This is a genomic window from Achromobacter sp. AONIH1 (assembly GCF_002902905.1).
Classification (GTDB): domain Bacteria; phylum Pseudomonadota; class Gammaproteobacteria; order Burkholderiales; family Burkholderiaceae_B; genus Achromobacter.
The window spans coordinates 2,201,556-2,424,596 of the sequence record NZ_CP026124.1 but is presented as its reverse complement, the minus strand read 5'-3'; the positions used below and the strand labels follow the sequence as shown (position 1 = coordinate 2,424,596).

The window sequence follows — 223,041 nt, the reverse complement described above, 5'->3', positions numbered from 1 at the left end:
TGTTTTAGCAGTCGCTAAGATCATCGCCCAACTCCCTAAGTGCGCGGTCGACGAATCCCGTCAGGCTCTCTGGCGTGTCCTTACGCATCTTTCGAAGTAGGAATGTTGTCAGCATTGGGCTTTGCATGGATATTGGGCGTGTGACGACGTCGGAGCATTTGCAAGCGTCCGATTGAGGGGTAGTCACAAACCCAACACCATATCCGGCAGCTACCAATGTCATGAGCATACTCAAGGATGTTGCTTGCTCTACAAAAGTGGGCTGAACGCTGGATCCACGCAGTAAGTTTTCGATGCTATGGAAATAGCCTTCACACACCTCCGGGTGGCACCCTACTAATGGGTATCGAAGTAGTTCCTCAAGTGGCACTCTTGCGTACGCAAGTAATGGATGTCGTCTAGGTATGGCCAGCACGAGCCTTTCTTGCCATAGAGGCACTGAAACGATGTCGTCCACGGCGCTGCTCATGCGAGAAAAACCAATATCAAAGGTGCCATCACGAAGTCCACGCAATTGCTCCGCTAGCGTCACCTCTGATATTCGCACCGAAATCTCAGGTTGCTCCTCTCTTAGATTTGCAAGAAATGCTGCAAGTCTCGGCTGGGTAAGTCCGTCGCAAATCGCAAGGTGATAAGAGTTAGCCTGCCCTGCCGCGGCAGCTTTTGCCTCTTCAATCGCATTTTCCAGCGCGAGGAAGACCCGCCTCGCTTCTCGCTGGAATGCCTCTCCAGCTGGCGTCAGATGCGTCCCTCGCCGGTTGCGTTCAAACAAGCGTGCACCAACGTGCTCCTCAAGCTCCTTGATGGTTCTGGACAGCGGGGACTGCTCGATGTGAAGCCTCGCTGCAGCCCTGCAAAAGTGCAGTTCTTCGGCCAATGCCATGAAGCAACGCAAATGTCGTAGTTCCATTCGTCTCCATTGAGCCCTTTTGGGCTTGATGAGCATGACCGTGCTTCCCGCTAGGCGGGGCTCGCCGTCTGCAGGGTCGCTCCGTGTCAGGCCTGTGTACTTGCGCTGCCCCCTTCGCAACCAAACATGTGTCAGGCGCCGCACAGTCAGGGGGCTCCACGAGTGGTGGAGCAACAAGCAGCACTCGGCACATGATTTATGCTTGTAACTATACAGGATGTAATGTACAGTCTCAACCTGCATGGACCGTAGATGCCTCGAAAAGGGTGCTGCGTCGGCTCAATCCGGAATGCAGATAAATGGAAATGGCAACCCTCTCAGCATCAAAACGATGGCTCCTACTGGTCACAGTTGCGACGGGCCTGCTGCTGGTCACGGTCGACTATTCGGTGCTGTACACCGCGCTGCCGATCCTCACGCGTGAGCTGCATGCATCGCCGACGGAGGGCTTGTGGATCATCAATGCCTATCCGTTGGTCATGGCAGGGTTGCTGTTGGGGGCCGGAACCCTTGGTGATCGGCTTGGCCATCGGCGGATGTTCCTTGTGGGGCTGGTCATTTTTGGCATCGCGTCGATAGCTGCCGCCTTCGCCCCAAGCTCTACCGTCTTGATCGGTGCCCGCGCTGTCTTGGCTGTAGGTGCGGCGGCAATGATGCCGGCCACGCTGGCGCTGATCCGTATCACCTTTGCCGACGAGCGAGAGCGCAACATTGCGATTTCCATCTGGGGCTGCATTGCCATCGTCGGTGCTGCACTAGGTCCGATCATTGGTGGGCTCCTTCTGGCGCGGTTTTGGTGGGGGTCGGTCTTCCTCATCAATGTCCCGGTGGTTGTACTGGCCATCATCGGAACGGTGATCTTTGCGCCGTCAGGCTCGATTGAGAGAGGCAAGCCTTGGGATCTGTTTTCCTCGGTTCTCGCGCTAGTCGCCCTGTCGGCGCTGACCCTAGGGATCAAGCATCTTGCGCAGGCGCATCCTGATTGGCTTTGGGGTGGCCTTGCTTGGCTGGTTGCAGTTGCCGCAGGGTTCGTTTTCGTTCGTCGGCAAGCTCAATTGCCTCATCCGCTGCTCGACTTCTCAATCTTCCGCAATCCAGCGTTCTCCGCGGGGGTCATCGCTGCGGCGATGACTATGTTCTCGGTGGGAGGTACCCAGTTGGCCACCACCCAGTATTTCCAGTTGGTCGCCGGCTTTACCCCTTTGCAGGCTGGCTTGCTTGTGTCTGTAGTCGTGCTCGGCACAATTCCGACAGCGCTGATGGGCGGAGCATTTCTGCACAAACTTGGCTTGCGAATGCTGATTTCCGGCGGCTTGGCCATTGCGGCCCTAGGGGCGGTCGCCACATCTGCAGGTCTTCACTATGGAATCGGTTGGCTTGTGGCCGGCATGGTTTTGAATGGTGCTGGGCTCGGTCTCGTGATGGCCGTGGCGTCCGCCGCTATCGTCGGCAACGCCCCTCCCGAGCGAGCTGGCATGGCCTCGTCAGTCGAAGAGGTTTCGTACGAGTTCGGCGGTCTCATCGCTGTGGCGCTGCTCGGTAGCCTATTGGGAATGCTGTACTCCACGGGCGTGGAGCTTCCGCCAGGTACGCCTGACATCGCTGCTTCGGGCGTCGCGCAGGCTTTTGAGCTCGCCACGCAAGGGGGGCACACGGATCAAACGATTATTGAAGCCGCTTCATCGGCATTTGCAAATGCCTACGTCGTGGTGCTCTGGGTTGTTGGGGCAATACTGGGTATTGGCGCAGTCGTCGCACGCCACATGCTGCGTACGTATGGGCCGGGCTCATCTGCGTCCTCAATTCATTAATGGAGTTTTCGGTATATGCGCTCAAGCAATCGTACAAAGATCCTCGACGCGGCAATTCGTGTCGTCAGTCGAGAAGGAATCACTGCTCTCACCTATGAGTCAATCTCCGTCGAAGCCGGTCTGACCCACGGTGGAATGTTGTATCACTTCCCTTCGCGTGAAGCATTGCTGTTGGGGCTTCACGAATATGTTTCCCAGCAATGGGAAAGCGCTCTGGAGGCCGCGGCCGGAAAAACTGCAGAGGAGGCGACGGCGCAGGAGCGTTTCGCTGCATATGTGAAGGTGGCCACCCAAATGAGTGCCACTCGCGTAGAGCTGCAGTTCATGCTTGAAGGCTCCACCAGTCCTGAGCTGGCGGCCCCTTGGACGGGCGTCATTTCTCGGTGGGCACCAGGCTTTGTCGGCGAGACACCGGATCATGATGCGATGCACTGGATTGTTCGCTTAGCCGCCGACGGTCTTTGGGCATATGAGTCAATCACGAACCAAACCATCCCTGCGGAGTTGCGTGAACGTATCAGCACGCAGCTGTTGAGCATGCTCCCTGGAGCGTCCGTCGCCGACAAAGACGAGAAGGGCTCCGTATGACTTACAAGCCTGGCGATCAAGGCGCTAGTACGCCACGCCTATGCGCCTCTCGGAGGTCTCCAGGCGCAACGCCTCTCGGCAGTGTTGCCGCTGGGGTTTTGATCAGTTTGCTTGCCGGCTGCACCTCGATGGCCCCGCCGGATGCGACTCCGCCGTTGCCTGTTCCCAATGCGTGGCTGGACGTCAGCACGCGAACAGGTAGCGAAGGCCGACAAGCAACTGAGCTTGCTTGGGAGCAGTATTTTGCCGACCCACTTCTGCGCCAACTTATTGCAACAGCGCTGGAAAACAACAAGGATCTGCGCTCCGCGGTGCTACGTGTCGAAGAAGCTCGTGCAGCTTTCCGCATCCAGCGCTCCGAGAGTTTCCCAGGGGTAGGTGTTGGAGGGAAAGCAGCACGGTCAAGAGTCCCGGCAGACCTCAACCCACCAGGTGTGCCTCAGGTGGGCGGGGAGTACCGAGCTGAGGTGGGCCTCAGCAGTTGGGAGCTTGATCTCTGGGGGCGAATCCGTAGCCTTAATCGGTCAGCGCTGGAAAGCTGGTTGGCCACGGATGCTGCGCATCAAGCTGTACGGATCGCCTTGATCACGCAAGTCGCAGATGGCTATCTAGGGCTGCGAGAACTGGACGATCGCGTCGCGATCGCCCAGCAAACAGTCGCCAGTCGCCAAGAGTCCTATCGCATTTTCGAACGCCGATATCAGGTTGGATCGACCTCCAAACTCGCTCTTACCCAAGTTCAGACGCTTCTGAACCAGGCCAAATCTCTGCAGGTGCAGCTCGCCAAGCAGCGGGCGAATCAATACCACGCCCTGGCGCAACTGCTTGGCAGCGGTACCGACCTCCAGTGGTCGGCAAAACAAATGCCTGAGCCTGCGGACTTCGTTGAGTTGACGCCCGGGCTTCCGTCGGAGTTGCTGGTGAGCCGCCCGGATGTTCTTTCAGCCGAACATCGCTTGCGTGCGGCGAATGCCAACATCGGTGCAGCGCGTGCCGCCTTCTTTCCTCGTATTGCCTTGACCGGCACCTGGGGCACTGCAAGCTCGCAGCTCAACGACCTGTTCGAGTCAGGTAGTCGAGCGTGGACATTCGTACCCACAGTTTCCCTGCCCATCTTCGACGGTGGACAAAGGCGGGCCAGTCTCGAGTTGTCCGAAGTCCGGCGTGACATGGCGATCACCAGCTATGAGCAGACTGTTCAGACAGCGTTCCGAGAAGTGGCTGATGCGCTATCCGATCAACTATGGCTCGCCGAGGAGCTGAGTGTTGCGCGCACCTCTTTGGATGTTCAGCAGGAACGTGCGCGCCTTGCACAACTGCTCTACGACAACGGCTCTGCAGCCTATCTGGAAGTGTTGGACGCACAGCGCGACCTACTTGACTCCCAGCAGTCACTCATCCAGGTACGTCGCTCGTTCCTATCCAGTCAGGTGGCGTTGTACGCCGCGCTTGGTGGTGGAGCAGATCTTGAATCTCGCTCCATGCCCGTACATCCCGCACGGGCAGAGACACCTTCCTCCATTCGGTGAATAACGCACATGAATATGTCTATTTCCATGAAAAACAAAGTTTTACCTGCCGTGCTGATAGCAGGCGCGCTTCTAGCTGGCTGGTGGTACTGGTCATCGCAGTCTGGCGATGCATATGGCGAAGGATTCGTCAGCGGCAACGGAAGAATCGAAGCGATTCAAACGGATATTTCCACAAAGCTCGGGGGACGCATCGAGCAGGTGTTGGTGCGCGAGGGGCACGTGGTCAAAGCGGGTGAACCGCTGGCACGGATGCAAGTGGACATCCTGCAGGCGCAGCGCGCAGAAGCCGACGCGGGGCGCCAGAGAGCTGAGCACGCTGTCAGCTCGGCAGAAGCCCAAGTGGCATTGAACAAGAGCAACTTGGTCGCTGCGCAAGCTGTGGTTGCACAGCGAGAAGCTGAACTGGACGCGGCACGTCGCCGCGTCGCTCGGTCAGAGATCTTGTCGAAAGAAGGCGCCTCGTCAGTTCAGGAGTTGGATGACAACAGAGCGGCTGTACGTGGTGCTCAAGCAGCTGTGGCGGCTAGCGTCGCGCAGGTATCGGCCGCGCAGGCCGCGGTCAAAGCGAGTGAGGCGGATGTGGTGGGCGCTCGATCCGCCGTTGTTGCAGCACTCGCCACGGTCACCCGCATTGATGCCGACATCAACGACAGCGAGCTGCGCGCTCCCCGAGACGGTCGCGTGCAGTTTCGCGTTGCCGAACCGGGTGAAGTACTAAGCCCTGGCGGGACGGTGCTGAACATCAGACCTGTCCGATGTTTACATGACCTTCTTTCTTCCAGAGAAAGCGGCCGGGCGTATCGAACTTGGCAGCGAAGTTCGTATTGTCCTGGATTCAGCACCTGACAATCCGATCAAGGCAACTGTCTCCTTTGTTGCCAGCAATGCTCAATTCACGCCCAAATCCGTAGAAACCGCCAGCGAACGCCAGAAACTGATGTTTCGGGTGCGCGCTCAGGTTTCTGAAGATTTCTTGCGTCGCCATGCCAAGGAGGTCAAGGCAGGCGTGCCAGGCGTTGCTTGGGTAAAACTCGATGCCGAGTCTTCTTGGCCCACTCCACTTGCCATTCGCGCGCAGGAGTGACCAATGAACGTTGGGGTGTCTAACAAGGCCGTTGCGCGGGTGGGTGGACTGAGCCTGCGCTATGGCTCCACGGTCGCGCTTTCCGCTCTGGATCTTGAAGTACCGTCCGGATGCATGGTCGGCTTGATCGGCCCCGACGGCGTCGGCAAATCCAGCTTGCTGTCTCTACTGGCCGGCGCACGTGCAATCCAGGACGGACAGATCGAGGTACTGGGCGGTGACATGCGCAGCAAGACGCACCGCGATCTCGTATGCCCTCGTATCGCTTACATGCCTCAGGGATTGGGCAAAAACCTCTATCCGACCTTGTCGGTGGAAGAGAACCTTCAGTTCTTTGCCAGGCTGTTTGGCCACTCAGAAGCTGAAAGGCGCAGGCGCATTGACGACCTGACGCAGAGCACAGGCTTGAATTCATTCTTGGACCGCCCTGCCGGCAAGCTTTCAGGCGGAATGAAGCAAAAGCTGGGACTGTGCTGCGCACTGATTCACGATCCCGACTTCCTGCTATTGGATGAGCCAACTACGGGCGTGGATCCGTTGGCGCGCGCACAGTTCTGGGATTTGATTGATCGGATTCGCAGTGAGCGCCCTTCCATGAGCGTCATTGTGGCCACCGCTTACATGGACGAGGCCCAGCGCTTCGACTGGCTGGTTGCAATGGACGACGGTGGTGTGCTGGCCACTGGTACGCCCAAGGAGATCTTGGAGCGCACAGGCAGTGCAAGCCTCGAAGAGGCATTCATCAGGTTGCTTCCAGAAGAGAAGAAACGTGGTCACAAACCGGTAGAGATCCCACCGCTTCAAACCGATGTGGACGACATCGCGATCGAAGCCAAGGATCTGACGATGCGATTCGGCGACTTCACCGCCGTAGACCACGTGTCCTTCCGTATTCGGCGTGGCGAGATATTTGGCTTCCTTGGCTCCAACGGCTGCGGAAAGTCCACGACGATGAAGATGCTGACCGGGTTGCTGGTGGCCACCGAAGGAAATGCTTGGCTGTTCGGACATGAAGTAGATCCCAAGGATATCGATACGCGACGGCGCGTCGGGTACATGTCGCAAGCGTTCTCTCTGTACAGCGAGTTGACTGTTCACCAGAACTTGGTGCTGCACGCGCAGCTATTCCACGTTCCTGCTGGCGAAATCGCCGGACGCGTCGATGAGATGGTGGAACGGTTTGGCCTCGCGCCTATTCTCGACAGCCTTCCAGACAGTGTTCCCCTCGGCATGCGCCAACGTCTGTCGCTGGCCGTGGCAATGGTGCACAAGCCGGAATTGCTGATTCTGGACGAGCCCACCTCTGGGGTGGATCCGGTCGCGCGCGACGGTTTCTGGCACCTGCTGGTTGAACTTTCGCGTCGCGATCACGTAACGATTTTTATCTCTACCCACTTCATGAACGAGGCAGCGCGCTGCGATCGCATGTCGATGATGCACGCCGGAAAAGTGCTCGACAGTGACGCACCAGCCCGGTTGGTGGAAAAGCGCGGCGCCAAGACGCTGGAAGAGGCGTTTATTGGATATCTGGTCGATGCCGACGGTAGTGCTCCAGCCAAAGAATCCGAGGTGGATGGCGGGGCTGAGAAGAGTTCCGAAAGCAAGCCTCACTTGGACCCAGTGAGCCCCAAATCCTTCAGCTTGCAGCGCCTCCTGAGCTACGCCTGGCGTGAGGTGCTGGAGTTGCGAAGGGATCCCATACGTGCGACGACGGCGCTGGTGGGCTCTTTGCTGCTCATGGTCATGATGGGCTTTGGCGTCAACATGGACGTCAACCATATGCGTTTCGCAGTTCTGGATGGCGACCAAAGCGCCGTCAGCCGGAGTTTCATACAGAGCTTGTCAGGCTCTCGCTATTTCTTGGAGCAGCCGCCAATCAGCTCTCAAGACGAATTGGATCGACGGATGCGGCGCGGCGAGCTGACAGTCGCCATTGAGATTCCTCCCAGTTTTGGCCGAGACCTGACCCGTGGTCGCAAGGTAGAAATCGCTGCCTGGATTGACGGTGCGATGCCATCCCGCGCAGAGACCGTAAAGGGCTATGTGAACGGCGTGTATGCCCATTGGATTGCCGAGCAGTCCGGTCTGCGCCCGAACTCTGCGGCTCCTGGACAGGCTTCTATACAGGCGCGTTATCGCTACAACCCAGATGTTGAGAGCATCAAGGCCATGGTGCCTGCGATCGTGGCTCTTCTGCTGCTGATGCTGCCGGCCATGCTGACTGCCCTGGCCGTGGTGCGTGAGAAAGAGTTGGGCTCCATCATCAATCTCTACGTCACACCGGTCACCCGCACGGAGTTTCTCATCGGTAAGCAGCTTCCGTATGTCGGCCTGGGCATGGTGAATTTTCTATGCATGTGTCTGTTGTCGGTCACCCTCTTTCAAGTTCCGATCAAGGGCAGTTTCATCACGCTCACGCTATCGGCCCTTCTGTTTTGCATCGTTTCAACGGGCATGGGTTTGTTGGCATCCGCCATCACGCGTAGTCAAATCGCGGCGCTCTTCATTGCCGTGATAGGCACGCTTATTCCGGCGATGCAGTACACCGGCCTCATCAACCCAGTGAGTTCTCTAGAAGGAAGCTCTCGAACTTTTGGGGAGATGTATCCAGCAACGCACATGGTCTTGATCAGTCGCGGTGTTTTTAGCAAAGCGCTCGGAATGAATGATTTGTACCTGACGGTGATCGCGATGGGCATTTCCATTCCGCTGATCATTGGGACCGCAATTTTCTTTCTGAAGAAGCAGGAGAGATGAGATGCGCAGCCTCATGAATATCCTCCGGCTTGGGCGTAAGGAGTTTTGGAGTTTGATACGGGACCCCATCATGCTCCTGCTGACAGCGTACATATTTACGCTCGACATCTATAGCGCAGCAACGCTTGTACCGGAGCCACTCCATAACGCATCCATTGCGATTGTCGATGAAGATCAATCGTTGCTTTCCGAGCGGATCATCTCGGCGTTTTATGCACCGCAATTCACGCAGCCAGAGCGGATTTCAGTGGCGGAAATGGATGGTGGCATGGATCGCGGAAAGTTCACCTTCGTCCTGAACATTCCACCCAGTTTTCAGCGCGATGTCCTCGCTGGAAGAGTTCCGGAGATCCAGCTCAATATCGATGCCACACAGATGAGTCAAGCCTTCATTGGGCATCAGCACGTTGAGCAGATTGTTTACGGGGAAATTGAAGAGTTCGTAAAACGCTTCCGCAATACGTCCGAGCAGCCGGTCGACTTGGTGGTGCGAGCACGCTTCAACACGATGCTGGAGGCGTCGTGGTTCGGCAGCGTCGCCGAACTGATCAACATGATAGCGATGCTCGCCATCATTCTGACAGGTGCCGCCCTGATTCGTGAGCGCGAACATGGAACGATCGAGCACCTGTTGGTGATGCCTGTCACGCCTGGCGAGATCATGATTTCGAAGATCTGGTCCATGGGGTCGGTGGTCTTGGTCTGCACGGGCCTGTCGCTCATCCTCGTGATCCATGGAGCGCTGCAAGTCCCTGTCCAAGGGTCATTGCTTCTGTTCTTTACCGGTGCAGCCTTGTGCATATTTGCCATGACTGCCTTGGGCATCTACATGGCAACCCTTGCGCGAAGCATGCCCCAGTTTGGATTGCTTTTGATGCTCACGCTTTTTCCGCTACAGATGCTGTCTGGCGGCATGACGCCTCGTGAGTCAATGCCTGAGCTCTTGCAGAACCTCATGCTACTTGCGCCGACAACTCACTTCTTTGAATTAGGCCAATCCATCCTCTTCCGCGGTGCTGGATTGGAGGTTGTCTGGAAGAACTTTCTGGCGTTGCTGGTGATAGGGGCAGCTCTTTTCGTCATGTCACTTCAGCGCTTTCGGAAGACGATCAGCCAAATGGGCTGATAGCCGCCCACACGGGCATAAACGTGGGAAAACCACAGAGGAAAAGACCATGAGCATCGAAGCACTTCCCTTGAATCTGTACAAGGCCAACACCGAACTTCAACTGCGGCTGACCCGGCTGCTGCAGGAGAGTGGCCATCGCTGGCTTGAAGCCACCCAGCAGGCAAGTAGCGAGAACATCTCTGAAACGACGGCGGAGATCGAAGGCCTGTTGCGATCGGCCAATTGGCAATCGTTGACTACTTTGCCAGCCGAGAGTTTCTGGAGGCTCTTCCAGTCGCGCATCACCGATACGCAGACGATCAACCAGATCGCAGTCAAGAATCAAGCCGCCTTCACCGCTGGTGTGCAGCAAGCGTTGGAAAGCTGGCAAAAGTCGGTGACGGAGGTGGTGGGAGCCACCACTTCTGCCCAGCCTTTCCCGGACATTTTCAAGCAATGGGGGGCCATTTGGCAGCCCGCCGCTGAAAACACCAAAGCCAAGGCTGAGAAGGCGGGTTGAGCCATGAGCGCGGAAAAACGTACCGCCCTTGTAACGGGGGGCATGGGGGGGCTTGGAGAGGAAATTGCGCGTTCATTGCATGACGCCGGGCACACCGTGTTAGTGACTTACTCGCCGCAGAACAGCCACGTTCAGGCGTGGCTCACACAGCAGTTGGCGCACGGTTATGCGTTCACTGCCTATGAGGCGGACATCAGCAACGATGTGGTATGCCAAGGCATGGCTGACAAGATCCACGCTGATGGCCATCAGGTCGACATCCTCATCAACAACGCCGGCATCACTCGCGACGGGACGTTTCGCAAGATGACCAAGGAGAGCTGGGACGCGGTTCTGCGAACCAACCTCGACTCGGTCTTCAATGTCACTCGTCCATTGCTCGACAGGATGTTGGACCGTGGCTGGGGCCGTATCGTCAACGTGTCCTCGATCAACGGTAACAAGGGGCAGTTCGGTCAAACGAACTACTCGGCTGCCAAGGCAGGCATACATGGATTCACCAAGGCCTTGGCCCAAGAGGTGGCGCGCAAGGGAGTAACCGTCAACACGGTCTCGCCTGGCTACTTGGAGACCAAGATGGTCACGGCGGTGGCTGAGGATGTTCTGAAGCAGATCGTCGCGGCAATTCCCATTGGGCGCCTGGGCAAGCCCAAGGAAATCGCCGCGTTGATCGCATTCATCGTGAGTGATGCCGCTGCTTTCATGACCGGCAGCAACGTATCGATGAACGGTGGACAGCACATGTATTGACTGATGGCTGCACTGCCAGGAAGGCGCAAGCGCAACCTGGCAGTGCTTTTACCAATTTGAACAAGGCTCGGAACATGACGGATATCGCAATCCTTGCAGCTACACGTACTGCCATTGGCAGTTTCCAAGGCAGTCTCTCTGGCATTCCTGCTCCACAACTTGGAGCTCTTTTGATTCAGGCCATCCTGCAACGCACCGGTGTGGCTGTCCAAGAGATCGACGAAGTCATTCTCGGGCAGGTGATTACCGCCGGCAGCGGCCAGAACCCGGCGCGCCAAGCTGCGCTTGCTGCCGGACTGCCGCATCAGGTATCAGCACTGACCATCAATAAGGTATGCGGTTCGGGCCTTAAGGCGGTTCAGTTGGCGGCGCAAGCCATCCAAGCGGGCGATGCCCAGTTGGTTCTGGCGGGCGGCCAGGAAAACATGAGCCTCGCACCCTATGTCTTGCCTAAAGCGCGAACAGGGCTGCGGCTTGGGCATGCGCCGTTGCAGGACAGCCTGATTCAAGACGGCCTGTGGGATGCATTCAACAACTACCACATGGGCATCACTGCGGAGAATCTCGCGGAGCAATTCAGCTTAACGCGCGCTCAACAGGATAGCTTCGCCGCCGCCTCACAAGACAAAGCTGCCGCCGCCATCGCTGCAGGCCGTTTCAAGGACGAGATCACGCCGGTGAGCCTCCCGCAGCACAAAGGCGATCCCATTGAGTTCGACACCGATGAGCAACCACGCGCAGGTACGACGGCGGAGGCTCTTGCCAAGCTGAAACCCGCTTTCATGAAGGACGGCACCGTTACCGCTGGCAATGCCTCGACGATCAACGACGGCGCAGCAATGCTGCTGCTGGCCAGCGCCGACAAAGCACAGTCTCTGGGGCTGCCGGTGCTGGCTTGGATCAAGGCATGGGGAACCGCAGGTGTCGATCCCGCCATCATGGGGATCGGACCTGTCCCGGCAACTCGGCGTGCGTTGGAAAAGGCCGGCTGGACTCTTGATGAACTGGACTTGATCGAAGCCAACGAGGCATTTGCCGCTCAAGCGCTTGCTGTGTCCCATGACCTGGAACTTGATGCGTCGAAAGTCAATGTCAATGGCGGAGCGATCGCATTGGGACACCCGATCGGAGCATCAGGCGCTCGCATCCTCGTAAGTCTGGTGCATGAGCTGATCCGTCGAGACGCCCACAAAGGATTGGCAACGCTGTGCATTGGCGGAGGCCAAGGTATCGCTTTGGCAATCGAACGGCACTGAACGCGCACTTTCCACCAACGGACCGGACCTAGGAAATTCTCATGAGCAATGAAACATTCAACACTCAGCAGTGGACCTCGCTCATGAGCAGTCCCTGGGCCCTGACGCAGGCCGCGGCAACGTATACGGTCGATGCATGGCAAAGGGCGATCCTGTACAGCGATGTTCGGCGACAACGGGGTGATCAGTACCGAGCGCATCTGCTCGAAGAAACTCCCAACGTTCTGGACTTTCCTAGCGAGTTCGTAATGTCCGGCCTGGATCTTCCGCGGCCGGTCAATTACGTGATGGTGCGCATCCTGCCAACCATCGACCAACCGACTGACGAGGGCAAGCGCCCTTTCGTAGTATTCGACCCGCGCGCGGGGCATGGCCCAGGCATCGGAGGTTTTAAACCCGACAGCGAAATTGGCGCGGCACTGAAGGCTGGTCATCCGTGCTACTTCGTCGGTTTCCTTCCAGATCCAGTACCGGGTCAAACCATCGAGGATGTCACTCGCGCTGATGCTGAGTTCGTGCGTAGGGCGAGCGAGTTGCATCCCGAGAGCGTAGGGAAGCCTGCTGTGATTGGCAATTGCCAGGCCGGCTGGCAGGTTCTCATGGCGGCCGCACTATGGCCGGACCTTTTCGGCCCCATCATCGTGGCAGGTACGCCACTTTCATACTGGGCGGGCAACAATCCGATGCGATATGCGGGTGGCTTGCTAGGTGGAAGCTGGCTGACGGCTCTGACAAGCGATCTGGGAGCTGGTCGGTTCGATGGTGCTTGGCTGGTGCGCAATTTCGAGAGCCTTAACCCCGCCAATACATGGTGGAGTAAGCAGTACAACCTGTACGCCAATGTAGATACCGAAGCATCGCGCTATCTGAGTTTTGAGAAATACTGGGGCGGGTACGTTTTTCTCAACGATGTGGAGATGCAATACATCGTGGACAACTTGTTCATTGGCAACAAGCTGTCTTCGGCAGAAATTATCACCTCAGACGGCATGCGCATTGATCTGCGCAACATCCGCTCACCCATTGTGGTTTTCTGCTCGTACGGGGACAACATAACCCCACCACCACAGGCGCTGGGTTGGATCACAGATCTTTATAGAGATGACTCCGACATACTGAGCCATGATCAGACCATTGTGTTCGCAACGCATGAGAGCATTGGTCATCTCGGCATCTTCGTCTCAGGCAGCGTGGGAAGAAAGGAACACCGCGAATTTACTGCAGGTATCGACATCATCGACCTGCTTCCTGCTGGGGTTTACCGTGCAGACGTGGTGGACACGGAGAAGTCAGATGTCGCTGCCGATGGCAACTTCACAATGCTCATCCGGCCCAGCAGCGTGGATGAGGTTCGGTCTGTCGTTAAACCAGATCCGCAAAGTGACCGCCGATTCGCTGCCGCAGAGCAGATATCCAATATCAATCTTGGTCTTTACCGGAATTTCCTTCAGCCCTGGGTAAAGGCATGTGCATCGAGTTATTCGGCACAGTGGATGCAAGCACTCCACCCACTGCGACTGTCCTACGGCTGGTGGTCTAGCGCCCATCCATTGGCTGGAACCATCCAGAAAACTGCGCAGCAGATTGAAGAACAGCGCCACCCAGTAGATGACGCCAACCCGTTCCTGGTCGCCGAACGGGAGATGTCGGGATCTATTGAATATATGCTGGATCGTTATAGAGACCATCGAGACCAGCTTCAGGCGTTGATCTTCGAAAGTATCTATGGTTCGTCATGGGTTCAAGCGCTTGCTGCACAGGGAAATTTAGATGACGAGAGCATTCGCCCACATCCTGGTGACTCGCCAGAACACCGTGATTTCACGGAGCATGAGCTAGCCCAAGCTCAGGTTCGTATGTCGCAAGGAGGTTTGCTGGAAGCCGGCTTGCGCGCTCTGTTCTACGTGTTGCGCAATCGCACCGAAGGCAACGCGACACGCTATCGCCATGCTGCACAGCTGAGCGACGAGCGACTTCAGAATGAACGCTACGACATGGCCGAATGGCGCCGCCTTGTGCGTGGCCAGGCGCTGCTGCTGGCATATGACATGGATGCGGCCATCGCCGCAATCCCAACACTGCTCGTAAGCGCCAACGCGAATGAAATCCATGCATTGGCTTCATCTGTTGAGCAGATGATTCATCTCGCTGAAACCGAACTCTCCGACGACGAACGAACATCGCTTGCACGCATGCTTGCGGTGTTTAACGTTGCGGCGGAACAACGCAACTCAAGTGTTACACCGTCTGAGAGTCCGATACCCAAGGCAATCGACGCCCCAGTGCTTGATGCATTGCGGAAGCCAAAGCAAAAGGCCGCTTCTCAACGAGTAATTACGCAACCTAAAGCGCCAAGATCGCCTGCTCAGCAAGAACCTAAGGCTCAGGTCAAACAACCATCCGCCAAGCGAGTGCCGGTAAATCGTAGAGGACGGTCGTGATGCAAGATGTCTCCGTATTGCGCAATCAGATTTTCGATGAGTTGGCTGTTGGTGATGTGGCCAGCATCGAACGCACCCTGACCGCTCAGGACGCTCAGCTCTTCGCGCTGCAGTCCGGTGGCTTCGAGCCGCCCAACGCTGATCCGAAGTCTGATATGTCTCTCCAGTTTCAAGGTGTTGTTGCTCATAGCATGTGGGCAGCATCACTGATCTCCGGAATCCTGGGCACTCGCCTTCCTGGCCTTGGTTCGACCTATCGACGTCAGAACTTACAGTTTCTGCAGCCCATCAGGATTGGAGACTCGCTACGAGTAACTGTAGAGATTCTTCGCCTTGATCCGACTGACCTAGGTGTCGTTCTTGACTGCCAATGCGTTAATCAGGATGGAGTCGTTGTGATCGAAGGCGAAGCCGAAATCACCGCTACGCGCGAACACATTGTGGTTGACCGCACAGCGCTGCCGGAAGTGCGTCTATTGACGAGCGCAAAGGCAGGCTCGAAGGCGCTTATCGACTATGCAAGGCCACTCGGTCCGATCCGGATAGCCGTTGTACATCCCTGCGATGCCTTGAGCTTATCTGCAGCATTGGACGCGCATAAGGCTGGTTTGATCGAGCCGGTTTTGGTGGCACCTGCGGCACGACTACATGCCATCGCCGCTGAAGCAGCGCTCGATCTGACGAGCCTGTCCATTGTTGACGTCCCCCATAGTCATGCCGCAGCGGCACAGGCAGTCAAGATGGCAGCACAGGGCGAAGTACAAGCCTTGATGAAGGGGAGCCTGCATACCGACGAGCTCATGGCTGCGGTGCTGACTTCATCAGCGGGGCTTCGTACTAAGCGCCGCGTGAGCCATTGCTTCTTGATGCAGACGCCATTCTACCCACGCCCGTTCATCATCACTGATGCAGCAATCAACATTGCGCCTAGTCTGCTGGATAAAGCCGACATCATCCGAAACGCGATTGATCTGGCGCATGTCATTGGTGTTGAGCGGCCTCGCGTCGCAATACTTGCTGCAGTGGAAACCATTAATCCATCAATGCCTGCCACGCTCGAAGCCGCCGCGCTGTGCAAGATGGCAGACCGAGGCCAAATCAGTGGCGCAGTGCTGGACGGCCCATTGGCTCTCGACAACGCCGTGTCGCCAGCTGCAGCACAAATCAAAGGGATTCGATCCGAAGTCGCTGGACAGGCAGACGTGTTGGTTGTCCCCGATTTGGAGAGCGGCAACATGCTCGCGAAACAAATCGAGTACATGGGGGATGCGGCCAGCGCCGGCATCGTTATTGGCGCGAAGGTGCCGATCGTGCTGACCAGCCGCGCGGACTCTCGCGAGGCAAGAATCTCCTCATGTGCCATCGCCGTGATGCTGGCCGCCTATTACGGCAACTCACCGCCGTGAGTGCGCCACTATCCAGCACAGCAAAGTCATGACACTGATGGTTCCATGCATCAGCAATAAGCTCTTCTTGTTCACCCATATTCTAGAGGCTTGATTTTTTATGAGTCAGATCGCAGACGCTCTAATTCTCGTCCTTAACTGCGGGTCATCGAGCATCAAATTCGCTGTATTCGATGCGTCGCTTCCGGTTATCCCTCGCAAACCACTTTGGAACGGGAAGGTTCAAGGTATAGGAGAGGAGCGTCCGGACTTTGGTGAGACAGGGACGGCACCGTATCGCATCAATCTCAGCACTGAGCACCCGTTTCGCGATGCGTTGGAACATATCCTTGAGCAGGTCTTTCATCGACTGAACGGACGAGGCTTATGCGGCATAGCGCATAGAGTGGTCCATGGTGGAAGCAAGTACTTTGCGCCGGTACGCATTGACGCTGATGTGTTGGCTGATTTGAAAAGTTTCATTCCATTAGCTCCCCTACATCAGCCAGTCACAGTTGAAGCCATAGAACATCTATTGCGTGAGCGCCCTGAGATTCCGCAAATAGCGTGCTTCGATACGGGGTTCCACCATTCCATACCAAAGCTCGAACAGGTGCTACCGCTCCCATATGAAGCTTGGCAGCGCGGTGTTCGCCGGTATGGTTTCCATGGTTTGTCGTACGAGTTCATGTCGACGACTTTGGCCGAGCAATATCCTCAGACAGCCCGGGGGCGCACGATTGTCGCGCACCTCGGAAATGGTGCAAGCCTATGCGCCATGCTAAATCTGGAGAGCATTGCGACCACCATGGGATTCTCCGCGCTTGACGGACTGATGATGGGGACGCGTACAGGTGCTGTCGATCCTGGTGCCGTTCTTTACTTGATGAGTAACGACAAGCTCTCGCTTGACCAAGTCAATGATGTCCTGTTTCGCAGGTCCGGCTTGCTAGGTCTTTCCGGCGTATCGGCAGAGCCACGAGTAATTCTTAAGCATGAGTCTGATCCCGGCGAGGCCGGTGAACGCGCACGCCTGGCGCTAGATCTCTATGTGCGACGGATTGTTCGCGAGATAGGCGCTTTAGTTGCCGTTCTGGGCGGGCTTGATCTATTGATCTTTACTGCTGGAGTTGGTGAGCACAACGACTTTATTCGTGATCGCGTCTGCCGTGACCTTGAGTACCTTGGGGTGAAGATTGATGAACAAGCAAACGCCCTCAATTCGCGAGTGATCTCATGCGCAGATAGCCGAGTCGTCGTAGGCGTCGAACCGACCAATGAAGAATGGGTGGCCGCACGCCATGTTCGCTGCCTGCTGCGTTTGCCATTTTATCGTCCTAACTCTTGGAAAAAAGCTATGTACTCGCGAATACTGGTTCCCCTAGATAGCAGTGAAACTTCTCATCACGCGATGGAGCATGCCGCCGATCTAGCCAAAACGAATGGTGCCATGGTCGTTCTTTTGCACGTGATCGAGGAACTGAGACTCAGCAGCGGCTTTGAGCCGCCAAAGGTCTACATCGACGAAGTATTTCCGGGGTTCTTGTCCAGAGGTCAGGCAATGCTTGACCAAGCTGCGACCCGCTTGCGGCAAGATGGGATCGCTGTCGAGACAACGTTGATTGTCAGTAAGGGCGAGCGCGTTTCTGATTTGATAGTGAAGCAGGTCGAGACCACACGTTGTGATGTCGTGGTCATTGGCACTCATGGCCGTAGAGGGCTGGACCGTGTCCTCATCGGCAGTGATGCAGAACAAGTCGCGCGCCTTGCACCTGTTCCAGTTCTGCTGGTTCGGCAGTCCCATCCGGCGATGGTAAATCCGCCAGCGCTGCAAGAACAATAAAAAATTCCACTGAGGTTTCAGAGAGTTTTCTGCCTAAACCCATCGGAATTCAGTGGGCCGGTGTGGCGATTTGTTAGTTACAAAATCATGATATCAAACGCGTCGCTAATTTAACCTCGGCGCGCTCTAGGTATTTATTTGTCAGCAGAACCGCAAGCGCGCGGAGATAATTTATGGCTCAAAACGACAAAGATGCGCATTCAAAAAAAGATGACGGTGAGTTCCATGCAGCATGGGCGAAAGCTTGGTCGAATTTTTCACCTGAATCAGGATTGCTTGCCTGGATGGACTGGTCTCTACATCTCGCATCAAGTCCGGCCAAGTTGAATGATTTGATTAAGTTGGGGGATGACCAGACCAGGCATCTGTCAGATTTAATCATGCAGTCTTGCATTCATGTGGCTCAAGGCGATCCGTTGCCTCAACTTCCCATCTCCAAAAACCAGCGCTTAACTGATCCCGCTTGGAATGAGTTTCCCTACAGCCTTTTTCGCGAAGCGTTTCAGCTACAGTCGAGCTGGTGGGCAGAGGCAACTCAGGGAATATGGGGAGTTGATCCGAAGTCACAACGTATTGTCGAATTTACAACGAAGCAATGGTTGGACGCCCTCTCGCCATTCAATGTTGGTTTTCTCAACCCAGTTGTCCAGGAGAGAACGCGCGCTGAAAATGGTGCAAACCTTTTGCGTGGACTCTCCAACTTAATGGACGACTTTAATCGCAGCGTTTCTGGAGGTCTCCCGCCTGGAGCTGAGAACTTTCAAGTCGGCCGAGACGTGGCCGTTTCGCCGGGGAAAGTAGTTCTTAGAAATCGTCTGATTGAATTAATACAGTACGAGCCTACTACCGAAAAGGTCAACTCAGAGCCGCTTCTGATAGTTCCAGCATGGATCATGAAGTACTACATCTTGGATCTGTCGCCACGTAACTCACTTATTAGATACCTGGTCGGTCAGGGATTCACGGTTTTCTGCATCTCTTGGCGAAATCCTTCATCGGAAGATAGAGAACTGAGCATGGAGGATTACCAAGTGCTAGGTATCCAAGCTGCTCTTTCGGCGATCAACGCCATAGTTCCGAAGCGCCAGGTTCATGCTGCAGGGTACTGTCTGGGGGGAACGCTTCTGTCTATCGCAGCTGCGGCCATGTCACGGGATGGGGACACACGCCTGGCTTCACTCACGCTTTTAGCGGCTCAGACCGACTTCAGTGAGCCTGGTGAGTTGGGGCTATTCATAAGCGAGGGCCAGTTGGCGCTTCTCGAAGCTCACATGGCTGTCGCAGGCTATCTCGATGCCCGTCAAATGAGTGGCGCATTTCAAATGCTGCGCTCCTACGAGCTTGTATGGTCGCGCATAGTCAATGAATACATGCTGGGAGATCGTCGGCCGATGAACGATTTGATGGCATGGAATGCCGACACCACCAACATGCCAGCACGTATGCATTCTGAGTATCTCCGGCGTTTGTATCTCAACAATGATCTGAGCGGAGGACGGTATTTGGTGGATGGGCGCCCTGTTTCGCTAGGAGACATCAACCTACCGACATTTTGTGTGGGTACGACATCTGACCACGTTGCTCCGTGGCAGTCCGTTTATAAGTTGCACCTGTTTTCCCAGGCAGAGATCACTTTTGTGCTCACCAACGGGGGGCACAATGCCGGTATTGTCAGTGAGCCGGGGCGTCCACGTCGCGAGTACCTGATACATAGACGCCTCGCACGTACTCCCTACCAAGCTCCAGACGAATGGCGTCAGATTGCGCAAAGCCGCACGGGCTCGTGGTGGCCCGCTTGGGTGGATTGGCTTAACAGTCAGGGAGGGACTCCCGTCAAGCCACCAAGGATTGGGACCGTAGGCAAAGGCTATCGTCCTTGCGGGGACGCTCCTGGAAATTATGTCAAGGAGCGTGCTTCCGAAGTGGAGCACCCAAAGGGCTATGGAGCCAATGACGTCAGTGCTTTCTCAGAGCCTCCACACAGTTAGGTCTTCGGTCATTCGTCGCACTTCAAGTATCTGCGCTTTTTCAAGATCAAACTGCGGCTGGCCGATTTCCTGGTATCAGGGTGTTTTTTTTGATGCTTTCTGTACTTTAGAAAACTGTCAAGAAAACGATCCTATACGACTATTCCGTTGATATTTTCGAAGGGGCTGCAGAGCATGAGTTCATTAAAGGGGCAGCGCGCTCTCGTGGTAGGCATTGCCAATCAAGATTCTATTGCGTGGGGCTGTGCCAAGGCGCTGCATCGTTGCGGAGCTAAGTTGGCAGTTACCTGGCTAAATGCAAAGGCGGAGGTGTACGTTCGGCCTCTTGCTGAGCAATTGGACGCGGAGATCATGCTGCCGTTGGATGTCACCAATCCCGATCAACTGGAAGAGGTTTTTTCTGAAATTGATACACGATGGGGGAAGCTTGACACTTTGGTGCATTCAATTGCCTTTGCACCAAAAGATGATTTAAATGGTCGATTAATCGACTGTTCTGCGATCGGTTTCTCGAAAGCAATGGACGTGTCCGTCCATTCTTTTCTACGCATGCTTCACATGGCAGAGTCACGGATGACCAACGGTGGAACTTGTCTCACAGTTTCTTTTCTTGGTGCGAATCGGGTAGTTGAAACCTACAACATGATGGGGCCTGTAAAGGCTGCGCTTGAATGCGCCATGCGTTACGCAGCTGCGGAACTTGGTGAAAAAGGTATCCGTGTGCACGCCCTTTCGCCAGGACCTATAGCAACAAGGGCCGCATCCGGCATAGATGATTTTCATGAGCTGATGGAGAGTGTTATCAGGCAAGCACCAACGCATCGCTTGGCCACAATTGAGGATGTGGGGGAGATGGCCGCGTTTCTGGCTTCACCCGCGGCAGGGAACCTCACAGGTGGAGTGCACTATATTGACGGCGGCTATTCCATCGTTACTTGAACCTTGGACAGAAGAATGGACATTCCTCGAATATTCAGCATTATGGAGAGTGCGCACCGCATTCATATTCCATTCACCCCCGACAAGTTCGCCACGTTGGGTTCGGCATTGAGTCTTGAAGCAGGGACGCAAGTGCTTGATCTAGGTAGCGGATCCGGTGAGATGTTGTGCACCTGGGCTCGTGATTATGGCATCGTGGGTACTGGCATTGATATGAGCCCGTTGTTCACTGAAAAAGCAAAGCTGCGCGCTCAAGACCTGGGCGTAGCTCAACAGGTTAAGTTCATCCATGGCGATGCAGCTGGCTATGTTTCCGAGGACAAGGTTGACGTGGCTGCTTGCATAGGAGCTACCTGGATAGGCGGAGGAGTCGCCGGCACTATCGAGCTTCTAGCGCGAAGCCTTAGGAGTGGAGGAGTCGTCCTGATAGGTGAGCCCTATTGGCGGCAGTTGCCGCCGACGGAGGACGTGGCCAAGGGATGTCTCGCCTACTCGATCTCCCACTTTCTTGTGCTTCCAAGGCTTATCGCCTCGTTCGGCGAGATTGGCTATGACGTTGTTGAAATGGTTCTGGCCAATCAAGATGGTTGGGATCGTTACGAGGCCGCCAAATGGCTCACCATGCGCCGATGGCTTGAAGCGAATCCTGAGGATGAGCTGACTGAGATGGTCCGCTCCAAACTGACCTCTGAGCCGGAGCGTCATGTCACATACTCCCGTGAGTATCTGGGCTGGGGGGTATTTGCATTGATGTCACGGCGTCCGTTCGATGCGGCTTGAGTGACCGCTTAGGTTCTCTGGCACAGCGACGGATTCGGCCTCGACCTCTACAGGGCAGCGCGCTGTGCTGGGACAGAAGGCTGTATTCGCGAATGCTGTGAATCCAACCGTTCGCAGCGACCAAAGTACATCTGTCACACCACTTGGAGGTACGGATTATTCGGGGGGCATTCGTTAAATATTTGCTTGGGGTCATCCAGTAGATAACCATGCAGTTTCCGTGACCGCCGTGGGCCAACTACCTCACATGTCCAAATATTCAATCCGCTTTGCTGCTTGCGGTGGATTTGAAGTTTCTCGAATTGTTTTTGAATCCATTGCCAATTCTGCTGTTCTTCTGCTTTTGCCATTGATGAAATCGCTGGATGCTCTTGTGCATAACGCTGAAATACACCTGGACTAACGAGATATGCGGTCTCAGCGACGGTATGCACAAGGGCCTTCGCGTCATTTATAAGAATTCTGTGCGACTGAAGGCCTTGCTTTAGCCAGAAAATAAAGTGCTTTGCTGAAGGCAGAGTGGCGGGGCTAGGAGGCTGTTGGAATGATCTCTCTTCAGATGACACTGACGGCTTATCGCATGAGGGAGACTGTTTTGGACGTGGTGACGAATTTTCTGCAGCCCCTTCTTCTTGGGAAGAGAAAATTGACAACAGATCATCCACCGCTTGTGTGTCGGGAAAGTTCTGCCCATCAATTGATTCAGTCTCCCCATCATCGGTTGCGGTCCAGTATGCGGTAGCGTTGGAATGGGCCGGTAGTGCTGTCATTGTGGACGGCAAAGGAATCGCTGCGTCGATGTCCTCCTGGTCATCGAGAGTAGTCACAGTTCCTGAAAATGATGCGGGGCGTTCGTTGGGTTGCCAAAACAATGCGGGCGAAATCTGCAGCAAAGTAAAGCTATGCGACCATCCAGCATTGTTATTGACTACTGCACGCCAGATTGCCCGATCATCTTTTGTAGGAACCAATAAGCCATGCTCTTGAAGTACGTTGAAGATGGCAGTGTTATTGGATGGAATGCCATCCATGCCTTGAGATAGCAGATGTGCGCGGAGCTTGTCGGAAACGGTCTTGCTTACGAGCCACAAGGCATTTTGAGTTATCCAGCCGTCAGAAGCCTCCGGCTGGTTCAGTTTTAGCTCGTGCTTGACTAGGTAACGCAATCCATCCAACAGCTTGCGCTGAAGGGCATGTTTCGGTGCTGTTATTGCTCGTGCAGGGTCGCCGCCCAGTTCTTGTGCCACTGAAGCGCGGTCTGCTTGTACGACTAGCTCACCTAAAACACCAGCATACTCATACTGTCCGGCCAGAACGTACAGCAACGCCGACCACAGCGCCGGATACCCACTGAGCCAATCGAGAATTTCTCGATTGAGAAGTTGGTTGTATAGCAGTCCTGTCGCAGCGCTATGTAAGCGGTACTCACGATTCTCGCGGTACCGAAATCGGTACGGTAACTGCAAAGGCCCATGCCAGGGATGCCACGTGGCGCCATCTGACTGCTCGACGCTCAGATCCACTGCAAGCTTACCTATGTCGTGCAATAGGGATGCATAGGCTGTCGCCGCAGTCCAGGCTTCGGCTTGCTCGGCTTGGTCTTCTGGTGTTGAACCGGTGGGCAGTAGATACGACTGTCGAAGTTTTAGGGCATATGCAACGATCTCAAGACCATGATCGAGCATGCCTCCCTGATAGGCATGATGATGACTTTCAGATGCAGGAAACTGCTGGACTAGTTCGGCGTAGCGTTCCAACGGTACTTGATAGAGCGAGGCGAATTTTCCCCGCGGCAATGAAGTACGTTGCCAGATGTGCTCGAGCAGCTTTTGGCGGCGTGGCGTGGCGAGCAGCACCGCTGCTCCCTTTGGATTCGTGAATCCGTTGACCGTTTCGGCCGTAACTGCCACTTCGGTGCGGGGTACTACTGGTGGCTTTCTCTGAAACAGTTTAAACATCGCGGACCTCAAGGGAGTGAGCTACAACGGGCCTTTTCCTTTTTCGGGTAGGCCCGTTCCCCTTGGCATCCATTCCATTCACCCTTTCGAACCCGTTTGTTAACAGGATCCTTCAGGGTGTGGAGGCAAGGCAAGGCTCTATACGCAATGCCTTTCCCCCTTTTTTCGGCATCTAAGGCGCCCGCTTTGCGGGACGAATACTTGCCGTAAGGCAATAATGTGAGGCCTGGGACCGCTACTTCCGAACAGTCTCAAATGCAGCATCAAGCATGTCGGCTTGAAGTAGTAAATCGCGTGGCCTGCTATCCATGAATTTCACCAAATTTGATAGTTTCCAGCGCAGCGCGGGGAGTTGCTCCGCATGCTGACACTGCAGCAGAGACCAGTCAGGTTGCGCACGCGCCAGCCCACGGAGAAAACTCTCGTGCTTGCTACTCAGGCGTTTAGGCAATTCATGTCTCAACCGAGCGCGAGTGCTTATTAGTTGCTCAAGCGGACAATCAAGTTCTGTCATACCGACGAACGCACGTTCAAACTCATTGGCGATGTCTTTGTCGTTGCCGAACAGCACTTCATGGATCGGACGGTTGTGGCCCGCAAGGTAGACAACGAAGCACTCGACCATCTCGTCGGTGATACCTCCCGTCTCGAACAAGCGCCAGACGTCAAATAGATCTCGCGGGTGCTGACGATCGAGAGCTGCGACCAGCTTGCCTGCGTAGAGTTCGGCCGTGTCCAACGTTGGCACGCTGAACTGCACCCCGAACAGGTCACTGGTTTTGCTGCTCAAGGGGCGTTGGGTAACAGGTAGGACGTTGCCTCGGAACACCACGTTGACCTCCACTTTCACCTGGCTGGTCTCGTCCTCGGCAATCAGCTTGGTGTCACCCAGCTCCTTGCTGCGAATCAAACGGGCTTGGATGCCCAGTGGCTCGACGCGTTGGGCGATCGCGGCTAGCTCTTCATTGATGGCCATGAGCGCCTCATCCCGAGGAACATGCCAGGGAAGATAGACGACATCGATGTCGACCGACAGGCGTGGCATATCCTGAACGAACAGATTGATGGCCGTTCCACCCTTCATCGCGAAGATGTCGTTGGCGAACACGTCGGGGGTGATGTTCAGTAGCAGGCGGACGGTGTCCGCGTATTGCTTATCCATGAGGCTTGAGGCTCAGTAGGGTGCCGTCGTCCATGCGGCTCATCCAACGTTTGCTGCTGCCGGTGCGCAGCGGGTATTGCTGTACCAGTGCATCTACATCAACCACGCCGGTCTCGCGAGCCCAGGTCAGGAACAGGCGTACGGTTTTGACACTGGTGCAACAGGACAGGAGCTGGCCCAGTAATTCCTTACGGGGCGAGCGCAAACCGTCGAAAAGGTTGCGAACCTCTTCCAGACTCTGTCGGGTTCCCGCTTCGTACAGCATCTCGAGTACGGCGCGTTCGGGCACCGCCACTTGCAGTTCCTTCGGCTGGCCCGGAGGCGTGTGCAGAGTCTTGTCGGCCACGCCTGTGTCAGGCCAGTCAAACAGCCGCGCGTTGACATACCTGGCAGGAAAGCGTGCACTGAACCAAGCCGGCAGGCTGAAGCGCGCCTCTCCCCACAGCACTAAGATTTCGCGTGTGCTCAGGTTGTGCCGCACCCCTTGCATGGCCAAAGCACTTTTGCCGCCTACGTGCAAGCCTGCGACGCGCTGTTGGAGGAAACGCAGCGCGCCGGTGACGTCAAAGTTGTCGTTGGGAAACGCGTATGTCCCGTGGCCAAGGCGCACCAGCCATCCGCTTTCTACGTAGCGGGCGGCAAGCTGGGGCGAAACGCCGAAGGTTTCGAGCTGCTGCAGATCGAACGGTGCCCCCCTGGGAAGGTCCGCTTGCAGATGCTTGATTACCTGATGTCTAGAAAATCCATTCATGAGCTAAATATACGTAAAAATCCAATCAGACTCTAGATCAAGACGCAGAAATGCTGCAAAAGTAGCCTCTTGGTTGAATTTGACGTATAAATCTAATCATTGGTGACATCTTGATGATCCCTATCGCCTTGGGCGCCTGAACCGCGCGGTGCCAAAATCGCATTGATGCTCTGCGCGCAACGGCGTGCAGGGCAACCTGGAGCAAACATATAGCGCACCACAGGTGACCGCCATGAACGCAAAGACACATCGCAGCTTCCCCGAACGCTTAGGCCACTGGCTCGGCCGCGCCTGGCGTGCGGGCGCGCGCATCGAACGGCAACTATCGTCTTGGCTGTTGGGCAAAGGAGTGCCCAAAGGTCTCGCTTTGGCGTTGCTGTGGGCGGTGAAGTTAGTTGCCGCGGGTGTCATGCTGTATGTCGCGACTGGGCTTGCTGTCATCCTGCTCTTCGCCATCGCCGCAGCATGGGTAGCGCGTAATTCGGAGGCTGCGTCGAGGCCCGAGGCGGAGTGGCGAAACGGCCCTGCCGGTTTCGGTCTTTACACATATGACGGGTTTCGAATCGATCCTCACGTTTCGGATGACGACTAAACGTCAGGCAAGGGTTACTTCTTGGTGACTGCGCCCATGGCCGCTCCGGCACCCTTGCCGCCCGCAGCTTTGGCATCTCCTGTTCCGCCGGCAAGCCCCTGAAGAACGTTTCCGGTGCGAATGCCAGCCCAGCCCAAGGCCATTACCCAAAAAGTGGGTAGCACGATGAACATCGACGCCATGACGAAATTCAACAGCATGTCGCCGAAGGCGTTGTTCAAGCCCATCACCGGATCGAAGTTCGAGTGCGGTCGGTTCCAGCCCCACCCCCATCCGTAAAGCGCGTCTAGGATGGTGCTGTCGATCCATCGGGCGAGCTGGAACCAGAAGTCCACGAAAAACAGAGAGAACTGCACCACGCTGACCGTCACCACCGTTTTCAGATCGTAGGTGCCGACCACGAGCACCAGCGGGATGCAGATGACCAGGGCCATCTTCAGCAGTGATAGCACCATCGGCAGCGCCTGCCGTACCACGTCCATAGCGGGGAAGAATCCCAGCGAGCCCACCGCCAGACCCACGTCGCCGGCCGCGCGGGTGACGATGTTCGGCAGCGTCTTGTCGATCTGACCGCCGTAGTCAGAGTAGACCGCTCCTTGGTTGAGCTTCTGCTGGCGCGGCGAGGCGATCGCACGGATCACCGAGTCATCGACCTGGGCGCGGCTCAGGAAACCGGCCCAGCCGGCCAGCCGATTCATGAGGGTTGGGTCAACTTCGGCAAGCAACCGCGCACGCAGGCCATTGCCGCCATCGCTCCACCACTGGCGGCAGGTCGGGTAGCCGGAACCGCTGGGCACCTGTGTCAGGCCCGCATCGCGGTTGCTGTCATAGGCCCAACCATCGCGAGGTGTGCTGGCACGGTAGGTGCCGTAGTAGCCGCCGGTGTTGACGAAGTAGTTGGAGCCGATCCAGGTGACATCGTGCATCTGGGACTCGTCCAGGCTCGGGCGATTCATGAAGAGCTTGGCCCGTGCTGGCCCGTAGCAGTCGTGGGTAAAGTCCGCCACCTCTTGGGCCAGCACTGGATCGTCAATGCGCGTGGCGTCAATCTCCATCCTCATCTGCCGAAGATCCGTGCCACACGGGATGGCGGCCACCGAGGCGCCAGTGACCGCGCGCGAAAGCGTATGGACGAAGGCCCACCAGACGGGCACCTTCGCACTCTGGTTGTTGAGTGTGCTAAAGGACTGGCCCCAGCCCGTCTCCAAAGGCTGGGGTACGCTGACCTGGCATTGCTGGGAGCGCGCTTCATCCAGCTGAATCATGTTGAGGTCCACGTCGATGAACGGAATGCCGGCAAACATCACCACGACGATCGCCACCCAGACGCGGTTCTCGATTCGCATGGATGACAGCACACCCTTGTTGCCCTCGTCTGCGCCCTCGGACCGAGCCTTCAGCCACTCCTGAATGATGATGGCCACAAAGGGAATGGCGAACACGCCGCTTGAGACCAGGACGGACCAAATCCCGTTGTGCACGATCCAGCCCACCAAGGTCAGGTAGTACTCGAGGTAGTCGGTGGTGAAAAGAGTCATGATCCGGATCCCTCGCTACGCCTGCAGCAGCAGGCTGGCTTCCAGAACAACGATGGCGATCACGCCTGCGACCTCCGCGCGCACCAGGCGGCGACGCGCGTCGGGAGAAGCCTCCCGTGCAAGCAGGCGCCTACGCATCCACAACCAGCCATAGAAAGTAGCGGCGTAGAGGCAAAGCCGCCACGCCAGGAAGTAGCCGGCCGACGCCGAAATCCAGAGTTCCCAGCCCGCCACGCTGCCGATCAGGTAAATGCCGGCCACATTGGCGGCCACCGTGAGGCCCAGCAGGAAGACGGCCCATGCCACTGCCTTCGCGTTGCGCCGGTTGAACAGCCACCTCATGCGCAGCCAATGAGCACTCATGGCGTGCCACTCGGTGCCGACCGCAGCAGACGGTTGAGCCGGTCGGGCGTGGGGTCACCCTCGAAGACCCCGCGCGAACCAGAGGCCCGGGTGCCATGGCGCTGGATGATGGCCATCGGCGAGTTGTTAGCCAGCTCGCGGCGCAGTTCGAGTTCGGTCTTGAGGTTTTGGATTTCCCGGTCCAACGTGTCGTTCTCGTGATTCACGGCGACCACCGCAAGTTCATTGGCCGCGACGTTGGGCTCCTTCTTGCCCGTCAGAAGAGTGCGCTGCAGCAGCAACGCCTTTTCCAGCACGGATGCCAGCGCCACCTCGGATGCGAGACGGCGTGAAAGGATGTCCTGGTCCGGTTCGTCGCGAAGAGCCTCGACCACCCCACGGGTGATCGGTAGCGACGTGCTGCCGGCCGCGCGCAGGTTTTCCACGGTGGTGTTGCGGGTGCGATTGATGAGCTCCTGCAGCACCACCAGCTTGGTCTCGTACTCTTCCTGGATCAGCGGCGTTAGTCCGACGCCCGGTACGGTCTGGGTCTTGGTGCAGCTCTCGCAGGTGCGCTGCTCCTTCTCACCCAGGACACGTGTCGCCCAGTCTGCCGCAGCTTGAGGCGTCGACCAGGTCGCGCAGGCCAGGCTGTTGCAGGTGGCCGCCGCGATCGAAGAGCTATCGGCCACTCCTCGGCCGTTGACGAGGTTGTAGCCTGCTCGCGTCACGTCGCCCACGACCTTGATGGACGGTTGGCCCGAGCCGCCAGCGTTATTGCCTCCCACCCACGGCACACCATCGTTGCCGCGGCTGCTCTCCGCCTGCTCGATGGCCGATACCGCGTCGGTGCTGGCCACCGCTTGACGCAGCGCCATGCCTTCGGCGATCTGGTTCCAGCCGAGCTGTCCACCAGCCGCGTCCGCCATCCGCTCTGCCATCGCGCGGCAAGTCAGCTTGGAGCGGTCGAAGTCCAGCCGGGCCTGTAGGACGCCATTGGTCAAGAGGTTGTAGAGGCCCGGGTCGGCACGCTGGATGATCAGTGCCGGCAGCGAGGCAACCGCGCTGGTCGCGCTCTGGATCACGTTGCTCATGATGTTCTGGAACCCGTTAGTGAGCCCGTTGAGCTGGTTCTGGATCGTTGTGCTGATGCTCATGTCACCGCAGATCAGGTTGCTGTTCCAACCCGCGCCTACGCCGATCGAGCGCATGCCGGCGGCACCGCTCATCGAGACGGCGTTGCCGCCCCCGATCGAGTACATGACCTCATCGCCGATCACGCTGCCGCTGTTCTGAAATCCGGCTTGTGCCCAAGCCAACCCGGTTGCCAGTACCAGGGCACTGGCGAGCAGCGAGGACGACCAGCGTGCTGACAGACGACGAGGCGGGGAGGCGTTGTCTTGACGGTTCATGGTGATGGCCTTAGTTGAAGTCGACGCTGCCAAGGAACACCTGGCCCCGACGCTGGCAGCAGCTGTAGGGGCGCCACAGCGCCCAGGCGTAATCGCCTTGCTGGGCTTGGGTAAGCGGACCGCTATTCGGGAACACCGCGCAAGACGAAGACAGGCGCGGCGTCAGTTCCTGCCACTTACCGGTCGAGGCGTCGCTTTCCACCAGTGCCCCGGCCGGCCAGTAGCCATCGCGGCTGTTGGCGAGGAGGGGTTGGTAGACGTGCAGTTGGCCGCGGCGGGTGACGACATCACCGGCGCGCTGTGCAACGACGGCGCCGGACTTATGGTCGTCGGTCTGGTGCAGGAAGCCGCCCCGGGGGTAGACCGCTCCCCAGAGGTTTAGGCTGGTGCGAGCTCCGATCTCGCGCATGCCGGGAATCAGCGCTTCGGGGTACACGGCTTCCGGCACGTTGTAACGCCACGCGATGGTGTCCAGCGTGCTGAGCAGGTAGGGCATGAATGCCGTGCCTGCGCCCTCGCACGCGTAGCCCGACAAGCTCGCGAACTGGCTGAATACCTGGCCGCCAGGATGGCCGATGACATCGGCGTTCTTGAACTTGGCCAGGTTGTTCTCGTTGTCGTGGTTGGTCGTGCCATCTCCGCCGGCCCGCGCAGTCGGGTTGGGCGTGCTCATCGCACGCATCTCGGTCCAGGGGTTCTCGCCCGTGTTGGAGTAGCTGGACACCACCGCGTCGGGAATGTAGTGCCGCACCTTGATCGAGGTGCGTACAGTGCATCCTGTCCAGGTGCAGTAGAGCCAGTAGCAGATGCCGACCACCCGGTACTCCAGGCAGTCGGGCGAGAGCGTCGAGGACACGATGGTCGCGGTGTTGAGCGCGAAGCTCGAAGTGGCGCCACAGAGCAGCGCAGCAGCGGCAGAGATCCGCAGTCGGCGGGGAATGCGGGTCTTCATGGCTTGTCCTTGCGGTGTTGTGCGACGCGTGCCAAGGCCTTGTCGAGGTCGGACTCGCCGTAGACCACGTAACGCTGGTCCACGACGACGGCCGGGAGTGTGGTAATTCCAAGGCTCCAGGCGTCGGCCACGCCTTGGTAGGCGTCACGCATGCGCTTCTGCAGGGGCTGGCCGCCCTGCTTTAGGCGCTGTTGGACCAGCACGGCGGCGCGCTGCGGATCGCTCGGCAACTGCGCGGCCAACTCAGCCTCGAAGTGCTGCGGCATGTCCAGCTCGATGAGGCGGTGGACGGTGGCCTTACCGGTCACGCGATGGCTCGAATCGGTGACAACCCAGACCTCCTGGGCGCTCGCCGCGCCTGAGACCAGTAGCGCAAGACCGAGCAGGAGAATGAGATTTCGCATGGTGTTCGGCTCTGGCAGTTGGAAACCCCAGTAGTCCAACGCAAGGTGCCGCCAAGTGCAATGAACAATGCGTACCGCGACGCACCCACATTTCCCGCGCTGCCGCGGCTGGAACGCCCGTTCCCTGGTCAGAGCTGAGGTAAGGTGATGGAAACGAATATTGGAGAGAAGAACCGATGCCCTATCTGATTCAGCCGTGGGAGGCTATCGCCCCAAACTACCGAGGAACCGCCATATTGGGGAATGGCGCCAGCATTTCAGTCAGCCCTAGCTTTTCCTACGGCTCGTTGCTGGAACATGCGCGAGCGAACGAACTGATTGCCCCGGACGTCGAGCGGCTGTTCGCGTTCTTCGGGACGACAGACTTTGAGTTGATCCTGCGCATCGTGTGGCAGGCCTCGAACGTCAATCAATCACTGCAGATCCCGGACCAACGAACGCATGAGGCATACCTGAGGGTTCGGGACTGCCTCATCCAAAGCGTCCAGGCGATCCATCCCGAGTTCGACCAAGTCAGCGGGCATTTGCCAGCAATCTATCGATTCCTCAAGCACTTCGATACGGTTGCTTCGCTGAACTACGACCTCATCGTCTATTGGGCCCTGATGCATGGCTATGACCACGATGAAGAGCACGCCATCAAGGACTGCTTCGGTGCGGGCGGAGTGTTCCAGGATGATTGGCGCAGGCTGAGAACGCCGATCCGGCGCCAGCGCTCGACCACGCTGGTGTTCTATCCGCATGGCAGCCTGGTTCTGTGCCGCAATCGTGTCGAGCAGGAGCACAAGATTCGCAACGCCGATGCCGGACTGCTAGAAGCCATCCTGACGCGCTGGCGCAGCGAAGAGGTTGTGCCGCTGTTCGTGAGCGAGGGAACTTGGCAGCAAAAGGTGAGTTCGATCCAGAACAGCTATTACCTTTCTACGGTATATCGAGAGGTGCTGGGCTCCGAGCGCGAGACGCTCGTCATCTATGGATGGGGGCTGGGAGAGCAGGACATCCACCTGCTGCAGCGGATGCGAGGTACGGGCATCCGCCGCGTGGCGGTCTCCGTATACGGCGCAGACCAGATCTACTGCAATCGGGTGCTGCCGATCATCCAGGGGGCTTTGGGTTTGGTGCCTGTGGAGTTCTTCGACAGTCAAAGCGCCGGGTGCTGGAATAACCAGGGCGCCTAGTATCAGGTGATGCTGCCCAGTTCGGCGCAAGCAGCCGGGATTCATGTCGAATCCCAGCAGAAAGCTCCGCCTGGCGAAGAAGTAGCGGCGTCCGGCGTGACGCTGGCCCGCCTGGGTAATCAGCTCGAGAAGATGGTCAGAAACCACCAAGTCTGATCGGGCGGAGGGATGGAGGATCGCTCATGCGGGCCGCTCTATGGAACGTGGCGTCGGACTGCGAACGTCCAGACTACTTTGCGTCGGCGCTTGGGGTCTCAGCGGGCATCTGGGTTGCCTGCGCCTCATCGAGTTGCTCGGAAGCCAGATAGTCAAGAGCGGACAATAGTGCGTCACCCACGATTGGCCCTGGGAGCGCCATCGAGCGATTCGTGCTGCGGTCGATCAGGCGAATCGACGGGGTGGCCTTGAGACCATCGTTGCGCGCCTGGTCAGCCTGTTGGCGCACCGTCAGCTCGGAACGCTCGCTGCTCAAGCAGGCTTGCACCGATGCATCGTCGGGAAAGGCCGTACCAGGCGGCAATCCTTGGCCGCCACCACGCGTATTCTGATACACCCAGGCGACTGCCTCCCAGAAGCGAGCGTGCCCGAATGTCTCTCCCACGCACTCCACCCAACGTGCTTCCTCGCTGGCTGCCGGCTCATGTGTCGCGAGCGGAAGGTGATGCCACTGCAGGCTGACGTCGCGATGTTCATCGATCCAGGTTCGTAGCACGGGAGTGTAGGACTGACAGAACGGGCATTCCAGATCGGCGTAGACGACGATAGTGAAGCGCGCCGAGGCGGGGCCGTAGCGCCAAGGCGGATCGGCCATCTGCTCGGCACCGGTCTGCTGAACGGCCACAGGACCTGCAGGCCGAGGCGATGCGAGGAATCCCCATAACGACGCAGAAAGCACCGCGCAGCCTGCAGCAAGCCACCAGGTGCGCTGGGATTTCTTGACAACGGAATGCGATGTGCTGGTCATGATGGCCTCTCAGGCGAACACGTCGTTGTATGGCAGCGGGTCGATACCGCGCGCGCGGTCGATCTTCTCGGCAACCTTGAAGGCCGCTTCGAGTTCACCGATGCCGTACTGCTGCATCAGCTGGAAGCGTTCGGCCTTCTCTTCGGGCTCCGTCTGGGCCAATGCCAAATAGAGGCTGGGCGGTACTGCGCGGAACAGCACCTCCATCGACTTGGACAGAATCACGCCCTCGCTGAACTTTCCTGCCTCCTTGCGGGCCGAGAGCATCAGCGCCTTCTGTGCGGGATTCAGTTCGCGAAAGCGCGCGATCTTCTCGACCTCGTCCGGCGGCATCGACAGGCAGATCCACCACTCGATCATGTTGAGCATCGGTTCGGCGGACTTGGGCAGGTCGTCCACGTTCTGCGTGGCGAGCCAGAACCAAGCGCCCAGCTTGCGCCACATCTTGGTGATCTTGACCACGTAGGGCGACAGCAATGGGTTCTTCGTGATGATGTGGCCCTCGTCAGTTACATTGACAATGGGCCGCCCCAGGAACTGGTCGCGCTCGGCGATGTTATTGACCGTGCTGATGAGGGAGATGTAGGCGATGGACAACTGGGCGTTGTAGCCCTCGCGGGCATAGGTGGCCAGGTCCACCACCGTGACGTCCGCCTCTGGCCATGGGGTTCCCGGTCTGTCGAACATCTCGCCGTCTGTGCCCTGGCAGAACATGTCCATGGCGTCGGCCATTTCGAGCAGCCGGGAACGCCGGGTTTCGGGCAACGTGGTGTCGCGGCCGCGTTCGCGCAGGGCGTCGCGAACGTCTCGGGTGAGTACGGTGCGGTTGGCCGCGACACAGCGCTGCGCGGCCTCGAGAATGCACTGGCGGATCAGCGAGCGGTCAGCGCGGGTCATGCGCGCTTCTTCCTTGTCCTCGCCGCCGGTGATCATCAGCCGTGCGGTGATCTCCAGTTCGCCGAGCACATCGCGTTGCTCGTCTGCCTCACTCGTATCAGTGGGTGCGGGCTGTTCTTCGTCAAGGGCGTCGGCGTCCAGGGTCTGTACGTCGCTGGGGGTCTCGATCAGGCGCCGGGCGTCCGCGAACGGTGCCAGGCTGACGCCGGAGCCCGGAGAGAGCTTGACCCGGTTTACCGTAAGACCCAGGCGCTTGGCGAAGTCGCCGAACAGGCCAAATGAGTTGCCTGCTTCGACGATGAACATGCGCGGACGGTAGATCGCTGCGACCTGGTTCAGGATGTTGTTCAGAGTTGCCGACTTTCCTGAGCCGGTCGGACCGAACAGGAACAGGTGGGCGTTCATCTGCCTGTCCAGGCGGTTGAAAGGGTCGAAGGTGATCACCCCGCCGCCACGGTTGAAGAACGTGATGCCGGGATGGCCCGTGCCCTGGCTGCGGCCCCAGACAGGCGACAGGTTGGCCGCGTGCTGGGCGAACATCAGTTGGGTGTACCACTGCCGGCGATCCGCGCCGGGGTTGTAGAGGCAGGGCAACCAGCGCAGGTAGCTGTTGAGCGGTGCCACCTCGTCTTCCTCGCGCACCGGCTGCAGGCCGGCGTTAAGCATGACATTGGCGAGCTGCAGGCCTCGCCGGTCCAACTCGGCTTCATCACGACCGCGCAGGTAGAACGCCAGCGTGCCGCGGTAGAGCTTGTGGGAACTCCCGATCAGCGAGCGGGCCTCGTGGACATCCTTGAGGGTCTGTTCCGATGCCAACGTTTCGCCCACGGCCTTCTTGGCGAGGTGGTTGAGGTGAGCTTCAAGAACGTCCTGCGGCGTGGCGACCAGCGTTAGGCACAGCGTGGTGTCTTCCGGCATCTGGTCGAACAGGGTATTGATCGCATCGCCCTTACGTGTCTCCCCTGTAAGGTGGCCTGTGACCGGTGGCGTGCGCAGCCGGTCAGTGACCATGACCCGGTGCGGCATGCCATCGAAGAACCACAGTCCCTGGTCCACGTCCGAGCGCGGCTGGCCGAAGAACAGGCGCTGGCTGAAGTCCGTGCCGCTGGCAAGCTCGATTTCGTCGGCCTCGGTGGTCTCGGGATAGGCCGCCAGTTGGTAGAAGCGCTCACGGTCTTGCGCATCGGGACCCAGTGTTGTGGGGTGGGGATTGAACCAACGCAGCAGCCAGGCATGGATCGCAGGCGCATCCAACCGGCGTGCCTGGATGCCAGCATTGTTGAGTCCACCGGCCAAGCGATCGCACACGGTGTTGAGGGCCTGTTCTGGCGTCTGACCACGTCGACTGCTCTGGCCCTGCGCGCGGCGGTACACCACCAGGCGCACGCGGCGGCTTTGGCCGCGCCAGCGCAGACGGGTCACCACGGTGTCCTCGAAAAGGCCTCCTGGGTTGGCGACGGCGCGCAGGTGGTGGGTGAAAAACTTCAGGTAGAACTCGCTGAAGCGTGAGCCCTGTGCGCGAGGCTGGACGTAGCGGCGCAGCATCTCCAGGTAGTGGTCGAAGCTTGCTTCGTCCTGGGCGTAGAGCTGGACAACCCAGGGGTTCTCGTCCAACTCGTCGAAGCTGTCTTGCAGTGCGTTCTCCAGTGCGTCACGCGCCTGAGCCAGCCAGGCCGCCTCACGGCCCTCGGTGCCCAGGGGCGTGAGCTCGAAGAACGCGGCAACCGATTGGCCGTCTTCGAGCAACATGCACTGGGACTCTGGCAGGTATTCCACCCACGGGAGCTGCGAGACGAACGACGGCGCTACGTCGTAGAGGGCTTGCTCATCGGCGGTCGTGGCGGCGCGCAGGCCTCGCACGGCCTCTCCCGGCATCCGCACGCCTGCGTCGCGCAGCGCCTGCACATGGCGCTGCCAGCCATCGGGCTGTGCATGCTCGGAGGATGAGGCGTCGTGCTGCGTCCGGCGGCGCCAAGGTAGCATCCAGGCCATCAGTAGTCCTCCACGCGCTCGCCCGGCATGGCGTACTGGATGCGTTGGTACAGCGGGAACACAGTGGTGTAGCCCGGCACAGGTACAGGATCCGTACCTGCTAGATGCGGGAAGACGTACATCACCAAGTCGGGGTTGGGCAGTCGATGGAATTGGCGGTAGATCTCGTTCACCGCTGTGCGGGTATAGCGGGCCTGTTCGGCGTGGGCCGCGGCGATGTCTACCTCGAGCAACGGCCGGCGCAGTGTCTGACGCGCATCGAGCAACTGGCGCTGGGCAACCTGACCGGAGCCACCGTCGCCAGCCTCCTGTTGCCAGATGTCCTGCATGGTCCGCCCACCATGGGTGAGTAGGTCTTCCTTGTTGGTGGCGCAGCCGGCGAGGGTGCCCACGGCGAGCGCGAGTACAAGGGCTTTAGTCCAGTTCGAGCGCATGGGCTTCTCCTGCACGGTGGTCGACCTTGCGGCCTTCGGGGTCGTAATCGATGGTAAGCGGCTTCTCCAGGTGGACGGCGACTTTGGCGCCTGGCTGCACATACACTGCAGCGAAGGCTTGGCCATAGAGCTTGTTTACCCAACTCGACATCTCTTGGACACCGCCGGCCAGGATCCGGCCGACCGCTTCCTGGCCAGTGATGCCAACGGTACCGATCGAACCATCGGCGCCGACGTAGGACGACCGACCGCTGTCGGATTCGATCAGCGAGGCAGCGCCAGCACCGGCGGCCGTGATCAGGGCCTGGGTGCCCAAATACTGTTGCGCATTGCTGCGACGTTCACCGCTGACGCAGGGAATTCCATGCGGGTCGCTGATCCAGCCCAAACCATCCTGCTGATTGTTGTTTTGCTGGTTTCCGTCGCGGTCTTCAGGGATGGTGCGGATCGTGCCGTCATTGAAGACAAAGGTGATGCTGCGCACCTGGCCGCGAACGCAAGAGAGTGTCCAATCGCCGGCTGCAGTGCCGCTGAACACAGCCCCGGCCACGTCCGGGATGTCGATGCCGTTGGCGGTCAGGTTGTCGTGACCGACCAGGACCTTGAACGGGTAAGGATCGTTCACGGTTCCATCGATGGGTACGCGGCCGATCAGGGCCGTCATTGCGACCGAGCCCATAAGCGTCGAGTTGGTCGGGACGGTGTAGACCGCGTTGGCTTTGGTGACTCCCGCGGCCTTGGCACCGGCATTGGCGACCGTGTCGGCGGTAGCTTCCAAGGTGCGTTGAGCCGGACCAAAGCTGGTGGGGAAGCTGAGTGCGCTGCTGCCGCTGCGATCCCGCCCATCCGTTTGCTTGGCATCGTCGGGTTCCACCCAATGCAGACCGCTGGACGTCCTCGCCATACCTTCTGCGTCGCCATCACCCAAACCCAATCCGACCGGTAGGTCGGCATGGCCATTGCCGCGGCTGCCAATGTTCTCCAAGCGGCGCTGCAAGTCTTGCAGTAGGCCTTCGGTCTGCTGGCGTTCGCTGGTGATCTGCTCCTGGTCGCGGCGCAAATTGGCTCGTTCGGACTCCAGGGCAGTGCCGATGCGCTGGTCGATCGCCGATTCCCGCTGACGCAGGCGTTGGTTCTCTTCGCGCTGCGTCTTGTTGTCCGTGGTGGCGGTCTGCAGCTCAGTACGCAGTTGTTTCACCTGGACGACTAGGGTAGCCACCGTGTCGCGTGGTGTGTCGCCGTCGATTCCAAGTGCCTTCATTTCTTCAGGCGAGAGCTGGGCGCTGGCGTCGACACTGGCGGGGGCTTTGCCGCCGCTACTGGAAAGCAGCCGCACACCAAAGAACAGCACGATCAGCGCAACCGGAATCATCAACCACTTGAGCAGACCGTTACTGCGCATGGTCGTCTCCATGCGCCGATGTGGTTGGCTCGGGCAGATTGACCGCTGGATCGAAACGTTGGATGGCTGGCAGCAGGGACTGCGACAGGCCATGGCGTCGTGTCACTAGGTAGACCACCGTGGTGTCTTCCGGCCGGCCTTGTGGCCCCAGTGCCGGGTGCTGAAAGGTCGCTGTCAGGATGTTGCCTTGCAGCGTGCGCGGATCCAGATCGACCCAGGCGCTGCTGACGTTGGTAACGCGGACCGCCGTGACCCAGTGGTCCTCTATGCGCCAGGCAGCAAGCGCGGTGGCTTTGACCGGCAAGGTGGGCAACAGCGTGTCGAGCGCCAGATTGCGCTTCAGGTTGACCGGCATGATGCCCGGCGCGGCTTCAACCGTGCGCAACGGCGCGTAGAGATTCTGGGCTGCATAGCGCGTGAGCACGACGGAAATCGGGGTCTCGCGCTTGGTCTGCGCGGGTTGAGCGTTGTCTGGGATGGCGGCGTCACTGTCGGCCGTTGGCTCGCCGTAACGCGTCGCTGCGTTGGTGCCGTCCACAATGCGCACCGGCTCCAGCGGCGATGCACCTTCGCGTGCGGGCTCGGCAGCAATGTCCAGCAGGATCAGCGAGCCGGTGTCGGCGTCCTGCAGCTGTAGCCGTGTCGGCTCGATGGACTCCCTAGCGCGCAGATACACCGCACCCCCAGCGCTCTGGATGCGCAGGCGCTCACCGACACTGGCCGGTACGCCGACGCGCACATTGCGATCAATGAAAACGATCCGCTCCTGGCCCACGACAAGGGGAACGGCCAGCGGCAGGCGTTCCCAGCGAAGAATCTCCACCGCCTGCACCATGGGCGTGACCGCGATGACCACGGCGGCACTCAGCCAAAGGACGACCTGCTTATTCATGGCGTTTCTCCTTGGACGCCCAGTCCGCTGCGGGCGGGAGGCTGAGGTGGTGCCTCGGGTGCGGCAATGCGCTGCGGCGCGCCGTCGTAGCAGTCGAGCGCAAGCCCGAACGGATTTCGAGCGGGATCCACATCCGCCCGAACCACCTTGATTGGATAGCGAACGAGCGCGCGCTTGATTTGCTCGGAGCTGTAGTACTCGTCAGCGCTGATGTCCAGGGTCACTACCCAGTCGCGGTCCGAGACGACCCGTACGCGTGCATTGGGGTTGTCGCCGTAGCCGCGTCCGGGAATTTCATAGATCCCGCGCACGCGTTGACGCAGTTCGCCTGCGTTGCGGCGATAGTCGTAGTCGGCTTGCAGAAAGGCTCGGCACGCGGGTGTGAAGTACGGCGAGAGCGCGTGCAGATTGCGCGCATAGTCGTCCTCGCCGTTGGTCGGCCAGCGGTTGAGCTGCTGGAACACGTAGAAGGTGAAGGCGTACACCGATTCAGGCGGCACCTCCCACCACTTGCGCGTGCTGCCTGAGCGCAGATCCGGCGGGACATGGACGGTGAGATCGCGCGGCGCACTCCACCAGCCCCCCCCCATGACCAGCGCAAGCAGCAACAGCGATGCGGCGCCCAGACGCAAGGTCTTGATGTGGGCCTGCAGGTGCGCGACCTCGTTCTTGAACCGGCTCATCGCGATGCCCTCCGTGCCGACCAGAAGCCGGAGCGCGTGATCAGCGCACGCCCGCCAATCCTGTCCGAGACGATGGGGTGATGCGTCGTCAGCCACCATTGCAGATGGCGGTATAGCCAGGTGTCGGGCCGCCCGCGCTTTTGGCGACGCAGGATACCGCCACCAATGAACACTCCAAAAGCCACGCCGGCGACGACAAAGGTCGGTGCCAGCGCGATGGTCGAGAACATCCACGACAGCGGCGCACCGATCACCAGCCCGGCAGCGCCGGACAGCCCGCAGCAGATCCACAGCTCGTCTGCGGTCAGGCCGCGCACCACCACCGGATGGCGGTTGAGCCGGTGCGGCAGGAAGGACACCGTGCCGTCCGCCCTCACATGCTGATCCTCGGACATAGCCAAGCCTCCTTACAGGATGCCGGTAGCTTCGGTGAGCAGCCAGATGCCGATCACGAGAAGTACCGCGCCGATGGCTACCGTGAGGCCAAATTGGCCCCAGGTCTTGCGGCCGGTGTGGATCTCGGCGTATGTGCCGTAGGCGTGATAGCAGACGCCGATGAACATGGAGGCGACCACGAGCAGCGCCACCAGCAGCACGATGTCGTAGCCGTAGTTTCGAATGGTCTGCATGATGCCATTGCCGGTGCCACGCGAGGGGTTCTCCAGTGTGGGCAGGCCCTGGGCAAACGACACTACAGGCAGCGTCAGCACGCCGAGGACGAGCGTCGAGCGCCGGAAGAATTGGGTGGGGGAACTGTTGGTCTTCATGATTGGCCCTTTCGAAGTCATGAGATAAGGAAAAACGTCAGCACGATGTACATGGCAAGAAAGCGCACGACGACGCCGAGGAATTGGCGCTGGTTGATTCGGCTTTCGGCCCAGCCCACATAGGCTGTACGGATCGCCCAGACCCCCCATAGCAGCAGCACCGCAAATACGGCCCCAATGAGCACGGTGGCCATCACTGCGGGCGTGAAACCGCTGTTGGCTTGAAATGCTGAGAGCTGAGCACCATTCATGGCTTGGGCTCGCTATCGATTGGATAACCGGAGGCTTCTTGTTCGGTGCGGTACTGGCCGGCCAACTCGGCGGGGTCTCGGGGTTGGGCACGAGGTGGCGTTAGGTAGTCTCGGAGACCGCTTCGCACGCGGGCTAGATCATTGCGTAGCCGGGTGTAGTCAAAGTGGTAGCGCTCGCCCGGCGTAAGCCTGGCGTTGGCAGCGCTGTGAGCTACGAGGTGTTCCAGAGTTTCAAGCTGGCGGGCAGCGGCGGCTAACTCCTGGCGCTGCGCCGGCGTGTCAGCGTTGGCGGCCAGGGGTAGTCCTGTCATCAGGAGGGTACTCAGCAGTAAGTAGGCGCCGCTGCGTGCAACGCCGGGACGGATTGGCAGCACCATCGCGCTATGTCCTAGTCAGATCAGCAATGGCGTGATCGTGGCGAGGCGCGCGTCCCTTGGCTGCAAACAATGCGAAATGCGGACTATCGGATTTGAGGTGCTAGGACGACACGATGGATAGATTGACCGGATCGTTTCCAGTTTCGCCGTCCGGACCGGGTGATAATCAACGGTGGGACTGAACTGAATGGGGTAAGTATGAGTTTTGTAGCGAAATCGCTCGCCCTCGATGGGCTGCTAGAAGAGTTTGATCTATTGATCGATAATTTTAGAAAATTAAGATTGAAGATTGGAAAAGGCGCAACGATTGAAACCACAAAATTGTGGGGCTATCGGAAAAAGCTGGACGACCTTGAGAAAATGGAAGAGATGGAGGTTGCAGCGCTCATTGGAATAGTCAACAAATATCGTTCGATCAATGCTCTATTCGATGTCGATAGTAAAATCATCGTCCCGCAACAGAAGTTGCTTGACTTGCTCGATGGGGGGCACACCCTTGCTGATGAGGATGAGAGATATAACGACGCATTCTTCGAGCTTGCCATGGCAATCAGATTCGCAGCAAGTATGGGTGACGGAGTGGAAATCGACCTCTCAACCGAATGCGATGTGGTCTTGTGTCGACAAAAAATAGCGATTGAGTGCAAGTACCTACACAGCGAAAAAAAATTCAGAAATGAGTTCTCCGATGCCATAAAACAGCTGGACAAACGCATACGCAACGGGCAGGCGGAAGTGGGGTATGTTGCATACGACCTGACTAATTTGGTTGACAAGGTCCGCATTTTTGAAATGGCGCGCTCTGTTTTTGATTCTTTCGTCGCTAACTACGAACGTCTAGAGCAGAGTCGAGGTGTATTTTCTCAAAGCATCAAGGAACAAGGTGTACTTCGTTCTATTCTCGTCAATCGAAACTTTCAAGCAATAATTAGCAACTTGACGTCCCACCATTTGGAGTCAGTTTTTTATAGCAACTTCAAAAAATCCGAGATGGAGAAGCTTGATTCTGAAAAGGTTGCCGTCATTTTTCAGTTGAGCCACTGCCTTATATTTGAATATGAAAATGAGGTTATTCCGGTGCCTGCCAGGGCTATGAATTACTACATCAACGATGGCCTTCCTGAGATACGCCAAGTAGAAATAAAGAAATTCATTCACTCCTTGGCTGTTGGGATCTAGAGTCGAGAGTCTGTCACAGGTACTTCTTGAAACTGCCCGCGGTGAGATTCATGGCTAGCCCAAGAAGAGCCGCACTCGGTAGCAGAATGATCAGCGGGTGAACCGAAACTGGTAAAGCCAGATAGATCACCCAAGGCAAGATTGCCAGTGGCATTAGCGAGGCTTTAGCGCGGTGGTAGAGAAAACCCGACTCCCGCCCTGCACCGAATTTGCGTACGTCGCGGCGAACCAATCCATCCACGAAGCCTACGAATGCCGCCGTTACGAACAAAGGCAGGGTCAGCACCAGCACAAGTAGACGAACTAGGTACGTGAGCGTCGTAAAGGCAGCGGCAATCAAGTAGCTTTCCGCCCACACGTAGGCCTGGCTGATGAAGTAGCGGAAGTCTCGTGTGGGGTGCTGACTGGGCGCGCGGGCGCGATCGGCCGTTTGCTCCATGCGCGCCAGCAGACCAGTGCGCACGAACATCAAGCGGTGGCCTGTATCCACGAGCTCATGCGCTGTGCGCGTGGGCTCCGTGACGATGGCGCTGCGAGTGAAGTGCCCAGACAGGTGGGTCAGCTCGTACTGCAACATAGCCTGAGAGTGACGCCAGCCCTGATCCTTCCAGAAGAAGTGCATCCCCACGCATTCGATCACGATCGAGATAAACAGCGAGCCAATCAAGACGCCGAACAGCCTGAACGGCGTGCTGATCAGGCCGACAAGCAGTCCTTCACGGCGAGTCTCTTGGCGCTTCGCGGTGCTGGCCGCATCACTCATGGCGACTGCTCGCTCCCTGCAGCTTCGGGCGGAATCGTGTCATCGGTCAGATCCTGCGGCAGACCTTCCTCCTGCAGGCCTGGTGATCCAGTGTTCTCCCACCACTGGGCTGCCTCGCTATAGCTCTGGCGCATATAGCCGGCTAACTGCTGTAGATCCTTGGGCATGACCTCATCAGGGTCGGGTGCCGGCAGCGGCATGCGGATCTTCCACAAGTTGCCACCTTGCAAGAGAGCAAAGCACTGCCCCTTGGGAAGTCCAACCACCTGCGATGGCTCGATCATCGGCACGCTGGACATACTGATGCGATCTTGGGTGTTCGATGTGAAGTCGGTGGCACCGCGGATGTCTGAACTGTCGGTGGCACCGCTGACGATGGTTGTGGAGTAAACCTCCACCTTCGGCAACTGGCGGGTCAGCAGTTCAGCAGTGGCCGTCTCCCGCACGCGCAGCATGAACAGGTTGTTGAAGTTGCCCACAACCTGGCCAGCCTTGGCACGATTGCCAATGCGCGCCTCGATGTCGCTCAGTGTCTGTGTGTATGCGGTGACCTGAATACCGGCACCACCGCCCTTGTTGACCATGGGGATGAATTCGTCGCCCATCAACTCGTTGAATTCGTCTGCATGGACATTGATAGGGACCTTCGCTCCCGGATCTGCGTCTGGCAAGCCATCATCGACGCCAAATTTGTAGATGTGACCTGCCACCGAGACCATGTCGGAGAACATCGAGTTTCCCACTGCGGCAGCAACCTCCGCATCCGACAAGGCATCCAGACCGACATAAACGACTGCGCGCTTGCGGATGATCTGCATCCAGTCGAAGATCGGACGCGGATCTTCGAGATCGGAATAGTTCGGCGCCAGCAATTGAGCGATCTTGCCGCTGGTCAGCTTTTCCAGCAGCGGCAACAATGACGCAACAATTTTGTCGAAATAGGTCTTGTCATAGCGCACCGCGCTGCGCAGTCCGTCCAGAACCGGATCGTAGTTGCGCACCTGACTCAGATACTGCTCTAAGGCCACTACACGCTTCTCACGGCCAATCATGTTGCGTGGAATATTCTTGTCGTTCAGGCGACCCTCAAGTTGGACGATAATCTCCCAAGCCTTGGGCTCGTGCTTGGCGAAGTAGTGCTGTGCGTACTCGATGAACAAGGCATCAATATTGATGACGTGTCGCTGGATCAGTAGGTAGTCGGGGCGCTGGCCCAACTCGATGAGTGCTCTGGCAATGATGTTTACGAAACGCCATGCGAATTCTCGGAAGGCGGCGCTGTTGCCTTCGCCCGAGAGTTGCCCTGCGATTCGAGTAGCAACTTCGGAGATGCGCCCGAAACGTCCCACTGCGTTGTAGCGCGAGCTGATCTCGGGCCAGCCTAGGTGGAAGAGGTAAAACTCACCTTCGCGCCCAGCCCGCTTAGCTTCCACGTACATGCGTTTGAGTAGATCGGCATCGCCTTTTGGGTCGAAGACGATAACCACCTCATGTTCACCGGCAGCGCTCTTTCGCCGTATGTCCTGGGTGATGAATAGCTCGGCCAACCGCGTCTTGCCGACGCGGGTGGTTCCCAGCACCAGCGAGTGACCAACACGCTCGCCAAGCGGCAAGCTGACGTCGACCTCATCTGGCTCAATGCCGTGTAGGCGCGGTAACCCGCCAACCGGTGGCAATGGGCGAAAAGGATTGAGCGGGATGTCCCAGGCAGTGAGCCTGACCAAACGCGAGAGCGGGAACGGCGCAAACTCCAGGCGCTCTTCCAAACGGCGGACCATCATGTAGGCTGGCGTGGGTTCGACATGGCGTCGGAACTCCGGACGATAGGTTTGCATCAGCCGGTGCGTGTGCTTCTGCTCCCAGAGAAAGCCTCTGCCTATAAACAACCGCTGCTGGCTGACTGGTACGTTGCGGCTGATCATCACGTAGCGGGGAAGGCGTCGGATGTTGCGGCGGTATCGGAGGATCGCGTGGGCCTGTCTCAGGCGGAGCGCGCCGAAGGTCAGAAATGCCAGCGCACTGCCAATCCCCATTGCCGGACTTAGCGCGAGCGACCACGGGGCCACCAAAGACAGAAATGCGGCGCCGGCGCAAGCCGCCACGGTGTAAAGCTCCACCGCTGGGCGCAGCAGGACTTCGACAGGCTGGGTCTGGCCCATGGCGTCATTGCTCGATGCCTGTGCTGGTGATCAGCACAGGGTAGTTCCGAACGCCAAGCCGGTCAGCCAGATCGTCGGCAGCTACCGGTGCGAGCTGGATACCGGGCGCGAGAGCCCGCAGACGGGCTAGCCCTTGCATCGAATCTACATTGACCACGAGACCCACGGCGTTGCGCTCACGCAGGGAGACTGCATGGCGGCGCAACCAGGCATGTGAAGCTTCATCATCTCCGATCAAGAAGAACGGCTGCAGCCCTGGTGCCTCGATGACACGGCGAATGACCGTGCCTGGAGTCAACTTGGTACTGCGCACCGGCAGCATGTTCGCTTCACCGTCAGCCTTTGATGGTGGCACGGGCATTGCCATGAGAGGCTTTGGCGTACCCGGCGTACCCGGCGTACGCGGCAGCAGGTTGAGTGCCTCGTAGTAAGGCAGCGCCGACGTGCCACCAAGGTCTTGGACAACGACCAAAGGCTTGGCCGCATGTAATGGGGTAGCCACTACGGTCAGCAGAACGACCAGCCCGTGTGCGGCCGAGAGGTGGGAGAGCTTCATGGTGGGGTCTCCTTGCGGACATCAGATGTTGCGCGTGACGAGGCTTGCACGCGCTCCAGATGCTGGGCGACGCTGCGCCGGTAGCGGGCGGCAGGCGCACCACCGGCCGGTCTGTGGTAACGACCAATTGCCAGTAGCCAGTCCTCGCCCGGTGTGTGCTGCTCACGCAAGATCTGCGCGGCGATCGCCAAATTGACGTAAGGATCGAGCAAATCGCAAGGGTGGCCATAGCGGTGCTTCTGATAACCAAGATTGATCTGGCCCAGGCCTGCGTCCACGCGTGTTGGCGGAGCTTGGCGCAAGGCCAGTTGCAGGCCTGCGCATGCTTCGACACGGGTGGCGAACCGCTGAGACTCGCCCGCGACGTTCAGGGACCAGGGCCAGGGTACAACGCGTCCATTGCGGCGCATGCCGCTTTCCTGTAGCGCGACGGCGTACAGCACAGCGGAGGGAATTTCAGCCTGCCTGGCGGCCAATTGGTAGGCCGGCGGCGGAATCTCTTGGGCCAAGGCGGTCTCGCTGATCACCCCACTGACCAGCCAGAGCATCAGGGCTTGCCGGGCCAGACCTAGGGCTGCCGTTGCCATTGGCCATTTACCTGCCGCACGACAGCGGGCAGCTCACCTGGCAGCCCAAGGGCCAACCAGCGACCCGCATCGTGATTGAGGGTGATCGTGCGGGCACGAACGCGGGATGGGTCGATCTTGGTCCGGCGTGCCCAGTCGCGAATGCGGGCATCGTCGGCGCGGCTACCTACAACGTATACGTCGAATGCCGAGCCTGACGCTTGCAGCCGCTCGATGGCCTGGTCACAAGGGGCGCAGTTGTCGCGCACGAAAACGGCGGTGCGTCCGCTTCCCTGAACTGAGGCGTTAGTTTGACGCGGGCCAGCGTCTGGCAGGTTGACGCGCTGGGCATTGGGCTGCAACCGTTGCCAAGCTTCGTCATAAGCGCGCTGGTAGGCCAGTAGTTTTTCTACGCGGCGTGCTTCAGCTTGGACCTGAAGCTCGGCATAGCGCCGTCTCTCCTCGTCGGAACGTGCTTCTGTTCCAAGGGCGGAAAGGGGATCCAGATTGGGCGAGTAAATGCCAAGCGGACCGGCCATCAGCTCCCGGTAGCGCGTCCACTCTTCCCGGAGCAGCCCCCAGTCTCGGGCCAACTTGTTGTCCTGACTGTGCTCGATCTGGCTCTGGGTAATATGCGACGGTGTGGCCGGTGTTTGCTGTGCCCAGGATGGTCCGTTAAGGGCTGCCAGAAGCATTGCGGTGAGCAGGAGTGGCTGCTTCATGGGATGGTCCCTCAGGGAATGGCCACGCGACGGGTCTGCTCCCCGGCACGAAACACGGCAGTGTTTCGGTCGATATCTTGCAGACGCCAATGGCCGATGCTTTCGCCAGGCAGTAGCACCTGGATTTGAGAAGCGGAGAGATCGCCACTTACCGGTGCGATCGATACCGTGTGCTGGCCTGCACGCAGTTCTGAGCCAATCAACCGAAATGGCATGGGAGCCTCCGCTGGCTTTACTACCGCCTGCTGCACGGGATGGGGCTTGCTCGCTACGGTGCTGCTGCGTACTGTTGCTTGGCGCGATTTGATTTGTTCCAGATCCGCCCGCAGTACAACCAGATCCTCTTGGCTGGCAAGCGTGACCAATGCCTGGTCCAGAGAATCAGCGCGGGATTTCAATGACTGGTGCACCTCCTGTAGTGCCGTAGCGGTCGCCGGCGCAGGTCGCTCTTGCAGAGCACGATTGGCCTGCACAATCTCACCCACGCGTGACTCCAGTGCTTGCAGACGCTGCACGGAGCTATCGAGCTGAGACTGTCCAGCAAGCTCACTGGTTATCTGGAGCGCGACCAATACCAACGCCGTCAGGCCCACAAGCCACGCCCACAGCAAGATGTGGGCGAGAGATGGGGCGCGCGATGACTTCGCCGCGGGAAGGGGGTGTGATGTGGTCATGGCTGGGAACCCTCTTCAACCTGGATAGGCGGGATTGCCCCGGTGGCCGGTAGTTCTTCGATGGGTAGAGCCCCCTGGGCTCTTGGCTGGACGAAACACACCTGCCGTGAGCGGTCATCCACTTCCAGATCCCAGGCCGGCCCGATAAGGGTGAGCAGCGCGTCACGCAGCGTCATGGGGCCCAACTGCAGATGGGCGGCGGGCATTGGGAGCGAATACAGCTGGATGACCGCGTGTGCCGTCTCGCACATCTGGTAGCCGCTGCGTTTGAGGACGTGGCGCAGACCATCGCCTACGCTGGCTCTGGCCTCTTCCGGCATCCGCACGTCAATCACCTGCTGAAGCAGGTCACGCTGCGCTGTGGGTGGCGCCAGTTCGACGAGGGTGTAGCGGCCGTAGCGCACCACCGGAACGAACTCCGGCTCCAGTTGCACGTGGGCAGAGATCGCCGCTTCGTTCGGAAGCGACTCGATGACAGCAGGTGCTGACGCGGTGGCGCAGCCGCCAAGCAGTGTGGCGATGCTCAACAAGCCACACGCGACCGCGCGGGGGACGAGACTGATTGTTTGCATGGATCGGCTTCCTGTTGCAGTAAGCCGATACCTTCGCCGGGCACCTCGACCCAGTCAGCAAAGAATGCGCAATGGCGCGCGTCCAGTTTTTCCGGGATGCCGGTCGGCTACCTCAGGCAGCCGACCCGGAGGTGGGCTTGCTGGAGCTCGTTACGCTGGGATCTGCGTACGACTCCTTCTTGACCCGTTCCCATTCGTCCTTGAGGATCTTCTGAGACTTGGCGATCAGCTGTTGCTTGATCGTTCCGAAGACCTTCTGAATGTCTGCAGGCGGAAGCGAACTCGCGGTACGTTGGAACAGGATGGTGGATGTTTCCAGCTTCTTCATGAGGTTTTTTAGTTCCTGGTGATCCACTTCTGTCATATTCAATCGCAACTCGATACGCAACTGCAGTTCCAAGGCTTCCAGGCGCATTTCGGCGATAGGCTGCTTGAACGCGTTGAGCGCTTGGTCGGAGATCTCTTCGGTCCGGGGTTCGCTCACGATGGCATCCCACCGATAAGAGATCTCCTGCCATAGCGACAGATATCTGGCGATGTCTTTTCGCAACTCGTCAATCCAGATCTGCCGCTTTGCAGAGACGTTGGCGTTTGCGATTCGACGCGATGCGAGTTCCTGCATGGACAGTTGTTCGCTCAGTGCTTGCTTCTGCTGAAGCTCTAGCTGAGCGGCCAACCTTAGCTGTGTCTTACGCTGCGAGCGAGCTACCAGCATTTGCGTGAACGAGGCGACAAGAGCGGCAAAAACGGACACAACGACGGCAGCGCCCGCGATCCAAACCTTGTTGATGAACTCGGTGTTTTGCATCGCATCGTGCACGATTCTCTGGATCGCGGCGACATCATCTGGACTCATCTTCTTTTCCTACGATATGAACGTTTTTCTAATCCGAGACAGCGCTTGGCCTAAGCAGCAGTCCAGCGGCTCCCAGCGCGTTGTCAGTGATGCCGTACTCAACTTGTTCGTGATCATCACCTTGGTAATCACAGCAGATTGCCTTCTGCGAGTAACCTAATCGACTCATTTTACCTATCGCCGACAGGGTTAAGTGATTAGGAGATTCGTGCACGAAAAAATGCCGGCACCCGAGGGTGCCGGCATGCAAAGACCATCAAGCACCAACAAGCTGTCTGGCCAAGGCGACCTCTATCGAGTCGCCGTCTTGGTTGAGCACGTCGAGCCCGGATTCCGGGACATCGCCCGATGTGCTTTGAGACACCAGGATCTTCTTGGCCATTAACGCCAAACACGTCATCTGCGACGTGGCCGCATACCCCAGGTAGATCACCCGCACGTGCAGCTTCTGGCCAATGCGCCACGAACGGCGTGCGGCCTGCTGCAACGTGTAGATGTTCCAGCCCGACTGCATGAACACAATCGTGGGGAATTCCAGCAGATCCAGCCCCGTCTTGACGAGCTCAGGGTTGGTGATGAGGACATCGATCCCGCGGTCGAGCTGCTCGGCAATCCAGTCTTCACGGCGGCTCGCATCCACGCTCGCGCGAAGCACGGCCACCTTGAAGCCTTCTTGCTCCAGCAGTCCCTTCAAGCGCGACGTGGTGTCGCGCGTGCCGGTGTAGACCGAATAGACCAGGGTCTTGCGACCCGCTGCCTTCTCCTCGCGGCAGATGTCGATCAGCTCACGCTCTTTCGGCATGAGCTCCAGCTCGTTGAACTGAGCCGGTGTGAACGCCAGAACCTGGCGCGTGCGTGGGTGACGCACGGTTTCTGCGCGGAAGCAGCAGTCGGACCAGGCCAACAGCACGTTGAGCACCACACCCAACAAGGTGGTATCCCGCTTGCGCAGGGCCTCCTTGAGTTCCGCGGTCAGGCGCGTGGCCAGGTCGCGGTAGGCGTGGGCCTGTTCGGCATCCATCGCGATTTCCCGGAACTCCTCGTCATACGGCGGCAGCATGCCCCCGATGTCGCGCAGCTTCAGGAAGATCGTGTAAGGCAGGACGCAGCGCAGGACACCTTTCGGGCCAAAGCCCGGTGCCTTTACCGTTCGGACTGTGATCTTCGAGCCCTTGGCGGTCTTGTGGGCCGGCCCGTCGCTCTCGGAGTAAATGTCCTTCAGGACGCCGTGGTCCCGCATGAACGCCATGGCGGCCGCGTTCATGCTGCCGCTGCTGCTGGGACGATAGCCGTCCTCGATCATGCGCTTGGGCAAAGCCCGGAACAGCAGATGAAATAGGTCGTCTGCATAGCCCCCCATGAGGGTGCCTGTGAGCAGCACGGTCTTGCGGACCTTGGCTGCAATGACGCCCATCGCCTGGCCCTGCGCGGAGCCCCCCGTCTTGTACTCATGTGCCTCGTCGGCGATGAGCAGGTCGAAGGTGCCCTGCGGGAGATAGCGTTTGACGTATTCGGAGGCCTGGTAGCCCCCTTCGCCGAAGCCAAACTCCATGCTGGACATCGCGCGTTCCATGCGCTGTGCCTGACGATCGGAAAAGACCAGTTCACCCCGGTCGTCCATCAGGTTGATGAAGTTGTGGAGGTTGTCGCCGAGCATCGAGGCCAGGAAGCCATCTCCGAACGTCTTCATCAGCTTCTGCGCAGTGGCTTCGCCGATCGTCGGGATACGCTTCAAGGCCCGCAGCACGGCCGAGGACTGATCACTGCCGGACAGGGTTCGCGGGCGAACCAGTGTCCACATAGCGGTGTCGCAGACGCCGCACCTGCGGCGGACTTCCTCCGCCTCCAGCTCCAGAGCATTGATCGGTTCGCCGTCCAGGTTGTTGACGACCGTCCCGCAGTGCGGGCAGGCCCCCATGACGCCGTACCGGGTGTGCTTGCGCGTGAATGAAGGCCTCCAATGGAAGCCCATGCGCATGCGCACCCTGCCGATGATGAAAAACTCCTGGCCAACTGCCGGCACACCCAACTGCTCGCGCAATTTGATGAGCTTGAGCAGCGTGTCAGGGCCGTTGAGCACCCAGACCTTCGCGCCTGCGACAGTTTCAAGAATCTCGCGTCGCCACTTGTAGACAAGGTGTGGCGGACTGAGGACGAGTGTGCGGCGATAGCCTTCGGCGTGGAGAACGGCCGCCAGCGCGATGCCGACGGTGGTTTTGCCCGTGCCCATTTCGCCATTGACGATCGCCGCCCGCTCGCTATGGTTGGCGAGCAGCTCGGCGGCGGCATGGACGACTTCGGCCTGGGCAGGGAACAGCTTGCGCTTGAGACCGGCCAGCACGAGCTGACGGGGGGCGCGCGGCGTACCGCTGTAGACGGGTGGATTGGCCCGGTTGAGCGAGTCCAGCAATTCGTCGCCGAACTCGGCGACGAAGTCTTGCAGGCTCAGGGAGAGCTCGCTGGATGCGGGATCGAAAAGGTCGCCAGTCGTGGGCGAGGTGGCTGCGGCGGGCGCCGCTTCGAGTTGCATGGTCATGGTGATGCTCCAAATGAAAAGGGGCACGCACCGTCCCTGAGGGCCGATGAATGCCCCAGGGGGATGAAAACGAAGTTGCGACCTATGGCCGCCGTGGTTGGTTCAGTACTCGCTGGGCAGCAGCAGCGTGGTGACGCTGCGATCCCACTCGGTGATGACCCAGATCTTCAGTTCGGCGGTGACCTGGTAGGAAGAGAACAGGCGATCTTCACCCGATTGCAGCGCGGCGTCGTTCTGTTGCCGGTCGCTGTCATCGAGATCGCCCCAGTCACCGCTGAGATGGCGGCGCAGGTACGGGGTGGGATTGAGCCGACCCTGGCGGATCAGCGCATCCACGCCTGAGGTCACGACCATCTGGCCGGGGTTGAAACGCCGCGTGGGACTGGCGCTGAGGAAAACTGCTTCGGTTGCCATGGGGCCTCCTGGATAGGGAAAGCGGGGCCATGGCGCCCCATCGGGGCGACATGGCCCCAGTGGGTTGATGAATGGTGCGGGTCTACCGAGTCAGTTCTCGGAAGCCAGCACGATGTGGGTGGCACTGCGATCCGCTTCGGTGAAGATGCGGATGCGCTGGCCGTTGGTTGCAACATAGAACGATTCGAGCTTGACCTCGGATTGGATTCCCGCGATGTTCGCTTCCCATTGGTCAGCGGGGACATCACCCCAATCGCCGCGTGCGTGACGCCGCAGGAACTGGAACGGTTCTTCGGTGCCGGCACGAATCAGGCGGTCAACGCCTTCGCTGATGATCAGCGCCCCGATGGGGAACTGCAGTTGGTGGATGTAGGTGTCAATCCTGATCGACGCCATCGATAGTCCTCCTTGCTGATTTCATTGGGCCACAGCCGCGCGAGCGATGTGAAGCGCGCCCGCCTTCGAGCGCGCTACAGCCTTGTGCTCAGTGGATGGTGATGACTTGTCCCAGTGAGGCCGAGTCGGGAGACAGGTCCCATGCGCGGATGACCGGCACGAACTTGTCCGTGAGGATGCGTGTCTCTGCGATGGAGCCATCGTCGCGCTCGCGGTGCTCGACGGCGGTGGCCTTGCGCTTGTAGGTATCGCCCTTGACGGCCAGGATGCGGCCGCTTTTGGACTGCACGACACCCGAGATGGCGCCAGCCGCAAGGGCCAGTGCCAGGTGCCAGTGGGACAGAGCACGTGCCGGGGCACGCAGGGATTGCTGGGCAGCACCAAGGTGTGTCTCGAATGCGGGCCAGAGGCCCTGCAGCCGGTTCACTTCCTCGGCGAACTGCGCCGGCTCCATGCTGATCCGGTAGAAATGCTCCGGCTCGACCGAGGTCGTGGGAACCACATACGGCAGCGATGTCCACTCGGACGGAAGTTCATCCGCCTCGACTTCGCCTTGCCCGATCTGTAGCAATCGGGCCCGGACTGCCTTGGTGTCGTCACCGACCAGCTCGCGCTGGCGGATCCGACGTCCGAATACGACCACCTGCTTGAACTGCGTATCCACCGCACGGTGGATGCTCAGATCGGTGAAGTGTCGCGTCAGCCACCCGACCAGTTCTGCGTCGAGCACATAGGACGGCACGATGAAAACCAGGATGCCTTCGTACTGCAGCAGCTGCAGCGTCTTCTGGTAGAACAGCTTCTCCAGCCTGGCGCGGCCCTTGCCTTCGTAGCCGATGTTGCCATTGGCATCCTTGGACAGGTCGCCGTAAGGCGGGTTGAGCCACAGCAGGCTGAACGACTGGCGCGAGACCAGCGTGTCCATGAGGTCGCCGTGGATGCAGTGATCGACCAGCAGCCGTGCGTGATTGGCACGTTCCTGGTCGTACTCCACGGCGTACGCGCAAACCTGCTCATGCCCGAGGGCATGCGCGGCTTCCGCGATGGCCACGCCTTCGCCGGCGCAGGGATCAAGGATGCACATTGGCCCATCGCTGGGCGCCAGTGCGCGGAGCGCTCGTTCGAGCGTGGATTCATCGGTCGGGTAATACCCGTTTTTGGCGAAATTGCGGGCAAGCCGCGGGAACATCAGTGCCATGGCAGTCTCCTGATTGGCGGGGGATAAAGGTCGGATGCGCGCGCAGAGCGCACATCCGTGACGGGCGGATCAGGCCACCGCTTCCACTGGCAGCTCGGCGTGAGCCGGTACCGGGTAGGCGGTCAGGACGCCGCGGCGGATCAGTTCGCCCAAGGCATCGGTGAGGACCGGGACATCGAGCCCGATCCGGAAGCTTTGTAGCGGACCAAGGGCCACCGGCAGGGTTTGGAGCATGTCGCGCTCACGCAGCAGTGCCAGTACCGGCGCTTGCCAGTGGTCCAGCAGCGGCAGTGGACATGTGTCCTTGACCAGGTGCCACAGGCGCAAGGTGGGATCGACCGAGGCGCGCGGCAGCAGCGCGAGCGCGCTGGCCGTGGCTTTGTCCGGACGGGTGCAGCGCCGGTCGAACAGCCATAGATTGACCATCGAGCCGAACAGCGTGCGGCGATAGGAACGGGTTAGGCGCTTTTCCAGGCGATCGACCGATCCGACGAACACGGGGATGGAGCCCCCTTGATCGGTGATGAGGTGGAATTGCTCCAGTCCATCTTCGTCGCGGCCCAGCGTCAGCCGGGCCAGGAACTGCTGGATCGCGGTATCCCGCGCCCAGATTGAGAGAAAGATCAGATCGCCCTGATCGCTGCAAACGCATGCATCGGCCATGAGGTCGCTGCATTCATCGATGCGGTACAGGGGGTTGGGTGATGAAGGTTCAGGCATGGTGGTGTCCTCGATGAAATGAGGGGCAGCACCGCCCGCAGGGGCAGTGATGCCCCGGAAGGGATGAAGGAATGCGGACTACTCCGGCTCGAAGTCCCTGGCGTGCGGGTTGAAACGCAATGCACGTCCTGGGGTACGAATCGGCGTGAAGTCCTGGTGGTACACGTTGATGAGATAGCAGTCGCGGTAGCCGATGGCTTCCCGCGCCTGTGCCTCGGTCAGGCCGGCCTGGATGAAGTCCTCAACGAGTTCCTCATCCGAGGAAACCTCGTTGTTGGAGAGCTGGTCTTCGACCTGGCGCAGAAGCTCGGGCGAGAGGGATTGCAGCGAAGTGTCCATCGCGTCCTCCTTCAGGCCGTGGCCAGTTGCGAAGAAGCCACCGGCCGGCGCCGCTGCGCGTGATAGGCCCTAACCTTCTCGCGCCAATCGGGCGAGATTTCTTTGGCCATCGCGAGATAGCGCAGCGGGCAGGTGTAGTAGTACGGCGACATGGACTCGTCCATGCCCTTGTACCCCCACTGACCGCCACTGTGCTGGAGCAGGTCGCAGCAGATGTAGCACATGGACTCGCCGGGCGCGAGATCCTGGTGAACGCCTTCGGCCTTGGCCGTGATCTCGACAACGGACCACAGCACATTGCCACGCAGCGTGTGCGCGATGACACGGACGCTGGCGCGTTCGCGGTCTTCGGGTTGGATCAGGTCCAGGATCAGTTCCGACCGGGTGCGGGATGAGAAAAGCCAGCCCATGATGAAGTACTCCTGCAAGAAAATGCCGGAGTCCTCCCTGGCGGGACGGAGCCCCGGCGGGTGGATGAAGATGCCGCGGATGCGGCGAGGCAGATCAGGCGGCCTGTTGTTCGGGCCGGTTCCACTGCTGTGACTTGAAGTCGAGGGCGTAGCCCAGTTCGCCCAGCCGGGCGATCTGGGCACGCAGGGTGCGGCGGTCGATGGTCGAATCCAGTTTCACGGATTCGCTCAGCGGCCACAGCAGGCCGAACAATGCGGCATCGTCACTGTCGGGGCCGCCGGAGGCAGCCACGGTCGCAGATGGCGCATCCACACCAAAGGGCGTGGTATCGATCAGCGGATCGGCCGAGGCCTGTACAGGATCGGCAGCAGGCTTGACCGCCGGCGTAGCCGATGGCTGAGCCACGTCCTCGTCCAGCGGATCGACCTCTTGCGTGGCGAAGCTGCGAGCCTCGTCCTTGCTCAGCCGGTCCAGGCCCGAGAGGGTCATGCCGTCCAGGTTGGCGCGGATCTCGAAACGCATTCCACCGGCCGTGGGATAGGCCTTGGGATAGATGAAGCGGATGTGGAACTCCCCGTCGTACTTGCCTTCGGGGTACTGCTCCAGCTCTGCATCCTTGACCGCGAACTCACCGATGGCGGTGACCAGCCGGCCGACATTGAACCGGCCATTGCGGCCGTTGATGGTGCGCAGCGTGAGCTGCCCGGGGACGATGAGGGGGGCGCTGGACTTCGGGGCTGATTTGGCCGCCATGGTGTGCTCCTTCGATGATTGGGGGATCGTGAGATCCAAGGGAAAAAGGAAACGGACCGCGCCCGCGAGGGGCGTGGTCCGTGCGGCGCTTAGGCCTTCAGTTGGCGCATGCCATCGGCCAGCATCCACAACGCCCGGTTCAGGCGCAGGTTCTGGTCGATGCCTTGCACTTCGCGGGTGCGCTGCCGACGCCCATTGGACGTACGTGCCGACAGGCCACCCTTGACCATGTTTTCCTGGATGCGGTTGAACACCGACCACAGGTCCGGTCGTCGATCGTCGAAGCGACGGGGCGCAAGCAGTTGAGTCTCCGTGACAGGCGCAGGCCTGGTCGGATCGTCATACTTGAGCGCCAGTGCGGAGCGCGCGAGGATTTCTTCTTCCCCTGTTTCAAGGGTGATGACGCGCATGGCGTCTCGCGACGCCTGCACCTGCTCGAAGCCCTGGAGGACCTCGTATGCGCCTTCGATCACCTCACCGGCCACGTCTCCCTTGTGGGGGACGCGGATGTCGGCAGTGGTTTCACCGCAGACCAGGCCGTTGTGGCAAACGAAGCGGAACATGCCAGCCAACATCTGATAGCTGCTGGTACCGTCATGGCTGTTCAAGAGAATGATCTCGTTGGCTTCCGAGCCGTTGATCTGGCTCGCATGGCGCATGCGGATCATGTGCTTGGTGAACTCGCGCCGGTCCTCGTTGCGGACACGGGTCTGGCACACCATGAAGGGCTCGAAGCCCTCCTGACGCAGCTTGGTCAGCACGGTCGCGGTCGGTATGTAGGCATACCGCTCGGATCGGCTTTCGTGGGGAGCGTCAGCGAAGATGGAAGGGGCAACAGCGCGTATCTGGTCATCCGACAACGGACGATCCGCGCGCAGCACTGGGGAACGATGGGCAAAGCGGGTTGCGAGAGACATGGCAATTCTCCTGGGACAAAACGTGCATCTGCCCGGGCCGGAGGGCCAGGCTTGACGCTAGAGATAAAAGAGCGCGAACGCGTGCACCTCCCCGAAGGGAGGGCACGGATCAGGTGGGAGAAACGGTCAGGCCCCGGAGTGGAGCCTGGCGTGGGTCAGAACGAAGCCGCCATTGCCGGTTCGTGCTCGACCGCTTCAGCTTCGGGCTCGCGCGGGGCGGGCTCGGTGGGCTGGGCGGCGTCGCCGCTTTCGGCAGTGCCCTTGGCCTCGGTCGCTTGCGCGTCCGGGGTTGCAGGTGCTTCGGCATTGACTGCAGCAGCCGGATAGACCTGCTGGCCATCGACCTTGATCAGACCGATGTGGACCAGCGTGGACTCCAGGCTCACGCCCGGCTCGCCGGCTCGTTCGCCCTTGGTGCGCACGTACGGGTCAGCCCGCATGTCGTTCAGTCGGAAGGCGATCAGGACCTTGCGTTCAGCCTCGATGGCCTGAACGCAGCGACGGACCAGATGCTGGGCGTCGGTGGTAGCGACGATGGTGTCGAAGTAGCGATACTCCGGTTCACCGACCGGGCCGGTCAGCGCTCCGATGGAGCACGACAGGAACGGATCGCGATCCTTGGGAGTGACCTCCTTCGGACGGCTCAGGTAGCCGATGCCGCGGGTGATGAGCTCGTGCTGCTCGATCGTTGCCAGTTCGGCGCGATCGATCACCTCGGCTTTCAGCAGGCGCCCCTTGAGGCTCGCTGCCACTTCACCCTGACGTTCACCGCTGGGGCGGATGAACGCATCGCCCCACAGGTCGCCGAGCCGGAAACGGACCAGCGGACGCTGCTTGGGATCATCGATGCCGACGTAGGACTGAACCAGCTTCTTGGCCTCGGTGCCGGACACCTTGACGTCGAAGTAGCGGATGGACGGCTCCTTGGCGGAACCAACTAGGGCGGCGATCGTGCAAGCCAGGAACGGCTGTGCGCGGCGGCCTCCCTTGACGGGAACCTCACGGGCACGCTGCAGGTAGCCGATGCCGGAGGTGTGGAGGTCGAAATAGGATTTCTCGTTGGACGTGGTGGTCATGGTGAATCTCCATAGGAAAAGAGCGGAGACACACCAACCCCACGATGCGGGGAGAGGTGCGTAACCCCGCGATGGGTTGAGAACGGCAATTGCATCCACCACCGGAGAACCGATGGCCGTTCGAGTAAGGATGCGGTGCGAACTGGTGTGGTCGCGCAGCGGGAGCTGCGCCGCAACCTCGAAGACCGATGGTTGCCTGGCATGTCGCTGACTACGTCAGCAAGCATGGACGCAGCGTCACACCATGGGCGACGGACCGCCACGGCAAATAGGAAATACCCCGCGACCGCTTTGCGCAGGCCCAAAAGAAAGAGCCTTCGACTGGCGAAGGCTCTTTGGGATGCAGGGTCAGTGGTCTTGTGCGGTGGGCGGCACGGCCTGCAGCGACAGGTGCGTGAGCGAGGCAGACAGCACCAGGTCATCGGTGCTGTTCAGGATGCGTGTGAGTACGCCTTCGTTCGGGTCGAAGAACTCGCCGAAGTCGTCGCCACCCAACTCGATGCGCGCCAGTTCCCACCAGTCATCGAACGGATCGACATCCGGATCGCAGCCAACTGCATAGGCAATCAGCTTCTGGCGTTTATCGGGCCTACGCTCGCCATGCTCGGCGAGCCAGTACACGCCCTGATCCTTGACCAGGATGACGCGGCATTGGTTGGCTATGGCCTCGGCCAGGACAGGTCGAAGCGCACTGCCTTTGAAGAGCAGAGTCATGAGATATTCCTTGACGGGATTGGATGAGGTGCGAGCACGAGCCAATCCCTGGGCGGTTGGCTCGGTCGCGGTCCAGCAGTTAATGGGAGGTGGCCTTGCGGCCGGAGATAGGCTGGACCTGAATGCGACGCCAGGAGCCGTCGTCGATCAGGTGTGCCAAGGTGTCGCCGAGCATGTCGAAGTACACCTCGTCGCGCCGCTCGACACATTTGCCATCGCGGTGCAGCTCGATGGCATAGACGTCGTCGCCGCGCAGATACAGCACGCTTACGCGACCATCAAACTTGCCGGTGACCACGTTGAAGCTGATCGTCGGCGGAGTGCGGATGATGTCCTTCGGTGACGGATCGACCAGTGTGAATTCGCTGGCGTGGGCATCGACCAGCATGTGGCTGATGGTGCGGTGCTGATCCGGTGCGGGCATGGACTCCAATTGCTCGATGAGCTGCTGCAGTTCAAGGCACACCGGCTTTGCAACCGGCAAGTGCGCCGGCGCCGAGCCGAGAATCAGTCGGGTGACCTTATACGGCGTGCCGTCCGAGGTATGTTCCACGACGTCTTCCGGAGTGTCGGCGCGCAAGCCATCGAAACGTCGGCGTGCGTAAGGTTGGACAGTGACCTTGGCCCCTTCGACAGGGATGTCAGTGACCAGTTCGCGGTCCAGCACGGCGAACTGTGTGCGGCCGATCTTGACGACTATGGCTTCGTCGGTGGTCGCAACGACCTTGCCGTCGAAGGGCTGGGGGTCGATGCGAAAGCCCAGGGCGGATTCCTTGGGCTGACCGTCAAAGATGTTGAACTGAAAGCTACGCGCGTTGCCTGGCAGGTGGCCGGCGACCAACAAGGGAAGCTGCTGGCGAATGGCTTGGTGATCCATGGTGGAGTCTCCTGAAACGAAAACGGGACTCACCAGCCCTAAGGGACAGTTTGTCCCTTAGGGTGGATTTGTAGAACAAAGAACGTTCAAAGGATTGATACTGCCAGAACGCCGATGGCGCACCGCGGTCTTGATGGCCTTGACCGCCTGGGATGTTGCCGGCTACGCCGACTAACATATACGCAGCGTGAACCCAGACACCTCCAACGTCACTCGAAAAGCGAACCTCACGTCTTCGCATTGTTGGCAGCCCTTCGAGGTGTATGGGGAGAATGGTCTCTAGTGGTGGAGCCCCGGCCTAGGCATGCATAACGGATCATCAGAGGGCTCGCCGGTATTTCCTGCGGGTTGTGCCTGACATATCATAAATATGATGACCATCTGGGGAATGTGCCAGTAATCACGGGGTTTCAAAAGGCTGTCGAAAGAGGATGATGAATGCTGCGCCTTGCTTCTTTGTTGGTTTTCTCTAATGTGGCTGTTGCCTCTATTCTAATTTTTGGGGTCTCGCTAAGTCTAAAAAACAGCCGCAATGCGGATATATACGAGGCGCAACAGGCTGCGGCGAATCTTGCGAACAGTTTGAGTATTGAGATTGGCGCGCAAATGCACTTGATCGAGAACTCTTTGTCGACAATTGCATTTAGGGTGAGTGATGCAAACTCAGAGGATGAGCGAAATAAGATTGTGACGAAAGAGCTGGCGGAGCAAGGGATGCTGCTGTCACAAGTATCTAATCTCAGATTTGCCGACGCTTCGGGAGCAGTAGGAATCAAGATAAACGGAAAGACAACGGATGTCTCTGAATTCTCACACTTTATATCAGCTGCGCATGCGGAAAGGATGGTTTTTTCTGAGCCAGTTGTGTGTGATGACTCGAATGAATGGTGCATTGTTTTGGCTCGAGGGCTCCGGACCAAAAATGGGGATTTCTACGGCCTCATTTATGCTGAGGTCGAGTCGGATGCACTGATGACGAGATTCTCCCGACTGGATATGGGGGCTGCTGGTGCGATCGCTTTGCGAACAAGCGCTCTAAATCTAGTTGCTAGATTTTCTAGGTCTGATCCGTGGTCAAAAAAAGGACTTGGTGAAAAAATCGTTTCAGACGAGCTTTTGGATCAATTGGCCAAGGGAGACGAAAGGGGCTGGTATATCACGCCAACGGCGCTTGATCATATCGAGCGAATCACCGCGTACTCTCGAATTGAGGGCTATCCGCTTATCGCTCTTACGGGTTTGGCTACGGATGAGTTTCTTAAAAACTGGAGGGCTGAGGTTTTTCGTCAGGCTCTTCTTGTACTTATGGTTCTAGGGATCACCGCAGCATACTCCTACTATCTTTTCCGTACGCAGAGAGCAGAAAGAAAAGCCCGGCTTGAGGCTGTTAGTGTTGTCCAACAACAGAGCCTGATGCTTGAGAATAATCTCGTTGGAATGATGAAAGTGCGCGAGAGGAAAATAGCCTGGGCGAATATGGCGACATCGCGAATATTCGGGTATGAAAGCGGGCAGCTGGATGGGCGGCCATCACGGCATCTGTACTTGAGCGATGAAGATCATCAGCGTATTGGAATGGCTGGATATGCGGCGCTCCGTAATGATGGTCGATATTCAGTACAGCTGCAAATGCAACGAAAGAGTGGTGAGGTTATTTGGATTGATCTAAGCGGCGCAGCAGTGTCTGAAAAAGAAAGTTTGTGGATGATGGTGGATATTGACTCAATAAAGCGTAGCGAAAAGAATGCCCAGGATTTGGCATTAAGCGACTCGCTTACCGGAATTGCAAATCGGAGATTGTTCGACCTACGCCTTGAGGGCGCTTTGTCTAATGCGCGTCGCAACAACCATCTTATTGCAGTTTGCTACATGGATCTTGATGGGTTCAAGAAAATCAATGATGCCTACGGCCATGATGCCGGTGATACGGTACTGTGCCAGACGGCCAAGCGGTTAGCGGAGGCCGTCCGCGGTAACGATGTAGTCGCACGGCTTGGAGGGGACGAGTTTGCTGTCCTGCTGAACTCTGTCGAAGGCACTGCCGGAGCAACGCTAGTAATGCAGCGCTGCCTTGAGCAGATTCGCGAGAGCATTGAGATTGCGCCTGGTAAGTATGTGCAAATCGACGCAAGTATCGGAATCGTTGTCGGATCCGGGGACTCTGCTCCGCAAGACTTGCTGCGAAGAGCAGACGAAATGATGTATGCAGTAAAAAAAGGAGGCAAAGGCCGGATCCAGGCGGTTGCGATCAAGTCTGTTTCCAAAAACACGGAAGAGGTTAAGTGACTACTTGCAACGGAGGCCCCGGCGATAAGATGACGTGTGCGCAATGGGAAGTACAGCGCTTGCTGGGGCGATGTCTGCTGCGGATTCAGCAGTACGAACGTCTGATGAAAGCCATCGTGGCGCATCACGATCTCTCAGGCCCGGCCACAGCGTTGGAGGCTATCCGCGCGGCCCGAGTGGAGGATGCCGCGACGAAGACGCTAGGCACCATGGTTGGTCAGTTGTTCGGCTCTTACGTCGTGACCGATTCGGGTCTAGAGGAGGAACTGGCTGATCCTGTCGTTGGTAAGGTCGCGACGGTGCGCATGCGCCTTCAACTGAGTATGGGCGCCGAAGATTATCAACGCACACAGGCGGAGCTGCGTGACTTGGTGGCGCTGCGCAATGGCCTGGTACATCACTTCATTGATCACCACGACCTGTGGTCAGTGCAGGGCTGTCGTAGTGCGCAGGAAGCGCTTGTCGGTGCCTACAGCCGCATCGATCAGCATTTTGAGCAACTGCGCGGGTGGGCCGAGCACATGGATCAAGCACGTCGCTTGGCGGCCGAATTCGTACAGTCCAGCGCTTTTCATGAGTTGGTGGTCAATGGCATCGCGCCAGATGGCTCCATTGATTGGGCGGCGTCAGGGATCGTTCGAGGCTTGCGCGAAGCAATTGGTGAGCTTGCGGAAGACGGTTGGACACCCGCTGCGAAGGCAGGTCGCTGGATACTGGCCAAGTATCCGGACCAAGTGCCATCCAAGTATGGCTGCAGCAGTTGGCGGCAGGTGGTGCATGAGTCACGCCTGTTCGAGCTTCGCTACCGGGAGGTCGATGGCCAGCGCGCGGGGTACTACAGGGAGCGCGGCGCCTGACGGTGACCCCGACGGGTGACCGATTCAAACCCGGCCAAAAGAAAAGCCCCTCGTTGGAGGGGCTCGGAATGGGCTGATGGTTGACGCGTTTGCAAGGACCTACGCTTCTTCCTCAATCACCGGCAGGCCCTCCAGAATGGAGGCGTCCGCATCGAGGACCAGCATGCGCACGTCAGCCTGGCCAGCCAGGTGCAACACGTCGATCAGTTCCTCTGGTACACCCTTGGCACGGTGTTCCGCACGAAGGTCGGTAGCTGTGGTGCCTTCTACCTGCTGCAGATTTATATCCGTCCAGGGAGTGGCGATCAGCTTGATGCCTATGGCCGGGCTGTATGGGATACGAAATGCCACGAAGAGAAACGCTGTCGGTGTCGCGATGTCGGCGAGCTCGCAGAGGAATCGGCCTGCTTCGTCGGTGATGTGGGCAGTGCTGATCTCCCAGCACCGGCTGTAGAAGCCGGTCTCGAATGTCAGCGTGCGCACGACTTCCTGCGCAAACTCCCGGGTCTGGCTGTCTCCAAGATGAATCAGCGCGCCTTCGACGTCCTTGCCGTAGATGCTATAGAAAACCGCCAGAATGGTTCCACTGCCACTACAACTGACATCCAAGTCTCCGGGTATCACTTGATGCTCCGTGACCAGGGCGTACCCTTCATTGAATATGCAGGCGTGCAAGGCCATCTGGTCATCAGGCAGGTGATGCTGCGTGGGATGCAGTGGAACAAAGGTTTGCGGATGGCGATCGTCATAGCTGATCACCGCCACGCGTCGAATCTCGAAGCCGTAGTAGCCGCGAGCAAAGGGATTGATCTGCTGGATCATGGTGACATTCTCCTATGAGGGTTGAAGTGGAGCCAACCCCTACCAGGGCTTGGCCCCGAGGGGGAGGAAATTCACCGCACTCAGGCGATGAGTGAGGTGGATGTTCAGTGCGGAATAACTTCGGCTTCAGTGCAGCAGTGAGGACAGCCGCTTTTGCGTTTGAACGCGTACCGATTCGTCCTGAATGCCTGCAAGCAAGCGTTGAACTTCGCGCGTGAAGTGGCTGGCGACCGCTTCCAGGTCTTGTCTGAGTAGTGCCTGGCGAACCGAATCGCCAAGCTGCAGCGCCTGTCCGGAAGTGCAGTACGCCACGAACTCTCGGCTGAAAAACTGCGCGTCGCCTCCGAAGTTGAAGAGGCGCGGCTTGCTGCAGTGCCAGCAGCCCTCGAAACGGATTTCCTGAAGTCCGTGGCCATCATCGAATCGGGTCGCGATCAGAAACAGTGCATCAAGGTCCGCGGCATCCTCGAATAGATGGTGCTCGATGAGATGCGCCAGTGCTTCGTCCTGGTCGGCGCCGAAATGCAGGGACAGGCTCGCCAGCAGCGGTTCGACTGTCTGGGAATCGTCGGGTAACGGGAGGCCAAGCGAGGTAGCCAGCTCCGAAAGCCCTGCGCAGAGGTCTACCCAGCTCGGGTTGTTGTCCTCGGCAACGAGGGCGATGTAGGCCTGCCCGTCGCCGGGGTGCGACGCGTCAAGCTTGAAGCCGCCGAACAAGGCGGTTATCACAGGGGTGACCCGATCGAGAACGAGAACGCCGGTGGCGTCGTAGTAGTTGTTTGCCATGACTGGCTCCTTGAGGTTGGAGCGGAGCCAGCCCTCGCGGACATGGCATCCGCGAGGAAGGGCCTGATGCGTGCTGCATCGGGCCAAGGTGGAAGGCGAGTCAGTCGCCGAAGTCAGTGGTGTCGCCCAGTGCCTTCTGCACCTCGATGAGGCCGCAGTTGGCAAGGACGTACAGCTGGTTGTAGTCGTCGCCCGTCGGTGCCTGTTCGGCGTCGTTCAGGCGGGTGTCCAGATCGACGATTTCCTGGCGTACCGAGCGGGCCAAGGCCAGAGGCTCGGGCGCTTCGTCGGTGATCGACTCGCCCAGCGCCGTGAGCACGATGCGGGGAGACAGCGCATCCGAAAGAGACTCGAAGACGGTCGGCGTATCGCCGCGGCAGATGGCCTCGGCTGTACTCTGACCGATGGAAAACCGCGTGATTTCGTCATCGTCGGCACCTTCGGTGTCGTAGTCCACGACAACAAATGGTGGCATCGGAAGATGGCGGGGCCAGTCTTGAACGACGATGGCCTGGACCAGGCCACCTTCGAGGACGACCGCAAAGGAGGGAGTTCGGGACATGGTGTGGCTCCTGTGAGAAGAAGGAGGGACACCGCCCCGAAGGAACTGATGTCCCTCATGGGTGTGAAAAAATGCGGAGGTTGCCCTGGTGGGGCTTACCAGCCGCTGTAGTTCAGCACCAGGTCGGCGATGACCTGACGACGTTCCAGATCCAGGCCGCCGAGATCGGCAAGCCCTTCAAATCCACAACGGCGCAGCATCGCAGCACCCTCACGGGCGTTGTAGAAGCTGACCATCGCGGACAGGAACATGCGTTGACCGCTGCTCAGAACGCCGAGGGCATCGTTGAGCGTCAGCATGTTGGGACGGAGATCCCACTTGCTGGTGGCGTGCTGCAGGCCTTCGTGGGTACCGTTGCCGAACCACTCGGGTCCTGCGATTTCGGCACCGCGCTTCCAAGCTTGAAAGAATGCGTCCGGAGCACATGCGAAATGCTGCTCTTCCCGCATGATCTGTTCAACGACTTCCGGAGGCAGAAGCTGGTTCATGGTGTATCTCCTTGCTGAGGGATCAGGGGTTGGGCAACTGGGTCCAGCCGCCTCTTTCGAGGGCTCGCTGGGCACTGGCTGCGCTTCGGAAGTACTCGTTCGATTCGCGAGACACGGGGCCTTCGCTGTCGCGGGTGCCGATGTAGTGGCCCGCTGCGCTTTGCATGACTTCAAGCGACAGGTATTTGCCGACGTAGACCAAGGCCAGATGGCCGAAAGAGGCGCGGTGAGACATGGACGACTCCTAGGTGACAGCGAGACGGCCGTGCCCCTGTCGGGATGGCAGTTCCCGCGAGGGTTGAAGAAAGATGCATCGACGCCTGAATGGCGTTCATCCGCGGACCGATGCGATGGCGGACTGGTGGATCTCAGGGAGGGGATTCCCTGCGCAGCCGGAGGATCCTTGCTGCTGGCATGGTGCTGACAACGTCAGCGACACATGCGGGCAGCTTTGCCCATGCAGCGGTTGGCGTCAGGGAGAAATGGGAACCCAGGCTGGACCGGATTAATGCCATGCCGATGCTCGATGTGCCTCTTTTCGCAACAAAAAGCCCCCGGAAATCCCGGGGGCGCAGTGGTTGGTGGACAGCAGTGTCAGGCGGTGACTGCTGCCAGCTTTCCTTCAGCATCGAAGGTCAGATGAACAACCGCACCTGCTAACCTTGGTTGCGTTGCATACCGCAAGGTGAAGGGCAGCAGGGCCTGCACAACCCCGGCCGGAGACTGCGAACAGCCTACGGCGATGAAGGTGTCGATGGTCCGGCCGTCTTCGTCCTCGCGATCCTCGTCATAGCGATCATCGAAGATGTAGTCGGAGACCAGCGCCGTCGCACCGCCTGCATCGGCGGTGAGGAACAACGTGACGCCTTTGCGAATGGCGCCGACCGCAACTTCCGGCTCGCCTTCGATGCTGACGTTCAGGCAGTCGGCCAAGGTCAACTCGACCTCGTAGTCGGCCAGACACAGGCTGGCGTCATGATGCAGGATGGCGCCTGGGCGGACCTGTACTTCCTCCGGCGTGATGGGCCTTACAAGCCCCAGTAACCAGTGCCCGCCGTCGATCCCGCTCTCATCGAGCAAGAACGCTTTGCGAGCCTCCAGGTACACCTCAGCCGTAGGCGCATCATTGCCATCCGATTCGATCAGCCAAGCACCAGTTTCTTCCAGTACCTCCCGAGCCACGATGCCCTCGGCCACGTGCCGGTCCCAGTAACGGCGGAATCCGGACGGGTCAAGGGCCCAGGATCGGAACCAGGCTTGTGGAACGAAAGGAACGTCGTTGAGCAAATCGGCGTTAGATGAGTCCATGCAGATGCGCGCGTAGTTCACGATGAAGTCGCTGGCCGAGAGGCGCTCCTTGGTCTCGATCAATGCCTGGCGAAAGGCGCTGTCGATCGCGACTTGGATGCGCTTGTGGTCTTCCGCTTCGTTCAGCAGATGCTGGCGATCGGGAAGCCTGGCGAGCGTTGCAGTTGGCAGCTGTACAACGTGGTGCCTGCAGATCGACGGTGATCGACCAATCGGAAGGCCTTGAAGGAAGCACCGCCACTGCGTGCGTGAAGCGGAGAGGTCGAGCAGGATCTTGCCCATGGGTGTCTCGCGCCATTGCAGCGCAAGGTCCGCCAGGGGGCGAAGCACTGCGTCGCCATTGAGCCAGACTGGAACTGGAAAGGCTTCGCACAGGGCGCGCAGAAGACGGTCAGCCCAAACAGGAAGGGTCTCTCCCGGCTGCGTCGGCTGGATGCCATCCAAGCGGATTTCCGTGCCTTCAAAAAGATCGCAGGAAACCAATTCAATCGGCTCGCCGCGGATGATAGCCGCCGTCGCGGCACTGAATGCCTTGCCACCGGAGCGGACGGCCAGGCGTTCGGCGAAGTACAACGTGGACAACACACCCATGCCGAAAGCGTTCTCGCGCGTCTGGGTCTGTTCGTCCCAGCTGGACTCGGCAATGTGGATGAGGGTCTGCAGGTTGGCTATGCCGCTGCCGTTGTCACGGATGGTGAGGCTGCTGTCATCTACGGTGAAGTGGATGGCGCTGGCTTGAGCACGCCTGGCGTTCTGCAGCAGTTCCCCGAGCATCGAGCTCTGGTTGAAAGCATGGCGAAGGTTGGCGATAAGACGGTTCTGGTTCGTCTGAAGACGGATGGTGTTCATGAAAAACTCCTTGGAGGGTTCTGCGTCATTGGACGTTTGGGTGGGTTGGTCGCCAGAAGGCGAACGAAAGCGCCGCGCACACAGGGAGGTGGTCGGCTTGAGCTTGAAATGGGCAGGAGCGCCCGAGGGATTGCGATGCATCTCCGCCCTGGCGGGCGGGCATCCGCGGCACGACGCGATGCGGATGGGGATGGTCGACACGCCGGGGGCGTGGCGCAGCCTGGGGCGACCGTGGCTGCTGGCGGTTGCTGATGAATCAGCGACCCAGTGCCAAGGATCTTGGTCGGGGTTGGTCCTGTCGTCAGGAAATGGGAACCGAGACGTTCCGCGATGGTGCGTGATTATTCGGGGTGCGCTACACGCCCTGGTACGGCGTGAGGAGGTGCCGGAGGCCGTCTGGCCTCCGACTCAAGACAAGGTCACCACCCATGGGCTGCACAGGGTTCGGTCGTCGGTAGAACCGTCCGCTGTTTCAGCATTCACATCCGACCCATATCGTGGCTGGGGTCGGTATTGCCTGGCACACATCCGCGCACAAAGGGCGCCCGTTGATTCGCCGGCGGGCTCCGGCGCTGAATACCATCGACCTTGAGGGGTCTCCTGGTGGCTCGCGTAGCGCCATGCTTGCGAGGCACCAGGAGACCCCTCTCTGCGGACGGAAGAAATGCCGATCAGGAGAATGCGCAGGCGCGCGATTCGGGTAAAAGTGGCCTTCTCGCCTCGTGGACCAAAGGCGGTCCGCAGAGGCGCGCACACCGTTGCAGAAGGAGTCGCGCGCTGGTTGTCCCGCTGGGAGGCGGGACGGACTGCCATGTCGCCGGCTGCGGGCCGACATGGTGGTGGGATTCAGGGCACTTCAGGGTGCCTTCGGCTTGCTGCGCTTGCGCGTGCTGCCACGTGCGCCTTTGCCGGTCTCGACAGGCAGCGTGCCCTTGCAATCCGGATACCGGCTGCAGGACCAGAACGGCCCGCTCTTGCCGGTGCGTTGGCGCGTGGGGGCGCCGCAGTCGGGACACGCGGGCCCCTGCGGGATCTTGATTGCCAAGCTGGTGCCGCGATACTGCTGGATCAACTGTGCGATCCAGGACGACTGCTTTTCTATGAACGCATCGAGGCTGAGTTGCCCCGACTCGATCATGTCCAGCGCCTGTTCCCAGATTGCTGTGGTTCCTGGATCCGCAATAGCGGCGGGCACGGTATCGATCAGGGTAAACGCCGCATCCGATGCGCGGATGGCGCGGCCTTTCTTCAGCAGATATCCGCGCCCGAGCAGCCCTCCGATGATGTTGGCGCGGGTGGCTTCGGTGCCAATGCCCACGGTGTCCTTGAGCTTCTGCTTCAGCCTTGGATCGGAGACCAACTTGGCCACGCCCTTCATCGCCTTGACCAACTCGCCTTGCGTATAGGGTTTGGGCGGCAATGTTTTCATGGCCTTGAGTTCGGCCTGTGCGATCCGGCACTGCATGCCGTTTGATAGTGTCGGCAGGATCTGTGCGCGCTGGGAAGGCTCGTCGTCCGGGGCGTCCGGGCCACAGTTGATCAATGCCAGACGCCAACCCAGCACCACGACCTGCTTGCCCGTGGCCTGCATCGATTCACCGGCCGACGACAAGAGTGCGACGGTGCGGTCATATTCATGGTGAGGCATGAACTGGGCGAGGTAGTGGGCGCGAATCAGGCCATACACTGCTTGCTCCTTCTCCGACATGGCCGACAGCTTGGCTGGCTCCATGGTGGGAATGATGCCGTGGTGGGCAGTGACCTTGCCGTCGTTCCAGGCGCGGGAGACCTGGACAGGATCGAGCTTGGCCACCATCGCGCCGAGAGTCGGGTCGGTCGCGACCAGCGCGCTCAGGACAGCGGGTACTTCGGCCAGCATGGATTCGGGCAGGTAGCCTGAATCCGAACGAGGGTAGGTGGTAGCCTTGTGGGTCTCGTAGAGCGCTTGCGCGATATCCAGCGTTTCCTGCACATCAAGCCCGAACTGGCGAGAGCAGACCTCCTGCAGCGTGCCTAGGTCGAACGGAAGCGGCGGAGCCTCCCGGACGCGCTCGGTTTCCACAGAACTGACCTGAGCCGAGCCGGCCGAGCGGATGCGCTCCAGTGCTTTGCGGGCAACCGCCTCTTGAAGGCAGCGGCCGTTCTGATCACAGTCTACGGGCGGTGCCTGCCAATTGGCCGTGAAGGCGGCCGATGCAGCGTTGAGAGCTACCTCGACAACCCAATAGGGTATGGAGACGAAGCGCGCGATCTCACGATCGCGATCCACGACCAGTTTCAACGTGGGCGTCTGCACGCGCCCCACGGAAAGCACACCCTCGTAACCGGCTTGCCGACCCAGGACGGTGAACAGTCGGCTGAGATTCATGCCGATCAGCCAGTCCGCACGAGATCGTGCCAGTGCTGAGAAGTACATCGGCAATGTGTCTGCCGATGTTTTGAGGGAGGTAAGCGCCTTCCGGATAGATGCATCATTGAGCGCCGACAGCCACAGTCGCTGGATGGGCCCGCGGTAGCCGCAGAGCTCGATAATTTCGCGGGCGATCAATTCGCCTTCGCGATCCGCGTCGGTCGCAATGACCAACTCGGTGGCCTGTGCAAGCAGTTGCTTGACTGCCTTGAACTGCGTCCCCGTCTTGGGTTTGACTTCGACGCGCCAACGCTCGGGAATGATGGGCAACTGCTCGATAGACCAGCGCTTGTACTGTTCGCCGTAAGACTCGGGTGGCGCGGCTTCCACAAGATGGCCAATGCACCAGGTGACGGTGACGCCGGGGCCGCTCAGACAGCCGTTGCCACGCTGTGTGGCGCCCAGGATGCGCCCGATGTCCTTACCCTGAGATGGCTTCTCGCAGAGAAATAGCCGCATGCTGCCTCACCCGCACGATGTTGTTCATGGGCGCAAGCATGTCGGGAGCTTGAGGGTCAGGCAGCAAACAACGTGGATTCCGAGCGATCGCGTTGTGTCTGAGGCTCGATGGGTGAATTCGCGCTCTAACTGCACGGCGACGAAGTCGCCGTGGCGCGGGTCAACTGCTGCGGCGGGCGATCCGATTCTGCAGCAAGAACCAGCACATGTTGAGGGCAAAGGAGCGTCCCAGGCGGGCCATCTGGTTTTCGGGAATGCCGACCGGCCGGTGAGCGCCAGGGCTGAGGAAACCAAAGACGCCGGCCAAGCCTTTTTCCTCTTCGAGCGTGATCTCTCCGCTGTTGCGCAAGAAGCCAATGACCTCACCCCATTTGGCGGGATTGTAGGAGGCGGTTATCTGCTGCTGCTGAACGACTTCTGCTGCGACATCCACCGCGAGCGCTTCGAGGGCGACGCGTGCATTGGTCAGCGCTGCGTTGTAGTCGGGCGGCGCGGCCCGGAATGCTTCGGCCGAGTCGTTGATCTTGTCGATGATCGCGTCCCGTTGTGGCGTGCCGAATCCACGCAATGCGGTGATCAGATCGTCTTCGACAGGTGCCGCGTCGGCGATGGACGGGTCCGCCTGCAGCAGCTTCTTGTCTTGCGCAATGTAGCCGTCGATCAGCAGGCATTGGGTCAGGTCATGCATGCGCTCCTCGAAAAGTGTTTTCGGGGATACTTTGGCGCGAAGATTACCAGGGGTTGCAACAATCTCCTGGAGTACCTTTAGCAAGGTTCGATCGTCCTGGTCACGGACGATACTCATGATGCCAGGCAGCAACTGGGCTGGATGCAGCGCGAGATGCTCAACGCCGTACTTGCTGAACAGTGCGATGGAGACGGAGGTTTCTTGGATCGAGAGAAACTGGGCAAGCGAGTAGCGGGTTCTATGGCTGATCATGGATGGCATCTCTTGAATGAACTTCCATCAGTATGCCAATGAAGCCGAGTCCTACCTAACGGCGTGATCGCCACGAGGGATTGATCCAACGCTAGTGTTATAAGGCCGAAAGCTCTGCGGCGTTCACAGGAGCTTCTGCTGGACCACCAAAAAATCCTCAGTGGACGTTGGTGGATTGATCCCCAGGGGATGGCATTGCCCCTAGGGATCCGACGCGCGGGAGCAGGACTCACGGAACTGCTCCGGGGTGATCACGGGGCGTCGTTGTCCTGCTCGTTGGCAGGCCTGGCGCTGAGCTGTACCGACTCGATACGGAACGGAAGAATGCCTACGCGCCGGGCCTCGATCTTGAACGTGGTGCGCTCGTTCTCATCGGCATCCTCCCATTCGTCCTTGACCGTACGTCCCTCGACCATGACACGCATGCCCTTCTGATACAGGTCCTTCCAGTGGCCGGCGTCGCGGTGCCAGATTTCCACCGGCGCCCAGAATCCACCGCGGTCCTCAAAGGAGCCGTCCTTCTTCGGCACTGGGTTGTCGAAATAGACGTTCAGCCGCAGCAGGCGGTTGGGTTCATCGTTGCCGTTGGCGAATTCGCGGAAGTCGGGGGCGGAACCGATGTTGCCTTCGCCGTAGAAATGGGTACTCATGTCGAAATCTCCTTGGTGGGTGAAGTGCCCGCCTGGCCCACGGCCAATGCGAGAGGGGCGCGATTGGCGGTCAGGGAGGCAGCATATGTCCTGACCGTGCGGTGGTACTTGTGCCCTGTACCCGGCGCAGGTACGCGAGTTCGGCCTGGGCCATCTTGCTGGCGCACTCCTGTGCCTGGCGGCCCAGCGTGTGCAAGAGGCTGATCTGCATGTTCAGCACGATGCGCTGCTGTTCCAGGGCATACAAGTCGTCGAGCAGGCTGACTGGGGTGGTGGCGCTGGCGATGAGCTCCTGCCACAGCGTTACGCCCATGGCCGATCGGTCCGGCCTGCGCCAGCGCAGAAAGGTCGTCCCAGCGCCAGTTTTCTGCTGGGCCAGTTCCGCGGGCAGCAGGTGGAACGGGTGCCCTGCTGCTTGCCGCAGCACGCGACGTTGCGCCAGGGCGATAAGTTGGTCCCTTTGCGCGTGGCAATGGCCGGCCCAGTCCTCAAGAGCCCCCTTACCTTTAAAAGGTCTTAAAAGGCCTTTTAGATAGGCTGCCTGTTCCAGCTTGATAAATTCCGCCTGTTCCAGTGGACGGAAGTGGGCGTATTGCCCCAGGTCTGGGTCCGTCATGCTGGCTCGTCCTCTGCATCTGCGCCGGACACGGGCGGCACTGGCGCTGCGCGGGTGGTCTCGACTGCGGCGGGCTCCGTGGACTCGGAAGTCTCGCGCTGCTGCAGGCCACGGCGCGAAATCGGTGGCGCGAAGCGCGAACGGCGGGTGCCTTCCAGCACGTCCTGCGGCAGCTCCCCTAGCTTTTCCAGTGCCGCGCGGGCTGCAGCATTCTTCGCGGCAAAGTCATCGCGCGTCGTGCCTGAGTACCGGAACTGCTGCGCCAGCGAGAAGAGGCTGCGCAAGGCATGGGCGCCGTCATTCAGCCAGCGCTCGAGCGTGCTGCGATCAATCAGCGCAGTGTGATGGGCCAAGATCAATTTGCGGGCGATGTCGTCGTAGTCGGCCAGCAGATAGACCGCGGCGAAGCCCAATTGGGCATTGACGAACAGTGGAAGCTTGACGGGCTGCACATTGAGGTTCTCGCCGAGTGTCAGTGCTGTCGGCACACCAGCCAGGGCCTGATCAACCTGCTCGCGCAATGTCTGCAGGGTCGACTTCGTCTGGTCGAGCTTCTCTTCGATGCGCAGCATCCACCAGTCGGAGTACGGGTCATCCTGCTCGGCGCCGCGTTTCATCTTGTTCATGACCGAGACGTAGCCGTTGAGGCCAACGATGGCCGCTCGGCCTTCACCTGCGGCACGCCCATGCCAGATGCGAGAGGCGTGATGGGTGTGCAGCGTCAATGACATTGCGCTGCGAAGTGACCCGAGATTCAACTGCAAGGGTTCATTAGTTGCCATGGTGTGGACTCGCTGTTGAGGAAACAAGGCGACAGCTTCGCGCTGACGAAGAAGGCCGTCTGTCAACAAACGGAATCTCGTGCTTGCCGGCTTTGCGATGCGCACCCTCGCACCCCGAGCTATCCCCAGGGGATAACTCCAAGGACATCCAACAACGTGCCCCAGCTCGTTATCTAGGCTGTTGGGGGCTCAGTGCAAAAAAGCTCGCAAGCCTCAACCCTTGCTACTGCAACGGCAAGAAGGAGTAGGAGCAACGTTTGGACAGTCGTGATCGCAATCTGATAGCATACCGTCCAGACGGTACTAATTCTAATTGTGGGAGTGCGATTTTGGCCGACAAAAAAAATGCAGAACCTAGTGATGCTGCTGCTCCGTATTCAGCTCGAGCTAAACAAACACGTGAGCGCATCCTTCAGGCCGCGCGTGATGTGGTCGTCCAAGAGGGAGCGAATCGCCTGACGATCGACGCGGTTGTTGCGCGGGCAGGTCTAAGCAAAGGGGCATTCCTCTATCACTTCAAAACAAAGCGGGACTTGCTCCTTACTCTGATCGACGACCAGGTGCATGCTTTTGACTCCTCGCAAGAAGAGCGCGAGCGGAAATTTGCCGGTGACCCGGACCCTTGGCTATCCAGTCAGGTTGCGTCAATGCCCAACAATGAAATGGAAAAATTGGGTGCAGCGCTGTTAGCGGCTGTGGCAGAAGACCCGACATTGCTTGAGCCCATTCGCGCTTGGTATACGCGGCAATATGCGAGAGCGCGCATTTCCGCGCGGAGTGCTGAAGTGGCTGCAATTGTCCTGCTTGCTCTGGATGGCGCCTTCTTCGCGGAGATGATGGGTTTTCCAACACTTGAGCTTAATGAGCGCCAACGTCTACTGCGAACTCTTCAAGAGCTGGCTTCAGGTGAGCTCGAACTGACACCGTCCAAGCAGTGCTGACAGTAGAGGCTAAGCAATGAGTCAACTTTGCAGATTGATCCGTGCGGGATCAACGCTATGCGTCGTCGGCCTGATCTCCGGCTGCGCAACTAACGGCATGACGCGCTCCCCGTTTCTCGGCGACCACGAGATGCTCGTTCCAACGCAGTTTGAAAATGTCTTGCTATACAGGGCGCCTGGATTCAACTGGGGGTGTTGCACGGAAGTAGTCGTAGAGGACGCCCTGGTCGCAACAAACTTGGGTGTCATAAAGGGGCTAGATGCGGAGCAGCAGCGAGAGATCCTTCTCTATACCACTGCAGAACTGCGATCACATATCGCGACACCCCGTGTTACGAGTGCGTCAGATCGAGTCCGAGTCCGAGTGGCGATCACTGAACTGCAGACGCCTAACCGAGCAGTCAATGCGCTCACAACACTACTCGTTGGGCCTGTGACAACGGGTGGTGCGAGCCTGGAGTTTTCGGCAGAGGACGAGAGAACAGGTCGCCGTGTATTGGCCGCCAGTTGCTTTCAGCATGGCAACCCAATTGCTGATTTTGCTTCTTCCTACTCGTTGTTGGGACATGCGAAGAATTCAATTCGTGCATGTATCGAACAGGTCAATAGCGTGTGGCGCGAGAAGAACCCTTGAACATGGGCAATAAGCTAAATTTCTTCCGCAGTTTCGAAAAACCTTGTTTCTGCACGCTCTACGTGAGAATCCTGATTCTTGCTGCCCTGGCGACGCTGAGTGGCTGCTCTAGCTTTCGTCCCTGGGTCAATGTGGCACAGAAAACTGAGGTGCAGCAGGAGGATGACTACAGAACAGGGCCTGTGCTGGTTGCGGTCACTCTGTCGGGAGGCGGAGCTCGCGCGGCTGCATTTGGTTTGGGTGTGCTCAAGGAATTGAAGCGCACTGAGTTTACGCTCGACGGGCGACCAACGACGCTCCTCGATGAGGTCGCACTCGTCAGCGGCGTCTCGGGCGGAAGTATTCTCGCAGCGCACTACGCTGCCTTTGGTGATCAGACGTTAGAGCGATTTGAACCAGAATTTCTGCTTAAGCCCTTCGAGTCGACGCTGCTGAAACAAGTCTTCTATCCGAATCACCTGTTCGACCTCACCTCTCCTTGGTTCGGCCGTACGCACATATTGGCGCAGCGGCTCGACGAACTATACGAAGGCATGACATTTGGGGATGTTCGCAAAAATTCGAAAGCGCCAAGCCTAATGATCACGGCGACAGACCTCACTACAGGCGCGCCTTTCGACTTCACCCCAGAGCAGTTTGCATTGATCTGTTCGGATCTGAATAGTGTGCCATTGTCTTTTGCAGTGGCGTCGTCGTCAGCCGTTCCGATCATCCTGTCCCCTATGACGCTACACAATTTTTCCGACCGATGCGGCAAAGCACTTTTTCCACCGGATCGCAGCGCATCCGGTAGCCCGGATTTTCGTATTCAGATGCTGCAGCAAAGCTCCGAGGGCTACCTAGATGCGAATGCGCGTCCATACATCCATTTGGTAGATGGCGGTGTCAGTGACAACCTAGGCATACGACTGATGATCGATAGGTTGATGGCTAATGGCTCCGTCTATAATTCTTTTCCAGGAGTGCTTCGACATTCGATTCGTCGCATTGTCCTGGTTGCGGTCAACTCAGCCCGCGATCTGGCAACAAGAGTTGACCTCAGTGACGAAGTACCTTCGACCGGAGAAGTCCTAGAGACACTTCTCTATGGTGCTGGCGCGCGCGAGACACAGATGACGCTAGCCCTGTTGGAAAACGACATTAAGCGAATGGCAGCAGAGCTTGATGAGGCCCGAAGCCGGGAAGACAGTCCATTCTCGGCCGACGTCGAGATCCATCTGATCAATGTCAGCCTGCGTGATCTCGAGGAGCCAGACATACGCACTTCGCTGCTTCGTGTACCAACAGCTTTTACGATCGAAGCGTTTGACGTACGTGCTCTTCAAGATGCGGGCTCTGCCGCTCTACGTTCGTCAAACGCATTCCAGAGGCTGAAGCAATCGTTGGACCATTTGGACAAGCACTGAGGCATGCACGTTGAGATGTCGGCATCTCTGAGCTATCCCCTGGGGATAGCTTAAAAGCACTTTGCTGCACGCCCTTAATTCTTCTTGAGCAGGTCACGCAATCGTTCGATATGCTTACGGACCAGTTCTGGTGGCACGACATTTCGTGGCTCTGCCGGCTGAGGTAACGCCGGAGACGGGGCTGGCTTGACCTGACCAGCCCACGCATTGAACTCGCCTCGAATAGCGCGCTGAACAATGCCAAACAGATAGCCGGCCGGATTACGGATTGAGGTGCCTTTACAGCGTGCTTCCCATTCGTCAAGGACGGCTTGGCGCATGGGCTCTTCGACCTGTTGAAGCGCAACCATTACACCTGCTTGTTGTTCGGGCTTGAGGTCGGAGAAGCGTTTGGGCAATTGCAGGCTGTTCAGCGCATGCGCCCGCGCGGTAGTACGTACTTCATTAATACTTTCCTTACGTACTGTACGGTCCTCCTTCGGATTCCGAAGGGAGGCGTTTTGCGCGGGTTTCGCTCCTGCTTCGGATTCCGTAGCCGGTGCATCGACATTCCGAAGAAAGCGATCCGACCCTTCTTCGGAATCGGGGCTGGTGGCGTCCTGTGAATAACTTTCGGAAAGCCAGCCGCCCTTGGCCATGCGTTGTGCAAGCAGCTGCAGGCGCGTCGGCAGCGCTCGATCGCTGAGCATCGGGTCTTCGGCAATATCCTTGAGCGTCTGGACACCAACGGCCTGAACCGCCTTGGCTGAATGGCCCAGCGCCTGGCTGACCAAGCCCAGGTAGTCAGGATCCAGTTGCATGGCCTCGAATGGCGTCAAGGGTTCGTCGTGTAACACGTAGAGGTTCCCCTGGATGCGACCTGTCTTGGCATCGCGTCGCCGACGGACGAGGCTAAGCCAGCGTGTCAGGCGTAGCAAGGTCAGAGCCCGTGCGACGGTTTCATGCGAGGCTTGCGGGCCGCAAGGCATGGACGCCAGCCATGGACGCAGTTTCTCGTAGGTAGGGAATGCGGTAAGTCCATCGTCGTTTAGCAGCAAACGAAACACTTGCCAGGCGTTTCGTTCCAATGGTGTGAGCCGTCGATCAAGAAACAGCGAACGGGGTACGCTTTCGTGGCGGTTGCCGCTGTACAGAAGCCCGTCTGTGGAGGTGGGCGCGGGCGCGGCCTGCTGTTGGGCCGCAAGAGTTTTCAATGCGCCATCGAACAGGTCCGACAGCGGAACAGGGCCACGGCGTTGAGACCCATCTTCCACTGACATGAGCTAAACCAGTCCCTGGTCGATCCAGGACTTGATGGCGGCCCAGATCACCGACAGGGGTAACGCCATACCTTCGGCAAGATCCATGGCGACTGACAGAAGCGAAACCTCACTGTCGCGGTCGACAGTCTGCCGCGCAGTTAGCTCCTTCCAGCGCCGCCACAGCTCTGTGTCTTGTGTCTCGTCCAGTACAGGATGCCGGCCTTTGCGCTTCGGCAGGTTGAGTATCTCGCGGCGCAAGGCGACTTCCTGATGGGTCAGTCCGTAGAAGCGGCTGACCATCTCGGTGCTCGCGCCCAGACGCAGCATACGGTCAATGGTCGCGATTTCCTTCTCTACGTCCAGCGCCTGAGTGAGCAGGCGACGTAGCACCTCGCGATTGATGGAGACGGAGCACCAAGACACGGATGCATTGGCCAAAACGCTGATGAGGGCCGGATGCTTGAGTGCGTCCAAGTCGTCATCGCCAAACCCCATCGCCTTGCAACGACGCAACTGCCCATTGCGCAGGTCATGGAGGGCCTGAGCTATGACGGCTTGGTTGAGCGGATGGGGGGTCGACATGGCTAGCCTCCTTTGCTCATGAGCCGTGATCGTCGCCACCGGACTCAAGATCCAGCAGGCGGCGAGCCAGGCGCAGCACTCGGAACAGCTTGACCAGCGCGGTGTCACTCAACCGCTTGGCCGGGTCTCCCTCGCCGTGCAGAAGCTGCGGCAGGGACAGAGGGAGACGATCCAACTCCGCAGCAGATCCTTGCCCGCAAAGGGATGCCAAAAGCATCCAGGCCCCCGAGGCGGTTTCAGTTTCACCGGCTTTTTCCGGCAGGCATCGGAATCCAATGCCGTAGTCGCATGGTGCGATACAGTCGGCAAGCGAAGCCTCGTTCGCAATTTCGCGCGCAAACTGAGCAATGTGGACGCGAAGGTGCTCGGGGGCGTCGAGGCCGGGATCGATATACCAGACATCTGAAATCGGATAGAGCCCACCCGCCTGGACGGGAATCGCCTGCAATACGTTTTGCTCGAAGTCTGGAGGAAGCGCATCGCCCAACTGCCCCGCGACGAGGCGCTGGATCGATTGCAAACGTTCAGTCGTCGGTGCGCGGGAGACAATGTGATCTTGTAAAAATGCTCCTGCAGCATTGTTTCCGGTCGAAGTCTCGTCATCGGCTGATTTCTGATCGGAGGCGGCCGTGGCAGGTGGTGTCGTATTTGCGGGCGACCGAACTGCAGGACGAGGAACTGTATCGGGAGCCCTTATCGGGATTTCAATCGGATGGTCAGTTGAGCCGGAGAGCGAAGTTTGTCTTGTCCCACTTGCTTCACTAGGCACTCCTGTCTCATGCTGTGGGGAAGAGGACGGCTCGCTGATCAAAGCACGATGGCGGCTTTCGTTCTCATTGAGATCCAGGCTCAGCGTGTCATAGTCGACGCCTAGAAGCTCCGCCATTTGACCGATGAGCTCGTCATGCACGCGTTGGGCGGAAAACTCGTCCGGCTGAACGTCAAACTGTGCCAGCGCGTCTTGAAAGAAATCCTCAAATCCCAAGGTTGGTTTTCGATCGGCGGCGTAGCGATCCCAGATGCGCTCACTGGCCTTGCGCATTACCGCGATGCGCTCCACCTGATGGCGGCCCAAGCCGCCGTAAAGAACGTTCGGGATGGCTGGAAGGAGATAGTGAACCGCATCTCGCATGCGGCTGATGTGCGATTGCTGTACGGGGTAACCGTCGGCTGAAAGCCGCCTTGCTAGCTCCGACTGGCTCAACGTGCTGCCAGCCTCCTGTTCGTAGAACTCGCGCGCCTTCTCGATGCCGAGGGCTCGTTCGATGAACGTCAGACCGCCGCGCAGCTCGTTCTCCGCCAAGTGCCCGGTGAGGGCGACTATTTCACCACGCTTCGGCCAAGGGCGGAATTGGCAGGAGATGCGATAGAAGCGCTCTTGCTTGGTTTCGGACCACAACTCGCGCAGAATCGCCAGCCGAGTGTTGCCGCCGTTGCGGATGACATAGTGCTCTTCGCCAGGTCTACGGGTAATCGCAGGTGGTGCATCGAGGCCGCGTTCGCGGATGGATGCCTTGATGTCCTCGTAGGCCGGGTTGCGTTTGACGCGAGGGTCATGGTCGTACGAGCGCAGTTGGTCTAACGTCACGACCATGGGCGTGTCGGCGATTGGGTCGCTCAGCGCAGTGGCGATCGGGCCGTTGCGTGGAAAGCCCGCAGCGAGCAATTTGTCAGCCATGTCCTGCTGGGTCATGTCAGCCATGGCTGGCTCCCGAAACTGCGGCCCGTGCGTGGTCTACTGCCTCTCGTTCGGCGCGGCGGATTTGAGCTCGCGCATTCAATCCCGCGCGATGGTCGCTTGCGGTCGAGCTGGTGTAGATCGACGAGCAGCCGCTCTTGGTGAATTTCAAGTGGCCACCGGCTGTGCGTTTGACATGCCAGCCTTCAGCCAGTGCAAACTCGATCAACGTTTTCAGCCTCTTGTGACCGCGGGCCAACTCATGCGCGTTAGCCATTACCGGCCCCCTTGCTCTCAGGAGTCTTGCCGGTGACCAATGCGAAGTGCTCTTGCCAAGTTGGTAGCAACTCGCTGGCTAGCGCTCGCATGGTGTCCAGTGCAGCGGGTGCGACGCGGCCCAAAGGTTGCCGATACTCGATTCGATGCACCGGCAGGCCCCGCGTTGACGCACGCGGATAGGCCTCGATAGCCGGGACATTGGTATCCAGAACACGTACACCAGCGTGTCCCAGGAATACATCGCGCAAGGCCTGCTGGATCAGCCTGGCATTCGATGACACGGGGTGAACGCGGTTGATCAGCAGATGCAGCGTAGGCGGCTCTATGCCTAGATGACGATACGGCGCAATATCCTCTATCAGTTGCAGAGTACCCCGACGCAACTCTCGCGCCGCCAGGATCTCGGGTGTGACGGGCGACAGCGCCATGTTTGAGGCGAGAATCGCCATCTCCAGCATGACGCTTCGGGCCCCCTGGGTGTCGATAAGCACAAGGTCATACCGAGTGGCAAGCGTTGGTAGCAGATGACGTAGGCGTAATCGGCCATCTGGCGCATGCAGCAACAAGGTGCTGAGTTCGCCGCGATCATCGTTGGACAGCACCAAGTCCAGTCCGTCAATTACGGTGCGGGAGATCAACCGCTCTGGACGGCGCTCGTTGAAGGCGAGTAGCTCATAGATACCTCCGACCGCTCGGTGCGCTAGTTCGAAGTAAGATGATAGGGTCGGCTGTACATCAAGATCGATCAGCAGCACGCGCAACCCTGCGTCTGCGACCAATCCACCGAGATTGGCTGCGGTGGTTGTCTTGCCGACTCCGCCTTTGGTTGAAATGATGGAGACAACCTGCATGGCTCTCTCCTCAGGCGTTGTGTGTATGCGGAGACGGGTGCACACGGTTCTTCAGACGATCGCTGATCCAGATATCCACTTCGACCGAGTCCCAGCCGACAGCCCGTACGCCAAGGCGCAAGGCTTGCGGAAACTGGCCCTTCTTCATCAGGGCATAGATGTGCGCGCGCTTGAAGCCCGACTTGGCTTCGACCTCATCGAGCCGCAAGATGCGGCGTTCGCTTGGCTGCAGTACCGGTGTCTGCGACATGTTGGTCACTCCTTAACGCTCAGTGGCGTTTGTTGGCGTGACCTCTATTCAATAGACATGGCGGCTGAAGTACATTGCAAATGCAATTTCCGGAATTGCAGATACAAGCTTGCCTAACTGCCAGGAACGCGGTTTCGGTGAGGGGGCCGCGTTCTACTAGCTGGAATCGCGAAGCTTTCTGCGCGCCAGAGCGAACTTGCCATTCAGCGTACGCTCGGTGATACCCATAGCCCCGCTGTGATGAGCAATCAGGGCTGAGACGACTGCCTCTTGCGTCCTGAAGCTCGAGTAGGCCATTCCTGCTGGCGATTGACCCAGCATCAGATCGAGCATGCCTCCAACTATGTTGAGGTATGTAGACTCAGCTCGTTCGGTGATTGGACATTGGCTGCAAGCAGGAATGTGAGATGCTTGTTTCAGTAGCCCATCATGGCTTTCTTGTAGCGCCTGCAACTTACGATGGCAGTGTTCTAACTCGGCCTTCAGCGCTTGACGCTCGATCAGCATCGCCTGTCCTGTTTCTAGTGTGATAACGGGGTGAACGATTCGCTCAGCACGGCTGAACAGAAAGCCCGGACGGTGCTCCGGGTAGTGCATCTGCATCCACCGTTTGAGGTCGACGTGTCTGATTGTCAAATCGCAGGTGTCAAGCAGCGACTCGTCATTGAGTGTGATGCCCTCTCGGCCGTACGGAAGATCGCCGTTGACGATCGCGTCATAGATGCGATCGTTGCACAGCATTAGCTCTTCCCAGCGCGGGCATTCGAGCCTCGTGGGCAGACATTGCAGCGACGAAATCGCGGACAAAATAGCTTGCTTGTATCTCAGAAGACCTGCCCATCGGATGGCTGCTTCGATGGGACGATAGAACACCTTAGACCTTGGCGGATCCTTATGCATGCATCAAGCTCCTTTTGGGAGTGCTACATCACTTACTCCTCTGCTACCGACAACGCGTCGGTCCGATGATGTTGCTGAGTTAATTTTTCCAGGGTCCTGCTCTCGATGCCTGAGTGCAGGGCTGCGTTGCATTCGACGAATGGGCAAGCCAGTGATTAATGAAAAGACGATGCCCTGGAGTCGGCGAACGGTGTGTTTTCACAACTGGCACGCGTCCGCACATGTAAGCGTTATGGAAGGCGTCTGCTTCAGCAAGACCCGTTTGGCATCTCCTGTTCGCTGTCAGGTCTAAGCAGGCCGTATCTCAGCTGCAATCTGGTGGCTCAGTGGCCTGAGGCGCTCGGGTGAGACCACGGAAGAATGCTGATAGACCGAAATCGACACAGCAACCTTTTACAATGAAGGGGTGGCCGTCAACGCGACTGATCGCCTGTGCGCGAAACGCCACTGGAGCTTTCCCCGCTTCGTGCGAGGCGGTTCACTGCTTTGCGTGTAGGCGAGCAGACGCAGGCTTCAACGACCACGGAGACGTGTGTCGAAATCCAGGTTTTCCGTGCTCAGTGCTTTCACTCGCGGATCGATTTCGCAGCCACCAACCTTTCAGATGCCTGTTTTTGGCAAGGCAGCGTGCGAGGATAGTTCTTCGACCGGCTTCGATATAGCATGCATATTGCAATCTCAGGAGGGGGCGATTGATTTCGCCTTGGATATCTCGCACACATGGAGGAGGCAGATGACAATAATTCAAGAAATCCACGCATGGTCCAAAGGACTTGCAGCTTGGCAACAAGATGCCATCGCTCGGCTTTACGAAGATCGAGTGCTTGGAGATGATGACCTGGTCGAACTCTTTGCCCTGGCTAAGGCCGAGGCGGGCATCCCGGATCCTGCCGGACGGCAACCCCGAGCACTGCAGGACGCGGAGGTGGCACTGCCGGCAGATCCAGCACGCGTCGTGCAACTCCTTCTCATCAAGGATCTTGCTCATGTGAACGCGTTGGCCCACGGTGGTCGCTTACCGATCGCCCAAGATGGGTTGACCGTGATCTACGGTGAAAATGGGGCGGGTAAGTCGGGGTATTCGAGAGTCTTCAAGCATGCCTGTCGTGCGCGGGATCGACGCGAGCCCATCCTTCCCAACGCGAATCTGGACCCGCAGGCTGCTGGAAAGGCCCAGGCGGCATTCGAGGTCTTAATTGATGGGGAGGCAGCGGATCTTCCTTGGCACTATGGGCAACCTGCACCCGAACCGCTGTCGGATATTTCAATTTTCGATACGCATTGTGCTCGTGCCTATATCGACAACCATGGCGACTTTGCCTATGCGCCCTATGGTCTGGATATCCTCGAAGGATTAGTCGGTGCCTGCAACAAGCTCAAGGTGCGCGCCACGCAAGAGAAGGCGGCCAATGCACCGAGCGATGCCGCTTACGTTGCCCTGACCAAAGAGAAAACTGCGGTAGCTGCACTGCTTCTCGGCATCCCAGCGAAAACCAGAGGGGAGCAGGTCGAGGTGCTGTGTGTGCTTACAGCTGCAGAAAAGGACAGACTTGTTCTGCTCACCAGGACTCTAGCCGAAGCCGATCCCAAGCAAAAAGCCCAAACCTTACGCCAGAAAGCGACGCGCTTCACTGGTCTGAAGGATCGTCTCGTGACGGCAGCCTCTGTTGTCAGTGATGAGAAGATCACTCAGCTTCGGTCGCTTATTCAGAAGTCAAAGGATGCCAAGGCGGCTGCTGAGGTGGCCGCGACTGAGTTCCGACAGACCCCTGGCCAATTGGCAGGGACAGGTGGCGAAGAATGGAAGATCCTCTTCGAGGCTGCCCGAGCGTTTGCAGAGGTTTCACATGCGGAACATGAATTTCCTGCGCTCTCGGAGGCTTCCCTATGTCCGCTTTGTCAGAACGTGCTGGGTCCAGTTGGGGCTCAGCGGCTTGTCCGATTTGACACTTTCATCAAACACGCAGCAGAGAAGTCAGCGAAAGACGCCCGGGATCATGCGACAACGGCGTACCGGACGTTGCAGCAGGCATCTGTCGACCTGATGTTCACCGATGCACTGGTCGAAGAGCTGAATGAAGTCGATCCGCAACTTGCCACCGCCATCAATGTGATGCAAGAGACCTTGGGCGCACGCAAGGCGTCCGCGCTGAAGGCCGCTGCCTCGGAGGTTTTGTGGGAGGAGGTGAGCGCCCTTGCAGATGACCCTCAGGGGCAAATTCTTGGAGTGATTGATGGCTTGCAGCAGCAGGCCAAAGCTCTCGACGCTACCGCGGATGAGAAGGTTCGCGCTGGCATGGTAGCGGAGAAGTTGGAACTCGATGCCCGCGTACGCTTGGGCGAGGTTAAGGGGGCAGTTCTGGAGGCACTCGACAAGCACGAGATTTGTCGGAAGCTGCAGATTTGCATCGATGGCCTAGATGCCAGGGGCATATCGAGGAAGTCAACCGAGCTCTCTCGCACCACCGCCAGCCAAGATCTTGCGGACGCACTCAATGAAGAATTGAGGCGGCTGAAGGTTCATCATTTGCAGGTGGTCATGAAGCCCGAGTCACCTGGAGGGAAAACTCAGTTCAAGTTGGTCCTGCAGTTGCCTGGGGGCGGTAGCCCGGCGGCAATCTTGAGCGAAGGGGAGCAGCGGGCCATTGCTATCGCTTCATTTCTTGCTGAGATTAAGCTCGGCAAGGGCCGTGGCGGCATCGTGTTCGATGACCCGGTGTCTTCGCTGGACCATCGACGTCGCTGGGAAGTGGCGGAGCGTCTGGCGGAGGAGTGCTTGACTCGGCAGGTGATCGTGTTTACGCACGACATTTATTTCCTGTGCATTCTGGAGCAGAAGACGGAGGAGCTTGGTGCAGCCCTGACCAAAAACTATATTCGCAGGACGGCTCAGGGCTTTGGCGTTCATTCCCAGGATCTTCCTTTTGACGTTCTTGGCACCAAGGATCGACTGGGGCGGCTCAAACAAATGTCTGTCGAGGTACGAAGGGCTCAGAAGGACGGCAACGACGACGAACATCGTCGGTTGACTTCCTTGTGCTACGGGAGGCTTCGGCTTGCTTGGGAGCGATGCATTGAGGAGGTTCTTCTCAACGGAGCAGTGCAGCGATTTGGCGAAGGCGTCTCGACCCAGAAGCTGAAGTCCGTTGTGGTGACCGATGACGACTATCGGGAAGTCGACGCTGGAATGACGAAGAGCTCCAAGTTCGAGCATGATGCCGCGATGGCTACAGGAAGACTTCCTATCCCGGATCCGGATGAACTGGATCAGGACATCGCGAAACTTTCAGCTTGGCGGGACGCCGTCAACAAGCGCTTGGGTGAAACGGCCAAGTCGAGAGGCTGACGGTCATAGGCTTGAGCCGTCATCAGCCACCTCGGTGATCGGGTGTCGCAGCAGTTTTCGTGTGCGTCGTGCGTCTCCTCGGTGGCAGTCTCTGGATGTTGATGGAAGTTTTTGGACTGACTTCGTTGACGATGTGTGAAAACAAGGCTAGAATCGTGGCTTCACTGATTCATGCAGTGGAATAAAAGCGTTGGAAATCAAAGACTTGGTGCTCTAGTGCTTGTCTCGTCTCCCGCTCCAAATTTTGATCCGCAGGTTTTCATGCCTGCGGATATCGAGAAAGGGCCGAAAGGCCCTTTTTTCATTTCCGCCCCCCTTCCCCACGACACTGGTCGCCGTTCAGAGCCAAGCCTAGAATACAAAAAACAAAGGCTGGAATTTCCTGGGGGGAACATGCCATGACCGTAATCAGCCTGTCGACTGATGTCATGCCGCCATCCGAACGCGCTGAATCCTGGCGAGACTTCATCTCCAGAACGATTCACAACGTCTCCGTCGAAAGGATATCGGCCAAGGACTTTTCCGCCAGGATCAGCGCCAGGCAACACGATGGCATCCGCTGCGCATCGTTCTGGACCAAGGCGCACGATGTCTGCGGCAAGCGTGAGACGCTGGGCAATGCCGGCGCATCCGGCTATCTCGTCAGCTGGCAGATGGAAGGCACGGCGGAGATCACCCACGACGAACAACGCCGGATCCTGGTTCGTCCGGGAGATGTCACCATCATAGACAGCCGCCGCCCGATGAAAGTCTGCTTTCCTGGAAGCGTGCGCAGAATCGTCGCCAACCTGCCTGCGGCCGCGGTCGAAAAGTCGCTGCCCGTCTTGCAGCACATCCACAGCATGCCCCTTGCGCCCGCTGAACCATTCGCCGCCATCCTGCGGTCCTATCTGGTCGAATTGTCCACGGGAAACCATGCGCTGAAACTCGGCGACGGCGATCTGCTCGTGGAGAACATCTGCAATCTGCTGCGGGTGATCGCGCATCGCCAGGATGTCTACATGACGCCTCGCGAGCTTCAGCGCGCGGCGATTGCGCGGTTTGTTTCCCGCCACGCGAGTAACCCCGATCTCTCACTGGACGACGCCGCCGCTCACCTGAAGATGTCCAGCCGCTTGATCCAGAAGGTGCTGCATGAGCAGGGCACCAGTTTCTCGAACATGCTGCTGCAGGAAAGGCTGGAACTGGCTCGGACACAACTTCTCGCCTGCCACGACCGGATATCCGGCATCGCCTACGCATGTGGCTTCAATGACATATCCCACTTCAATCACGCCTTCAGGAAACGATTCGGCATGACGCCGTCCGACGTCCGTTCGGCCGAACCCGCCGGTCGGCGCGACGCCTAGCATTTCCCCTGCCCTCCAGCGCCTTTCAGGCGCGACTGCCCCTGAACACCTGTTCATGGAGCGCATGACCCAGGGGATGGGAAAAATCAAGGAATGCATCCAGGATGTTGTAGTGATTCTTCCCCTGGACCTGCAGATAGCTCACGTCATAGCTTTTGCCCTGGAGCGCCTGGGCGTAGTCCCTGGATTGCCGGATGTACTCGCCCGTTTCGTGTTCCGCCACGGCGATCACATAGGGCACCCGCCGTCTTGGCGTGCGGAACATGCTCGAATTCCTCAAGGACTGGGCCTGATCCAGCCGCAGATATTGATTGAGGAAAGAAAGCCGCCGCGCCTCCTGGTCATAGATTCCGCTTAGCGAGATGGCCGCCTTGATGACGTCATCCGGCGCGCCATGATCATCCCAGCAGGCTTCCAGCGCGCGCGCGACGATATGCGCGCCGGCGGAGTGGCCGGAGATCGTGATCGCATTGGGATCGCCTCCCATGATGCGGGCGTGCCGATACACCCAGGCAATGCTGCGGCGGGTCTGCGCCACGATGTCGTCCAGGCCGACCGCGGGACACAGGCCGTAATTCGGGATGACAACGACCGCGCCCCGCTCGACCAGCGGCCCGGCCACGAAGCTGAAGTTGTACTTGTCCTGCGAGCGATAGCCCCCGCCATGGAAGAAGATATGCACGGGCGCCCCGCAAGACCTGGACTGGAAAAAGATATCCAGCGTCTCGCCTTCCTCGCCGCCATATGGGACATCCGGCGAAAACAGCAGGCTGGCCCTGGCCGCCGCGCTTCTGGCGTTGTAGTCGTCGAAGTACGGCCTGGTGTCGCCCACATGAGCCGCGGCGTTGTACTCGCGATCGAGTTCCGCCTGATCCAGATTCCGATAGACATGTTGCGGCATTCCGTGCCCCTTGAAGTTCATCGAGCGCCTACTGCGGCTCGATACCCGAAGACTTGATGAGTTCCCCCCAACGGCGGGTGTCCGACGCGATGTCGGCCGCGAACGCCGCCGGCGCATTGGCCGCCGCGGAGATTCCCAACTTCTCGAACTGTGCCCGGACCTGTGGATCGTCAAGCGCCTGAGCAACCGCCGCCGCCAATTTCTCGCGAACGGCGAGCGGCGTTCCGGATGGCGCGCCCAGGCCCCACCAGTTCGATACGTTCAGGCCGGGCACGCCCGACTCCGCCGCCGACGGCGCATCGGGATAGCCCGGCAGGCGCGAGGGCCAGGCAGTCGTCAATACATGAATCCCCTTGGCCCCGCTGGCCACCTGCTCCAGCCCGGCCGATACGCTGGCGAAATAGACCTGCACCTCGTTGGCAAGCAAGGCGCGCACCGACTCCGCATTGCCCTTGTATGGCACGTGCTCCATCCGCACGCCGGCCAGGCGCGCGAACAACAGCCCCGCCAGGTGGGGCGCCGTGCCCACTCCCGAAGAGGCATAGAAGAACGTGCCCGGCCGTTCCCTGGCCAGCGCGATGAAGGCCTGCACATCCTTGACCTGCACGGCGCCGCTTGCATACATGACATACGGCGTTTCAATGACCTTGGACACCGGCGCCAGCGGCTTGATCGGCCTTTCGATCAAGGATCGATACACGAACTGGTTGATCGCGTAGTTGTTGACCGCGGCCATCAGCAGCGTATGGCCGTCAGGCGCGGCGTTGGCGACGAAATTCGTGCCGATGTTCCCGCCCGCGCCCGGACGATTCTCAATGATGATCTTTCCCTTCAGCGCCTGCTCCATTCCTGGCGCGATCAGCCTCACGACCATGTCTCCGGTGCTGCCCGCCGCGTAGGGCACGATGATGTGAATGGGCTGGGACGGGTACGCGCTGTCGGCCGCCAGGGCGGCGGTGGACAGCATCGCGGCGATGCAGAAGATGATTCGACCGATGATGAACCTGAGCATGGCGTCCCCCTTGGAATATGGCGCACGGTGAGCGGGCCAGGAAACCTTACCGTAGCCAGGAAACGGCGCTTGGTCTGTCGCGCATCTTGAATGGTCGCAAGCGCCCGGCACTACCCATGGGGCGGCGCGGTCGCCCCGGCATGGCCCGGAAAGACAAGCCCGGTGCGCAGACATCGCGCTGGCACAAGCTATCTGCGCTTCGCGCCAAGACTTGTTTCACGGCCGGCCTTCAGAATCATTCCATCGGAGACCATACCGTCGCGGACATGAAGACCAGCCTGACAGATGAGCAGCTCGCCGATCCCGCGATCGCGGAAGCGGACAGAATCCTGAATACGTGCCAGCACTTCGGCTTTTGCACGGCGGGATGCCCCACTTACGTTCTGCTGCACGACGAGAACGATGGCCCGCGCGGCCGCATCGATCTGATCAAGGAAATGCTGGAAAGCCAGCGCGCACCGACGCCGCGGACCGTTGCGCACATAGACCGGTGTCTTTCCTGCATGTCGTGCATGACCACCTGCGCGGTGAAAGTCGACTACATGCATCTGGTCGATACGGCGCGCGCGCACATAGAGGACAACTACCGGCGTCCGCCTGGACAGCGCATCGCCCGAGCCTTGCTCGGCCGCGTTTTGCCGCGCCCCGCCCTGTTCCGGATGGCGCTAGGTCTGGGCCGCCTGGTCAGGCCCTTCTCGGCGGCGCTGCCGCCCTTCCTGCGCAGCGCATTGCGCCTGATTCCCGAACGACGCCAGGCAGGCCTGCGCCAATACCGCTACCCCGCCTGCGGCGAACGGAAGTGGCGCGTCGCCTTGCTGGCGGGTTGCGTGCAGCCCGTGCTCTCGCCGCACATCAACGACGCGACGATACGCCTGCTGACGCGCCTGGGTTGCGAAGTGGTCGTACCGGCCTCGGCGGCCTGCTGCGGCTCGTTGAATCTGCACATGGGCAACCGCAAGCAGGCCCGAGAATTCGCCAAGGCCAACGTGCGGGCCTGGATCGCGGAAATCGACGGCGAGGGCCTGGACGCCATCCTGGTCAATGCATCGGGCTGCGGCACAACCGTCAAGGACTACGTCCATCTGTTGCAGGACAGCGACCACGCCGTCGCGGCCGCGCGCGTATCCGCGCTGGCGCTCGACATCACCGAATGGCTGATGCGCATGAATCCGCCCGACCCGCCCGCTCCCCGGCGGCACCACGTTGCCTACCATGACGCGTGTTCCCTGCGCAACGCGCAGAAGGTCACTGACCCGCCGCGCGCGCTGCTGCGCAAGGCAGGCTACCTCGTGCAGGACATACCGGAAGCGCACTTCTGCTGTGGTTCCGCGGGAACCTACAACCTGCTGCAGCCCGACCTTGCCCGGCAGCTGGGACAAAGGAAAGCAATGAACATCGCGGGCCTGGCGCCACAGATCATTGCCGCGGGCAATATCGGATGCATCACGCAAATCGGCCAGTACAGCGACGCGCCCATCGTACACACCGTCGAGCTGCTCGATTGGGCCTACGGCGGCCAGCGGCCGTCGGCGCTGGAGGACATCACGCTCGAAGAACTGCCCGCGCCGACCACAGCCGAGGACAGCGCTCCCGGGACGCAAGCCTCAGCCGTCGTCAGGCTGCACAAGAAGACCAAGCCCGACGGCGACGACGTCGGGATCTGGTGATCCACGCCTATCCACAGGAGACATCATGAACGAGGGAATGCAGGGCTTCCTGCGGGAAGTCGCCGCCGGCATCGGCGAACAGTGGGTGGACACGCGGCGGGAAACGCTCGCCCGCTACGGCGAACATACCCTGCCGGCGCCGGTCCGGGAACCATCGGCCGTGCTGTTTCCAGCGTCAACGGAACACGTGCGCGCCATCGTCCTTGCGGCCAATCGGTGGCGCATCGAGCTCTACCCCATCAGCACGGGCAACAACATCGGGCTGGGCTCCCGGGCGCCGACCAGCGCCGGCCAGGTTGTGGTGGATCTGGGATACCGCATGAACCGCATCCTCCAGGTCAACGAGGAAACGTGCTACGCCGAACTCGAGCCGGGCGTCAGCTTTCAGATGCTCCATGACGAACTCGCGCGGCGCGGCAACAAGCTGATGGTCTCCGCGACCTCCGGCCCGCCGCATGGCGGCATCATCGGCAACGCGCTGGACCGAGGAGCCGGCTACGGCCCCTACTTCGACCACTTCGGCATGCTCTGCGGCATGGAGATCGTCCTGGGCAATGGCGACGTCATCCGCACCGGCGACGGCGGTCTGGATACCGAGGATCCGATCAACTGGCACGTCTCGCGGTTCTCATCGGGGCCGGCGCTGGACGGGCTGTTCGCGCAGTCCAATTTCGGGATCGTGACGCGCGTGGGCATCTGGCTCATGCCCCGGCCGCCCGTCTCGCGCTCCTTTCACTTCGTCTTTCCGGACGACGAGGACATAGAACAGATCATCGATCTCTGCCGCCCCCTGAAGCTCTCCAATTTCGTGCCGAGCCTGTTCCGCGTGGCGAATGATCTGTACGCGCTGGCGCCGGAGGAACGCAATCCCGAGTACATGGCCGGATCGAAGGATGGCATCTCGGACGCAGGCCGCGCCGCGCTGCAGCGCAAGCATGGGCTGGGCGCCTGGCAGGTGTCCGGCATGTTCTATGGCCCGTCCGACGCCGCGCTTGAGCCGCAGATCCAGCGCGTGCGGGCGCATTTCGAGCGCAGCGGCAAGGCCCGCTACATCAGCCATGAAGAGGCGCTGGGCATGGCGCCGCTGCGCGTGGCGATCGATTCCATGGACGGCCGCCCCAGCGCCAACGAATTGGGCATGCTGCAGTGGCGGCCCGGCAGCGGCAACTCATGGTTCCTGCCCGGCACGCCCATGGTGGGCAAACAGGCGCTGGCGCTCGATCGTCTCGGGCGCGCCATTTTCGCCAAGCACGGGATGGATTACATCGTCATGCACGTCGCGTCCGCGCGATTCGCGCGGGGCCTGCATGTCCTGGTCTGGAACAAGGACGACAAGAACGAAAACGCGCGGGCCGATGCCTGCTATCGGGAGCTGGCCGAAACATTCGCCAGGCACGGCGTCGGCGTTGGCCGCGCCCCGGCGGACTACCACGACCTGCACATGCGGCAGATGATCCCGGAACTGCGCGACGCCTGCGCCGCCATCAAGAAGGCGCTTGACCCCAATGGCGTCATCAGCCCCGGAAAGTACGGGATTCTCACGGAGAAATGATGATGGCGCATGACGACAACTGGCTGGGTCCGAAAACGGGCTCGCACATGGTGGTCGCCGGCGGCTGCGGCGGCATCGGACGCGAACTCGTCGCCCAGGCGCTGGCCCATGGCGTGAACGTCACCGTGCTGGACCTGCCCAAGGCCATCCGCCCCGACTGCCGCGTTGCCGGCGCCCGCTACGTCGGCTTTGACGCGCTTGAAGAGCAATCCATCATCGAGGCGGTCGGACAGATCCGGAGCGCCTGGCGGAACGTCGATGCATTCGTGTTCCTCTGCGGCTATCCGATACTGCCGCGCCGTCCCTTGGCCGAGGTCGCGCTGTCGGCATGGAATGACCTGATGTCGGTGAACCTGACATCCGCGCATATCCTGGTACGCGAGCTGCTGCCGCTGTTGCGTGCCAGCGAAACGCCCTCGATAACGACCGTGGCATCGAGCCTGGGCTACCAGGTCATGCCGGGCATGGGCGCCTACGCCGCGTCCAAGGGCGCCCTGGTCAGCCTGACCAAGGCATTCGCCATGGAACTGGCTCCTCATGTGCGCGCCAATGTGGTGGCGCCTGGGGCCGTCGAGACGGCCTTTCTGGGGGGCGGCACCGGACGCGAGGACATCGTGAGCGACCGAGGCTGGTTCGACCAGCTGAGCGACAAGTATGTATCCTCCATCCCGCTGGGCCGCGTTGCCAGCCCCGCCGACATCGTCGGGCCCATCCTGTTTCTTTCCGGACCGGGTGCCGGCTACATCACGGGGCAGGTCCTGCATCTGAACGGCGGCAGGTTGACCCCTTGAAGGTTGAAGATGGATATGCGGCAGCTCGAGCATCAGTATTTGACGGGACAACTGCGCACGGCGTTCCTGCGGCAAAGCCGGGAAATGGCGGAATGCTGGGCCGGGAATGGCGATCCCGCCGTCTGCCAGGCGCTTGACGGAGACGATCACTTCAGCGCGCTCAAGATGGCGACCGACGATCCTGGCCCGATCGTGGAACAGGCGCTCGCGTTCATCTCGCGACCCGGCTAGCGGCGCGGGCCACCCGGACACGGGCGTGCCTACTGCGCAACCGCCACGGCCAGCCCTTGTCCGCTACTGCCGCAGCAACTCTCCGATCTCGCGCGCCGCGCGGCGCAACACAGGCAGCACCTCGCGCACCCTTGCGTCGGTCATGCGGCCGTGCGTGGTCGCCACGGTCACGGCCGCCAGCAGCAGGCCGCTGTCGCTGTGCACCGGCAGGCCGACCGCACTGATGCCCGGAACCGCGCGATTGGCGATCAACGCGTAGCCGACCTTGGCGGCCTGCGCGCAATGCGTCCGCACGTCGCGCGCGTCCAGGTCGCCGTAGGCGCCCAGGCGCGGCGCGATGGCATCGATGATCCCTTCCTGCTCCGCCGGCGTCAGATTGGCCAGCAGCGCCAGGCCGCCGGCGCTCACACCCAAGGGCTGGCGGCTGCCCATCGGCAAGGCCGGCGTCTGGATCGGATAGCCGCCCTGGACGCGATTGATGCATACCGCATCGTTACCGCTGCGCACGAACAGGAAGCTGGTATCGCCAGTCTCAACGGCCAGACGAGTCAGGGCGGACATGCTCAGATCGCGTAGGTTGAACCGATGCGCGGCGGCCAGGCCCAACTCGAAGACCAGCGCGCCGAGCCGATAGCGGCGCGTCGCCGTGTCCTGCACCGCCATGCCTTGCGCGACCAGCGCCCTGAGCAGCCGATGCATGGTCGGCCGCGCCAGGCCGGCGGCGCTGGCGAGATCAACCAGTCTCATGCCGGCGTCGGCCTCGCGCGCCAACAACTTCAACACCTGAATGGCCCGGGTGATGCCCTGGGCGCCGTTCACGGTTTCTATGGCTAGGCTCATCGTCAGTCCAATTGATGGAATTTAATTTATTTCACTTGGTGGGCCTGCATTCAGCAACCTAGCATGTCTTCGCGATGTATCCGGGTCAAACCATTCCAACATCTTTTCCACTATTTGGAATAGTTGGCCCACCGCAATGATTCCTTGCTGGAGCGAAGCCGATGCAGCCGTCCCCTCCCCCCTGGTCCGCGCGCGACCGCGTGCCCTACGAACCGATCACCCACCGCGCGCCCTTCACGCTGCCGGGCAATGCCCGCGTCGCCGTATGGACCATCGTCAACGTGGAAAACTGGCAGCCCGGGCTGGCGATGCCCCGTGCGGTGCTGCCGCCGCCCATGGGTCAGCCGCTGCTGCCCGACATCCCCAACTGGTGCTGGCACGAATACGGCATGCGCGTCGGCTTCTGGCGTTTCCTGGATGTGTTGAACGCGCGCCGGCTCAAGGCCACGCTCGCAGTGAACGGCACGGCTTGCCAGCTATACGCCCCGGCCTGCCAGGCCGCGCTCGACGCCGGCTGGGAATTCATGGGCCACGGGCATGTGCAGCAGCCCATGCATCGCGTGGCCGACCAGGCCACGGCGATCCGCGACACCATCGCCGCCATCAAGGCCTTCACCGGCCGCGCGCCGCGCGGCTGGGAAAGCCCCGGCCTGACGGAAACCGACGACACCATCGACCTGCTGGCCGAGGCGGGCATCGAGTATGTGGCCGACTGGGTGCTGGACGACCAGCCCGTGCCCATCAGGACGCGCTCGGGCGATATCGTGTCGGTGCCCTATACCGTGGAGCTCAACGACGTGGTGATATCGGCCGTGCAATTGCACGGTTCCGATGAACTGCTGCGGCGCGGCCGCGACCAGTTCGACCAGCTGTACCGCGAGGGGGCCGACATTCCCCGCGTGATGGCCATCTCCATCCACCCCTATCTCACCGGCGCGCCGCACCGGATCCGCTACCTGGCGGAACTCTACGACCACATCCTGTCGCATCCCGACGTGCTGATGTGCACGGGCGAAGAGATCCTCGACATCTACCGCGCGCAATCGCAAGGAAACCGGCCATGAACGGCGTGCCCGGCCTGACCCCGCCCCGCATCCTGCTGCTCGGCACCGGCGGCACCATCGCGATGGCCTCGGACGCCGGTGGCGCCATCAAGCCCGCCCTGCAGGCCGACGAGCTGGTCCGCGCCGTCCCGGCGCTGGAGCGGATCGCCGCGCTGGAAACCGTCGCCTACTCGAACAAGCCTGGCGCCACGCTGACGCTGCGCGATCTCGCCAGCCTGTCCGACGTGATCGCGGACGGCTTCGACCGTGGCTGCCAGGGCGCCGTCGTGGTGCAGGGCACGGACACCATCGAGGAAACCGCTTTCGCCCTGGAACTGCTGGCGCGGAGCACGCTGCCCGTGGTCGTGACGGGCGCCATGCGCGGCGCCCAGGCGCCGGGCGCGGACGGTCCGTCCAACCTGCTCGCGGCCGTGACCGTGGCCGCCTCGCCGGACGCCGCCGGACTCGGCACGCTGGTGGTCCTGGGCGACGAGGCCCATGCCGCGCGGCACGTGCAGAAGACCCACACCACCCTGCCGTCGGCCTTCCGCTCGCCCGGCGCGGGACCGCTGGGAACGATCCAGGAAGGCCAGTTCCGCCTGTTCGGCTGGCAGGCGCCGCTGCCGGCCCTGCGCGTCGCGGCCGCGCGACTGGACGAAACCCCGGTCGCCTTGCTGCGCATCGGGCTGGACGACGACGGGCGCATGCTGCGCGCGCTGCCGCAACTGGGCTATCAGGGCGCGGTCATCGAAGCCATGGGCGCGGGCCACGTGCCGGCGTGGCTGGCGCCGGACATCGGCGAACTGGCGGCGCGAATGCCGGTCGTGCTGAGCACGCGCGTGGCGGCAGGTCCGGTGCTGCGCATCACTTACGGCTTCCCCGGATCCGAGAGCGACCTGCTGTCGCGCGGCGCCATCCACGGCGGCAGCCTGGGCGGACTCAAGGCCCGGCTGCTGTTGCGCCTGCTGCTGGCGGCGGGCTATCAGGGCGCCTCGCTGCGCGCCGAGTTTGCCTGCCGCAGCCTGGCCGACGCCTGAGCGCGGCCACGTCATCCCCATCAACGCCCACACAGGAGTTCCCCAAATGCAAAAGCGCCATGCCGCACTCGGGATGTTCGCCGTGCTGTTGTTCTCGTATGTCATCAACGCCATAGACCGGCAACTGTTCTCGGTGCTGGCGGCCGATGTCCGCAATGCGCTGGATCTGAGCCTGCCGCAGGTGGGGCTGGCGTCCACGGTCTTCACGCTGGGCATGGGCGTGGCGGGCATTCCGACCGGCTACCTGCTGGGCAAGATGTCGCGCAAGTCGGTCACGCTGGTCGGCCTGGTGATCTTCTCGGCCGCGACCTACCTGACCGCCTACTCGCGCGGCCTGCCCGACCTGCTGCTCTACCGTTTCGTCTCGGGCCTGGGCGAGGCCATGCAGCTGACCGCCCTGCTGGCCATCGGCACGAGCTACTTCTTCCAGCACCGCGCGGTCGCCGCCAGCTCGTTGAACTTCACCTTCGGCATCGGCGCCATCATCGGCCCCAACCTGGGCGCCGCCATCCTCGGCGCCACGCACTGGAAAATGCCCTTCATCGTGTTCGGCCTGTCCGGCATCGTCGCCTTCGTACTGATCGTGCCGCTGGTCAAGCCCTGGTTCAGCGAAGCGCGTCCGCAACCCGATCCGGCCGCGAACCGCGCCGGCGCGCCGGCCGATCCCGCGCTGGACAGCCTGTGGGCCCCGACGCCGCTCATGCTGGCCGTCGCCACCGCCTTCGCCGGCCTGTCCATCTACGGTTATCTGGGCCTGTACCCGACCTATCTGCGCGACGCGCTGGGCTTCACGCCCAAGCAGGCGGCGGGCGCGGTCAGCTTCTACGGCCTGGGGGCCCTGCTGTCGCTGCTGGGCGGCTGGCTGGGCGACCGCTACGACTACCGCAAGCTGCTGTTCTTCTCGCTGCTGATCTCGGCCGTGGCCGGCGGCCTGCTGTTCACCGAACTTGGCCGTTCCCTGGCGCTGCACGCGACGCTGTCCTTTGTCTTTGGCGCGGCCATCAGCGGCATGGTCTACGCCAATCTGTCGGCGGGCATCATCAAATCGGTCAGCAGCGCCAAGGCCGCGCAGGCGTCCGGCCTGTTCGTGGCCAGCCTCTACATCCCCGCCGCTTTCGCGGGCTACCTGCTCGGCCACCTGAAAGGCGGAATGGGCTGGACCCTGGCCGGCATCCTGCAGGTGTCGGGCTGCGCGCTGCTGGCGGCGCTGCTGGCCATCATGGCGGGCGCGCGGCGCGCGGATTGAGCGCCCTTGAAGCGACCGCCAGCCTCATGCGCCGGCGCAAGCTGCCTGCCCTGAAAAAGGCAGGGCCCGGCGCAATGCCGGGCCCCGCTCCACAGACTCCGGACTCCCCTGCCCGTCCCATGGGACTGGCCGACGGGAAGCCGGATCCGCTACCGCCTTACTTCACGGCGGTCCAGGCTTCCGACCAGTTCAGGCCCGTGCCCGGCGCGTAGTACTGCGCCGACTGGCCGCACCAGTTGGTGTAGGGCCACGGCTTGCACTCGAAGTCCTGGCCAGCGTTGCTGACGCGTTCGCCGGCCTTGTAGGCCGTGCCTTCCTTGTAGGCCGGGTACTTGCCGCCGCCGGTGCCGCCGCCGCCCTGGTCCTGCTTCTTGACCGTGACGGTGTGCTCGGCCGAGGACGAGCCCTTTTCATTGGTCACGGTCAGACCGAACGTGTAAGCCTTGTCCTGCGACAGCTTGGGCGCGACGAAGCTCAGGTCGGCCTGGTTCACCGGGGCGGTGATACCGGCCGGCAGCTTCCACAGATACGTCAGCTTGCCGCCGCCGTTGTTCGAGTTCTTGCCCGACAGCAGCACGGTGGCGCCGCCCTCGGCGGTGGCCGGGCCGGTCAGCTTGGCCGTCGGCGGCACGATGCCGGTGGGGGGATCGACGGGCTCCGGACCGCGCTGGTCGACGGCGAAGCTGTAGACCTTGTTCAGGCCGTAGACTTCGTTGCCGTTGGCAACCGGCTGCGGCACGACCTTGCCGTCGGCGCCGAGCTTGCCCAGGCGGACGATGCCGGACGCATTGTTGGTCTTCTGGGACAGCACATACTGCCACTGCTCGGGCTTTTCCTGGCCCTTGGACACGATGATCGAGTGGCTTTCCAGATCGCCGCCGCGCACCTTGTCGAACACGCGCAGGGTCATGGTCGAGCCGGTCTCGACCTGGCCGCCCTCCAGCGTGCCGCTGGCCTTCCACTGCATGTCGACGGGCATCACGTCCACGTTCGAGCACGAGTAGAAGCCTTCCTTGGCATCCCCCGGATCACGCTGCCAGACCGTGTAGATGACGCGCTTGCCGGTGTACTGGGCCGGGATCTTCACGTCCAGCTTGGTAATCTTGTCGTCGCCGGGACGGTCCAGCCAGCCCGAATCGCCGATCAGTTCCAGATCGGACCAGCGCAGGCCCGCCTTGGGATCGTAGCTGTCCTTGCTGATGTAGGTGCGGAAGTACTTGGTGATGTGCGGAGCGGTCTGCTGGTACTTGAACGTCAGCTTGCCGTCCGCGCCCGGCGTCAGGACCGTGGTGGGCCAATCATAATTGCCGTCGATTTCCTTCCAGTCTTCCTTGCCGCCAGCGCACAGCAGGCCGTCGGGAATGTAGTCCTGATGATTGTCCAGCACGCCGCCCACCGCATTGGACATCCAGCTGGACGACTGCGAGGCGATCTTGCCGCAGCCGCTGTGCTTGGGATTGCTCCAGGGGGTATCGAACTTGTTGCACGCGTATTCGCGGCTGGGCGGGTCGATCAGGGAACCGTGGGCGTTGGCGGAGGTCGGAGCCATGGCCATCAGCACGGCCTGGGTCAGGGCCGCGACGGGCAGCGCCATCTTGACCGCGTTGCGCAGGGAAGCACGCATCTCTGTTGAGTCCTTTGAATGTGAGAATGAAGGTGAGCGCCAACGCGAATCCGGATGAAGCCGCGAATCGCGAAAGCGGGCGCATTATGTGGACCGCCCTTCATTCGAAAAACCATTCTCAAGAGAGCCTGAATATCGGAGCGCCAGCTGGCCTGAACCTGCGCTGCGCGCACCTCGTCCCGCGCCTCGCCCGCCGCTCCAGCCGCGCCGAGGCCGGCATTGCCCCTTCGATAAAAAAAGGCGCCGTCAAGGCACCTTACTCCAACCGGACCGCCGCGCCTTGCGCGGCTTCGCCGGGTTCTGGAGGATCTTCGTTTTCAAGCGCGCCGCCGCGCGGCAACAGCGGCATGGTCAGGATGAACGTGCTGCCCTGGCTCGGCCGCGATTTCACCATCACTTCCGCGCCATGCCCCTTGGCCACGGCGGCCACGATGGCCAGGCCCATGCCCACGCCGTCCTGGCAGTGCCTGCGCGCTCCGGCGGCCCGATAGAACGCCTGGCACAGCCGGGGCAAGGCCTCGGCCGCGATGCCCACGCCCTGGTCCGCCACGTACAGACGCGCGGCATTGCCCATCCGCTGCGCGCCCAGCGTGACCCGCGTGCCGGAAGCCGAATACTTGACGGCGTTCTCCAGCAGATTGACGACGGCGCGCAACAGCATGCAATAGTCGCCGGCGACCCACAGCGTTTCATCGCCGTCCCGCACGTCGATCGACACGCCCTTCTTGTCGGCCAGGGGCAGCACCTGGTCCGCCGCGCTGTGCGCCAGGTCTTGCAGCGACACCGGCAGGAAACGCGACCGGTCCAGCCGTTCCGCGCGCGACCTCTGCATGAAGTGCTGCGCGACCGACAAGCCGTATTGCACCTGGTCCCGCACCGAACGCAGAAAGTCATGATGCACCACCTCGGCCTTGTCCGCGCCCTGCTTGTCGACCAGCGCCAGAACGGCCGACAGGGGACTGCGCAGGTCGTGCACCATCTGCGCGACGGCGTCGCGGTCGGGCGCGGCGGGCGCGAGCTTCGGCGGTTCGGATGGCGTCGCGGCCGCCTGGGGCACAGCCTCGCGCGACACCAACGCCTGGATCCGTGAAGCGCCGACGCGCCAGTGGACCACGCAGCCCAGCATGAACAACACCGCCATCGCCGGCGACCCCGCCGGCGTCACGCGCCGCGCGATGATCAGCGTCAGCACCACGGCGGTCCAGAAGACCGCCAGGCGCAGCGCGGCTCGTCCACGCTGATGGAACAGGCCCAGGGCCACGATGAACAAGGCAACGCAGGCGATGACCAGCACATCCGCCGCGCTGAAAGGCCGGGGCGGCGAACCCACGCGGCCCCCGGGCAGAACCAGCGCCAGGGCGACGATGCTCAGGTGACAGCACAGCCAGGCGTTACGGCAAGGCGCAAGCGCCGTGTCGTTGGCTCGCGAACCCGGAAAATTCGACAGTTCCATATCCCACCATCCCAGAAAAATCAGGCCACGCGCTCCAGGCGGTATCCGTAGTTGTAGACCGTGGAGACCACATAGCCGTTGCGCGCGCGCAGGCCCAGCGCCGAGCGCAGGTTGCTGATGTACGTGGCCAGGCTGGCGTCGTACTTCCGGTCCACGGTGCCCCAGATGTGCTGGCACAGCGCGTCCTTGGTCAGGATCCGGCCTGGGTTGCGGAACAGCAATGCCGCCAGCTCGAACTCGCGCGCGGGCAGGCTGACGGGCCGCCCTTGCACGGTCAGCCTGCGCGATTGCAGGTCGAACGCATAGGGGCCGACCTGCAGCTCCTGCCCCGGCGCATCGGCATGGCGGGAACGCCTGGCCTGCGCGGCCACGCGCGCCAGCAGCTCGCGCTCGCGCAGCGGCTTGTGCAGGTAATCGTCCGCGCCCGCGTTCAGCGCGGTGACGACGTCGTCCTCGTCGTCGCGCTGCGTCAGCATCAGGATGGGCATGGAGCGGTTCAGATTGGACCGCGCCCAGGACAGCACGGACAGGCCGGACGCGCCGGGCACTTCCCAGTCCAGCAAGGCCGCGTCCACGACCTGGCTGCGCAACAGCGCGATGAAGCTGTCGCCGTCGCCGCGCGCCACCACCTGATGGCCGCGATCGTGCAGCAGCTTGGTGACCCAATCCCGCTGGGCCGGACAGTCCTCGAGAACGGCGACGATCATGCTGCGCCTCCCCGGGTCGTCGCAGGTACTTTGAACATGCGCATGCCTCCGGTCAGTTATGTGTCAGGGACGCATCATTCCATAACAAATTTGCCCACCCAATCAGAAAATTCTCAAAGAAAAGGTGTGGTAGGTTTTGCTAACCAAATTCATTTTCCGTGGCAGAAACCGGCCTCTCAACGCCGCTCGTCGTACAGGAAGATCCAGTCCGCGTAGCGGCTCTTGCCCGCGAAATCCCCCAAGCTGGCGGGGAATCCGTCCTGCTTGAGCGGCTTGCCCGGCGCCTGGCTGTAGACGCCGATGACGCCTCCGTCGGGCCCCTTCACCACGCCCCAATCGGCGCTGCCCGTGAGCGGATCCCGGTACAGGCGGCGCAGATGCCGCAACATGAACGGCACGCGGCTGTCCTTGAGCAAGGCGTCGAGGGATCTTGGAAACGCCGGCGACGGGCCGGCCCGGTAGTAGGATGCGATGGCTCGCTGGAACTGCTGGCCGATGAACAGCAGCTCGGCCTCGCGCGCGCGCTGCTGCTGCATGCTCCAGGGTCGCGCCGTGGCGGCCAGGCCCGCGGCGATGGCGGCCGCCAGCATCAGCACGCCCAGGTACGCCAGGCCGGACTGCGCGCGCGCCGGCGCGCTACCACGCCTCATAGCTGCTTCCGTCCAGGCCCTTGCCCGGCGCGCCGCTCTTCACGTCCGCCACGCCGCCTTCTTCGGCGGCCTGCGTCTTCCAGGAATCGCGCTTGCCCGTCAGCGGGTCCAGCGGCAACTCGCGCAGGTACTTGCCGGACACCAGCTTTTCCAGCCCTTCCGGATTGACGCCATGATCGGCGCGGTAGTCGTCGATGGCCAGCCGGATCGCGCGCAGATTGTGTCGCAGCACCGTCTCTCGCGCGCGGTCGTTGCTCTTGAAGAAAGAAGGCGCCACCAGCGCCGTCAGCACGCCGACGATGGCCATCACGGCCAGCAGCTCGATCAGCGTGAAACCGGCGCAGGCGCGCCTACCATTCGTTGTACGGGATGCCATTGGTTCCTTTTCTTTCGCTGCGGGAGCGCAGGTCGAACACGTCGCGGCCGGACGAGAATGACTCGGCCGAACTGTCGTAGCTGCGGGTCTCCCAGGTGTCGGCCGCGTCCGTGCCCTCGCAGGACTCGCACATCGGATCCGCCGGCAGGCGCCGCAGGAAGTACAGCTTGCCCCCGTTCGGATCGGTCTTGTCCGTCACGCCCCGCGTCAGGCTGTCCAGATCCGGCGGATAGCCGCTGCGATCCAGGGACTTGTCGATCTTCCCCTCCAGGCTGGCCGCGTGATAGGCGTCGATCGCATCGCGCACGATGCGCAGGCTGTGCCGCAGGTCCTCTTCCTGATTGCGGCGGCGGACCAGATCGGCGTAGGGCAGCGCCACGCTCAGCAACAGCGCCAGCAGCGTGAGCGCGGCCAGCATTTCGATCAGGGTGAAGCCTTGTTGCCTGCGCATGGACATCCTCAATACGGCCGCGCCAGCGGCGCGTCCAGCCCGGGCCGGGCCGGCGCGGTCGTCAAGGGCAGCACGGTCACGCTGGCTTCGGTGCCGGACGGGAAATAGCTGTTGGACGCCGCCGGCAGCTCTAGCGAACGCTCCACGTGCGGCGTCAGCAGCAGCACGATCTCGGTCGACTCCTCGCTGTCCTTGGTGCTGCCGAACAGACTGCCCAGCCATTCCAGCGTGCTCAGCCCCGGCAGGCCGCTGGTGTTGCCGGATTGCTTCTGATTGACCAGCCCGGCCAGCACCTGCGTTTCGCCGTCCCTCGCGGTCATGACGGTCTCGGCGTTGCGGGTGCTCATGGGATAGACCACGCCGCCGCCGGCCGTCTTCACCTCGCCCTTCAGGTTGCTGACTTCCATGCTGACCTTGACGGACACGTCGTTACCCAGCGTGACCTGCGGCTCGACCTGCAGGCTCAGGCCGACGTCCTGATAATTCACCGACTCGGTCACCACGCCATTGGCGTTGGTGGTGGTCACCACCGGCACCTTCTCGCCAATCTTGATGCTGGCCTTTTCCATGTTGCGCACGCGGATCTTGGGATTGGCAAGCACGCGGGTCTTGCCGCGCTTCTGCAACAGGTTCAGGGCCATGGACAGCTCGTTGCGGCTGGAAACGCCCAGCATTTCGCTGTTCAGGCCGAGGATGTCGCCCACGGTCACCTTGCCGCTCTCGCCTTGCGGCAGGATAGACAGGCGCAGGTCGCTGGGATAATCCACGCCGACTTCCAGCTCGTCATTGGTGTTCACCTCCAGCACGCGCACGTCCATGGTCACTTCCGATTGCGCCAGGTCCAGGGCGGCGACGATGCGCTCGGCCACCGCGATGACCTCGGGTGTATCGCGCACGATCAGCGCGTTGGCGCGTTCGTCCAGGTGCACGTTCTTGATCGTGCCCACCTGCCGCAGCGCGGGCACCACCTTGGCGGCCTGGGCATTGCTCAGGTAGAACACGCGCACCATCAGCTCGCGGTATTCCTTGGACTTTTCCGCGCTGGCCGGATAGATCAGCAGGCTGCGCTCGCTCAGCACCTTCTTCTCGAGCTTGCTGGTGCGCAACAGCAGATTGATGGCGTCCTCGGCGGTCGTCTGGTCGGCGATGATGGTGGCCGGCGCCGACGAGGCCACCTCCGGATCCAGCACGAAGTCCACGCCGGCGATCTTCGAAATGGCCTCCAGGATCTGCACCACCGGCTGCGACTTGAAATTCAGCGAGACGGGCTTGCGCAGCGCGTCGGCCAACTTGGGCCGTGCCGAGGCGCGCTGCGCCTGGGCGCGCATCAGGGTGGCGCGCAGCGCCCTGGCCGGTTCGTAGTCCGGCTGTTCCTGCAGGATGCGGTTGACGATGTCCAACGCCTCGGCCGGATGGTCGGCCTGCCGCTTGCCGGCCTCGGCCAGGTCCCGCTTGAGCAGCAGGCGACGCTCCAGCTGCGCTTGCAGCTGGCGGGCGCGCATATTGCCGGGCTGGACGGCCAGCAAGGCGGACAGTTCAGCCTGCGCGCCGGCTTCGTCGCCAGCAGCCATCTTGCCGCGCACGCGCTGCAGCAGGTCCAGCGCGGCCTGCGCGCCATCGCGCGCCAGGTTCTTGCCGTTCTCGATATCGTCGGGCGCCTGCTCCTGGCGGGCCAGCGCCTGCGCGTAGCGTCCGGCGGCGTCGGACGACGGCGCATCGCCAGCGCCCTGCCTGAACATTCCCGGCGCCGAGCAGCCGCCCAGGACGAGACCGAGTAGCGCCGCCGTGGCGGCATATCTGGAAATCATGATGATCCTGTTCATTGAGGAAATTCGGTAGAGGACGGCAGGTCCACGCTCACCTCCTGGCCGTCCGGCGCCAACAGCACCGCGCGTCCGGGTTCCAGGGACTTCAGGCGGTACCCGTCCCTGGGTGCGCCGCCGGGCCGCAGCGCGGACGGCGCGGCGCAGCGCTGGCACAGCAGATACAGGCGGTCCTCGGAGCGCAACACCACGATCCGCTGCCCCGCTTCGCGCCACTCGCCCACGCGGGCAAACAGCGGCGCGGCGACGGCATCCGCCGCCGGGGCGGACCTGGACCGCTGCGCGGCGGCGGACGCCGCGTCCGCATCCGCGTCCTGTCCTTGTCCGTCCTGCGCTTCCCGCGTCGCGCGCGACAGCGAGTCCCAGCTTTGCGACGGAAAGATATCGACGTTGCCCGCCCGCGCGACGCCCGCGACGCCACAGGCCGCCAGCAATGCGGCCATCATGCCCACGCGCGCCCGGCTCATCGCGGCGCTCCCAGCATGCTCAGCTTCATCTTCACCTCGATCAGCCGGTTCTCCGGGCGCTGGCGATCCAGCGCCAGCGTCTCCATGCGCAGCAGCGGCTGCGCGGCCAGCAGCTCCAGCGCCGCGGTCAGGTCCTTGTAGGAGCCCACCGCCGACACATCCATCGACGTGCGCCGCAGGCTGCCGCGCACGGCGTCCTCGCCGCGATAGCGGATGTCGATCAGCAGCAGCCCGGCCCCGCCCAGCTGCTCCATCACGGCGAGCTTGCGCTGGTCCAGCGCCAGGCGCAGCTGCGCGCGCACCTGCTCCATGGCAGCGGCCGGCGCCGACGCGGATGTGTGGCAGGCCTGCAATTGCGCGATCAGCTCGATGCGCTGGCGGCGCAGCTCGCCCTGCTCGGGCCACAGCACGAAGGCGCCGTGGACGGCCAGCACGATGGCGCTTGCCAGCGCGAGCAGGCCGCCCCGGCCCAGCGCCGCGCGCCAGCGCTGCAGATGCCAGCGGCAGCACGCCAGCAATGGAACATTGCCCAACGCCTCGCGGCGCTTGACCAACACAGCACGCAGGTTCATCGGACCTCCACCAGGATCGACACGACGGTGGCCTGGTTCGGATCGCCCGGCCGCAGGCCGTGACGCTCGACCACGGCGTAAAAGCCCGGCTGCGCCGCGTTCAGGCGCTGGACGAAGGCGAAAGCCTCTTTCAGGCTGGCGACCAGCATTTCCACGCGAGCGGACTTGCCGCCCGACTCCAGCTTCAGTCCCAGCATGGCCACGCGCGGCGACCAGGCCTTCTCGACCGCGCGCAGGATGGCCGGCCGCAGCCGGTCCTCGGCTCGCTGGCGCGACAGCAGGGCCTCGATCTCACGCTCCTCGGGCGATTGCGCCAGCCTGCGGCGCTGCTCGCGTTCCTGCTGGAGGCGGCGCTGCGCCAGGCTGTCCTCCATGGACGCGACCTCGCGGCGCAGGGCCAGGACGCTCCATTCGCGCCAGGCCGTCAGGCCAACCACGACCAGCAGCAGCAGGCCGGCGACCAGGCAGGCGCCATTGAGCCCGGCGCGCCGCGCGAAGTCCGCCATCCCTCTCGTCCGGGCCTTCATGCCGCCGCCGCCAGCATGGGATGCGGCGCGCCCAGCCAGCGCGAGGCGTCCGGCAAGGGCAGCGCATCCGGCGCGCACAAGGACGACCAGCGATAGCCGTTCCCGCCCGCGCGGCCGCACAGCAGTTCGGCCGCGGATAACAAGGTCTCCAACGACTGCCCCGGATCGCGGCGCAGCGTGATCAGATCTTCCCAGCCCTTTGCGGACCGCCACAGGCAGCTCAGCGCACCGGTCTCGGCCAGCACCAGGCCGCCGCTGTCGCGCAGCGCGGCGCGATGCCGCGCCAGGCAGGAAGACAGCAGATCGTGGCAGGACCACAACCGCCAGCCGCCAGCCGAGGCCGTGCGCTCCAGCGCGTCGAGCAGGCCGTCGTCGATGCCGAAAGCCAGCCGCGCGCGGCCATGGCGACCCGCGTCCAGCCGCAGGCGCAGCGGTCCGGCGACCCCGCGCTCGCGCATCAGCGCCCGCGCATAGGCCTCCCATTGACGATCGCCGCCGCCCAGCGTGGCTTGCCAGGGCAGCACCTGCGCATGCGCCCACGGATAGCCGATCCACACGCGCAGCCGGTTGCGCCACGCGCCGCGCCGGCGCCGCAGGCCGGCCAGCAATTCGCCGGCCGCGCCTGCCGGATCGCCGCCATGCGGCTGGCTGCGGCCATGCTCCAGCGGCGCCAGCACCGTCACCTTCTCGGCGTCGATCAGCATGGCGCGTTCATTCCATAGCGACGGCACGGCACACCTCCTGATAAGTCGTCAGCCCGCGCGCGACCGCCTCGCCGGCGGCATCGCGCATCGATTGATAGTCGGCGCAGGCGGCCAGGGCCGCTTGCCTGCGTTCCGGGGACCGTTCCAGCAGCGCCGATTTCATGCGGCTGTCCAGGCGCAATACCTCGGCCAGCGCGATGCGCCCCAGGAAGCCGGTGCCGCGACATGCCTCGCATGCCGCAGCCGGCGCGACCGGCCCGCCGCCGCAATGGGGACACAGGCGCCGCACCAGCCGCTGCGACACCACGCCATTGAGCGATTCCAGGAACGTGGCCGCCTCCACATCCATATAGAGAAAGCGGTCGATCACGCTGAACGCGTCATTGGCATGCACCGAAGACAGCACGCGGTGCCCGGTCAGCGCCGACTGCACCGCGATGGCGGCGGTTTCCGCATCGCGGATCTCGCCCACCAGGATCGTGTCCGGGTCGTGACGCAGGATGGAGCGCAGCCCCCGCGCGAAGGTCAGTCCCTTCTTTTCGTTGACGGGAATCTGCAGCACGCCGGCCATTTCGTACTCCACCGGATCCTCGATGGTGATGATCTTCTCGTCGCCGGTGTTCAGCTCGGACAGCGCGCCATACAGCGTCGTCGACTTGCCGCTGCCCGTCGGACCCGTGATCAGCGTCAGGCCATAGGGCAGCTGCGCCAGCGCGCGGATGCGCGCGGCGGTCTGCGCCGGAAAGCCCAGGCCATCCAGGCTGAGGCGCTCGTCCTTCTGCGAGCGGTCCAGCAGGCGCAGCACCGCGTTCTCGCCATGGTTGCCCGGCATGATGGACACGCGGAAATCCACCTCTCGGCCCTGCAGCTCGACCTTGAAGCGCCCGTCCTGTGGCACGCGCTTCTCGGCGATATCCAGGCTGGACAGCACCTTCAGGCGCGACATCACCTGATTCGCGGTCAGCTGGCCAGGCACCTTGCGGATGGTGAGCATCGCGCCGTCGATGCGGTAGCGGATCAGCAGCCCTTCCTCGTCCGACTCCAGGTGGATATCGCTGGCGCGGCTCTGCAGGCCGTCATAGAGCGTCATGTTCACCAGCCGGATCACCGGGCTTTCGTCCTTGGCGAGCGAGGCGATGGAAATGGACTCCACCGCCTTGGCCAGCGTGTCCTCGGCAACGTCCACGGCAACGCCGTCGAGCACGCGTTCGCTGGCCTCGGCCTGCTTGAGCCAGGCGTCGACCGCGCCCGGCAGGGCCAGCGCGAACCACACCGGCCGGCCCTCGAAGCGCGTCTGCAACCACAGCCGCACGCGCCGGTCCAGCGGCGCGCTCATGACCGCCAGCAGCTCGCCGTCCCGCTCCACCATCGCGACGCGGCAGTGCAGGGCGTCGGCCAGCGGCAGCACGTCGTGCCTGGCGACGGCCCTGGCCCAGTCGGCCGGCTCCATATGCTGCATGCCCAGCGCCATGGCGACCATGGGCAGCAGCTGTGGCGCGCGCGCGAGTTCCTGCTCAAGCAGGCCGGGCCGCGCGATCCACGCCTGCGTCTGCGTCGTCCCGGATTCGGGCATCGATTCCGTCATGTTCATCTCCTGGCCGGACGGCGCGGGCGCCTGTCCGCGCGCCTATCCCATGCTGCTGGCCAATTCGAAGATCGGCATGTACAGCAGCACCACGATGGTCCCCACCATTGCGCCGACCACCAGCATCAGCAATGGCTCGAAGACCTTTCCGAAAACCTCGACCGCATGGTCCAGGGTGCTATCGTGAAACAGCGCGATCCGTTCGCACATGCCGCCCAGGTCGCCGCTGTGCTCGCCCACCCGCAGCAGGCGGCGGGCCACCGGCGTGGTCAGTCCGTGCGCGGCCAGCGTCTCGCTCACCGCCTTGCCGGCGCGCAGCTCGGCCAGAGCCTGTTCCAGCCTCGCGGCCAGCCGTTGCGGCAACAGGCGCCGCGACAACTCCAGCGCCTGCAGCACCGGCGTGCCGCCTTCGACCAGCAGCCCCACCGTCCGATAGAAGCGCGCCAGCACGAACAGAAAGGCCACGTCGCGCAGCTTGGGCAGCCGCCAGATCAACGCGGCCAGCGCCGCGCGGATGCGCGCCGTGCGCAACGCCAGCACGGCAGCTGCGATCACGCCGGCGATGCCCGCGCCCAGCGCCATGCCGTGTTCCCGCACCAGCCGCGCCCACCACAGCAGGGCCTGCGCCGTGGCCGGCAGGGCCTGCAGGCTTTCGAACACCACGGCGAAGCGCGGGATCACGAAGAACAGCATGAACATCAGGACGCCGAAGCCGACCGCGACCACGGCGGCCGGATACAGCAACGCGCCCACGACCCTCTTGCGGATGTTCTCGATCCGCAGCTCGTAGTGCTGATAACGCCGCAGCGCCTGTGGCAGCTGCCCGCTGCCCTCGGCCGACGCCACGGTGGCCACCAGCAACTCCGGGAATACGTCCGGCTGCGCCTGCATGGCCTTCGACAGGGGTTGCCCCTGGTACAGCTCCTTGAGCAGGGCCGCGAGCACGGCCTGCACCTGGCGGCTGCCGGCGCCGGCCTTGTCGCTCAGAGCCTCAAGGGCTTCGATCAGGGCCAGCCCCGCCTCCAGCAGCGCCGACAGCTCCTGCAGCAGCAGGCCCAGCGAGATGCGGCGGCGCTTGCCGGCGGCGCCCGCGATGCGCGCGGGCCTGACGCGCTGCACGTCCAGGACCACGCCCTCATCCGGGCCGATCTGCGCGACGGCGGCGTCCTTGCTGCCGGCGCGGCATACGCGCTCGCAGACCTGGTCCCGCCGCAACAGCCGGACCCTGTATTCGCCGCCCATGTCAGCCGCCAACCCGGCGGCGCCGTTCGCGCTCGCCCGCCAATTCCAGGTACAGCGGCCATACCCGCTCGACATAGCGCGTCCTGGCGGCCTCTCGGTTCGCCGCGCTGCCGGCGTTGTACGCGCCGACGGCGCGCCAGGTGCGGCCATGCCGCCTGATAAAACCGGACAGGATGGACGCGCCCACGTCGATCGACAGGCAGGGCTCGTCCAGCAGGCGCTGGCGCGTGATGCCCTGGCGCGCGAGGTCGGGCAGGTGCATGCTGTTGATCTGCATCAGGCCGATGTCATGGCTGCCGTCGCGATTGCGGTTGATGGCCCGGGCATCGAGCGACGACTCCGCGCTGGCGATGGCATAGAGCAGCAAGGGATCGATGCCGTGGCGCTGGCCGGCGGCGCGCCAGCAATCGGGCGCCGCGCTCGCGGCGGAAGCCGACAACAGGCAGGCGACCGCCAGCGCGGCGCGCGCCCTAGAGGCCATAAACCAGTTCCCCATTGCCGCCCGCCCGGCCTTCCTCGCCCAGCGAAACGATCTCTGCCTCGCCGCCGCGCCCCGGCACGTTCAGCTGATAGGGCCGCCCCCACGCATCGGCGGGCACGTCCTTCGCCAGGTAGGGGCCGTACCAATTCGATATGCCCTGCGGCGCCTTGACCAGCGCCTGCAATCCCTGGTCGGACGAGGGATAGCTGCCCACGTCCAGCCGGTACTGCACCAGCGCATCGCCCAGCGTCTTCATCTGCGCCTGGGTGGCGCGCACCTTGGCGCGGTCGACCTGGGAAAAGAGCTTGGGCCCGACGTAGCCCGCCAGCAAGGCGATGATCAGCAACACGACCAGCAGTTCCAGCAAGGTGAAGCCCTGCTGCGCGGCGCGGCCACGCCGCAGATTGAAAGTCTTCATGATTGCGCTTGGTATCCAAAGAGCGCCGCGCTCGCGGCGGATCCCTCGCGCGGCACGGCGCGCGGGCGGCGGATCGGCGTGCCGCCTTCGGGGAAAGGCCGGCATCTTGGCACCGCGCATGCGCGGCCTCAACGTTTCCAAAACGAATCTAAATTGCGCGGTCCGTCGACGCGACGCAATCGCGCGCACTTCTATTTAGAAAACCCTGAGAAGCGTGGCGTCCGCTACGCCGCGCCGCTTCAATGGCGCTTTTTTTTCGGCGCCGACAGGCGCGCAACCCAGGAACGACGAAGCATGAACCCGCCTATTCATGCCGCCCACGGCGGCTATTCCCGAGCCCAGATCGCCTTGCATTGGCTGAGCGTGGCCCTGATGTGTTCGCTGGTGCTGGCCGGCGAACTGCGCCATCTGCTGGTAGAGCACGCCGACCTGCGGATGCGGCCGATCATGATCGTGCACATCGGCAGCGGCATGGCGCTGCTGGTCGTGATGCTGATGCGCAGCGCGCTGCGCGCGAGCCGCGCCAAACCCATCGGCGCGACCACCCTGCAGCAGTGGTGCGCCCACATCGTCCACCTGGCCATGTATGTCTTCGTGCTGGGCGAATGCCTGGCCGGCTGGGTCATCGTCAACGCCAAGGGCCTGGTCATTCCGATGCCCGGCATGGGCTGGGACTTCCCCCGGCTGGTGGACGCCGATCCGCAGCTGGTCCGCTACATGGTCCAGGCCCACGAATGGCTCGGCTTCCTGCTCTACGCCCTGCTGGCCGCGCACATCGGCGCCGCGCTGTGGCATCACTGGGTCGTCAAGGACGGCACGCTGGGCCACATGGGCGGTCCGGGCTGGCGCCTGGCGCGGCGCGGACAGCGCCTGCAGAACGCGTCCTGAGCGACACCCCGGACGCTGGCGCATCGCGGTTTTGCGCAAATCCGGAATTCGGGTAGAATTCGCTCCCGCCTTGGTTCCGGTTGATTGACCCGAAAGCCAGGCGCAGGCAACGGCGCTGTCGGCATGACGGCGACGCCAGCCAAAAACGCGGGAGTAGCTCAGTTGGTAGAGCGCAACCTTGCCAAGGTTGAGGTCGCGAGTTCGAGACTCGTCTCCCGCTCCAGATAGTGATCTACAGACTTCTACTGACGTCTGTAAGTCGTTGAAAAGAGGGGCTTCGGCCCCTTTTTTCATTCCAGCGAGCGCCACGGAAATCCACCCACAGCTACCGTTTTTGAGTGACCAATTGAGGCACAAGAATACGGTTGGGACGGCTACCGGATAGTTGCTGGGGCTGAGCGGGAACCATGACGAGCATTAGGCCTAAGTCATAACTTAGGAGCCTCGAAATGGCACTCTCTGATCTGACCGTCCGGCAGGCAAGGACCACCGGCAAACGCTACACCCTCTCCGACAACGACTGCCTGGGCCTGATGGTCTCTGCCGCAGGCGGCAAGTCGTGGATCTTCCGCTACTACTGGCTGGGCAAGCAAAAGCGCATGTCCCTGGGCGGCTATCCCGCCCTCAGCCTGCGTGAGGCCCGCACCGAGCGGGACAAGGCCCAAGCCCTGCTCGCCAGGGGGATCGATCCCCAAATCGAACGCGACCAGCGCCGGCACGCGGCCAAGCTGGCGGGCGAATACACCTTCAAGAACGTCTTCGATGCCTGGGTCGAGCATCGCCGCAAGGAACTCAAGGAAGGCCGCCAGAGCACGCTGTCGCAGATCCTGCGCATTTTCAACAAGGACGTGCTGCCTACTCTGGGGAAGATGTCGATCTACGACATTCGTCGCCCCCAACTCGTGGGCGTCGTGGCGGCAATCGAGAAGCGCAAGGCGTTCACCACCGCCGAGAAAGTCCGCACCTGGTTCAACCAGATGTTCCGCTATGCCCTGGTCATCGCCGAGGGGCTGGAAGTCAACCCGGCCGCGGACCTGGACGTGGTGGCTGAGCCCAAGCCCCCGGTGGCTCACAACCCCTACTTGCACCTGCCCGAGCTGCCCGAGTTCCTTCAGAAGCTCCGGCTCTACAACCCCCGCGGCTGGCAGACCCAGCTTGGCGTCCGGCTGCTGTTCCTGACGGGGGTGCGCACGGGCGAGCTACGGCTGGCCGAGCCTGAGCAATTCGACCTCGACCGCGGTTTGTGGATCATTCCGCCGCAGGTCGTCAAGCAGCTCCAGGACGAAATGCGCAAGGCCGGGAAGCGCCCGCAGGACGTGCCGCCCTACATCGTGCCCCTGTCCCTGCAGGCCATCGAGATCGTGCGCTATCTCCTGGGCGTGATGCGGCCGGCGCAGAAGTACCTGCTGTCGCACCGCAGCGAACTCAAGAAGCGCATCAGCGAGAACACCCTCAACAAGGCCGTGCAGCTCATGGGGTATGAGGGGCGCCTGACCGGCCACGGCATCCGCGGCACCATTTCGACGGCACTCAACGAAATCGGCTATCCGAAGATTTGGGTGGACGCGCAGCTTTCGCACTCCGACCCGAACAAGGTCAGCTCGGCCTACAACCATGCCAAGTACGTAGAGCCGCGACGCCGCATGATGCAGGACTGGGCAGACCGTCTCGACCTGCTCGAACAGGGCGAAGTGGAAGCCGCGAGCGCGCACCTGACCATCCGTATCGACGGGGTACCGGCGATGGCGGAAGTAGAGGAAGCGGTGGGCGCGGTCCCTCCGGTGGCCGAGCCCGCAGTCGCTGGTTTGCCGCCCGTGGTGGCCACGCCCATCGTCGTGACCCCTAACAGCGGTGGAATCACGTTCCAGAGGCTGTCGCAGGTGCCGCCGCCTCCGGTGCATGCCCCGGAGCCGGAAGTGTCCGCCATCCAGCGCGAGCGCGAGGAAATGCTGGCCATCTACGAGTCGCCGAACAATCTGCCGGTCCCGCTATTCGGCAAGCTGGCCGGGAAGTCCAAGGACCAGATCAACCGCGAGCTGAAGGCGGGCAAGCTGCTGTCGATCAGCCTGGGCAACCGGGGGCAGCGGGTTCCCGACTGGCAACTGGTGCCGCTCAAGCACAAGCTGGCCCAAGTGCTCATGAACCAGTGCCCGCACGCCGATTCGTGGGACCTGTACCGCATGCTGACCCAGCCTCACCCCGACCTAGGTGATCGTGCGGCCATTGACGCGGTGACGCCGACCAACGTGCCCGCGATCATCCGGGTCATCATGGGCGACTACCAGCACGACGCGGCTGTGCCAGAGGCTCTCATGCCGCGGTCCGTCACCGAGGATGTGCGGCAGAGCGTTCGCCAGCTTGTAGATCGCGTAGCGGTGCTTGCGGAGGTCTAATCCTCGCGTTGCAACCTATGGCTGGGGTGATAATCACTTCGCCATAGTGGTATCACTGCGCTCAGCCTAGCTTGGCAACTTGCAGCGCCCTACGTTCAAACCGATCGGTGGCCTCAGCTTGTACGTAGGGCCGTTGCAAATACGTCACGACCTCGTAAGGGCCGTCGGCGAGTGGCCGCATGCTGAGACCCCACTCATGAGCACGCACGATGCGCGAGTGCGCGGCTATCCCGATCCCGTAACCAGCCGCGACCCATAGCGCCATCATCTCAAAGGAAGTCACCCGCTGGACGTTTTGCTGGTCAAGAGGCATGAGAGCCGTCAACTCCTCATCCAAGAGGGGGCAAACCTCCTCCTGCCAACGATAGACCGGATAGTCTTGGAGATCGGAGAGAGTGAGCTTCCCTCGTTCGAGCAAGCGGAATCGCGGCGGCAAGGCAGCGGCCATGATCTCCGTCCACAACGGCTGAGTTTGGAGGGCTGGGTCGCCGGACACCTGAAGTGACACCCCGACGTCGTAGCGGCCTTCACGAAGGCCTGCCTGCAGTTCTTCACCCGTGACCTCAAAAAACGAGACAGAGACGTCCGGCTCTTCCGCGCGATGCAACGCGAGAAGCGCTGAAAGCTGCGAGGAAGAAACACCCGGCGTTACCGCAAGCCTGAGACAGAAGGGGTGACTGGTGGCGTTGTGCATGGAAGCCCCACAGAAGCGACAAAGCAGGTCAAGGGCAAGCCAACATGATAGTAAAGAGAGAACTTTAACGTCTAGAACTTTAACGTGGTTAATTTCAGTGGATTGTTCGACGCTTCTGCTAATGCAGAAGACGACTATTCAGCCAGGGCGCCCCTCTGGAACATCCACGTATGAATCCAAACCAGCGTTGGCCTTCGGACAGGCCGTGCGAGCTGCTCGCGTCGCTCAGGGGGTTGCCCAAGACGAGTTCGCGGCTCGGGCAGGCGTAGCACGTTCTCACATGGGCAAGATCGAGCGTGGGCAACATGTGCCCACGCTTCCGCTCATCCTCAAAATCGCCGCAGCGCTCAAGATAAGTGCAGCGGAACTGATGGCAGCGACTGAACGCAATCTTCGTGCCGAGATCGATTCATGAGCCATCGCTGGGTCAAACCATACATACTCACCCCTCAGCCTGTGAGCGCAAGCGCATGACAAACCGATCCAAGGGAGGCGACAGGATCGTACTTTGAGGCCGAAGCAGATAGGTCGTGATGACGGCTTCCTCCAAAGCCAAAGGGCGGCCGACGACATCAGGACGTTGATTAACTGCCATTCTGGCTGCTGTGGTGAAGCCGACGCCGTAGCCAGCCCCAACCAAGGTAAGCATCATGTGCAGTGAAGCTACGTGCGCAACAACATTCGGCTCCCGTTCCATCGGTCGAAGAACACGGGCCAGCTCGCGGCAATAGCCTTCGCATACCTGAGGGTCGCAAAAGACCAGAGGATGGGTCGCAAGTTCCTGTAACGGCACTTCCTTGTGGGCAAGTAGCGGATGGCGAATGGGGACCGCCACGACCAAGGGATCTTGCCAGACCGGTTCGGCAACGACGTCGTCGCCCACGTCGCCTGTGTGTGCGAAGCCGATCAGAAAGTCGCCTGATCGCAGCCCTCGCAATTGTTCGGCAAGCGGAACCTCCGAAAGCCGTATCTCGATCTCCGGCTCTTCCTCCCGGCAACGGGCCAGAAACGCCGATAGACGAGGATCGATTGCGCCATCGGAGATCGCAACCCGCAGGCAACCACGCAGACCTGCTGCGATGGCACTCACATTTTCTCGCGCGTGCTCCAAGACCGTAAATAGCCTACGAATGTCCCGCAAGAAAACGGTGCCGGCTGGAGTTAGGACTGTTCCTCGCCGATTCCGATCAAAGAGAATCACGCCCAGTTCCTCCTCCAACTCCTTGATGGCTCGCGACAACGGTGGTTGCTCTATATGCAGGCGCTCAGCGGCCCGGCTGAAGTGCAGTTCCTCAGCCAAGGCGACAAAGCAGCGTAAGTGCCTGAGTTCCATCGGTGCTCCCGGCATTGCTCTTGTCGCGTCCCTTGGCACCGTTTCGGCAGCTACTCGGCTGCGGCATCCGTTCCCTGGTGTGGAGCTTCTTTGCGTTCTGCAGCAGGTGATACCGGGACGCGACGACTATGTGTCTTCGTACAAAAGGGCTGCAGAGCCATGGACTTGCCTCAACGCACCCTGTTCTGGTGCGCGCCGTTTATGCGATTGCGGTGCCCCGAGCGGCATTGCGGGCACCATGTTGTTCGTGCCGCAATGCCGTGGTCACCTGTCAATCACTTGCGGGAGCTAATTGCCAGACACCAGCGGCCCGCTCCCAGGCCTTGATCTCCGGCACGTCCTCCTGTTGGCCGGCGGCTCTTGTCGAAAGCAGCTCGACGAATTCTTCGAGATGGTTGTCGGCCGAATGCGTTGAGCCACCGCTGACCATCCCCTCGACGTACTGATCCCTCGAACTACTGAAGGTCAACCCATATTGCGGTGCCATCTGTGAGACCTCTTCCGGCGTGAGTCCGATTTGCGCTTGGAAGAAGTTTTCGATGCCGGCGGGTGCCCATACAGCGTACATGCGAGCTTGTGTTAGGCCTTGGTTCCCGAACGTGTGCACGTGATAGCGCGGCAGATAAATCAGTGTGCCAGGCCCGGCGACCTCGGTGTGGAGCACATCCTTGGGCGAGTTGACGCCCGGGACGTCGTCAATATCGGGATGGTGCTTTTCCCCCATCGCAACAAGAACGGCGCCTTCTGCGATGTACAGCCATTCGTTCTCGTAATGGTGGATGTGGGGAAATGGACCGGGCCCTGCCTCGAATGTGATCTCGGCCAAGGTGTACCTCTGTCCGGTAGTTGCTCCTACCTTGTGGAAGGTAAAGATCTCGCCGCCTGGTCCCTCCAGCACCAGCGGGTTTCTGTCCGGCTTGATGTGGAAAATCTTCAACAGGTCGTAAGGACTGTCCCGATGCTTGTGCTTGGCGCTGCCAGAACGATTGAATGCATAGTTCTTCATCATTAACTCCTTCCTCTTTCCTTGCATGCGATGTCTGCGGCGAAACTCGCTGGAACAACGTGAGCCAGGCCGTTATTCGCCTCCTACCTGTCCAGTTACTTTCTTGGCGATCCACCTCCCTATCGGTCTTAACCAAAGATGCTGATGAAATTCCAATCCATATCGCCGATCAATGTCGAAGCGATGCCGTCGGTGAGAACCTGGTCTTTCCAAACGAGCGTGACCAAGGCGATCTTGTTTTTCAAACGGCTCATGTTTATCCCCCGTGGGGAAAGCGCCACGCTTGAACTCGCGCGGCCAGCCACCAGATGCCGAGGCCGGCCAACGCGGTCGCCGCGCCCACGGGGCCGATGACGCTCCAGCTCGCGCCTGCCGCCACCGCCATCCCGCCTAGCCACGGGCCGAGCGCATTGGCGAAATTGAACGCCGAATGGTTGCATGCCGCGGCCAAGGTCTGCGCTTCGCCGGCCACGTCCATCAGATGCAACTGCAGTGCCGGCGACATCGCCATCATCGTGCCGACCAGCGCCGCCGCCGGCAGCACCAGCCATGGCGAATGCGCAGCCCAACCGAACGCCAGCAGCACCAGCAGCGACCAACCGAGGATGATCGCGATGGCGCGCAAACCGAACTTGTCGAACAGCCAGCCGCCGGCCTGCGCGCCGATAAAGGCGCCGACACCGAACGCGACCATGCCGAACGGAATCCAGCGTTCGGACAACCCGGCCACCTCGGTCATCGCAGGCGCCAGGTAGCTGAAGACGCAGAACATACCGGCGAAGCCGATTGCACCGATTGCCAGCGCCAGCCACACCGGCGCACGGTTGAACGCCTTCAGTTCCGCCAGCGGCCGCGCCGGGTTCTCGCTGCGGTCGTCCGGCAACAGCCAGGCGATCAACGCCATGGTCAGCACCAGCACCAGCGCGACGAACCAGAATGCCAGCCGCCAGCTCAGGGCCTGGCCGAGCCAGGTCGCGAGCGGGTTGCCGAGCAGCAAGGCCACGGTCAGCCCAGAGAACACCTGCCCGACCACCTTGCCGCGATTCTGCGCCGGGGTGATCGTCGCTGCCACCAGCGCCGCCACGCCGAAGAATGCGCCATGCGGCAGGCCGACGACGAAACGCGCCACGACCATGCTGTGGTAACCCGGCGCCAATGCGGTAGCGACGCTGCCGGCCACGTACAGCGCCAGCAACGCCAGCAACATCGGCTTGCGCCGCAACCGCGCGCAGGTGATCGCCAGCAGCGGCGCACCGACCACCACGCCCAACGCATAGGCGCTGATGATGTGGCCGACTTGCTGCTCGCTGATCGCCAGCCCGGCGGTCAGGCTCGGTAGCAGCCCGATCGGTGCGAACTCGCTGGTGCCGATCGCGAAAAAGCCTAACGCCAGCGCGAGTAGCACCAGGGTGTAATGGCCGCGACTGAGCGCGGGCGTGGCGACAGCGGGCGAAGCAGTCATCGCTCATCCTCGGATTTCGGGGGAAAGGCCTTAGCGGGTTTATGAAACATCCGGGTTAGCTCAGCCAAAGATGTTGATGAAGTTCCCATCCATATCTCGGATCAATGTCGAGGCGATGCCGTCGGTGATAACCTGCTCTTTCCAAACGAGCGTGACACCCTTGCGTTCCAGTTCCTGGGTGACTTGCGCCAGGTCGTCGGTTCGCAGAACGATGGCCTTGAAGCCAACGCTTTCCAGATGGTGCGGAGGCTCGACCAGTGAAGACGGGCGCGGCGCTTTCCCTGTGCTGATCAACTCGATCAACATGCCCTTGCCCTCCAGGAAGGCGAAGTGGGCTCCTACGATAGCGAACTCGCCGGAGCGAACCTCACGGAAACCTAGCACGTCGCGATACCACGCGATGGCCTGATCGAGGTTGGACACGGAAATGGCGATGTTCTCGAAGCGCAGCTTGTCGATGGCCGATGTGGTCGTGTTGCTCATGGGATCACCTGCGTCCAGCCGCCATCAGCGACAAACTCACCACCAGTGAAATAGGACGACTCTGCAGATGCCAGGAACAGCGCCGCGTTGGCAATTTCCTCGGGCGTACCGAACCGTCCCAGCGGGATGTGCGTGGCCATCTGAGCCGCGCGCTCTTCCAACTGCTGCGCGCTCATCCCGAGCTTGTCGTACAGCGGCGTCGTGACGGGGCCGGGACTGATCGCGTTGACCCGTATGCCGCGCTTGGCCAGCTCGCCGGCCAGCACGCGCACCAGCGAGCGCGCCGCAGCCTTCGAGGAGGCGTAGGCCAGCGTGCCGGGCATGCCCAGGCGAGCATTGATGGACGTGTTCACGACGATGCTGGAACCCTTGCCCAGCAGGGGGAGCAGTTGCTGCACGGTGAACACCACGCCCTTGACGTTGATTGCGTGGATTTCATCGAACAGGTCCTCGGTCAGTTCTTCCAGTGGAGCGAACTTGGCGATCCCGGCGTTGATGAACAGCACATCCAGGTGGTCGACGTGCTGCTTCACCTGTGCCGCGAGTTGCGGCAGCTCGGCGATCTTGGAGGCATCGGAGCGGATGGCAACCACATCGTCACCGAGGTCCTTCTGTGCGGCAGCGAGGCGCTGAGTGTCCTGGCCTGTGATGAGGACGCGCGCGCCCTCATTCCGAAACAGGTGGGCGGAAGCCAGGCCGATGCCTGTGGTTCCGCCGGTGATCAAGGCAATCTTGTCTTTCAAACGGCTCATGTTTATCTACCTTTGGGGGAGTGAGGTGACGACGCACGCTACCGTCGTCACGAGGGTGTGTCGGGTGGCGTTTCAGGCAGCTTTGCCCTTGGCAAGTTGCAGGGTCACTTCAGCCACACGCTGACCGAGGTGCCGGGCAGTTGCCAGGTCGGCCTCGGGAGGTGCCACATCGGACCCTTGGTCGGCGTTGGACTGGGCACCGGCGCCGAGCCAGATCCCGAGACGGTTCAGATCCTGCTCGGAGCCCGTGCTTGAATTGTTGGCCGGCGGCAGGCCAAGGCTGACCCAGTGCATGCCTTGCTGCGCCGCGAAGAGCGCAATCTGGACCAGCGTGGCGAGCTTGTCGCCCGAGCGTGAGGCCGAATTGCTGAAGCCTGCGGCCACCTTGTCCTTCCACTTGAAGCCTGCCGCGAACACCTTCTGTGACGTTGCATCCAGGAAGGCTTTGAACTGCGCCGAAGGGCCGCCCATGTAAGTCGGGGCTCCGAAGATGATGGCGTCGGCGCGTTCGAGTTCTTCCCACGGTGCTTTTGCGCCATCGACGTGCACCAACAGCACATCGACGCCCGCCACTGCACCAGCGCCCGCCGCCACCGCTTCGGCCTGTTTGGCGGTGTGCCCATAACCGCTGTGATAGACGACGGCCACTTGAATCCTGATATCGCTCATTGACGTACTCCTGGGGTGTTAAAGAATTAATGTAGCATACATAGATACACTAAGGCGCACAATGTTCCGCACGAGGATCAGGATCGCGTCATCGGAATGGTCTGTTGCGCGCTGTGTGTCGTGCGCCGTTGATGACGCGCTGCCTGGCTGGCCTGTGTGCGGACTTCGAAGAGCGATGAACGGGCTCGCCGATGAAGCAAGACGATGTGGTCGCTATCAGGCCGGAGCGCGATACTTGGCTCGGCTGATTCGAGACTCAGGCCATCAAGGTCTGGGGCGGAAGGGGGGCCAACGGCAAGCCGTGCAACACAGGAGATTGGCGTTCGGCTCGCAGACCTCCCGCCTGCCTGACAGCAGGTGTGGCGACGGTCGCCGCCTTTGGATGGTCGGCTTCAGATCGGCCCGGTAGCGCCGTCAAGGCCCGGGGGAACGAAGGCAAAGCCGGCATGTGCCTCGACCTTCTTCACGATGTCCGCCAAGGTCGTTTTCGACAGGATCTTCTCCATCGCCTTGGTGAACTCATCGAACTGCTCCTCCAGGACCGGGATGATGTAGCGGCCGACGTAGCATGAGGGATCAGGCTTGGATCGGTGCAGCGCGAAGTACTGCGGCTCTTCCACGGCCTTGTAGATGTCCAGCAAGGTGATCTTGCTGGCCGGCTTGGCCAACAGGGCGCCCCCGCCTTGCCCCATCTGACCGCGCGTCAAGCCGGCATCGGACAGTGCGCCGAGAATGCGGCGCACTGTGGTGGGGTTGGTATTGACGCTGCGGGCCAAGTCCTCGGAACGAACGACCTGCCCCTGGTGCAGGGCGATGCCGGAGAGGATGTGAATGGCGACAGCAAAACGTGTGGACGTCGGCAATGGGTTTCCGGTAACCAGATATCGTGGTAGCCCGAAATTGTAGCCGGAGTGCATACACATGTAAATCCGAGCCGGCCTAGATCGCTGGCAGGGTTCGGCGCTGAAGCTTGAGCAACCAACGCCGGAGCGTCCGTGCGGCGCCCAGTTCATTCAATGCCTCTTGGCGCGGTTCTGTTATCCAATCGTCACGCCGATCTTGCCGAAATGCTTGCCGTCTTTTTGAAACGAAAACGCATCGCGCAGTTCGGTCAGATCAAATGAGCGGTCTATGACCGGCTGAATGGCACCGGCATCGATCGCACGGACCAGGTCGATCTGATGGCGGCGACTGCCGACGATCAGGCCCTGCAGGCGAATCTGCTTTGCCATCAATGCAGCAGTCGGAACGGGGCCGGCGGCCCCTGTGAGCACGCCGATCAGGGCAATGTGGCCCCCGACTTTCGCCGCCCCAATGGATTGGGCGAGCGTGCCTGCGCCGCCGACCTCGACGACGTGATCAACCCCACGTCCGTTGGTGATCTCCAGCACGGTTTTCGACCACTCGGGGGTGTGACGGTAATTGATCGTGTGGTCGGCGCCCAGTTCCCTGGCTTTGGCGAGCTTTTCATCGGATGAGGAAGTGAGGATCACCGTGGCGCCCATCGATTTCGCCAATTGCAAGGCGAAGATGGATACGCCGCCTGTGCCAAGCAGAAGCACGGTGTCGCCTGCCTTGAGATGGCCATCGACAACCAGCGCACGCCATGCCGTGACGCCCGCAGTGGTCAGCGTCGCCGCCTGCGCATGGCTATAGCCGCGCGGAGCATGTGTGAACGCGCTAGCGGGGGCCACCACGTATTCCCTCGCATAGCCATCGATGCCATCACCTGGTGTCGTTGAGAAATCTGCCACCAGAGGCACTCCGTCCAGCCACCCGGGGAAGAATGTCGAAACCACAGAGTCGCCCGGTGCGAACTCGGTGACACCAGGTCCTACCGCTTCGACGACACCGGCGCCATCCGACAAGGGGATACGTCCATCGGCCGTCCGCATATGGCCAAGAACCACGGCGAGGTCATGGAAGTTCAGTGAACTGGCTTTGACCTTCACCCGCACTTCGCCCAGTCTGGGAGCGCCAGGGTCTGGCAGGTCTACCGCTTCAAGGTGTTCGAGGCCCGCGGGCTGGTTCAGTCGGATTGCTTTCATGACGATTACCTCTCATTGGATGTGTTGGAAAAAAACTGGGCGGATGACCACGTTGGCGACCTCGTTGTGAAGCGCTGCGCCAGCCGTGCAGCGTTGGCGGAATTCGCGTCTACGGCTTCTCCTGCTCTGGCCTTGCCGGTTCGCCGAACGCCTTGACGAAAGCCCTTAGCGCGGGTGATTGGTTTTCAGGATGCCAGGCCATTGCCAGTTCCAGCGTCGGGCCGGTTTCGGCAAGCTCCACCGCGACTACGCCCTGCGGGAGCATCGCGATATACGATTCAGGCAGCAGGCACACCGCACCGGCCGAGCGGATGAGTGACATTGCCATCAGGACATTCTCGGCCTCGTAAGCCCACTTAAGAGAGAGCCCCAGGCTTCGAAGCAGTGCCTGCACCGCATCGACAAGCACGGGGGCGAATTCGTAGGGAATGCCAATGAAAGGCTCGTGACGCAGTTGTCCGAGCTTCACGGTGCGCCGGCTGGCGAACTTGTGCCCTTTGGGTAGAGCCACAACGAGCTTCTCCTGTCGAACGGTGCGCAAGTGCAGTCCCTTACTCTGCGCTGATGGGCGGATGAAGGCCAGATCGACTTTGCGCTCAATGACTTCATCGATCAGTTCGGGTGAGGACCGGCTTTGCAATGTCAGTTCGATCTTGGGAGACGTGATGTGGAGCGTGTTGATGACGCTCACCAGCTTGCCAAGTTCAACGCCTTGCAGCACTCCCACGGTCAGGTGAAATTGCTGGGCCCCTGCGGCTCGTCGGGCTGTGTCGATGGCCCGCTCAGCCTGAGCGAGCACCAGGCGAGCCTCATTCAGGAAGACTGTGCCTGCCTCGGTGAGTTTGACGCTTCGGGTGGATCGCTCGAAAAGAGCAACCTGAAGGAAATCTTCAAGGTCGCGAATCTGCCGGCTCAGGGAGGGTTGCGCGGTGTGAAGACGCTCCGCCGCACGGGTGAAGGTTCCGGCCTCGACGATCGCTATGAAATAGCGCAGGTGACGCAGCTCCAAGGTCTTCGGCCTCCACTTTATTAAGACTTGAAAAGCATGGATTAAGAGAAAGCAAGTCTTTCTCATCTCACTTTCAGAAGACTAACATGCGAATGATTTCTGTGTCGCAACCTGCTGATTTAAAGGCGTACAAGGCGAAAGATCATGACTGAGAATTTTGAATCCACCAAACCCGAGCAACTCAAGAACTTCGTGGGTAAGCACTTCATTTATACCTACGACAATGGTTGGCAGTACGAGATGTACATCAAGAATGATCGCACGATCGACTACCGCATCCACAGCGGCATGGTGGGTGGGCGTTGGGTGCGCGATCAGTTGGTACACCTGGTGCGGTTGTCCGACGACATCTGCAAGGTCTCCTGGGACGAACCGACGGGGACGACGGTGAGCGTTGCCGTCAATTTTTCCGAGCGCTTTGTCCACGGCGTGATCTTCTTCCCGCAGTGGATCGCGCGCGAACCCGAGAAGACCGTCTGCTTCCAGAACGACCACCTGGACCAAATCAAGCAATACCGCGACAACGGGCCGACCTACCCGAAACTGGTCATCGACGAGTTCGCCACCTTGACCTTCGTCGAGGATGCCGGTGTGGATGACGAGACGGTGGTGGCCTGCGGCCCGGCCGAGCTTCCTGAAGGGTACGCCTCGCGGCGCAACTGACCACGGCCTGCCATCACGCTGCCTGTTACTCCAACCGTCATAGCAGGGACCTACGGATATGACAAATAAGAATCTTCTGGACTACTCCGGCAAGATCGTGCTGATTACCGGCGCGTCCACAGGGATCGGGCGAGCCACCGCGCTGGCGTTCGCCGAGCAAGGTGCAACGCTGGTGCTGGGCGACGTTGATCAGCGTGCAGCCGAGACAGCGCAGCTTGTCGCTGACGCAGGTGGCAGCGCCACGTTCATCGAAACCGACGTGTCCAAGGCGGCATCTGTCGAGGCGCTCGTCGCTGCCACCGTGGCCAAGCATGGGCGACTCGATGTCGCTTTCAACAATGCGGGGCTCCTGCCGCCGACCAAGCCCCTGGCCGAGCAGAGCGAGCAGGACTTCGACCGCATCCTCGGCGTCGATCTGAAAGGCGTATTCCTATGCCTCAAGTACGAGATCCCGGCCATGCTCGCCGGTGGCGGCGGCGCTATCGTCAATACCGCCTCGGTGGCCGGTGTCGTAGCCGATCCGGGAATGGCGCCGTATGTAGCGGCCAAGCACGGTGTCATCGGACTGACCCGGGCGGCGGCGCTGGACTATGCCGCCCAGGGAATAAGAGTGAATGCCCTGGCCCCTGGTTTGGTTGCGACGCCAATGACCAAGCGCTGGCTCGATGATCCGCAGTTCAAGCGCAACCTGATGGCCAACAGCCCGATCGGTCGCCCTGCAGAGCCTGAAGAACTCGCAGGCATGGTGCTCTTCCTGTGCTCGCCAGCAGCGAGCTTCGCCACGGGCCAGGTGTACCTGGTTGACGGTGGTCAGACGGCCCATTGACCGCGAGACGTGCAATTCGGGCCGGTGGCCCGCGATGACGGGCAGGACTATCTGCCCGCTCTTTTCGCTTCGAACCACCTGTTTTCAATTCTCTGCTGATCTATGAAGGACGTGATCCATGTCCAGGAAAAACTGGCTACGCAGTCTCGCATTTTGCGTTCTGATTCTCCCCTTGGCCGCAGGTGCCCAGTCGTTGAGCCTGCCCACAGCCGCCACGGTGCAGGCGCCCGAGAATGCGCCACTTCACGTGAGGGTGTTCAACGGCGGCGATGCCAATATGGGCTTCGGCGTCAACTCTGCCATCGTCTATGGCAAGCATGACGCGGTCCTGATCGATTCGCAGTTCACGCTCTCGAATGCCCATCGACTGGTGGCAGAGATTCTCGAAACCGGCCGTGACCTGAAATTCATCTACATCAGCCACATGCACCCCGATCATTTCATGGGTCTGTCGGCGGTCCATGAGGCTTTCCCCAAGGCCCAGGTGGTGGCCTTGCCTGAGGTTGCGGCGATGGTCAACAAGGCCTATCCGTTCAAGATCGGCTATTGGACCCAGCAGATCCTGCACCAGAACGGCAGCGCGACAGCGGTGAATGTTCAGGGCCTGACCGAGCCGTTTATTGAACTCGAAGGTCAACGGCTCGAAGTGCTTGGGCCGACCCGCGGTGATTCCGATCTGGCGACGGGCGTCTGGATACCTTCGATCAAGACCCTGGTCGCGGCCGACATCGTGTTTTCCCATGCGCATGTCTGGATCGCGGATGCGAAGACACCGCCCATGCGCAAGGCGTGGCTTGATGAACTGGACAAGCTGCAGGCCCTGGGCCCTGAGGTCGTTGTTCCCGGCCACGCGATCTCGGCCGCCGATGTTTCCCCTGACGCAATCGCCTTCACCCGCGAATACATCAAGGCATTCCAGGACGCCATGTACAAGGCTCACGACAGCCAGGAAATCATCGATGCGATGAACCGCCAGTACCCGGGCCTCGCCACACAGATTTGCCTCGAATACAGCGCCCGCATCATGAAGGACCACTACAAGTGGCCCGGAGAATGGCCGCCGGAACTGCGGCAGATCCAGGCTTACTGACGGTTGAGCCTGACAACGGGCTCCCCCAAAAACAGAAATTGGAGTGACACCATGAAACAAGACTCGTCCTACCGCCTGACCGACAGCTCGCATTGGAGCGGGAAAATATTCAACGGCGATTGGGTGCCCGCACGCGGCGGCGTCCTGAAGGTGGCGGAGCCGGCCAGCGGCGAATTTCTCTACGAAGTGGGCCAGGCCAATACCGAAGACGCGGTTGCCGCCATTGAGCAAGCCAGCAAGGCGCAAAAAGCCTGGGCCTCGATGCCACCCCGAGATCGGGCGGCGGTCCTGCGTCGCGCCGGGCAGATTCTGGAGGAGGAGGCGGAGCAGGCCGCGCTGCTGGTTGCCCGTGAAACTGGAGGCATCGAGGCCAAGGGGCGTCATGAGATCAACGAGGCGATCGTCCTGTTTTATCAAGCCGCCGCCATGCCCCTGCAGGCGCAGGGCCAAGTGCTGCCAAGCAAGACCGGCCGACTCAGCTTCGCCCGCCGCCGCCCCTTGGGCGTGGTCGGCGTGATCTCTCCGTTCAACTTCCCCCTTGTTCTCGGGTTGCGTTCGGTGGCGCCCGCGTTGGCTGTTGGCAACGCCGTGGTGCTCAAGCCCGATCCGCGCACGCCTTTCGCCGGCGGCATCGTTGTCGCGGCGGCCCTGGAGCGAGCCGGCCTGCCCAAGGGCGTGCTGCATGTGCTACCCGGCTTTGCCGAACCCGGACAGACGCTGGTGGAGCACCCGGGGGTGCAGATGATCGCCTTCACCGGCTCTACGGCTGCCGGACGCAAGATCGGAGAAATCGCCGGCAAGCACCTCAAGAAGGTGTCGCTGGAGCTGGGAGGAAAGAATCCGCTCATCGTGCTCGACGACGCGGATCTCGACAAAGCCGCCTCGGCCGTCGCATTCGGCGCCTATTTCCACCAGGGTCAAATCTGCATGGCCACAGGGCGTGTGCTGGTGCAGCGCTCGATCGCCGAGTCGTTCACCCAGCGCCTGGTAGCAAAGGCTCGCGCGCTGAAGGCCGGCAATCCGGCGAAGGAGGCCGTGGCGCTGGGCCCCATCATCGACCAACGCCAGATCAAGAACGTCATCGACATTGTAGATGCCTCCGTGGCGGCAGGTGCCAAACTGGAAGCAGGCGGAACGTATGAAGGGTTGTTTTACGCCCCCACGGTCCTCTCCAATGTCCAACCGGGCATGCGCGCCTACGACGAAGAGGTGTTCGGTCCGGTCATCAACATCATCACCTTCGGCAGTGACGACGAGGCCGCCGAAATAGCCAATGCCACCGAGTACGGTCTGTCTGCAGGCGTGCTGTCCGGTTCGACAGGCCGTGCGATAGCACTGGCCCAGCAACTCGACGCCGGCATGGTGCACATCAATGACCAGACTGTTGGCGACGAGGTGGTCAATCCGTTCGGTGGCACCGGCGCATCTGGCAACGGCACGAGCGTGGGCGGACCTGCGGACTGGGAGGAGTACACCCACTGGCAGTGGCTGACGATCGACAACGACGTCCCGGCCTATCCGTTCTGATCGTGTCTCTGGGAGAAAACACATGAAAGCTGCAGTGGTCAAACGCGTCGGGGACAAGTTCGAGATCGAGACCGTACAAATTGCCAAGCCTGAAGGCCGGGAGGTGCTGGTCGAGGTCAAGGCTTCGGGCTTGTGCCACACCGACCTTCATTTCGCCAGTCATGAATTCGGTGTCCCCATGCCTGCAGTGTTCGGACATGAGGTCGCGGGCGTGGTGGTCGAGGTCGGACCGCAGGTGCGCGAATTTGCCGTGGGCGACCATGTCGTCGCCTGCCTCATCCAGTACTGTGGGCATTGCGAATCCTGCCTGGCCGGCCGTACGTATCAGTGCAAGCATCCTGAAGAGACCGTGCGCTCCGCTGATCAGTCATCGCGCCTGACGCTTGAAGGCCAGCCTTTGACATCGGTGTTCGGAACGGCTGGATTCGCCGAGAAGACCCTGGTCCACGAAAACCAACTGGCCAAAGTGCCCAACAGCATCCCGTTCCCGCAGGCCTGCGTGCTGGGTTGCGGGACGGTGACCGGGGCCGGCGCCGCCATCAATACCGCAGCGGTCAAGCCGGGGGACACGGTGGCGGTGATCGGTATTGGTGGGGTGGGTTTGAATGTGATTTCCGGAGCGAAACTTGCTGGCGCGACACGCATCATTGCGATCGACGTGCAACCCGGAAAATTCGATCTGGCCAAGAAGTTCGGCGCTACGGACGTGATCGATTCGTCGACTGTCGATCCTGTGGAGCAAGTGGTGGCGTTGACCAAAGGCGGCGTCGATCACGCCTTTGAAGTCGTGGGGCTCAAGCAGACCTCGGAACAGGCGCTGCGCATGACCCGCGTGGGTGGTGGCGCGTATCTGATCGGTGTGCACAAGCCTAACTCCCGGATCGAGATCTCGGTGATGGAAGAGTTCATCGCTTCGCAGCGACGTATCCAGGGTGTTTTGATGGGGTCTTCCAATATCAAGCACGACATCCCGATGTATGCCGAGCTGTATCTGCAAGGCAAGCTAAATCTGGATGACCTGATCTCGCAAGAGATCAATATTTCGGAAATCAACGAGGCGTACGAAGAACTCAAGCACGGCAAGATCGCGCGCAGCGTCATCACGTCGTTCTGATTTCTCCCGGCGTTCGGTCGTTCCATCCTGTTCAGGAGAATCTGCCGTGCAATCCGCGTTCGTCGTTGCAGCCCCATCGCCACGCCGCCATCGTGTCGCGTTCGCCCTCTTGCTTGGGCTCGCCGCCATGCCGGCGTGGGCGGCGAACGTGCCGCAAACCGTTCAATTGACTTCCGGCCTCAATACCGGAGGCACGAGCTTTCTGGATGGGTTCACCCGCACCACGCCCGGCTGGGCCCTTGTCCAATACCTGGACTACTCCGACCTGGATTCCATCAAGGATGCCAACGGCCATGACAGCCCGGCGTTTCGCAAGCCGCGCATCCAGACCACCTCGTTGCTGAATCAAATTGTCTATGTCACGCCCTACAAGCCGTTCGGTGGAGTGCTGGGCTTCAACACCATCGTCCCGGTCATAAACATGAACTCGTCGTTCGGTAACGGCAGTCCGGCGACGTTGAGCGACAACGGTCTGGGCCTGGGCGATGTCACCTTCGGTCCCTACGTCCAGATGCTCCCCGTGATGAGGAATGGCCGTCCGGTGTTTTCACAACGTTTCGAATTCGACGTTATCGTTCCGGTTGGCAAGTTCGATCGTGACCGTGACTTGAATCAGGGCGCCGGGTACTGGTCGACGATTGCAAACTGGGCGTTCACCGTACTGCCCACCCGAAACTGGGAAATCAGTGCGCGGCTCAACTACATCTATAACTTCCGGGCAGACAAGGCGGCCAACGTGCCAGAGTTGGAGGGCTTCAATTTCCGCAACGGCAAGGCCGGCGATGCCGCCTGGATCAATTTCGCCAGTTCGGTGGCGGTGGCACCGAACTTCCGCGTGGGCATCAATGGCTACTATCTGCAGCAATTGCATGACAACCGAACCAACGGGCAGCGTGTGGCGAACACGCGCCAGAAGAAGTTCTATCTGGGTCCTGGTGTTTCCTGGACGCTGGACCCGCGCAACTTCGTCAACGTGAACCTGTATCTGCCGGTGAAGGTGGAGAATGCCGCCGCGGGCAATGTTGTCAATCTGTTCTACGTCCACCAGTTTTGAGTGGTGGTCGGTTCCGCTTTCGCGCGCGCTGGTGCGCGCAACGTCCTGCATCATATGGCTGATAGGTGCTATATTGGAAATCGATTGATTCCGAATTGCGCGCCACTGCCACAGCATGCCAATATCCAGAAGACCTGAACCCACCACTGCTCGCAGCAGGGGCCGCCCACGTGAATTCAGCGTCGATCAGGCGCTGGATCGTGCCGTGCATGTGTTCAGCGAACGGGGTTACCACGGCGCCTCCATCAGCGACCTGACCCGAGCCATGCATCTTGCCCAGGGCAGCCTCTACAAGGCTTTCAAGGACAAGCAGTCGCTCTTCCTGGCCGCGTTCGAGCGCTACCGCAGCAGACGCACCGAGAAGATGCGTCTGGCCATGGGCGATGGCGGCACGGGCTTGGAACGCTTGCGCGGCTTGCTGACGTTCTATGTCGAGTCTTCCCAGGGCGCGGTGGGCCGGCGGGGCTGCCTGGTCGTGGGCAGCGCGGTGGAGCTGTCGGCGTTTGACAAGACCGTGGCCGGTCACATCGCAGCGGCATTGGCGCGCAATGAAGCCATGGTGGCTGACCTCGTCCGCCAGGGGCAGGAGGACGGATCGATCCCCGCTCGCATTGATCCTGTGGCGGCAGCGCGGATGCTGCTCTGCCTGACCCAAGGCATGCGGGTTGTTGGCAAGACCGGCCGTAGTCGTGAGGAGATGCAGGCCGTGGTTGATGTTGCGTTAGCGGCATTGAGTTGATTTTTTTTATCTATTTAGGAAATGATCGTTTCCATTAAATCAAGGAGTGTGGACATGCAGATCGCCTTTCTTGGCCTCGGTACGATGGGATTGCCGATGGCCTCCAATTTGCTCAAGGCCGGCTATACCGTGCGCGGTTGGAACCGCTCGTCGCAGCCTGCATCGAAGTTGGCCGCCCTCGGCGGACTCTCTGCAGCCACACCTGGCGAGGCCGCAGCCGATGCTGATGTGTTGATATCGATGCTGGCCGATGACGCCGCCACGCGCGAGACGGTGCTGGACGGAAAGGTCCTGGCTGCGCTGAGGCCGGGCGCGATACATGTCAACATGGCCACGGTGTCGGTCGAGTTGGCTGTCGAACTGGCGGATCTGCACCGGGCGCGTGGCGTGGGCTATGTCGCCGCACCTGTGCTCGGACGGGGGAACGTCGCAGAAGCTGGGCAGCTCAACATCCTGGCGGCGGGCGAGACGCCGGCGCTGGTCCGCGTGCAGCCGCTGTTCGACGTGCTTGGTCAGAAGACCTGGAATCTGGGCGATAAACCCGAACAGGCCAATGCAGCCAAGCTGGCCGCAAACTTCATGATTGCCACCGCCATCGGTGCCATGAGCGAAGCGGTCGCCCTTGTGCGCGGCCACGGCATCGACAAGGGGGAGTTCCTGAACCTGGTCACGTCCACGATGTTCTCCTCGCCCGTCTACAAGGGTTACGGGCAGGCCATAGCCGCTGACCGCTTCGAGCCGGCGGGTTTCAAGCTGGCGCTGGGTTTGAAGGACGTGAAGCTGGCGATGGCGGCGGCCGAACAGGTGAATGTGCCGCTGCATCTGGCCAGCGTGCTGCGCGACGCCCATATCGAGAGCTTGGCGCACGATGAAGGCCAACTGGACTGGGCTGCCCTGTCGCGCACCAGCGCTCGACGCGCCGGGCAATCATGAGCGGCGCCTCGGTTGGCGCGCCGGCGCGGCTACCGTTGGTGCTGGCCACCGCCTGTGGCCTGACTGCGGCCAATCTCTATTACGTCCAACCCCTGGCAGGCCCCATCAGCGCCTCCCTAGGCCTAAGCCCGCAGATAGCGGGGCTGACCGTGACCCTGACCCAGCTCGGCTACGGGCTGGGGCTGCTGTTCCTCGTGCCGCTGGGCGACCGCGTTGAGAATCGCAGCTTGGTCCTTGCGCTGCTGGGGCTGGCGGCCGTGGCACTCACGGCCGCCAGCCTGGCGCGGCATGCCACCTTGTTTCTGCTGGCGACGCTCGGCATCGGCCTGGGCACGGTTGCGGTGCAGGTGCTCGTGCCCTACGCCGCACATATGGCGCCAGCAGCGTCGAGGGGCCGAGTAGTCGGCAATGTGATGAGTGGACTGATGCTGGGCATCATGCTGGCCCGTCCTGTCGCAGGCTTCGTCACTCAGCTATCGACATGGCCGGTCGTGTTTCTGCTGTCGGCTGCTCTGATGGTCGGCTTGATTGCGGTGTTGGCCCGGGTGTTGCCGCCGCGCCAGCCGGAGAGCGAACTGGCTTATGGCGCCTTGCTGGCCTCGATGGGGCGGCTGGTGGTCGATACGCCCGTGCTACGCCGCCGTGCGCTCTACCATGCTGCGTTGTTCGCTGCCTTCAGCGCGTTCTGGACGACGGTCCCGCTATTGCTGGCGAGTCCCGCCTTCGGGCTGTCGCAGGGCGGCATTGGCCTGTTCGCGTTGGCGGGTGCTGCCGGTGCGGTTGCGACGCCCCTTGCCGGGCGCATCGCCGACCGGGGTCACGGCTATCTGGCCACCGCGCTGGCGATGGGGCTTGTGCTGCTGGCGTTCGCGCTGACCGACTTGGCGCAGAACGGCTCGCATGCGGCGCTCGGGCTACTCGTCGTGGCCGCCATCCTCCTGGATTTCGGCGTCGCGGCCAACCTGACCTTGGGACAGCGCGCGATTTATGCGCTGGGTGCGCAAGTGCGATCCCGGCTCAACGGACTGTACATGGCCACCTTCTTCTTGGGCGGCGCAGTCGGCTCGGCGTTGGGCGCCTCGGTCTATGTCCGCGGCGGATGGATGTGGACGTCCGTCCTCGGGATGGCTCTGCCGGCGATGGCCTTGATGTACTGGTTGACGGAACAGCGATGTGCTCAACAAGGCAATACCTTGGCCTGAATGCTTGTCCGGCTGTGGCTGGCGCTATTGCGGCGCGATCGCTTCGCGATGGCTCAATACCTCGCCGTAATGAGCTTCCACCCAATCCGCCAGCTCGCGCACCCGTGCTGCCGCTTCTTTGCCCAGGGGCGTCAGCGCGTATTCGACGTGGGGCGGCACGACCTCGTAGGCGTGGCGCTCGACCATGCCATCGCTTTCCAGGAGTTGAAGCGTTTGCGCAAGCATCCGTTCGCTCACGCCGCCGATCTTGCGGCGCAGTTGGCTGAAACGCTGTGTGCCAGCCAGCAGTGCGATCAGGACCAGAACTCCCCAGCGGCTGGTCAAGTGGTTCAGGATTTCGCGGGAAGGGCATAGCGGCGTCAGCACGTCGCCACGCCTTAGCTTTTCCGACAACGGCGTCGCCGGGGGTGTGTTCCTTGGCTTCGATCGTGAGGCGCCGACCATACACTTACCTTTTTGTTCGTACTTACGAAAAGTAATTTTAACTTTTATAGTTGCTCATGGCCATATTTTCTTCAACCCCCTCATTCACCAAGGAGTGACACCCATGAGCATTGCCATCACTGGAGCCGCCGGCCAACTGGGCCACCTCGTCATCGAACACCTCAAGCAGAAGGTTCCTGCAAACAACATCCTTGCCCTGGTGCGCAAGCCGGAGCAAACCGAAGTGCTGGGCGTCGCCGCCAAGGCGATCGACTACACCAAGCCGGAAACACTGGATGCCGCGCTTCCGGGCGTAGAGACCCTGCTGCTGATCTCCTCCAGCGAGGTCGGCCAGCGTGTCGCTCAGCATGCCAATGTCATCGCGGCGGCGAAGAAGGCCGGCGTCAAGCGCATCGTCTATACCAGCGTGCTGCACGCCGACACGTCCGTGCTGCCTCTTGCAGATGAACACCGCGCGACCGAGGCCGATCTCAAGGCTTCCGGGCTGGCTTACACCCTGCTGCGCAACGGCTGGTACACCGAGAACTACACCGGCTTCGTCGGTGCGGCGCTGGCCAATGGTGCGCTGTTTGGCAGTGCGGGTGAGGGCCGCATTTCGTCGGCCGCGCGCGAGGACCTTGCCGAAGCGGCGGTGGCGGTGCTGAGCAGCGACGGCCATGACAATGCCACCTACGAGCTGGCCGGCGATACGGCCTGGACGCTGCCGGATCTGGCTGCGGAGATCTCCAAGCAGACCGGCAAGGACATCCCCTATCGCAACCTCCCGGAAGCCGACTATGCCGCCGCACTCGAAGGTGCCGGCTTGCCGAAGGGGCTTGCCGCAGCGCTGGCCTCGTATGACGTCAGCGCCTCCCAGGGCGCACTCTATGGCACCGAGCGAACCCTGTCCGAATTGATCGGCCGGCCGACCACGCCGCTGGCCGTCAGCGTCGAACGGGCGCTGAAGGCGCTTTGACCTCGTCACCTACCAGCAAAGTGGCGCCTCCCGGGGCGCCCTCTTTCCCGATGCAGTGAAAAGGAGTTGACCGACATGCAAGCACAACCTTTCGATCCGGCCCGACTGGCGCCTGAGGTGCTTCGGGTGATGGAAGCGATGGCCGCAAACAATGCACCGGCGCTCGAATCGTTGCCAATTCCGCAGATGCGCGAGGCTTACAGGCAGATCAGCGCCAACCTCGGTGGCGAGCCCCTGCCGGTAGGCAGCGTGCGCGAGGCGCAGGCCGAAGGGCCGTTGGGGCCGATTCCGTTGCGGTTGTACCTGCCGGATCACGACGACGCCGCCCGCGCAGCGACGATCTACCTGCATGGCGGCGGCTGGTCGATCGGCGACATCGACACCCACGACAAGGTCTGCCGTCGGCTGGTTCATACCAGTGGCCATGCGGTCGTCTCGGTCGGCTACCGGCTGGCACCGGAACACCCCGCGCCGGCAGGGCCCGACGATGTGGTGGCCGCAGTGCGCTGGCTGTTCCGACATGCCGGCGAACTAGGCCTGGACCCGCAGCGATTGGCCGTCGCAGGCGACAGTGCCGGCGGCAGCCTCTCCGCCGTCGCGACCCAGCAGTTGCGCGGCGAGGTGCCGTTGCGTGCCCAGGTGCTGTTCTATCCCGCCACCGACCTGTCGCCGACCGCCGAGGGGTTCTCGTCTCGGTTCGAGAACGGCAACGTGCCGCCGCTGACGCTGGCCGCCATGCATGCCCTGTCTGATCCCTTCGTGCGCGACTTCGACACCACCGATCCGAGGCTGTCGCCGCTGAGGGCGTCGGATTTTCACGGGCTGCCCCCGGCCTTGATCTTTGCCGGCGAGTGCGACGTGCTGCGCGACGATGGACGGCACTACCGAGACGCATTGCAGAAGGCTGGGGTCGAGGTGGACTATGTCGAGGTGCCGGGCATGGTGCACGGTTTCATCGAGATGGCGGGCGTGCTGCCTGCCGCCGTGCAGGCATTCGAGCGGGCAGGCGAATTCCTGCGCAAGCGGCTTGGCTAAGGTGCAGGCGCGCTTTAGACAGGCGCCCGAGCAAACGCGGAGCGGACCTGCCTGGTCGAGGATGGGACGGTTTCGCGACGCCATATAGAGGCCAACGGCGGCGTTGGAGAGACGCCGCCGTCGGCAGACACTCCCGGAGCAAACAAGTGAAGAAAATCGGATTTCTGTCCTTCGGTCATTGGCAAAATGCGAGAGGATCGCAGACGCTGACCGCCCAGGATGCCTTGTTGCAGACTATCGACCTGGCTGTTGCAGCCGAGGAGATTGGCATCGATGGAGCCTATGTGCGCGTCCATCACTTTGCCCAACAACTGGCTTCGCCGTTTCCACTGCTTTCGGCCATTGCGGCTCGAACAAAGCGGATTGAATTCGGGACGGGTGTTATCGACATGCGTTACGAGAACCCGCTCTACCTGGCAGAGGAAGCGGCTGTAACCGACTTGATCTCGAACGGGCGTCTCCAACTCGGGATCAGTCGAGGATCGCCCGAACCTGCACTGAGAGGCTGGGAAGCGTTTGGCTATCCATCGAGTGCCGATCCACGCAGCGCCGAGATGGCCCGCAGCAAGACCGATGTGTTTCTCCATGCTGTCACCGGCGCCGATGTCGTCGATGCAAACCCGGAGATGACGGGCAACCCGGGACGGCTCTCCATTCAGCCTCAGTCGCCAACCCTTACGCAGCGTATCTGGTGGGGCGCGGGGACTCGCCAAACCGCGGTCTGGGCGGCACAGAAGGGCATGAACCTGATGAGTTCCACCTTGTTGACGGAAGAGACGGGGCTGTCCTTCAGCGAGCTGCAGGCCGAACAGATCAGGCTTTATCGCCAGGCGTTCGCGGAGGCCGGCTGGGGCCGACAACCGAGGGTGTCGGTATCGCGGTCGGTATTGCCCATCGTGGACGACGTCGATCGGCAGTATTTTGGAGCAGGTGCCGGGCGCAACAGTCAAGACCAGGTCGGCTACATCGATGGCTTTCTCAGCCGTTTCGGAAAAACCTATGTCGGTGCGCCTGACGCCATTGCACGTGAACTCGCGCAGGACGAAGCGGTTGCGATGGCCGACACCCTGTTGGTGACCGTACCCAATCAACTCGGTGTGCAGTACAACGCCAAACTGCTCAGAACCATCGCTGAGCACATTGCGCCGGCGATTGGCTGGCGGCGTGCTGGCGAGACGGCCTAAACTATCAGGCTGCAGGGCAAAGTATCCTCCCGTACCGTTTCGGCGGACGTTCCTACTGACCGGGAAGATGTCCGCTGCAGGACATCGCCTTGCCAATAGATGTCGCTCGGGCGAGAGCATGCTGGCATTGCCTCCCGGTGTTGCCGGGAGGTTCACCGCCGACCTGGACCGCAGCGAGAGAGGACGACCAAGAGAAGGCTTGCAGCGTTGGCGATCGCACCGGCGCCCGCAACCCAGGGGTATCCAGCCCCCGCATCGATCACGGCTCCGCCGACCAGCGCGCCGAACGCATTACCGAGGTTGAATGCGCCGATATTGACTGCCGATGATAGATTAGGCGCGTCGGCTGCTTGCGTCACGATGCGGGTCTGTAATGGAGGCAGCGTTGCGAACCAGATGACCCCCCAGATGAAAAGGGTGATACCTGCCGCGATCGGTGCGCGCATGGTGTAGGCAAACACTGCCAGGATGACCGTAGCGAAAAAGAGGATGACGGCAAGACTACGATCCACCTGCTCGTCGCGAATACGCCCCCCCAGCCATCCGCCAAGCGTAAAACCGAGCCCCAGCAAAACCAGGAGCGGGCCAATGGCCTTCGATTGAATTCCACCGGCATGTTCGAGGATCGGCGCGATATAGGTCATGACCGTGAACATCCCGCCGGAGCTGAGTACCGTGACCAGCAGGGCAAGCAGAACAGCCGGCCTGCGCAGAACCGTCAATTCATGGACGATCTTTGCTGCGCCGTCGCGCGGCTGCTTCGGTAAGGCAGCCCATAGCAGCACCATTGCCACCAGGCCGATAAAACTGGTAAGCCAGAACGTGGACCGCCACCCAGTGATTTGTCCGAACCAGGTCTGAAATGGCACGCCGACGACATTGGCAAGGGCGAGGCCACCAAACATCGTGGCAATGGCGGATGCTTGTTTCCCGGGTGGCACCAGTCGGCCTGCCACCACGGCACCAACACCGAGGAACGGGCCTTGGATCAGCGCGGTAATGACCCTGGCCGACAGCAGCATTTCGTAGGTCGAGGACAAGGCGGCAAAAATATTGCCAACCACGAAGATGCACATCATGCCGAGCAGGAATGCCTTTCGGGGCAGGCGCGATCCGCTGAGGGTGAGAACTGGGGCGCCGACAAAAACGCCAATCGCATAGGCGCTGATGAGGAAGCCTGCGACAGGAATCGAAATATGCAAATCACTTGCGATCTCGGACAGCAGCCCCATCGGGGCAAATTCAGTGGTTCCAATTCCAAAGGCGCAAAGGGCGAGCGCCAACAGTGCCAAGCGATGGCTCATTCGATCATTCCTGGGCGGAGGCGCACCAACCGCACGATTGTGGGAAGGAGCGCTATTCGTGGGAAACCGGCATGTTGGAAGATTCCCAGTCGTTCCGAAAGGTGTACGATGGAACAATATTTGTGGCGGATTGGAATAAATGGCGCTACGCAATCTTGATGATCTTGTCGTCTTTTTGAAGGTGATCGACTGCCAGAGCTTCTCGGCTTCTGCCCGTGCGCTGGATCTCGCGCCAGCGACGATCTCCAAGCAGATTGCTCGTCTGGAAAAGGCCTTGGGCGCGAGCCTCTTCGAGCGCAATACCCGTCGTCTGAAGATTACGGAAGAAGGCCGGGCCGTTGCCGAGCGAGCCCGACAGGCGCTCTCTTTGCTGGATGAGGCATGCGACATCGCGCGCCAGGGCTCAGACGATATCCGGGGCCTGTTGCGGATTACCGCGCCCGTCCCATTTGGCGGTCGGTATGTTGCCCCGGCTATCGCGGCATTTCGGGAGCGGTACCCGCATGTCAATTTCGAGCTTCAGCTCAGCGACCATGTCGTGGACCTTTACAGTGAGGACATCGACCTGGCCATTCGCTGGGGCCGGCTTACAGATTCGCGGTTAGTCGCTCGGCGATTGGCGACCAGCCGACGCATTCTGGTGGCTTCCGCCCAGTACCTGCGCCGCCACGGATCGCCCGAGCACCCCCAGGAGCTCGCTGGTCATCCGTGTTTGCTCTTCGCCTACCCCGGCGTTCGTCAGAACCGCTGGTCTCTCCTGAAGCGCGCAAGCAGGGGGCGACCTGTTGAGGTGGAGGTCTCCGGCCCTCTCAGCAGCGACAACGGTGAAGCGCTGCGCTCCTGGTGCCTTGCCGGTCTAGGTATCTCCCTGCGCGAGAGTTGGGATGTCGCGGAGGATTTGCGTGCCGGGCATCTGGTTCGGGTGCTGCCAGACTGGGAAGAACCAGGTTCGCCGATCAGTGCGGTTCACGCTCGACGGGAACCATCCCCCCGGCGTCTTTCCGCCTTCATCGACTTTATCGTGGACACGTGGCGCACTGGTCCGTGGGATGAAATCTGATGATGGGTTTGTGCCGGTCAGGTTCATGCCGCCGACCGTTGCAGAAGGGAAAAATGCGCTCGCATCGGATAGGCCCCGCTCAATTCCGCGGCTGCAGAAAATCCAATCCGCAGCAGCGTGGCAGGCGACCCATGGCAATGTGATGCCTCCTAGCGCAGTGCAGCGAAATACTGCGCCGGAGGCTGCCCCAGCGCCTTTTTGAACATGGTGATGAAGGCCGTCACCGAGTCATAGCCGAGATTGCCCGCGACTTGTTGCACCGTTGCCCCGCCGCGAGCTGCCGCAAGGCAACCATGAGGTGCAATTGCTGACGCCAGCGGCCAAAGGTCAGCCCGGTTTCCCGCTGCACCAGTCTTGCCAGCGACCGCTCGCTCATCGCTAGCACGTGCCCCCATTCGGTGAGCGTGCGCCTGTCAGCCGGGGCCGCGCCTTCAGCGGCGTGCGATCAACGTCCGTGGGAGGTGGGCTTCGGCAAATCGGCTTTCGGAAAAATGTTGTGCTCCACGTCCAGCCAAGCCGGCTTTTCCGCATACATGTCGGCCACCACTTGCTTGACAGCGTCGATGTACCAGCCGTTGTCGTTGATCCGGTGGGTCAGAATGATCGGCGAGGTCGCCCGCGTGTCGTCGATCAGGCGGTAGTGCAGGTCGTTGCGCAGTCGCGCGGAGGCGGGGATGAGGCAGATCCCCGACTCGGCAGCGACCAGACCCAGCGCGGTCTGGATCTCGCGCACCTCGTGAATCTCTGAGGGGCGGATGGCCTGGTCATTGAGCAGGCTCAGAATGTGGTCGGCAAAGCTCGGGCGCGGCTCCTTGGGATACACGATGAGCTTCTGCCCCTCCAGGGCCTTGAGGGTGACCTGCTCGTCACCTTCGGTCAGTGGCGACCCCGGCGGAAGCGCCAGGACCAACCGCTCTTCGCGCAGGACGATGCGTTCCACCGACGAGTCGTTGCTGCGAATGCGCCCGAAACCCACATCGATGCGCCCCGACTTCAGCGCGGCGAACTGCTGCATCGAAGTCAGTTCCACCAGTTGGATGTCCACGTCGGGATAGCGCTGCCGCAGTTTGCGCACCAGCATGGGCAGGCCGCCGTACAGGGTGGAGGCGACAAATCCGATGGACAAGGTTTGGCGCTGATTGAGGCCGATCTGCCGGGTGGTGTTCTTGAGCTGGTCGAGGCGGTTGATGATCTGGAGCGCTTGTTCGTAGAAACTGCGTCCAGCCTCGGTCAGGCGCAGCGGTCGGCTGTTGCGCAGCAGGAGCTGCACGCCCAGCTCCTCTTCGAGCAGTTGAATCTGCCGGCTCAGCGGGGGCTGGGCGATGTGGAGCTGTTCGGAGGCGCGAGTGAAGTTGCGCGTGTTGGCTACGGCGACGAAGTATCTGAGCTGGCGGACATCCATAAGGGAAAACCATATATAGGCATGGATAGGGATTTATAAGTCATTGATTTATATGTATCCGACCAGAAATTATACCTTCTAGGTATCGAATTAGACAAATTTAGTGTTGGGCGGAACGCATGGCCTGGCGTCCAATCGGGGCCATGGAAAACACACAACGCTTTCAAGTTTGCGCGGCTCCGGCGCTCATCGAGCGGGTGGAGACCTTCTTACTGGATCTGCCTACGATCCGTCCCCATCAGTTGTCCATGGCGACGATGAACGGCCAGACCCTGATGCTCGTTCGTCTCTACTGTTCGGACGGCACCGTGGGGGTGGGCGAAGGGACGACGATCGGCGGGCTGGCCTACGGCGCCGAATCGCCCGAGGGCATGAAGCTGGCCGTCGATACCTATTTCGCGCCTCTGCTGATCGGCGCGGATGCCAGCCACGTGCCCGCCATCATGGCCAAGCTCAACAAGGCCATCCACGACAACCGCTTTGCCAAGTGCGCCGTAGAGACGGCGCTGTTCGACGCGCTGGGGCAGCGCACGGGTCTGCCGGTGTCCCAACTGCTGGGCGGCCGGGTACGCGACAGCCTGCCGGTGGCCTGGACGCTGGCTTCGGGCGATACGGCCAAGGACATTGATGAGGCCGAGCGCATGCTGGCGCAGCGCCGCCACAACATCTTCAAGCTCAAGATCGGCCGCCGTGCCGTGGATGCCGACGTGGCTCACGTCGCCGCCATCAAGAAAGCGCTGGGCAATCGCGGCGCCGTTCGGGTGGACGTGAACATGGCCTGGAGCGAACTCGAAGCCCAGCGCGGCTTGGCCGGGCTGGTCGACGCGGGATGCGAGCTGGTCGAACAGCCCGTGGCCTCTGCCGACGCGCTGGCGCGCCTGAAAGGCCGCTTTGCCATTGCCGTGATGGCCGACGAATCGCTGACCGGCCCGACCTCGGCATTCGCCCTGGCGCGCGTCGCGGGTGCCGATGTATTCGCGGTCAAGACCGAACAGTCCGGCGGCCTGCGGGCAGCCCAGCAGGTGGCGGCGATCGCCGACGCGGCCGGCATCGAACTCTATGGCGGAACCATGCTGGAGGGCGCGATCGGCACGATCGCCTCGGCGCATGCATTCGCCACCTTCCGCGATCTGCAATGGGGCACCGAACTGTTCGGCCCCTTGCTGCTGACCGAAGAAATCCTTGCCCAACCCCTGCAGTACAGGGACTTCCAGCTCGCCGTGCCGACGGGGCCGGGCCTGGGCATCGCACTGGACGAAGACCGCGTCCAGTTCTTCCGCCGCGACAGGAAGCAGGGCGCCGCTGTGGCGGCAGCCCAGCCCGCCGCGACCTTCAATTGACCCACGTTTTAACCCACGATCCGAAGAAGGAGACAGCGATGAGCGTCCAAATTTTCAATACTCCCGAGGTGCAGGACTTCCTGCGATTGGCCAGTGGCCTGGACCAGAGCGGTGGCAATCCGCGCGTCAAGCAGATCGTCCACCGCATCCTGTCCGATCTCTACAAGACCATCGAAGATCTGGAGGTCACCTCTGACGAGTACTGGGCGGGCATTGCCTATCTGAACCGGCTCGGCGCCAGCGGCGAGGCGGGCCTGCTCTCGCCCGGCCTGGGCTTCGACCGCTACCTGGACATGCGCATGGATGCCGAGGACGCCGCCCTCGGGATCTCGGACGCAACGCCGCGCACCATCGAGGGCCCTCTGTACGTGGCTGGCGCTCCTGTCGAGCACGGCTATGCGCGGCTGGACGATGGCAGCGACAAGGAAGGCCATACCCTGATCATGCACGGCACGGTCCGCGGCGCGGATGGCCAGCCGCTGCCCGGCGCACAGGTCGAGGTGTGGCACGCCAATACCAAGGGCTTCTACTCCCACTATGACCCCACGGGCGAGCAAAAGCCGTTCAACATGCGTCGCACCATCATCACCGACGCCCAGGGCCGCTACAAGTTCCAGAGCATCGTGCCCAAGGGTTATGGCTGTCCGCCCGACGGCCCCACGCAAGGCCTGCTCAACGAGCTGGGACGCCACGGCAACCGCCCCGCTCACATCCACTTCTTCGTCACTGCCGATGGCCACCGCAAGCTGACGACGCAGATCAACATCGACGGCGACCCGCTGGTCTTCGACGACTTCGCCTATGCCACCCGCGAAGGGCTCGTGCCCCCGCTGGTCGAGCACACCGACCAGGCCAGCATACAGGCCGAAGGGCTCAATGGTCCTTTCGCCGAGATCGTCTTCGACATCTCGCTGACCGCCCTGGTCAACGGCGTTGACAACCAGGTCGTCAACCGCCCCCGCCTGGCGGCCTGATCGGGCCCGCCTGACACCCTGACCGCCGTGGCGCTGCGTGCGCCATGGTCGGGTGGTCGATTTCTCTCTCCCCTACAGAACCGCGACGTGGATCGCGGGGGATGGCTGCACACCAAGGAGACCCATCATGAACACCGCCGTATGCGCAGACAAGTATCAAGACGTCGATAAGCTGCTCGAAGACGCGCTGCAGGACGACAAGGAAAAAGGCATTTTCAGGTGCCGTCGAGACATCTTCACCAATCCTGAGCTGTTCGAGCTGGAGATGAAGCACATCTTCGAGGCGAACTGGGTGTACCTGGCGCATGAGAGCCAGATCCCCAACGTCAACGACTACTACACCACCTCGATCGGCCGCCAGCCCATCATCATCACCCGCGACAAGGCGGGCCAGCTCCACGCCGTCATCAACGCCTGCGCGCACAAGGGCGCCATGCTGTGCCGTCGCAAGCACGGCAACAAAGGCAGCTTCACCTGCCCGTTCCACGGCTGGACGTTCGGCAACAGCGGCAAGCTGCTCAAGGTCAAGGACGAGAAGACCACCGAGTACCCGGTGGCTTTCAACAAAGACGGCTCGCACGACCTGACCAAGGTGGCGCGTTTCGAGAGCTACCGGGGCTTCCTCTTCGGCAGCCTCAATGCCGATGTGCAGCCGCTGGAAGACTACCTGGGCGAAACCCGCGTCATCATCGACCAGATCGTGGACCAGGCAGCCGATGGCCTGGAAGTGCTGCGTGGCAACTCCAGCTACATCTACGACGGCAACTGGAAGATGCAGATGGAAAACGGCTGCGACGGATACCACGTCAGCACCGTCCACTGGAACTACGCGGCCACCATGGGCCGCCGCGCCGAAGGCGGTGTCAAGGCCACCGATGCCAACAACTGGAGCAAGGCCAAGGCGGGCGTCTACGGTTTCGAGAACGGCCACATCCTGCTGTGGACCAACACGCTCAACCCCGAGGTGCGCCCGATCTGGAATCAGCGCGAGGCGCTGGCCGAGCGCGTGGGCCAACAGCGCGCCGACTTCATCGTCGGCCAGACGCGCAACCTGTGCCTGTACCCCAACGTGTTCCTGATGGACCAGTTCGGCACGCAGATCCGCGTCGTGCGGCCCCTGAGCGTGGGCCAGACCGAAGTCAGCATCTTCTGCTTTGGCCCCAAGGGCGAAAGCGCCGAAGACCGCGCCATCCGCATCCGCCAGTACGAGGACTTCTTCAACGTCTCGGGCATGGGCACGGCCGACGACCTGGAGGAGTTCCGTGCCTGCCAGGCCGGTTATGCCGGATCGGCCGTGCGCTGGAACGACCTGAGCCGCGGCGCACCGCTGTGGATCGAAGGGCCGGATGAGAACGCCAAGAAGATGGGCATGAACCCCTTACTGTCTGGCGAGCGCAGCGAGGACGAGGGCTTGTTCATCTGCCAGCACCACTACTGGGCGCAAGAGATGCGCAAAGCCGTACAGCAAGAGCGCGAAGGAGCACGGCCATGAGCACGGGAAACCAAGCCGACTACGGCGCGATCTGCGCCTTCCTCTACCGCGAGGCACGCCACCTGGACGAGCGTGAGTGGGAGCCCTGGCTGGAACTGTACGCCCCCGATGCCGAGTACTGGATGCCGGCCTGGGACGACGACGACCAGTTGACCGAGGACCCGCAAAGCCAGATCTCGCTGATCTACTACCCCAACCGAAACGGGTTGGAAGACCGGATCTTCCGTATCAAGACCGAACGCTCCAGCGCCTCCATGCCCGAGCCGCGCACCAACCACATGCTCACCAATGTGGAGGTGCTGGGCGAGCGCGACGACGCCGTGGACGTTCGCTACAACTTTCACACCCTCAGCCATCGCTACAAGCTCACCGATCACTTCTTCGGCACGATTTACGTGACGCTGCGCAAGGTGGAGAGGGGCTTTCTGATTGCTCGCAAAAAGATCGTTCTCAAGAACGACTACATCCGCCAGGTGATCGACATCTATCACATCTGACGGGCAAGGAGACCACGATGAGCAGCTATCGAATAGCCCTGAATTTCGAGGACGGTGTCACCCGTTTCGTGGACTGCGGCGCCAATGAAAAAGTGCTGGATGCCGCATTCCGCAACCGCATCAATCTGCCTATGGACTGTTCCGACGGCGTGTGCGGCACCTGCAAATGCCGCGCCGAAAGCGGCACCTACGACTTGGGCGACGACTACATCGAGGACGCGCTGACCGAGGACGAGGCCGCCGAGGGGCTGGTGCTGACGTGCCAGATGGTGCCCAAATCGGACTGCGTGATTGCGATTCCTGTGCCATCCACCGCATGCAAGACCGGCACGGCCCAGTTCAGCGGAGCGGTCGCGGCCATCACGCCGTTCAGCGACGCGGCCTACGAACTCGCGCTTGACGTGCCGGAGGATGCGCCGGCGTTCCTGCCGGGGCAGTACGTCAACATCAACGTGCCGGGTAGCGGGCAGCACCGCTCCTATTCGTTCAGCTCTGCGCCGGGCGCGCGCCGCATGACGTTTCTGATCAAGCACGTGCCCGGCGGCCTGATGAGCGGGTGGCTCGCAGGTGCCGCATCCGGTGCGTCCGGCGGCGCGCTGGAGATGACCGGCCCGCTGGGCAGCTTCTACCTGCGCGCCGTGACCCGCCCGTTGCTGTTCCTTGCGGGCGGCACGGGACTGGCGCCTTTCCTCGCGATGCTGGAGGTGCTGGCCAACCAGGATGCGACGCAGCCCGTGCACATGATCTATGGCGTGACACGCGACCAGGATCTGGTACTGGTGGAGCGGCTGCAGGAGTACGCCCAGCGCATTCCCGGCTTCACGTTCACCACCTGCGTGGCAGACCCCGCGACGTCGCACGAACGCCAGGGCTATGTCACCAACCACATGCCCGCGCAAGCGCTGCATGGCGGCAACGTCGACGTGTACCTGTGCGGCCCGCCGCCCATGGTGGAGGCCGTGCAAAAGCACTTCAAGGCCGAAGGCATCACACCCGCGAACTTCCACTACGAGAAGTTCACCCCCAACCAGCCAGCGGCTTGAACGGAGCGAAGCATGACAAAACGCTTTGAAGGCAAGGTCGTGATCGTGACCGGCGCGGCCCAGGGTATCGGTCGCGGCGTGGCGCTGCGCGCCGCGGCCGAAGGCGGCCGGGTTCTGTTTGTCGATCGCGCCGAATTCGTCACCGAAGTGGCGGCCGAGGCACCGGGCGGCAACACCGCGGGGCTCATTGCCGATCTCGAAACCTACGAGGGCGCTCGATCGGTCATGGCCTTTGCCGCAGAGAAATTCGGCGGCATCGACATCCTGATCAATGGCGTGGGCGGTGCCATCCGCATGCGTCCGTATGCCGAATTCGAGCCCGAGCAGATCGACGCCGAGATCCGCCGATCGCTGATGCCCACCCTCTACGCCTGCCACGCCGTGCTGCCGCACCTGTTGGCGCGCGGAGGCGGGACCATCGTCAACGTCTCTTCCAACGCCACGCGCGGCATCCGCCGCGTGCCGTATTCGGCGGCCAAGGGGGGCGTCAATGCGCTGACGCAGTCTCTGGCGATGGAGTACGCGCCGTACAACATCCGCGTTGTGGCCACCGCGCCAGGCGGCACCAACGCGCCGCCGCGGCGCGTGCCGCGCAACGCGGCCGGCGACAGCCAGCAGGAACAGGCGTGGATGCGCGAGGCGGTCCAGCAGGTGACCGAATCGAACTTCTTCAAGCGCTACGGCAGCCTGGACGAGCAGGTCGGGCCGATCCTGTTCATGGCCTCGGACGAGGCTGCCTACATCACGGGCACGGTACTGCCAGTGGCCGGGGGCGACAACGGCTGACCACCTGCTCACGCACACAGAACACATACAGGCGCCGCCACGCCGACAAGGAGACTCCATGAATGACCGCCAAGCCATCGTTCCGCCCGGAATGGAATCGGTGTACGAAAAGATCGGCTATGCACCGGCGCTGAAGGTCGGCCGGACGATCTACGTCTCCGGCCAGATCGGGCGCGATGCGTCCATGAAGCTGGTCGAGGGCCGCGAAGCGCAGATCACGCAGGCATTCGAGAACCTGCGGCTGGTGCTGGAGGCGGCAGGCGCGTCGCTGGCCGACGTGGTCGACCTCACGAGCTACCACACCGACCTGCGCGACCAGCCTTTGTTCATGCAGGTACGCGACCGCTACTTCACCACCCACCCCAAGCCCGCATGGACCGCGATCGGCGCGCACATGCTCTGCGGAACGCCCGGCTACATCGTGGAGATCAAGGCGGTGGCCGTGCTGCGCGATCCGGCAGCGCAAAACGGCTGAGACATTCGCCCCTTACGGCTACAACAAGGAGAGAGACATGACAACGCTGGAAGTCAATCAGATCATCGACAACGCGCGCTTCACCCGATTCCACTGGATGGTGATGTGCCTATGCGGCCTGCTGCTGATTTTTGACGGATATGACCTGTTCATCTACGGCGCGGTGTTGCCTGTGCTGATGAAGGAATGGGGGCTGACGCCGGTGCAGGCCGGCGCACTGGGCAGCTACGCGCTGTTCGGCATGATGTTCGGCGCCTTCGTGTTCGGCCCGCTGGCCGACCGGATCGGGCGCAAGAAGGGGGTGGCGCTCAGCTTCGTGCTGTTCAGCGCCGCCACGTTCCTGAGCGGCTTTGCGACCACGCCGACCGAGTTCGGCATCTATCGCTTCATCGCGGGCCTGGGCTGCGGTGGCCTGATGCCCAATGCCGTGGCACTGATGAATGAATACGCGCCCAAACGCGCCCGCAGTACCCTGGTCGCCATCATGTTCAGTGGCTATTCGCTGGGTGGCGTGCTGTGCGCGGGCATGGGCATCTACATGCTGCCGCGCTATGGCTGGCAGTCCATGTTCTTCGCCGCGGCCGTGCCCTTGGTGCTGCTGCCCGTCATCGTGTGGAAACTGCCTGAATCCGTGGGTTTCCTGCTGCGCAAGGGGCAGGACGCCAAGGCGCGCGAGATGCTGGGCAAGGTGGCACCGGGCGTTCCGCTGCCTGCCGGTGCGCAATTGGTCATGGCCGACGCCAAGGGCGCCGGCGTGCCGATGTTCGATCTGTTCAAGCAGGGCCGCACGGTCGGCACCCTCATGATCTGGGTGTCGTTCTTCTGCTGCCTGCTGATGGTGTACGCGCTGGGCTCGTGGCTGCCGAAGCTGATGGCCAACGCGGGATACAGCCTGGGATCGAGCCTGTCGTTCCTGCTGATGCTGAACTTCGGCGGTGTGGTGGGGGCCATCCTGGGCGGCTGGCTGGGGGACCGTTTCAGCCTGCCCAAAGTGGTGGTCGCTTTCTTCGCGCTGGGCACGGTGTCCATCGCGCTGCTCGGTTTCAACAGCCCGATGCCCGTGCTGTACCTGCTGATCGCCATCGCAGGCGCCACCACCATCGGCACCCAGATTCTGTTGTACGCCAACACAGCGCAGTTCTATCCGCTGTCCATGCGCTCGACCGGGCTGGGCTGGGCATCCGGGATCGGCCGCACGGGGGCCATCGTCGGCCCGCTGCTGGGCGGCTCGCTGATGGCCGCGGCCTTGCCGCTGAAGATGAACTTCCTGGTGTTTGCCGTGCCAGGCTTGGTGGCGGCGCTCGCCATCGGCGTTTTCATTCTCTGGTACGGCCGCAACCCGGCAAGTGCCCATGCAACAGCCCCGGCTCCACATCCTGCCGCTTCTGGCTCGGTGTGAGGAAAAGAAGAAAGAGGAAGCCCATGATTGATAAGCGTATTCGCAGCGTGGCCCAGGCGCTGCACGACGTGCAGGACGGCGCCACGGTTTTGGTGGGCGGGTTTGGCACTGCCGGCATTCCGGGCGAACTGATCGACGGCCTGATCGAGCAAGGCGCCAAAGACCTGACCATCGTCAACAACAACGCCGGCAATGGAGACCATGGCCTGGCGGCGCTGCTCAAGACGGGGCGAGTACGCAAGATCATCTGCAGCTTCCCGCGACAGGCCGATTCATGGGTCTTCGACGAGCTGTACCGCGCCGGCAAGATCGAACTGGAGCTGGTGCCGCAGGGCAACCTGGCCGAGCGCCTGAGGGCGGCCGGGGCCGGCATCGGCGGTTTCTTCTGCCCGACCGGCTACGGCACCGAGCTGGCCAAGGGCAAGGAGACCCGTCAGATCAATGGCCGCTGGTATGTCTTCGAGCAGCCCATCCACGGCGACGTGGCCTTGATCAAGGCCGAGCGCGGCGACCGCTGGGGCAACCTGACGTACCGCAAGGCCGCGCGCAACTTCGGCCCCGTGATGGCCACGGCCGCACGGACCACCATCGCAAGCGTCTTCGAGCTGGTGGACCTGGGCCAACTGGACCCCGAGACCATCGTCACGCCTGGCATCCATGTGCAGCGCGTGGTGCAGGTGCCGCGCGTGAAGACCGAAGCCGGCGGCTTCAAGGCCTGACCCAGAAAGGACCATGGCATGACAAGCTATCAACGACGCACCAAGGACGAACTGGCGCAGCGGATCGCGCAGGACATTCACGATGGCGCCTATGTGAATCTGGGCATCGGCATGCCCACGCTCGTGGCCAACCATTTGCCCGAAGGCGTGGAGGTGGTGCTGCACAGCGAAAACGGCATCCTCGGCATGGGGCCGGCGCCTGAAGCCGGTCACGAGGACTACGACCTCATCAACGCGGGCAAGCAGCCGGTGACGCTGTTGCCCGGTGGCGCATTCTTCCACCACTCGGACAGCTTCGCGATGATGCGCGGCGGCCACTTGGACATCTGCGTGTTGGGCGCGTTCCAGGTTTCCGCCACGGGCGATCTGGCGAACTGGAGCACGGGCGAATCCGGGTCCATCCCCGCCGTGGGCGGCGCGATGGATCTGGCCATCGGCGCCAAGCAGACCTGGGTCATGATGGATCTGCTGACCAAAAAGGGCGAAAGCAAGCTGGTGCAGCAGTGCAGCTACCCGCTCACCGGGCTGGCCTGCGTCAAGCGCGTCTATACGGACCTCGCGACCTTTGCCTGCACGGCGGATGGCCTGCAACTGATCGACGCCGTGCCCGGTCTCAGCCGGGAGACGCTGGAAGGCATCGTCGGACTGCCGATCGCGGCCGCAAAGGGGGCTGAGTGATGTCTACGGTATTCATCTGCGATGCCATCCGCACACCGTTCGGCCGCTATGGCGGAAGCCTGTCTTCCATTCGCCCCGATGATCTGGGGGCGGTGGTGCTGCGGGCGCTGGTGCAGCGCAATCCCGGGGCAGACTGGGGTTCCGTGGATGACGTCATCTTCGGCTGCGCCAACCAGGCGGGCGAGGACAACCGCAACGTGGCGCGCATGGCAGCGCTGCTGGCGGGCCTGCCGCTGGAGGTGCCAGGCGCCACCATCAACCGACTGTGCGGCTCCGGGCTGGATGCCATCGGCACCGCGGCGCGTGCCATCAAGTCAGGCGAGACAGGCCTGATGATCGCCGGTGGCGTTGAAAGCATGAGCCGCGCGCCGTTCGTCCTGCCCAAGGCCGAATCCGCGTTTTCCCGCGCCAACTCGATCCAGGACACCACCATCGGGTGGCGCTTCATCAACCCGGTCATGAAGGCCTTGCATGGCGTGGACTCCATGCCGGAGACCGCGGAAAACGTCGCGGTGGACTTCGCGATTTCCCGCGAAGACCAGGATCGCTTCGCCCTGCGCAGCCAGGCCAAGGCCGCCGCGGCGCAGAAGGCAGGCTTCTTCGCTGCCGAAATCGTTCCGGTCGCCGTGCCTCAGCGCAAGGGCGACGCGCTGCAGGTCGCCGTGGACGAGCATCCGCGCGAGACCACGCTGGAGGCGCTCGCGAAGCTCAAGCCGGTGGTCAGGCCCGATGGCTCGGTCACAGCCGGCAACGCCAGTGGCGTCAATGACGGCGCCTGCGCTCTGCTGCTGGCCAGCGAATCTCAGGCCGCCCGCCACCATTTGACCCCGAAGGCCCGCGTGCTCGGCATGGCGACCGCAGGGGTTCCCCCTCGCGTCATGGGCATCGGCCCCGCGCCTGCCACGCGCAAGGTGCTGGAGCAGACCGGCTTGCGGCTGGAGCAGATGGAAGTGATCGAGCTGAACGAGGCGTTTGCGTCCCAGGGGCTGGCCGTGCTGCGCCAATTGGGCTTGCCCGACGACGATCCGCGGGTCAATCCCAACGGTGGCGCAATTGCATTGGGGCATCCGCTGGGTGCCAGCGGCGCGCGCCTGGTCACGACGGCCATCAGCCAACTGCACCGCAGCGGCGGCCGTTATGCGCTGTGCACCATGTGCATTGGCGTGGGCCAGGGCATTGCCCTGGTCATCGAGCGCGTTTGAGGAAAGTACCGTGAGCAATAAAGCCTTTCAGTTGAAAACCCCCCGCGGTGAATTCAGAGTGGCCGTCGATGGCGATGAAGCCGCCCCGGCGCTGATTCTGAGCAACTCCCTGGGCACGACGTTGGAGATGTGGGAGCCGCAGGTCGCGGCGTTCTCCGCTGGCTACCGTCTGATCCGATACGACACCCGCGGCCACGGCGGCAGCCCGGTCACGGCCGGCCCCTACAGCTTCGATGAACTGGGCCAGGACGTGCTGGCCGTGCTGGATGCGCTGCGCATCGAGCGGGCCGCGTTCTGCGGCATATCGATGGGCGGCCATACCGGACTGTGGCTGGGCATTCATGCCGGCCCGCGCCTGAGCGCCATCGCGGTCTGCAACAGCGCCGCGAAGATCGGCGCCGAAGCGGCCTGGCGCAAGCGCGCTTCCATGGTGCGCAGCGGCGGCACGGTTGGCATGCGGACGCTGGCCGATTCCGCACCGGGCCGCTGGTTCACCGACGGCTTCATCCAGGCTCAGCCCGCGACCGTGCAGCGCGCGCAGGAGGGGATCGCCGGCATCGATCCCGAAGGTTATGCGGCGTGCTGCGAGGCGTTGGCGACGTCGGACCTGCGGGCCGATATCGGCCACATTGCCGTGCCCACGCTGCTGCTGGCAGGCGCCTCCGATCCGGTGACGACGGTGGCCGACGCCCAGGCCATGCAAGCCAGCATTCCTGGCGCGCGCGTGGCGGTGGTGCAGGCCTCCCACCTCTCGAATCTGGAAGCGCCTCAGGCGTTCAACCAGGCGGTGCTGGATTTCATCTCCGGCACCGCGGCGGCCTGATTCCACGAGTACTTCATACAGAAAGGAAATCCCATGCTTTACCTGGTTCACATGATCGTCGACATCCCGTCCACCGTGCCGGCCGAAGAAGCCGCTCGCATCAAGGCCGAGGAAAAGGCTTACTCGCAAGAGCTGCAGCGCTCTGGCAAGTGGCCCCACCTGTGGCGCGTGGTGGGCGAGTACGCCAACTACAGCGTGTTCGATGTGGAGAGCAACGACGAACTGCACGATACGCTCAGCAAGCTGCCGCTGTTCCCGTTCATGAAGATTTCGGTGACGCCGCTGGCCAAGCACCCATCCTCCATCAAGTGAAGTGGACGCGGGATGTTTCTGAACCGGCGAACGCTTGCTCTGCTGGCCGCGGCCCTGGCGTTGCCTGCTGCGGCGATGGCCCAACCGGCGGCCCCTTGGCCCGTCAAACCCGTCAGGTGGGTGGTTCCCTTTCCACCGGGTGGTGCCATGGACGTGATCGCGCGCACCCTGGGAGACCGGGCGGCGCGCGAACTGGGCCAACCCTTCGTGATCGAGAACCGGCCCGGCGCGGGCGGCAACATCGGCGCGGACTATGTGGCCAAGCAACCTGCTGATGGCCACACGATCATGATCACCTCCATCGGCATGGCGACCAACAAGGCGTTGTACGCCAAGCTGAGCTACGACCCGGTCAAGGACTTCGCCCCCATCAGCCTGTTGGCCGTGGTGCCGAATGTACTGGTAGTCAATGCGGCCAGGACCCCCGACAAATCCGACAAGGACGTGGTCGACCATGCCAGACGCGAGCCGGGCAAGCTGACCTATGCGTCGGCGGGCAATGGCACGTCGATCCATCTGGCGGGCGAAGTATTCGCGTCCCTGGCCGGACTGGACATCGTGCATGTGCCTTACAAGGGCAGTGGTCCGGCGATGACCGACATGCTCGGCGGTCAGGTGGACCTGATGTTCGACAGCATCACATCGGCGCGACCGCACATCCAGTCGGGCAAGTTGCGCCCCTTGGGCGTGACCACGGCCAGACGTTCGTCTGCACTGCCCGATGTGCCGACCATTGCCGAGGCCGGTGTGCCTGGCTATGAGGTCTCGCCTTGGTTCGCGGTGTTCGCGCCAGCGGGGACGCCGGCCGATGTGGTCGCAAAGCTGAACAAGGTGCTCAACGACGCCATGAGGCAGCCCGAGACACTGAAGAAGCTCGAAGGTGTGGGGGCCGAACCCATAGGCAGCACACCGCAGGAGCTGGCAACGCATCTGCACAAGGAAATGGATCGCTGGGGCCAGCTCATCAAGGAGCGCGGCATCCGCATGGATTGAAGCCCTGTTTCACCCGCAAGGTCGTCCGAACCCGCACTGCTCGCATACCCGAGCACCCGATTGAAAGGAGATAGCCGTGAGTCAGTCACAGACATTCCTGCCCGCCGAACTCTGGAGTAGCCGCCTGTTTGCCGGCCGGTGGCGAGAAGGCGCCACGACGGCCGCCGTGCTGGAACCGGCCACCGGCACCGAGTTGGGCCGCGTTGCGCTGGCCGACCCGGCGCTGATCGCCAGCCAGGCCGCCGAGGCCGCGCAGGCGCAGAGGACCTGGGCGGCACTGCCCTACGATGAACGGGCTCAGGTTCTTCGCAAGGCGGCACGGCTTGCCGAAGAGCACGCGGACGAGATCGCCGGCTGGGTGGTGCGCGAGAGCGGTTCCATTCAGATGAAGGCCGGCTTTGAAGTCGCCGTGACGATCAAGGCGCTGCACGAGGCCTCGGGCCTGCCCTCGCGCAGCGCCGGTGAGGTCTTGCCCTCCGAGCCGGGGCGGTTGAGCCTGGCGCGTCGCCGTCCGCTCGGGGTGGTGGGCGTGATTCCACCGTTCAATTTCCCGCTGTACCTGGCCATGCGCGCGGTGGCGCCCGCGCTGGCGCTGGGCAATGCCGTCATCCTCAAGCCCGACCCCCGCACGGCCGTGTGTGGCGGTATGGTGATCGCGCGCCTGTTCGAACTCGCCGGGTTGCCCGCTGGGGTGCTGCAGGTGCTGCCGGGCGATGGCGCGGCCGGTGCGGCGATGACCAGCGACCCGAGCATTGCCATGATCCAGTTCACCGGCTCAACCGCCGCCGGGCGCAAGGTCGGCGAGGCAGCCAGTCGCCACCTCAAGAAGGTCTCGCTGGAACTGGGCGGCAAGAACTCGCTGATCGTGCTCGACGACGCCGATTTGGACCTGGCCATCGCCAACACCGCCTGGGGCGTCTATCTACATCAAGGGCAGATCTGCATGTCCGCCGGGCGGGTGCTGGTGCAGCGCGGCATCTACGAGAGCTTCGTGCAGAAGCTCATCGCCAAGGCCGGCAGTCTCAAGGTGGGCGACCCCGTCCAGGGCGACGTGCACATCGGCCCGCTGATCAATGCCGTCCAGCGCGACAACGCCCTGCGCATCATCGACGCGGCCACCCAGGCGGGCGCCGTGGTGGAAACCGGCGGCACGCATGAAGGGCTGTTCCTCGCACCGACGGTGCTCAGCGGCGTGACGCCGGACAACCCCGCCTTCCACGAGGAGATCTTCGGCCCCGTCGCGGTGGTGATCCCGTTCGACAGCGACGAGGACGCAATCCGGCTGGCCAACGACACCGAGTATGGGCTGTCGATGGCAGTGCTTTCGCGCGACGTCGGGCGCGCGCTCAAGCTGGGCGAATCCTTGCGCACCGGCTTGCTGCACATCAACGACCAGACCGTCAACGACGAGGTGGTCAATCCGTTCGGTGGCGTCGGCGCCTCCGGCAACGGTAGCAGCATCGGCGGCGCGGCCAACTGGGAGGAGTTCACCCAGTGGCAGTGGCTCACGGTCAAGGGACAGGCACCCGCCTACCCGTTTTGAGGAGGAAGACACCATGAATGCAAAGACAGAATTGCGCAGCATCACGGCGGCCGTGGTGCGCGCCCCGCAGCAGCCTTTCACTATCGAGCCGGCACGCATCCGTGCCCCGCGGAAAGACGAGGTGCTGGTGCGCGTGGTGGCCACCGGCCTGTGCCACACCGACCTGATCGTGCGCGATCAGTACTATCCGGTGCCCCTTCCCGCAGTGCTGGGCCACGAGGGCGCGGGTGTCGTCGAGGAAGTTGGCCCCAACGTCAAGAACCTGAAGGTCGGCGACCACGTCGTACTGACCTATGGTGCCTGCGGCCATTGCGACCCGTGCGCCAGTGGCCACGAAGCCTATTGCAAGGACTTCTATCCGCTCAACTTCGGCGGTTGCGATGCTCACGGCCATACAGCGCTGCAAACCGCTGATGGAGAGCCGCTCCACGATCACTTTTTTGCGCAATCCTCGTTCGCCACGTACGCATTGGCGAGCGAAAACAATGCGATCCAGGTTCCGGCCGATGCGCCACTGGAACTGCTTGGTCCCTTGGGCTGCGGCATCCAGACCGGCGCGGGCGCCGTGATCAATTCGCTCAAGGTGCGCGCGGGCAGCAGCTTCGCCGCTTATGGCGCCGGGGCGGTCGGCCTGAGCGCGGTCATGGCGGCGCGCGTGGCCGGTGCGACCACCATCATCGCGATCGACGTCGTGCCGTCACGGCTGGAACTGGCAAAGGAACTGGGCGCCACCCACACGGTGAACAGCAAAGAGGTCGATGTCATCGAGGCCGTGCGCGAAATCACCAATGGGGGTGCCGATTTCGCGCTCGAATCCACCGGGCGGCCGGAAGTGCTCGAAGCCGGCATCGATGCGCTGGGCGGGCTGGGAACCATGGGCATCGTCGGCGCGCCCAAACTGGGCACCCGGGCCAGCTTCGACATCAACAGCCTGCTGCTGGGCGGTCGCAGCATCCGCGGCATCGTCGAGGGCGACAGCGTTCCCCAGGTCTTCATCCCGCAACTGGTCAAGCTCTACCAGCAGGGCCGCTTCCCATTCGACCGTCTGGTGAAGTTCTATCCGCTGGAGCAGATCAACCAGGCCGCCGAAGACAGCACCAAGGGCATCACGCTCAAGCCCATTCTGCGCATCGCCGACGCCTGACCGGGAGCGCAGCCAACGCCGGCGTATCGGCTTGTTTCATTCGCACAGGCATGGCGGCGGCCAGGTTCCCCTGCGCCGCACGCCATGGGCACAACGATGACTTCTGATTCTCAATGGTCGATTCCAACATTGATCGACAACGAACGGCTGGGTGCATTCCAGTGGCGGGTATTGATTCTCTGCTTCGCCATCGCCTTGTTCGATGGCTTTGACACGCAGGCCATCGCGTTCACCGGCCCGGCCATCCTCTCGGCCTTCGGTCTGCCGGCTGGCTCACTGGCCCCGATCCTCACGGCCGGGATCGTCGGGATGACGATCGGGGCGATGACATTGGGCATGGTCGGGGACCGGATCGGGCGCAGGCCGACCATCATGCTGAGCCTGGCAATCTTCGGCGCAGCCACACTGGCGACGGCCTGGGCCGCCGACACCCGGCAAATCCTGGTGCTGCGCTTCATCGCAGGCCTGGGCATGGGCGGATGCACGCCGGTATTGCTTGCGCTGGCGGCCGAATACGGGCCCGCCCGGCTGCGGGGCGCGATCATGACCGGCGTGCTGCTGGGCTTGCCTGCCGGTGCGATGCTGGGCGGCTTGCTGGCTGCGCGCATGCTGCCCCTGATCGGATGGGAAGGAATCTTCATCGTTGGCGGTGCCGTGCCGCTTGCGATGCTGGTGCTGATCGCGCTTGTGCTGCCTGAATCGCTGTACTACCGGGCCACGCGCGGCGATGCCCAGGGGCAGCGGTATATCTCCAAGGTGCTGTCCAAGATCGTGACCCGCACTTTGCCACCCGAAGCGCATTTCACGGTGCCGGAGTCCGCGGTCGCGCGCGCGAGCGTTCGTGCCCTGTTTGCCGATGGCAATGCGGGCAAGACCGTCGCGATCTGGGCCGTCTACCTGCTGAACTGGGTGGCGTGGTTCATGCTGCTGTCGTGGCTTCCCACCGTGCTCAGGGCAGCAGGTTTGCCCGCAGAGGACGCGCCGCTGGGAACGGTGATCGTCAACGCGGTGTTCATCATCTGCGCGATACCGCTGTCATTGCTGTTGCCGCGTGTCGATACGCGCCGCCTGTTGGCCGCGATGTTCGCGGTCGGCATCGTCGTGGCGCTGGGATTGGGCTTTGCCGGCCAGAACTGGACGCTGGTGTTCGTGCTGGTGGGTACGGCGGGCTTCGGCGTCGGCGGGCAGCAGATTGCCCTGAACTACCTCATCGTGGGCGCCTATCCCACTGCGTTGCGCGCGACGGCCGCTGGGTGGTCCATCGGAATGGGGCGTGCGGGCGCCATCGTGGGCTCCGCCATCGGTGGCAGCTTCCTGGCCTGGGGCGGTCCGCAGGGCTTTTTCATCGCCTTGGCCGTGCCCTTGACCGTTGCGGGGCTTGCCGTCCTGAGCCTCAAGCTCAAACCAGCAGAGGGAGGAGCCCGGCCTTTGGCGTCTCACTGAACGCCTGTTCTCGGTCGGCACCATTCATGGAGTTCAAGCATGGTTCTCTCACCGCCTGGGTAGCCGGATTTCTGGCGGTTCTGATTTCCTACGCGGGGCCGCTGGTCATCTTCATCCAGGCGGCACAAGCGGGTCACATCTCGAATGCGGAACTGACGTCCTGGATCTGGGCCATCTCGATCGGAGCGGGCGTCAGTGGCCTGCTGTTGAGCTGGTGGCTCAAGCTGCCTGTCATCACGGCGTGGTCCGCTCCCGGAACCGCCTTGCTGCTCAGCCTGTTTCCCGACATCTCGATGCCGGAAGTGGTGGGCGCCTATCTCACGGCCGCGGCCATCGTCATCGCGATTGGCGTCACGGGGTACTTCGAAAAGATCGTTGCGTTCATCCCCAAGGGCATTGCGGCGGGAATGATGGCAGGCATCCTGTTCCAGTTCGGCGTGCAAGCCTTCCGCGCCAGCGTGGACATGCCTGTCGTCGTCTTCGCCATGCTGGCGGCGTACCTGATCAGCAAGCGGCTGTGGCCACGCTACGCCATCGTCATCGTGGCACTGACCGGCTTTGCCGTCGCATTCGCCATGGGCACGACCCATCTGCAGGCGCTCGGACTGGAGCTGGCAAGGCCGGTGTTCGTTGTCCCGCAATTCAATATCGGTGTGTTCCTGAGCTTCACCGTGCCGCTGGTGCTGGTAAGCCTGACCGGGCAGTACCTGCCCGGCATGGCCGTGCTGCAGCTTGCCGGCTATCGCGTGCCGTCCCGCGCCGTGGTGGCAGGTACGGGTCTGGCATCGCTGCTGACGGCGTGCTTTGGCGGCATCACCATCGTCCTGGCCGCCATTACCGCCGCGCTGTGCACTGGTCGGGACGCGCACGCGGACCCTGGAAAACGCTATATCGCGGGCATTGCCAACGGGGTGTTCTACCTCGTCGGCGGCGCCTTCGCGGGGACGATCGTGCAGGTGTTCACCGCATTCCCGTCGGCGCTGATCGCAGCATTGGCGGGCTTGGCGCTGATCGGTGCGATCGTCTCCAACATCCGCATTCTCGTGAGCGAGGACGCCTATGTGGAGCCATCGGTCATCACGTTTTTGGCAACAGCCTCGGGAATGACGCTGTTCGGCCTCGGTGCGGCTTTCTGGGGCGTGGTGTTCGGCATGGCCTCGTATTGGCTGTTCGCTCAACCACAGGGTGCGAAAAGGAAAGAACAATGACGAAGGTGGCAACGATGGATACGGAGACTTTTGATATTGCCGAGCGTGATGTGCTGGCAGTTCTTCCCGCACGATCACAGGACTTGGCGCGTTTGCGCGTGCTGGTCCAGCAGCGACCGCAGGCCACGGTAACGGTGATGGGCAAGTACAACCACGGCAAAAGCCGCTTGCTCAACGAACTCCTGGGAAGCGATGCCTTTGCCGTGGCGGACAAGCGAGAGACTGTGGCATTGGCCGAGCACGTCCAGCCGGACGTGCGCTGGTTGGATGCGCCAGGCCTGGATGCCGATGTCGGATTGGCCGATGACGGTCATGCGTACCACGCCGCCTGGCTTCAGGCCGACATTCGCCTGTTCGTCCATGCGGCCAAGGAAGGCGAACTCGATGCTGCGGAACGCACGCTGCTGCATGCCCTCGACGCGGATCAGCAACGCACGCGGCGACGGGCGCTGTTCGTGCTGACCCAGGTGGATCAGATGGCCGACGACGCACATCTGGACAAGGTTGTGACAGCCATCCACGCGCAGGCACCGGAATTGCCGCTGCACCAGGTTTCCTCCACACGCCACCGTCAAGGCGTGGAGGGAGGCAAGAAGCTGCTGATCGAGAAAAGCGGGATTCCCGCTCTTCAAGCGGTGCTGCATGAGGCAATCGCCGAAGTGCCGGCGGCAAGGGTGCACGAGACAGCACTGCTTCTCGGTGAAATCCGGGGCGAGTTGCAATCGGCAAAGTCCGATGCGCAGTCGCGCCTGCAATCGCTGCAAGACACCCAGCACCAGCAGCGTCAAGCGTTCGAACAAGGGTTGATCGAGGTGCTCGACAAGGTGCAGATCGACCTGCAGCCCGTGTTGGAGGTCAGCGGTCCCGACCAGGCGCTGGTGCCCGACTCCTTCGAGAACGCATTCAAGCTCACGGCCGGCAAGCAGGAGCGTGCGCGCATCCAGATCGCCTATTCACGCGCCTGCATTGCCATCAATGCCCACCTGGTCAAGCACGGTGTGGTGGGGCTGCCGCAGGCGCAGCAGACCTCGGTCACCAGCCTGGACACGGTCATGGTCGCGGTGATGGGGGTGTCGGTCAAATACCGCGAGGATCTGCGAAAAATCTTCTGCGAACCGGAGGGACGCGACAGATTGGGCCGCGATTTCGCCCGCTATTTCGAGTTGTCGGACGATCGGCAGGCATTGGCATCTCAGATCGCCCAGTGCGAGGCGGAACGGGTTGCGGCCGATAAGGCGCTGCAAGCGTTGGCCACGCTGGAGGCAGTATGAGTACTGCCGAGCAGCGATTCATGGATGCAGCGGATGCGTTCGGCATCGGCGAGCGCAATCTGCAACCTGCTTTGCAGCAGATGCATGATTGGCTTTCCGGGCTGGTGCAAGCCTTGCACGATGGTTCGCTGAAGCAGGATGGCCTGCAACCCGACGGTGCCCTGGCACGCCAGGTGCAAGCCATCAACGCGAATGTGAAGGCGAGCGAGCGCCGTTGGGCCGACCAATGGGAGAGGCTGCGGCCCGCTCAAGCGCTGGCGCAGACGTTCGACGAAAAGGCCATGCTGCTGGTCTTTGGCAAGTTCAACGCCGGCAAGAGTTCGCTGTGCAATTTCCTGGCCGAGCGATTTCAGCGGCAGGGGCGCAGCGTGCGGTACTTCCACCTGGAAGCCGGGCAGATCGTGGAGACCGCGCAGCGCTTTCGCGAGGGAGCCGTTGAGACCACGGCGCGGCTCCAGGGCGTGTGCCTGGGGGAGAAGCTGGTGCTGCTGGACACCCCCGGCCTGCACTCCGGCACCGATAAAAATGCGGCGCTGACGCAGCGCTTTCTGGACAGCGCCGATGGCGTCCTGTGGTTGTCCAGTTCGACATCGCCTGGCCAGGTACAGGAACTCGACGAGCTGGCGCGCGAACTGCGCCGCAGCAAACCCCTGTTGCCCGTCGTGACGCGCAGCGACTTCATCGAGGAGGACGAAGTCGATGGTGCCATCGTCAAGTGTCTGCGCAACAAGACGGGGGCCAACCGTGCATTGCAAGAAGCGGATGTGTACGAGCGGGCGAAGGAGAAGCTGTTGTCTCTGGGAGTGGCACCGCAACTGCTGAGAGCCCCGGTGTCCGTGTCGGTGCATGTAGCACGCGAGCAGGAGGAAACGGATGCAGCCATGGCCGACGCAGGCTTTGAGAGGCTCTATGGTGCGCTGCTGGACATCACTGGGCCGGCGCTTGCCTACAAGCAGCGCAAGCCGGCCGAGGTGCTGCTGCACCATCTACAGGAGCATGTGCTGGGCGAACTGAATGCCGAAACCGTGCCCGCCCTGGAAGACCTGGGGCAGGCGGTGAAGGCGGAGGATGCAAAGCTTGCACGGCGCCAGGCGCGCATGGTGCAGTCAGCCTGGCGTGAGATCATTCCAGAGCTACCAGCATTGCTGGAACGCCATGCCAGTATGGGCGAGATTCAGAAAGTGTGCGACGAGGTGACTGCTCGGCTTGAAGCCGCGTTTGTGCGGCAGGTCAATGAACAACTATCCGACTACGTGCTGTCTGTCCCAACGTCTCCAAGCATTACGCCTGCTGAATGCATCGGCGGGGAACCTCTTTCCGTCGCAAACCAAGCTTCCTATGCAGGCAAGACAGACGAGGCGATCCGGCAGACAGTCGCCATGGAGGATCTGGATCACGAGGGGCTGTACAACGCGCTGGAGCGCGCGGTTCGTACCCGTCTGATGGACATGGCGGCTGGCGCTGTGCATCCGTGTAGTGCGGCGCTGCGGAGGCTGGAGGAGAGTGCCCGACGCATGCAGGAGTTGTTGGAGTCCAGCGGGCAAAAACTGCACGGGATTCAAGAGGCCCTGCGTGTATAAAACTGGCAAACATCGCCTACACTGTGGCGACTAGACAACTTTGTCCGAGGGCACTTGGCGCCATCCCTCGGACAAAGCAACGACTTTTGGACTAGCTTTGCATAAAACTAAAACTACGGCGCGATTCGGATGGACTTCCTATGTGTGAACGCCAGAAAACTATAGTGGCCGTGGTATTCACCCATACCCGAAGCCCCGATGCCACCGAACGGCAAATAGGGTGAGAATGCGTGCAGCATGACGCCATTGACTTGGGCGTCGCCAGACTGGATGCATGAAATAATGGGTTTTGCATTTTCGGTTTGGCGTGTAAACACATAGACTGCCAATGGCTTGGGATGATGCAGGTTAACCAGATTGACCGCCTGGTCAACCCGTTCGAAGGTCAATACCGGCAGGATTGGGCCGAACAATTCCTCTGACATCAGTGCATCGTCCCATGCAACTCCGTCGACGACCGTGGCGCTGAAGGCACGTTTTTCGACGTCGAAGTGGCCCCCCACAAGGGCCTGGCCTCGGCTTTTGTCCAGCAAATCTTTGAGTCGTGACACTTGGCGCTGCGTCACGAGTTTTCCTGTGGAGTCCACGTTCGGGAGATTTTCCTTAATTTGCTGAATTAATTTTTCCAGAAGAGCTGTCTTCACTTCTTCATGGACGTACAGGTAGTCGGGGGCGATACAGGTCTGTCCGCTATTAATGAATTTTCCAAAAAGCACTTGCGCAACTACCTGATCGAGGTCTGCATCGGGTAATACGATCAGCGGACATTTGCCTCCGAGTTCGAGTACGACGGGCGTCAGGTGTTCAGCAGCAGCGCGCATGACTACCTTGCCCACGCTGGGGCTACCAGTGAAGAAAATGAAGTCGAAAGGCAGACTAAGTAGGTACGAGTTCTCGTCCCGACCGCCTTGTACGACGGCGATATACTCCCTCGGGAAAGTTTCGACAATGATCTTCTCAAGTACTGCGGAGGTTTCCGGCGTGGTTTCCGACGGTTTGAGAATGCAGGTATTACCGCCTATGATGGCACCAACCAGCGGCGTGAGCGTCAGATTCACCGGATAGTTGAATGGACCGATGATGTAAGCGACGCCAAAAGGTTCCTGCGTCACATAACATTTCGAGGGCGCGATGATATCGACAGTGGGGACTTCTTCCGGTTCTACCCACTCGTCTAGGTGCTCCAAGGCAAAGTCGATCTCATTGACAACCTCACCAATCTCGGCCAAGTCGACCGCCTCGCGAGTTTTTCCCAGGTCCGCCATCAGTGCGCCGTATAGGAGTTCCTTGTTGGCTAGCAAGGCTTGCTTCAGACGTAAGAGGCTGGTTTTGCGGAACTCAATATCCAGCGTTTGACGCGAGGCGAAGAATTTCTTCTGTCGAACAAAGATGGCTTCGATATCTTCGGGGTTTGTATAGATCATTGGGTTCTACTCTCTATTACTTCAAAAGACTTGCGCGATCCTGAAATTAATCTGGCTTGAAGTCTTGAAACCGTTATCGATGCTGGTATCACGGCCCCAGCCAAGGATGAGCTGGGTTTTGCTGGGTAGCATGTAAGCCGTGCCGATGGTGTACTTGCTTTCGTTGGGTCGGCCCTGACTCACGCCATCAACGAACTGCTCACCGCCCCACTGACGGGAGTAGGAAGTACGGATGTCGAGGTTGGCAGTGAGGTTGTAACGGAAGATCACCTGACCTTGGTACAGCGTGCGCTGGGATAACGTGGCTTTGCCGCTGCCGTAGCGATCGTTGTCTCCGAAATGCGTCCCGTCGAAGGCCGCATCCAGCGTCAATCGGTCTACCAATTCCTGGCTATACCCTAATTGCAGGGTGTATTTGTGTCGGTTCTCGCCTATGTTCAGTGGATCATCCTTGTCGTAACTGCCTGTGGGTAAGGTGATCATTGGCGTAACGCCGAAATAAGTCTTGGTCACAGGGTTGTTCACGAGCCATACCGTGTTGGCGAGGATGAGATCCCCAACGCCATTGCCAGTGCCCAGATCCGCACCCGCCTGCTTCCCGCTCACGTGACCGAAGGGCAAAAGGAATTGTGGGTCCATTATGAAGCCACCCACCTCCATAAAATGGATCATCCTCAGAATACCGATATCTTGGGTCAGATGACTTCCGCCCCCGACATTGTTGCCGTGAGAGTAAGCGCTATGGCTGTAGCCATGGTTGTAATAAAGCAATGCCATATTGGAGCCATCAGGCAGAGGCGTATAATCACCGCCATCGATATCCAAGGCTAGGCACGTTGTGGGAAAAGTGGGCAGCAAACCAGCAAACAATAGCGTCGAAAAAGATAATTTATCGAAATTGTTTTTCATCGATTAGTCCTTGGCATTTTGAGACCAGCAATCGGTTGCTTGATCAGCGTTTGAAGTAATCGGCTACCAATAATTTGGCTGCATGACGGGCCAGAGCCTGAGTGGGAGCATTGGTATTGCCACTGGTGATATTAGGCATGATCGACGCATCGATGACGTGCAATTGATCTACCCCTTTTACGCGGAGCCTCGCGTCTACCACTGCTCGTTCATCGTTGCCCATGCGGCAAGACCCTACTGGGTGCCACATGGTGGTGGCCACTTTCCTGACCCATTCGCCGATCTGTTCGTCGGATTTGATGGCGCTACCTGGTGAAACCTCTTCATCGATGACATGCGCTAGAGATTCCTGCTGCAGGACTTCTCGCATGGCCTTGACCGATTCGACAGCCACTTTCAGATCGTATTCATGCCCGATGAAGTTGGGATTGATGAGGGGCCTAGAAGTGGGGTCCCCATCGGCCAGGCGAATCCATCCGCGGCTCTTGGGCTGAAGGACAACCAACTCGAAGGTAATGCCCGAGCGTGTGCCGGTTGGGCTCAGGCCGTCTTGGGAAATGATCGGGACGTGGTAGCACTGGACTGTCGGCTCGGCCGTGAAGTCGAGCGGGTCCCAGTACGAAACGGTTTCAATGCCGTTGCCCGAGGCGGGGCCGTCCTTGGTGAGGATATAGCGCACGCCGGCCTTGAGCGTGCCCAAACCCTGGGCAACATTCTGATAGCCCAGGTCACCTTTGACATATGCGCTCAGCGGAATGATGGGGTGGTCGTGGAGGTTTTCTCCGACCCCAGGCGCGTCGACTTTAACCTTGATGCCAACATCCGATAGATGCGCGCTTGGTCCCACCCCTGAATGCATCAGAATTTTGGGACTGTGTACCGCGCCAGCACTGAGCACGACTAAGCCGGCGTGGATCTCGGATCGGCTGGTAGATGTCAGCACTTCAGCGCCGACAGCTCGTTGGCCTTCGATCAATACACGAGTCACTGTAGTGTCGCAGAGAAGGGTAACGCGCCCACTTTCGATATGACGCCGAAGATGAGCTTCTACCGCACTGCAGCGACGTTTGTTCTGGATGTTCGATTGAACAGGGGAAACCCCGATTTGACTGGTGCCGTTATAGTCAGGGTTATAAGGAAGGCCGTACTCCTGAAACGCTTTTAGACAATACTGATTGAGTTCGTTAATACCCTTGGGCAGTTGAACTGAGAGCGTACCGCTAATGCCGTGATGCTCATTGTGAAATGTGTCGTTCGTTTCCTGCTCGATGAAGGTTTTCCACATGGTTTCATAGGACCATCCGGCTTCACCATTGACAGCTTTTTCCCATCCGTCGAAATCTCTGCGCTGTCCGCGCACATAGCACATCGCATTAACTGATGTGCCGCCACCTAGCACCTTCCCAGAGCGGAAGCGACGTTGACTCCCATGCTGCGGAACCGTGAAATCGGGCCAGACATGCTTGTCCTCGGCTAGTATTTTTCCGAACCCCGCTGGTATATGAATGAGGGGATCTTTATCTTTAGAGCCAGCCTCAATAACGGCAATGCTGGCATCTGTATTTTCCGCAAGATATCCAGCAACCACGCAGCCGGCGGCACCACTGCCAATGACTAAAACGTCAAAACTCTTGTTATTCATGGTTTTTCCTATTTTGATGGCGCTATTGTGTTCGGTGACATGAATATCGCATCCTGCTTTGGGTGGGGCACTTACCGATAAGTAGCAGGAAAAAATTCATGCAGGCACGTTTTGGTGGATTTTTTCTGGCCTCGTGTTACAAAAGTGAACACTCAGGCACGCAAGGGGGCGATGATGAATGCAGTGCACCAGTATGGGGCGCCCTACGCGAGCTCACTTATGGCGGTCAAGCGAGCGATTGAGGCAGGTAATGCACCCGACGATTCCGCAATCCCGAGTTGGCTGGTCCAATCTTGGTTGCGAAGCCGCTCTCACGGCCTGCGCTTGGGCGATCACCGATTGGTGGATAGGGGCTACTCCCCACACCTCTTGAATGAGCAGGATCGTGATCTATCGGCCATCGTCGGCGAGGAGATCGAGGCAATCTGGGATTCGTTCGGCGGTGAGAATTGGGTGGCTTACTGTACCAATGCCCAAGGCGTCATCATCCGTGCAAAGCACGGCTCCAATCCTGCGTCTCGTGGATTCGCACTTCACGTCGGTAGACGTATTTTGGAGAGCGACACCGGTACGACAGCGCCGTCTTGCGCATTGAAGGAGAAAAAGCCAATCACTCTAATTGGCGCAGAACACTACCTTGATGAGTTTCTTAACATGTTCTGCTGTGCTGTACCCATCTGGGGAGGATGGGGAAAGGTCGTCGGAATTCTCAATGTGACAGGTAGCGAGGAGTTCAAATCTCGCTTGGTTGAGCGGAAACTGCTGAGTGCAGCCATCAAGATTGAAAATAGGTTATTCCTTGACGCACATAAAGAAAATAGTGTTTTTAGAATTCACTATGACGCAGATTTTATCGATACGCACTTGGCAGGTTTGGTGTCGGTAAATAAGTTTGGAGATGTCTTGTCTGTGACGAGAAATGCGTTAGAGATGTTCGATCAGGCCGACGTGCTGCATAAGCGTTACAGCGTCAGTGACTTGTTTTATGGCGATTTCGTTGTCGCTGGTGATTTCTGTCTGAAGTCTCACATGAAGAACGGAATCGTTCTGTATACGAAGTCTTGTAATGAACATTCAGCTTCCGTTCTGAACGATAGTGCGGCGGTGCGCGCGAACGGCTCACTCCGAGAGTTGTCAGATCTCCACATATTGGAGGTCATGCGCAAGTCTGGAGGGAATGTAAGTAAGGCCGCCGAAATTTTGAATTTATCCAGGACCACAATTTATAGGGTTTTGAGTCGAAATAGTGAAAAATAACATTGGAATCCAAGTATTCAGCAGTTAGTCCGTCAAATTAAGTCGAATAACTGGGAACTATGAGCCACCCTTAAGGGAAAGATAGGGATTATTGGGCGGCATCTCACTGAATAAGGAATGCGGTTCACGAAGCAGATAGCCGTGCAACTGACGGGACTTGCGAGGCCCTGTCACTTCGCACGTCCAGATGTTCAAGCCGTTGGGCTGCTTGCGATGGTGTTGCAGCCGCTCGAAACGTTTCTGGACCCATTGCCAATCCTGCAGGTTTTCCAGCTTCGCCAGCGTGCCAACCTGCGGGTGTTCCTGCGCGTAACGCTGGAAGACGCCGGGGCTGACCAGGTACGCGGTGTCGCCCACGGTATGCACGAGCGCCTTGGCGTCGTTAATGATGAGCCGCCGCGAGGCGACGCGCTGTTGCAGCCATGCCATGAAGTGTTCACCGGATGGTTGCGCGGCCGTGGGCGCGGGCCCTGGTGATGGAGGCATAGGCTTCGCCAGGGACGGTGCAAGCGCTTCGATCGAGACGGCTTCTACATCCTGCCGGGTAGCAGGCAAATCACCCATTCCCACCATCGCGAGCATGTCTTCCATGACATCGGGCACGGCCTGGGCAGCGAACGGGTGAACCGGGGCAGCGGCGCCGTCAGCGTCCGTCCATGGAGCGGACTGCTGCTCTTCGGCAGGAGGCGTTGCCGCGATTGCCACCGATTGCACCGAGGCATCGGCATCTTTGTCGGCCGCTGTCGTGTCGATCGCCACCGTCCCCCCGAACGGCGCTGGCCGCTCGCCAGGCTCCCAAATCAGCGCAGGTGCCAGCCGCAACAGGGTGAATGAGTGGGACCAGCCGGTCGAACTGGTCACGGTCGCGCGCCAGATCGCCTTGCCGTCGGCCGTCGGCTGCAACATGCCATGGTCCTGGAGCACATTGAACACCGCGGTGTTGTTCGCAGGGATGCCATCGACGCCCTGAGACAGCAGATGCGCGCGTAGCTTGTCGGAAACGGTCTTGCTCACCAGCCAAAGCGCATCGTCCGTGAGCCAGCCATCGGAGGCTTCGGGCTGGTTCAGTTTCAGCTCTTCCTTGAGCAGGTAGCGCAGCCCGTTGACCAGCTTGCGCTGGAGCGAGTGCTTGGGCGCGGCCATGGCGCGCGCGGGATCGCCGCCCAGCTCCTGGGCGACGGAGGCGCGGTCGGCCTGCACAACCAGCTCGCCCAGTACCCCGGCGTGCTCGTACTGCCCGGCCAGGACGTAGAGCAGCGGCGCCCACAGGGAGGGATAGCCACTGAGCCAGTCCAGCAGATCGCGGTCGAGCAGTTGCCGGTAGAGCAAGCCTGTCGCGGCGCTGTGGAGCCGGTACTCGCGATCGTCGCGGTAGCGGAAGCGGTACGGCTGACGCAGGGGGCCGTGCCACGGGTGCCAGGTGCTGCCGTCGGCCAGCTCGACGTGCAGATCGACCGCCACCTTGCCGATGTCATGGAGCAACGCGGCATAGGCGACGGCCGCAGTCCAGGCTTCGGCCTGCGCCGCCTGGTCTTCGGGACTGGCGCCGATGGGCAGCAGATGGGACTGCCGCAGCTTCAGGCTGTAGGCGACGATTTCGAGGCCATGGTCGAGCATGCCGCCCGGGTATGCGTGGTGGTGCGCTTCGGAGGCCGGGAAGACCTGGACCAGCTCGGCGTATCGCTCCAGTGGCGCGCGGTACAGGGTGGCGAACTGCCTGCGCGAGAGTGAGGTGCGCTGCCAGATGTGTTCCAGCAGCTTCTGCCGGCGCGGGGTGCCCAGCAGCGATGCGGCCGACTCCGGCCGCATCAGCCCTTTCGGAAGGTCGGTGGCGAGGGCTGGCGACGGCGCGGCAGCGACCGGGGGCCGTTTTCGCTGGAACAGGGAGAGCATGTCGGTGTCCTGATGGCGGGCCGGGCGGGAGGTCTTTTTGCCTTTTCGAGGTAGGGCCTTTCCCCTTGCACCCCATTCCCTTGCCGTTTCGACCCTTTGGCCTTTAACCGTTTCGGTATAGCGGGGCTTGGGCTGCGGCTCCAGCGTCAATGTGGAACCCGCACGAATGGATTGGACGGCGACCTGGCGCTGGCCCCGACCTATGCTGCCGGGACGCTAGACCGCCAGGTAGCCTCCCACTCGGGCGACTAAGTTGACAAACGCGACAAAGGAGACTAGAGTGAATCCTGTCTCAAACCTACCTGGGAGATGACCATGCCCACTGCCATCGAATTCATTGCCGATCGTCTGCCGCGCGTCACGGTGGAGGATGTGCGCCGATTTGCGGATACCGTCGAAATCCGGGATGCCCCGGCGTTCGCGGCCGAGTTGCAGGCGTTCATCCATGAGCGCGTGGAGGCGGTGAAGCTGCCCGCCAACCTGGAAGGTGAAACGGTGGCGCAGGCCTTGGAGCGCAAGGCGGCCACGCTGCGCGCCGACACGCGCTGGGCACCGAATGAAACCGATGTCCAGCGAGGCCGCGCCGTGCTGCTGGAAGCCTTCAACCAGCCGGACAACCTGCCGCCTGCCGAGTTCGCCAAGCTGGCGGACAAGTCGCGCCAGCAAATCTACAAGGACATCCTCGCCCGTCGGCTGCTGGCGCTGAACGTGGGGCCGCGCGGCCAGAAGCTGCCCGACTGGCAGCTCGACCCGGTGAAGCAGCAGTTGACCCAAACCGTGCTCCAGGAGGTCGAGGGCATCGACCACTGGACGATCTACCGCGCGCTGTCCGAACCCCTCGAAGGCCTGGGTGGTCGCTCGCCGGTGGATGCGGTGACGCATGGCACGATCGATGACGTGGCCGAGGCCGTGTTCAACGTGCTGGGCGTCCAGGTGCATTGAAGCGAGATCGCCATGAGCCACGAGCTGCCTTCGTTCCTGATCGATGCCGGTGAACTGCTCCAGCATGTGAGCCGCGTCGTCTATCGGGGCAGCCCGCTGTACTATGGCCGCAGCAGCACGAATCGCTACGATGACCCAGCGGGGGCCTACGGCGTGCTCTACCTGGGGTGCGACCTGCCCACGGTGCTGATGGAGTCGGTGTTCCATAAGCATCAATGGCTTGAAGACACGAGGCGCTCCATCGCCCTGAAGGAGGTCAACGCCCGGATGGTGCGCGCAGTAGGCGTGCTGGATGACGTGCTTCTGGCCGATCTCACGGCGCCGGGCGTCATGGCGGGCTACTTCGGCCTGAACCTGGAGCAGTTGGCCAGCCGCGACTACACGCACACGCAGCGGGTGTCCGCCCAGGTGCATGCGATGCTCGGAGATGACGGCCAGGCGCTGTTCGACGGGGTGCTCTATCCGTCGCGCAACAACTATCCCGCCGCGAGCATCGCCCTGTTCGAGCGGGCGGGAGCCAAGGTCCGCGTTGTCGAGGACATCGACCTGGTTGACCATGTGGACTGGCCGCGCTTCGTCGCCACCTACCGCGTCGGCGTAGAACCCGATCCAGGCCCGTTGGGGCCAGACGACGAAACGTCCTGAAGCAGCAAGAAAGCACATTGAAGCCGCAAACCGAATGAAGTGGAGCAAACTGGAATAGGCATTCCTCAGCAGCAGGAGACGACCATGAACACGACGACCCGCACCAGCACCGCAGAACGCCTCGGCCGCGCCTTTGGCCGCGGATGGCGTGCCTGTGCGCGCGGCGAACGGCGGGCGTCGAACTGGTTGGTATCCAAGGGGATGCCGCGAGCTGGCGCGACCGTGTGCGTGTGGGTGGTCAAGCTGGCTGTACTGGGAGTGCTGCTCTACGTTGCGTTTTGGTTCGCACTCGTGCTGCTGGGCGTTGCGGCGGCGGGATGGGCTGCTGCTGCCAATACCTCGGATGAAGACGAGTGGCCTTTCACCGACCTCACCGAGCTGCGCAAGACGCCGGGCTACGATCCCAACCTGCACAACGACACGTCGCACGAGTTGTACACCGACGACTGACCGGCCTCGGGCTATTTCAGCTTTCCTCCGGTGAGCGCCCCGGCACCCTTGCCGCCAGCTTGCCCGGCGCTCTTGCTGCCATCGGAGAGCCCTTGGATGACGTGCCCGGCCCGAATCCCAACCCAGGTAAGGCTCGCCAGCCAGAATCCCGGCAGAACCAGGAACATCGTGCCCATGACGAACATCAGGAGCATGTCGCCGAAGGCGTTGTTCAGCCCCACCAGCGGATCGAAGTTGGTGTGCGGCCGGTTCCAGCCGAAGCCCCACCCGTAGAGCGCGTCCAGGATCGTTGAATCGATCCAGCGTGCGAGCTGGAACCAGAAGTCCGTGAAGAACAGCGCGAATTGCACGACGCTGACGGTGATGACCGTCTTCAGGTCATAGGTGCCCACAACCAGCACGAGCGGGATGCAGATGACCAGCGCCATCTTCAGTAAGGCGAGGATCATGGGCAGGGATTGGCGCACGACATCCATGGCGGGAAACGCGGCAATCGCGCCTACTGCCATCCCGACGTCGCCTGTGGCGCGCGTCACGATGTTCGGCAGGGTCTTGTCGATCTGGCCGCCGTAGTCCGTATAGACGCTGCCCTGGTTCAATTTCTGCTGCCGGGGTGACGCGATGGCGCGGATCACCGAATCGTCCACCTCGGCCCGGCTCAGGAACCCGGCCCAGCCCGCCAGGCGATTCAGCAGGCTCGGGTCCACTTGCCCCAGCAGCCGCGCGCGCAGTCCGTTGCTGCCGTCTGACCACCACTGCCTGCAGGTCGGGTAGCCGCCACCATTGGCAACCTGCGCGAGGCCTGCATCGCGGCTGTCGTCATAGGGCCATGCCTCGCGCGCCGTGCTGGAGCGGTAGCTGTCGTAGTAGCCACCCGTGTCCGTGAAAAAGCGCGAGCCGATCCAGGTCACGTCGTGCATCTGCTGCTCATCGAGATCCGGGCGCTGCATGAACAGTTTGGCCCGCGCAGGCCCATAGCAATCCCGCGAGAAGTCCGCGACCTCTTGAGCGAGTACCGGGTCGTCAATGCGGGTCGCGTCGATCTCCATCCTCATCTGCCGCAGGTCCGTACCGCACGGGATCGCAGCCACCGAGGCGCTCGTGACCGCGCGCGAGAGCGCGTGCATGAAGGCCCACCAGACCGGCACCTTCGCCGACTGGTTGTTGATGGTGCTGAAGGACTGCGACCAGCCGGTTTCTGTGGGCTGCGGCACGCTGACTTGGCACTGCGCCGAGCGCGAGCTGTCGTACTGGATGGTGCTGAGGTCCACGTCGATAAACGGAATGCCCGCGAACATCACCACCACGATCGCGACGAACACCCGGTTCTCGATACGGGCGGCACTCAGAACGCCTTTGTTGCCCTCGTCAGCGCCTTCCGCACGGGCCTTCAGCCACTCCTGCACGACGATGGCGACGAAAGGCAGCGCGAACACCCCGCTGGACACCAGCACGGCCCAGATGCCGTTGTTGACGATCCAGGACACGAGGGTGAGGTAGTACTCCAGATAGTCGGTCGTGAAGAGCGTCATGGCCCCGATCTCCCCTCAAGCGGCCTGCATCAACAGGCTGGCTTCCAGCGCGACGATGGCGACGACGCCGGCGACCTCGGTGCGATTCAGCCGGCGCCGCGCCTGGCCATCTGTCCCGCTTTGGTCTTCGCGGGCCAGCACCCGGCGGCGCATCCAGAACCATCCATAGGCCGTTGCCGCGTACACGCACAGCCGCCAGATGAAGAAATACCCTGCGGAGGCCGCCAGCCACCGTTCCCAGCCTGCAACGCTGCCGACCAAGTAGATGCCCGCGACGTTGGCCCCCACGGCAGCGGCAACGATCAGTACCAGCCACAGCAGCGTCTTCGCCGCGCGCCGGCTGAACAACCAGCGCACGGGCCACCAGGCCATGCGCGCCGGGCTCATGGCCGACTCCCCGGATTGCCCTTCTGGAGCTGGTCGAGACGGTCCGGCACAGGATCGCCCTCGTAGATGCCGCGCGAGCCGGCCGCGCGCGTGCCGTGGCGCTGGATGATCGCCATGGGAGAGTTGTTCGCCAGCTCGCGCCGCAGCTCCAGTTCGGTCTTGAGGTTGCGAATCTCGCGGTCGAGCGTGTCGCTCTCGTGGTTCACGGCCTCCACGGCAAGCTCGTTCGCCGCGACGTTGGGCTCCTTCTTGCCCGTGAGCAGCGTGCGCTGCAGCAGCAGCGCTTTCTCCAGCACGGACGCCAGCGCGACCTCGGACGCCAGGCGCTGCGACAGCAGGTGCTGGTCGGGCTCGTCGCGCAGCGCCTCGATCACGCCGCGCGTAATGGGCAGCGACGCGCTGCCGGCTTCGCGCAGGTTCTCGGGCGTCGTGTTCTTCGCCTTGGAGACGAGATCCTGGAGCGCCTGCAGCTTGGTGTCGTATTCCTCCTGGATCAGCGGCGTGAGCCCGACGCCGGGCGTCGTCTCGGTCTTGGTGCAGGCATCGCACGTGCGCTGCTCCTTCTCGCCGAGCACGCGCGTAGCCCACTCGACGGCGGCCTGTGGCGAGGTCCAGGTCTGGCACGAGAGGCTGGCACAACTGGCCGGGGCGATCGAAGACGTGTCGGTTACGCCGCGGCCGTTGACCAGGTTGTAGCCGGCGCGGGTGACATCGCCGACGACCCTGACCGCGGGCTGGCCGGAGCCGCCCGCGTTGCTGCCCCCGACCCACGGCACGCCGTCATTGCCGCGGCGCGTCTCGGCTTGCTCGATGGCCGAGACCGCATCCGTGCTCGACACGGCATCGCGCAGCGCCAGGCCTTCGGCCATCTGGCTCCAGCCGAGCTGGCCGCCCGCCGTTTCGGCCATCTTCTCTGCCATGGCACGGCACGTGAGCTTGGAGCGGTCGAAATCCAGCCGGGCCTGCAGTACGCCATTGGTGAGCAGGTTGTACAGGCCGGGATCGGCCCGCTGGATGATCAGCGCGGGCAACGATGCCACCGCACTGGTGGCGCTCTGGATCACCGACGACATGATTTGCTGGAAACCGTTGGTGATGCCGTTGAGTTGATTCCTCAAGGTGGTCTGGATGCTCATGTCACCGCAGATCAAGTTGCTGTTCCAGCCCACGCCAACACCGAGGGAGCGCATGCCAGCCGCACGTCCCATCGACACGGCGTTGCCGCCGCCGATCGAGTACATGACGTCATCGCCGATGACGCTGCCGGTGGTCTGGTATCCCAGTTGACCCCAGGCCACGCCGCTGCCCAGCGCGAGCGCGCCGGCCAGCGCCAGGACGATCTCCGTGCGGCGTGCCCGGCGGGAGAACAGATTGAATGCGGGACGGAACTTCATGGCACCACCTCAGAGGAAATCGACGCTGCCCAGGAACACCTGGCCCCGGCGTTCGCAGCAGGCATACGGCCGCCACAGCGCCCATGCGTAGTCGCCTTGCTGCGCCTGGGTAAGGAAGCCGCTGCGCGGAAAGACCGTGCAGGACGAGGACAGGACGGGTGTGAGTTCTTGCCACTTGCCGGTGGAGGCATCGCCCTCCATCAGCGCGCCGGCCGGCCAGTAGCCGTCGCGGGAGTTGGCCAGCAACGGCTGATAGACGTGGATCTGCCCCCGGCGCGTGACCACATCGCCTGCACGCTGGGCCACCACTGCGCCGGCCTTGAAGTCGTCGGTCTGGTGAAGGAAGCCGCCACGGGGATACACGTTGCCCCACAGGTTCATCGTGGTGCGTGCGCCGACCTCACGCCGGCCCGGAATCAGTGCTTCCGGGTAGGCCATCTCGGGCACGTTGTAGCGCCAGGCCAGCGTGTCCAAGGTGCTGAGCAAGTACGGCATGAATGCCGTGCCCGCGCCCTCGCAGAAGTAGCCCGAGGACGAGACGAACTGGTTGAACACCTCGGCGCCAGGGTGGCCGATGACGTCCGCGTTCTTGAATTTGGCGAGGTTGTTTTCGTGGTCCTCGTTCGTCGTCCCGTCGCCGCCAGCCTGGGCGGACGGGTTGGGCGTGCTCATCGCCCGGACTTCGACCCAGGGGTTTTCGCCGGTATTCGAATACGACGACACCACCGCATCGGGGATGTAGTGGCGAACCTTGACGGACGTGCGCACCGTGCAGCCCGTCCAGGTGCAGTAGAGCCAGTAGCAGATGCCGACGACACGGTATTCGAGGCAATCGGGCGATGCCACCGAGCCGATGATGGTCGCTGTATTGAGGGCGTAGCTGCCCGTGGCGCTGAGCAGCAGCAACGAAGCCACGCCAGCGCGCAGGCGGCGCATCAGGTCGAATAGTCGGGTCACGGCTGGGTCCTCCGGTGCTGCTCGATGCGCGCGACAGCGCGAGCCACATCCGGCTCGCTATAGACGACGTAGCGCTGATCCACCACGATGGCTGGGATGCTCGTGATGCCCAGGCTCCATGCGTCGGTGACGCCTTGGTATGCGGAGGCAATGCGGCGTTGGAGGTCGGCACCGCCCTGGCTCAGGCGATCGCGAGCGATGTGTTCTGCGCGCGCCGGGTCAGCCGGCAGGCCAGATGCCAGTTCGGCCTCGATGCGGGAGGGCGCATCCAGCAGGATCAGCCGATCCGCCTTGCCGGAGACTGGATGTGCCTGGTCGGTGACGACCCAGGTTTCAGCGTAGAGCGCGCTGGTCGCGAGGAGCGCAGCCAAGCCGCTGGCCGTTAGCCAGGTTCGCTTGGAGGGAAGAAACGAAGGAAAACGGCGCATGGCGTGCCACCCCGGAGTTCACGATTCCGGTAGTGCAACGCATACGGCGGTGAGGGACAGCAGGAAATAGGAACTCGGCTCCACCCGGTTTCATAGGGGCGAGATCGAGCCGTGATGGTTACTCCGGTCTGCGGTTGGATTCAGCGTCAACCAATTGCCGCGCATAGACCGTCAGCCGCAGGTGTCGATCCTCGTCAACTGTCAGCGAGGTGTGTTCGAACGGCTCCGCCTTGCTGTCGATCACTAGTTTGCGCACGCCATTGCAAGGCGCATGGACGTCGTGCTGCCGCCACCATGCCTTGAACTCGGGCGAAACCCGTTCCAGTTCGTCCACCAGTTCATGAATGTTCGCTTCCTGCGTGGCGCGGGCAAAGTCGCGTCGGAAGCTGGACAGCATCAGCGGAGCTTGTTCTTCCCAGGCATCCACGCGCTCGCGCAGGATGGGATCGGTGAACAGCAGCCAGAGCAGATTGCGCCGCTCGGGCGCGTGCGTATCAAATCCGAAAAGCGCATCCGCAGGCGCATTGAAGCCCAGCACGTCCCAGCGCAGGTTGAGCACGAAGGCCGGGTGCGGCAGGTCGTGCATCAAGCGCCGTACCAGCGGCGGCAGCACGCACCATGTCTTGCCCGGCTCGGCCGGTGGCCTCTCGTGCGCCAGCAGGAACAGGTGCCGCCGCTCGGCAGCATCCAGTTTCAGCACTCGCGCCAGGTTGTCCAGAAAGGTGGCCGAAACACCAATATCGCGGCCCTGTTCCAGCCATGTGTACCAGGTCAAGCCGACACCAGCGAGCGCGGCGACTTCCTCGCGCCGAAGTCCTGGCGTGCGCCGGCGGCCACCGCTGGGCAAGCCCACGTCGGCGGGCGACAGCCGTTCGCGCCGTGCGCGCAGAAAGGCGGCCAGATCGGCGCGCGTTCGTTCCAGCGTTCTCATCGCCTTATGGGATTGCTTTAAGTAATAGCATAAATTGTTAAATTGTAATTGTTTAAGAAGGGTTTGAGAATGATCGCGTCTTTACCCTGGATACGCAAGATGAACTCAAATCCCTGCTTTGCGACGCCGCCCGAGCGCGCCGTCAGTGGCCCGCCGTGGCTCGGGTTGTCCGTGCTGCTACTGGCCGGCTTCGTCACGATCTTCGACCTGTTCGTGGTCAACGTGGCCATCCCCAGCATGCAGGCCGGGCTGGGCGCGAGCTTCGCGCAGATCGGTTTCATCGTGGCCGGTTACGAGCTGGCGTTCGGCGTGCTGCTGATTACCGGCGGGCGGCTGGGCGACCTGTTCGGCCGCCGTCGGTTGTTCGTCGTCGGCATGGCGGGCTTCACCGTGGCCTCGGCCTTGTGCGGGCTGGCGCCCAAGGCCGGCTTCCTGATCGGTGCCAGGGTGTTGCAGGGGCTGGCGGCCGCCTTGCTGTTCCCGCAGGTCTATGCGTCCATCCGCGTCAACTTCGACGGCGACGACAGCCGCCGTGCCTTCGGCCTGCTGGGCATGACGCTGGGCCTGGCCGCCATCGCTGGGCAGGTGCTGGGCGGCTGGCTGGTGCATGCCGACCTGTTCGGGCTGGGCTGGCGCAGCATCTTCCTCATCAACGTGCCCATCGGGCTGTTCGCCATCGCCGCCGCACGGTGCATTCCCGAATCGCGCGCGCCGCAGCGCCCGGCCCTGGACTGGACGGGCGTGGTACTGGTCAGCGCCGGCCTGGCGTTGCTGCTGGTGCCGCTGATCGAGGGGCCGGGCCAAGGCTGGCCGGCCTGGAGCCTGGGGTCGCTGGGGGTGGCGGCGGCGCTGCTCGCGCTGTTCTACCGGCAGCAGGAGCAGCGGCGGATTGCCGGTGGTTTGCCGCTGGTGGACATGCGATTGCTGGGACAGCGTCGTTTCGCGCTGGGCGCGGTGCTGGTGCTGCTGGTCTATTCCACGTCCAGTTCGTTCTTCTTGTGCTTCGCCTTGCTGGTGCAGACGGGGCTGGGCCTCGATCCCTTCGTGGCTGGCAGCATCTTCGCGCCATGCAGCGTGGGCTTTGTCGCGGCATCGCTGGCTGCGCCACGGCTGGTTGCCCGCTGGGGAACCGCCGCCATCGTCAGCGGGGCGCTGGTCTATGCCGTTTCGATCGGCCTGCTGATCGCCCAGGTGCAAGCCGCTGGTGCGGAACTGGTGCCCATGCGGCTGATCCCCGTTCTGGTCGTGGTCGGTGCCGGGCAAGGCTTCATCATGACGCCGCTGCTGAACCTGGTACTGGGCTTTGTCGCTGAAGCGCAGGCTGGCATGGCGTCGGGCGTGATCTCGACCGTTCAGCAGGTCGGCGCCGCGCTGGGCGTGGCCGCGGTCGGCATCCTGTTCGGTGCGGCGCTTGCCGCAGGCGATGGCGCGGCGGCGCAAGCAGGCCAATACGCTTCAGCTTTCGTCGCGGGAATGCTCTACAACCTGGGCGCTGCTTTGCTGGTCTGCATCCTCTTAGCGATGCTGGCAAAAACGCAGCGGTCTGCAAGCTGACAAGGAAAGCGAGATGGAGCTTCGGCATCTTGGCTGCTTCCTAGCCGTTGCAGAACTCCATTTCGCCCGTGCAGCGGAGAGGTTGCACATTGAAAAATCGGAGGCCGAAGCCTCCGTGTGGATCAAGAAGCCGACACCGTCGCTACAGCAGGCCGGATTCCGCGAACGAGTACGGCGTGCCCTGGCCGACGATGAGGTGATCCAGCACCCTCACGTCGATCAGCGACAACGCGGCCCTCAGCGTTTGGGTCAAAGCGCGGTCCGCGCTTGACGGCTCCGTGCAGCCCGAAGGGTGTTGGTGCGAAAAAATGACCGCAGCGGCGTTAAGTTCCAGGGCGCGCTGCACGATTGGGCGCGCATGCACCGTGGTCGAATGGACCGTACCCTTGAACATCGGCTCATAGGCCAGCACCACGTGCATGCTGTTGAGAAACACGACGGCGAAGATTTCGTTCGGCTCGGCGGCCAGTTTCAGGCGCAGATAGTCCTTGACGACGGCTGGCTGATTCAGGGCTGGCCCCTTCTTGAAGACCCGCTGCTCCAGCAACGCGATGGCTTGCCGGATGATCCAGTCATCGGATTGGGACGCTGGGGCAAAACGTGGCTCCACGCAGGAGTCGTTGATGACGAGAGACATGGCGAACCTCCAGAATGTGAACGGAGGGCGCCACCCTGGGAGGGCAAGCCCTCCTGGGGATGAAACAGCGGAACAAGGTGCATCCACCACCGCGCAGCGGTGATTGTTCGCAGCCAGGATGCGAAGCGAACGGGTCGCGGTCAGCACGGCGAACCGCGCCGTAGCCTCTAAGACCGAGGGCTACCTGGGCATGTCGCCGACAACGTCGGCAGGCATTTCGGATGTGGCGGTGGCGGGGGAAGCCGCCGCGTCGCTGGCCATGTCCCCGGCCGCCAGCATGTCCATGGCCGACAGCAAGGCATCGCCCTCGATCGGCCCCTGCAGCAGGATGGCCTGGCCCGTCTGGCGATCGAGCAGTCGCAGCGACGGCGTGGCGGTCACGCCGCTCTTGGTGGCTTCTGCGGCCTGGGCGCGGATGGCCGCGTTGGGCCGCTCGCTCGCCATGCACTGCTCGATGGCCGACGTTGTTTCGGGGTAACGCAAGCCATCGGGCAAGCCCTGGCCGTCGCTGCGCGTGTGGGCATAGACCCATTCGACCGCCTGCCAGAACGCCGCATGACCGCCCGCTTCGGCGGCGCACTCGGCCAGACGTGCCTCGGCCGACGCGGCTGGCTCGTGTGCGGCCAGCGGCTGGTGGTGCCATTGCAGTGCGACGTCGGTGTTGTTGCCGACCCACCGCTTGAGCTGCGGGAAGTACTCCCGGCAGAACGGGCATTCCAGGTCGGCATAGAGCGTCAGCGTGAAGCGGCCTTCCGGGTTGCCCATCTGCCAGGGTGGCCCAGCGACCTGCGCCGTGCTGGCCGGCGCGGGCGACGAGGCTGAGGATTCGCCGGGCGTCCGGGACACCAGCCAGATCAGCAGCAGCGCGACCAGCACAGCAGCCAATACCCAGGGCCAGCGAGGCCGCCAGCGGCGACGGCGGAACGCCTGGACCTGCATCGGAATGGAAGGACGTTTCTGTTCCATGGCGTTCTCCGGTTTACGACAGTTCCAGGGCCGGCGACTCGATGCCGCGGGCCTGGTCGATCTTCTCGGCCACCTTGAAAGCCGCTTCCAGTTCGGTGCAGCCGTACTGCTGCATGAGCTGGTAGCGTTCGGCTTTCTCCTCGGGTTCTGTCTGCGCGAGGGCGAGGTACAGGCTCGGTGGCACAGCGCGGAACAGCACTTCCATGCTCTTGGAGAGGATGACGCCTTCTGTGAATTTCCCCGCCTCTTTGCGCGCCGAAAGCATCAGCGCCTTCTGCGCGGGCGAGAGTTCGCGGAACCGCGCGATCTTCTCGACTTCATCGGGCGGCATGCTGAGACAGATCCACCACTCGATCATGTTGAGCATGGGCTCCGCGGCGCGCGGCAAGTCGTCGATGTTCTGCGTCGCGAGCCAGAACCAGGCCCCCAACTTTCTCCACATTTTTGTAATTTTCACGACATAGGGCGCGAGCAGCGGGTTCTTCGTGATGATGTGCCCTTCGTCGGTGACGTTGATGATCGGGCGTCCCAGGTACTGATCACGCTCGGCGATGTTGTTCACCGTGCTGATCAGGCTGATGTAGGCGATGGAGAGCTGGGCGTTGTAGCCCTCGCGGGCGTAGGTTGCGAGGTCCACCAGGGTGATGTCCGCCTCGGGCCACGGCGTGCCGTCGCGGTCGAACATCTCGCCGTCCGTGCCTTGGCAGAACATGTCCATCGCGTCCGCCATCTCCAGCAGCCGCACACGCCGCATCTCGGGCAGCGTCGGGTCCTGGCCGCGGGTGCGCAGCGCGTTGCGCACATCGCGCGTGAGCACCGTGCGCTTCTCGGCCACGCAGTGCTCGGCGGCGTCGAGGATGCACTGGCGGATCAGCGAGCGGTCGGCCCGCGTCATCCGGGCTTCTTCCTTGTCCTCGCCGCCGGTGATCATCAGCCGCGCCGTGATCTCCAATTCGCCGAGCACGTCGCGCTGCTCGTCCGCCTCCATGGCCGAGGCATCCGGGGGAAGGTCCTCGTCCAGCGCGTCGGCATCGAGCGTCTGCACGTCGCTCGGCGTTTCGATCAGCCGGCGCGCATCGGCGAACGGTGCGAGGCTGATACCGGAGCCTGGGGCCAGCTTTACCCGGTTCACCGTTAGCCCGAGCCTGCGTGCGAAATCGCTGAACAGGCCGAAGCTGTTGCCGGCCTCAACGATGAACAGCCGCGGCCGATAGATGGCCGTGACCTGGTTCAAGAGGTTGTTGAGCGTCGCGGACTTGCCCGAGCCGGTAGGGCCGAACAGGAACAGGTGGGCGTTCATCTGCCGATCCAGGCGATTGAGCGGATCGAAGGTGATCGGGCCGCCACCACGGTTGAACATCGTGATGCCGGGGTGCCCCGTGCCCTGGGCGCGGCCCCACACCGGCGACACGTTCGCGATGTGCTGCGCGAACATCAGTTGGGTGTACCACCTGCGCCGATCCTGGCCGGGGTTGTAGCAGCACGGCAGCCAGCGCAAGTAGCTGTTGAGCGGTGCCACCTCGTCGTCTTCGCGCACCGGCTGCAAGCCGGCGTTGAGCATCACGTTCGCCAGGTCCAGGCCGCGCCGGTCCAGTTCCGCCTCGTCGCGTCCGCGCAGGTAGAACGCCAGCGTTCCGCGGTAGAGCTTGTGCGCGCTGCCGATGAGGGAGCGGGCTTCCTGCACGTCCTTCAACGTCTGCTCCGACGCCAGCGTCTCGCCCACCGCCTTCTTAGCCAGGTGGTTGAGATCCGCTTCCAGGACATCCTGCGGCGTGGCGACCATCGTGAGACAAAGCAAGGTGTCTTCCGGCATCTGGTCGAACAGCGTGTTGATGGCATCCCCTTTGCGGGTCTCGCCGGTCAGGTGTCCGGTGCCGGGCGGCATGCGCAGGCGGTCGGTGATCAGCACGCGGTGCGGCATGCCATCGAAGTACCAAGTGCCATGCTCCACGTCGGAGCGTGGCTGGCCGAAGAACAACCGCTGGCTGAAATCCCGCCCGCTCGCCAGCTCGATTTCGCCGTCCTCGGCCTCGTCGGGGTAGCGCGCCAGCGCGTAGAAGCGCTCCCGGTCCTCTGCACTCGGCCCGAGCATCGCCGGGCGCGGATTGAACCAGCGCAGCAGCCAGTCGTGGACGTCGGCTGCGACCATGCGCCGTGCCTGGATGCCGGCGTTCGCCAGGCCGCCGCACAGGCGGTCGCAAACGATGTTCAGCATCTGCTCGGGCGTCTGGCCGCGGCGGCTTGCCTGCCCGGTGGCACGGCGATAGATCACCATGCGCACCCGCCGCGTCTGGCCGCGCCAGCGCAGCCGCGTGACCACCGTGTCCTCGAACAGGCCGCCCGGCTTGGCGACCGCGCGTAGGTGGTGGCCGAAGAAGCGCAGGTAGAACTCGGTGAACGCGGTATCGCGGGCGCGCGGCTGCACGTAGTCGCGCAGGGTCTGCATGTACTGGTCGAAGCTGGGCTCGTCCTGGGCGTAGAGCTGGAGCACCCAGGGGTTTTCGTCCAGCTCATCGAACGAGTCCTGGAGCGCGTTTTCCAAGGCATCGCGGGCATGCGCGAGCCAGCCGGGTTCCCGGCCCTCGGTGCCCAGCGGCACCAGCTCGTAGAAGGCAGCGACCGACTGCCCATCCTCCAGCAGCATGGACTTCGACTGCGGCAGGAACTCCACCCAAGGCAGCAGTTCCGCGAACGACGGTGCGACGTCGTACAGCGCCTGCTCGTCGGCTACCGTCGCCGGCCTGCGGCCCTGTACCGCTGCACCAGGTTCGGGGATGCCGGCCTGGCGCAAGGCATCGACGTGGCGCTGCCAACCGTCCGGCTGCTCGTCGTCGCTGGCGCTGGATGCGGCCAGCTTCGGCCAGGGAAGTTTCCAGCGCATCAGTAGTCCTCCACGCGCTCGCCCGGCATGGCGTACTGCACGCGCTGGTACAGGGGGAAGACCGTCGTGTAGCCCGGCACAGGTACAGGGTCCGAGCCCGCCAAGTGTGGATACACGTACATGACGAGATCGGGATTCGGCAGCCGGTGGAACTGGCGATAGACCTCGTTGCGTGCGGTGCGCGTGTAGCGCATCTGCTCGGCGGGCGCGGCCTGCACGTCGGCCTCGGTCAACGGCCGGCGCAGGCTCTGGCGGGCATCGAGCAGCTGCCGGCGTGCCGCCTGGCCGGCGCTCCCGCCGCCGTCGCCGGCGTTCTGCTGCCAGATGTCCATCATCGTGCTGTCGCCGTGGGGCAGCAGCTTTTCCTTGCTGGTGGCGCAGCCGCCGAGCACCGCGACGGCGAGGGCCAGCGCCAGGCCCCTATTCAAGTTCGAGAGCATGGCTTTCTCCTGCGCGGTGATCGACCTTGCGGCCTTCGGGATCGAAGTCGATGGCGAGCGGCTTTTCGAGGTGGACGGCGACCTTCGCGCCAGGCTGGACATAGACGGCCGCGAACGCCTGCCCGTACAGCTTGTTCACCCAGTCCGCCATGTCGCGCACGCCACCGGCCAGGATGCGGCCCACGGCCTCGTTGCCCGAGATGCCGACGCTGCCGATGGAGCCGTCTGCGCCGACGTAGGACATCTGGCCGCTGTCGCTGTCGATCAGCGAGGCCACGCCGGCGCCGGCCGCGGTGATCAGGGCCTGCGAGCCGAGGTACTGCTGGGCGTTGCTGCGCCGCTCGCCGCTGACGCAAGGGATGCCATAGGGATCGCTGATCCAGCCCAGGCCGTCGCGCTGCTGGTTGTTCTGCTGGTTGCCGTCGCGGTCTTCGGGGATGGTGCGGATCGTGCCGTCGTGGAAAACGAAGGTGATGCTGCGCACCTGACCGCGCACGCACGAAAGCGTCCAGTCGCCCGATGCGGTTCCGCTGAACACAGCGCCGGCCACGTCGGGAATGTCGATGCCATTGGCGGTCAGGTTGTCCGGCCCGACCAGTACCTTGAAGGGGTACGGATCGTTCACCGTCCCGTCGATCGGCACACGACCGATCAGCGCCGTCATCGCGACCGACCCCATCAGCGTCGAGTTGGTTGGCACGGTATAGACCGGCTTGGCGCTCTTGACGCCTGCCGCACGTGCGCCGGCGTTCGCCACGGTTTCCGCGGTCGTTTCCAGCGTGCTTTGCGCCGGGCCGAAGCTCGTCGGGAAGCTCATGCCGCTGCCCGTGCCACGACTGCCGTTGCGGCCCTCGGCCTTCTTCGCGTCGTCCGGCTCGATCCAGCGCATGCCGCCTTCCATGCCGGCCTCGTCGCCATCGCGCAGCCCCAGGCCCACGGGCAGATCGGCATGGCCGCCGCCGCGCCCGCCGATGCTGTCCAGGCGCCGCTGCAGGTCGGCGAGCAGCCCCTCGGTCTGCTGGCGCGCGCTGGCCGCCTGTTCCTGGTCGCGGCGAAGGTTCGAGCGTTCGGATTCGAGGGCCGAATTGATGCGCTGATCGATGGAGTTCTCGCGCTGGCGCAGCCGCTGGTTTTCCTCGCGCTGCGACTTGTTGTCGGTCAGCGCGGTCTGAAGCTCGGTGCGCAACTGTTTCACCTGGGCCACCAGGGTTGCAACGGTGTCGCGAGGGGTATCGCCTTCGATGCCCAACGCCTTCATTTCCTCGGGCGTGAGCTTGGAGCCGGCATCCGCGGCGGGCGGTGCCGACGTGCTTCCGCCGGAGAACAGCCGGATGGCGACGAACAGCACCAGCAAGGCGACTGGGATCATCAGCCACTTGAGCAAGCCGTTACTGCGCATGGCGGGCCTCCTTGCCGTCGTCGGCTACCGCTTCCGGCTGCGGCAGATGCACGACCGGGTCGAAGCGGTGGATCGCCGGCAGCAGCGATTGCGCGAGGCCGTGCCCGCGCGTCACCAGGTACAGGACGGTCGTGTCCTCGGGCGTACCGCGAGGGCCGAGCGCTTCGTGCTGGAAGGTAGCGGTGAGGAAATCGCCTTGCAGCACGCGCGGGTCGAGCGTGACCCAGCCGCTGCTGCTGTTTGTCAGGCGCACGGCAGTGACCCACTGGTCTTCCAGACGCCACGACGCGAGTGCGATCGCGCGCAGGGGCAGCGTCGGCATCAGCGTGCCGAGGTCGAGGTCACGACGCAGGTTCACCCGCATGACGCCAGGCAGCGGCTCCACGGTGCGCAGCGGCGCGTAGAGGTTCTGTGCGGCGAAGCGCGTCAGGACGACCGGAACCGGGGTTTCGCGCCGGGTCACCCGCGTACCTGCCTGGTCCTGGGCGCGTGCCGTGGCCTCATCGGCACCGCCTGCCAGATCGCCGTAGCGCGCAGGGGTGCTGCTGCCCTCGACGATGCGCACCGGCTCCAGCTCGGCTTCGCCGTCCTTGGGCGGCTCGGCCGCAATGTCGAGCAGGATCAGCGCGCCCGTGTCGGCGTCCTGCAATTGCAGCCGCGTGGGCTCGATCGGTTCGCTGGCGCGCAGGTACACCGCGCCGCCTGCGCTCTGCACGCGCAGGCGTTCGCCCACGCCTGCGGGTACGCCCACGCGGACGTTCCGGTCGATGAACACGATGCGCTCCTGGCCCACCTTCAGCGGCACCGCGAGCGGCATGCGTTCCCACCGCAGAATCTCCACAGCATGGGAGACGGGTGCCGCGGCCACGGCCAGCAGCCCCAGCAGCACGAGTACAGGATGCTTCATGGGGTGTTTCCTCCTTGGGGCGCTTGCGGAGACAGGCCGCCAGGCGCCGGGCGCGTCGGCTCCGGTGCGCTGATGCGCTGGGGCGCACCGTCGTAGCAGTCCAGCGCCAAGCCGAACGGGTTGCGGGCGGGATCGACGTCCACCCGCGTGACCTTCACCGGGTAGCGCACGAGCGCGCGCTTGACCTGCTCGGCGCCGTAGTACTCGTCGGCGGTGATGTCGAGCGTCACCACCCAGTCGCGGTCGGAGACCACGCGCACGCGCGCCGTGGGATCGTCGCCGTAGCCGCGCCCGGGGATTTCGTAGATGCCGCGCACGCGCTGGCGCAGCTCGCCCGTGCTGCGGCGGTAGTCGTAGTCCGCGCGCAGGAATGCCTGGCAGGACGGAGTGAGGTACGGCGAGAGCGTGTGGAGGTTGCGCGGGTAGTCCTCTTCGCCGCTCGTCGGCCAGCGGTTGAGGGTCTGGAACACGTAGAACGTGAACGCATAGACTGATTCGGGCGGCACTTCCCACCACTTGCGGGTACTGCCGGAGCGCAGGTCGGGCGGGACGTGGATGGTCAGGTCGCGCGGCGCGCTCCACCAGCCACCGCCCATGACCAGGGCGACGATGACCAGCGCGCCAGCCCCCAGGCGAAGCGTCTTGATGTGCGCCTGCAGGTGGGTGATCTCGTTCTTGAAACGGCTCATCGTGCCCCCCTTGCAACGGACCTTCGGGTGGACCAGAAGCCGGAGCGCGAGATCAACACGTGCCCGCCCACCCATCCCGCCATCAGCGGATGGCGCGTGGCGATGCGCCATTGCAGTTGCCGGTACAGCCAGGTGTCGGGACGCCCGCGCTTGAGCCGGCGCAGGATGCCGCCGCCGATGAAGACGCCCAGGGCCACGCCCAGGACGACGAACGTCGGCGCGATGGCGATCGTGCGGAACACCCAGGACAGCGGCGCACCGACCAGCAGGCCGGCGGCGCCGGACAGGCCGCAGCAGATCCACAGTTCGTCGGCGGTGAGGCCGCGCACGACAACCGGATGGCGGTTGAGCCGGTGCGGAAGGAACGTGACCGTCCCGTCCGCACGGACGTGCTGCTGCTCGGACATACCGGCCTCGCCTTACAGGATGCCGGTGGCTTCGGTGAGCAGCCAGATGCCGATCACCAGCAGCACGGCACCGATCGCGACGGTGAGGCCGAACTGGCCCCAGGTCTTGCGGCCGGTGTGGATTTCCGCGTAGGTGCCGTAGGCGTGGTAGCAGACGCCGATGAACATCGACGCCACGACCAGGAGCGCCACGAGCATGATGATGTCGTAGCCGTAGTTCCTGATCGTTTCCATGATGCCGTTGCCGGTGCCGCGGGTCGGGTTCTCCAACTGCGGCAAGCCTTGCGCGAACGACAGCGCGGGAAGCGCGGCGGCGCCCAGTGCCACAGCGGCGCGCTGGGCAAGACGGGAATGGAGGATGCGGTTTTGCATGGTCGTGCCTTTCAGGTCAGGAGAGGAGGAAGAAGCTCAGGACGAGGTACATCGCGACGAAGCGGATGCAGACGCCGAGGAACTGGCGCTGGTTGAGGCGGCTCTCGGACCACCCCACGTAGGCCGTTCGGATGGCCCAGACGCCCCACACGAGCAAGACCGCGAACACGAGGCCGACCAGGACGGTCGCCATCGCCGAAGGCGCGATGCCGCTGTTGGCTTGAAATGCCGAGACCTGGGCGCCGTTCATTGCTTGGCTTCCGTAGTCGTCGGCGATGGCGAAGCGGGCCGCTCGGTGCGGTAGTCGCCGGCCAGTTCGGAGGGGTCGCGCGGCTGGGCACGCGACGGTGTGAGATGGGCCTGGATGCCGGCGCGCACGCGCGCCAGGTCAGCCAGCAACCGCGGGTAATCGAAGTGATAGCGCTCGCCCGGCTGGATGGGGGCATGCGCGGCGCTGTCGGCGACGGTGCGCTCCAGGGCGTCGAGCTGGCGCAGCGCGGCGACCAGCTCCTGGCGTTGTGCCGGGGACTCGGCCGCCGCCATCGGGGACTGACCCAGCAGGAGGGCCGTCACGAGAAAAGTGGGCACGCCGCGATGCGCGGCGCGCTGCCAGATCGGAGCCAACATCGCGCCATTCCTGTGTGATCAGCAATGGCTTGATCGTGGACAGCGAGGGGCTTTCAGGCCGCAAACAATAGGAACTCGCGCATTCCCGGATTGATGGGCCTACACGCGGATTCAGGGAGGGAAAAGCCAGGCTGCGCTACAACCTAAGCACAGGTCTTGACGGGGGTAGAAGTGTGCGGAACGGCGCGTTGGGTTACTCTTTCACTGTCACCAACTACTTGCCACGTGCCATATGCAGTACAAACTTGTCGATCGTCGCCCTGTGCCGTGCGCAGACAGAAAGGAATGGTGGGACTGGTTTAGGATCGCGGACCGCCACGTAGCGGACACACGTCTCAATGACATCAGAGTTTCGACGGTATTCCTGGGCCTAGAGCACAACCCACTACCTGACGGGAGGCCTGCGCTGTTCGAGACAGAAGTGAATGTCAATGGCGAGGCGAGTCCGCTAGGGCGATACGCCGCATGGGAGGATGCCGAAGCCGGACATGCCGAGATCGTGAGAAGGATCAAGGCCGAGATCGCAGAAGTGGGCGGATCGTTGGGTGAAGCAGCGAAGACGGTTTGGGAAGGGGTAGCTCAGCGGATGCAGACCGCGGAGATGGACTCGGAGCAGATAATCAAACGGCTCAAGCCTGATCAGTCCGATAGCTAAATCAGGCTATCTACAAGTACTTCTTGAAGCTCCCTGCGGTAAGAGATACTGCCAACCCCAATAGGGCAGCACTCGGCAGCAGGATCAGCAGCGGATGCACCGAAATCGGGAGCGCCAGATACGTGACCCACGGCAGCACCGCCAGCGGCATCAAGCTCGCCTTAGCACGGTGATAAATGAAGCCGCTTTCTCTTCCCGCGCCGAACCGGCGCACGTCGCGCCGCACCAGGCCGTCGATCAGGCCAACGAACGCCGCGGTGAAGATCAGTGGCAACGTGAGCACCAGAACCAGCAGGCGCACCAGGAACGTGAGCGTGGTGAAGGCCGCGGCGATCAGGTAGCTCTCGGTCCAGACATAGACCTGGCTGATGTAGTAACGGAAGTTGCGGCCGCCGTCCTGGTCCTTCCCGTGGCTGGGCGCGCGGGCGCGCTCGGCGGCCTGGCTCATGCGCTCCAGAAGCCCGGAGCGAACGAATACCCATTCGTAGCCGGTATCCACCAGTTCGTGAGCGGTGCGCCCCGGCTCCTGCACGACAACGCTGCGCGTGAAGTGGCTGGACAGGTGCCCCAGTTCGTACTGCAACATCTGCTGCGAGTGCCGCCATCCCTGGTCCTTCCAGAACAGGTGCATGCCGACGCACTCCACGACGATCGAGAACAGCAGCGAGCCGATCAGCACCCCGAGCAGCCGGAACGGCAAGGTGATGGTGCCGACGATCAGGCCCTGGCGCTGGTTCTGCTCCCGTTGCGCAGTCGAGGCGGCGTCCTTCATGGCGAGGCCTCGTTGCCGGTGTCCTCGTCGGCGCCGGTAGCCACCGCGGGCGGTTTGGCCGCAGCGGCGTCATCCAGCAGGTCGTCGGGCAGGCCCGTGTCCTGCAAGGCGGGGGAACTGGTGAACTCCCACCACTGCGTCGCTTCGCTGTAGCTCTGGCGCATGTACCTGGCCAGTTGCTGCAAGTCTGCCGGCATCACCTCGTCCGGGTCGGGCGCCGGCAGCGGCATGCGCACTTTCCAAAGCTGGCCACCCTGCAACAACGCGAAACACTGGCCCTTGGGCAAGCCGACGATATGCGACGGCTCGATCATCGGCACGCTGGACATGCTGATGCGGTCCTGGGTGTTCGACGTGAAGTCGGTCGCGCCGCGGATGTCCGAGCTGTCCGTTGCACCGGAGACGATGGTGGTGGTATAGACCTCGACCTTCGGCAGTTGCCGCGTCAGCAGTTCGGCGGTCGCCGTCTCCCTGACCCTCAACATGAACAAGTTGTTGAAGTTGCCGATGACTTGACCGGCCTTGGCGCGGTTGCCGATGCGGGCCTCGATGTCCGAGAGGGTCTGCGTGTACGCAGTGACTTGCAGGCCGGCACCGCCACCCTTGTTGATCAGCGGGATGAACTCGTCGCCCATCAATTCGTTGAACTCGTCGGCGTGGACGTTGATCGGCACACGCGCACCAGCCGAGGCGCCCGGCAGGCCATCGTCCACGCCATATTTGTAGATATGGCCTGCTACCGAAACCAGGTCGGAGAACATGGAATTGCCGACCGCTGCGGCGACCTCGGCGTCGGAGAGCGCATCCAGGCCCACATAGACGATGGCCCTCTTACGGATGATCTGCATCCAGTCGAAGATCGGGCGCGGGTCAGCCAGGTCGGAGTAGTTCGGGGCCAGGAGCTGCGCGATCTTGCCGCTGGTGAGCTTCTCCAGCAGCGGCAAGAGGCTGGCGACGATCTTGTCGAAGTACGTCTTGTCGTAGCGAACCGCCGAGCGCAGGCCATCCAGCACCGGGTCGTAGTTGCGCGCCTGCGAGAGGTACTGCTCCAGCGCCACCACGCGCTTCTCGCGCCCGATCATGTTGCGCGGGATGTTCTTCTCGTTGAGCTTGGCCTCGATCTGGACGATCACCTCCCAGGCCTTGGGCTCGGTCTTGGCGAAATAGTGCTGGGCGTACTCGATGAACAGCGCGTCGATGTTGATGACGTGCCGCTGGATCAGCATGTAGTCGGGCCGCTGCCCCAGCTCCACCAACGCGCGCGCGATGATGTTGACGAAGCGCCAGGCGAACTCGCGGAACGCCGCGCTGTTGCCTTCGCCGGAAAGCTGCCCCGCGACGCGGGTGGCCACCTCGCTGATGCGGCCGAAGCGGCCCACGGCGTTGTAGCGCGCGGAGATGTCCGGCCAGCCCAGGTGGAACACATAGAACTCGCCTTCGCGGCCCGCGCGCTTGGCCTCGACGTACATCCGCTTCAGGAGATCGGCATCGCCCTTGGGGTCAATGACGATCACCACCTCGTGCTCGCCCGCGGCGTTCACGCGCCGAATGTCCTGGGTCACGAACAGTTCGGCCAGCCGGGTCTTGCCGACGCGCGTGGTGCCCAGTACCAGTGAGTGGCCGACGCGCTCGCCCAGCGGCAGGCTGACGTCCACCTCCTCGGGTTCGATGCCGTGCAGGCGCGGCAGGCCACCCACAGGCGGCAGCGGCCGCACCGGGTTGAAAGGCACGTCCCAGCCGGTGAGTTTCGACAGCCGGGACAGCGGGAACGGCGCGAACTCCAGCCGTTCTTCCAGGCGCCGCGCCAGACGGTAGGCAGGCGTCGGCTCGACGTAGCGGCGGAACTCCGGCCGGTACGTCTGCATGAGCCTATGGGTGTGCTTCTGCTCCCACAGGAATCCGCGCCCCACGAATAGCCGTTGCTGGCTGACCGGCACGTCCTTGCTGGTCATCACGTAGCGCGGCAGCCTGCGGATGTTGCGCCGGTAGCGCAGGATGACGCGGGCATCGCGGTAGCGGATGGCGCCGTAGGCGCCGAACGCCAGCGCACCGCCGACGCCCATGGCGGGGCTCAGCGCGAGCGACCACGGGGCCACCAGGGACAGAAACGCGGCGCCTGCACACGCCGCGACGGTATATAGCTCCACCGCTGGGCGAAGCAGTACCTCGACTGGCTGTTTCCCCGACATGGCTTCATTGCTCGATGCCGGTGGCCGTGATCAGCACCGGGTAGTGCCGCAGGCCCAGGCGCTCGGCCAGGTCGTCGCCGGACACAGGCGCGAGCGGCACACCGGGCACCAGGGCGCGCAGCCCCGCCAGGCCCTGCACGGTCTCGACGTTGACCACCAGGCCGACCGCGCCGCGCTCGCGCAGCGCGGCCGCCTGGCGGCGCAGCCAGGCCCGGGACGCCTCGTCGTCGCCGACGACCACGAAAGGCCGCAGACCAGGAGCCTCGATGACCCGCCGCGCGACGGTGCCGGGCGTGAGCTTGGCGCTGCGTACCGGCAGCATCGCGGCCTCGTCTGCCGGCGTGGCGGGAACCTGGGGCGTCGGGATTGGCGGCCGGGCCGGCGCCTTGGCGCGCGGCTGGAGGTTCAGGGCTTCGTAGTACGGCAGCGCCGACGCGCCGCCACGGTCTTCGACTACGATCAGCGGCTCGCCGGCAAGCGAGGCCAGCGGCAGACCCGCCAGCAACACGAGCAGGCCCCGTAAGGCCAGATGGGATGTCGTCATGGGGAACTCTCCTGGCGCGCGGCGAGGACCGCGGCGGTTGGGCGCGTACCCTGCACGCGGGCAAGGTGGCGGGATACGCTGCGCCGGTAGCGGGCGGCAGGCTCGCCCCCGGCAGGACGGTGGTAGCGGCCGATCGCCAGCAACCAGTCCTCGCCGGGGGCGTACTGCTCGCGCAGGATCTCGGCGGCGATGGCAAGGTTCCGGTACGGGTCGAGCAAGTCGCAGGCGCTGGCGTAGCGCTGCTGGTGATAGCCGAGGTTGATCTGGCCCAGGCCCGCGTCGATGCGCGTGTGCGGCGTGGAGCGCATCGCCCGCTGCAAGCCCGCGCAGGCATCTGCACGGGTCGCATAGTGGCGCGACTGGCCGGCGACGTTGAGCGACCACGGCCACGGGACGATGCGCCCGTTGCGCCGGATGCCGCTCTCCTGCAAGGCCACGGCGTAGAGCACCGTCGAGGGGATGCCTGCGCGCTGTGCGGCGAGCTGGTAGGCCGGTGGCGGCACCTCCTGGGCCTGCGCGACGCAGGCGCACAGGCCAGCGGCGAGCACCAGAGTGCGCAGGGATGCGGCTACGGCTGGCGCTGCCATTGGCCGTTCACCTCGCGCACGACCGCCGGCAGGTCGCCGGGCACCCCCAAGGTCAACCAGCGCCCACCGTCGTGGTTGAGCGTGATGCTGCCGCTGCGCACGCGCGCTGGATCGACGTTCGCGCGCTTGGCCCAGTCGCGGATGCGCGCGTCGTCCTGGCGGCTGCCGACCATGTACAGGTCGAATTCGGCGCCCGAGGATTGCAGGCGCTGCACGAGCTGGCCGCAGGCCATGCAGCCGTCCTTGACGAACACCGCCGTGCGGCCGGAGCCGCGCGTGGCTCCCGCGACCGGCTTGTCGTCCGGCAGGTTCACCCGCTGCATGCCGGGGTTCAGGCGCTGCCAGGCGTCGTCGTAGGCACGCTGGTAGGCGATCAGCTTCTCGACGCGGCGCGCCTCGGCCTGCACCTGCAGTTCTGCGTAGCGGCGCCGTTCCTCGTCGGTGCGCGCTTCGATGCCCAGGGCCGACAGCGGGTCCAGATTGGGGGAGTAGATGCCCAGCGGCCCGTCCATCAGTTCGCGGTAGCGCGCCCACTCCTGCGGTTGCAGGCCCCAGTCGCTCGCCACCCGGTCGTCCAGGATGCGGGCGGCCAGCGGGCGCTCCTGGCTTTGCGCATTGCGGGCGGGAGCCGTAGCGGGCTGCTGCGCCCAGGCAGGCCACTGGGTAAACGCCAGCAGGAGCGCGGAAAGGATGATCGATGGCTTCATGCGATCTGCTCCGATCAGGGAATCGCTAAGCGGCGGATCTGGTCGCCGGCCTGGAACACCGCGGTGTTGCCCTCGACGGCCTGCAAGCGCCACGGGCCAACCGCATCGCCGGGTAGCAGCACCTGAAGCTGGTCGGGCGTGAAGTCGCCATTGCTTGGTGCGACGGACACGCTGCGCTCGCCAGCACGCAGTTCGGCACCGACGATGCGGAACGGGAGCGGCGGTGGTTCGGGCTTGGCGGTGGGCTTGTTCCTGGTGCGCGGCTGGGCGGGTGCAGCGGCGCGCGCAGCGGTCTGCCGCGCCTTGATTTGCTCGACTTCGGCGCGCAGCGCCTGAAGGTCGTCGGCGGCGGCATAGGCGCTCAGCGATTTCTCGACCTGGGCCGCGCGTGCTTCCAGGATTTGGCGGGTGTCTTTGAGGTCTGCCGCCGTGGCGACGGCCGGACGCTGCTGAATGGCCTCGACGGTCTCGGCCAGGCCTGTTGCCTGCGCTTCGAGGCGTTGCAGGCGGGAATCGAGGCGCTCCTGGTCGGCCTGGTCGTTCATCGCCTGGTAGCCGAGGGCAACGAGGACACTGAGGCCGATCAGCCAGAGCCACATCAGGCTCTGCACCACCACGGTGGCCGTTGAACGCTGGGCGGGCTGCGGGGCGTTCATGGCTGGCCTCCCGATGCCGCGGGCACCAGCGGGAACGTCTGCACCGCCTCGGTGGCGGGCGGCGCGGGTACGTTGTCGGCGGTCATGCTGTCGCCGGGCCGCTCGAAGCAGATTTGCCGCGCGCGGTCATCCGCGTGCAGTTCCCAGGCCGGACCAGCCAGCGTGAGCAGCGCATCGCGCAGGGTCATGGGGCCGAGGTGCACGTGCGCCGCCGGCAGCGGCAGTGCGTACAGCTCGATCACCGCGTGCGCCGTCTGGCACAGGCCGTAACCGCTGCGCTTGAGCACATGCCGTAGCCCGTCGCCGACCGTGGCGCGTGCATCCTCGGGCATCGACACGTCGATGGTCTGCAACAGCAGGTCGCGCTGCGCTGCTGTCGGTGCCAGTTCCACGAGGGTGTAGCGGCCGTAGCGCACGACGGGGATGTACTCGGGCGCCTTGGGTACGGGCGCGGCCGAGACTTCCTCGATGGTGTCGGGCGCGACCGGCTTGCTCGTCGTCGCGCACCCGCCAGCCAGCACCGACCAAAGCAGGCCGAGAAAACCCGCCAGCAGGCGGCGTTCTGGATGGTGAAACCAGGGTGGAGAGGGGCACATGGCATCGGCTCATCTGTTTCGATGCCGATACCTTGGCTGCGCGCTGTCGCGCGGTCAGCCAGGAATGCGAACTGGGGCTCGCCCGCTTTTTTTTGCCTGGATGAGCGATAAGTGACAACGGAAACAGGCCGGATACCTGACTCCCAGCTTCCGGTTATGTCCGTCTTAGTTCGATGGCGAGGTGCGGTAGATGATGACTATCGGTGTGCAAGGCCTACGGTGATCTCCGCAGACCTTGGTTGTAGTACTGATAGGTGTCAAATCAGCTTCTTGAGGCGATCACGGCTGCCGCTCCCGCCATCAACCCGGCAGAGGAGCGGTTGACTACCCTCATGTGGCGTTCGGACTGGACGAATCTACGAGCACGGGAGGCGGCAAAAAGATAGGCGAGCTGAATGCACAGATCAATCAGAAAGCCCAAGACCAGAATCAGGCCCATGTAAGCATACGACAAAGAGGTCATATCGAAGGCATGTGGAAGTACTGCACCGAAGAACACGACTGCCTTCGGGTTGCCGAGCGTCAGCAACATACCGGGCACCATTCCGCTGGTATCCACCTTCTGCGTCGTGGGCATGGCAGCAGGTGCGTTCCAGAGCCTCCACGCAATGAAAAGCAGGTAGGCAACGCCGAGCCACTTGATGACGACGAACAGCAGCTCGTAGCGTAAGGCCACAGCCGACAAACCGAACATGGCGGCAGCGAGCCAGATCAGGTTGCCTGTCACCATGCCCAGGACGAAAGGAAGGCCTGAAGTACTGCCGCGCGAAACCACCCGTGCGATCAACGCTCCCTGTGCTGGTCCTGGCAACGCAGCAGCGATGGCGAAAGGGATGATGAAAAAAAGGAGATTCTCTGTCATTTGATTTTCCAAGCCATATTGCCTCGAACAATATGGCGCAATAGATTCGGTACGTTTTCTTGAATGGAAAATCATACTGGGCAGGCGTATAGGTTGCGAGTAGTTTTGGCAGCCAAAGGAGGTAACTCCCGGGCTGTCCAGCCTGATCCAACAATTACCGAATGCAACAAGAAGGCCCCTAACGGGGCCAATGAAAACACAAATCGACCTCGCCGCATCAATCCCGAGCCAGCTTCAGGCCGGGATCGACCTGTGCCAGTTGGGTGTGCGACCAGCAGCGCACGAACTGCCCGTTCTCACCGAGCGGCCGGTTCGCCACCGCCGCCGAATACTCTTCGGTGTCGCTGGTGTCGTAGCAGATGACCTTGATCTCGCCGCTGTCGCAGCGGATGGAGTGGATCTGGCCGTCGGTCATATCGACCACGACGACCTGCGGAACGAGGCCAAGTTCGCGGGCGGCCGACAGGATGGGGCCGTATTCGGCAGCGTCGAAGCAGATGAACGGCCCTTCGTAGCGGGCGTCCTCGGCCAAGTCCCTGGCCTTGTCGTAGTGGATACCCAGGTCGTATTCCTCCTGGGTGATCCTGACCTTGAAGATCGGCACGTCGGGGCTGCCGGAGGCACCGATGCAGGCGACCGCGACTTGCATCTCGATCTCGCTGCCGTCGGCAGGTTCGGTCGAGGGGATGACGGCTTGGCCCGTGGGGGCGTCGTCGTCCATGCCCATGCGCTCGCGCATCTCGTCGGCGAATGCCTCGGGGGCCATCAGGCCATAGCGCGCCAGGCGCAAGGGAATGTCCTCGGCACCGAGGTTGCCGTCCTCGATGCGCTGCTGCATGAAGGCGGCGATCTCGGCTTCGAGCGTTTCGCGGTCGGCCGTCGAAGGCACCTCGGATACATCGATCGACCAGGTGTCCACTTCCGCGGCGGTCTCGCCGGTCAGCAGTCCCTCGCCGATGGCGAGTTCGCACATGCGTTCCAGCCGTGCCAGCAATTCCGGCGCGGCCTCGCCGTTGAGCAGATAGGTCACGTCCAGCGTCAGGCGCGCATTGACGGTTTCGGGCGTGTCTTGGGTATGGGTGTTCATGGAAATCTCCTTGGAATGAAAAATGCGCAGCCACGTCCACGGAGACCGTGGGCGTGGCTGCAAGGTGGGAACAATGGAAAGCCGGCGGCGCGAGGCCGGCGTTGGCGTGGGGATCAGGCGGCGACCAGTTGCCGGGCCAGTGCGACCTCGACGGAATCACCGTCTTGGTTGAGCACATCCAGGCCCGATTCGGGCACGTCGCCCGAGGTGGACTGCGAAACCATGATCTTCTTGGCCATCAGCTCCAGGCAGGTCATCTGCGAGGAACCGGCGTAGCCGAGGTAGATCACGCGCACCGGCTGCTTCTGTCCGATGCGCCAGGAGCGGCGTGCCGCCTGCTGGAGCGAGTACACGTTGTAGCCCGACTGCATGAAAACGATCGTCGGGAAGTCCAACAGGTCCAAGCCCGTCTTGACCAGCTCGGGGTTGGTGATGAGCACGTCGATGCCACGGTCCAGTTGCTCGGCGATCCAGTCCTCGCGGCGGCTGGCGTCCACGCTCGCGCGCAGCACCGCCACCCGAAAACCTTCTTGCTCCAGCAATACCTTCAAGCGCGACGTGGTGTCGCGCGTGCCGGTATAGACCGTGTAGGCCAGAACCTTGCGGCCCTGCGCCTTCTCCTCTTTGCAGATGTCGATCAGCTCGCGCTCTTTCGGCGTCACCTCGAACTCGTTGAACTGAGCCGGGACGAACGCTAAGGTGTTGCGCGTGCGCGGATGCACCACGGTTTCCGACCGGAAGCAGCAGTCCGGCCAGGCCAGCAGCACGTTGAGCACCACACCCAGCAGCGTCGTATCGCGTCGCGCCAGAGCCTGTTTCAGCTCCGCGGTCAGCCGACCCGCCAGGTCACGGTAGGCCGCGGCTTGCGCCGTGTCCATTGCGACTTCACGGAACTCCTCGTCATACGGCGGCAGGACGTTGCCGCCGATGTCCTTGAGCTTGAGGAAGATCGTGAACGGCAGGATGCACCGCAAGACCCCCTTCGGCCCGAAGCCGGGAGCCTTGACCGTGCGCACCGATACCTTGGTGCCCCTGGCCGTCTTGTGCGCCGTGCCGGTGCTTTCGGAGTAGATGTCCTTGAGGACCCCGTGGTCCCTCATGAACGCCATGGCCGCCGAGGTCATGCTCCCACTCGTGGTCGGGCGGTAGCCGTCTTCGATCATCCGCCCAGGCAGGGCTCGGAACAGCAGGTAGAACAGGTCGTCTCCGTAGCCGCCCATCAGCGTGCCGGTCAGCAGCAAGGTCTTGCGAGCCTTCGCCGCCAGCACGCCCATAGCCTGGCCCTGGGCACTGCCACCGTTCTTGTACTCGTGTGCCTCGTCCGCGATGCACAGGTCGAACGTGCCTTGCGGCAGGTAGCGCTTGATGAACTCGGACGGCTGGTAGCCGCCTTCGCCGAAGCCGAACTCCATGTTCGCCATCGCTCTTTCCATGCGATGCGCCTGGCGGTCGGAAAACACCAGCTCGCCGTTGCCGTCCATGAGGTTGATGAACTCGTGGATGTTGTCGCCCAGCATCGACGCCAGGAACCCGTCGCCGAACTTCTGCATCAGCTTCTGCGCGGTGACTTCCCCGATGGTCGGGATACGCTTGAGGGCTTTCAGCACGGCCGAGGACTGGTCGCTGCCGGACAGGCTGCGCGGGCGGATCAGCGTCCACAGGGGCGCGGCGCAATGGCTGCACTTCCTGCGGTATTCCTCGGCTTGGAGCGCGACCGGGTTGACCGGCTCGCCGTCGAGGTCGGTGATGACCGTGCCGCAGTCCGGGCACGCCGCCACGTTGCCATGGCGGGTACGCCGCTGGGTGAAGACAGGCTTCCAGTGGAACCCCATCCGCATCCTGACCCGGCCCAGGACAAAGAACTCCTGGCCCGTGGGCTGGACATTCAACTGCTCGCGCAGCTTGATGAGCTTGACGAGCGTGTCCGGCCCGTTGAGCACCCACACCTTGGCGCCTGCCACCGTCTCCTGGATCTCGCGCCGCCACTTGTAAACAAGGTGCGGCGGCGAAAGAACCAGGGTGCGGCGGTAGCCTTCGGCGTTGAGCATGGCGGCCGTGGCGATGCCGACGGTCGTCTTGCCGCAGCCCATTTCGCCATTGATGATCGCGGCGCGTTCGCCACGGTCGATCAGCAGCTCGGCGGCGGCGTGGACGACTTCGGCCTGGGCCGGGAACAGCTTGCGCTTGAGGCTGGCGACGACGAGTTGCCGGTGCGCCTGCGGCTGGCCGTTATAGACCGGCGGGTTCGCGCTATTGAGGGCGTCGAGCAGTTCGTCGCCGAACTCGCCGACGAAATCCTGAAGGCTCAGGGTCAGAGGGGAAGATTCCGCATCGAGCAGTTCGCCCTGTACGGGCGCGGCTTCAGCGGCAGTGGTTTCGAGATCGAGGGACATGGTGATGCTCCAATGAAAAATGGGGCATGCACCACCCCCAGCGGGGCAATGGCATGCCCCGCAGTGGGAAGGAAATCGGCGCTTGGCCGAGGTGGTCGAAGTTGCCGGCCGTGGTGGCCTGCTGGTGAATCGTGCTCAGTCTTCGGACGGCAGCACGATGACAGTGGCGCTGCGCTGCGCATCGGTGACGATGCGGATGGCCAGCCCCGAATGGATCACGTAGCGGGATTCCAGCGATGCACCTGATTGCAGTGCAGTGCTGTTGGCCTGCCATTGCTGGAGGTTGACGTCGCCCCAGTCGCCACGGGTGTGGCGCCTGAAGTACGGGATCGGATCGAGGCGACCCGTGCGGACCAGGCGATCGATGCCTCTGCTGAAGATGAGCGCACCGATTGGAAACGCCAGCCTGTGGCAGTAGGTTTCAATGCGATGTGATGCCATGGGCTCCTCCTTGATGAGTCATTGAGCCACGACACCCCTGGCGGAGTGAAGTGGCTCCGGCAGGTGGATGAACGCGACGATGGTGCTGTCAGATCATGTCCCGCTCTTCGGGAAGCTGGATCACCGTGGTCTGGTGGTCCTCGCTGGTTTTGACGATCAACACCAGTTCGGGCGTGATCCTGAAGTGGGAGATCATCGGATCGTCCCCACGGATTGCGACATCGTTGGCTTGACGGGAGGCCTCATCGGTCTCGCCCCAGTCACCGCGCACATGGCGCTGGACAAGAGCCAAGGGGTCGATCAGGCCTTTGCGGGCCAGCCAATGCACCTTCTCGCTCAACTGCAACGTACCTGGTGCGAACAACGGTTGCTTCTGCGGCGCGGGCCGCTTGAACAGGCTTGAGAACATGGGTGTTTCTCCTTCGAGGTGGTACAGCAGGACGGCAGCGCGTCCGATGGATTAACGGATGGTCAGGACCTCGCCCCGTGTAGCGGAGCCGGGCGTCATGTCCCACGCGCGGATGACGGGCACGAACTTGTCGGTGAGGATGCGGGTCTCGGCGATGGAGCCGTCTTCGCGTTCGGTGAATTCCCGCTGGAGCGTCTTGTCCTTGTGGGTGTCACCTTTGACGACGAGCACGCGCCCCGTCTTGGAGCGCACAACCCCCGAGATCGCGCCCGCGGCCAGGGCCAGGGCGAGATGCCAGTGGGACAAGGCACGCGCCGGTGGACGCAGCGGCTGCTGCGCGGCCCCCAGGTACGTGTCCTGCGACGGCCAGAGGCCTTGCAGCCGGCCGACTTCATCGGCGAACTGCTCCGGCTCCATCGTCACGCGGAAGAAGTGCTCCGGCTCGGCCGGACTGGCGGGGACGATGTACGGCAGGAACGGCCATTCGCTCGGCAGCTCCTCGGCTTCGACTTCACCAAGCCCGACCTGCAGCAGCAGATTGCGCACGGCCTTGAGACCATCGGGTGCCAGCTCGCGCTGACGCACCCTGCGGCCGAAGATCACCACCTGCTTGAACTGCGTCTCCACCGCTCGGTAGATCCGCAGGTCCGTGTAGTGGCGCGTCAGCCAGCCGACCAGTTCCGCGTCGAGCACATAGCTGGGGACGATGAAGACCAGCACACCGCCGTACTGCAACAGCGACAGGCTGCGCTGATAGAACAGCTTCTCGAAGCGGGCGCGGCCTTGGCCTTGATAGCCGATGTTGCCGTTGACGTCCTTGGACAGATCGCCATACGGCGGGTTGAGCCAGAGCAGCCCGAACGACTGCTTGGAGATCATCGTGTCCATGAGGTCCGCGTGCAGGCAGTGATCGACTAGGCCGCGGGCATGGCGTGCCCGTTCCGCATCGAACTCGACGGCGAACGCCTTGGCCTGCTCGCGCCCGAGGGCATGAGCGGCTTCGGTGATCGCCACGCCTTCGCCGGCGCAGGGATCGAGGATGCACATCGGGCCATCGCTGGGCATCAGTGCGTTGAGGGCTCTTTCGAGCGTGGGTTCGTCGGTCGGGTAATACCCGTTCTTGGCGAAATTGCGGGCGAGCCGCGGGAACATGAGGGCCATGGAAGTCTCCTGGTTGGCGGGGATAAAGTGCGAAAGCACGCCTTGGCGTGCTCTCGCGGGTGGGTCAAGCCGCTACCGCTTCCGGCGTCCAAATCTTGGCCGGATACGGATAGGCGGTGAGCACGTCACTGCGGATCAAGGAGCCCAGCGCCAGGGTCAGCGCCGGCACGTCGATGGCGAGCCGATGGCCTTCCAGCGGCCCGAGGGCGAACGGAAGGCGAGCCAGCATCTCGCGGGTCTGCAGCAGTTCCAGCACGGGTTCGCGCCAGTGGTCGAGCAGCGGAAGTGGGCAGGTGTCCCGTACCAGCATCCACAGGCGGTCAAGCCGATGGGCGCTGCCCTTGGGTAGCAATGCCAGTGCGCTGGCGTTGGCCTTGTCGGGCTTGACGCAGCGGCGGTCGAACAGCCACACGTTGGACAGCGAACCGAACAGCGTCCGCCGGTAGGCGCGGGTCATGCGCTTTTCCAGACGATCGACGTTGCTGACGAACACCGGGACGCTGCCGCCCTGGTCGGTGATGACGTGGAACTGGTCCAGTCCCTGTTCGTCGCGCCCGAGGGTCAGGCGAGCGAGGAACTGCTGGACGGCGGTGTCGCGCGCCCAGATCGACAGGAAGATCAGATTGCCCTGGTCATCGCCGACGCAAGCGTCGGCCATCACGTCGGAGCATTCGTCGATGTGATACAGCGTGGTGGAAGAAGTGTTTGCGGGCATGGTGGTGTCCTCGGAAGAGCGGGAACAGCACCGCCCGCTGGGGCAAGTACTGCCCCAGGGGGTGGAAGAAAGCCGCTCAGTCCGGCTCGAACTGCCGGGTGTGCGGGTTGAAGTGCAGCGCCTCATCTACCGAAGTGATTGGCGTGAAGCCCTCCAGGTAGATGTTGTTGAGGTACTGGTCGCGGTAGGTCAGTGCCTGCCGTGCCTGTTCCTCGGTGAGGCCGTTGCTGATGAAGTACTCCAGCATTTCCTCGTCGGACGAAACTTCGTCGTTGGACAAACTCCCTTCAACGAGCTTCAGCAGCGAGGGCGGGAGCGCAGCCAGGATCGAATCCATGTCGGTTCCTCCTGGCTCAGGCCATCAGCGCTGCGGTGGGTGCCGCAGGTGCCGTGGGTGTGCGCCGCCGCGCGTGGTAGGCGCGAACGCCTGCACGCCAGTCGGCGGACTGCTCTGGTGCGAGGTCCAGATAGGACAGCGGGCACGAGTAGTAGTACGGGTGCATGGACTCGTCCAGCGGCTTGTAGCCCCACTGGCCGCCGCTGCGTTCGAGCAGATCGCAACGGATGTAGCGCAGGGATTGACCCGGCGCCAGATGACGATGCACGCCTTCGACCTTGGCCGTCACTTCCGCGACGGACCAGAGGACGTTGCCGCGCAGCGCGTGGGCGATGACCTTGACGCTGGCGCGCTCGGTCTCCTGCGGTGCGATCAGTTCCGCGATCAGTTCAGACCGCGATTGGGGGGAGAAATACCAGCCCATGAAAGGCCTCCTAAAGAATCGAGCCGGAGGCCTCCCCGTGGGGGCGAGCCCCCAGCGGGTGATGGAATGCCGCGCGTGCGGCGATGGAGTCCGGTGCGGGCTAGGAACCGCAACCGGCTGGGCAGTAGCCCAGTTCGATGCCATGGGAGCAGTAGCCGTTTGCAGCGTTCCACTCCTGGGTTTCCTGCCGTTCGGCAGGCGTTGCGTAGTCCCATTCCTGGGTCGCGATTTCCAGGGCCTGAGCCCGCTGGCTTTCCGGCAACCGACTGGCTTGCGCGTCGATCTCCGAACTGAAAAGCGTGACCCAGTGATCCCAGGACAGGCCGCAACCACGCTGGGCGTGCTCGGCGGCCGTCTTGCAGACAGCGCGCCACGTGGGTTCGTCCAGCGTGGAATGAGGCGCATCGCAAGCGATGGTGGACATGATGGAGACCTCCAGAAGAAAGCCGGAGCCTCCCCCGCATGGGAAGGAACCCCGGCGGGTGGATGTAGAACACCGCGGATGCGGCGTCTGCGATCACGCAGGTTGCAGTTCGGCCTGGCGGCTCCACTCCTGCGTCTTGAAGTCCAGCGCGTAGCCCAGTTCACCCAAGCGGGCGATCTGCGCGCGCAGGGTGCGGCGGTCGATGGTCGAATCCAGTTTCACGGACTCTCCCAGCGGCCAGAGCAGCCCGAATAGCGCGGCGTCGCCATCTTCGGTGCTGCCGAGGGCAGCAGCCGCAGCGGGCGGCGGGGCATCCACACCAAAAGGCGTGGTATCGATCAGCGGGTCCGCGGACGCCTGCACGGATGCGGGCTTGGCGGGTCTGGATGCCTTGGCGGGCTTGGTCGGCGTTGCCGCAGGCTGCGTGCCCAGTTCTTCATCGAGCGGATCGACTTCCTGGGTGGTGAAGCTGCGTGCCTCGTCACGGCTCAGTTTGTCGATGCCGTTGAGCGTCATCCCGTCCAGGTTGGCACGGATCTCGAACCGCATGCCGTCGCCGACGGGATAGGACTTCGGGAAGATGTAGCGGATGACGAACTCCCCGTCGTACTTGCCTTCGGGGTACTGCTCCAGCTCCGCATCCTTCACCGCGAACTTGCCGATGGGGGTGACAAGTCGGCCGACGTTGAAAGGGCCGTTTCTTCCGCGGATCGTGCGCAACGTGAGTTGGCCTGGGACGGTGATGGGCGAACCCGATTGCTCGGGCGCCGATGTGACTGCCATGATGGTTCTCCTTGGGGAATAGGAAAAAGGCAAGGCCCCGTGAGGGGCCATGCCTGATCAGAACGAAGCAGCCAATGCCGGCTCCTGCTCTTCGACCTCACCTGCGGGCTCGCGCTCGGCGGGCTCGACAGGCTGGTCGGCAGCGGTGTCGGCGGCAACCTCGGCTTCGGGCGCGGGTGCGTCCTCGGCTTGCGGCGCCTCGGCTTGCGCCTGGCTCGTCGGATAGACCTGGGTGCCGTCGATCTTGATGAGACCGATGTGGACCAGTGTCGATTCCAGGCTCGCTCCCGGTTCCCCGGCGCGCTCGCCCTTGGTGCGGATGTACGGATCGATCTTCATGTCGTTCAGACGGAAGGCGATCAACACCTTGCGGTCCCCTTCGATGGCCTGCACGCACCGGCGAACCAGGTGCTCGGCTTCAGGGGTGGCGACGATGGTGTCGAAGTACCGATATTCCGGTTCACCGACAGGTCCGGCCAGCGCCGCGACGCAGCACGACAGGAACGGATCGCCATCCTTGGGGGAGACGTCCTTCGGACGGCTGAGGTAGCCGATGCCGCGGGTGATCAGCTCGTGCTGCTTGATCGAAGCCAGTTCGGCCCGGTCAAGCGGCTCGGCCTTCAGCAGTCGCGCCTTCAGAGACGCGGCGGCTTGGCCCTTGTGCTCACCCTTGTCGCGGATGTACGCATCGCCCCAGAGGTCGCCGAGGCGGAAGCGCACCAGCGGCCGCTGCTTGGGATCGTCAACGCCGATGTAGCGCTCGACCAGTTTCTTGGCCTCGGCACCCGAGACCTTGACGTCGAAGTAGCGGTAGCTAGGGTCCTTGGCGGAACCGATCAGTGCGGCGATGGTGCATGCCAGGAAGGGCTGCGCACGGCGGCCGCCCCGGACGGGAACCTCGCGGGCACGCTGGATGTAGCCGATGCCCGAGGTGTGGAGGTCGAAATACGATTTCTCGTTGGACGTGGTGCTCATGGTGAATCTCCATTGGGATGAAGCGGAGACACACCGGCCCCACGCATGCGGGGAAAGGTGCGTAACCCCGCGGTGGGTTGATAAGGCGAAAGCATCCGCCACCAGGACTGGTGGCCGCTCGCGGATGGATGCGGTGCGAGCTGGCTCGGTCACGCAGTCGGAACTGCGCGGCAACCTCGAAGACCAATGGTTGCCTGGCATGTCGCTGACAACGTCAGCAGGCATGGGGACAGCATGTCCGGAGCTCGCGCACGCGGCAGCAATCAATCGGAATCTGGGGCTATCCCTATTCGTCATCGCCGCAGAAGCAGGCGATCGACTCATCGGCAATGTCGAACAGGTCACCCTGGTCGGCGGTAGAGCGCTAGGTCGGCATAACTGGAGTCGTCGGCACCGAAGAGTGCACCACAGGGCTTGCTGGCCAAAGTTAGCAATTCCAAGAGTGCCGAACGAGTGGCGTACCACGACATGCTGATGACGTTGGTGGTAGCGGGCTACAATCCTTCGGATCACGACTTGTGGCGGCACCTGGACGTCGCTTCGCGTCCGCTGGCCAGTGAGGTGCCAACACTGACGGACTACCTGCTGCGCAGGGATGCCGAGGATTCGGAGCAACTGCCCAGCTTCGTCGAAAGGTTGCAACGACCCAGGAGGCAGGTGCCCGACAAGGAGTAGACCGCCTGTTTACATTTCCAGCAGTAGATCGGCCAAGGCCTGCGGATGGCTGATCATCGCATCATGCGGGGCATCCAGTTCCAGATAGTTCCAGCCGTCGTTCCTGGCCCGTGAGACGGAGCGTGCGAGAAGCTCACCGGGCGCCTGGCTGCAACGGACATAGGTCTTGCGGCAGCCGGACAACGGGCTTTGCAGGCGGATGGATTCAAAGTAAGTCTGTGCGGGTTGGCCCCTCAGCCGCATGTCCACCCATGCTTGGTCGGCCGGGGAGATGCCGAACTGCGCGGCGGGCAAGGGAGGGATCCGCCAGTCAGGATCGGCGGCCATGGCACTGGCGTAGCGGTCGATGAGATGAGGGGCGTGATCGAGCAACTTCTCTCCGTCGACGGGAAGGAACGCGTCGAGCAGCACCAGATGGTCGATCCTTTCTCCCAGGCGTGATGCAGCGGCGCAAGCCGGGAATCCGGCATAGCTGTGGCCGACCAGCGTGATCGATCCGAGGTTCCCGGCATGGGCCAGGATGTCGTCGACGTGGTGGCTCAGCCCGAAGCGTCCCGGGGTGCCATCCAGGCCGCTCAGCGTCGGTGTCACCACGCGCCGTCCCGCTGCAGCCAGCAGTGGGGCCACGCGTTCCCAGCACCAGTCGCCGTGCCAGGCGCCATGCACGAGGAGAAGGTCGCTCGCATGGGGGGATCGCGTCATTGCGTGGCCTGGCTGGACAGCAGGGGATACAACGACAGCACGAGCAGGATGGCCATCGCGATGTTGAAGATGCGCAAATGGCGCCTGTCCATCAGCCAACGACGCAGCGTCGTGCCGAAGGCCGCCCAGACGGCAACGCTCGGCGCATTGACGAGGGCATAGAGCGCGGCGATGACGATCACCGCCAGCACGCCGCCCTCGGCGGGTGCGTAGGTGGCAATGGCCCCGATGGCCATGATCCATGCCTTGGGATTGACCCATTGGAAGGCGGCAGCCTTCCAGAAGCCGAATGGCCGGCCGGGCGCGGAGGTCTCCTGCAGCGGCTGGGCCGTGGCGATCTGCCAGGCGAGCCAGAGCAGGTAGACCGCACCGACCACGCGCAGGGTGGTGTACAGGGAGGGATAGGCGAGGAACAGGCGTCCGAGCCCCGCCCCCACGCCGAACACCATCGCCGCGAAGCCGATGCTGATGCCGAGGATGTGTGGCACGCTGCGGACAAACCCATGGTTGAGCCCCGACGCGAGCAGCATGGTGTTGTTGGGGCCCGGCGTGATGGAAGTCACGAACGCATAGGTCATGAAGGCAAGGAGCAAGTCTGGTCGCATGGACGTATGGGCATCGCAGTAGCGGGAAAGGAAGGGAAAGCGAGGTCGATCGCGGTGGGCCGGATCACGGCACGCCGATGCAATGCGTGATGAACGCATTGCGCTGTCCGATGCGCCTGTAGTAGCCGTCCACTGCCTCCAGGCGAGGGTGTTCGAATGGCGTCTGGTACCAGCGATGCACGGACAGCCCAATGGCGATGTCCGCCAGGCTGAACGTGTCGCCCGCGGCGTAGGCACCCGTCTCCACCAGCCGGCCGTCCAGCACACGCATGAACCGGTGCCAGGCTTCCAGGGACCGCTGAACCTCGGCGGGATCCGCGTGCTCCGGCGAGCGTCTGGCCAGCGCCATGAAAGCGTAGCTCCACGCACGGTTGAGGTCGGACGCCTGCCAGTCCAGCCACTGGTCGACGCGGGCGCGCGCCATGGCGTCCTGGGGGTACAGCGCTGCACCGCCATGGCGATTGGCGAGGTAGCGCAGGATCGTGTTCGACTCCCACAGCACGAAATCGCCGTCGATCAGCACGGGCACCATCGCGTTCGGATTGAGCGCCCTGAAGGCGTCCTCGGTCACGTCACGAAAGCCGCTGCCCCAGTCTTCCTGCTGGAACGGCAGGCCAAGCTCGGCACATGTCCACAGGACCTTGCGGACGTTGATGGAGGATCGCTTTCCGAGGATCTTGAGCATGTGTCGCTCCGGTGGCGCTTGTGGGAGTGATGGTCTTCGATGTGTCGAGGAGTCAGGTCTGGTGCACTTCACGCGGCCATGAGTTCGTCGCGGCGCTGGATGATGCGCGACACGAGCCCGTAGGAAACCGCTTCCTCGGCCGGCATCCACAGGTCGCGCTCGATGTCCTTCAGTACGCGTTCGAGGGGCTGTCCGGTCTCTCGGGCAATGACCTGGGCAATGCGCTCCCGGGCCTTGATGATTTCCTTGGCCTGGATCGCGATGTCGCTTGCGGGTCCGCCGGCCCCGCCGCTCGGCTGGTGGATCAGGAAACGCGTCTGTGGCAGGCAGAAGCGCCGCTCGCGTGGCGCCCCCAGGTAGAGATGGGTGGCCGCGCTGCCGACCCACCCCGTGCCCACCATGTTGACGGGCGAGGAAACGAAGCGCACGACATCATGGATCGCATCGCCCGATTCGAGGTGGCCTCCCGGTGAGGAGACGATCATGGTGATTGGCGCACTGGACTCCGCGTCCAGTGCCAGGAGCTTGCGCACGGTCTCCGAGGCCAGCGCATCCGTCACGGTCCCGAACACGAGTACCGTGCGTGCGCGAAAGGCTTTTTCTTCGAGAAAGGTGCTGGCGCCTCCTGGTTGGGCGACTGGTTGAGAGTCTGTATTGCCAACAATAAACATGGATTTGAACTCCTGCATCTGTTCCAAGGCATCCAATCTCAACGCGGTGAGACGCCGCAGTAAAGCTCAAGCGCGACTTGCAATCGCTTCCTAGAGCGGCTTGCAATCGCCGTCGCCACCAGACCACCGACAAGCGATAAATGCGTCAAACTCCAGTACATGGCATTGACACCCCCGGGGCGCTGGAACACGCCGAATTGATGCGCAAACAGAATGGTCAGCATCGAAAACGCGGCCAACATAGCGGAGCCCAACCAAAGAGCCCTGTCCAGGAGTATCAGTGCCGCACCGCTGGTCAGCACTGTGGCCGTTGCGACATTGAAGAGCCATGCAGGCTCCAAACCGGCGGCTCGCATTCCGAGTAGACCGCCCCGAAAATCGACCAGTCTGGTTAGCCCCAGGAAAATAAACACGGTGGACAAGAATATGCGGGCGGTAACCCAAAGCCCCCGGCTATCCAATGCAAGCCCGATGCGTTCACGCATGTACTTCACTCCAGATCCATGGAGCCATGGCTCCTGAGAAACGGCACAACGAGCAATTGCACGCGCGTGCAGGAAAGTGTGCTCGACCGACGTTTCACACTATAAGCGCCAAATACCAGTACAATCAAAAAATTGTCATGGATACATCGCAAGATGCCAATTGCACGTTACAAGCGGTTAGTCGACAAGTTTTCTGCAGAGATTCGCTCGGGGCAGTTGCCGCCGGGTACACGCTTGCCTACACATCGGAAGTTGGCTGCAAAAGAGAAGATCGCGCTGGTAACCGCTAGCCGCGTCTACGCCGAGTTGGAGGAAATGGGGCTGGCCATAGGCGAAGCCGGGCGCGGTACCTTCGTGCGGGAGATCGCGCTCCCGGCGGGTCTCGGCATGGATCAGCAGGCGATCGCAGCGGACATGGTTGACCTGAACTTCAACTACCCCACCTTGCAGGGCCAAACAGAGCTACTACGTGTCGCACTGCGGCAACTGGCAAACGCTGGTGATTTGGACGCGTTTCTGCGTTGTCATCCGCATGGTGGCCGGCTGCACGAGCGAGCGGTCTTCGCGAACTATTTGGCGCTATCGGGCGTGGTGGTGGCACCAGAGCAGGTACTGGTGGTCAATGGTGCTCAGCATGGCCTGGCCGTGGTCGTTATGGCGTTGCTGCAGCCTGGCGATGTAGTGGCCATAGATGCGCTGACCTATCCAGGCTTCAAGGCTTTGGCAGACCAATGCAGACTGGATCTCGCCGCGCTCCCTGTTTCAAGCCTTGGGCCTGACTTGGACGAATTGGAGAGGTTGTGCAAGAAAAGACCGGTACGCGCGCTCTACTCGATGCCAACTATCCACAATCCCCTAGGATGGGTACAGGATATCGAAAGTCGCACACGTTTAGTGGGACTCGCTCGGAAATATGATTTTATCCTCATTGAGGATGCTCCCTACGCCTTCCTTGAGTCGGATCCACCTGCGCCGCTGGCGGCTTTGGCGCCCGAGCGATGTGTTCATATAACGGCCTTGTCCAAGAGTGTGGCGGCCGGCTTGCGCGTTGGCCTGGTGGCATCCCCAGAAAACTGGATTCCCCGACTCGAACGCGCAATCCGAGCAACGATCTGGAACACGCCTGCAGCGATGACTGCCCTGGCCTGCGCATGGTTGACAGATGGCACTGTGGACAGATTGGTTGCCGAAAAACGCGAGGATGCCAGGATTCGACAATCCTTGGCAGCAGAGGCACTCGGCGACTTGAATCCAGTCAGCCATCCCGCCTCGTACTTCCTGTGGCTGCCATTGGCCGAAGACGTTCGTGCCGAGTCGGTCGCCATGTCACTTCTCGAACGACGGATCTCGGTATCGACCGCCGAGCCATTCTCCGTGGGACAGCACGTTCCCCATGCTTTACGCATCGCATTGGGATCTGTTGACCTTGCCACACTGAAGCATGCTCTAAGCATTGTGCGGGAGGTCGTGAAATTTGCCTGAATCGATCTCATGCTTAAGTAGCTCGAGAGGCCGATCAGATGAAAGGCAAGACTCGGCCTCGGCATCCGAGGCCTTAACGTCGAACTAGCGGTAGGTCGGCGGGCGAGCCGATGCGGCGGGCCATGGCAGCCGGAAACGAATACGCGCGCGGCGAAGATCGCAGTGCGGAAAAAAGGAAGCCCCCAAGAAGGGGGCCGTTAGGGGGTGATGGGAGTCATTGCGCTACACCGATGGCATCACCTCCAACGACAGGTGTGTCGTGGTGGCGGACAGCATCAGATCGTCCGTGCCGTGCAGGATGCGTGCGAAGACGCGTTCCTTCGGGTCGAAGAATTCGCCGAAGTCGTCGCCACCCAGCTCGGCGCGCGCCAGCTCCCACCAGTCGTCAAACGGGTCGGTATCCGGGTTGCAGCCGACGGCATAGGCCAGCAGCTTCACGCGACCATCGGGACGGCGCTCTCCCTGCTCGGCGAGGAAGTACACGCCCTGGTCCTTGGCAAGGACGACGCGGCATTGGTTGGCAACGGCCTCGGCCAGCACGGGGCGCATGTCGGAACCTTTGAATCGCAGTGACATGGTTGATCTCCTGAAGAAAAAGGCCCTCCACCCGAATGGATGGAAGGCCTATGGGGGCAAGTCGCCGGTAGGCTGAGATCAGCCGTAGCGCCGCCTGGTTGCCTTGGCGTCGATGACGCTCACGTCGATCAGGCGCCAGTGCCCGTCGTCGATAAGCCGCTCCAGCACTTCACCGAGCATGTCGAAATACACCTCGTCGTGCCGATCGACCAGTTCGCCGTCGCGGCGCAGCTCCACCACGTAGGTGTCGCCGCCGCGGTCGTAGAGGATCGTCACCTGGCCCTCGAACTTCGCGGTCGAAACCGCGAAGCTGATCGCCGGGGGCGTCTCGATGATCTTGGACGGCTTCGGATCGACCCAGGTGAAGTCGCGAGCGCCCGCATCGACCAGCATGTGGGTGATGCGCCGGAACCCGTCGGGAGCCGGCATTTCCTCCAACTGCTGGATGAGCTGCCCCAGTTCCATGCACTGCGGCTCGGGGATGGGCAGCTTGGCAGGCGCGGAGCCGAGGATGTGCCTGGTGATGGTGTAGGGAACACCGTCCGCGGTCTTCTCGGTGATCACTTCCGGGGTGTCCGCGCGCAGGCCGTCGAAGCGGCGGCGGGCATACGGTTGGACATGCACCTTGGCGCCTTCGCTGGGAACGGTGGTCACCAGGTGGGGATCGAGCACCGCGAACTCGCTGGGCTTGAGCTTGACGACGATGGCGTCATCGTTGGCCGCGACCACCTTGCCGTCGAAGGGCTGGGGGTCTATGGCGAAGCCCAGCGTCGAGGACTGCGGCTGATCATCGAACACGCGGTACTTGAACGACCGCACGTTGCGGGGCACATGGCCTGCGACAAGCGAAGGCATCATGGATTTGATGAGGGAACGGTCCATGGGAATCTCCTTGAGGAAGAACAAGGGATTCCCCGCCCGCAAGGGAGAGGTCCCTTGTGGGTGGATGGACGCGGTGCATCCGTAGGAAGAAACGACCAGCGCGGTTTCCCGTGCTTGCAGCCTCGAAGGTCTCGGCTGCCTGGGCATGTGTCGGCAACGCCGACGAACATGGGGGCAAGGATGGCCCTGGGCCGGGCTACCCGCCCGCATGAAACGGCACTGCGTCGCACCCGTTTTCCTGCGCTGCGGGCAAGAAAAAGCCCCTCGAAAGGGGCTAGTCGGGTCAGGCTTCGTACACGAAATAGTGCTCGCGCTGACGCGGGAAGAAGACATGCTTCCACGTGTCGCCGCTGGTGTTGCCACCGTCGAAGACGACCATTTCGTAGTCGTCAATGTCGGTGTCCACTAGGGCGGCGCTGGCGATGTGGCGCATGTGCAGCGTGCCGTGCGTGCGCTCGAATAGCAGGATCTGGCCGATGGCGTCGTCCTGGCTCATGGCGTTGACGCAGGCTCCAAGCTGGTGCTCGAAATCGGCTGCGGGCGAGATGAGGTCGGGGAACATGAGGTTGCTCCTATGAAAATGGACCAGCCCGGCTCCTGGGGGAGACGGGCTGGCATGGGGGGACAAAGAGGAAGGACGGCGCGTCGCGCGGCTGCTAGGACTCGGCCAGCGGCAGGCCCAGCAGCGCGGGTGCATCGGCATCGAGGATGAGGATGCGCACATCGGCCTGGCCAGCCAGTTCAAGGATGTTCGCCAGGTCGTCCGGCATGCCCTTGCTCCGGTGCTCCTGCCGAAGCTGCTCGGCGGTGATGCCCTCGGCGTGCTCCAGGTTCTGGTCCGTCCAGGGCGTGGAGATCAGCTTGACGCCGATCGCCGGGCTATACGGCACCCGGAAGGCGATGAACAGCATGGCCTCCGGCGTGGCGAGGTCCGCCAGGTTGGCGAGGTAGTGCCAGGTATCGATCGTGATGTGCTCACGGCTGATTTCCCAGGCCCGGCTGAAATACCCGGTCTCGAAACTCAGGCGCTGCACGGTTTCCCGCGCGGCCTCGGCCGAATAGGTATCACCGACATGGACGGGGCGGCCGTCGAAGTCTTCGCCATGAATGGCATAGACCACGGCACCGACTACGCCCTCGTCGCTGCTGCCTTCACCGGCATCGCATTCGGCAAGCACCTCGGCGCTCACGGCTTCGCGGCCATTGCTGACCACGGCGAAATCGCTGGCGACGAAGCAGGACGATGAAACCAGTTCCTCGTCGGAGAGGTGTTGCTGGCTCGCGTGGATGTTGCGCCAGACATGCGGGCTTCCGTCCTCGTAGCTGATGCACAGCGTGCGGACGATTTTCAGATTCCAGTAGCCGCGAAGAAAGGGATTAGGTTTCTGAGACATGGGAACTCTCCAGATTGAATAATGGAGCCAATTCCCGCCACCGGGAACTGGACCCGGTGGGTTGAAAATTGAAAATCCGTCAGGAAACGCTGACCTTGGCGGTGTCAGCACTGCGCTGGACGACGGGAAATGAATCGAGGGACATGGCCTCGTGGGCGCATGTCCCTCGTGGGGCGTGAACGGAATCGCGGTGATGTGCCGGAGAGCGGCTCACCAGCCGTTGTAGTTCACCAGCAGGTCGGCGATGATCTTGCGGCGTTGCAGATCGAGACCGTCGAAATCCGACAGTCCGTGGAAGTGGCAGCGCTTGAGCATGGCACCGCCCTCGCGCGCGTTGTAGAAGCTGACCATGGCGGACAGGAACATGCGTTCCTCGCTGCTCAGGACGCCGAGGGCATCGTTGAGCCGCAGCATGTTGGGACGCAGATCCCACTTGCTCTTGGCCTGGTTCAGACCTTCACGGGTGCCGTCGCCGAACCATTCGGGGCCAGCGATCTCGACGCCGCGCTTCCATGCCTCGAAAAAGGCTTGGGGCGCGGCAGCGAAATGCTGCTCTTCCCGCATGATTTGATCGACGACTTCCCGTGGCAGTAGCTGGTTCATGACGTGATTCCTCCAGTTGGATCAGGGAATGGCGAGCTGGGACCAGCCGCCTCTTTCGAGGGCACGTTGAGCCGCGGCGTAGCTGCGGAAGTACTCGCGTGATTCCCGCGAAACGGGACCTTCGGTATCGCGCGTGCCGATGTAGTGACCGGCGGCGCTTTGCAGGACTTCGAGCGGCAGGAACTTGCCGCAGTAGGTCGAGGCCAATTGGCCGAAAGAGGCTTGCTGGGACATGGACGGGCTCCTTGGGAAAAAGCGGGGCCTCGTCCCTCACGGGATGGCAGCTCCCGCACGCGGTTGATAAAAAGCATCGACGTCACGGAGACGCGCGTCCGCAGACCTGATGCGATGCGGACTGGTGGGCAACGCGGGAGAGACCCGCGGCAGCCTGAAACCCTGGCTGCTGGCATGTGCTGACGAATCAGCGAACATGCGGGCAGCTTCGTGCGCGGGCCGTGCCGCGTCAGTTGGAAAACGGCATCCGGCGCAGTCCCGATTGATGCGCGCAGAAAAAAAGAAGCCCCGCATCGAGTGTGGGGCTGTCAGGAAGGTGCGTCGGTACTGGATCAGTCGGGCTTGTCGCCCAGGACATGCTGCTTCCACAGGTCGAATGCCTGCTCGGGCGCAAGCTCGGCGAGGATGACGATGGGCTGGGCCTGCCTGGCGCGCAGCGAAGCGAAGTACGCTTTGCGGTCGGCGATGGCCTTGAGCTTGATGCCCTTGATGAACAGCAGTTTGCCGCCCTTGATGAACAGCACCTTGTTGCCGATGTCGCGGTTGAACGCGGCTCGCACCTTGCGTTCGGCGTGCATGGCATCGGCCAGTTCATCGACCAGGAAGTCGAGCGTCATGTCGATGTAGTGAGGGTCTTCGCCCTCCTGGCCGAGGTCGAGTGGCGCAGGCGGCAGACCCTTGGCGAAGGCCTCGGCCTGGGCCAGGAGCGCCGCCTTGCCATCGAGCGCGCGCAGGAACGTCGAGCCGCCGTGGCCGTCGTTGCGGGCCTCGGCGATGGGAGTGCCGTCGAACGCGACAGTGGCGGTGAAGCACAGCGTTTCCTCGCTGGTGAAGTCGGCCACCTTGAGGTTCTTCAGCGTGATGCGGTCTTGATTGGTGATGGTTTCCATGGGAGTCCTGAGATCGACCGGGTAGCGACATGCCCCTGACGGGACGTGGCGACCATCCCGTGGGTTGGAGAAAAGAGGCATCGATGCCCCGGTGGGCAGCGTTCGCCGGTGAGATGCCGAGGCGAACTGGCGGGTGGCGCGGGTGAAAACCGCGGCAGCCTTGACACCCTGGCTGCGGGCTGCTGCCGATACGTCGGCAATGCAGGAGGGAGAATGGCGCGGCCCGCAGGCTGCGTCGCCGATCAATCCGAAGCGATCGAGCCCGTCTTGTGCAGGCACTGCACGAGCCGCTGCCCCAGCCATGCCATGCACGGGACGGCCATGGAGTTGCCGATTGCTTTGTAGCGCGGAGCATCCGCGGCGGGCTTGCCGCGGTACGGGATCAGCGTGTAGTCGTCGGGCATGCCTTGCAGCCGCTCGCACTCCACGGGCATCAACCGCCGCACCCGCCAGTGCGACCAGTCGCCGGGGCCAGGGTCGTTCCAGTCGTAGCGGAAATGCGCCTCGAAGTCGGGAGCCAGGACATAGGGCTTGTCCGCGCCGCCGCCGCTGGTGCGCAGTGCGCCCGCTACGCTGCCGCCCAGCTCGGCGGCAAGACCCTGCTCGCGGCCGGGCAGAGACACGCAGGCCACCATAGGCACGCCGTAGCCCGGCTTGCCGTTGGACAGCACGGTGCAAGCGACCTGGCCATGGCCCGACTCGAAGCGCACTTCACCGCGGTTGTTCTGCGCGAACGCGATGGCGGGCACGACCCCGGCGTTCGCATGGCTGTTGCGATGGCCGCCAGCGCGCAGCGTCGGCGTCAGGTCGAGCGTGGCATCCGCGCCGCTGCCCTGGGCGGTAAAGGCGATGATCGGAACGCCCTTGCCGGTGCCGTCCTCGCTGCTGCCCTTGCCGTTGTTGGCGGTGTCGAGGGTGTGGGCGATGCTGCCGGCGACCGACTGCACCATGAACGTCTCGGTGCGGATGTCGTGCTTGGGGCCAGCGGCCATCAGGCATGCCGCCACATCGACGGGGCCAATGCCGCCGCTGAATCCGAACGTCGTCGTGACCTTGCCGTAGGGTTGCTTCAGTCCTGCGAATCCTGCGTATCCGCCTGCTGCCTCAGCACCCGGTCCAGCATCGTGGGCAGCTTCTTGCCACGGCGCGCGGCCCGCACAAGAATCCCCGAGCAGGCCTGCGCGCTCAAAAAGTACTTCTGCGGGATCGAGGTCATCTCCACCACTTGCCACAAGAAACACGCGCTTGCGGCGTTGGGCGACACCGAAATATTGAGCGTCGAGCACACGCCAGGCGATGCGGCGGCGGGGTCCAGACACACAACCAGCGTGCGCCCATTTTTCCCCTGGCGGCTGGAGCGCACGGCTTTCTCCGGCCAGTGCCCCCAGGAAATGCCCGAAGGCATTGCTGCGGTCGTTGAGGACGCCGGGGACGTTTTCCCAGACGAGCGTGGCCGCCGGGCGGCGGTCTTGTTGGCGGGTTTGATCGATGGCATTGGCAAGCTCCACATAGGCAAGGGAAAGGGCTCCGCGCGGGTCATCCAGCCCGCGCCGGCTACCTGCAACGCTGAACGACTGGCACGGCGTACCGCCGACCAGGATGTCGGGCGCCGGCACGGTGCCGGCGCGCACCTGGCGGGCGATCGTGGTCATGTCGCCCAGGTTGGGCACGCGGGGGTAGCGGTGGGCGAGCACGGCGCTCGGGAACGGCTCGATCTCGGCGAACCACGCGGCTTCGAGGCCGAGGGGTTGCCAGGCGAGGCTCACGGCCTCGATGCCGCTGCACACGCTGCCGTACAGCAGTGGCGCGGCCTGGGGCGCACCGCGTGGGGTGCGAGGTTGCGGGTTCATGGCGGGTCTCCTGTTCGTGTGGCCCTGGACCGTGTGGCCTGGCCGGACGTTGATTGGCAGGAGAAAGGCGCCGAAGGCCTTGCGGCCTCCGGCTCGGGAGGACGGAACCACCCGTGGGCTGATTGGCAGGCCCGGTCGTCGCTAGAACCGTCCGCTGTCAGCAATCGCACCCGGCGCATGTCGTGGTTGGCGCCGGCATCTTCTGGCGCACATCCGCGCACAAAAGGAGCCCAGTTTTTCGCCGTTGGGCACGGCATCGAATACCGCTGACCACGAAGGGTCTCCGGGTGGCTCGCAGCCTGGCAAGCCATCGGGGGACCCTTCGCAGAGGCGGAAAAATGCAGATCAGCAGAACGCGCGGTAGGCGGTTCGCGGAGAAGTTACCTTCAGGCCCCGCGGCCGGGGACGGCCGGGCGGGACGCGCACACGGACAGGAGAAGGCGTTGCGCGCTGGACGTCCCGCAGGGCGTGCGGGACATGGGCCACGCCGCCGATGGCGGGCACGGCTCTCGGGGAACGGGGTCGGTCAAGAGCCTTTGCGGCCGCTACTGCGCGGGCGCGAGGCACCGCGCTTGGACGCGCCGGAATCGACCGGCAGCGTGCCTTTGCAGTCGGGGTAGCGACTGCACGACCAGAAGGGGCCGGTCTTGCCGGTGCGCTGGCGCGTCGGTGCGCCGCACTGCGGGCAAGCAGGCCCCTGGGGAACCTTGATGGACAGCGAGGTGCTGCCGTACTGCGCGATCAGTTGCGAAATCCATGCGGCCTGCTTGCCGATGAACACGTCCAGGGTGAGTTGTCCGGCCTCGATCATGTCGAGCGCCTGTTCCCACACGGCGGTGGTTCCGGGGTCGGCAATCGCCGCGGGTACGGCATCGATCAAGGTGAACGCCGCATCCGATGCGCGAATGGAGCGCCCCTTCTTCACGATGTAGCCGCGGGTGATCAGCCCGCTGATGATGTTGGCCCGTGTCGCCTCGGTGCCGATGCCGACCGTATCCTTGAGCTTCTGCTTCAGGCGCGGGTCTGTCACCAGCTTGGCGACCCCCTTCATGGATTTGACCAGTTCGCCCTGCGTGTACGGCTTGGGCGGCATCGTCTTGAGCGCTTTGATCTCGGCCTCGGCCACCTGGCACGCCATGCCCTGGCGCAGCGGGGGGAGTACCTGGCTGCGCGCGGCGGCGTCGCCGTCCTCGTCCGCTTGCCGCTCCGCCAGCACCAGGCGCCAGCCCTTGACGACCACCTGCTTTCCGGTGGCCGCCAGCTTCTGCTGGCCGCAGGACAGCTCGGCGACAGTGCGGTCGAACTCGTGGTGAGGGAGGAACTGCGCGAGGTAATGCGCGCGGATCAGGCGGTACACCGCCAGCTCCTTCTCGCTCATCGCAGAGAGATTCGCGGGTTCGAGCGTCGGGATGATGCCGTGGTGGGCCGTCACCTTGCCGTCGTTCCAGGCGCGCGAGCGCTGCGAGCGGTCGAGTTGGCCCATGATCGGGCGCAGCGAGGGATCGGTCTTGAGCAAGCTGTCCAGGACAGTCGGCACTTCCGCGAACATGCTTTCGGGAAGGTAGCCGGAATCCGAACGCGGGTACGTCGTGGCCTTGTGCGTTTCGTACAGGGCCTGGGCGATCTCCAGTGTCTCCTGCACATCCAGTCCAAGCTGCTTGGAACAAACCTCCTGAAGCGTTCCCAGGTCGAACAGCAGCGGCGGACCTTCGCGCACGCGCTCGGTCTCGACCAATACGACCTGGGCGCTGCCCGCAGCGCGGATCTGCTGCGCGGCCTGCTGGGCGATAGGCTGCTGCAGGCAGCGGCCGGCGTCGTCGGTGCAGCCATCGGGCGGAACCCACTGCGCGCTGAAAGCCTGACCGCCCGCGGACAGGGACACGTCGATGGCCCAGAACGGCACCGACTTGAAGGCCGCGATCTCGCGGTCGCGGTCCACGACGAGCTTCAAGGTCGGCGTCTGGACGCGACCGACGGACAGCACGCCGTCGTAGCCGGCCTGACGCCCGAGCACCGTGAACAACCGGCTGAGGTTCATGCCCACGAGCCAGTCGGCGCGTGAGCGCGCAAGCGCCGAGTAGTACATCGGCAGCGTGTCGGATGAGGGCCGCAACTTGCCGAGCGCGGTGCGGATCGACGCATCGTTGAGCGCCGACAGCCATAGCCGCTCGATGGGGCCGCGGTAGCCGCACAGGTCGATGATCTCGCGGGCGATCAGCTCGCCCTCACGGTCGGCATCGGTGGCGATGACCAGATGGGTCGCCTTCGCCAGAAGCGCCTTGACGACCTTGAATTGCGTGGCGGTCTTCGGTTTGACCTCGACCCGCCACTGCTGCGGAACAATGGGCAACTGCTCCAGCGACCAGCGCTTGAGCGTCGCGTCATAGACCTCGGGATCTGCCGCTTCTACGAGATGGCCGATGCACCAGGTAACGGTGACGCCGGAGCCGCTGAGGCAGCCTTCACCGCGCTGCGTCGCGCCGAGAATCCGGCCAATGTCTTTGCCCTGGGAGGGCTTCTCGCACAAAAACAGCCGCATGTCCGTCCATCCGAATTCCGTGGTTCATTGAGTTGCTGGAATCGAGGATGCCGAGCACCACCAGGGGCAGCAGCAAACAAGCCGCATGCGGTGGCGACCACTTTCACGGGATGGAATGGCTGGTACGGGAGTGGCGTGCGGCCGGGAGGGTGCGGTTCGGGAGCCGCGGTTTTCGGGAGCGCGTGGAAGCCGGTGGACGTTGATGGAGCTATCCCCTGGGGATAGCTCGCGAGGGCATGGGGCGACGGACGACTGCCGCCGCCCCATGCTGCATCACTTCCTGCGCTTCGGCTCCTTCGGCGCGGCCGGTTCCTGGGCGGCCAGGGGATTCGGCTGCGTGTCCTGCGTGGTCTCCTGCTGCCTGGGGCTGAGGGTCACGGACTCGATGCGGAACGGCAGGATGCCGACACTGCGCGCGTTGATCTGCCAGGTCTCGCGCGGCTGATCCTCGTTGTCCGTCCAAGGTTCGCGCTCCATCCGGCCGACGACCAGCACGCGCATGCCCTTCTGGTAGAGGTCCTTCCAGTGCGCGGCGTCGCGGTGCCAGATTTCCACCGGCGCCCAGAAGCCGCCGCGATCCTCGAAGTCGCCGCCCTTGGTGGGGACGGGGTTGTCGAAATACACGTTCAGCCGCAGCAGGCGCCGCGGCTCGTCGTTGCCGTTGGGGAACTCCCGGTACTCGGGGGGCGAACCGATGTTGCCCTCGCCAGAAAAATGCGTGCTCATGTTGCAATCTCCGTGGTGGTTGAAATACCCGCACCTGGTCGGTGGCGGGCGCGTGCTGGGTTGCCCGGCGCGATCACCGATCGCGCAGTGCGGGTGGGGTGGACTTGAGCCGGCGCAGGTAGGCGGCTTCCGCCGCGGCGGCCTTGCTGGCGCACTCCTGGGCCTGCCTGCCCAAGGTGTGCAACAGGCTGATCTGCATGTTCAGCGTGATGCGCTGAAGCTCGATGGCGTGCAGGTCGGCCAGCAGGTTGACCGGCGTACTGGTGCTCGCCATCAGCTCCTGCCACAAGGCGACGCCCATGGCCGAGCGGTCGTGCTTGCGCCAGCGAAGAAACGCCGTGCCTGCGCCAGTGGTCTGCTGGGCCAGCTCGATGGAGAGCAGGTGGAAGGGATGCCCGACGGCCTGTGGCAGCACCTGTCGCTGCGCCAAGCCAATCAACTCGTCGCGCATGGCAAAGCACTGGCTGGCCCAATCCTCCAGACTCCCCTTACCTTTAAAAGGAAAAGGTCTTAAAAAGCCTTTTAGAGAGCCTGCGTGTTCCAGCCGCATGAAGGCTGTCTGTTGCAGCGGGCGGAAGTAGCGGGTGTCGGAGGTCGGGTTGCTCATGCCTGCTCGTCCTCGCCGGCCGTCGCTTCGGGAGCCTCGGGGGCGGCAGCCTCGTCGGTGGGCGATGCGGCTGCGGCAGGACCGTCACCGCGCTGCTGCAGGCCACGGCGCACGATGGGCGGCGCGAACTTCGAGCGGCGCGTGCCTTCGAGCACGTCCTGCGGCAACTCGCCGAATTTCTCCAGCGCTGCGCGTGCTGCGGCATTCTTGGCGGCGAAGTCGTCGCGGGTGCAGCCCGAGTAGCGGTACTGCTGCGCCAGGCTGAAAAGACTGCGCAGTGCATGCGCGCCTTCGTTGAGCCAGCGTTCGAGCGTCGAGCGATCGATCAGCGCGGTGTGGTGCGCGAGGATCAGCTTGCGGGCGATGTCGTCGTAGTCGGCGAGCAGATACACCGCGGCAAAGCCGAGCTGCGCATTGACGAACAGCGGCAGCTTGACGGGCTGGACGTTGAGGTTTTCGCCCAGGGTGAGTGCCGGCGGCACGCTCGCCAGGGCCTGGTCCACCTGCTCGCGCAGCGATTGCAGCGTGGTCTTCGTCTGGTCGAGCTTGTCCTCGATGCGCAGCATCCAGAAGTCGCTGTACGGGTCGTCCTGCTCCGAGCCGCGCCGCATCTTGTTCATCTGGGCGATGTAGCCGTTCAGGCCGACGATGCCCGGTCGCCCCTCAGCGGCGGCGCGGCCATGCCAGATGCGCGAGGCGTGGTGCGTGTGCAGCGTCAGCGACATCGCGCTGCGCAAGGAGCCGAGATTCAGTTGCAGAGGTTCGTTGGTCGTTGCCATGGTGTCCGCTCGTTGTTGGAAAAAGAGCGGCCAGCTTCGGCAGGAAGCGGAAGGCAGTCAGTCAACAAACCGAAACCCGCCCGTCCCCGGTTCAGGGCGCGGTGGGTGCATGCGGCGCGAGCTATCCCCAGGGGATAGCTCCATGGAGCGCCAAGGAACGCTGCATGCCCGGATCAAGCGCGGACAAGGCCGATCCCGCGGCGGGCGATCGGGGCTTGGCGTACAGCGGTTCGACGTGTAGCTGTCAGTGGAACTATCCCCTGGGGATAGCTCTACTGGAAGCCACCGGCATCCACTTCACCGCCTTGCAGGCCCGCTCACTTGCTGGCGAGCAGATTGCGCAGTCGCTCGATGTGCTGCTTGGCGACTTCTGGCGGCACAGGCTTGCCCTTCGGCTGGGATGGTGGCGGTGCTGGTGGTGGCCGCTCATTGGGGGGAGCAGGTGCCGACGGCGCGTCTTTCTTGGCCCAGGCGTTGAACTCGCCATGGATGGCCCGCTGGATGATGCCGAACAGATACCCCGCGGGATTACGGATGCCGTGGCTGCTGCATCGCGTGGCCCATTCGTCCAGCACGGCCTGCCTCAGCGAGGCATCGACCTGCTGCAACGCCACCCGCGCACCTGTCTGCTGCTCTGCCTTCAGTTCCGCGAAGCGTTTGGGCCATTGCAGGTCGCCCAGCGCGCGCGCCTGCGCCTGTGCCTGCGCGGTAGTACGTACTTCATTCATACGACTACTACGTACTGTACGGGCCTGCTTCGGATTCCGAAGAGAGGCGTCTGGCGCGGGTTTCGACCCTGCTTCGGATTCCGAAGTGGGGTCATCGGGATTCCGAAGAAAGCTCGTCGGCCCTTCTTCGGAATCGTGAGTGGCATCCTCTTGTGGATAACTTTCGGTCGCCGTGATGCCTTGGGTGGCGAGGCGTTCGGCCAGGACCTGCAGCCGTGACGGCAGCGTGCGGCCGGACAGCAGCGGGTCTTCCTCGATTTCCTTGAGCGTGTTCAGGCCGACCATCTGGACGGCCTTGGCCGAGTGGCCGAGGGACTGGCTGACCAGCGCCAGGTAATCGGCGTCGAGCTGCATCGCTTCAAAGGGCGTCAGCGGCTCGTCGTGCAGGACATAGAGGTTGCCGAGGATGCGGCCGGTCTTGGGGTCGCGGCGGCGCCGCACCAGGCTCAACCATCGGGTGAGGCGCAGCAGCGTCAGGGCTCGCGCCACGGTTTCGTGTGAGGCCTGCCCGGCGCAGGGCATCGACGCCAGCCAGGGCCGAAGCTGTTCATACGTCGGGAACGCCGTCACGCCATCGTCGTTGAGCATCAGCCGGAAGACCTGCCAGGCGTTGCGCTCCAATGGCGTCAGCCGACGGTCGAGGAAGAGCCGCCGCGGTACGGTCTCGTGCCGGTTGCCGCTGAACAGGAAGGCATCGCCAGACGCCGCGCTCGTGGGCATGGCGACAGGCGTGGGTGTGGGCGGGGGCGCATCGGCGTTGGGCTTGGGCACAAGGTCTTTCAGCGCAGCGTCGAACAGGTCTGCGAGTGCGATCGGGCCACGACGTGGTGCGGTGTCGTCCACGGCCATGGTCAACCCAATCCTTGATCGACCCAGCTCTTGATCGAGGCCCAGACCACCGACAAAGGCAGCGACATGCCTTCGGCCAAGTCCATGGCGGCATCGAGGATGGAGGTTTCGTCTTCGAGATCGACGTTCCTGCTGCTGGTCACGGCCTTCCATTGCCGCCACAGCTCCGTGTCCTGCTTCTCGTCCAGCACGGGGTGGCGGCCCTTGCGCTTGGGCAGGCCGAGGATTTCGCGGCGAAGCGCCACTTCCTGGTGGGTCAGTCCGTAGAAGCGGCTGACCATTTCGGTGCTCGCGCCGAGGCGCAGCATGCGATCGACCGTGGCGATCTCCTTCTCCACATCCTGCGCCTGCCTGAGCAGACGCCGGAGCACTTCGCGGTTGACCGTCACCGAGCACCACGAGACGTTGGCGTTGGCCAGCACGCTGATCAGCGCGGGATGCTTGAGGGCGTCCAGCTCTTCCTCGCCAAACCCCATCAGCTTGCAGCGGCGCAGTTGCCCATTGCGCAGGTCATAGAGGGCCTGGGCGATGACGGCCTGGTTGAGTGGGTGTGGTGCGGACATGCTGGTCTCCCTCGGTCACGTTCCAGGGTCCGCAGCGCCGGCGCCCAGTTCGAGCAGACGGCGGGCCAGCCGCAGCAGCCGGAACAGCTTGACCAGTGCGGTGTCGCTCAGTCGCCGGGTTGCGTCGCCTTGTCCGTGCAGCAGCGCCGACAGGTCGATGACGAGTTGCCTGTTATCCAAGCCGACGTCGGCGGGCTGCTGACCGGCCAGGCATGCCAGCAGCGCCAGAACGGCACGGCCCAGCGGCCCCGGGTCTTGGGCGTAGGCACGGCAGGCGAAACCGATGCCGTCTGGACGGTCATCGATGCACTCGTCCAGGCGGGCCTCGCCGGCGATCTCGCGGGCGAATTGCGCGACGTGGATGCGCAGGCGCTCGGGCGTATCCAGGCTCGCGTCGATGTACCAGACATCAGAGATCGGATAGAGCCCGCCTGCCTGTACGGGGATGGACTGCAAGACGTTCGCCGAGAAGTCGGGCGGCAGCTCATCGCCCAACTGGTCGGCGACCATGCGCTGGATGGATTGGAGCCGTTCGGTCGTTGGCGCCGGTGAGACGATGTGATTCTGAAGCAGGTGGTCTTCCGCTGTCGGGCTGGCCGTGCCCGCCTCGTTGGCATCTGCGTCGCTCTCGCGCGTTGAGGTGGGAGACGCAGGGCCTGCAGGCTGCGCTGCCGGTGCAGGCCTTGTGGGCGGCGAGGCGCCGGCAGGTGGGCGCGTGATAACCCCAGGCTCCGGCAAGGCGGGCGGTGTCGAGGATGGCGTCGGATCGCTGACCAGAGCGCGCTGGCGGCTCTCGGATTCGGTCATGTCCAGCGCGAGCACGTCGTAATCGACGCCCAGCAGCTCGGCCATCTGTCCGATCAGCTCGTCCTGTACGCGCTGCGCGGAGAACTCCTCGGCCTGCACATCGAACTGCGACAAGACTTCCTGGAAGAACTCGTCGAAGTCGTGGACCAGCGTGCGGCCCTTGGCGTAGCGCTCCCACGCGAACATGCAGGCCTTGCGCATGACCGACAGGCGTTCGACCTGGTGGCGGCCGAGCCCGCCATAGAGCACGGTCGGGATCGCCGGCAGGAGGTAGCGCACCGCGTCGTTCATCCGGCTGATGTGCGACTGCTGGACCGGGAAGCCATCAGCGGCGAGGCGGCGGGCCAGTTCGGATTGGCTCAGGGCGGCGCCGCTTTCCTGCTCGTAGAACTCGCGCGCCTTCTCGACGCCGAGGGCGCGCTCGATGAACGTCAGGCCCCCACGCAATTCGTTCTCGGCCAGGTGGCCGGTCAGCATCACGACTTCGCCGCGGCTGGGCCACGGCCGGAACAGGCACGATATGCGGAAGAACCGCTCGTCCTTGGTCTCCGACCACAGTTCGCGCAGGATCGCCAGGCGCGTGTTGCCGCCGTTGCGGATGATGTAGTGGTTCTCGCCCGGGCGCCGGGTGATGGCCGGCGCCGCGTCCAGGCCGCGCTCGCGGATCGACGCCTTGATGTCCTCGTAGGCTGGATTGCGCTTCTTCCTGGGATCGTGGTCATAGGGACGCAACTGGTCCAGGGTCACGACCATGGGCGTGTCGGCGATCGGGTCGCTCAAGGCCGACGCGGCCGGGCCGCTGCGCTCGAACCCGGCCGCGAGCAGCTTGCCGGCCATTTGCTGGGAGGTGATCTCAGCCATGGCTGCCTCCCTGCGCTTGGGACCGGGCCTCGCGCTCGGCGCGACGGATCTGCGCCCGGGCATTGAGGGCCGCCCGGTGGTCGCTGGCGGTCGAACTGGTGTAGATCGCAGCGCAGCCGGCCTTGGTGAATTTGAGGTGGCCGCCTGGCGTGCGCTTGACGTGCCAGCCCTCGCCAACGGCGAACTCGATCAGGGCGCGCAGCCGCTTGTGGCCTCGGGCCAACTCATGGGCGTTCGCCATGGGGCCTCCCGGCATCAAGAGGAAATGGCGGGCGGCCGGACAGCGTGACAAATCGGTGCTGCCATTGCGGGAACAGTTCACCAGCGAGGCCGCGCATGGTGTCGAGCGCGGCGGGGGCGACTCTGCCCGGCGGCTGGCGGTACTCGACCCGATGGACCGGCAAACCGCGCGTCGCGGCGCGTGGATAGGCTTCGATGGCCGGCACGTCGGTGGTCAGCACGCGGATGCCGGCGTGGTCCTGGAACAGGTCGCGCAAGGCCTGCTGGATCAGCCGGGCGTTCGCCGACACCGGGTGGACGCGGTTGATGAGCAGGTGCAG

Annotated in this window: 226 protein-coding genes, 1 tRNA gene and 4 pseudogenes (1 of these 231 cut by a window edge); 79 read left to right on the top strand and 152 right to left on the bottom strand. The window is 62.4% G+C overall.

The window, feature by feature from the left end; translation table 11 throughout:
• Nucleotides 1-4: 4 nt before the first annotated feature.
• Entirely contained in the window at nt 5-910 is a 906-nt protein-coding gene (locus tag C2U31_RS11165) for a LysR family transcriptional regulator (protein WP_103272850.1), read from the bottom strand.
• Nucleotides 911-1,209: 299 nt separating this feature from the next.
• Between C2U31_RS11165 and C2U31_RS11160 the strand changes: the two genes are divergently transcribed.
• The 16 genes and pseudogenes from C2U31_RS11160 to C2U31_RS11090 all read left to right on the top strand — a co-directional run bounded on the left by C2U31_RS11160 (nt 1,210) and on the right by C2U31_RS11090 (nt 21,692).
• Nucleotides 1,210-2,721 carry an MFS transporter gene (locus C2U31_RS11160; protein ID WP_233772731.1) on the top strand — a complete coding sequence of 504 codons (1,512 nt, stop codon included), beginning with the start codon at nt 1,210-1,212 and terminating at the stop codon, nt 2,719-2,721.
• Between the two features lie 15 nt (nt 2,722-2,736).
• A complete protein-coding gene (locus tag C2U31_RS11155; protein ID WP_103272849.1) occupies nt 2,737-3,309 on the top strand; it encodes a TetR/AcrR family transcriptional regulator in 573 nt (190 codons plus the stop codon).
• Between the two features lie 128 nt (nt 3,310-3,437).
• Entirely contained in the window at nt 3,438-4,838 is a 1,401-nt protein-coding gene (locus tag C2U31_RS11150; protein ID WP_234452784.1) for an efflux transporter outer membrane subunit, read from the top strand.
• Nucleotides 4,839-4,847: 9 nt separating this feature from the next.
• Nucleotides 4,848-5,925: pseudogene (locus C2U31_RS11145) on the top strand (HlyD family secretion protein).
• 3 nt (nt 5,926-5,928) lie between these two features.
• Nucleotides 5,929-8,682 (top strand): ribosome-associated ATPase/putative transporter RbbA, encoded by a 2,754-nt coding sequence (rbbA, locus tag C2U31_RS11140; protein ID WP_103272848.1) that lies wholly within the window; start codon nt 5,929-5,931, stop codon nt 8,680-8,682.
• Nucleotide 8,683: 1 nt separating this feature from the next.
• Entirely contained in the window at nt 8,684-9,808 is a 1,125-nt protein-coding gene (locus tag C2U31_RS11135) for an ABC transporter permease (RefSeq protein ID WP_070414146.1), read from the top strand.
• 49 nt (nt 9,809-9,857) lie between these two features.
• Nucleotides 9,858-10,310, top strand: coding sequence for a phasin family protein (locus C2U31_RS11130; protein WP_070414147.1), 453 nt, complete (start codon nt 9,858-9,860; stop codon nt 10,308-10,310).
• 3 nt (nt 10,311-10,313) lie between these two features.
• Nucleotides 10,314-11,060, top strand: coding sequence for an acetoacetyl-CoA reductase (gene phbB, locus C2U31_RS11125; protein WP_070414148.1), 747 nt, complete (start codon nt 10,314-10,316; stop codon nt 11,058-11,060).
• 74 nt (nt 11,061-11,134) lie between these two features.
• Nucleotides 11,135-12,316: an acetyl-CoA C-acetyltransferase gene (locus C2U31_RS11120; RefSeq protein ID WP_070414149.1), complete on the top strand. Its 1,182-nt coding sequence runs from the start codon at nt 11,135-11,137 to the stop codon at nt 12,314-12,316.
• Nucleotides 12,317-12,357: 41 nt separating this feature from the next.
• The gene (locus C2U31_RS11115) at nt 12,358-14,757 is read left to right on the top strand and encodes a DUF3141 domain-containing protein (protein WP_070414150.1); all 2,400 of its coding nucleotides are present in this window, start codon (nt 12,358-12,360) and stop codon (nt 14,755-14,757) included.
• Entirely contained in the window at nt 14,757-16,163 is a 1,407-nt protein-coding gene (locus C2U31_RS11110) for a bifunctional enoyl-CoA hydratase/phosphate acetyltransferase (RefSeq protein ID WP_070414151.1), read from the top strand. The genes C2U31_RS11115 and C2U31_RS11110 overlap by 1 nt, the downstream gene beginning before the upstream one ends.
• Before the next feature lie 100 nt (nt 16,164-16,263).
• Nucleotides 16,264-17,460: pseudogene (locus C2U31_RS11105) on the top strand (acetate/propionate family kinase); the annotation flags it as partial.
• Between the two features lie 39 nt (nt 17,461-17,499).
• Nucleotides 17,500-17,985, top strand: a complete 486-nt coding sequence (locus tag C2U31_RS30970; RefSeq protein WP_175441880.1) for a universal stress protein — start codon at nt 17,500-17,502, stop codon at nt 17,983-17,985.
• A 173-nt stretch (nt 17,986-18,158) separates the two neighbouring features.
• Entirely contained in the window at nt 18,159-19,973 is a 1,815-nt protein-coding gene (locus C2U31_RS11100) for an alpha/beta hydrolase (RefSeq protein WP_070414152.1), read from the top strand.
• Nucleotides 19,974-20,147: 174 nt separating this feature from the next.
• Entirely contained in the window at nt 20,148-20,912 is a 765-nt protein-coding gene (gene fabI, locus C2U31_RS11095) for an enoyl-ACP reductase FabI (RefSeq protein ID WP_070414153.1), read from the top strand.
• A gap of 15 nt (nt 20,913-20,927) precedes the next feature.
• Nucleotides 20,928-21,692 carry a cyclopropane-fatty-acyl-phospholipid synthase family protein gene (locus C2U31_RS11090; protein ID WP_070414154.1) on the top strand — a complete coding sequence of 255 codons (765 nt, stop codon included), beginning with the start codon at nt 20,928-20,930 and terminating at the stop codon, nt 21,690-21,692.
• 134 nt (nt 21,693-21,826) lie between these two features.
• On the opposite strand, the gene mobH (C2U31_RS11085) is transcribed toward C2U31_RS11090, so the two are convergent.
• The 3 genes from mobH (C2U31_RS11085) to C2U31_RS11075 form a co-directional block, all read right to left on the bottom strand.
• Nucleotides 21,827-23,650 carry a MobH family relaxase gene (gene mobH / locus C2U31_RS11085; RefSeq protein ID WP_070414155.1) on the bottom strand — a complete coding sequence of 608 codons (1,824 nt, stop codon included), beginning with the start codon at nt 23,648-23,650 and terminating at the stop codon, nt 21,827-21,829.
• Nucleotides 23,651-23,885: 235 nt separating this feature from the next.
• Complete coding sequence (locus C2U31_RS11080; protein WP_070414156.1) at nt 23,886-24,812, bottom strand: nucleotidyl transferase AbiEii/AbiGii toxin family protein; 927 nt, start codon at nt 24,810-24,812, stop codon at nt 23,886-23,888.
• On the bottom strand, nt 24,805-25,563 hold the full coding sequence (locus tag C2U31_RS11075; RefSeq protein WP_070414157.1) for a type IV toxin-antitoxin system AbiEi family antitoxin domain-containing protein: 759 nt from the start codon (nt 25,561-25,563) through the stop codon (nt 24,805-24,807). The genes C2U31_RS11080 and C2U31_RS11075 overlap by 8 nt, the downstream gene beginning before the upstream one ends.
• A gap of 232 nt (nt 25,564-25,795) precedes the next feature.
• Here C2U31_RS11075 and C2U31_RS11070 point away from each other — a divergent pair, with 232 nt between their 5' ends.
• The gene (locus tag C2U31_RS11070; RefSeq protein ID WP_070414158.1) at nt 25,796-26,155 is read left to right on the top strand and encodes a DUF3742 family protein; all 360 of its coding nucleotides are present in this window, start codon (nt 25,796-25,798) and stop codon (nt 26,153-26,155) included.
• Between the two features lie 14 nt (nt 26,156-26,169).
• Here the strand turns inward: C2U31_RS11070 and C2U31_RS11065 are convergent, their stop codons facing one another.
• From C2U31_RS11065 to C2U31_RS11045, 5 genes are read right to left on the bottom strand one after another with little or no spacing between them, the layout of a single operon-like run.
• Nucleotides 26,170-27,693: a conjugal transfer protein TraG N-terminal domain-containing protein gene (locus tag C2U31_RS11065; protein ID WP_070414159.1), complete on the bottom strand. Its 1,524-nt coding sequence runs from the start codon at nt 27,691-27,693 to the stop codon at nt 26,170-26,172.
• 15 nt (nt 27,694-27,708) lie between these two features.
• On the bottom strand, nt 27,709-28,056 hold the full coding sequence (locus tag C2U31_RS11060) for a hypothetical protein (protein ID WP_070414160.1): 348 nt from the start codon (nt 28,054-28,056) through the stop codon (nt 27,709-27,711).
• Entirely contained in the window at nt 28,053-29,447 is a 1,395-nt protein-coding gene (locus C2U31_RS11055) for an integrating conjugative element protein (RefSeq protein ID WP_070414161.1), read from the bottom strand. Before C2U31_RS11055 ends, C2U31_RS11060 begins: the two co-directional genes overlap by 4 nt.
• Nucleotides 29,448-29,457: 10 nt before the next feature.
• Nucleotides 29,458-30,399 (bottom strand): TIGR03756 family integrating conjugative element protein, encoded by a 942-nt coding sequence (locus C2U31_RS11050; RefSeq protein WP_070414162.1) that lies wholly within the window; start codon nt 30,397-30,399, stop codon nt 29,458-29,460.
• Nucleotides 30,396-30,803 (bottom strand): TIGR03757 family integrating conjugative element protein, encoded by a 408-nt coding sequence (locus C2U31_RS11045; protein ID WP_070414163.1) that lies wholly within the window; start codon nt 30,801-30,803, stop codon nt 30,396-30,398. The genes C2U31_RS11050 and C2U31_RS11045 overlap by 4 nt, the downstream gene beginning before the upstream one ends.
• Before the next feature lie 176 nt (nt 30,804-30,979).
• Between C2U31_RS11045 and C2U31_RS11040 the strand changes: the two genes are divergently transcribed.
• Nucleotides 30,980-31,981 carry a DUF4917 family protein gene (locus tag C2U31_RS11040; protein WP_070414164.1) on the top strand — a complete coding sequence of 334 codons (1,002 nt, stop codon included), beginning with the start codon at nt 30,980-30,982 and terminating at the stop codon, nt 31,979-31,981.
• A 229-nt stretch (nt 31,982-32,210) separates the two neighbouring features.
• Here C2U31_RS11040 and C2U31_RS11035 read toward each other — a convergent pair whose 3' ends face one another.
• The 10 genes from C2U31_RS11035 to C2U31_RS10990 are packed head-to-tail and all read right to left on the bottom strand — an operon-like array spanning nt 32,211 to nt 40,640.
• On the bottom strand, nt 32,211-32,945 hold the full coding sequence (locus C2U31_RS11035) for a DsbA family protein (protein ID WP_103272847.1): 735 nt from the start codon (nt 32,943-32,945) through the stop codon (nt 32,211-32,213).
• Between the two features lie 9 nt (nt 32,946-32,954).
• Nucleotides 32,955-35,834 carry a conjugative transfer ATPase gene (locus C2U31_RS11030; protein WP_070414165.1) on the bottom strand — a complete coding sequence of 960 codons (2,880 nt, stop codon included), beginning with the start codon at nt 35,832-35,834 and terminating at the stop codon, nt 32,955-32,957.
• Nucleotides 35,834-36,268, bottom strand: a complete 435-nt coding sequence (locus C2U31_RS11025; protein WP_070414166.1) for a TIGR03751 family conjugal transfer lipoprotein — start codon at nt 36,266-36,268, stop codon at nt 35,834-35,836. Before C2U31_RS11025 ends, C2U31_RS11030 begins: the two co-directional genes overlap by 1 nt.
• Complete coding sequence (locus C2U31_RS11020) at nt 36,249-37,670, bottom strand: TIGR03752 family integrating conjugative element protein (protein WP_070414167.1); 1,422 nt, start codon at nt 37,668-37,670, stop codon at nt 36,249-36,251. Before C2U31_RS11020 ends, C2U31_RS11025 begins: the two co-directional genes overlap by 20 nt.
• Nucleotides 37,660-38,562 carry a TIGR03749 family integrating conjugative element protein gene (locus tag C2U31_RS11015; RefSeq protein ID WP_070414168.1) on the bottom strand — a complete coding sequence of 301 codons (903 nt, stop codon included), beginning with the start codon at nt 38,560-38,562 and terminating at the stop codon, nt 37,660-37,662. Before C2U31_RS11015 ends, C2U31_RS11020 begins: the two co-directional genes overlap by 11 nt.
• A complete protein-coding gene (locus C2U31_RS11010; protein WP_070414169.1) occupies nt 38,559-39,245 on the bottom strand; it encodes a PFL_4703 family integrating conjugative element protein in 687 nt (228 codons plus the stop codon). The genes C2U31_RS11015 and C2U31_RS11010 overlap by 4 nt, the downstream gene beginning before the upstream one ends.
• Nucleotides 39,242-39,640, bottom strand: a complete 399-nt coding sequence (locus C2U31_RS11005) for a TIGR03750 family conjugal transfer protein (protein WP_070414170.1) — start codon at nt 39,638-39,640, stop codon at nt 39,242-39,244. Before C2U31_RS11005 ends, C2U31_RS11010 begins: the two co-directional genes overlap by 4 nt.
• A 12-nt stretch (nt 39,641-39,652) precedes the next feature.
• On the bottom strand, nt 39,653-40,012 hold the full coding sequence (locus C2U31_RS11000; protein ID WP_070414171.1) for a TIGR03745 family integrating conjugative element membrane protein: 360 nt from the start codon (nt 40,010-40,012) through the stop codon (nt 39,653-39,655).
• A gap of 17 nt (nt 40,013-40,029) precedes the next feature.
• Nucleotides 40,030-40,263 (bottom strand): TIGR03758 family integrating conjugative element protein, encoded by a 234-nt coding sequence (locus tag C2U31_RS10995; protein WP_070414172.1) that lies wholly within the window; start codon nt 40,261-40,263, stop codon nt 40,030-40,032.
• The gene (locus C2U31_RS10990; RefSeq protein ID WP_070414173.1) at nt 40,260-40,640 is read right to left on the bottom strand and encodes an RAQPRD family integrative conjugative element protein; all 381 of its coding nucleotides are present in this window, start codon (nt 40,638-40,640) and stop codon (nt 40,260-40,262) included. The genes C2U31_RS10995 and C2U31_RS10990 overlap by 4 nt, the downstream gene beginning before the upstream one ends.
• A 198-nt stretch (nt 40,641-40,838) precedes the next feature.
• On the opposite strand from C2U31_RS10990, the gene C2U31_RS10985 reads away from it, so the two are divergent.
• The gene (locus tag C2U31_RS10985) at nt 40,839-41,819 is read left to right on the top strand and encodes a hypothetical protein (protein WP_070414174.1); all 981 of its coding nucleotides are present in this window, start codon (nt 40,839-40,841) and stop codon (nt 41,817-41,819) included.
• Nucleotides 41,820-41,832: 13 nt separating this feature from the next.
• Here C2U31_RS10985 and C2U31_RS10980 read toward each other — a convergent pair whose 3' ends face one another.
• The 20 genes from C2U31_RS10980 to C2U31_RS10885 form a co-directional block, all read right to left on the bottom strand.
• Nucleotides 41,833-42,582, bottom strand: coding sequence for a TIGR03747 family integrating conjugative element membrane protein (locus C2U31_RS10980; protein ID WP_070414175.1), 750 nt, complete (start codon nt 42,580-42,582; stop codon nt 41,833-41,835).
• Nucleotides 42,579-44,741 (bottom strand): type IV conjugative transfer system coupling protein TraD, encoded by a 2,163-nt coding sequence (traD, locus tag C2U31_RS10975; RefSeq protein WP_070414176.1) that lies wholly within the window; start codon nt 44,739-44,741, stop codon nt 42,579-42,581. The genes C2U31_RS10980 and traD (C2U31_RS10975) overlap by 4 nt, the downstream gene beginning before the upstream one ends.
• 4 nt (nt 44,742-44,745) lie before the next feature.
• A complete protein-coding gene (locus C2U31_RS10970; protein WP_070414177.1) occupies nt 44,746-45,297 on the bottom strand; it encodes an integrating conjugative element protein in 552 nt (183 codons plus the stop codon).
• Nucleotides 45,294-45,884, bottom strand: coding sequence for a transglycosylase SLT domain-containing protein (locus tag C2U31_RS10965; RefSeq protein WP_070414178.1), 591 nt, complete (start codon nt 45,882-45,884; stop codon nt 45,294-45,296). Before C2U31_RS10965 ends, C2U31_RS10970 begins: the two co-directional genes overlap by 4 nt.
• Nucleotides 45,866-46,585 carry a TIGR03759 family integrating conjugative element protein gene (locus C2U31_RS10960; protein ID WP_070414179.1) on the bottom strand — a complete coding sequence of 240 codons (720 nt, stop codon included), beginning with the start codon at nt 46,583-46,585 and terminating at the stop codon, nt 45,866-45,868. Before C2U31_RS10960 ends, C2U31_RS10965 begins: the two co-directional genes overlap by 19 nt.
• Nucleotides 46,586-46,596: 11 nt before the next feature.
• Nucleotides 46,597-47,259 carry a hypothetical protein gene (locus C2U31_RS10955; RefSeq protein ID WP_070414180.1) on the bottom strand — a complete coding sequence of 221 codons (663 nt, stop codon included), beginning with the start codon at nt 47,257-47,259 and terminating at the stop codon, nt 46,597-46,599.
• Nucleotides 47,256-47,831 (bottom strand): PilL N-terminal domain-containing protein, encoded by a 576-nt coding sequence (locus C2U31_RS10950; RefSeq protein WP_070414181.1) that lies wholly within the window; start codon nt 47,829-47,831, stop codon nt 47,256-47,258. The genes C2U31_RS10955 and C2U31_RS10950 overlap by 4 nt, the downstream gene beginning before the upstream one ends.
• A gap of 112 nt (nt 47,832-47,943) precedes the next feature.
• On the bottom strand, nt 47,944-48,687 hold the full coding sequence (locus C2U31_RS10945) for a hypothetical protein (RefSeq protein WP_070414182.1): 744 nt from the start codon (nt 48,685-48,687) through the stop codon (nt 47,944-47,946).
• A gap of 256 nt (nt 48,688-48,943) precedes the next feature.
• A complete protein-coding gene (locus tag C2U31_RS10940) occupies nt 48,944-51,223 on the bottom strand; it encodes a DEAD/DEAH box helicase (RefSeq protein WP_070414183.1) in 2,280 nt (759 codons plus the stop codon).
• Nucleotides 51,224-51,325: 102 nt separating this feature from the next.
• Nucleotides 51,326-51,637: a hypothetical protein gene (locus C2U31_RS10935; protein ID WP_070414184.1), complete on the bottom strand. Its 312-nt coding sequence runs from the start codon at nt 51,635-51,637 to the stop codon at nt 51,326-51,328.
• A gap of 90 nt (nt 51,638-51,727) precedes the next feature.
• The gene (locus C2U31_RS10930; RefSeq protein ID WP_070414185.1) at nt 51,728-52,033 is read right to left on the bottom strand and encodes a hypothetical protein; all 306 of its coding nucleotides are present in this window, start codon (nt 52,031-52,033) and stop codon (nt 51,728-51,730) included.
• A gap of 88 nt (nt 52,034-52,121) precedes the next feature.
• Nucleotides 52,122-53,231, bottom strand: coding sequence for a DUF6094 domain-containing protein (locus tag C2U31_RS10925; RefSeq protein WP_070414186.1), 1,110 nt, complete (start codon nt 53,229-53,231; stop codon nt 52,122-52,124).
• 69 nt (nt 53,232-53,300) lie between these two features.
• A complete protein-coding gene (locus C2U31_RS10920) occupies nt 53,301-53,951 on the bottom strand; it encodes a hypothetical protein (protein WP_070414187.1) in 651 nt (216 codons plus the stop codon).
• Nucleotides 53,952-54,029: 78 nt separating this feature from the next.
• Nucleotides 54,030-54,290, bottom strand: a complete 261-nt coding sequence (locus C2U31_RS10915) for a hypothetical protein (RefSeq protein WP_070414188.1) — start codon at nt 54,288-54,290, stop codon at nt 54,030-54,032.
• Between the two features lie 11 nt (nt 54,291-54,301).
• A complete protein-coding gene (locus C2U31_RS10910; protein ID WP_070414189.1) occupies nt 54,302-54,700 on the bottom strand; it encodes a hypothetical protein in 399 nt (132 codons plus the stop codon).
• A 94-nt stretch (nt 54,701-54,794) separates the two neighbouring features.
• Nucleotides 54,795-55,454, bottom strand: a complete 660-nt coding sequence (locus C2U31_RS10905; protein ID WP_070414190.1) for a DUF3275 family protein — start codon at nt 55,452-55,454, stop codon at nt 54,795-54,797.
• An 89-nt stretch (nt 55,455-55,543) separates the two neighbouring features.
• On the bottom strand, nt 55,544-56,371 hold the full coding sequence (locus tag C2U31_RS10900; RefSeq protein WP_070414191.1) for a DUF932 domain-containing protein: 828 nt from the start codon (nt 56,369-56,371) through the stop codon (nt 55,544-55,546).
• 155 nt (nt 56,372-56,526) lie between these two features.
• Nucleotides 56,527-57,447 (bottom strand): DUF3577 domain-containing protein, encoded by a 921-nt coding sequence (locus C2U31_RS10895; RefSeq protein WP_070414192.1) that lies wholly within the window; start codon nt 57,445-57,447, stop codon nt 56,527-56,529.
• A gap of 348 nt (nt 57,448-57,795) precedes the next feature.
• Complete coding sequence (locus tag C2U31_RS10890) at nt 57,796-58,161, bottom strand: DUF3085 domain-containing protein (protein WP_070414193.1); 366 nt, start codon at nt 58,159-58,161, stop codon at nt 57,796-57,798.
• A 79-nt stretch (nt 58,162-58,240) separates the two neighbouring features.
• On the bottom strand, nt 58,241-59,038 hold the full coding sequence (locus C2U31_RS10885) for a GTPase (protein ID WP_070414194.1): 798 nt from the start codon (nt 59,036-59,038) through the stop codon (nt 58,241-58,243).
• Nucleotides 59,039-59,476: 438 nt separating this feature from the next.
• Here C2U31_RS10885 and C2U31_RS10880 point away from each other — a divergent pair, with 438 nt between their 5' ends.
• Both C2U31_RS10880 and C2U31_RS10875 read left to right on the top strand, forming a co-directional pair.
• The gene (locus C2U31_RS10880; RefSeq protein WP_070414195.1) at nt 59,477-61,324 is read left to right on the top strand and encodes a diguanylate cyclase domain-containing protein; all 1,848 of its coding nucleotides are present in this window, start codon (nt 59,477-59,479) and stop codon (nt 61,322-61,324) included.
• A 104-nt stretch (nt 61,325-61,428) separates the two neighbouring features.
• Nucleotides 61,429-62,181 (top strand): OST-HTH/LOTUS domain-containing protein, encoded by a 753-nt coding sequence (locus C2U31_RS10875; RefSeq protein WP_070414204.1) that lies wholly within the window; start codon nt 61,429-61,431, stop codon nt 62,179-62,181.
• A gap of 99 nt (nt 62,182-62,280) precedes the next feature.
• Here the strand turns inward: C2U31_RS10875 and C2U31_RS10870 are convergent, their stop codons facing one another.
• From C2U31_RS10870 to C2U31_RS10820, 11 genes are all read right to left on the bottom strand, one after another.
• Nucleotides 62,281-63,003, bottom strand: a complete 723-nt coding sequence (locus C2U31_RS10870) for an ABC transporter substrate-binding protein (RefSeq protein WP_070414196.1) — start codon at nt 63,001-63,003, stop codon at nt 62,281-62,283.
• A 126-nt stretch (nt 63,004-63,129) separates the two neighbouring features.
• Nucleotides 63,130-63,789, bottom strand: coding sequence for a hypothetical protein (locus C2U31_RS10865; protein ID WP_070414197.1), 660 nt, complete (start codon nt 63,787-63,789; stop codon nt 63,130-63,132).
• A gap of 100 nt (nt 63,790-63,889) precedes the next feature.
• Nucleotides 63,890-64,351 (bottom strand): hypothetical protein, encoded by a 462-nt coding sequence (locus C2U31_RS10860; RefSeq protein WP_070414198.1) that lies wholly within the window; start codon nt 64,349-64,351, stop codon nt 63,890-63,892.
• 95 nt (nt 64,352-64,446) lie between these two features.
• Nucleotides 64,447-64,839 (bottom strand): hypothetical protein, encoded by a 393-nt coding sequence (locus C2U31_RS10855; RefSeq protein WP_070414199.1) that lies wholly within the window; start codon nt 64,837-64,839, stop codon nt 64,447-64,449.
• A gap of 22 nt (nt 64,840-64,861) precedes the next feature.
• Complete coding sequence (locus C2U31_RS10850; RefSeq protein ID WP_066267468.1) at nt 64,862-65,074, bottom strand: hypothetical protein; 213 nt, start codon at nt 65,072-65,074, stop codon at nt 64,862-64,864.
• Between the two features lie 359 nt (nt 65,075-65,433).
• A complete protein-coding gene (locus tag C2U31_RS10845; RefSeq protein WP_103272844.1) occupies nt 65,434-66,996 on the bottom strand; it encodes an ATP-binding protein in 1,563 nt (520 codons plus the stop codon).
• Between the two features lie 856 nt (nt 66,997-67,852).
• Entirely contained in the window at nt 67,853-69,865 is a 2,013-nt protein-coding gene (locus tag C2U31_RS10840) for a DNA topoisomerase III (RefSeq protein ID WP_070414854.1), read from the bottom strand.
• A gap of 160 nt (nt 69,866-70,025) precedes the next feature.
• The gene (locus C2U31_RS10835) at nt 70,026-70,805 is read right to left on the bottom strand and encodes a hypothetical protein (RefSeq protein WP_070414853.1); all 780 of its coding nucleotides are present in this window, start codon (nt 70,803-70,805) and stop codon (nt 70,026-70,028) included.
• A 251-nt stretch (nt 70,806-71,056) separates the two neighbouring features.
• On the bottom strand, nt 71,057-71,455 hold the full coding sequence (locus tag C2U31_RS10830; RefSeq protein WP_070414852.1) for a single-stranded DNA-binding protein: 399 nt from the start codon (nt 71,453-71,455) through the stop codon (nt 71,057-71,059).
• 70 nt (nt 71,456-71,525) lie between these two features.
• A complete protein-coding gene (locus C2U31_RS10825) occupies nt 71,526-72,071 on the bottom strand; it encodes a DUF3158 family protein (protein WP_070414851.1) in 546 nt (181 codons plus the stop codon).
• On the bottom strand, nt 72,068-72,853 hold the full coding sequence (locus tag C2U31_RS10820) for a PFL_4669 family integrating conjugative element protein (RefSeq protein ID WP_070414861.1): 786 nt from the start codon (nt 72,851-72,853) through the stop codon (nt 72,068-72,070). The genes C2U31_RS10825 and C2U31_RS10820 overlap by 4 nt, the downstream gene beginning before the upstream one ends.
• A 329-nt stretch (nt 72,854-73,182) precedes the next feature.
• On the opposite strand from C2U31_RS10820, the gene C2U31_RS10815 reads away from it, so the two are divergent.
• From C2U31_RS10815 to C2U31_RS10805, 3 genes are read left to right on the top strand one after another with little or no spacing between them, the layout of a single operon-like run.
• Nucleotides 73,183-73,794 carry a TetR/AcrR family transcriptional regulator gene (locus C2U31_RS10815; protein WP_233772729.1) on the top strand — a complete coding sequence of 204 codons (612 nt, stop codon included), beginning with the start codon at nt 73,183-73,185 and terminating at the stop codon, nt 73,792-73,794.
• Nucleotides 73,795-73,810: 16 nt separating this feature from the next.
• On the top strand, nt 73,811-74,428 hold the full coding sequence (locus C2U31_RS10810) for a DUF3313 family protein (RefSeq protein ID WP_070414850.1): 618 nt from the start codon (nt 73,811-73,813) through the stop codon (nt 74,426-74,428).
• Nucleotides 74,429-74,430: 2 nt separating this feature from the next.
• On the top strand, nt 74,431-75,834 hold the full coding sequence (locus C2U31_RS10805) for a patatin-like phospholipase family protein (protein WP_200599408.1): 1,404 nt from the start codon (nt 74,431-74,433) through the stop codon (nt 75,832-75,834).
• Nucleotides 75,835-75,908: 74 nt separating this feature from the next.
• On the opposite strand, the gene C2U31_RS10800 is transcribed toward C2U31_RS10805, so the two are convergent.
• The 7 genes from C2U31_RS10800 to C2U31_RS10770 form a co-directional block, all read right to left on the bottom strand.
• Complete coding sequence (locus C2U31_RS10800; RefSeq protein WP_070414849.1) at nt 75,909-77,093, bottom strand: STY4528 family pathogenicity island replication protein; 1,185 nt, start codon at nt 77,091-77,093, stop codon at nt 75,909-75,911.
• Nucleotides 77,094-77,096: 3 nt separating this feature from the next.
• Nucleotides 77,097-77,657 (bottom strand): DUF2857 domain-containing protein, encoded by a 561-nt coding sequence (locus tag C2U31_RS10795; RefSeq protein WP_070414848.1) that lies wholly within the window; start codon nt 77,655-77,657, stop codon nt 77,097-77,099.
• A 16-nt stretch (nt 77,658-77,673) separates the two neighbouring features.
• Nucleotides 77,674-79,359 (bottom strand): ParB family protein, encoded by a 1,686-nt coding sequence (locus tag C2U31_RS10790; protein WP_070414847.1) that lies wholly within the window; start codon nt 79,357-79,359, stop codon nt 77,674-77,676.
• Nucleotides 79,352-79,612 carry a hypothetical protein gene (locus tag C2U31_RS10785; protein ID WP_070414846.1) on the bottom strand — a complete coding sequence of 87 codons (261 nt, stop codon included), beginning with the start codon at nt 79,610-79,612 and terminating at the stop codon, nt 79,352-79,354. The genes C2U31_RS10790 and C2U31_RS10785 overlap by 8 nt, the downstream gene beginning before the upstream one ends.
• Nucleotides 79,605-80,465, bottom strand: a complete 861-nt coding sequence (locus tag C2U31_RS10780) for a ParA family protein (protein WP_070414845.1) — start codon at nt 80,463-80,465, stop codon at nt 79,605-79,607. Before C2U31_RS10780 ends, C2U31_RS10785 begins: the two co-directional genes overlap by 8 nt.
• A gap of 10 nt (nt 80,466-80,475) precedes the next feature.
• Nucleotides 80,476-80,715: an AlpA family transcriptional regulator gene (locus tag C2U31_RS10775; RefSeq protein ID WP_070414844.1), complete on the bottom strand. Its 240-nt coding sequence runs from the start codon at nt 80,713-80,715 to the stop codon at nt 80,476-80,478.
• A 156-nt stretch (nt 80,716-80,871) separates the two neighbouring features.
• Nucleotides 80,872-81,615 (bottom strand): hypothetical protein, encoded by a 744-nt coding sequence (locus C2U31_RS10770; protein ID WP_070414843.1) that lies wholly within the window; start codon nt 81,613-81,615, stop codon nt 80,872-80,874.
• A 733-nt stretch (nt 81,616-82,348) separates the two neighbouring features.
• Between C2U31_RS10770 and C2U31_RS10765 the strand changes: the two genes are divergently transcribed.
• Together C2U31_RS10765 and C2U31_RS10760 are read left to right on the top strand one after the other, a co-directional pair.
• Nucleotides 82,349-84,961 (top strand): AAA family ATPase, encoded by a 2,613-nt coding sequence (locus C2U31_RS10765; protein ID WP_070414842.1) that lies wholly within the window; start codon nt 82,349-82,351, stop codon nt 84,959-84,961.
• A gap of 398 nt (nt 84,962-85,359) precedes the next feature.
• Nucleotides 85,360-86,310 carry a helix-turn-helix domain-containing protein gene (locus C2U31_RS10760; RefSeq protein ID WP_103272843.1) on the top strand — a complete coding sequence of 317 codons (951 nt, stop codon included), beginning with the start codon at nt 85,360-85,362 and terminating at the stop codon, nt 86,308-86,310.
• A gap of 25 nt (nt 86,311-86,335) precedes the next feature.
• Here C2U31_RS10760 and C2U31_RS10755 read toward each other — a convergent pair whose 3' ends face one another.
• A complete protein-coding gene (locus C2U31_RS10755) occupies nt 86,336-87,232 on the bottom strand; it encodes an alpha/beta hydrolase (protein ID WP_158658341.1) in 897 nt (298 codons plus the stop codon).
• A 7-nt stretch (nt 87,233-87,239) separates the two neighbouring features.
• Nucleotides 87,240-88,178 carry a tripartite tricarboxylate transporter substrate binding protein gene (locus tag C2U31_RS10750; RefSeq protein ID WP_158658340.1) on the bottom strand — a complete coding sequence of 313 codons (939 nt, stop codon included), beginning with the start codon at nt 88,176-88,178 and terminating at the stop codon, nt 87,240-87,242.
• A 311-nt stretch (nt 88,179-88,489) separates the two neighbouring features.
• Here C2U31_RS10750 and glcF point away from each other — a divergent pair, with 311 nt between their 5' ends.
• Genes glcF through C2U31_RS10730 form a run of 4 tightly spaced genes read left to right on the top strand, consistent with a single transcriptional unit; the run spans nt 88,490 to nt 92,464 of the window.
• Nucleotides 88,490-89,890, top strand: a complete 1,401-nt coding sequence (gene glcF / locus C2U31_RS10745) for a glycolate oxidase subunit GlcF (RefSeq protein WP_103272840.1) — start codon at nt 88,490-88,492, stop codon at nt 89,888-89,890.
• A 25-nt stretch (nt 89,891-89,915) separates the two neighbouring features.
• Nucleotides 89,916-91,442 carry an FAD-binding oxidoreductase gene (locus tag C2U31_RS10740; protein WP_103272839.1) on the top strand — a complete coding sequence of 509 codons (1,527 nt, stop codon included), beginning with the start codon at nt 89,916-89,918 and terminating at the stop codon, nt 91,440-91,442.
• Between the two features lie 2 nt (nt 91,443-91,444).
• On the top strand, nt 91,445-92,233 hold the full coding sequence (locus tag C2U31_RS10735) for an SDR family NAD(P)-dependent oxidoreductase (RefSeq protein ID WP_158658339.1): 789 nt from the start codon (nt 91,445-91,447) through the stop codon (nt 92,231-92,233).
• A 15-nt stretch (nt 92,234-92,248) separates the two neighbouring features.
• Nucleotides 92,249-92,464: a hypothetical protein gene (locus C2U31_RS10730; RefSeq protein ID WP_158658338.1), complete on the top strand. Its 216-nt coding sequence runs from the start codon at nt 92,249-92,251 to the stop codon at nt 92,462-92,464.
• Nucleotides 92,465-92,527: 63 nt separating this feature from the next.
• Here the strand turns inward: C2U31_RS10730 and C2U31_RS10725 are convergent, their stop codons facing one another.
• Nucleotides 92,528-93,304 carry an IclR family transcriptional regulator gene (locus tag C2U31_RS10725; RefSeq protein ID WP_103272836.1) on the bottom strand — a complete coding sequence of 259 codons (777 nt, stop codon included), beginning with the start codon at nt 93,302-93,304 and terminating at the stop codon, nt 92,528-92,530.
• Nucleotides 93,305-93,465: 161 nt separating this feature from the next.
• Between C2U31_RS10725 and C2U31_RS10720 the strand changes: the two genes are divergently transcribed.
• The 3 genes from C2U31_RS10720 to C2U31_RS10710 are packed head-to-tail and all read left to right on the top strand — an operon-like array spanning nt 93,466 to nt 96,630.
• Entirely contained in the window at nt 93,466-94,368 is a 903-nt protein-coding gene (locus C2U31_RS10720) for a polysaccharide deacetylase family protein (protein ID WP_103272835.1), read from the top strand.
• A complete protein-coding gene (locus C2U31_RS10715) occupies nt 94,365-95,384 on the top strand; it encodes an asparaginase (RefSeq protein ID WP_233772727.1) in 1,020 nt (339 codons plus the stop codon). Before C2U31_RS10720 ends, C2U31_RS10715 begins: the two co-directional genes overlap by 4 nt.
• A gap of 46 nt (nt 95,385-95,430) precedes the next feature.
• Nucleotides 95,431-96,630 (top strand): MFS transporter, encoded by a 1,200-nt coding sequence (locus C2U31_RS10710; protein WP_233772725.1) that lies wholly within the window; start codon nt 95,431-95,433, stop codon nt 96,628-96,630.
• Nucleotides 96,631-96,787: 157 nt separating this feature from the next.
• Here C2U31_RS10710 and C2U31_RS10705 read toward each other — a convergent pair whose 3' ends face one another.
• The 15 genes from C2U31_RS10705 to gspG form a co-directional block, all read right to left on the bottom strand.
• Nucleotides 96,788-98,254 (bottom strand): lytic polysaccharide monooxygenase, encoded by a 1,467-nt coding sequence (locus C2U31_RS10705; protein WP_103272833.1) that lies wholly within the window; start codon nt 98,252-98,254, stop codon nt 96,788-96,790.
• Nucleotides 98,255-98,510: 256 nt separating this feature from the next.
• Nucleotides 98,511-99,707 carry a cell wall metabolism sensor histidine kinase WalK gene (locus C2U31_RS10700; RefSeq protein ID WP_103272832.1) on the bottom strand — a complete coding sequence of 399 codons (1,197 nt, stop codon included), beginning with the start codon at nt 99,705-99,707 and terminating at the stop codon, nt 98,511-98,513.
• A gap of 20 nt (nt 99,708-99,727) precedes the next feature.
• Nucleotides 99,728-100,414 (bottom strand): response regulator transcription factor, encoded by a 687-nt coding sequence (locus C2U31_RS10695; RefSeq protein ID WP_103272831.1) that lies wholly within the window; start codon nt 100,412-100,414, stop codon nt 99,728-99,730.
• Between the two features lie 176 nt (nt 100,415-100,590).
• Nucleotides 100,591-101,064 (bottom strand): type II secretory pathway, pseudopilin PulG, encoded by a 474-nt coding sequence (locus tag C2U31_RS10690; RefSeq protein ID WP_103272830.1) that lies wholly within the window; start codon nt 101,062-101,064, stop codon nt 100,591-100,593.
• Nucleotides 101,051-101,440: a type II secretion system protein gene (locus C2U31_RS10685; protein WP_103272829.1), complete on the bottom strand. Its 390-nt coding sequence runs from the start codon at nt 101,438-101,440 to the stop codon at nt 101,051-101,053. The genes C2U31_RS10690 and C2U31_RS10685 overlap by 14 nt, the downstream gene beginning before the upstream one ends.
• Nucleotides 101,415-101,891, bottom strand: coding sequence for a type II secretion system protein (locus tag C2U31_RS10680; protein WP_103276334.1), 477 nt, complete (start codon nt 101,889-101,891; stop codon nt 101,415-101,417). The genes C2U31_RS10685 and C2U31_RS10680 overlap by 26 nt, the downstream gene beginning before the upstream one ends.
• An 8-nt stretch (nt 101,892-101,899) precedes the next feature.
• Nucleotides 101,900-103,699 carry a secretin N-terminal domain-containing protein gene (locus tag C2U31_RS10675; protein WP_158658337.1) on the bottom strand — a complete coding sequence of 600 codons (1,800 nt, stop codon included), beginning with the start codon at nt 103,697-103,699 and terminating at the stop codon, nt 101,900-101,902.
• 11 nt (nt 103,700-103,710) lie between these two features.
• Nucleotides 103,711-104,166, bottom strand: a complete 456-nt coding sequence (locus C2U31_RS10670; protein WP_158658336.1) for a hypothetical protein — start codon at nt 104,164-104,166, stop codon at nt 103,711-103,713.
• A gap of 11 nt (nt 104,167-104,177) precedes the next feature.
• A complete protein-coding gene (locus C2U31_RS10665) occupies nt 104,178-104,753 on the bottom strand; it encodes a hypothetical protein (protein ID WP_103272826.1) in 576 nt (191 codons plus the stop codon).
• Nucleotides 104,750-105,259 (bottom strand): hypothetical protein, encoded by a 510-nt coding sequence (locus C2U31_RS10660; protein ID WP_103272825.1) that lies wholly within the window; start codon nt 105,257-105,259, stop codon nt 104,750-104,752. The genes C2U31_RS10665 and C2U31_RS10660 overlap by 4 nt, the downstream gene beginning before the upstream one ends.
• A 17-nt stretch (nt 105,260-105,276) precedes the next feature.
• Nucleotides 105,277-106,011 carry a hypothetical protein gene (locus C2U31_RS10655; RefSeq protein WP_158658335.1) on the bottom strand — a complete coding sequence of 245 codons (735 nt, stop codon included), beginning with the start codon at nt 106,009-106,011 and terminating at the stop codon, nt 105,277-105,279.
• Nucleotides 105,992-107,569: a GspE/PulE family protein gene (locus C2U31_RS10650; RefSeq protein ID WP_233772723.1), complete on the bottom strand. Its 1,578-nt coding sequence runs from the start codon at nt 107,567-107,569 to the stop codon at nt 105,992-105,994. Before C2U31_RS10650 ends, C2U31_RS10655 begins: the two co-directional genes overlap by 20 nt.
• 42 nt (nt 107,570-107,611) lie before the next feature.
• Nucleotides 107,612-108,811 (bottom strand): type II secretion system F family protein, encoded by a 1,200-nt coding sequence (locus tag C2U31_RS10645; RefSeq protein WP_103272822.1) that lies wholly within the window; start codon nt 108,809-108,811, stop codon nt 107,612-107,614.
• A gap of 1 nt (nt 108,812) precedes the next feature.
• On the bottom strand, nt 108,813-109,292 hold the full coding sequence (locus tag C2U31_RS10640; RefSeq protein ID WP_103272821.1) for a lytic transglycosylase domain-containing protein: 480 nt from the start codon (nt 109,290-109,292) through the stop codon (nt 108,813-108,815).
• On the bottom strand, nt 109,282-109,710 hold the full coding sequence (gene gspG, locus C2U31_RS10635) for a type II secretion system major pseudopilin GspG (RefSeq protein ID WP_103272820.1): 429 nt from the start codon (nt 109,708-109,710) through the stop codon (nt 109,282-109,284). Before gspG ends, C2U31_RS10640 begins: the two co-directional genes overlap by 11 nt.
• A gap of 294 nt (nt 109,711-110,004) precedes the next feature.
• Between gspG and C2U31_RS10630 the strand changes: the two genes are divergently transcribed.
• The 3 genes from C2U31_RS10630 (at nt 110,005) to C2U31_RS10620 (ending at nt 112,991) form a co-directional block, all read left to right on the top strand.
• The gene (locus C2U31_RS10630) at nt 110,005-110,598 is read left to right on the top strand and encodes a cytochrome b (RefSeq protein ID WP_103272819.1); all 594 of its coding nucleotides are present in this window, start codon (nt 110,005-110,007) and stop codon (nt 110,596-110,598) included.
• Nucleotides 110,599-110,745: 147 nt separating this feature from the next.
• A tRNA-Gly gene (locus tag C2U31_RS10625) sits at nt 110,746-110,821 on the top strand.
• A gap of 226 nt (nt 110,822-111,047) precedes the next feature.
• Nucleotides 111,048-112,991 (top strand): integrase arm-type DNA-binding domain-containing protein, encoded by a 1,944-nt coding sequence (locus C2U31_RS10620; protein ID WP_103272818.1) that lies wholly within the window; start codon nt 111,048-111,050, stop codon nt 112,989-112,991.
• A 61-nt stretch (nt 112,992-113,052) separates the two neighbouring features.
• Here C2U31_RS10620 and C2U31_RS10615 read toward each other — a convergent pair whose 3' ends face one another.
• Nucleotides 113,053-113,685: a substrate-binding domain-containing protein gene (locus C2U31_RS10615; protein WP_103272817.1), complete on the bottom strand. Its 633-nt coding sequence runs from the start codon at nt 113,683-113,685 to the stop codon at nt 113,053-113,055.
• 121 nt (nt 113,686-113,806) lie between these two features.
• Here C2U31_RS10615 and C2U31_RS10610 point away from each other — a divergent pair, with 121 nt between their 5' ends.
• Nucleotides 113,807-114,100, top strand: coding sequence for a helix-turn-helix domain-containing protein (locus C2U31_RS10610; protein WP_103272816.1), 294 nt, complete (start codon nt 113,807-113,809; stop codon nt 114,098-114,100).
• 27 nt (nt 114,101-114,127) lie between these two features.
• Here the strand turns inward: C2U31_RS10610 and C2U31_RS10605 are convergent, their stop codons facing one another.
• The 10 genes from C2U31_RS10605 to C2U31_RS10565 all read right to left on the bottom strand — a co-directional run bounded on the left by C2U31_RS10605 (nt 114,128) and on the right by C2U31_RS10565 (nt 122,447).
• Nucleotides 114,128-115,018 carry a LysR family transcriptional regulator gene (locus C2U31_RS10605; protein WP_103272815.1) on the bottom strand — a complete coding sequence of 297 codons (891 nt, stop codon included), beginning with the start codon at nt 115,016-115,018 and terminating at the stop codon, nt 114,128-114,130.
• A gap of 271 nt (nt 115,019-115,289) precedes the next feature.
• The gene (locus tag C2U31_RS10600; RefSeq protein WP_158658334.1) at nt 115,290-116,027 is read right to left on the bottom strand and encodes a cupin domain-containing protein; all 738 of its coding nucleotides are present in this window, start codon (nt 116,025-116,027) and stop codon (nt 115,290-115,292) included.
• A gap of 125 nt (nt 116,028-116,152) precedes the next feature.
• Nucleotides 116,153-116,278, bottom strand: a complete 126-nt coding sequence (locus tag C2U31_RS31120; protein ID WP_255414620.1) for a hypothetical protein — start codon at nt 116,276-116,278, stop codon at nt 116,153-116,155.
• 2 nt (nt 116,279-116,280) lie between these two features.
• Nucleotides 116,281-117,486, bottom strand: coding sequence for an MFS transporter (locus C2U31_RS10595; protein ID WP_103272813.1), 1,206 nt, complete (start codon nt 117,484-117,486; stop codon nt 116,281-116,283).
• 60 nt (nt 117,487-117,546) lie between these two features.
• Nucleotides 117,547-117,969, bottom strand: a complete 423-nt coding sequence (locus C2U31_RS10590; RefSeq protein WP_103272812.1) for a VOC family protein — start codon at nt 117,967-117,969, stop codon at nt 117,547-117,549.
• Complete coding sequence (locus C2U31_RS10585; RefSeq protein WP_103272811.1) at nt 117,966-118,721, bottom strand: SDR family oxidoreductase; 756 nt, start codon at nt 118,719-118,721, stop codon at nt 117,966-117,968. Before C2U31_RS10585 ends, C2U31_RS10590 begins: the two co-directional genes overlap by 4 nt.
• Before the next feature lie 72 nt (nt 118,722-118,793).
• Nucleotides 118,794-119,390 carry a flavodoxin family protein gene (locus C2U31_RS10580; RefSeq protein ID WP_103272810.1) on the bottom strand — a complete coding sequence of 199 codons (597 nt, stop codon included), beginning with the start codon at nt 119,388-119,390 and terminating at the stop codon, nt 118,794-118,796.
• Between the two features lie 392 nt (nt 119,391-119,782).
• Nucleotides 119,783-120,307 (bottom strand): Rrf2 family transcriptional regulator, encoded by a 525-nt coding sequence (locus tag C2U31_RS10575; protein WP_233772721.1) that lies wholly within the window; start codon nt 120,305-120,307, stop codon nt 119,783-119,785.
• A 120-nt stretch (nt 120,308-120,427) separates the two neighbouring features.
• Entirely contained in the window at nt 120,428-121,438 is a 1,011-nt protein-coding gene (locus C2U31_RS10570; protein WP_103272808.1) for an NAD(P)-dependent alcohol dehydrogenase, read from the bottom strand.
• Between the two features lie 109 nt (nt 121,439-121,547).
• Nucleotides 121,548-122,447 carry a LysR substrate-binding domain-containing protein gene (locus tag C2U31_RS10565; RefSeq protein WP_158658333.1) on the bottom strand — a complete coding sequence of 300 codons (900 nt, stop codon included), beginning with the start codon at nt 122,445-122,447 and terminating at the stop codon, nt 121,548-121,550.
• A gap of 144 nt (nt 122,448-122,591) precedes the next feature.
• On the opposite strand from C2U31_RS10565, the gene C2U31_RS10560 reads away from it, so the two are divergent.
• The 9 genes from C2U31_RS10560 (at nt 122,592) to C2U31_RS10520 (ending at nt 131,595) form a co-directional block, all read left to right on the top strand.
• Nucleotides 122,592-123,110, top strand: coding sequence for a phenolic acid decarboxylase (locus tag C2U31_RS10560; protein ID WP_103272806.1), 519 nt, complete (start codon nt 122,592-122,594; stop codon nt 123,108-123,110).
• 58 nt (nt 123,111-123,168) lie between these two features.
• Nucleotides 123,169-123,936, top strand: coding sequence for an SDR family oxidoreductase (locus tag C2U31_RS10555; RefSeq protein WP_103272805.1), 768 nt, complete (start codon nt 123,169-123,171; stop codon nt 123,934-123,936).
• A 118-nt stretch (nt 123,937-124,054) separates the two neighbouring features.
• Nucleotides 124,055-125,026, top strand: a complete 972-nt coding sequence (locus tag C2U31_RS10550; protein ID WP_103272804.1) for an MBL fold metallo-hydrolase — start codon at nt 124,055-124,057, stop codon at nt 125,024-125,026.
• Nucleotides 125,027-125,077: 51 nt separating this feature from the next.
• Nucleotides 125,078-126,553 carry a benzaldehyde dehydrogenase gene (locus tag C2U31_RS10545; protein ID WP_103272803.1) on the top strand — a complete coding sequence of 492 codons (1,476 nt, stop codon included), beginning with the start codon at nt 125,078-125,080 and terminating at the stop codon, nt 126,551-126,553.
• A 22-nt stretch (nt 126,554-126,575) separates the two neighbouring features.
• Nucleotides 126,576-127,667, top strand: coding sequence for a Zn-dependent alcohol dehydrogenase (locus C2U31_RS10540; protein WP_103272802.1), 1,092 nt, complete (start codon nt 126,576-126,578; stop codon nt 127,665-127,667).
• Between the two features lie 46 nt (nt 127,668-127,713).
• On the top strand, nt 127,714-128,721 hold the full coding sequence (locus C2U31_RS10535; protein ID WP_199770984.1) for a transporter: 1,008 nt from the start codon (nt 127,714-127,716) through the stop codon (nt 128,719-128,721).
• A gap of 205 nt (nt 128,722-128,926) precedes the next feature.
• Nucleotides 128,927-129,460, top strand: coding sequence for a TetR/AcrR family transcriptional regulator (locus C2U31_RS10530; protein WP_233772719.1), 534 nt, complete (start codon nt 128,927-128,929; stop codon nt 129,458-129,460).
• Between the two features lie 54 nt (nt 129,461-129,514).
• Nucleotides 129,515-130,393 carry an NAD(P)-dependent oxidoreductase gene (locus C2U31_RS10525; protein ID WP_103272799.1) on the top strand — a complete coding sequence of 293 codons (879 nt, stop codon included), beginning with the start codon at nt 129,515-129,517 and terminating at the stop codon, nt 130,391-130,393.
• Nucleotides 130,390-131,595, top strand: coding sequence for an MFS transporter (locus tag C2U31_RS10520; protein WP_103272798.1), 1,206 nt, complete (start codon nt 130,390-130,392; stop codon nt 131,593-131,595). Before C2U31_RS10525 ends, C2U31_RS10520 begins: the two co-directional genes overlap by 4 nt.
• 24 nt (nt 131,596-131,619) lie before the next feature.
• Here C2U31_RS10520 and C2U31_RS10515 read toward each other — a convergent pair whose 3' ends face one another.
• Nucleotides 131,620-132,039, bottom strand: coding sequence for a helix-turn-helix domain-containing protein (locus tag C2U31_RS10515; RefSeq protein ID WP_103272797.1), 420 nt, complete (start codon nt 132,037-132,039; stop codon nt 131,620-131,622).
• Nucleotides 132,040-132,142: 103 nt separating this feature from the next.
• On the opposite strand from C2U31_RS10515, the gene C2U31_RS10510 reads away from it, so the two are divergent.
• From C2U31_RS10510 to C2U31_RS10500, 3 genes are all read left to right on the top strand, one after another.
• Nucleotides 132,143-132,994: an SDR family oxidoreductase gene (locus tag C2U31_RS10510; RefSeq protein WP_103272796.1), complete on the top strand. Its 852-nt coding sequence runs from the start codon at nt 132,143-132,145 to the stop codon at nt 132,992-132,994.
• A gap of 75 nt (nt 132,995-133,069) precedes the next feature.
• Nucleotides 133,070-134,029: an alpha/beta hydrolase gene (locus tag C2U31_RS10505; RefSeq protein WP_103272795.1), complete on the top strand. Its 960-nt coding sequence runs from the start codon at nt 133,070-133,072 to the stop codon at nt 134,027-134,029.
• Nucleotides 134,030-134,175: 146 nt separating this feature from the next.
• Nucleotides 134,176-135,213, top strand: coding sequence for an LLM class flavin-dependent oxidoreductase (locus C2U31_RS10500; RefSeq protein ID WP_103272794.1), 1,038 nt, complete (start codon nt 134,176-134,178; stop codon nt 135,211-135,213).
• Between the two features lie 152 nt (nt 135,214-135,365).
• Here the strand turns inward: C2U31_RS10500 and C2U31_RS10495 are convergent, their stop codons facing one another.
• Nucleotides 135,366-136,517, bottom strand: coding sequence for an MFS transporter (locus C2U31_RS10495; RefSeq protein ID WP_103272793.1), 1,152 nt, complete (start codon nt 136,515-136,517; stop codon nt 135,366-135,368).
• Nucleotides 136,518-136,656: 139 nt separating this feature from the next.
• On the opposite strand from C2U31_RS10495, the gene C2U31_RS10490 reads away from it, so the two are divergent.
• Nucleotides 136,657-137,577 (top strand): LysR family transcriptional regulator, encoded by a 921-nt coding sequence (locus tag C2U31_RS10490; protein ID WP_103272792.1) that lies wholly within the window; start codon nt 136,657-136,659, stop codon nt 137,575-137,577.
• 149 nt (nt 137,578-137,726) lie between these two features.
• Here the strand turns inward: C2U31_RS10490 and C2U31_RS10485 are convergent.
• Together C2U31_RS10485 and C2U31_RS10480 are read right to left on the bottom strand one after the other, a co-directional pair.
• A pseudogene (locus C2U31_RS10485) lies at nt 137,727-137,998 on the bottom strand (helix-turn-helix domain-containing protein); the annotation flags it as partial.
• A gap of 24 nt (nt 137,999-138,022) precedes the next feature.
• Complete coding sequence (locus tag C2U31_RS10480; RefSeq protein WP_103272791.1) at nt 138,023-138,979, bottom strand: LysR family transcriptional regulator; 957 nt, start codon at nt 138,977-138,979, stop codon at nt 138,023-138,025.
• A gap of 143 nt (nt 138,980-139,122) precedes the next feature.
• On the opposite strand from C2U31_RS10480, the gene C2U31_RS10475 reads away from it, so the two are divergent.
• The 20 genes from C2U31_RS10475 (at nt 139,123) to C2U31_RS10380 (ending at nt 159,901) form a co-directional block, all read left to right on the top strand.
• Nucleotides 139,123-140,319: a muconate/chloromuconate family cycloisomerase gene (locus C2U31_RS10475; RefSeq protein WP_103272790.1), complete on the top strand. Its 1,197-nt coding sequence runs from the start codon at nt 139,123-139,125 to the stop codon at nt 140,317-140,319.
• 38 nt (nt 140,320-140,357) lie between these two features.
• Complete coding sequence (catA, locus tag C2U31_RS10470; RefSeq protein WP_103272789.1) at nt 140,358-141,293, top strand: catechol 1,2-dioxygenase; 936 nt, start codon at nt 140,358-140,360, stop codon at nt 141,291-141,293.
• Nucleotides 141,294-141,420: 127 nt separating this feature from the next.
• Nucleotides 141,421-142,785, top strand: coding sequence for a Rieske 2Fe-2S domain-containing protein (locus C2U31_RS10465; RefSeq protein WP_103272788.1), 1,365 nt, complete (start codon nt 141,421-141,423; stop codon nt 142,783-142,785).
• Nucleotides 142,782-143,282, top strand: a complete 501-nt coding sequence (gene benB, locus C2U31_RS10460; protein WP_103272787.1) for a benzoate 1,2-dioxygenase small subunit — start codon at nt 142,782-142,784, stop codon at nt 143,280-143,282. Before C2U31_RS10465 ends, benB begins: the two co-directional genes overlap by 4 nt.
• Before the next feature lie 17 nt (nt 143,283-143,299).
• Nucleotides 143,300-144,325, top strand: coding sequence for a benzoate 1,2-dioxygenase electron transfer component BenC (gene benC, locus C2U31_RS10455; protein WP_103272786.1), 1,026 nt, complete (start codon nt 143,300-143,302; stop codon nt 144,323-144,325).
• A 12-nt stretch (nt 144,326-144,337) separates the two neighbouring features.
• A complete protein-coding gene (gene benD, locus C2U31_RS10450; protein ID WP_103272785.1) occupies nt 144,338-145,111 on the top strand; it encodes a benzoate diol dehydrogenase BenD in 774 nt (257 codons plus the stop codon).
• Between the two features lie 58 nt (nt 145,112-145,169).
• On the top strand, nt 145,170-145,586 hold the full coding sequence (locus C2U31_RS10445) for a RidA family protein (RefSeq protein WP_103272784.1): 417 nt from the start codon (nt 145,170-145,172) through the stop codon (nt 145,584-145,586).
• 37 nt (nt 145,587-145,623) lie between these two features.
• Nucleotides 145,624-146,985, top strand: a complete 1,362-nt coding sequence (locus tag C2U31_RS10440) for an MFS transporter (RefSeq protein WP_103272783.1) — start codon at nt 145,624-145,626, stop codon at nt 146,983-146,985.
• 23 nt (nt 146,986-147,008) lie between these two features.
• Nucleotides 147,009-147,704, top strand: a complete 696-nt coding sequence (locus tag C2U31_RS10435; RefSeq protein ID WP_103272782.1) for a 3-oxoacid CoA-transferase subunit A — start codon at nt 147,009-147,011, stop codon at nt 147,702-147,704.
• An 18-nt stretch (nt 147,705-147,722) separates the two neighbouring features.
• A complete protein-coding gene (locus tag C2U31_RS10430; RefSeq protein ID WP_103272781.1) occupies nt 147,723-148,382 on the top strand; it encodes a 3-oxoacid CoA-transferase subunit B in 660 nt (219 codons plus the stop codon).
• Nucleotides 148,382-149,584 (top strand): 3-oxoadipyl-CoA thiolase, encoded by a 1,203-nt coding sequence (gene pcaF, locus C2U31_RS10425; protein WP_199770983.1) that lies wholly within the window; start codon nt 148,382-148,384, stop codon nt 149,582-149,584. Before C2U31_RS10430 ends, pcaF begins: the two co-directional genes overlap by 1 nt.
• Before the next feature lie 10 nt (nt 149,585-149,594).
• Nucleotides 149,595-150,407, top strand: coding sequence for a 3-oxoadipate enol-lactonase (pcaD, locus tag C2U31_RS10420; protein ID WP_103272779.1), 813 nt, complete (start codon nt 149,595-149,597; stop codon nt 150,405-150,407).
• A 33-nt stretch (nt 150,408-150,440) separates the two neighbouring features.
• A complete protein-coding gene (gene catC, locus C2U31_RS10415; RefSeq protein WP_103272778.1) occupies nt 150,441-150,719 on the top strand; it encodes a muconolactone Delta-isomerase in 279 nt (92 codons plus the stop codon).
• Nucleotides 150,720-150,731: 12 nt separating this feature from the next.
• Nucleotides 150,732-151,712, top strand: a complete 981-nt coding sequence (locus C2U31_RS10410) for a tripartite tricarboxylate transporter substrate binding protein (RefSeq protein WP_103272777.1) — start codon at nt 150,732-150,734, stop codon at nt 151,710-151,712.
• A 124-nt stretch (nt 151,713-151,836) separates the two neighbouring features.
• Entirely contained in the window at nt 151,837-153,255 is a 1,419-nt protein-coding gene (locus tag C2U31_RS10405; RefSeq protein ID WP_369869785.1) for a benzaldehyde dehydrogenase, read from the top strand.
• Between the two features lie 13 nt (nt 153,256-153,268).
• Nucleotides 153,269-154,399, top strand: a complete 1,131-nt coding sequence (locus C2U31_RS10400; protein ID WP_103272775.1) for an NAD(P)-dependent alcohol dehydrogenase — start codon at nt 153,269-153,271, stop codon at nt 154,397-154,399.
• 96 nt (nt 154,400-154,495) lie between these two features.
• Entirely contained in the window at nt 154,496-155,842 is a 1,347-nt protein-coding gene (locus C2U31_RS10395; protein WP_103276333.1) for an MFS transporter, read from the top strand.
• 26 nt (nt 155,843-155,868) lie between these two features.
• Nucleotides 155,869-157,050 (top strand): benzoate/H(+) symporter BenE family transporter, encoded by a 1,182-nt coding sequence (locus C2U31_RS10390; protein WP_103272774.1) that lies wholly within the window; start codon nt 155,869-155,871, stop codon nt 157,048-157,050.
• Entirely contained in the window at nt 157,047-158,321 is a 1,275-nt protein-coding gene (locus C2U31_RS10385) for a GTPase (RefSeq protein WP_103272773.1), read from the top strand. Before C2U31_RS10390 ends, C2U31_RS10385 begins: the two co-directional genes overlap by 4 nt.
• Nucleotides 158,318-159,901, top strand: a complete 1,584-nt coding sequence (locus tag C2U31_RS10380; RefSeq protein WP_103272772.1) for a dynamin family protein — start codon at nt 158,318-158,320, stop codon at nt 159,899-159,901. Before C2U31_RS10385 ends, C2U31_RS10380 begins: the two co-directional genes overlap by 4 nt.
• A 113-nt stretch (nt 159,902-160,014) precedes the next feature.
• On the opposite strand, the gene mdlD is transcribed toward C2U31_RS10380, so the two are convergent.
• The 3 genes from mdlD to C2U31_RS10365 are packed head-to-tail and all read right to left on the bottom strand — an operon-like array spanning nt 160,015 to nt 163,876.
• A complete protein-coding gene (gene mdlD, locus C2U31_RS10375; protein WP_103272771.1) occupies nt 160,015-161,325 on the bottom strand; it encodes an NAD(P)-dependent benzaldehyde dehydrogenase MdlD in 1,311 nt (436 codons plus the stop codon).
• Between the two features lie 21 nt (nt 161,326-161,346).
• Nucleotides 161,347-162,234: a transporter gene (locus C2U31_RS10370; protein ID WP_103272770.1), complete on the bottom strand. Its 888-nt coding sequence runs from the start codon at nt 162,232-162,234 to the stop codon at nt 161,347-161,349.
• Nucleotides 162,235-162,277: 43 nt separating this feature from the next.
• Entirely contained in the window at nt 162,278-163,876 is a 1,599-nt protein-coding gene (locus C2U31_RS10365) for a GMC family oxidoreductase (RefSeq protein ID WP_103272769.1), read from the bottom strand.
• A 114-nt stretch (nt 163,877-163,990) separates the two neighbouring features.
• Here C2U31_RS10365 and C2U31_RS10360 point away from each other — a divergent pair, with 114 nt between their 5' ends.
• Nucleotides 163,991-165,133, top strand: a complete 1,143-nt coding sequence (locus C2U31_RS10360; RefSeq protein ID WP_158658332.1) for a helix-turn-helix domain-containing protein — start codon at nt 163,991-163,993, stop codon at nt 165,131-165,133.
• Between the two features lie 57 nt (nt 165,134-165,190).
• Here C2U31_RS10360 and mobH (C2U31_RS10355) read toward each other — a convergent pair whose 3' ends face one another.
• Nucleotides 165,191-167,026 (bottom strand): MobH family relaxase, encoded by a 1,836-nt coding sequence (gene mobH / locus C2U31_RS10355; protein ID WP_103272767.1) that lies wholly within the window; start codon nt 167,024-167,026, stop codon nt 165,191-165,193.
• A gap of 315 nt (nt 167,027-167,341) precedes the next feature.
• On the opposite strand from mobH (C2U31_RS10355), the gene C2U31_RS10345 reads away from it, so the two are divergent.
• From C2U31_RS10345 to C2U31_RS10335, 3 genes are all read left to right on the top strand, one after another.
• Nucleotides 167,342-167,968 carry an integrase gene (locus C2U31_RS10345; RefSeq protein WP_103276332.1) on the top strand — a complete coding sequence of 209 codons (627 nt, stop codon included), beginning with the start codon at nt 167,342-167,344 and terminating at the stop codon, nt 167,966-167,968.
• A 12-nt stretch (nt 167,969-167,980) separates the two neighbouring features.
• Nucleotides 167,981-168,613, top strand: coding sequence for an RES family NAD+ phosphorylase (locus C2U31_RS10340; protein ID WP_103272766.1), 633 nt, complete (start codon nt 167,981-167,983; stop codon nt 168,611-168,613).
• 84 nt (nt 168,614-168,697) lie between these two features.
• Nucleotides 168,698-169,063: a DUF3742 family protein gene (locus C2U31_RS10335; protein WP_103272765.1), complete on the top strand. Its 366-nt coding sequence runs from the start codon at nt 168,698-168,700 to the stop codon at nt 169,061-169,063.
• A gap of 11 nt (nt 169,064-169,074) precedes the next feature.
• Here the strand turns inward: C2U31_RS10335 and C2U31_RS10330 are convergent, their stop codons facing one another.
• The 6 genes from C2U31_RS10330 to C2U31_RS10305 all read right to left on the bottom strand — a co-directional run bounded on the left by C2U31_RS10330 (nt 169,075) and on the right by C2U31_RS10305 (nt 174,692).
• Nucleotides 169,075-170,595, bottom strand: coding sequence for a conjugal transfer protein TraG N-terminal domain-containing protein (locus tag C2U31_RS10330; RefSeq protein ID WP_103272764.1), 1,521 nt, complete (start codon nt 170,593-170,595; stop codon nt 169,075-169,077).
• A gap of 15 nt (nt 170,596-170,610) precedes the next feature.
• Nucleotides 170,611-170,982: a hypothetical protein gene (locus tag C2U31_RS10325; RefSeq protein ID WP_103272763.1), complete on the bottom strand. Its 372-nt coding sequence runs from the start codon at nt 170,980-170,982 to the stop codon at nt 170,611-170,613.
• Nucleotides 170,979-172,376: an integrating conjugative element protein gene (locus C2U31_RS10320; RefSeq protein ID WP_103272762.1), complete on the bottom strand. Its 1,398-nt coding sequence runs from the start codon at nt 172,374-172,376 to the stop codon at nt 170,979-170,981. Before C2U31_RS10320 ends, C2U31_RS10325 begins: the two co-directional genes overlap by 4 nt.
• 9 nt (nt 172,377-172,385) lie before the next feature.
• On the bottom strand, nt 172,386-173,333 hold the full coding sequence (locus tag C2U31_RS10315; protein WP_103272761.1) for a TIGR03756 family integrating conjugative element protein: 948 nt from the start codon (nt 173,331-173,333) through the stop codon (nt 172,386-172,388).
• Nucleotides 173,330-173,761, bottom strand: a complete 432-nt coding sequence (locus C2U31_RS10310) for a TIGR03757 family integrating conjugative element protein (protein ID WP_103272760.1) — start codon at nt 173,759-173,761, stop codon at nt 173,330-173,332. Before C2U31_RS10310 ends, C2U31_RS10315 begins: the two co-directional genes overlap by 4 nt.
• A 118-nt stretch (nt 173,762-173,879) precedes the next feature.
• Entirely contained in the window at nt 173,880-174,692 is an 813-nt protein-coding gene (locus tag C2U31_RS10305; protein WP_103272759.1) for a helix-turn-helix transcriptional regulator, read from the bottom strand.
• A 99-nt stretch (nt 174,693-174,791) separates the two neighbouring features.
• On the opposite strand from C2U31_RS10305, the gene C2U31_RS10300 reads away from it, so the two are divergent.
• On the top strand, nt 174,792-176,246 hold the full coding sequence (locus tag C2U31_RS10300) for an MFS transporter (RefSeq protein WP_103272758.1): 1,455 nt from the start codon (nt 174,792-174,794) through the stop codon (nt 176,244-176,246).
• 13 nt (nt 176,247-176,259) lie between these two features.
• Nucleotides 176,260-176,364, top strand: a pseudogene (locus C2U31_RS31215) (LysR family transcriptional regulator); the annotation flags it as partial.
• 24 nt (nt 176,365-176,388) lie between these two features.
• Here the strand turns inward: C2U31_RS31215 and C2U31_RS10295 are convergent.
• The 11 genes from C2U31_RS10295 to C2U31_RS10245 all read right to left on the bottom strand — a co-directional run bounded on the left by C2U31_RS10295 (nt 176,389) and on the right by C2U31_RS10245 (nt 185,571).
• Nucleotides 176,389-176,883: a JAB domain-containing protein gene (locus tag C2U31_RS10295; RefSeq protein WP_103272757.1), complete on the bottom strand. Its 495-nt coding sequence runs from the start codon at nt 176,881-176,883 to the stop codon at nt 176,389-176,391.
• A gap of 180 nt (nt 176,884-177,063) precedes the next feature.
• On the bottom strand, nt 177,064-177,849 hold the full coding sequence (locus tag C2U31_RS10290; protein ID WP_103272756.1) for a DsbA family protein: 786 nt from the start codon (nt 177,847-177,849) through the stop codon (nt 177,064-177,066).
• A gap of 13 nt (nt 177,850-177,862) precedes the next feature.
• The gene (locus tag C2U31_RS10285) at nt 177,863-180,730 is read right to left on the bottom strand and encodes a conjugative transfer ATPase (RefSeq protein WP_103272755.1); all 2,868 of its coding nucleotides are present in this window, start codon (nt 180,728-180,730) and stop codon (nt 177,863-177,865) included.
• Nucleotides 180,730-181,170 carry a TIGR03751 family conjugal transfer lipoprotein gene (locus C2U31_RS10280; protein WP_033448780.1) on the bottom strand — a complete coding sequence of 147 codons (441 nt, stop codon included), beginning with the start codon at nt 181,168-181,170 and terminating at the stop codon, nt 180,730-180,732. Before C2U31_RS10280 ends, C2U31_RS10285 begins: the two co-directional genes overlap by 1 nt.
• Nucleotides 181,151-182,569, bottom strand: coding sequence for a TIGR03752 family integrating conjugative element protein (locus tag C2U31_RS10275; protein ID WP_103272754.1), 1,419 nt, complete (start codon nt 182,567-182,569; stop codon nt 181,151-181,153). Before C2U31_RS10275 ends, C2U31_RS10280 begins: the two co-directional genes overlap by 20 nt.
• Complete coding sequence (locus C2U31_RS10270; protein ID WP_103272753.1) at nt 182,559-183,476, bottom strand: TIGR03749 family integrating conjugative element protein; 918 nt, start codon at nt 183,474-183,476, stop codon at nt 182,559-182,561. The genes C2U31_RS10275 and C2U31_RS10270 overlap by 11 nt, the downstream gene beginning before the upstream one ends.
• Nucleotides 183,473-184,165 (bottom strand): PFL_4703 family integrating conjugative element protein, encoded by a 693-nt coding sequence (locus C2U31_RS10265; RefSeq protein ID WP_103272752.1) that lies wholly within the window; start codon nt 184,163-184,165, stop codon nt 183,473-183,475. Before C2U31_RS10265 ends, C2U31_RS10270 begins: the two co-directional genes overlap by 4 nt.
• Complete coding sequence (locus tag C2U31_RS10260; RefSeq protein WP_003821108.1) at nt 184,162-184,572, bottom strand: TIGR03750 family conjugal transfer protein; 411 nt, start codon at nt 184,570-184,572, stop codon at nt 184,162-184,164. The genes C2U31_RS10265 and C2U31_RS10260 overlap by 4 nt, the downstream gene beginning before the upstream one ends.
• A gap of 12 nt (nt 184,573-184,584) precedes the next feature.
• Nucleotides 184,585-184,944, bottom strand: a complete 360-nt coding sequence (locus C2U31_RS10255) for a TIGR03745 family integrating conjugative element membrane protein (protein WP_023095489.1) — start codon at nt 184,942-184,944, stop codon at nt 184,585-184,587.
• Between the two features lie 16 nt (nt 184,945-184,960).
• On the bottom strand, nt 184,961-185,194 hold the full coding sequence (locus tag C2U31_RS10250) for a TIGR03758 family integrating conjugative element protein (RefSeq protein ID WP_043156237.1): 234 nt from the start codon (nt 185,192-185,194) through the stop codon (nt 184,961-184,963).
• On the bottom strand, nt 185,191-185,571 hold the full coding sequence (locus C2U31_RS10245; protein WP_103272751.1) for an RAQPRD family integrative conjugative element protein: 381 nt from the start codon (nt 185,569-185,571) through the stop codon (nt 185,191-185,193). Before C2U31_RS10245 ends, C2U31_RS10250 begins: the two co-directional genes overlap by 4 nt.
• A gap of 421 nt (nt 185,572-185,992) precedes the next feature.
• Between C2U31_RS10245 and C2U31_RS30765 the strand changes: the two genes are divergently transcribed.
• On the top strand, nt 185,993-186,226 hold the full coding sequence (locus C2U31_RS30765; protein WP_199770982.1) for a hypothetical protein: 234 nt from the start codon (nt 185,993-185,995) through the stop codon (nt 186,224-186,226).
• Nucleotides 186,227-186,236: 10 nt separating this feature from the next.
• On the opposite strand, the gene C2U31_RS10235 is transcribed toward C2U31_RS30765, so the two are convergent.
• The 19 genes from C2U31_RS10235 to C2U31_RS10145 form a co-directional block, all read right to left on the bottom strand.
• Nucleotides 186,237-186,998, bottom strand: a complete 762-nt coding sequence (locus C2U31_RS10235) for a TIGR03747 family integrating conjugative element membrane protein (RefSeq protein ID WP_103272750.1) — start codon at nt 186,996-186,998, stop codon at nt 186,237-186,239.
• Nucleotides 186,995-189,187, bottom strand: coding sequence for a type IV conjugative transfer system coupling protein TraD (traD, locus tag C2U31_RS10230; RefSeq protein WP_103272749.1), 2,193 nt, complete (start codon nt 189,185-189,187; stop codon nt 186,995-186,997). The genes C2U31_RS10235 and traD (C2U31_RS10230) overlap by 4 nt, the downstream gene beginning before the upstream one ends.
• A gap of 4 nt (nt 189,188-189,191) precedes the next feature.
• Complete coding sequence (locus tag C2U31_RS10225) at nt 189,192-189,731, bottom strand: integrating conjugative element protein (RefSeq protein WP_103272748.1); 540 nt, start codon at nt 189,729-189,731, stop codon at nt 189,192-189,194.
• The gene (locus C2U31_RS10220) at nt 189,728-190,318 is read right to left on the bottom strand and encodes a transglycosylase SLT domain-containing protein (protein WP_103272747.1); all 591 of its coding nucleotides are present in this window, start codon (nt 190,316-190,318) and stop codon (nt 189,728-189,730) included. Before C2U31_RS10220 ends, C2U31_RS10225 begins: the two co-directional genes overlap by 4 nt.
• Complete coding sequence (locus tag C2U31_RS10215) at nt 190,300-191,025, bottom strand: TIGR03759 family integrating conjugative element protein (protein WP_103272746.1); 726 nt, start codon at nt 191,023-191,025, stop codon at nt 190,300-190,302. The genes C2U31_RS10220 and C2U31_RS10215 overlap by 19 nt, the downstream gene beginning before the upstream one ends.
• 14 nt (nt 191,026-191,039) lie before the next feature.
• Nucleotides 191,040-191,681 carry a hypothetical protein gene (locus C2U31_RS10210; RefSeq protein WP_103272745.1) on the bottom strand — a complete coding sequence of 214 codons (642 nt, stop codon included), beginning with the start codon at nt 191,679-191,681 and terminating at the stop codon, nt 191,040-191,042.
• Nucleotides 191,678-192,277: a PilL N-terminal domain-containing protein gene (locus C2U31_RS10205; RefSeq protein WP_103272744.1), complete on the bottom strand. Its 600-nt coding sequence runs from the start codon at nt 192,275-192,277 to the stop codon at nt 191,678-191,680. The genes C2U31_RS10210 and C2U31_RS10205 overlap by 4 nt, the downstream gene beginning before the upstream one ends.
• Nucleotides 192,278-192,539: 262 nt before the next feature.
• The gene (locus C2U31_RS10200) at nt 192,540-193,139 is read right to left on the bottom strand and encodes a LysE family translocator (protein WP_103272743.1); all 600 of its coding nucleotides are present in this window, start codon (nt 193,137-193,139) and stop codon (nt 192,540-192,542) included.
• Nucleotides 193,140-193,356: 217 nt separating this feature from the next.
• Nucleotides 193,357-194,226: a hypothetical protein gene (locus C2U31_RS10195; RefSeq protein WP_103272742.1), complete on the bottom strand. Its 870-nt coding sequence runs from the start codon at nt 194,224-194,226 to the stop codon at nt 193,357-193,359.
• A gap of 113 nt (nt 194,227-194,339) precedes the next feature.
• Nucleotides 194,340-196,619, bottom strand: a complete 2,280-nt coding sequence (locus C2U31_RS10190) for a DEAD/DEAH box helicase family protein (protein WP_103272741.1) — start codon at nt 196,617-196,619, stop codon at nt 194,340-194,342.
• 135 nt (nt 196,620-196,754) lie between these two features.
• The gene (locus C2U31_RS10185; RefSeq protein ID WP_103272740.1) at nt 196,755-197,060 is read right to left on the bottom strand and encodes a hypothetical protein; all 306 of its coding nucleotides are present in this window, start codon (nt 197,058-197,060) and stop codon (nt 196,755-196,757) included.
• A gap of 88 nt (nt 197,061-197,148) precedes the next feature.
• Complete coding sequence (locus tag C2U31_RS10180; RefSeq protein ID WP_103272739.1) at nt 197,149-197,469, bottom strand: methyltransferase; 321 nt, start codon at nt 197,467-197,469, stop codon at nt 197,149-197,151.
• A 51-nt stretch (nt 197,470-197,520) separates the two neighbouring features.
• A complete protein-coding gene (locus C2U31_RS10175; RefSeq protein WP_103272738.1) occupies nt 197,521-198,630 on the bottom strand; it encodes a DUF6094 domain-containing protein in 1,110 nt (369 codons plus the stop codon).
• Between the two features lie 64 nt (nt 198,631-198,694).
• Nucleotides 198,695-199,345 carry a hypothetical protein gene (locus C2U31_RS10170; RefSeq protein ID WP_103272737.1) on the bottom strand — a complete coding sequence of 217 codons (651 nt, stop codon included), beginning with the start codon at nt 199,343-199,345 and terminating at the stop codon, nt 198,695-198,697.
• A 76-nt stretch (nt 199,346-199,421) separates the two neighbouring features.
• Nucleotides 199,422-199,682 carry a hypothetical protein gene (locus C2U31_RS10165; protein ID WP_023095510.1) on the bottom strand — a complete coding sequence of 87 codons (261 nt, stop codon included), beginning with the start codon at nt 199,680-199,682 and terminating at the stop codon, nt 199,422-199,424.
• Nucleotides 199,683-199,698: 16 nt separating this feature from the next.
• Nucleotides 199,699-200,106 carry a hypothetical protein gene (locus tag C2U31_RS10160; protein WP_057405073.1) on the bottom strand — a complete coding sequence of 136 codons (408 nt, stop codon included), beginning with the start codon at nt 200,104-200,106 and terminating at the stop codon, nt 199,699-199,701.
• A 100-nt stretch (nt 200,107-200,206) separates the two neighbouring features.
• A complete protein-coding gene (locus C2U31_RS10155; protein WP_103272736.1) occupies nt 200,207-200,530 on the bottom strand; it encodes a hypothetical protein in 324 nt (107 codons plus the stop codon).
• Between the two features lie 93 nt (nt 200,531-200,623).
• On the bottom strand, nt 200,624-201,313 hold the full coding sequence (locus C2U31_RS10150) for a DUF3275 family protein (RefSeq protein WP_103272735.1): 690 nt from the start codon (nt 201,311-201,313) through the stop codon (nt 200,624-200,626).
• 57 nt (nt 201,314-201,370) lie between these two features.
• Nucleotides 201,371-202,288, bottom strand: a complete 918-nt coding sequence (locus C2U31_RS10145) for a DUF3577 domain-containing protein (protein ID WP_103272734.1) — start codon at nt 202,286-202,288, stop codon at nt 201,371-201,373.
• Nucleotides 202,289-202,756: 468 nt separating this feature from the next.
• On the opposite strand from C2U31_RS10145, the gene C2U31_RS10130 reads away from it, so the two are divergent.
• Nucleotides 202,757-202,963 (top strand): hypothetical protein, encoded by a 207-nt coding sequence (locus C2U31_RS10130; protein WP_199770981.1) that lies wholly within the window; start codon nt 202,757-202,759, stop codon nt 202,961-202,963.
• A gap of 9 nt (nt 202,964-202,972) precedes the next feature.
• Here the strand turns inward: C2U31_RS10130 and C2U31_RS10125 are convergent, their stop codons facing one another.
• From C2U31_RS10125 to C2U31_RS10105, 5 genes are all read right to left on the bottom strand, one after another.
• A complete protein-coding gene (locus C2U31_RS10125; protein WP_103272733.1) occupies nt 202,973-203,665 on the bottom strand; it encodes an alpha/beta fold hydrolase in 693 nt (230 codons plus the stop codon).
• Complete coding sequence (locus tag C2U31_RS10120) at nt 203,662-204,270, bottom strand: LysE family translocator (protein WP_103272732.1); 609 nt, start codon at nt 204,268-204,270, stop codon at nt 203,662-203,664. Before C2U31_RS10120 ends, C2U31_RS10125 begins: the two co-directional genes overlap by 4 nt.
• Before the next feature lie 64 nt (nt 204,271-204,334).
• A complete protein-coding gene (locus C2U31_RS10115) occupies nt 204,335-204,955 on the bottom strand; it encodes a glutathione S-transferase family protein (RefSeq protein ID WP_103272731.1) in 621 nt (206 codons plus the stop codon).
• Nucleotides 204,956-205,023: 68 nt separating this feature from the next.
• Nucleotides 205,024-205,626 carry an ATP-dependent Clp protease proteolytic subunit gene (locus C2U31_RS10110; RefSeq protein ID WP_103276331.1) on the bottom strand — a complete coding sequence of 201 codons (603 nt, stop codon included), beginning with the start codon at nt 205,624-205,626 and terminating at the stop codon, nt 205,024-205,026.
• Between the two features lie 38 nt (nt 205,627-205,664).
• Nucleotides 205,665-206,111 (bottom strand): DoxX family protein, encoded by a 447-nt coding sequence (locus tag C2U31_RS10105; protein WP_103272730.1) that lies wholly within the window; start codon nt 206,109-206,111, stop codon nt 205,665-205,667.
• Nucleotides 206,112-206,264: 153 nt separating this feature from the next.
• On the opposite strand from C2U31_RS10105, the gene C2U31_RS10100 reads away from it, so the two are divergent.
• The gene (locus C2U31_RS10100) at nt 206,265-207,593 is read left to right on the top strand and encodes a PLP-dependent aminotransferase family protein (RefSeq protein WP_103272729.1); all 1,329 of its coding nucleotides are present in this window, start codon (nt 206,265-206,267) and stop codon (nt 207,591-207,593) included.
• 222 nt (nt 207,594-207,815) lie between these two features.
• Here C2U31_RS10100 and C2U31_RS10095 read toward each other — a convergent pair whose 3' ends face one another.
• The 17 genes from C2U31_RS10095 to C2U31_RS10015 form a co-directional block, all read right to left on the bottom strand.
• Nucleotides 207,816-208,169: a DUF3085 domain-containing protein gene (locus tag C2U31_RS10095; RefSeq protein WP_103272728.1), complete on the bottom strand. Its 354-nt coding sequence runs from the start codon at nt 208,167-208,169 to the stop codon at nt 207,816-207,818.
• A 78-nt stretch (nt 208,170-208,247) separates the two neighbouring features.
• Nucleotides 208,248-209,051, bottom strand: a complete 804-nt coding sequence (locus C2U31_RS10090; RefSeq protein ID WP_103272727.1) for a GTPase — start codon at nt 209,049-209,051, stop codon at nt 208,248-208,250.
• Between the two features lie 283 nt (nt 209,052-209,334).
• On the bottom strand, nt 209,335-209,613 hold the full coding sequence (locus C2U31_RS10085) for a uridylate kinase (RefSeq protein ID WP_103272726.1): 279 nt from the start codon (nt 209,611-209,613) through the stop codon (nt 209,335-209,337).
• Between the two features lie 94 nt (nt 209,614-209,707).
• Nucleotides 209,708-210,445: an ABC transporter substrate-binding protein gene (locus C2U31_RS10080; RefSeq protein ID WP_103272725.1), complete on the bottom strand. Its 738-nt coding sequence runs from the start codon at nt 210,443-210,445 to the stop codon at nt 209,708-209,710.
• A gap of 210 nt (nt 210,446-210,655) precedes the next feature.
• Nucleotides 210,656-211,048 carry a hypothetical protein gene (locus C2U31_RS10075; RefSeq protein WP_103272724.1) on the bottom strand — a complete coding sequence of 131 codons (393 nt, stop codon included), beginning with the start codon at nt 211,046-211,048 and terminating at the stop codon, nt 210,656-210,658.
• A gap of 21 nt (nt 211,049-211,069) precedes the next feature.
• The gene (locus tag C2U31_RS10070) at nt 211,070-211,282 is read right to left on the bottom strand and encodes a hypothetical protein (protein ID WP_033465114.1); all 213 of its coding nucleotides are present in this window, start codon (nt 211,280-211,282) and stop codon (nt 211,070-211,072) included.
• A 332-nt stretch (nt 211,283-211,614) separates the two neighbouring features.
• Nucleotides 211,615-212,172 carry a hypothetical protein gene (locus tag C2U31_RS10065; RefSeq protein ID WP_103272723.1) on the bottom strand — a complete coding sequence of 186 codons (558 nt, stop codon included), beginning with the start codon at nt 212,170-212,172 and terminating at the stop codon, nt 211,615-211,617.
• Nucleotides 212,173-212,414: 242 nt separating this feature from the next.
• Nucleotides 212,415-214,022: a DNA cytosine methyltransferase gene (locus C2U31_RS10060; RefSeq protein ID WP_103272722.1), complete on the bottom strand. Its 1,608-nt coding sequence runs from the start codon at nt 214,020-214,022 to the stop codon at nt 212,415-212,417.
• 526 nt (nt 214,023-214,548) lie between these two features.
• Complete coding sequence (locus C2U31_RS10055; RefSeq protein ID WP_103272721.1) at nt 214,549-216,561, bottom strand: DNA topoisomerase III; 2,013 nt, start codon at nt 216,559-216,561, stop codon at nt 214,549-214,551.
• A gap of 273 nt (nt 216,562-216,834) precedes the next feature.
• Nucleotides 216,835-217,287, bottom strand: coding sequence for a single-stranded DNA-binding protein (locus tag C2U31_RS10050; protein WP_103272720.1), 453 nt, complete (start codon nt 217,285-217,287; stop codon nt 216,835-216,837).
• A gap of 73 nt (nt 217,288-217,360) precedes the next feature.
• Nucleotides 217,361-217,894, bottom strand: coding sequence for a DUF3158 family protein (locus C2U31_RS10045; protein ID WP_103272719.1), 534 nt, complete (start codon nt 217,892-217,894; stop codon nt 217,361-217,363).
• Complete coding sequence (locus C2U31_RS10040) at nt 217,891-218,673, bottom strand: PFL_4669 family integrating conjugative element protein (protein WP_103272718.1); 783 nt, start codon at nt 218,671-218,673, stop codon at nt 217,891-217,893. The genes C2U31_RS10045 and C2U31_RS10040 overlap by 4 nt, the downstream gene beginning before the upstream one ends.
• Nucleotides 218,674-218,990: 317 nt before the next feature.
• Nucleotides 218,991-220,250 carry an STY4528 family pathogenicity island replication protein gene (locus tag C2U31_RS10035; protein ID WP_103272717.1) on the bottom strand — a complete coding sequence of 420 codons (1,260 nt, stop codon included), beginning with the start codon at nt 220,248-220,250 and terminating at the stop codon, nt 218,991-218,993.
• Between the two features lie 2 nt (nt 220,251-220,252).
• A complete protein-coding gene (locus C2U31_RS10030; RefSeq protein WP_003821054.1) occupies nt 220,253-220,813 on the bottom strand; it encodes a DUF2857 domain-containing protein in 561 nt (186 codons plus the stop codon).
• Between the two features lie 15 nt (nt 220,814-220,828).
• The gene (locus C2U31_RS10025) at nt 220,829-222,481 is read right to left on the bottom strand and encodes a ParB family protein (RefSeq protein WP_103272716.1); all 1,653 of its coding nucleotides are present in this window, start codon (nt 222,479-222,481) and stop codon (nt 220,829-220,831) included.
• Nucleotides 222,474-222,722 (bottom strand): hypothetical protein, encoded by a 249-nt coding sequence (locus tag C2U31_RS10020; protein ID WP_023907650.1) that lies wholly within the window; start codon nt 222,720-222,722, stop codon nt 222,474-222,476. Before C2U31_RS10020 ends, C2U31_RS10025 begins: the two co-directional genes overlap by 8 nt.
• On the bottom strand, nt 222,706-223,041 hold the final stretch of the coding sequence (locus C2U31_RS10015; RefSeq protein ID WP_103272715.1) for a ParA family protein. It continues 540 nt past the right edge of the window; 336 of the gene's 876 nt are visible here — the last part of the coding sequence; the start codon falls outside the window, past its right edge; the stop codon is at nt 222,706-222,708. The genes C2U31_RS10020 and C2U31_RS10015 overlap by 17 nt, the downstream gene beginning before the upstream one ends.

Excerpts from the sequence above, each read along its gene's own strand:
- C2U31_RS11165 (WP_103272850.1), bottom strand. The coding sequence starts at position 910 with ATGGAACTACGACATTTGCGTTGCTTCATGGCATTGGCCGAAGAACTG.
- C2U31_RS11160 (WP_233772731.1), top strand. The coding sequence starts at position 1,210 with ATGGAAATGGCAACCCTCTCAGCATCAAAACGATGGCTCCTACTGGTC.
- C2U31_RS11155 (WP_103272849.1), top strand. The coding sequence starts at position 2,737 with ATGCGCTCAAGCAATCGTACAAAGATCCTCGACGCGGCAATTCGTGTC.
- C2U31_RS11150 (WP_234452784.1), top strand. The coding sequence starts at position 3,438 with ATGGCCCCGCCGGATGCGACTCCGCCGTTGCCTGTTCCCAATGCGTGG.
- rbbA (WP_103272848.1), top strand. The coding sequence starts at position 5,929 with ATGAACGTTGGGGTGTCTAACAAGGCCGTTGCGCGGGTGGGTGGACTG.
- C2U31_RS11135 (WP_070414146.1), top strand. The coding sequence starts at position 8,684 with ATGCGCAGCCTCATGAATATCCTCCGGCTTGGGCGTAAGGAGTTTTGG.
- C2U31_RS11130 (WP_070414147.1), top strand. The coding sequence starts at position 9,858 with ATGAGCATCGAAGCACTTCCCTTGAATCTGTACAAGGCCAACACCGAA.
- phbB (WP_070414148.1), top strand. The coding sequence starts at position 10,314 with ATGAGCGCGGAAAAACGTACCGCCCTTGTAACGGGGGGCATGGGGGGG.
- C2U31_RS11120 (WP_070414149.1), top strand. The coding sequence starts at position 11,135 with ATGACGGATATCGCAATCCTTGCAGCTACACGTACTGCCATTGGCAGT.
- C2U31_RS11115 (WP_070414150.1), top strand. The coding sequence starts at position 12,358 with ATGAGCAATGAAACATTCAACACTCAGCAGTGGACCTCGCTCATGAGC.
- C2U31_RS11110 (WP_070414151.1), top strand. The coding sequence starts at position 14,757 with ATGCAAGATGTCTCCGTATTGCGCAATCAGATTTTCGATGAGTTGGCT.
- C2U31_RS30970 (WP_175441880.1), top strand. The coding sequence starts at position 17,500 with ATGTACTCGCGAATACTGGTTCCCCTAGATAGCAGTGAAACTTCTCAT.
- C2U31_RS11100 (WP_070414152.1), top strand. The coding sequence starts at position 18,159 with ATGGCTCAAAACGACAAAGATGCGCATTCAAAAAAAGATGACGGTGAG.
- fabI (WP_070414153.1), top strand. The coding sequence starts at position 20,148 with ATGAGTTCATTAAAGGGGCAGCGCGCTCTCGTGGTAGGCATTGCCAAT.
- C2U31_RS11090 (WP_070414154.1), top strand. The coding sequence starts at position 20,928 with ATGGACATTCCTCGAATATTCAGCATTATGGAGAGTGCGCACCGCATT.
- mobH (WP_070414155.1), bottom strand. The coding sequence starts at position 23,650 with ATGTTTAAACTGTTTCAGAGAAAGCCACCAGTAGTACCCCGCACCGAA.
- C2U31_RS11080 (WP_070414156.1), bottom strand. The coding sequence starts at position 24,812 with ATGGATAAGCAATACGCGGACACCGTCCGCCTGCTACTGAACATCACC.
- C2U31_RS11075 (WP_070414157.1), bottom strand. The coding sequence starts at position 25,563 with ATGAATGGATTTTCTAGACATCAGGTAATCAAGCATCTGCAAGCGGAC.
- C2U31_RS11070 (WP_070414158.1), top strand. The coding sequence starts at position 25,796 with ATGAACGCAAAGACACATCGCAGCTTCCCCGAACGCTTAGGCCACTGG.
- C2U31_RS11065 (WP_070414159.1), bottom strand. The coding sequence starts at position 27,693 with ATGACTCTTTTCACCACCGACTACCTCGAGTACTACCTGACCTTGGTG.
- C2U31_RS11060 (WP_070414160.1), bottom strand. The coding sequence starts at position 28,056 with ATGAGTGCTCATTGGCTGCGCATGAGGTGGCTGTTCAACCGGCGCAAC.
- C2U31_RS11055 (WP_070414161.1), bottom strand. The coding sequence starts at position 29,447 with ATGAACCGTCAAGACAACGCCTCCCCGCCTCGTCGTCTGTCAGCACGC.
- C2U31_RS11050 (WP_070414162.1), bottom strand. The coding sequence starts at position 30,399 with ATGAAGACCCGCATTCCCCGCCGACTGCGGATCTCTGCCGCTGCTGCG.
- C2U31_RS11045 (WP_070414163.1), bottom strand. The coding sequence starts at position 30,803 with ATGCGAAATCTCATTCTCCTGCTCGGTCTTGCGCTACTGGTCTCAGGC.
- C2U31_RS11040 (WP_070414164.1), top strand. The coding sequence starts at position 30,980 with ATGCCCTATCTGATTCAGCCGTGGGAGGCTATCGCCCCAAACTACCGA.
- C2U31_RS11035 (WP_103272847.1), bottom strand. The coding sequence starts at position 32,945 with ATGACCAGCACATCGCATTCCGTTGTCAAGAAATCCCAGCGCACCTGG.
- C2U31_RS11030 (WP_070414165.1), bottom strand. The coding sequence starts at position 35,834 with ATGGCCTGGATGCTACCTTGGCGCCGCCGGACGCAGCACGACGCCTCA.
- C2U31_RS11025 (WP_070414166.1), bottom strand. The coding sequence starts at position 36,268 with ATGCGCTCGAACTGGACTAAAGCCCTTGTACTCGCGCTCGCCGTGGGC.
- C2U31_RS11020 (WP_070414167.1), bottom strand. The coding sequence starts at position 37,670 with ATGCGCAGTAACGGTCTGCTCAAGTGGTTGATGATTCCGGTTGCGCTG.
- C2U31_RS11015 (WP_070414168.1), bottom strand. The coding sequence starts at position 38,562 with ATGAATAAGCAGGTCGTCCTTTGGCTGAGTGCCGCCGTGGTCATCGCG.
- C2U31_RS11010 (WP_070414169.1), bottom strand. The coding sequence starts at position 39,245 with ATGAGCCGGTTCAAGAACGAGGTCGCGCACCTGCAGGCCCACATCAAG.
- C2U31_RS11005 (WP_070414170.1), bottom strand. The coding sequence starts at position 39,640 with ATGTCCGAGGATCAGCATGTGAGGGCGGACGGCACGGTGTCCTTCCTG.
- C2U31_RS11000 (WP_070414171.1), bottom strand. The coding sequence starts at position 40,012 with ATGAAGACCAACAGTTCCCCCACCCAATTCTTCCGGCGCTCGACGCTC.
- C2U31_RS10995 (WP_070414172.1), bottom strand. The coding sequence starts at position 40,263 with ATGAATGGTGCTCAGCTCTCAGCATTTCAAGCCAACAGCGGTTTCACG.
- C2U31_RS10990 (WP_070414173.1), bottom strand. The coding sequence starts at position 40,640 with ATGGTGCTGCCAATCCGTCCCGGCGTTGCACGCAGCGGCGCCTACTTA.
- C2U31_RS10985 (WP_070414174.1), top strand. The coding sequence starts at position 40,839 with ATGAGTTTTGTAGCGAAATCGCTCGCCCTCGATGGGCTGCTAGAAGAG.
- C2U31_RS10980 (WP_070414175.1), bottom strand. The coding sequence starts at position 42,582 with ATGAGTGATGCGGCCAGCACCGCGAAGCGCCAAGAGACTCGCCGTGAA.
- traD (WP_070414176.1), bottom strand. The coding sequence starts at position 44,741 with ATGGGCCAGACCCAGCCTGTCGAAGTCCTGCTGCGCCCAGCGGTGGAG.
- C2U31_RS10970 (WP_070414177.1), bottom strand. The coding sequence starts at position 45,297 with ATGAAGCTCTCCCACCTCTCGGCCGCACACGGGCTGGTCGTTCTGCTG.
- C2U31_RS10965 (WP_070414178.1), bottom strand. The coding sequence starts at position 45,884 with ATGGCAACGGCAGCCCTAGGTCTGGCCCGGCAAGCCCTGATGCTCTGG.
- C2U31_RS10960 (WP_070414179.1), bottom strand. The coding sequence starts at position 46,585 with ATGAAGCAGCCACTCCTGCTCACCGCAATGCTTCTGGCAGCCCTTAAC.
- C2U31_RS10955 (WP_070414180.1), bottom strand. The coding sequence starts at position 47,259 with ATGACCACATCACACCCCCTTCCCGCGGCGAAGTCATCGCGCGCCCCA.
- C2U31_RS10950 (WP_070414181.1), bottom strand. The coding sequence starts at position 47,831 with ATGCAAACAATCAGTCTCGTCCCCCGCGCGGTCGCGTGTGGCTTGTTG.
- C2U31_RS10945 (WP_070414182.1), bottom strand. The coding sequence starts at position 48,687 with ATGAGTCCAGATGATGTCGCCGCGATCCAGAGAATCGTGCACGATGCG.
- C2U31_RS10940 (WP_070414183.1), bottom strand. The coding sequence starts at position 51,223 with ATGACCATGCAACTCGAAGCGGCGCCCGCCGCAGCCACCTCGCCCACG.
- C2U31_RS10935 (WP_070414184.1), bottom strand. The coding sequence starts at position 51,637 with ATGGCAACCGAAGCAGTTTTCCTCAGCGCCAGTCCCACGCGGCGTTTC.
- C2U31_RS10930 (WP_070414185.1), bottom strand. The coding sequence starts at position 52,033 with ATGGCGTCGATCAGGATTGACACCTACATCCACCAACTGCAGTTCCCC.
- C2U31_RS10925 (WP_070414186.1), bottom strand. The coding sequence starts at position 53,231 with ATGGCACTGATGTTCCCGCGGCTTGCCCGCAATTTCGCCAAAAACGGG.
- C2U31_RS10920 (WP_070414187.1), bottom strand. The coding sequence starts at position 53,951 with ATGCCTGAACCTTCATCACCCAACCCCCTGTACCGCATCGATGAATGC.
- C2U31_RS10915 (WP_070414188.1), bottom strand. The coding sequence starts at position 54,290 with ATGGACACTTCGCTGCAATCCCTCTCGCCCGAGCTTCTGCGCCAGGTC.
- C2U31_RS10910 (WP_070414189.1), bottom strand. The coding sequence starts at position 54,700 with ATGGGCTGGCTTTTCTCATCCCGCACCCGGTCGGAACTGATCCTGGAC.
- C2U31_RS10905 (WP_070414190.1), bottom strand. The coding sequence starts at position 55,454 with ATGGCGGCCAAATCAGCCCCGAAGTCCAGCGCCCCCCTCATCGTCCCC.
- C2U31_RS10900 (WP_070414191.1), bottom strand. The coding sequence starts at position 56,371 with ATGTCTCTCGCAACCCGCTTTGCCCATCGTTCCCCAGTGCTGCGCGCG.
- C2U31_RS10895 (WP_070414192.1), bottom strand. The coding sequence starts at position 57,447 with ATGACCACCACGTCCAACGAGAAATCCTATTTCGACCTCCACACCTCC.
- C2U31_RS10890 (WP_070414193.1), bottom strand. The coding sequence starts at position 58,161 with ATGACTCTGCTCTTCAAAGGCAGTGCGCTTCGACCTGTCCTGGCCGAG.
- C2U31_RS10885 (WP_070414194.1), bottom strand. The coding sequence starts at position 59,038 with ATGGATCACCAAGCCATTCGCCAGCAGCTTCCCTTGTTGGTCGCCGGC.
- C2U31_RS10880 (WP_070414195.1), top strand. The coding sequence starts at position 59,477 with ATGCTGCGCCTTGCTTCTTTGTTGGTTTTCTCTAATGTGGCTGTTGCC.
- C2U31_RS10875 (WP_070414204.1), top strand. The coding sequence starts at position 61,429 with ATGAAAGCCATCGTGGCGCATCACGATCTCTCAGGCCCGGCCACAGCG.
- C2U31_RS10870 (WP_070414196.1), bottom strand. The coding sequence starts at position 63,003 with ATGATCCAGCAGATCAATCCCTTTGCTCGCGGCTACTACGGCTTCGAG.
- C2U31_RS10865 (WP_070414197.1), bottom strand. The coding sequence starts at position 63,789 with ATGGCAAACAACTACTACGACGCCACCGGCGTTCTCGTTCTCGATCGG.
- C2U31_RS10860 (WP_070414198.1), bottom strand. The coding sequence starts at position 64,351 with ATGTCCCGAACTCCCTCCTTTGCGGTCGTCCTCGAAGGTGGCCTGGTC.
- C2U31_RS10855 (WP_070414199.1), bottom strand. The coding sequence starts at position 64,839 with ATGAACCAGCTTCTGCCTCCGGAAGTCGTTGAACAGATCATGCGGGAA.
- C2U31_RS10850 (WP_066267468.1), bottom strand. The coding sequence starts at position 65,074 with ATGTCTCACCGCGCCTCTTTCGGCCATCTGGCCTTGGTCTACGTCGGC.
- C2U31_RS10845 (WP_103272844.1), bottom strand. The coding sequence starts at position 66,996 with ATGAACACCATCCGTCTTCAGACGAACCAGAACCGTCTTATCGCCAAC.
- C2U31_RS10840 (WP_070414854.1), bottom strand. The coding sequence starts at position 69,865 with ATGCGGCTATTTCTCTGCGAGAAGCCATCTCAGGGTAAGGACATCGGG.
- C2U31_RS10835 (WP_070414853.1), bottom strand. The coding sequence starts at position 70,805 with ATGATCAGCCATAGAACCCGCTACTCGCTTGCCCAGTTTCTCTCGATC.
- C2U31_RS10830 (WP_070414852.1), bottom strand. The coding sequence starts at position 71,455 with ATGAGTACCCATTTCTACGGCGAAGGCAACATCGGTTCCGCCCCCGAC.
- C2U31_RS10825 (WP_070414851.1), bottom strand. The coding sequence starts at position 72,071 with ATGACGGACCCAGACCTGGGGCAATACGCCCACTTCCGTCCACTGGAA.
- C2U31_RS10820 (WP_070414861.1), bottom strand. The coding sequence starts at position 72,853 with ATGGCAACTAATGAACCCTTGCAGTTGAATCTCGGGTCACTTCGCAGC.
- C2U31_RS10810 (WP_070414850.1), top strand. The coding sequence starts at position 73,811 with ATGAGTCAACTTTGCAGATTGATCCGTGCGGGATCAACGCTATGCGTC.
- C2U31_RS10805 (WP_200599408.1), top strand. The coding sequence starts at position 74,431 with ATGGGCAATAAGCTAAATTTCTTCCGCAGTTTCGAAAAACCTTGTTTC.
- C2U31_RS10800 (WP_070414849.1), bottom strand. The coding sequence starts at position 77,093 with ATGTCAGTGGAAGATGGGTCTCAACGCCGTGGCCCTGTTCCGCTGTCG.
- C2U31_RS10795 (WP_070414848.1), bottom strand. The coding sequence starts at position 77,657 with ATGTCGACCCCCCATCCGCTCAACCAAGCCGTCATAGCTCAGGCCCTC.
- C2U31_RS10790 (WP_070414847.1), bottom strand. The coding sequence starts at position 79,359 with ATGGCTGACATGACCCAGCAGGACATGGCTGACAAATTGCTCGCTGCG.
- C2U31_RS10785 (WP_070414846.1), bottom strand. The coding sequence starts at position 79,612 with ATGGCTAACGCGCATGAGTTGGCCCGCGGTCACAAGAGGCTGAAAACG.
- C2U31_RS10780 (WP_070414845.1), bottom strand. The coding sequence starts at position 80,465 with ATGCAGGTTGTCTCCATCATTTCAACCAAAGGCGGAGTCGGCAAGACA.
- C2U31_RS10775 (WP_070414844.1), bottom strand. The coding sequence starts at position 80,715 with ATGTCGCAGACACCGGTACTGCAGCCAAGCGAACGCCGCATCTTGCGG.
- C2U31_RS10770 (WP_070414843.1), bottom strand. The coding sequence starts at position 81,615 with ATGCATAAGGATCCGCCAAGGTCTAAGGTGTTCTATCGTCCCATCGAA.
- C2U31_RS10765 (WP_070414842.1), top strand. The coding sequence starts at position 82,349 with ATGACAATAATTCAAGAAATCCACGCATGGTCCAAAGGACTTGCAGCT.
- C2U31_RS10760 (WP_103272843.1), top strand. The coding sequence starts at position 85,360 with ATGACCGTAATCAGCCTGTCGACTGATGTCATGCCGCCATCCGAACGC.
- C2U31_RS10755 (WP_158658341.1), bottom strand. The coding sequence starts at position 87,232 with ATGAACTTCAAGGGGCACGGAATGCCGCAACATGTCTATCGGAATCTG.
- C2U31_RS10750 (WP_158658340.1), bottom strand. The coding sequence starts at position 88,178 with ATGCTGTCCACCGCCGCCCTGGCGGCCGACAGCGCGTACCCGTCCCAG.
- glcF (WP_103272840.1), top strand. The coding sequence starts at position 88,490 with ATGAAGACCAGCCTGACAGATGAGCAGCTCGCCGATCCCGCGATCGCG.
- C2U31_RS10740 (WP_103272839.1), top strand. The coding sequence starts at position 89,916 with ATGAACGAGGGAATGCAGGGCTTCCTGCGGGAAGTCGCCGCCGGCATC.
- C2U31_RS10735 (WP_158658339.1), top strand. The coding sequence starts at position 91,445 with ATGGCGCATGACGACAACTGGCTGGGTCCGAAAACGGGCTCGCACATG.
- C2U31_RS10730 (WP_158658338.1), top strand. The coding sequence starts at position 92,249 with ATGCGGCAGCTCGAGCATCAGTATTTGACGGGACAACTGCGCACGGCG.
- C2U31_RS10725 (WP_103272836.1), bottom strand. The coding sequence starts at position 93,304 with ATGAGCCTAGCCATAGAAACCGTGAACGGCGCCCAGGGCATCACCCGG.
- C2U31_RS10720 (WP_103272835.1), top strand. The coding sequence starts at position 93,466 with ATGCAGCCGTCCCCTCCCCCCTGGTCCGCGCGCGACCGCGTGCCCTAC.
- C2U31_RS10715 (WP_233772727.1), top strand. The coding sequence starts at position 94,365 with ATGAACGGCGTGCCCGGCCTGACCCCGCCCCGCATCCTGCTGCTCGGC.
- C2U31_RS10710 (WP_233772725.1), top strand. The coding sequence starts at position 95,431 with ATGCAAAAGCGCCATGCCGCACTCGGGATGTTCGCCGTGCTGTTGTTC.
- C2U31_RS10705 (WP_103272833.1), bottom strand. The coding sequence starts at position 98,254 with ATGCGTGCTTCCCTGCGCAACGCGGTCAAGATGGCGCTGCCCGTCGCG.
- C2U31_RS10700 (WP_103272832.1), bottom strand. The coding sequence starts at position 99,707 with ATGGAACTGTCGAATTTTCCGGGTTCGCGAGCCAACGACACGGCGCTT.
- C2U31_RS10695 (WP_103272831.1), bottom strand. The coding sequence starts at position 100,414 with ATGATCGTCGCCGTTCTCGAGGACTGTCCGGCCCAGCGGGATTGGGTC.
- C2U31_RS10690 (WP_103272830.1), bottom strand. The coding sequence starts at position 101,064 with ATGAGGCGTGGTAGCGCGCCGGCGCGCGCGCAGTCCGGCCTGGCGTAC.
- C2U31_RS10685 (WP_103272829.1), bottom strand. The coding sequence starts at position 101,440 with ATGGCATCCCGTACAACGAATGGTAGGCGCGCCTGCGCCGGTTTCACG.
- C2U31_RS10680 (WP_103276334.1), bottom strand. The coding sequence starts at position 101,891 with ATGCGCAGGCAACAAGGCTTCACCCTGATCGAAATGCTGGCCGCGCTC.
- C2U31_RS10675 (WP_158658337.1), bottom strand. The coding sequence starts at position 103,699 with ATGATTTCCAGATATGCCGCCACGGCGGCGCTACTCGGTCTCGTCCTG.
- C2U31_RS10665 (WP_103272826.1), bottom strand. The coding sequence starts at position 104,753 with ATGAACCTGCGTGCTGTGTTGGTCAAGCGCCGCGAGGCGTTGGGCAAT.
- C2U31_RS10660 (WP_103272825.1), bottom strand. The coding sequence starts at position 105,259 with ATGGCGGACTTCGCGCGGCGCGCCGGGCTCAATGGCGCCTGCCTGGTC.
- C2U31_RS10650 (WP_233772723.1), bottom strand. The coding sequence starts at position 107,569 with ATGACGGAATCGATGCCCGAATCCGGGACGACGCAGACGCAGGCGTGG.
- C2U31_RS10645 (WP_103272822.1), bottom strand. The coding sequence starts at position 108,811 with ATGGGCGGCGAATACAGGGTCCGGCTGTTGCGGCGGGACCAGGTCTGC.
- C2U31_RS10640 (WP_103272821.1), bottom strand. The coding sequence starts at position 109,292 with ATGGCCTCTAGGGCGCGCGCCGCGCTGGCGGTCGCCTGCCTGTTGTCG.
- gspG (WP_103272820.1), bottom strand. The coding sequence starts at position 109,710 with ATGAAGACTTTCAATCTGCGGCGTGGCCGCGCCGCGCAGCAGGGCTTC.
- C2U31_RS10630 (WP_103272819.1), top strand. The coding sequence starts at position 110,005 with ATGAACCCGCCTATTCATGCCGCCCACGGCGGCTATTCCCGAGCCCAG.
- C2U31_RS10620 (WP_103272818.1), top strand. The coding sequence starts at position 111,048 with ATGGCACTCTCTGATCTGACCGTCCGGCAGGCAAGGACCACCGGCAAA.
- C2U31_RS10615 (WP_103272817.1), bottom strand. The coding sequence starts at position 113,685 with ATGCACAACGCCACCAGTCACCCCTTCTGTCTCAGGCTTGCGGTAACG.
- C2U31_RS10610 (WP_103272816.1), top strand. The coding sequence starts at position 113,807 with ATGCAGAAGACGACTATTCAGCCAGGGCGCCCCTCTGGAACATCCACG.
- C2U31_RS10605 (WP_103272815.1), bottom strand. The coding sequence starts at position 115,018 with ATGGAACTCAGGCACTTACGCTGCTTTGTCGCCTTGGCTGAGGAACTG.
- C2U31_RS10600 (WP_158658334.1), bottom strand. The coding sequence starts at position 116,027 with ATGATGAAGAACTATGCATTCAATCGTTCTGGCAGCGCCAAGCACAAG.
- C2U31_RS31120 (WP_255414620.1), bottom strand. The coding sequence starts at position 116,278 with ATGAGCCGTTTGAAAAACAAGATCGCCTTGGTCACGCTCGTTTGGAAA.
- C2U31_RS10595 (WP_103272813.1), bottom strand. The coding sequence starts at position 117,486 with ATGACTGCTTCGCCCGCTGTCGCCACGCCCGCGCTCAGTCGCGGCCAT.
- C2U31_RS10590 (WP_103272812.1), bottom strand. The coding sequence starts at position 117,969 with ATGAGCAACACGACCACATCGGCCATCGACAAGCTGCGCTTCGAGAAC.
- C2U31_RS10585 (WP_103272811.1), bottom strand. The coding sequence starts at position 118,721 with ATGAGCCGTTTGAAAGACAAGATTGCCTTGATCACCGGCGGAACCACA.
- C2U31_RS10580 (WP_103272810.1), bottom strand. The coding sequence starts at position 119,390 with ATGAGCGATATCAGGATTCAAGTGGCCGTCGTCTATCACAGCGGTTAT.
- C2U31_RS10575 (WP_233772721.1), bottom strand. The coding sequence starts at position 120,307 with ATGCACTCCGGCTACAATTTCGGGCTACCACGATATCTGGTTACCGGA.
- C2U31_RS10570 (WP_103272808.1), bottom strand. The coding sequence starts at position 121,438 with ATGAAAGCAATCCGACTGAACCAGCCCGCGGGCCTCGAACACCTTGAA.
- C2U31_RS10560 (WP_103272806.1), top strand. The coding sequence starts at position 122,592 with ATGACTGAGAATTTTGAATCCACCAAACCCGAGCAACTCAAGAACTTC.
- C2U31_RS10555 (WP_103272805.1), top strand. The coding sequence starts at position 123,169 with ATGACAAATAAGAATCTTCTGGACTACTCCGGCAAGATCGTGCTGATT.
- C2U31_RS10550 (WP_103272804.1), top strand. The coding sequence starts at position 124,055 with ATGTCCAGGAAAAACTGGCTACGCAGTCTCGCATTTTGCGTTCTGATT.
- C2U31_RS10545 (WP_103272803.1), top strand. The coding sequence starts at position 125,078 with ATGAAACAAGACTCGTCCTACCGCCTGACCGACAGCTCGCATTGGAGC.
- C2U31_RS10540 (WP_103272802.1), top strand. The coding sequence starts at position 126,576 with ATGAAAGCTGCAGTGGTCAAACGCGTCGGGGACAAGTTCGAGATCGAG.
- C2U31_RS10525 (WP_103272799.1), top strand. The coding sequence starts at position 129,515 with ATGCAGATCGCCTTTCTTGGCCTCGGTACGATGGGATTGCCGATGGCC.
- C2U31_RS10520 (WP_103272798.1), top strand. The coding sequence starts at position 130,390 with ATGAGCGGCGCCTCGGTTGGCGCGCCGGCGCGGCTACCGTTGGTGCTG.
- C2U31_RS10515 (WP_103272797.1), bottom strand. The coding sequence starts at position 132,039 with ATGGTCGGCGCCTCACGATCGAAGCCAAGGAACACACCCCCGGCGACG.
- C2U31_RS10510 (WP_103272796.1), top strand. The coding sequence starts at position 132,143 with ATGAGCATTGCCATCACTGGAGCCGCCGGCCAACTGGGCCACCTCGTC.
- C2U31_RS10505 (WP_103272795.1), top strand. The coding sequence starts at position 133,070 with ATGCAAGCACAACCTTTCGATCCGGCCCGACTGGCGCCTGAGGTGCTT.
- C2U31_RS10495 (WP_103272793.1), bottom strand. The coding sequence starts at position 136,517 with ATGAGCCATCGCTTGGCACTGTTGGCGCTCGCCCTTTGCGCCTTTGGA.
- C2U31_RS10490 (WP_103272792.1), top strand. The coding sequence starts at position 136,657 with ATGGCGCTACGCAATCTTGATGATCTTGTCGTCTTTTTGAAGGTGATC.
- C2U31_RS10480 (WP_103272791.1), bottom strand. The coding sequence starts at position 138,979 with ATGGATGTCCGCCAGCTCAGATACTTCGTCGCCGTAGCCAACACGCGC.
- C2U31_RS10475 (WP_103272790.1), top strand. The coding sequence starts at position 139,123 with ATGGAAAACACACAACGCTTTCAAGTTTGCGCGGCTCCGGCGCTCATC.
- catA (WP_103272789.1), top strand. The coding sequence starts at position 140,358 with ATGAGCGTCCAAATTTTCAATACTCCCGAGGTGCAGGACTTCCTGCGA.
- C2U31_RS10465 (WP_103272788.1), top strand. The coding sequence starts at position 141,421 with ATGAACACCGCCGTATGCGCAGACAAGTATCAAGACGTCGATAAGCTG.
- benB (WP_103272787.1), top strand. The coding sequence starts at position 142,782 with ATGAGCACGGGAAACCAAGCCGACTACGGCGCGATCTGCGCCTTCCTC.
- benC (WP_103272786.1), top strand. The coding sequence starts at position 143,300 with ATGAGCAGCTATCGAATAGCCCTGAATTTCGAGGACGGTGTCACCCGT.
- benD (WP_103272785.1), top strand. The coding sequence starts at position 144,338 with ATGACAAAACGCTTTGAAGGCAAGGTCGTGATCGTGACCGGCGCGGCC.
- C2U31_RS10445 (WP_103272784.1), top strand. The coding sequence starts at position 145,170 with ATGAATGACCGCCAAGCCATCGTTCCGCCCGGAATGGAATCGGTGTAC.
- C2U31_RS10440 (WP_103272783.1), top strand. The coding sequence starts at position 145,624 with ATGACAACGCTGGAAGTCAATCAGATCATCGACAACGCGCGCTTCACC.
- C2U31_RS10435 (WP_103272782.1), top strand. The coding sequence starts at position 147,009 with ATGATTGATAAGCGTATTCGCAGCGTGGCCCAGGCGCTGCACGACGTG.
- C2U31_RS10430 (WP_103272781.1), top strand. The coding sequence starts at position 147,723 with ATGACAAGCTATCAACGACGCACCAAGGACGAACTGGCGCAGCGGATC.
- pcaF (WP_199770983.1), top strand. The coding sequence starts at position 148,382 with ATGTCTACGGTATTCATCTGCGATGCCATCCGCACACCGTTCGGCCGC.
- catC (WP_103272778.1), top strand. The coding sequence starts at position 150,441 with ATGCTTTACCTGGTTCACATGATCGTCGACATCCCGTCCACCGTGCCG.
- C2U31_RS10410 (WP_103272777.1), top strand. The coding sequence starts at position 150,732 with ATGTTTCTGAACCGGCGAACGCTTGCTCTGCTGGCCGCGGCCCTGGCG.
- C2U31_RS10400 (WP_103272775.1), top strand. The coding sequence starts at position 153,269 with ATGAATGCAAAGACAGAATTGCGCAGCATCACGGCGGCCGTGGTGCGC.
- C2U31_RS10395 (WP_103276333.1), top strand. The coding sequence starts at position 154,496 with ATGACTTCTGATTCTCAATGGTCGATTCCAACATTGATCGACAACGAA.
- C2U31_RS10390 (WP_103272774.1), top strand. The coding sequence starts at position 155,869 with ATGGAGTTCAAGCATGGTTCTCTCACCGCCTGGGTAGCCGGATTTCTG.
- C2U31_RS10385 (WP_103272773.1), top strand. The coding sequence starts at position 157,047 with ATGACGAAGGTGGCAACGATGGATACGGAGACTTTTGATATTGCCGAG.
- C2U31_RS10380 (WP_103272772.1), top strand. The coding sequence starts at position 158,318 with ATGAGTACTGCCGAGCAGCGATTCATGGATGCAGCGGATGCGTTCGGC.
- mdlD (WP_103272771.1), bottom strand. The coding sequence starts at position 161,325 with ATGATCTATACAAACCCCGAAGATATCGAAGCCATCTTTGTTCGACAG.
- C2U31_RS10370 (WP_103272770.1), bottom strand. The coding sequence starts at position 162,234 with ATGAAAAACAATTTCGATAAATTATCTTTTTCGACGCTATTGTTTGCT.
- C2U31_RS10365 (WP_103272769.1), bottom strand. The coding sequence starts at position 163,876 with ATGAATAACAAGAGTTTTGACGTTTTAGTCATTGGCAGTGGTGCCGCC.
- mobH (WP_103272767.1), bottom strand. The coding sequence starts at position 167,026 with ATGCTCTCCCTGTTCCAGCGAAAACGGCCCCCGGTCGCTGCCGCGCCG.
- C2U31_RS10345 (WP_103276332.1), top strand. The coding sequence starts at position 167,342 with ATGCCCACTGCCATCGAATTCATTGCCGATCGTCTGCCGCGCGTCACG.
- C2U31_RS10340 (WP_103272766.1), top strand. The coding sequence starts at position 167,981 with ATGAGCCACGAGCTGCCTTCGTTCCTGATCGATGCCGGTGAACTGCTC.
- C2U31_RS10335 (WP_103272765.1), top strand. The coding sequence starts at position 168,698 with ATGAACACGACGACCCGCACCAGCACCGCAGAACGCCTCGGCCGCGCC.
- C2U31_RS10330 (WP_103272764.1), bottom strand. The coding sequence starts at position 170,595 with ATGACGCTCTTCACGACCGACTATCTGGAGTACTACCTCACCCTCGTG.
- C2U31_RS10325 (WP_103272763.1), bottom strand. The coding sequence starts at position 170,982 with ATGAGCCCGGCGCGCATGGCCTGGTGGCCCGTGCGCTGGTTGTTCAGC.
- C2U31_RS10320 (WP_103272762.1), bottom strand. The coding sequence starts at position 172,376 with ATGAAGTTCCGTCCCGCATTCAATCTGTTCTCCCGCCGGGCACGCCGC.
- C2U31_RS10310 (WP_103272760.1), bottom strand. The coding sequence starts at position 173,761 with ATGCGCCGTTTTCCTTCGTTTCTTCCCTCCAAGCGAACCTGGCTAACG.
- C2U31_RS10305 (WP_103272759.1), bottom strand. The coding sequence starts at position 174,692 with ATGAGAACGCTGGAACGAACGCGCGCCGATCTGGCCGCCTTTCTGCGC.
- C2U31_RS10300 (WP_103272758.1), top strand. The coding sequence starts at position 174,792 with ATGAACTCAAATCCCTGCTTTGCGACGCCGCCCGAGCGCGCCGTCAGT.
- C2U31_RS10295 (WP_103272757.1), bottom strand. The coding sequence starts at position 176,883 with ATGTCTCTCGTCATCAACGACTCCTGCGTGGAGCCACGTTTTGCCCCA.
- C2U31_RS10290 (WP_103272756.1), bottom strand. The coding sequence starts at position 177,849 with ATGGAACAGAAACGTCCTTCCATTCCGATGCAGGTCCAGGCGTTCCGC.
- C2U31_RS10285 (WP_103272755.1), bottom strand. The coding sequence starts at position 180,730 with ATGCGCTGGAAACTTCCCTGGCCGAAGCTGGCCGCATCCAGCGCCAGC.
- C2U31_RS10280 (WP_033448780.1), bottom strand. The coding sequence starts at position 181,170 with ATGCTCTCGAACTTGAATAGGGGCCTGGCGCTGGCCCTCGCCGTCGCG.
- C2U31_RS10275 (WP_103272754.1), bottom strand. The coding sequence starts at position 182,569 with ATGCGCAGTAACGGCTTGCTCAAGTGGCTGATGATCCCAGTCGCCTTG.
- C2U31_RS10270 (WP_103272753.1), bottom strand. The coding sequence starts at position 183,476 with ATGAAGCATCCTGTACTCGTGCTGCTGGGGCTGCTGGCCGTGGCCGCG.
- C2U31_RS10265 (WP_103272752.1), bottom strand. The coding sequence starts at position 184,165 with ATGAGCCGTTTCAAGAACGAGATCACCCACCTGCAGGCGCACATCAAG.
- C2U31_RS10260 (WP_003821108.1), bottom strand. The coding sequence starts at position 184,572 with ATGTCCGAGCAGCAGCACGTCCGTGCGGACGGGACGGTCACGTTCCTT.
- C2U31_RS10255 (WP_023095489.1), bottom strand. The coding sequence starts at position 184,944 with ATGCAAAACCGCATCCTCCATTCCCGTCTTGCCCAGCGCGCCGCTGTG.
- C2U31_RS10250 (WP_043156237.1), bottom strand. The coding sequence starts at position 185,194 with ATGAACGGCGCCCAGGTCTCGGCATTTCAAGCCAACAGCGGCATCGCG.
- C2U31_RS10245 (WP_103272751.1), bottom strand. The coding sequence starts at position 185,571 with ATGTTGGCTCCGATCTGGCAGCGCGCCGCGCATCGCGGCGTGCCCACT.
- C2U31_RS10235 (WP_103272750.1), bottom strand. The coding sequence starts at position 186,998 with ATGAAGGACGCCGCCTCGACTGCGCAACGGGAGCAGAACCAGCGCCAG.
- traD (WP_103272749.1), bottom strand. The coding sequence starts at position 189,187 with ATGTCGGGGAAACAGCCAGTCGAGGTACTGCTTCGCCCAGCGGTGGAG.
- C2U31_RS10225 (WP_103272748.1), bottom strand. The coding sequence starts at position 189,731 with ATGACGACATCCCATCTGGCCTTACGGGGCCTGCTCGTGTTGCTGGCG.
- C2U31_RS10220 (WP_103272747.1), bottom strand. The coding sequence starts at position 190,318 with ATGGCAGCGCCAGCCGTAGCCGCATCCCTGCGCACTCTGGTGCTCGCC.
- C2U31_RS10215 (WP_103272746.1), bottom strand. The coding sequence starts at position 191,025 with ATGAAGCCATCGATCATCCTTTCCGCGCTCCTGCTGGCGTTTACCCAG.
- C2U31_RS10210 (WP_103272745.1), bottom strand. The coding sequence starts at position 191,681 with ATGAACGCCCCGCAGCCCGCCCAGCGTTCAACGGCCACCGTGGTGGTG.
- C2U31_RS10205 (WP_103272744.1), bottom strand. The coding sequence starts at position 192,277 with ATGTGCCCCTCTCCACCCTGGTTTCACCATCCAGAACGCCGCCTGCTG.
- C2U31_RS10200 (WP_103272743.1), bottom strand. The coding sequence starts at position 193,139 with ATGACAGAGAATCTCCTTTTTTTCATCATCCCTTTCGCCATCGCTGCT.
- C2U31_RS10195 (WP_103272742.1), bottom strand. The coding sequence starts at position 194,226 with ATGAACACCCATACCCAAGACACGCCCGAAACCGTCAATGCGCGCCTG.
- C2U31_RS10190 (WP_103272741.1), bottom strand. The coding sequence starts at position 196,619 with ATGTCCCTCGATCTCGAAACCACTGCCGCTGAAGCCGCGCCCGTACAG.
- C2U31_RS10185 (WP_103272740.1), bottom strand. The coding sequence starts at position 197,060 with ATGGCATCACATCGCATTGAAACCTACTGCCACAGGCTGGCGTTTCCA.
- C2U31_RS10180 (WP_103272739.1), bottom strand. The coding sequence starts at position 197,469 with ATGTTCTCAAGCCTGTTCAAGCGGCCCGCGCCGCAGAAGCAACCGTTG.
- C2U31_RS10175 (WP_103272738.1), bottom strand. The coding sequence starts at position 198,630 with ATGGCCCTCATGTTCCCGCGGCTCGCCCGCAATTTCGCCAAGAACGGG.
- C2U31_RS10170 (WP_103272737.1), bottom strand. The coding sequence starts at position 199,345 with ATGCCCGCAAACACTTCTTCCACCACGCTGTATCACATCGACGAATGC.
- C2U31_RS10165 (WP_023095510.1), bottom strand. The coding sequence starts at position 199,682 with ATGGATTCGATCCTGGCTGCGCTCCCGCCCTCGCTGCTGAAGCTCGTT.
- C2U31_RS10160 (WP_057405073.1), bottom strand. The coding sequence starts at position 200,106 with ATGGGCTGGTATTTCTCCCCCCAATCGCGGTCTGAACTGATCGCGGAA.
- C2U31_RS10155 (WP_103272736.1), bottom strand. The coding sequence starts at position 200,530 with ATGTCCACCATCGCTTGCGATGCGCCTCATTCCACGCTGGACGAACCC.
- C2U31_RS10150 (WP_103272735.1), bottom strand. The coding sequence starts at position 201,313 with ATGGCAGTCACATCGGCGCCCGAGCAATCGGGTTCGCCCATCACCGTC.
- C2U31_RS10145 (WP_103272734.1), bottom strand. The coding sequence starts at position 202,288 with ATGAGCACCACGTCCAACGAGAAATCGTATTTCGACCTCCACACCTCG.
- C2U31_RS10130 (WP_199770981.1), top strand. The coding sequence starts at position 202,757 with ATGCTGATGACGTTGGTGGTAGCGGGCTACAATCCTTCGGATCACGAC.
- C2U31_RS10125 (WP_103272733.1), bottom strand. The coding sequence starts at position 203,665 with ATGACGCGATCCCCCCATGCGAGCGACCTTCTCCTCGTGCATGGCGCC.
- C2U31_RS10120 (WP_103272732.1), bottom strand. The coding sequence starts at position 204,270 with ATGCGACCAGACTTGCTCCTTGCCTTCATGACCTATGCGTTCGTGACT.
- C2U31_RS10115 (WP_103272731.1), bottom strand. The coding sequence starts at position 204,955 with ATGCTCAAGATCCTCGGAAAGCGATCCTCCATCAACGTCCGCAAGGTC.
- C2U31_RS10110 (WP_103276331.1), bottom strand. The coding sequence starts at position 205,626 with ATGTTTATTGTTGGCAATACAGACTCTCAACCAGTCGCCCAACCAGGA.
- C2U31_RS10105 (WP_103272730.1), bottom strand. The coding sequence starts at position 206,111 with ATGCGTGAACGCATCGGGCTTGCATTGGATAGCCGGGGGCTTTGGGTT.
- C2U31_RS10100 (WP_103272729.1), top strand. The coding sequence starts at position 206,265 with ATGCCAATTGCACGTTACAAGCGGTTAGTCGACAAGTTTTCTGCAGAG.
- C2U31_RS10095 (WP_103272728.1), bottom strand. The coding sequence starts at position 208,169 with ATGTCACTGCGATTCAAAGGTTCCGACATGCGCCCCGTGCTGGCCGAG.
- C2U31_RS10090 (WP_103272727.1), bottom strand. The coding sequence starts at position 209,051 with ATGGACCGTTCCCTCATCAAATCCATGATGCCTTCGCTTGTCGCAGGC.
- C2U31_RS10085 (WP_103272726.1), bottom strand. The coding sequence starts at position 209,613 with ATGTTCCCCGACCTCATCTCGCCCGCAGCCGATTTCGAGCACCAGCTT.
- C2U31_RS10080 (WP_103272725.1), bottom strand. The coding sequence starts at position 210,445 with ATGTCTCAGAAACCTAATCCCTTTCTTCGCGGCTACTGGAATCTGAAA.
- C2U31_RS10075 (WP_103272724.1), bottom strand. The coding sequence starts at position 211,048 with ATGAACCAGCTACTGCCACGGGAAGTCGTCGATCAAATCATGCGGGAA.
- C2U31_RS10070 (WP_033465114.1), bottom strand. The coding sequence starts at position 211,282 with ATGTCCCAGCAAGCCTCTTTCGGCCAATTGGCCTCGACCTACTGCGGC.
- C2U31_RS10065 (WP_103272723.1), bottom strand. The coding sequence starts at position 212,172 with ATGGAAACCATCACCAATCAAGACCGCATCACGCTGAAGAACCTCAAG.
- C2U31_RS10060 (WP_103272722.1), bottom strand. The coding sequence starts at position 214,022 with ATGAACCCGCAACCTCGCACCCCACGCGGTGCGCCCCAGGCCGCGCCA.
- C2U31_RS10055 (WP_103272721.1), bottom strand. The coding sequence starts at position 216,561 with ATGCGGCTGTTTTTGTGCGAGAAGCCCTCCCAGGGCAAAGACATTGGC.
- C2U31_RS10050 (WP_103272720.1), bottom strand. The coding sequence starts at position 217,287 with ATGAGCACGCATTTTTCTGGCGAGGGCAACATCGGTTCGCCCCCCGAG.
- C2U31_RS10045 (WP_103272719.1), bottom strand. The coding sequence starts at position 217,894 with ATGAGCAACCCGACCTCCGACACCCGCTACTTCCGCCCGCTGCAACAG.
- C2U31_RS10040 (WP_103272718.1), bottom strand. The coding sequence starts at position 218,673 with ATGGCAACGACCAACGAACCTCTGCAACTGAATCTCGGCTCCTTGCGC.
- C2U31_RS10035 (WP_103272717.1), bottom strand. The coding sequence starts at position 220,250 with ATGGCCGTGGACGACACCGCACCACGTCGTGGCCCGATCGCACTCGCA.
- C2U31_RS10030 (WP_003821054.1), bottom strand. The coding sequence starts at position 220,813 with ATGTCCGCACCACACCCACTCAACCAGGCCGTCATCGCCCAGGCCCTC.
- C2U31_RS10025 (WP_103272716.1), bottom strand. The coding sequence starts at position 222,481 with ATGGCTGAGATCACCTCCCAGCAAATGGCCGGCAAGCTGCTCGCGGCC.
- C2U31_RS10020 (WP_023907650.1), bottom strand. The coding sequence starts at position 222,722 with ATGGCGAACGCCCATGAGTTGGCCCGAGGCCACAAGCGGCTGCGCGCC.